This is a genomic window from Sporosarcina beigongshangi, assembly GCF_033485195.1.
GTDB classification, from domain to species: domain Bacteria; phylum Bacillota; class Bacilli; order Bacillales_A; family Planococcaceae; genus Sporosarcina; species Sporosarcina beigongshangi.
Genome location: NZ_JAWLIR010000002.1, coordinates 57,061 through 287,746, shown reverse-complemented (window position 1 = coordinate 287,746; position 230,686 = coordinate 57,061). Strand labels below are relative to the sequence as shown.

Sequence of the window (230,686 nt, the reverse complement as noted above, 5' to 3'; positions counted from 1 at the left end):
GCAGCGAGAATTGGATTCATTTATCCAAAATAATCGCCAACAGCAAAGCGATGTATTTCAAGAAAAAGGCTTGGCACTTCTTATCGAACTGGCGGAACTGGCGAATGAAACACGGTGTTTTAAATTTTGGAGTACGAAGGGGCCATCAGAGGACGCCGTTATTTTGGAGGAGTATGTGGACTCGATTCACTTCCTACTTTCCCTTGGAATTGAAAAAAATTTACATACATTGACAACTTGGCCGGTGCGTGAAGTAGAAGGCAATTTAACACAATTGTTTTTGGCAACAACAGCTGTCATTCACCGTTTTTTGGAGGATCTATCAATGGAGTCCTATGAGCAAGTGTGGGTATATTACGGTGCAATTGCTAATAAACTGGGCTTTACGAATGAGGACATCATTCAGGCTTACATAGCGAAGAACGAAGAGAATTATAATCGCCAGAAAACAGGCTACTAAAAAAGTTTTATAGAAAAATCAAAAAATTGATTGACAGAAACCTCTGAATAAAAAATAATAGAGTATAGCAACTTGACTATTAAAGGAGGCGTCAGTATGAATGAATGGAATAAAGAGGATTTTGGTGTACGTTTAAAAGCTTTGCGGGAGCAACGTGGGTTGTCCATGATGGCATTTGGTACCGCTATTGGAACATCTGCTAGTCGAATTAAAGATTGGGAAAAAGGAAAGAATGCCCCATCTGCTGCATGGATAGCCAAAATTTCAGAGCGCTTTAATGTTTCGACAGATGAGCTAATTCTTGGCAATGCAAAGGTTTCAAAAGCGTTTAAGAACTCGGGATCCCCGAATGTTGATTTATTGTATGATAAGTTAAGGGAAACGATTGCGGATGAGTTAGAAGCGGATGAAGAAACTGATCGTACAGCTGATTTGTACGCAGAACTGGATGCGGTGAATAAAGAAAACTATAGAAGTGGAAAAGGGAGAAGGCGTGCGGAGCGCGAACTGTTAGCTATCTTGACAGAACTTCCGAAGAAAGAAGTGCTTGAATTGCTAGAGCTTGCAAAGGTTAAAAAGCGCTGGCTGTAATGGAATCAACTACCGCTACGAAGAGAAAGAATAGGAAGCCGATTTTTATTCTCATAATTGTACTATTCATTGTTATTATTCTGCTAACTTATTGGGGTAATACAACAGTCGGTGTGACACAAAATACTATTATATCCGATAAAATTCCTGTTGATTTCAACGGATATAAAATTGTTCAATTATCAGATTTGCATGATGCCATGTTTGGTGACAGTCATGCGGAAGTCGTCGATAAAGTAAAAATGATTGCACCAGATGTTATTTTCATCACGGGGGATTTTATTGACAGCAATCGTTATAATCTTGAGCAAAGTTTACTTCTGGTTAAAAGGCTGCAAGGGGTTGCACCGATGTACTATGTCACGGGAAATCATGAAATTGCAACGAATGATATAGAACGTATTAAAGATGCACTAGAAGATTTGGGTGTTCGAGTCTTATCAGATGAAGCGGAAATTATAACGTCGAATCAGCGTGGCGGGATAGCGATTGGTGGGATTGAAGATCCGTTGCTCAGCTATCTGGATGATGAGGAAGCAGTCAAGACTTCAATGAATCAGGCATTTGAACATGTACCTAATCAGATGTTTAAAATTCTATTGTCACATAGACCAGAGCAATTTGAGGCTTACGTCGAACAAGGAATGGATGTCATATTTAGCGGTCATGCACACGGAGGTCAATTTCGAATTCCGGGATTCGGTGGACTTGTATCACCGGGGCAAGGTTGGTTTCCAACTTATACAGCAGGTGTCCACAACAAGGATGGTAGTCAGATGGTAGTTAGTCGTGGATTGGGTAATAGTATCATTCCTATCCGGATTTTTAATCAACCGGAAATTATTGTCGTTACTTTACAAAATGAAAGTCAGTAAGAAAAACGCAAAGAGCAGAGTGCTTCTTGCGTTTTTTGTTGTATAGACAATTTAGAACAGTGAGAACGCTAGTGTGATTTCATGGTATACTAGAAGTAGTATGTCGAGGTAATGAGTGGGGGAAAGGATGATAGATGTGAAAGCGTTTATTCATGAAGCTGGACAGTTGAAAATTAGTGAGATGGAAGAACCTATTGCGACAAAGGGGGAAGTTGTTGTTGCGATTCGGGCAGCGGGTCTGAACCGGCGTGACCTATACATTCCTGCTCGTAGAGGGAATGCAACAGAGGCATTAATCATCGGTTCCGACGGGTCAGGCGTAATTGAGTCAGTTGGTGAAGACGTAACGGCATTTAATGTTGGAGATGAAGTCATTATCAATCCCGCACTTCGTTGGTACGACAATAGCGATGCGCCGCCAGAAGGCTTTGATATTTTAGGTATGCCTGATCACGGGACGTTCGCAGAAAAGATTGCTATTTCAGCGGAGCAAGTTGAAAGAAAGCCAGCTCATTTAACGTGGGAGGAGGCAGCTGTGCTATCTCTCGCTGGTGTCACAGGTTATCGTGCTTTATTTACCAAAGGGGGCTTGCAGGCGGGAGATACGGTTTTTATCCCTGGTGCGGGGAGTGGTGTAGCAACTTATCTCATTGCATTCGCTAAAAATAGTGGGGCGCGTGTCATTGTTACATCGCGTAATGAAGATAAGCGAAAACAGGCGCTGGCGCTCGGGGCGGATGTCGCACTAGATACAGCTAGCGATTGGCAACAGGAACTAGCAGGTGAAACGATTGACTTGGTGATTGAAAGTGTCGGACGAGCAACATTCAATCGTTCGCTAGGAGTGTTAAAAAAAGGAGGGCGTATCGTCGTGTTCGGGGCGACGGCAGGTGATACGGTTGACATGGATTTACGTGCCTTTTTTTATGGCCAATATCAATTATTTGGATCGACGATGGGAAGCAGAGAAGAATTGCGTGATATGCTGACACATATTGAAAAGTACGGGACACGTCCAGTGGTCGATACAGTGTTTGCTTTGAATGATGCGCTGGCGGCGTTTGACTATATTGAAGACAGTAAGCAGTTTGGAAAAGTGGTATTGCGTGTAAGTGAGTGATTTGCAAAGTGCCGTAGTGATTCCGAGAGAGCGTAAATTTGTCATATGAATGTCAGAAAGTAAGGATTAATCCGAAATATGAATGCGCTATACTGTAGACAAAGAAAGGTGGGGGTTTTTATGACAGAAGAAGTTATTCCGTTGACGGATTTAGAAATTGCATCAAAAGCGGTGATGAAACCGATTTGGGCAATTGCTGAAAAAGCTGGCATCCCAGAAGAAGCAGTTGAGCCATATGGTAAGTTTAAAGCGAAAATTGATGTTACGAAACTAACTGGATCGAGTAAGAACGGCAAAGTTGTACTTGTTACGGCGATTAGCCCGACACCAGCAGGAGAAGGCAAGTCGACGGTTACTGTAGGACTGGCGGATGCACTTTCAAAATTAGGCGAAAAGACAATGATTGCTTTGCGGGAGCCATCCCTTGGTCCAGTTATGGGGATGAAAGGTGGGGCAACTGGCGGCGGTTATGCACAAGTGTTACCAATGGAAGAGATTAATTTGCATTTCAATGGCGATATACATGCTATTACGACGGCGAATAATGCGCTAAGCGCTATGATTGATAACCATCTCCATCATGGCAATATTCTTCGAATTGACCCGCGAAGAATTACATGGAAGCGTGTACTCGATATGAATGATCGAGCGCTGCGTCATGTAACAATCGGTCTAGGAGGACCTGCCCAAGGCGTACCGAGAGAAGATGGCTTTGACATTACGGTAGCCTCTGAAATTATGGCAGTATTTTGCTTGGCAACTAGTCTAACGGATTTGAAGGAACGAATTGCCCGGATTGTCATCGGTTATACATATGACAAGGAAGCGGTTACAGTTCGTGATCTTGGCGTACAAGGCGCATTGACCCTGCTATTAAAAGAAGCATTCAAACCAAATTTGGTCCAGACGATTGAAGGGACCCCAGCCTTGATACACGGTGGACCATTTGCCAATATTGCACACGGTTGTAATTCACTCATAGCGACAAATACAGCACGAAAACTAGCGGATATTGTCATTACTGAGGCTGGATTCGGAGCTGATTTAGGTGCCGAGAAATTTATGAATATTAAAGCGCGACATGGGAATTTTGCACCCGATGCAGTTGTTATTGTCGCAACAGTGCGTGCATTGAAAATGCATGGCGGTATGCCAAAAAATCAGCTGAAAGAAGAGAATATTCAAGCTGTGAAAGATGGCATGGAAAACTTGGCAAAGCATGTCGATACAGTACTGGTTTTCGGTGTAGAGCCTGTAATCGCTCTCAATCGTTTCTTAACAGACACACCGGATGAACTTGAAGTGATTTTTGATTGGTGTGAAACGAATGCAATCCGTGTGGCATTAACGGATGTTTGGGAGCATGGAGGAGAAGGTGGACTTGCGTTAGCGCGGGAGGTAATTAGCCTGTTGGATAAACCGAACCATTTCGCCCCACTCTATCATGTAGAACAACCTGTTCGTGATAAAATCACAGCGATTGTACAGAAGGTGTACGGTGGGCAAGGAATCATTTTGACTGACAATGCATTGAAAAATCTACAGAATATCGAAAAAAACGGCTGGGATGTCCTACCTATTTGTATGGCGAAAACCCAATATTCATTTTCTGACGATCCAACAATGTTAGGCCGTCCAGAAGGGTTTACAATTACAATTCGGGAAATCATTCCGAAACTAGGCGCAGGATTTCTTGTATGCTTAACAGGCGATATTATGACAATGCCTGGATTGCCAAAAACACCAGCTGCACTTGGAATGGATATAGATGCTAACGGTAATGCAAAGGGTTTGATGTAGTAAAAGGCGTAAAAAGATAGAGAAAAACAAATTCACTTGTACAAAGTGGTGTAATGGACGAAAAAACAGGCAAATCCGTAAATACGGATAGCCTGTTTTATTTTCACAACGCTTTGTCATCTACTGCATTCAGCCATGATTCAATTGTGCCAATGACGGATTCGACGCAGCCGTCTTCAAATGGAGATATTAAATTCGCTTCAGCAACGAGTTGCGTGAATGATTTAGAACCGCCAAGTGTACATAAGTGTAAATAGTCCTTCCAAGCAGCTGCATGATCTTCGCGTGAGCGTTTCCAAAATTGGAACGCACAAATTTGTGCCAATGTGTAATCGATGTAATAGAATGGACTTGCGAAAATATGACCTTGACGTTGCCAGACCGCACCCGATTCTAGGTATTCAATCCCATCATAATCACGCATTGGTAAATAGATTTTCTCAATCATTTTCCAAGCTGCTTTGCGTTCAGCAGGCGTCATTTGTGGGTTTTCATACACAACATGCTGGAACTCATCCACAGCTACACCGTACGGTAAAAAGAGCAATGCGTCACTAAGATGTGAAAACTTATACTTATCGGCCTGTTCTTTAAAGAAGAGCTCCATCCACGGCCAAGTGAAAAATTCCATACTCATCGAATGGATTTCAGCCCCCTCATATGTCGGCCACATATATTCAGGTATGCCGATATTGCGGCTAGAATACACTTGGAATGCGTGTCCGACCTCATGCGTCAGTACATCAATATCCCCGGAAGTGCCATTAAAATTGGAGAAGATAAACGGAGAATCATAATCGTCGATAAATGTACAATAACCGCCCGCTTCTTTCCCTTTCTTCGCTTCCACGTCCATTAAGTTTTTGTCTGTCATAAACTTGAAGAATGTATTTGTTTCAGGTGATAGTTCAGCATACATCTTTTTTCCATTCTCGATGATCCACTCAGGAGAGCCTTGAGGCGTTGCATTGCCTGTTAGGAAATTGAGTGACTGGTCATAGAATTTTAACTGATCGACGCCAATTCGTTCTGCTTGACGCTCGTAAAGGCGACTGGCCAGTGGAACGATGAAATCTCGAACTTGATCTCGGAACTTCTTCACCATTTCTGCATTATAATCAATGCGATTCATGCGAACATAACCAAGCTCTACAAAGTTTTTATAGCCAAGTGTTGTCGCAATTTGATGACGAAGTGTAACGAGTTCATCATAAATCGTATCGAATTGCTCCCCATTATCCGCATAGAATTTTTGAGTAGCTTCCATCGCGGACTTGCGAATCGAACGATCTGTCGATTCCGCGTATGGCCCCATTTGTGCAAGCGTTAACGTTTTGCCATCAAATTCGATTTGTGCAGATGCAACGAGTTTTGAGTAGTCAGATGATAATTTGTTTTCCTTTTGGAGCAATTCAACAATTTCTGGAGCAAATGACTTGATGGAATTATCAGCTAGCGCAAATAATTGGCTTCCCCATTGCTCTTCAAGCTGTGCTCTAAAGGGAGTTGACACGAGTTCCTTATAGTAAGCGGTTTCAAGTTCTTGGTACTCTGGTCCAATTTCATCGAAATAATCCCGTTCATTTTGATAGAATTCATCATTAGTATCAATGGAAGCGCGGATGTAGACGAGATTAGATTGTGTGGAGTAGTTGCTACCGATGGCATTAATCTTTTTCATCACGTCATTTTGCTGTTCGTAAGAGCTTGCGGAACGAAATTCCTGAAGTAGGGCTTCAAATTCTTTTTTTAACGACGCCATTTCAGGTTTGGTGTATTGATAGTCTTCAAATTTTAACAAACTAATTCCCCCTGAATATTTACTAGTGAAATACTTCACTGTTTCTATTGTTCACGAAGTTCGGTCAGATTGCAAAAGTTATTGACGATAATTGTGAATTTCTTTTTAGGAAAAGGGGTCCAGTGCATCATTTTGTTGGAGAATGATGTATGATGGAGAGTAGTGTGCAGCTTATGCATCGTTATCTGAAAAATTGTAAGTGAGAGGTTGTTAAAACTATGGAAATTAATGAACATATTGTTGATCAAATTCTTGATCCAACTGGAATTATTGCTGGTGAACGCTATCAATTTCGACTTTATTTAACGTTAGACGAAGAAGATGAGTTGTACGCTGAAGGCGGAACTGGACTTCGCGTTATTTTTGCTGTCGATGGTGAGGAAGAACGCATTGCGTCATATCATTTTTTTGAGCGTGCAACTGAAAAAGTCCTTGATTTTGAATTAGAGGATGACGAAAAAGAAATCGTCTTAGCTTTTTGTAAAGCGAACCGGGAATAATAAAAGGCAAGGGCCTGTACATTTAATTGTGCAGGCTTTTCTCTAATTCGTCATACAAATGTAAAACATATTATGTGTTTTTTTAAGCGAATTAGTAGATAATGAGTGAAGTGGATGCAAAGAGTTTTCTTTTTCATCCAGACGAGAAAGAAAAACTATAACAGGAGTGTTAGCTTATGGACAACAAAATCGTTGATATTACAATCATCGGGGGAGGACCAACGGGACTTTTCTCTTCATTTTACGCAGGAATGCGAGAAATGTCTGTCAAGATTATTGACAGCCTGCCACAGCTTGGCGGTCAACTCATTGAGCTTTATCCCGATAAATATATATATGATGTCGGGGGATTCCCGAAAATACTTGCAAAGGATTTCGTTGCGAATCTAGTGACACAGGCACATTACGCGAAGCCAGAAATCATTTTAGGTGAAACGGCGCTTTCAGTAACACGCGATGGTGATCACTTCATCCTGCAAACAGATAAAGGTATCCACCTGACACGTACAATCCTGCTGACAGCTGGAATTGGAGCATTCCAACCACGGAAGATTGGCTTGAAAGAAGAAGTAGACTTCGAAGGAACAACATTGCACTACGGTATAAAGGATCTGTCTATTTTTAAGGATCAAAACGTGGTCGTTTGCGGCGGGGGCGACTCAGCTGTTGACTGGTCACTGATGCTTGAAGATATTGCAGCAAGCGTCACACTTGTTCATCGTCGTGAACGTTTCACTGCGCATGAAACTAGCGTTAATCAGCTCATGGAATCGAAAGTGACTGTCGTAACGTCACGTTCAGTAAAAGCGATTGAAGGCGAAGCAGGGACAATTAGTGGCGTTGTGCTAGCTGATAAAGAAGGCACGGAAGAACGATTGAATGTCGATCATTTGATCGTGAACTATGGTAATATCTCTTCACTCGGACCATTGAAAGAATGGGGACTTGAGATGGACCGTAATTCGATTTTAGTCAATACGCGGATGGAAACAAATATTGAAGGCATTTATGCAGCTGGTGATATTACGAACTATGATGGCAAAGTGAAGCTAATCGCTGTTGGACTAGGCGAAGCGCCGATTGCTGTCAATCATGCGAAATCGCATATCGACCCGAAAGCAAGAGTACAACCACTTCATAGTACGAGCGTGTTTAGCTGAATAGATTGAATGAAAAAAAGCCGCATAATTGCGGCTTTTTTTGTCTAGCTCCGGGCGCCAGATGCATTTCGTGATTGTTTTACCGCGTCTGTTGATTAACCAAAAAATAATTTAATCAAAAAACTATGTACTATGTGTAATGTTTTATTTTGACTCTTTCTGTATTGAACGACTTCTATACAATAGCCGTTATATTTTATGTGTAGTATGCGACTAAGTCGCATCCTAAACATTCTGTTCGGTAATCGTATGGTGGTCGTTCATCCGTCACTCTACAAAAACACAGATACACAAAGTGCTAATGCTTTTGAGGACGAGGGAATAGAGGGCTTCTTAACCTGAGAGGGCCGCCAAAGATACAATTTTGGCGGCTGAATCTTCTACTATGGTCTTTTCCACTGTTATTGTAGGTAGTGTCACCTTCTTGATAAAACTTGCTAAAAGTACAGTGAGAATACCTTGTACAACGTGCAAGAGTGCCCGAAATTTCATCTTCGGGCACTTACAGCCTTTATAGAAAGTCATCTATTCTTTTCTTCTCAAACCACTGCATTTTTCACTTAAACAGTGTAGGTACGCGACAGGCAACTATTCACAACAAAATGACCGAAAATAATGTATCTAGAAATGACGAAGTCATTTCTAGATACATTAACCTCCGCGGAGGAATGAACTGCAATTCCTCCTTGGTAATGATGTCGTGAATAGTTAGCTGAGAGCGAACCGGCAACGATTTAGTGAAAAAAGTGATTTTCAAGCCTTTATTCACCTACGATTTATGCAAGTAAATGGTTAATCAACAGACGTGTTATTTTACAATAGAAAAGTAATAACCAAGATGAGCACTAACGGACCCAATAAGATGACATAGCCAAGAGGCTGCCCAAAGTTGACGGTCCAACCTACACCAAATCTTTTTTCAACAAAAATGGATGGATCGTTTTTATTGACGTAAATGACGCCAAACTTCCAATATTGGTCATCATCAACATCTGTGACTCCAGGTGTCGATTCATCTTCAAATGCAACATCTATGCGTGACCCACTTTGACCGACTTTGAAGGCATAGATGGCTGTACCGATGAGGATAAGTAATAGAAAACCGAGTGGCATAGCAAGCATAAGTGCAGTGTTGCCAATACCTTCATGAATCGTTGATAAGTGTAGAAAACTCATAAGAACTGTCGAGAGTACAGTTGTCATGAACAAAAACCAACTACTATATTTTCTGAAGGATAACTGTTGTACTTGGGAACTTTTACTTTTAGCGGCATTCAATTTAATGCCTGACCGTTTTATTAACGCATTGAATCCAAGTAACATCCCTTGCATGATTAATTGAATAAGTAGAAGAGCAATAACAGAAAATGGTGTTTTAGGGCTGAAAGCATCAGGTTGCCCATTAGGTCCCCAGTGCGTCGGAATCATATCGGGCATATTGCCGTATTGCGTTGCGGTATAGGCAATCAGACCAATTGTAATTGCTAATGGTATGGCATAGATAGACGTTGGAAGCATTTCATCTTTCGTACGGATGGCTAAGTCGACAATCCGTATTTGTTTCAAGTCTGCACCCCAGTTATTCATGCGTTTCAGCTGGGTTGTTTTCGCATGGAAATATAAATACAGAGCCATGCTGAGAAAAAGGATACCAAATTGAATCGCTAAACCTATCAAGACAATTTGTTCTTCGGTAATGCTGCCGTTAGCCCAAATGGCAAAGCCAATGAGCGAAATGAGACCAATGCTACTGACGATTGCTGAGTACATTTTTCGATAGGATGCGATAATAGTATTATCCGTATGGCCTTCCGGAATGGTCACTCCAAAAGCAATCGTCCGTCTTAGTAAAAATGGGATGGCAGACTGTATAACGACAATGAAGCCGAAAATAATTAGAAAAATGGTAGTCGTCATTTTTTATTCCCCCTTGATGTCAGTAATGATTGATGATGCAAGTGTTATGAGATCCTCTTTCCCCATCCCAAGTACGATTGCTTCAGCAAGTAACGGTTTCAATTCCTCTGCAATTCTCTCGCGATGGCTGTCCTGTATGCCTTCTTCGACAGGTGGATTAATAATCGCCCCCGATTTCGGCACAATTTCAATGATGCCTTTCTTTTCTAACGCATGATATGCCTTGTTAACTGTATGCATATTCATACTCAGATCCGCCGCCAATGAGCGGACGGAAGGCAAGGCATCCCCGCCGATCAGTTCCCTTCGAGCAATCAATTCAATTAACTGATTAGCCAATTGTGTATAAATCGGGATATCCGAAGAAGGCTCAATTTGAATAAACATGGTGATACCTCCTAACTGTTCTAGTTTTATTATAGCAGATTTGTTCTAGTATGTATAGAATAGAAGTGAATTATTTTAACTTGATTCAGCATTTCTATCAGAGGGAGTTCAATTACGCCAACGCAATTATGCCTTGGCGTAATTGACAAACAAAAATCCCACCGATGAGTTTCGGTGGGATTTCAATTAATCTAGCTCTGAAACGGTTACAAATATATAGCCTTCACTTTGTAGATAGGAAAGGACGGCATCGAGTCCATCGGCTGTGGATTGGTGGATATCATGCATAAGGATAATACTACCGTTCTTTGTTTCTTCCTTGACTCTCATCAATAGTCGATGGGCATCACGGTGTTTCCAATCGAGTGTATCGACATCCCAAAGGACAGTTGGTAAATTGGATTGTTTTTTGACCATTTGATTGACAGCACCGTAAGGCGGCCTAAAAACTGTGGCTTTCGTTCCTGTTACTGATTCAATAATCGCTGATGTTCGATTGATTTCTTTGCGTACTTTTTCCATATCGGCTTTTGTTAGATCTGGGTGATTCCACGTATGATTGCCAAGTTCATGGCCTGCATCATTGATATTTTTTGCGATGTCGGGGTAGTATTCGACCCGACTACCAAGCATGAAGAATGTGGCTTTGGCATTGTATTTTTGTAATGTATCAAGAATTTGCGTCGTTACCTTTGGATCAGGTCCATCATCAAATGTTAGCGCAACCTTTTTTACGATCGTTTCCCCTGTACCATCGGGAAGTGGTGTTCCACCAGTGTTTGTATCGGTGTTACTGGCATTATCCTCTTTGTCGGGTTGTTCGTTGACATCGGGAGTTGTACTATCGTCTGGCTTTTCAACTTCTGAATCATTATCTGGTTGTGGATTGGACTGTTGTTCTTGTAGCTTAAATTCTTCGGCTAATAAGTTGTCGATAGTATGGAGAGGAATAGCGACAATTGGAGGTCCAACTGCTCCAGCAGCTAGCGCGTATTCATCAAAATAAAAGACGATAGAATCATCTGCCAAAGCAAAATTACTATAATTCTCCCAAATCGGCTCTGTATTAAGATGAAGCTCCTCGGGATATAAATGGTTTTCTAAAGTCAAATCGTTATAAAGGTGTTCTCTTACTAAAGTAGAAATCGTTTCAAGCCTTTTCTGATCCCATTCAAAGACATCTTCAATGGAAATGATTTTCTTTGTTATAGGATTTAAATGAAAGGAGCGGATTTCTGTTGAACCATTTGCTCCCACGATAGAATTAGAATTGACGACGACAAACGAATAATTGCCGGAGTGATGGGACAATGTCTCAAAAGAGATATTCAATTCTCCTTTATATTCACTCGCTAGTTCTCTATTCTTTTCCATGGCAGTCAAATAGCTTTTTTTCGTATGTGAGATATAAGCAGAAATCGCATCATTGAATGTACTATGTAAGCTTTGCGGATATTGAATTGCAAATGGAGAATATGGATCGTTCGATGTTTCGGTAATAATTTTGATGCCTGGATAGCTGGAGTCAATCGTATCGATTACTACAGGAGTCGGTTTGGTAGCTTGTGTTTTAGGGGGTGGGGCAGCCGTACTTTTGTTGTTTATTGAAATTAAATAAATGGTCGCAACCGTCAGTGCGATAATAGTTGCAGAAAATGTGATGTCAATCCATGTCGAACGGCGCTTACGATGTGTTCTTGTCATGCTGTGGGCTCCTTTATTGGTTGTAAAAAGTTAGACGGCTGAAACTAGTAAATAGTTTCACTTGAATTAGTAGAGGCTTTAAATCCTTTGTTGATTCAAGTGAAGTCTCCGGCGGATGTCAAAAATTTTGAAAGGGGGTGTGGAAGGCAACCTAAATTCGCCTCGTCCTGCGGGCACAATTCAAAATTTGGACGCAATTACGCTAAGGCGTAATTGATTGAAAAATAAAGTATAATGTCTACTGATACGATAAACATATTCTATTAGTATACATGAAAGATAGTGGTAGACCAATGAAAGGAAAGTGTTTGTGAGATGCTAATTTTAACCATGTAAGGAATTAGCTTGTTGTCCTTTTGTGATATTGTGAAAAACTATTAACAATCGCCTAGGAGTGGGCTCTTAACAATCAAAATCCCTTTTTTCTCCTGCATACATATGGTACAATAGCTTCGTCTCGTATTGTGCATATACGGGTATCTTTTGTATGTTTACACTTAATACCGATCCGGTTGTTGACTTATAACATGCAATTATAAAAAAACAAGGTGGTTGGAAAATTGGAAAACAGTACTTATCGGGTTCTTCTGTATTATAAATACGTCACTATCGAAGACCCAGAAGCATTTGCTATTGAACATTTACAAGCTTGTAAAGAAATTGGACTAAAAGGTCGTATTTTAGTCAGTACTGAGGGTATCAATGGTACATGTTCAGGTACGCTTGAACAGACGGATGCTTATATGGACCTTATGAAACAGGATGAGCGTTTCGCTGATATGGTTATCAAAATCGACGATACGGATCGACATGCCTTCAAGAAAATGCATGTACGCGCACGTGAAGAAATTGTGAATCTGAGCCTTGAGGAAGATATCAATCCGAATGAGCTAACAGGTAAACGCTTGAGCCCTGAAGAGTGGTTCAAACAAATGCAAGAGGAAGATACCATCATCATTGATGCACGCAATGATTATGAGTTCGACTTAGGCCATTTCCGTGGCGCGGTTCGTCCAGATATCGAAAACTTCCGCGATTTACCAGAGTGGATTCGTGATAACAAAGAGCAGTTTGAAGGGAAGAAAATCCTAACATATTGCACAGGTGGAATCCGTTGTGAAAAATTCTCAGGATGGCTTGTCCGTGAAGGCTTCGAGGATGTATCGCAATTACACGGTGGAATTGCGACATACGGTAAAGATCCTGTAGCAAAAGGCCAGCTTTGGGATGGACAAATGTATGTCTTTGATGAGCGTATTGCTGTGCCAATCAATCAAGTAGAACAAGTCATTGTCGGTCGTGATCATTTTGACGGGACACCATGTGAGCGCTACGTGAACTGTGCCAACCCAGAATGTAATGCGAAAATCATTACTTCTGAAGAAAATGAGCATTTATATATGCGCAGTTGTACTGATGAATGTCGTACGCATCCTCGCAATCGTTATTTTGTCGAGCATAATATGACAGTTGAAGAGTATGATGAACGTCTTGCAGCGATTGAAAAGCGTAAAAACGAAATACAAGTATCTTAAATCAAACATACTAGAGCTGACCGGATGTTGATCCAGAAAGGTTGCTGAAACAGTGAATGCTGTTTCAGCAACCCTTTTTTTATCCGTGCTTCATGCCGTCTACCGGCAGAAATGATATCATCACTATTTACTAATCTGCATTAATCGTCTAATATGAAGCCAAATCCTACTACACCAAAATTGAAAGCGCATACATGATTCTGTGGGAGAATAAAGGATTTTTGATTCGAAAATCAATTGTGGGGGATGGGACCAATGGATATCAAAGGTAAGGTCGCAATTGTGACGGGTGGAGCCTCTGGATTAGGGCTAGGAACAGTAACGGGTTTAGTAAACAAGGGTGCAAAGGTTGTCATATTTGATTTGAATGAAGAAGCTGCCAAAGAAGTCTGTATGGAACTAGGGGGAAATGTTGATTTTGCACATGTAGATGTAACAAGTGAGGAGTCCGTTGAGGCAGGTATTCAAAAAGTGATAGCAGCATTCGGTGCGATTCATATTTGTGTCAACTGTGCGGGTGTAGCTCCGCCGCAAAAGGTTATTGGGCGAACAGGAGCGATGCCTTTGGCAAACTTTAAAAGGGTTTTGGATATTAACTTGAATGGGACGTTCAATGTACTGAGACTAGCAGCAGCTGAAATGATTAAGAATGAGCCTTTAACAGAGGATGACGAACGTGGAATTATCATTAACACGGCATCGATTGCGGCTTTTGATGGGCAGATGGGGCAAGCCGCCTATGCCGCTAGTAAAGCGGGTGTGGCAGGAATGACGTTGCCAATTGCACGTGATCTGTCATCCTACGGCATTCGTATCAATACCATCGCACCGGGATTATTCCGTACACCAATGGCAGCGGGACTGCCCGAACCTGTTATAGAGAAATTAGAAAGTATGGTTGAGTTTCCAAAACGCTTGGGCGTTCCAGCTGAATATGCGTCCTTGGCTATTTTCATGATGGAAAATGGCTACGTCAATGGAGAAGTGATTCGTTTAGATGCCGGCATTCGTATGTCACCGCGGTGAGGAAATTTATTAAATGAGGGGTGGGATGAATCATGACAGAAGTGGTCATTGTAGAAGGGCTTCGCACAGCAGTAGGACGAAGAAAAGGAACTTTTGCTAGTTATCGACCAGATGAATTAGCGGCAGTTGTACTAGATGAGCTCGTTCAGCGTGCGGGGGTTGCGAAGGAAGATGTAGAAGATGTCATTTTAGGCTGTGTCACACAAACGGGAGAGCAGGCAAGTAATGTTGCCCGAACAGCGCTACTCATTGCTGGTTTTCCAATCGAAGTGCCAGGTGTCACAATTGATCGACAATGTGGTTCGAGCCAACAAGCGGTTCATTTCGCATCACAGGCTATCGCTTCAGGTGATATGGATATCGTCATTGCGGGCGGCGTCGAAAATATGACGAGGGTGCCGATGATGTCCAATATCGGGAATGTAAAACCGAGTGACAAGTTAACGGAAAAATACGAAATTATTAATCAGGGTTTATCGTCAGAACGAATGGTGAAAAAATGGGGACTGACACGTGAAGAGTTGGATCGCTATTCAGTCAACAGTCATATCAAAGCAATCAAAGCAATTGAACAGGGCCATTTTGAAGCTGAAATAGTCCCCATTGATGTCGAACAGAAGGATGGTGAGATAATTCGTTTTGCTGTCGATGAAGGGCCGCGTCCTGGCACGACGATGGAAGTGCTAGGTGGCTTGAAAACAGTTTTTGATGAACAAGGTGTTATTACGGCAGGAAATGCGAGTCAAATCAGTGACGGTGCATCAGCGGTATTGCTTATGTCACGAGACAAAGCAGATGAGCTTGGCTTGAAACCAAAAGCGCGTATCGTCGCTCGCAGTGTGATAGGCTCAGATCCAACGCTTATGTTAACAGGGCCTATTGATGCTACGAGAAAAGTGTTGAAAAAAGCAGGGTTGACGATTGAAGATATCGACACATACGAAGTGAACGAAGCCTTTGCACAAGTACCGCTTGCTTGGTTACAAGATATTGGGGCAGACCCTGAAAAACTGAATCCAGATGGGGGAGCAATTGCACTAGGGCATCCATTAGGGGCTACGGGAACGAAATTACTAGTGACACTAATGAATAGACTGGAACGAACGGGTGGACGTTATGGTCTGCTAGCGATTTGTGAAGGTATGGGGATGGCTAACGCAACGATTATTGAACGATTGTCTTAAGTAAGGCGAAAGGGGAGGTAGGGATGGGGAGATATAAATTTGAAACAGAGGAACATATTATGTTCAGAGATTCACTTAGAAAGTTTCTGCAAAAAGAAGCAATCCCGCATTATGATACATGGGAGAAACAACGTATCATTCCAATTGTGTTTTGGAAAAAGTTTGGGGAAATGGGCTTTCTTTGTCCGCAAGTAGCTGACGAATATGGTGGACTTGGGCTTGACTTTAGCTTCGGTGTTATCATTTCTGAAGAATTAGAAAGGGTAGGCACCAGCTTGGTCGGGGTCAGCTTGCATAATGATATTGTTGTGCCTTATATCGAGTCGTATGGTTCAGTTGAACAAAAAAAACGTTGGCTACCGGGTTGTGTGTCAGCGGATATCATTACAGGGATTGCCATGACGGAGCCTGGAACAGGATCTGATTTGGCAAATGTGCGGACGACCGCGATTCGTGACGGAGATCATTATGTCGTCAATGGGCAAAAGACATTCATTACAAATGGCATTAATGGCAATCTTTTTGTTGTCGTAGTGAAGACGGATTCGCATGTCGAGCCGAAGCACCGTGGTATTAGTCTACTTGTAGTTGAAGAAGGAACACCTGGGTTTACGAAAGGACGCAAGCTCGATAAAGTGGGGCTTCATGCGCAGGATACGGCTGAATTATACTTTGAAGATTGTCGAGTTCCTGTTGGCAATTTGCTTGGCGAAGAAGGGAAAGGCTTCGGGTATCTCATGTCGAAACTTCAACAAGAGCGGTTAGTCGTGGCGATTGCTGCACAAATTGCATCGGAGGATATGCTGGAAACGACCATCCGTTACGTGAAATCTCGTGAGACGTTTGGAAAGCCTGTCTCTTCATTCCAAAATACGCAGTTTAAAATTGCAGAGATGGCAACGAAGATTGAGCTTGGAAAAGCGTTTTTGGAGTCATTGATTGAGGATCATATCGCCGGTAAAGACGTCGTGACAAAAGTGTCGATGGCAAAATATTGGCTAACTGAAACCGCGCAGGAAATTTCGGCGGAGTGTATGCGATTGCATGGTGGCTATGGGTATATGGAGGAGTATACCATTGCTAGGCGTTACCGGGATATCCCCGTAGCCTCTATTTACGCGGGGACGAATGAGATTATGAAAGTGATTATTGCGAAGAATATGGGGTTGTAGAGAAAAGTGCCAGCGAGTAATTTGCTGGCACTTTTAATTGATTTATCGCAGGTAATGACGGCGGTATGAAAAATAATAGGTAATTAAACCGACAATCGGGATGGTGGCTACAAGTAAAAAGGTTAGTAAAAGTGGTAGTGTACTTTCAGAAAGCATGGTTATACCCAAAAGGACTATGGAAATTGGAGAAAAGACAAGGACTGCTGACAATGCATCTTTTGCAGCCTTCCCAGTCAACTCCATTTCGCGTTCATCCTTGGAGCTTAATTCGGGTAAAATTAGATCCTTCATAATAAATCTACCATCTGTCTGGCTTTTACTATATTTATACTCCCGAATCTGAATAATAAGTACTACAATCCAAAATGGGAGTGCAAGGTAAATGTTTGAATTTCTTAGATAGTCAGATGCACCTGAATGAAGTAAATTAAACGCATACAGGCTAAGCGTGATAAATAATAGAATCCTTAGTATTACTGCAATCGTTAAATTCTTCATATTTCACCCTCCTTGGAAAAAATCTCTTCAATCGGCATGTCAAACACTTCAGCGATATTCATAGCAAGTAGTAGCGAAGGTGTGTAACTACCCTTTTCAAGTGACACAATCGTCTGCCGCGTCACCCCGACCTTGTCCGCCAAATCACCTTGCGTCAAATTAAAACGTGCTCGTAATTCTTTTACACGGTTTTTAAGCAATTGGATTCCACCTTGCTGTTATATGTTGACCCAATGATCACCTCGTAATCTCCAGCGAAAGCGCCTAACAGGGGTAGCCGAAGCGATAAGACAAAGGAGGGATGCAGTTTAATCCCTCCCTGATGGTGGTTTTCCATCCGGCTTATCGCGGGAGGCATCCCCTAGCGCCAAGCGTTATTAGTAGGATTCTCTATTGCAACTTATCCGAATTGTATAACAAACTATTCATTATGTAAAGTCAACTATACATAATGAATAGTCGATTGTACTTCAAGTGTTAACATTTTCGTAACGACTACACTTACTTAAAAAGCATCAAAAGTGGTATACTATGAACATTGATTTAAAATTGGAGGAACTTTTTTTATGCAGTGGAGAAATTTATATCGAGGATTCTTTATGGGGATCAGCGATCTGATTCCTGGAGTGAGCGGGGGAACCATTGCGTTCATTCTCGGGATATATGATGAATTATTAACGTCTATTAGTGGCTTTTTCAGCCGCGATTGGAAAAAATACATCGGTTTCCTATTGCCACTTGGCATCGGAATTGGAGCTACCCTCTTACTATTCAGTAGAGTCATTGAGTTTTTGTTGAAAAACTATCATGCACCTACTCAATTTTTCTTTATAGGGCTTATATTAGGCGTGCTGCCTTTCATTACGAAACAAGCAGGTGTGAAAAGGAATTTCAAATGGACACATTTCCTCTTTATTATCCTTCTTGGGGCCGCGCTTGCTTCAACTGCCTTTATCAAGCCATTGGATACGACCCCGATTACGTCATTGACAGCTACGAACGCGATTGGCTTGTTTTTGGCTGGCTGGGCAGGTAGTATGGCAATGCTTCTTCCAGGGATTAGCGGCTCATTCATCTTGCTATTGCTAGGTGTCTATTCAACGGCAATTGGTGCCTTATCCAATTTGAATCTGCCAATCATCGCTGTTATTGGTGCAGGCGTTATTGTCGGTTTCATCGTGAGCAGTAAAGTCATTAGCTATTTACTAGCCAAATTCACACACATTACCTTTGCGGCCATCATTGGTCTGATCATCGGTTCGGTATTCGTTGTCTATCCAGGTATTCCAGAAAGTGGTACACCATTTGTGATGAGTGTCATAGCTTTCATCACGGGGTTAATTGTTGCGAATATGTTTAGTTCACCGAATAAAGCTTCTGTTTCTCATCACTAATACCTAAAAGCACCTTATTCTAATGTATTTTTAGAATGAGGTGCTTTTTTATTGTCTAGCCCGCGCTCTTCGCTTTTCTTGAATGCCCTGCATCATAACCTTCCGCTACGCATACTATGGATAAAACCATGCCCTGACTGGAGGGAATAGTATGGATATATTAAACCAAGTAAAAAGTTTCCGAGAAGAAGAAAACAAGCTGAAATGGCAAGGCACATTTGCGGAATACTTGGATATTGTGAAGGAACGACAAGAAGTTGCTCAAACGGCACATTCACGTGTATATCATATGATTAAAAGTTCTGGTTTGGCGGAGAAAGACGGACAAAAGCTATACAACTTTTTTGGAGAAGAAATTTTCGGTCTAGAGGAAGCGATTGAACGACTTGTCGAAGAGTACTTTCATCCCGCTGCTAAAAGACTCGATGTACGTAAGCGGATTTTATTGTTAATGGGTCCTGTTAGTGGTGGGAAATCTACCATTGTGACCTTATTGAAAAGAGGCCTTGAAAGCTATTCTAAAACAGACGAAGGCGCGGTTTATGCCATTAAAGGCTGTCCGATGCATGAGGATCCATTGCATTTAATCCCGCATCATTTACGCAAGGATTTTGCTGAGCAATTTGGAATTCGGATTGAAGGCAGCTTATCTCCGCTTAATACAATGCGTTTGGAACAGGAATATGACGGTCAAATTGAAAACGTCCTAGTCGAACGTATTTTTTTCTCAGAAGACAAACGTGTCGGAATTGGTACATTCACGCCTTCTGACCCGAAATCACAAGATATTGCCGACTTAACGGGGAGCATTGATTTTTCAACAATCGCTGAATTTGGCTCCGAGTCAGATCCGCGCGCCTATCGCTTTGATGGTGAATTAAACAAAGCAAATAGAGGCATGATGGAATTTCAAGAAATGTTGAAGCTAGACGAGAAATTTTTATGGCACTTATTGTCCTTGACGCAGGAAGGAAATTTTAAGGCGGGTCGATTTGCCTTGATCAGTGCAGATGAACTCATCGTTGCGCACACAAACGAAACCGAGTATCGTTCCTTTATTGCCAATAAAAAGAATGAGGCATTGCATTCTAGAATTATTGTTATGCCAATTCCGTACAATTTGAAGGTAAGTCAGGAAGAACGAATTTATGAAAAAATGATTAATGAAAGTGATATTGCTGACGTTCATATTGCGCCTCATGCTTTACGAGTGGCAGCGATTTTTTCGATTTTAACTCGATTAGAAATTTCCAAGAAACAAGGTATTGATGTTGTGAAAAAAATGTATTTGTATGATGGGCAAAGTGTAGAAGGCTTTAACCCAATGGATGTTGAGGGTTTGAAGAAAGAGTTCCCGAATGAGGGAATGAATGGCATTGACCCACGGTATGTCATTAACCGGATTTCATCAGCCATTATTCGCAAGGAAATTCCGGCCATCAATGCACTTGATGTACTACGAGCGTTGAAGGATGGACTTGACCAACATGCTTCGATTTCACAAGAGGATCGCGAGAAATACATGAATTATATAGCAGTTGCCCGAAAAGAATATGATGAAATTGCTAAGCAAGAAGTGCAAAAAGCATTTGTCTATTCCTACGAAGAGTCAGCTGTAAATTTAATGGATAATTATTTAGATAATGTTGAAGCGTTTTGCAATAAAAATAAATTGAGAGATCCGTTAACAGATGAAGAGATGAATCCTGACGAGAAGCTTATGCGCTCAATTGAGGAGCAAATTGGGATTTCCGAGAATGCCAAGCGAGCCTTCCGGGAGGAAATTCTCATTCGGATTTCTGCGTACGCACGGAAAGGGAAACGTTTTGAATATAAATCGCATGATCGTTTACGTGAAGCGATCCAAAAAAAGTTATTTGCTGATTTAAAGGATGTCGTGAAGATTACAACGTCCTCCAAAACACCGGATGAATCGCATTTGAAAAAAATCAATGAAGTCGTCGCGAGACTCATTGATGAACATGGCTATAATTCAATCTCCGCCAATGAATTACTACGCTATGTGGGAAGCTTACTGAACCGCTGATCCTAATGCACGGGTGTTTTCAAGTTTGCCAATAGATAGGTGTGAATGAAAAATGAGCGAACGGCAAAATCAGTTTATCGTTTCACAGGAAAATTGGTCTCTCCATCGAAAAGGACATCGTGATCAAGAACGGCATATGGACAAAGTGAAGGAAGCTATTCGCAGCAACCTACCGGATTTAATTAGCGAAGAAAGCATTGTGATGTCTAATGGACGGGATGTTATTAAAATACCTATCCGTTCGTTAGATGAATATAAAATTCGTTATAATCATGAAAAATCAAAACACGTTGGGCAAGGCGATGGCAGTAGCCAAGTCGACGACGTTGTCGCAAGTGATGGGAAGCAGGCACAAAGTGGTCAAGGAAAGCAAGCCGGTGATCAGCCCGGGCAGGATTATTATGAAGCAGAAGTTTCCATGGCTGAAATCGAAGAAATTCTTTTCGATGAACTTGAATTACCGAATTTACAACAAAAAGAGCTGGCCGAAATAGTGGATGAGGAAATTGAATTTAATGATATTCGAAAAAAAGGTTTGATTGGCAATATCGATAAAAAACGAACGATATTAACGGCTATTAAAAGAAATGCGATGAAGGGAAAAGCTGAAATCTCACCGATTCATAATGATGATTTACGCTTTAAAACGTGGAATGATATTGAAAAACCTGAATCTAGAGCAGTTGTACTTATGATGATGGATACGAGCGCCTCTATGGGAAACTTTGAAAAGTATATGGCAAGAAGTTTCTTTTTCTGGATGATGAAGTTTTTACAGACGAAATATGAAACGGTTGAAATTGAATTCATTGCCCATCATACAGAAGCAAAAGTTGTCACGCAAGAAGCCTTTTTTTCAAAGGGAGAGAGTGGGGGAACGATTTGTTCGTCGGCTTATGAGAAGGCACTAGAGCTCATAAAAAAACAATACCATCCCTCGCGCTATAATATTTACCCTTTTCATTTTTCCGATGGTGAAAATATGTCATCGGATAATGAAAAATGTATTGAACTAGTTAATGAGCTAATGGAAGTATCTAGCTTATTTGGTTATGGCGAGGTCAATGCACATAGTCGTTTTTCGACATTAATGGCTACTTACAAAAAAATCGAAAACCCAAAGTTTCGTCATTATATTCTAAAGGAAAATCAAGATGTGTATCATGCATTGAAAAAGTTTTTTTATAATGAAAATCCGGAGGGAGCCGATTGACGGATCGACATGCACTTGAGTATGCTATCGACGAGATTACGGAAATTGCAACTGGATTCGGCTTAGATTTCTATCCAATGCGCTATGAAGTATGTCCCGCTGATATTCTTTATACATTTGGTGCATATGGTATGCCTACGCGATTTACACACTGGAGTTTCGGCAAGCAGTTTCATAAAATGAAGCTACAATATGACCTCGGATTAAGTCAAATCTATGAATTGGTCATTAACTCCAACCCTTGCTATGCGTTCTTATTGGATACGAATAGCCTAATCCAAAACAAGCTGATCATTGCTCATGTCCTTGCTCACTGCGACTTTTTCAAAAATAATGTTCGTTTTTCGAATACGAGGCGGGATATGGTGGAGAGCATGACGGCTACTGCAGAGCGGATTGCGGGCTATGAAATGCTTTACGGGAAAGAGGAGGTAGAACGTTTTTTAGATGCAGTTTTAGGCATTCAAGAGCACATCGACCCCTCTATCCGAAGACATCACCTACCAGAGGATTCCCTAGAAGAGAAAGAAATCATACGAAAAACGGCCTATGATGATTTATGGGATTTAGATAAACGTCAACCAGATAAGAAGAAAACGTCTCCGACTACCTATAAAACACCGCCAAATCCAGAAAAAGATCTCCTATTATTTATTTTAAAATATAGTCGTCATTTGGAAGAGTGGCAGCGTGATATTGTAACGATGATGCGTGAAGAAATGCTCTATTTTTGGCCACAGCTTGAGACGAAAATCATGAATGAAGGCTGGGCATCCTATTGGCATCAACGGATTATTAGAGAGATAGATTTAACGACAGATGAAACAATTGAGTTTGCGACTTTGAATGCTAATGTTGTCCAGCCCTCCAAAACAAGCATCAATCCGTATTATCTTGGTGTGAAAATTTTCGAAGATATTGAACAGCGTTATAACCATCCGACTGAGGACATGAAGAACTTTGGCGTTCAATTAAATTCAGGTAGAGAGAAAATGTTTGAAGTGAGGGAAATAGAATCGGATATTTCCTTCATTCGAAACTATTTAACGAAGGACTTAGTACAGAAGGGAGATCTGTATTTATTTGAAAAGAAGAGGGGAGATTACCGAATTACAACGAAAGATCATGAGGATGTAAGGGATCAGCTTATTGCGATGCGTGTGAATGGTGGTTTTCCTTATATCGTCGTAGAAAATGGCGATTATTTGCGGAATGGGGAACTGTATTTAGTCCATCAGTTTGATGAAAAGGAGCTCGATGTTCGTTACCTAGAACACGTCCTGCCATATATTCATCAATTATGGGGACGTATTGTTCATTTGGAAACGTATGTGGACAATAAGCAAATTGTCTTTTCCTATGATGGAAAAAAAGTGTATCGACGTTATGTTTAGTAAAAATCGATTGTAATTATTGAGTGCCAGATACGTTTCCACATCTATTATTAGAGTGGTTAATGTATCTGGCATTTGATTGATGGTTTAGTGTTCCATATCTTTTTCCTTAGACTTAAGTTTATGCTTATACATATTTGCGTCCGCCAATTGAAACAAGTCCTTAAAATTATTTGCATCCGCTGGGAAGAAGGCAATGCCGATACTTGGCTCAATTTGTAATGTGATGGATTCTGATGTGAATTTGTCTTCAGCAAAGTCCTCTAGCAGTCGCGTGCACCAATCAGTTACAGCTTGTTGTGTAGGGAAATTTTCTAAAAAGATGACAAACTCATCCCCTCCCAATCGCGCAACTAAATCATTTGTCCGAACTGCCTGTTTTAACAGCATCGCTGTATGCTGCAAAACTTCATCCCCAATGGCGTGTCCGTAAGTGTCATTTATACGTTTAAACCGATTTAAATCAATGAGTACAAGCGCCGATTCCTTTGTTGAACTAGCAGCCAATCTTGTCATTCGATCTTTTACTTTGGGAACAAAATAGGCACGGTTATGAAGTGAAGTAAGTACATCATGATAGGCCATATGCTCGATTAAACGGTCGTTTTCAAGTTCTTCTGTGACGTTTCTCCAAATTAAATAAAATATTTTATCTTCTTCTAAAAAAATAGTAGAGGTATCAACGGAATAGTGAACAATCTCTTGTGTATCATTAATGATAAAAGTCAAAGGATAATCACGGAGAACTTCTTTATCATCAAGTAGAGCGATGAACTGATGCAACACTTCTTTATTATTATCAGTTTGAACAAAATGAAGCATATTTAAGTTTTTATGTCCATGTCGGAAAATTTCCTTTCTCGAATAGTCATTCAGCTCTAAAATATCCCAGTCGCTATTGATGACCGTAATGGAAATGGGAATTAAGTTAAACATCGCTTGATACTTTTTAACAGCAGATGGCAATAGATTGAATTTAAAAGCTGAAATTGCAAGTAAAACAGGGAAGATGAACCCGATTAATATGAATGGGTGACGAGGTAAGGCCCAGTTAAATGTAGGATATTCAAATAGGAATCTAATAAGTAGTACGAAAATAGTCCCGAAAATAAATAAACGCAAAATTTTACGACTTGTTATAGATGTTGCATGCTTGATGCCATTCAACAATATTCCTATAAAAATCAACATGACAGTGCTAGCGATAGCAAGCGTCGCATAATAGGGAAGATTGAAAATAGGGGTATCCCAAATACTATTTTGGATAATTTCTATTTTTGCTATAGACTTGAAGTTAAAGAGCAGAACAATGACTAGGATGAAAAAAGGGATATAGCAAATGAACGGATAAAAGGGGATAAGAATGCGTTCAGGTAGCTTGGCTATATGTATAAAGAAATGGAATGTAATTGTAATGATTAGTATACTGATGATTCCGAAAGAAAGATGGAGCATAATGGAGTTGTGGGAATTTGGAAGCAAATATCTAATGAACTCTTCGAAAAAAATGAAGCTATAGAGAAAGATTAATACCGCGATGAGTCGATTGGTCGTATTTCGATAGTTTTGTGTAATAATTACGCTGGCAACACTATATAAAACGACTCCTGGAATTCCGTATATCATCAAATAGAGAACCAATTGTTGTACTGGCATAACACTCACTCCTTTAACGTTCAGTAATGGAAAATAGATACTTACTACTAGATTGGTGGTTGCATCAGTTGATTGTTATTAGTATTGTAGTACTTTTTGACGATTAATAATAGTCTTTTTAAAACTTTCTTTCATTAATGATTGAAAGAAAGTTTTAGTAGTTCAAGTAGTAAAGATATGCAGTCACGATGAAAATGACGTTTATTTGACAAAGTCTTTATTATGGCGAATATTGTCCTTCAATAGGACGAGCCGTCATTCCAAAATGCTGTTGAATCTGGTATGGTTAGTGTATATTTATCTCTAATCCACAGAATTCAAACCTAATTTGATAATGAAAGGATGATTACAATGGCAGAAGCTAATTCAGTACCTAAATCTGGACCTGCTTTGAAACAACTTTCTGCTCATCACGCGATTCATGAGGGCGGCTTGGCTGGGGCAATTGATAAAACGAATGATATGATGGAATACTTAAAAAAAGGCGATTTAGAAACAGCCAATAGAGCGGCAGATGCGCTGATTGATTACTGGGTTACACGCATTATTGCCCATGCAGATTCCGAAGAGGCTGGGTTTTATGAAGAGATAGCGACGAAGAAGTCAGAATTGAAAGAAACGGTCGTTCAATTAACACGGGATCATGATTTACTACGCATAATCGTCAAGGATATCGAAGAGTTGCGTGCGAAAGAAAATCTAAGTCCAGGCGTGCTTCACCGTTTTCATTCATTACTAGTTGTCAATGAAATACATAGCCGTGATGAAGAAAGATTATTGTTTGAATAAAGGCACCTATTCTGGTGCTTTTTTCTTTGACGAAGGAACAAGGAGAGGATTCACATCGAAAAAGCTTTGAACATTTTAACAACGTATTTTGGATATCCTTCTTTTAGAACGGGGCAGGAACAAGTCATTCGTGGGGTCATGCAAGGGCAAGATACACTTTGTGTCATGCCGACAGGAGGCGGAAAATCAGTCTGTTACCAAGTGCCAGCACTTGTAATGGAGGGGACTGTTTTAGTTATTTCACCACTTATTTCACTCATGAAAGACCAAGTCGATGCGCTACACCAAGTTGGCATCCCCGCTGCGTACATTAATAGTTCTCTATCATCGGAAGAATATTTCGGTACGATGGAACTAGCGATGGAGGGCAAGTATCGATTGCTCTATGTGGCACCAGAACGACTTGATTCACTAGCATTCAAAAATCAGTTACGTCAAATGACGATTCCGATGATTGCCATCGATGAAGCACACTGTATTTCACAATGGGGGCATGATTTCCGTCCAAGCTACCGCAATATTAGTAGTATTGTTTCATTATTCGATGAGAAACCGGTCGTGCTCGCACTGACAGCAACTGCAACACCCGATGTGCGGGAAGATATTTGTCGCCAGCTTGGGATTAGCGAAGCCAACACAGTGATGACAGGCTTCGAACGAGCAAATCTCACTTTTTCCGTTGTTAAGGGACAAGGACGTGAGAAATTCGTCAAGGATTATGTGAAGAAAAACGATGGAGAAGCGGGTATCATTTACGCGGCAACGCGCAAGGCGGTCGATTCTGTATATGAAACCTTGCGGAAAAGTGGGGTAGCCGTCGCGAAATACCATGCAGGCTTAGGCGACGTCGAACGACAATCAGAGCAGGACAGATTTTTGATGGATGAAGCAACGGTGATGGTCGCGACGAATGCCTTTGGGATGGGGATTGACAAATCCAATATTCGTTACGTCATTCATTATCAAATGCCGAAAAATATGGAGAGTTATTACCAAGAAGCAGGTCGTGCAGGGCGTGATGGACTCGATAGTGCCTGTACAATCTTATTTTCATCACAAGATGTGCAAACGCAACGATTCCTTATCGATCAGTCGCAGGATGAAAGTCGTATCCCTGCGGAATTGGAAAAATTGCAGTCGATGATTGACTTTTGCCATACAGAAGCCTGTCTGCAGAAATTCATCATTACCTATTTCGGGGAAACAGATGTTGTTAATTGTGGTCGCTGCGCGAATTGTACGGATACACGGGAAAGCTCAGATGTTACAGTGGATGTCCAAAAGGTATTATCTTGTGTCATTCGCATGAAGCAACGCTTTGGCAAGACGATGATTGCACAAGTATTGACGGGATCCCGCAATAAGAAAGTGCTCGAATTTGGCTTTGACAAACTACCTACCTATGGTTTAATGAAAGATCGGAGTGCAAAAGATATTTCCGATTTCATCGAATTTATTATTTCGGAAAACTATCTAGGTGTTGAAAATGGCCAATTCCCAATTATTTATGTTAGTGAGCAAGGAAAAGAAGTCTTAACAGGTGGCATAAAAGTGCATCGTAAAGTGTCCGTCATTACGAAACAAATTACTGCCGACAATCCGTTGTTTGAGCAACTTCGTGTACTTCGTCGCCAATTAGCACAGGATGCAGGTGTACCGCCATTCGTTGTCTTTTCGGATAAATCCTTACAAGACATGGCAGCGAGAATGCCTATCACCGAAGAAGACTTCCTCGCAGTGAATGGTGTCGGTCAGGCTAAGCTTGAGCGTTATGGTGAAGCGTTTATGAATGAAATTAAATTGTATACAATGCAAAATGTATAAAAAACGTCCGAGGCGCAACAGTAATGACTGGCGCTTCGGACGTTTTTCACTTTAAAATTACTCATTTAATGGAACAGGTTCGTTCCCAGCGCTACTATTATTTTTCCGACAGAGCGCGACGAGTGCATAGACAAGTGGTGTTTCCAAAATTGTTACAATGAATTTAAAGACATATTGCGATGCAATTAGCGCAAGAAGCGCGCTGAATGGCATTGTGCCTATAAATGCAATGGTGAGAAAAATGGATGTATCAATCAACTGGCTTACCATAGTCGATGAATTATTTCGTAGCCATAATTTCTTTTCGCCATGACGCCTTTTTAATTTATCAAAAATGAGTACATCGATATTTTGGCTAACTAGATAGGCGATAAGGCTAGCAGTGGTCACACGGAAACCTGCTGTAAAAATAGTTTCGAATGATTGCTGGTGCTCGTAAAAAGAAGCAGCGGGCAATTGAATTGCAATCCAAATGAAAATAATCGCAAATAGCTGTGTTAAGAAGCCGGTTAGTACTGTTCGATGTGCGGCTTTTTTTCCATACACTTCTGTAATGACATCGAGAATAGGATAGGTAAACACATAGACAATAACCGCTGCAGGTAAGACAATCCAGCTACCAATGCTAAATAATTTCACTGCTAATATATTGGATAAAATCAATAATCCGACGAAAAGTCCATTTAAATAATAGAGCATATAGAGTCGTCCTTTCAATTAACGGTTATCGATCTTTTCCGGATACATGTCATGATTCATCATCCGGTGATCGGCCATTTTCTCATATTTTGTGCCAGGTATTCCATAGTTACAATAAGGATCGATAGACAAACCGCCACGTGGCGTGAATTTACCCCATACTTCTATATAACGCGGTTCAATCAGTTTGATTAAATCATTCATAATAATATTGATGCAGTCCTCATGGAAATCTCCGTGGTTTCGGAAGCTAAACAGATATAGCTTGAGCGATTTACTTTCTACAAGCTTTTTATCTGGAATAAAACTAATATAGATTGTCGCAAAATCAGGTTGTCCTGTCATCGGGCAAAGTGATGTAAACTCCGGGCAGTTGAATTTTACAAAGTAGTCGCGATCGACGTGCATGCTATCAACCGATTCTAAAATGCTAGGATTGTACTCATACATGTATTTCGTGTTCTGATTACCGAGTAATGTTAAATCGGTCAATGTTGCTTCATCTCTTCCAGCCAATAAAAAAACCTCCTAAAAATTTGTCAGGGAGGGTCATAAACGCCGAAAAAAAAGCCATGTCGAATGGACATGGCGAAGTATCGTCATCCATAGTTTTTTTAAGAGGGTCGCTATGAACCTCTCCCAGACGGGGTATTCGTTTCGTCTTTGACATTAACCGACTAATGATGATTTGTCAATAGCCCTATTTTTTTTCATACCCATGAGTGCATACAAAGCAACGGCTAGTAAAATAACGCCTGTCAGCATGAAGCCACCTTTGTAGGTGAGGTCTAGGAATCCGATGACACTAGATCCTGCAACGACACCGATAGAGAAGAAAGCATAGAAATAACCGTACGCTTTTCCACGAAATTCTGCCGAGGACGAGTCAATAAGCAATGAATTGATGGAGGGAAACAAGAATGCAAATCCAGCTCCGTAAATAGTCATTGCCATGTACAAGTAATTCAATTGTTCAAGTTGACTAAGCAACAGCATAGCTACTCCCATCAAGGAAATTCCGAAAGCCAACGTGACCATTGGACGTACGCGGTCAAAAATCCGGTTGATGGGCAATAAAAAGATAAGGATAGCTACAACACCAAATGTACTAAGTAATAGACCACTCGTTTTCGTATCAAAGCCAAGCGCATCCACTTTTAGAGGTAAAACAAGTGCCAATACACCTTGTGAAAACATTAAAAAGAATGCCCCGGCAAATGCGCGTACCATACCTGGATGGTGGAACAAATACTTAACTTTAAAATGTGTAGCTTGTTCAGTTGAATGTTTGCGGACATATGTAAATGTGCGTAGAACAAAGAAAGCAGCTATGGCTAATAGAAGCATAATACCGCCGTTGACGGCCATTATGAACGGTGTGCTTGTCTTAGCGGCAACAATGCCTCCGTAGGCTGGACCAACAATGGCAGCCATTCCGACAAACGCACCTGAAATAGCAACACTTTTTCCACGTTTCGATTCTTCGGCACGGTTTGCCAGGAAAGTGAAAGCTGCTGGGACAATTAGTCCTTCCATGAATCCGTGAACAAAACGGACACCGAGCAGTGAAAGTGGTCCGGTTGCAAATGAATAAAGGAAAAGTGATAATGCAGCTGTAAAAAGCCCAATGAGCAGAATAATAAATGGACCTTTTTTATCTGTCATGAAGCCAGAAATAATGTTTCCAATCGTGTTTGAAAATGAATACATTCCAACTACCAAACCTATTAAAAATGGCGAAGCACCAAGAGATAAAGCGAAGGGGCTCATGATAGGTAATTGTGAAAATAAATCAAAAAACGAGAAAAATACAATAAGATAAACAAAACCACGCATAATAAATAAAGCCTCTTTTCGTTTGAAGATACCATCTTCTACCTTAACATTTTTCTCGCCTGATTGGAAAAGGATAGATTGTGAACATTGAAAAACGGATTATTAGAGGTGGCTTTTCTTACGTTAGAACGCTAAAATCATAAGATAGTTGAATTACGAAAGGGGAAATGAACAATGACGATTAGAGTTGGGATTGCAGGGTACGGAAATTTAGGCCGGGGTGTGGAATATGCCATCGGTCAAAACAAAGATATGGAGTTAGTTGGAGTATTCTCAAGAAGGAATCCATCCGATGTGCAATTGCTGAATAACAATGTACCCGTGCATAAAATGGATGATATTCAAAATTTCACGGACTCAATCGATGTCCTTATCCTTTGTGGTGGATCGAAAAACGATTTACCTGAACAGGGACCGGCATTAGCTGCATTGTTTAACACAGTGGATAGCTTCGACACGCATGCAAAAATTCCGGATTATTTTGAAGCCGTTGATGCTACAGCGAAACCGAACGGCAAGACGGCAATTATTTCTGTCGGCTGGGATCCAGGTTTATTCTCCATCAATCGTTTGTATGGCGAAGCTGTGTTGTCAGAAGGGGCGACATATACATTTTGGGGCAAAGGATTGAGTCAGGGGCATTCCGACGCGGTTAGAAGGATTCCAGGTGTGAAGGGAGCCGTCCAATATACAATCCCTGTTCCGGAAGCAGTTGACCGTGTCCGAAGTGGATTATTACCTGAACTATCAACACGCGAAAAGCACACGCGAGACTGCTATGTAGTGTTGAGTGAAGGTGCGGAGGCGGAAGAAGTGAAACAAGCGATTGTTACGATGCCTGATTACTTCACAGATTACGACACAACAGTCACATTCATTTCGGAAGAAGAATTGGCGCGTGATCATTCTGCAATGCCACACGGTGGGTTCGTCATTCGTAGTGGAAAAACGGGAGACGGCAATGCACAAGTGATGGAGTACTCGTTGAAACTCGACAGCAACCCAGAGTTCACATCAAGCGTCCTTGTTGCTTATGCACGTGCAGCCTATCGGTTGAATCAAAACGGTGAAGCAGGTGCGAAAACAGTATTTGACATCGCGCCTGGTCTGTTGTCGCCGAAGAGTGCGGCTGAATTGCGTAAGGAATTGCTGTAATAGATAGCTATTAATTCTGTTAGCGAATGTGAAAGTAGTTTGGTGCTGCTCATATCTTGTTATGCTCGCCATGGATGCGTTTATGACCGGCATGGGTCGCGTTATGCTCGCCATGGACACGGTTATGACCGGCATGAGTTGTGTTATGCTCGTCATGGATGCAATTATGACCGTCACACAATTAATTAGCACAAAACCTTCTTCAGGCATATCGAGTTGGAAGTCTTTCATTTAACCTATATAGTATTGGTGTACTTAATGATGGTGTTACCTTGATATATTGGGGTAACACCCATTTTTGGTAGGGAAGAATAATGGAAGGGGCGGAGCGAATGAAGTTTTATCTGGCATCGAGTTTACTGAACAAACAGGTTGTCAACTATGTCAGTGAAAAGTTGGTTGAAGCAGGCTATATACATACATATGACTGGACGAAAAATGACAGGCCCTCGACACTGGAAGAGTTAAAGGCAATTGGTGAAGCGGAGAAAAATGCAATATTGGCATCTGATGTCGTTGTTATTTTATTGCCCGGAGGAAAAGGAAGTCATATTGAATTAGGCATTGCACTCGGTCGAGTAAAGAAAATATTTTTGTATTCAGCTGATGGAACAATGAATGATTTTGACACAACGAGCACCTTTTATCATTTGTCGGAGGTTGAACAAGTCATTGGTACATTGGATGAGTTAGTGGAAAGAGTTTGTAATTTTCGGGGGAGTTATCGTTGATTAATCAATAGGAGTGAAAAATATGGATTATCAATTTAAAACAATGACACAGGAGCAGGCGGAAGATATCGCTTATAACTGGCATTATGATGGTGATTATTCCTTTTATGATATGGAAGCGGATCAAGAGGATCTAGTTGAGTTTTTAGACCCTGAAAAACGTGGTAACGCTACGTTTATTGTTATGAAAGAGCATACGATGATTGGCTTTTTTAGTTTTAATCAAGTCGAAGACAATCGTATTGATATGGGGTTAGGAATGAGACCGGATTTAACGGGGGGCGGAGAAGGACTGGCATTTGTAAAAGCAGGTTTAGTATTTGCAGAATCGACATTTGCACCAGATAAAATAACGCTATCAGTAGCGACATTTAATAAAAGAGCAATAAAAGTATATGAAAAGGCTGGATTTGAAGTGGGGACTACCTTTATGCAAGAGACGAATGGTAGTAGATATGAATTTCTTGAAATGAGCTTTGTTGTCGAATGTCATTGATACCACCATGAGGTGATTGTCAAAGTTTAAAAGGATAGAAGAATAGATTCAAGAGTGGTCAGTATCCTGTTTCTTGTTCCTGTCACGGTATATTCCAATACGGGGCAGTCTAAGTTTGCCGCGTCCTGCAGACCGGTTTCTTCTATAATCTCTACGTTCAAAACGCTTATAATTGCAATCAGTTTCTCAACATTAGAAGTTGCGATACTAGCACTGGCGTTTTCGATGTCAAAAAAGAAATAATCCACCCTTGAGTTTAGCGCCTCAGATGGATTATTTCTACTTGGGAAGCTGACCCCCGAATGGGAACCTGCCTATTATAAGTGCCGCATCGATGCTCTAACATCGGTGTGGTCTTTTTAATATATCCTGCTGTTACAGCAATTATAACAAACCCTAAATTTTCTGTCTAGCAATCGGAGAAGTAGAGTGTGCAGTTGAAATCGTTTAGTATTCCCTAAACAGTAAATCCGAAGAAACAGGTTTTATAGCAAGCTCCCTAGACCAGACGGACAATTGTCCAACATGATGAATTTCGTGTGAAATGATATGCCGCATTATTTTCCCGTAAGTAAAGCTGGAAGTAGTGCCATTTCTCCTCTGCATTTCAAAGACTTTATCCTCTGAATCAGGCGTCCATGATTGCATAAAACCTTGGGTTATCAATTTTGTACTGTTAGAGGACTCTATCACCTCTTGTAGAGTGAAAATGCCATTTATGTCCTTCATGATAACCGGTGTCCCATTCATTTGATTAATCCATATTTGTTCACAATCAATGACGTGAAATAAATTTTGCAATATACTCCCCATACCACCGGTCCGTTTTTGTGTAAGTTCTTCAATCGAAATCTGTTGACTCCATTCAAACCAGTCATCTCTTACTTGCCAATTATATTGAAACATATTAAGCATTTACGATTCCACCTAATAAAGTATTTTCCCTTATTGTAACCCGAAGACTAATAACTTTGTTAAGATTCTTAATAAGTATGAAGTAACAAAGTCATTAAGATAGGGGCTAGTATTGAGGGATAGCTACCAAATAATAAAGTGAGAAGGAGATGGTAGAAATGAAAAGAGTAGATGTTGCGTATGTGCTTCTAGTTGATGAGCAGGAGGAAAATGTTTTGTTAGTCAAAAATAAAGGACCCGAAGCTTCCTACTATACACTCCCCGGCGGAGCAGTCGAGAAAGGAGAAACACTAGAAGAGGCTGCAATTCGTGAAGTGAAAGAAGAAACAGGACTAGACGTACAGCTAGGTGGTATTTTTACTGTAAGTGAAGCATTTTTTGAAGAAAGAGGGCATCACACTATTCTCTTTACTTTTACAGGGAAAATCATCGGTGGAGAAATCAATATTTCAATGCCAGAAGAAATCGAAGAAGTTACTTGGATGAACTCGCAGCAGGCGGAACAATATATACATTTAGCGAGAGGGTTTGAAGGGTTAATTGAAAGTAAAACTACAGTTCCTTATATTTTGAGGGAAGCAGGTAGACATCAATCTTAAAGGAGCATGTTTGCCAATATTTTTTTATTTCCCAATCCGAAATGTTTTGATAATAACAGCCTTTTCGCATATACTACTCTTGTATGATTTATTTAGGAGGTCGAAGTAATTGACGAAATTAGATGAAACACTGGAAATGTTGAAAGCGCTCACAGATGCGAAGGGGATCCCTGGAAATGAACGTGAACCGCGTGAAGTGATGAGGAAGTACATAGAGCCGTTTGCGGATGAAATTGATCAGGATGGTTTGGGTTCATTGATCGCTAAAAAAACGGGCGATGCGAATGGTCCGAAAATTATGCTAGCGGGTCATTTGGATGAAGTTGGTTTCATGATTTCTAAAATCGATGACAAAGGATTTTTATCTTTCCAAACTGTTGGTGGTTGGTGGTCGCAAGTGATGTTGGCGCAGCGTGTAACAATTGTGACACGCAAAGGTGATACGGTAACAGGAGTTATTGGATCGAAGCCTCCACATATCCTTTCGCCAGAAGCGCGTAAAAAACCGGTCGATATTAAAGATATGTTTATCGATATAGGTGCAACTTCGAAAGAAGAAGCAATGGAATGGGGCATCTTGCCAGGGGATATGGTCGTGCCGTATTTCGAATTCACGGTAATGAATAATGATAAATATTTACTTGCGAAGGCATGGGATAACCGAATTGGGATTGCTATCGCAATTGAAGTATTAAAAGCGTTGAAGGCTGAAAATCATCCGAATATCGTATTTGGCGTGGGAGCAGCGCAAGAAGAAATTGGTCTTCGTGGTGCACGTACAGCTGCAACGAAAATCGAGCCGGACATTGGTTTCGCTGTTGACGTAGGCATCGCTGGTGATACACCCGGGATTACGTCGAAGGAAGCAACAGGTAAAATGGGTGATGGACCACAAATCCTACTTTTCGATGCTTCTATGGTATCTCATAAAGGATTACGTGACTTCGTTGTCGATACAGCTGAAGAACATGGTATTCCTTATCAGTTCGAAACGATTCCGGGCGGTGGAACAGATGCTGGTTCCATCCATCTTTCAGGGCATGGCGTTCCATCCCTTGCGATTTGTATTCCGACGAGATATATTCATTCACACGCTGGAATCTTACACCGCGATGATTTTGAAAACACGGTGAAGCTGATTGTTGAAGTCATTAAGAAATTAGACCGTAACGCGGTCAATACGATTACATTTGATTAATTAAACGATTCGACTGCTCTGGCCAATAAAATGGCTGGGGCAGTTTTTTCATTTCAACTTGCTAAAGCAAGTTGTCCTCCGGAGGATGTCACAAATTATGAAAGAAGTTAATTTGGACGCAATTACGAATTGGCGTAATCGATAAATCTATAATAATGCACTTGACTTTATAATTATGCATACTATATACTGTGATATACAAAATGAAAACAGTGATTGGGGATGTCGGTATGATGAAAGTTGAAGAGAAAAATAGTGATATTGCAAATGGTTTGAAGGGGAAGGACCTGTTATCCCTTCTTGATTATACAAGTGAAGAAGTTGCATATTTATTAGACTATGCGAATGACATGAAAAAGGAAATGCTTGCGGGCAAGATGCCACCTATTTTAGCTGGCAAGACGCTTGGGATGATTTTTGAAAAGCATTCAACGCGCACACGTATCTCATTTGAAGTTGGTATGATCCAACTGGGAGGTCATGCGATGTTCATGAACGCACGTGACCTACAAATCGGACGCGGTGAGTCGGTGTATGATACAGGGCATGTATTGTCGGAGTATTTGGATGGCGTCATGATTCGTGCGAATTCGCATGAAATGGTCAAGGAATTGGCAGAACATACATCTGTTCCAGTCATCAATGGCTTAACGGATATTTTTCATCCATGTCAGGCATTGGCAGATTTGCTGACGATTTTGGAAGTGAAAGGATCGCTAGCGGGAAAGAAGATTGCCTATATTGGGGACGGTAATAATGTAGCGCACTCGCTCATCATTGCCGCAGCGCATATGGGCATGCATGCAGCTGTCGCGACGCCAGTAGGGTTTGAATATAACGCAGATTTGTTGGTCAAAGCGCAGGAGCTAGCTACTAAGAATGGTGGTAGTGTAGTGACAACAACGAACCCGATTGAAGCCGTACAAGATGCAGATGTCGTCTATACAGATGTCTGGACTAGTATGGGCCAAGAAGAAGAGGCGGCGGCACGTCTTGAAGCGTTTAAAGATTTCCAAATCAACGATGCATTGGTTGCACATGCAAAAGATGATTATATGTTCTTGCATTGTCTGCCGGCACACCGCGAGGAAGAGGTGGCGACGTCTGTCATTGATGGACCAAATTCATATGTATTCCAACAAGCAGGGAATCGTCTGCACGCACAGAAAGCTGTTTTGGCCAATGTGTTGTAATTGAATAGCTTTATAAGTCCAGGTCCTTACTGACTGGGCTTTTTTATCTGTTGCAGAGGGCTTTGATTGCTACATTGCTATAATTCTTGTGATGCATAATGAGTCGAACTGTGATTCAATCATTGTTAAAACATTTGAAACTTATTGGTTTGAAATACGTAAATAGGATAATTGATATTTAGAAGGTTGGTGTACTACTATGTTTAAATCAGAAGTAACTAACAAGGTTCTAGATATTATCCTCTTTTTGGGATTTATGTTAATAGTTTTATCAAAAAATAATGTAGATACACAGACTAAAACGTTAACAATCTTTATGGTGGCAGCAAGAATCTTATACGATTTATACAAAATTATTAAAATCAAGAGGCTGAAAGCTGATTAAATTTGATTGGCTTTTTTATTACGTTCAATGTATCAGTTTCGCACTACCGAAAAACCCCCGCGCTTACCAATCGTCCTTTGCCCTTACACCAAAAAGGTGGCTGTACTTAAGACTGCTGATTGAGTTGTTATCAGCGGTCTTTTTTCCGTTATTCATCTCACTAATGATGAAAAGAATGCATTTGCTTGATCACGTATTTCATATTTACCTCTAATTGAGTTAATCTTTAAAATCACGCTCCGCGCTTGTCCATTCTCCGTTTGTTTCGAATTCATATATTATGAATGCAAGGCTTGCAAAATAAAACCTGAAAGGAGGTCTTCATAATGAAAAATGATTGTGAAAAATGTGATAAGCGTAACGGGAACTCTGATAAAAATAGAAATAACTGTAAAGGCTGTGTTTGTAATCAATTAAGACGATTACAAAGGCGGACTGAAGTTGACGTTTTCTTAGCAGGTGGACAAGTATTAGAAGATGTTGTTTTTATTAGGTTAGATCAGAGGAATTGCTGCGCATTCTTTAATGATCCAGAAACAGAACCTGGTTCAACACTTATCGTAGACTGCCAAGATATTCAAGCTATTCGAATAGAAGCAGACTGAGTTATAAGGGGTCTCTTTATTTATGGAAGAGGCCTTTCTCTATACAATAAATCTTCTATTATTAAGCAATTTATTTACGAATATAGTTGAAGTTGAAGTTGAAGCAAAATTATATTCAGTTCATCTCGTAGAGTGCTCACTCTTTTTTTGTATCGCATTATGTGTCTACTGTTGTCTTTATTGGACATATATCACCTGAAATTGCGCGGGTGCCACTGGCACCCGCGCAATTTACTTACCATTCAACTCGCCGAAAATACTTGTGCTAACTCCCCAGCCATTTTCGACTTTTCCTGCTCACCTGAACTATTCCACAGTTTTTCGAAGAATACGCCGAGTCCTGGTAATAGGTGTTCCTCGCCTCTCTTGATGGCATCTTCGACGACGTTACGGACATCTTCCGCTGAATTATTTTTCATGTTTGCCGTAATTGCGTCTCGTATTTGAAAATCCATTTTATCATCCTCCTACCATCATTTTGGACACAAATATCGCCAACTATACGGGCATTTGTTACACTGAAAAGAAAAAGGCGGTAACGACGAATATGAAACGCATTGAATCCCCACAAAACTCACTCGTGAAACATTGGAAAAAACTTGTGACAACACGAAAAGAACGTGACAAAACGGAAGAATTTCTTGTAGAAGGCTTTCATCTGGTTGAAGAAGCATTAAAAAAAGACGGAGTGATACTTGCATTAATCATCCGAGATGGCGTTGAATTTCCCGCGGGTTGGTCAACGGAAGGTGTACATATTGTTGAAGTCAACAGTGCGGTTGCGAAAGAAATTTCAGAAACAGAGCATTCACAAGGTGTCTATGCGCATTGCCGACAGCCTAAACATATTGAAGAAGATTTCATATCATGGAAAAAACTATTGCTAGTTGACGCGGTCCAAGATCCAGGCAATGTTGGCACGATGATTCGCACAGCGGATGCTGCTGGCATGGATGCGGTTATTCTCGGAAAAGGCTCAGCTGATCCGTATAATCCGAAAACCGTCCGTTCTGCTCAAGGCTCTCACTTTAATATCCCGGTTGTTCGGGGGGATTTATTGGAATGGGCAACGAAGTCAAAACAAGCCGGCATCAAGGTGCTTGGCACAGGATTGCAAAATGCAGTCAACCATTCCGATATCGAGCCGCAAACGGAATTTGCATTGATTATGGGCAATGAAGGTAGCGGCGTAGACTCTGAATTACTAGCACTGGCAGACGCAACTGTTAAAATTCCGATGTATGGCAAAGCCGAGTCCTTAAATGTTGCTGTGGCAACAGGGATCCTGCTATATTCGTATTCGAGAAATTAACGTTCCTTTGTTGATGAACAAAATGATTTCGGGTATACTAGTAGTTATGAATTAAAATAAAAAAGCAATGACTGGGAAAAGTAAGCACTACACGAACCGAAAGGGAATCTGCGCCTTGACTGAAAGCGTAGGTGGGCAAGTGTTTGTTGAAGTTCACCCCATGAGCTGCCATCGGGATCAGCGTATGCTGTAAAGATGTGCCGGCGCCGGACCGTTATTCCGATTTGAGTGATCATGCCTTCGGGTGTGATAATCAGGGTGGTACCGCGAAATCGTCCTCGTCCCTTTTATAGGGGCGAGTTTTTTTGTTTTTAATAATTGGGGTTGAAACCCAATTATTAAAAACAAGCCTCCGGCGGATGTCACAGATTTTGAGGGGAGTCAGGAAGGCAGTCTAAGTTCGCGACGTCCGAAAAAGTGCCTTAATTTCTGCAAAGAACACAGAAATACGGCAAACCGAACCCTTCGCTGTTCGATTCGCAACGACTGCATGACCTACATCCTGTAGGCCTCTTGCTCAATTCAAAATCTGGACGCAAATACGCCAAGGCGTATTTGATTTTATATGGCAGGTGCACTACACTTTTGTTAATTTCGAAAGGAGAATTACAATGGAAGCACAATTAGAACAGTTGAAAGATGAGGCGCTTGCGAAAATCGAAGCAGCTTCAGATGTAAAAGCATTAAACGAAGTCCGTGTTGCCTACTTAGGGAAAAAAGGGCCGATTACCGACCTGCTAAAAGGCATGGGGAAATTACCAGCTGAGGAACGTCCGAAAATGGGGGCGCTCGTCAATGTCATCCGTGAAGCAGTCACTGAGGTACTAGAAGAACGCATGGCGAAACTCGAGGAGTTAGCTATCAACGAACAGCTTGCGAACGAATCAATTGACGTGACATTGCCAGGTCGCCCTGCGCGTACGGGGAATCATCATCCACTGACACGCGTTGTGGAAGAAATCGAAGACTTCTTCATTAGCATGGGTTATGAAATTGCAGAAGGTCCTGAAGTTGAAAAAGATTATTATAACTTTGAGGCGCTGAACTTGCCGAAAGGGCATCCAGCACGTGATATGCAGGATTCTTTCTATATTTCAGAAGATATTCTTCTGCGCACGCACACTTCTCCTGTTCAAGCACGAACGATGGAAGCAAAGGGAGGCGCACCAATTAAAATCATTTGCCCGGGTAAAGTCTATCGCCGTGATAGCGATGACGCGACACATTCGCATCAGTTTACGCAAATTGAAGGGCTTGTTATCGGTGAAGATATTCGTATGAGTGATTTAAAAGGGACGCTATCTTTATTCTCGAAAAAAATGTTTGGGGATGAGCGTGAAATACGTTTACGTCCAAGCTTCTTCCCGTTCACAGAGCCATCTGTTGAAATGGATATTTCATGCTTCAAATGTGGTGGAGACGGCTGTAATGTTTGTAAGAAAACAGGTTGGATTGAGATTTTGGGTGCCGGTATGGTACACCCGAACGTGCTGAAAATGGCTGGTTATGATCCAACTGTTGTATCAGGCTTCGCTTTCGGTATGGGGCCTGAACGGATTGCAATGTTAAAATACGGTGTGGAAGATATTCGTCATTTCTATACGAATGACGTGCGCTTTGTGTCGCAATTCCACCGGACGGAAGCGTAAGGGGGAGAGGACATGTTAGTGTCTACAAAATGGTTAAGTGATTACGTAAATATAGAAGGTATCGCTCCTGAAGAACTGGCGGAGAAAATTACGCGCTCAGGAATCGAAGTCGATTCCATCATCGACCGCTCACAAGGTATGACGAATGTTGTTGTGGGCTATGTAAAAGAATGTGTGAAACACCCAGAAGCGGATAAATTGAATATTTGTCAAGTGGATGTTGGGGAAGAAGTAACGCAAATTATTTGTGGTGCGGCAAATATTGCAGAAGGACAAAAAGTTATCGTAGCACGCCCTGGCGCAGTTTTACCGGGTAATTTTAAAATTAAAAAAGCAAAATTGCGCGGTGAAGAGTCGAACGGTATGATTTGTTCATTACAAGAGCTTGCTGTTGAAGGGAAGCTTGTACCAAAAGCTTACGCGGAAGGCATTTATGTGCTTCCAGATACTGCGGTACCTGGAGAGAATGCATTGCCGCTTATTGGACTCGATGACACGGTGCTTGAATTTGATTTGACACCAAACCGTTCGGATGCACTAAGCATGCTTGGCGTGGCTTACGAAGTTGGCGCGATTTTATCACAGGGTATTCAATTACCGGAAATTACGTATACGGAATCTGCTGATAAAGCGGAAGATGTGTTGAAATTGCGTATTGATGCAAAAGAAGATAATCCGATGTACGTAGCGAAAGTTGTGAAAAACGTCAAAATTGCTGAATCACCGTTATGGTTGCAAAATCGTTTGATGGCAGCTGGTGTACGACCGCATAATAATGTAGTCGACATTACGAACTACGTATTGATGGAATACGGTCAGCCGCTTCATGCATTCGATTATGACCGTCTTGGAACGGGTGAAATCGTTGTTCGATCGGCAGAAGAAGGCGAAAAAATTACGACGTTAGATGAAACAGAGCGGACGTTGAAATCGCTTAACCTCGTCATTACAAATGGCAAAGAACCTGTCGCTATTGCAGGTGTTATGGGTGGATTAAATTCCGAAGTGCATGATGGAACGACAACTGTTGTTATTGAATCGGCTTATTTTGCACCGGGATCTGTCCGTCAAACTTCGAGAGAACTTGGACTGCGTAGTGATGCGAGCACGCGCTTTGAAAAAGGCGTCGATCCACAACGTGTCATTGCAGCGGCAGAACGTGCAGCCCAGTTGATGGCTGACATCGCGGGCGGCGAAGTGTTAAGTGGTTCAGTCATTGTCGATGAGCTCGACAAGACACCTGCGCGCATTACGGTTTCACCAGATTATATTAATAATCGTCTTGGTATGAAAATCTCTCTAGAAGAGATGCTGTCTATTTTAGATAGACTGCAAATTGAAACAAAAGCTGTTAATGGCAAGCTCGTCATTGACGCGCCGACTCGTAGACAGGATCTGCGTATCGAAGAAGATATTATCGAGGAAATTGCACGTATGTATGGCTATGATCATATCCCAATGACACTTCCAGTTGCGGAATCGACACCAGGTGGTTTGTCGTCGTATCAGGCGAAACGCCGTACAGTGAGGGCTTTTCTTGAGGGAGCAGGACTGTATCAGGCACTGTCGTATTCATTGACATCGAAAGAACAGGCGCAAGCCTATGCACTTGAAACTGCACCAGTTACGGAATTATTGATGCCGATGAGTGAAGACCGCAGTACGCTTCGCCAAAGTATCATTCCGCACCTTTTGGAAGCCGCGACTTATAATGTGGCACGTCGTACGGACTCGGTTGCATTGTATGAAACAGGTTCAGTATTCCTCGGGGAGCAAGAAGATGGTCTGCCACAGGAAGTCGAGCATGTAGCAGCAGTGATGACGGGTAAATGGGTGGATCACGCATGGCAGGCTGAAACGAAGATGGTTGATTTCTTCGTGCTGAAAGGCATTGTCGAAGGCATGATGGATAGTCTTGGGCTTGTGGAAGGCTTATCATTTGAACAAGCGCAGCTGGATGGTATGCACCCAGGTCGCACAGCAAATATTTTTTATAATGGCGAGCGAATTGGTTTGATTGGTCAAATTCACCCGACAGAACAGAAAAAGCGCGATTTGAAAAATACTTATGTGATGGAAATGAATCTTGCGAAAATCCTTGCGATTGAAACGGCCGAATTAGTCTATGTACAAGTTCCACGTTTCCCATCGATTTCAAGAGATATTGCACTTGTTGTATCGAGTGAAACATCTGCAGGTACATTGGAGCATGTTATTCGCAACGCGGGCGGAAAATTGTTGAAAACAGTTCGTTTGTTCGACTTGTACGAAGGCGCGAACGTTGAGGAAGGCAAGAAATCTGTTGCATTCTCGTTGACGTACGCAGACCCAGAGCGCACATTGACAGACGAAGAGGTCGTCAAAGCGCATGACAAAGTGTTGAACGCATTAACAACAGAAGCAGGGGCATTGCTTCGGGGGTAAAGAACAAAAGCGTAGGGCGCCAGGAGTCTAGATGAAATAAAGGCTGCATATGGAATTTGGATTCCATATGCAGCCTTTTTCTTTATCGACTAACAGGCTCTACAACACTAAAACCAATATCGGCTTTTAGGTTGTAGCGTTCGTCATCGGTTGCTTCAGCAGGATCTGTACGCGTAAATTGAGCAGAGCCATGAATGATATATTCGCCTTCAGGAAATTCTTCATTTATCATTGATTTAACAAATTCGACGTATTTTTCTTCATCTTGATCACTGTAACCACCGGCAAAGCTATATCTCTGCCGTAGCGGTTCTCCTTTTATTAACGTCGTGACAATCAGTGGTTCATTCATCGCGTAATCGATTTCAATACCTCGAGTTCTTTCTTCCAACGGAAAATAGAAGGGAGATGCTGCATGGTAAATGTCAATGGAGTCCATTTCTCCTACATACGTTAACTCCGCAAAAATCGCACTACCACTGAATGTATTATAGACATCTTTTTCAGAGGACAGCTTATAGATGAAATCACCTTCTTGTACCTCAGCTTCTGCTGGTGGAAGAGAGGAGGTATTACCGGGATTTACCTTCTCGCTAACCCCACATGCGCTAATCAAAAAAATACAGCAAAATAGAAAAAAGAATTTTCTCACCAGTATCACCTCATTTAATTAGAACGGTTGAAGTTCAAAAAAGTTACTTTCTTTTTCGGGCAGCAATCGCTTTTGCTTTTCTTGCGTTCGCAAAATGCCATTTCGTTAATGATTTCAACGATTCTTCACCGCTTTTCAATAGAATCCTGGCAGCTACCTCATCTACTTTAGCCCCTGCTCCTTTCGGCAGTTCGACTCCTGCAATTTGGCTAAGTCGGTCCATCTCCTCTAAAAATGCCACGCGTGCAATAATGGATGCCGCAGCGACAGCTAGATGTAAACCTTCCGCTTTTGTTGAAAATAGTACGTTTTCTCGCACGATTTCAGACTCCGACTGAATGTGATTATAATAAATGCCGCGTTCTGCAAATTGGTCAATCAAAATATAATCGGGTTTTTCGTCTTCCATTTTCCGTAGTACATGCTTGAGTGCCTGGTTATGAAGAAGCGCTTTGATTTTCCCTTGTGACCATCCACGTGCTTGGACCTCGTTGTATTTATCATTTTTTAGAGTCAAAACGCTATAAATAAGTGTCGCTTGCAAATCGGGTGCGATTTTACGCATGAGATCATCCGTTAACTGTTTGGAATCTTTGACGCCAAGTTCTCGAACGAGCTCCACTTGATCGGCACGCACAAAGCAAGCGGCTACTGTCACAGGGCCGAAGAAATCACCCGTGCCCGTTTCGTCTGAACCGACAACGGACAGCTTAGCAAGGTGGTCAGGTAATACATCACCTTTCGTTGTTTCCTTTGCAGAAGCCTTAGTTCCTTCGATTTTACCCCAACGAGCAGCCTCTCTTTCAGCACCTCCACCTTGAAACAGTACTTTGCCGGATTTATAGGCAGTGATGGATGTGTCCGTTAGTTTTGCCGCAAAAACGACGCCAGGTGCATTGCGTACAATTTTAGACGCTGCATAATGAACCATTACTTTTTTCAATCCTTGATCGTCTACTAAAATAACTTGATTACTCAATGTAAAACTTCCTTTCGTTGACCAGAAAAGGTCGGCTGTAAACTTATACTATATGACGTTACAAGTGAAACCGTTTCATGGTATGATTGGTAACATAGTTTTTAACTTGCTGAATCCATTACGCTGAGTCGTATTTTATCGTGGGAGGTCATGTCATTGGCAGACGAACAGAAGACACGCATAACCGTTGACATTTACGGGCAGACTTATACAATTGTCGGTACCGAAACTAGTAGTCATGTGCGGATGGTCGCCTCGATGGTTGATGACAGGATGCGCGAAATCAGTGCTCGCAATCCGTATCTCGATAGTTCAAAAATCGCTGTGCTCACCGCTGTTAATAGTGTACATGACTATCTTAAATTAAAAGAGCAAGTTGAACAAATAGAAGAAGAATTGAATAAGTTGAAGGGTTGACGGTCTTACATGCTAGATTTACTTATCTTAATCCTCCTATTCGGAGGTCTTGTCACAGGTTTTAGACGAGGACTAATTGTACAAATTATACATATGACGGGATTTATCATAGCACTCGTTGTCGCTTTTACGTACTATAAGCAACTCGCAGAAAAATTCGTTCTATGGATTCCTTATCCTGGTGTCACGGCGGGTTCTAAGCTATCAATGACAGTTGAACAATTGGATTTAGACAGCACATTTTATCGTTTATTGGCATTCGTGCTCATTTTTCTTGTTGTCAAATTTGCTTTGCAGCTCATAGCATCCATGTTCGATTTTTTGAAATATTTACCTGTCTTAGGCTTTATCGCGCGATTTACAGGAGCGTTGTTTGGATTCATTGAGTTCTACATCCTCATTTTCCTTGTACTTTATTTGCTCGCAATGGTGCCAGTAGATTTCCTTCAAGCATTGCTAAGTAAATCAATGCTGGCAAAAACGATGTTTGAACACACTCCGGTATTATCAGAAACGGTGAAAAACTGGTGGTTCATTTACATGAAATGACAGCTTCCCCCTTACCGGAGGGGAGCTTTTTTCAAGATGATCTAGACTTTCAAGAGATGTCTGCGCAATTGAAAAGGTGAGGAGGGCTTTTGGTGAATAAAAAAACAATCATTCGTACGTTTGAGAAAATAGCTTTATATATGGAATTGCTTGGAGAAAATCATTTCAAAGTTTCTGCGTTTAGAAAAGCGGCGAATGCGCTGGAGCTAGATCCGCGGAGTTTAGCTGAAATGGATGATATCTTGACTCTGAAGGGAATCGGTAAAGGAACAGGTGCAGTGATTACGGATTTGCTGGAGAAAGGCAAATCTGATTTGCTACAGGAGCTAGAAGAGACGGTTCCAAAGGGGCTAATCCCTTTATTGAAAATCCCAGGACTTGGTGGCAAGAAAATCGCTAAATTGCGCGAAGCACTCGGCATTGATTCAGTTGAATCATTACGCAATGCATGTGTTGCTGAGGAAGTGAGTAAAGTCCCCGGCTTTGGTAAAAAAACTGAAGATAATCTGTTGGCTGAAATAGAATTACTAGGTACGCGGCAAGGCAAATTTCCGATATGGCAAGTAGAAAAGGTTGTATCGTTTGTGGAGCAGGAGCTACAAATAATTCCTGAAATCACGCGTTTTTCCGTTGCAGGCAGTTATCGCCGGACAGAAGAGCAAAATAGTGATGTAGACTTCATCATAGTGACTGACGAGCCTGGCGTTGTACGTGAGAAATTGTTGGCATCCTTACCACTTGCTGCGACAATCGGGGCTGGAGATGCCAAATTATCCGTTACACTTGACTTGGAGGAGCAAATTGATGCAGATTTCCGTTTTGTAAAGGCTGAACAATTTGCTTCTGCCATTCATCATTTTACAGGCTCAAAGGATCATAATGTTCGCATGCGTCAGTTAGCGAAGTCGAGAGGGCTGAAAATAAGCGAATACGGCGTGGAGGATGAAGAGGGAGCTGTCACGACATTCGAGTCGGAAGAACAATTTTTCGCCCACTTCGATTTACCTTACATTCCACCTGCGCTTCGAAGAAATGGCAGTGAGATCGACCGTGTGGAAAAACTAGCTGGTTTGATTGTGCTGGAGGATATTCGTTCTGATTTGCATATGCATACGACTTGGTCGGACGGAGGCTATTCGATCCGCGAAATGGTGGAGGCTTGCCGCGCCAAAGGCTATTCCTATATGGTCATCACAGATCATACCGAGTACTTGAAGGTAGCGAATGGCTTAACGCCAGAACGCGTGCGTGAACAAATTGCAGAAATCCGTGCGTTAAATGAAGAATATGATGACATTGAAATTTTCTGTGGAACGGAAATGGACATTCTTCCTGATGCCACACTCGATTTTAATGATGAATTGCTCAGTGAGCTTGATTTTGTCATTGCTTCGATTCATTCAAACTTTAGTCAATCGCAGGAGCAAATTATGGAAAGATTGCATACGGCGATGAAAAATCCGCATGTCGATATGATTGCACACCCAACAGGGCGTATTGTTGGGCAGCGTGACGGTTATAATCCGGATATCCCTCAGCTCATTCAATGGGCGAAGGAATACGGTAAAATTTTGGAGTTAAATGCGAATCCTTACCGATTGGATCTTGCGACGGATCATTTAATCATGGCGCAAGAAGCGGGCGTTCCTATCGCTATCAATACAGACGCACATGCGATTGGTCAATTGAAATATATGGATATTGGCGTGAAATACGGCCAAAAAGCTTGGCTGAAAAAAGAAACGGTCGTTAATACATGGCCGCTCGATAAATTCCTCCGTGACATTGTCCGGAAATGAAAGGAAGTGTAAGACATTGGAAAACCGTGTCTTGAAAACACTTGAGTTCGATAAAATCCGGGATATTGTGGCTACACATTGCACATCATTTGCCGGTCGTTCTTATATAGAAAAGTTAGTGCCAGTTAGCGAGTTTGATGAAGTTGTTCGATTGTTAGAGGAAATGGATGAAGGGCTGTCCATTTTGCGGGTCCGTGGCAACGTACCAATGGGCGGTATTAGTGATATTAGACCTCACGCAAAACGTGCACAACAGGGTGGTATGTTAAGTGCCTATGAATTAATGGAGGTTGCTAACACCATTCGGGCTAGCCGGATTTTGCGTCAGTTCATCGAAGCGATTGTAGCCGATGAAGATATTGACATTCCACATTTCGTCGCTAAAAAAGAATTGATTCCCATTTTGACGGGCTTGGAGCATGAAATCAATGCCTGTATTGATGATAATGGACATGTTGTGGATAGTGCATCGGGTTCGCTACGTTCGATTCGACAAGGATTACGTTTGCAAGAGGGGCGCGTGCGTGAAAAGCTAGAAAGCTACACACGTGGACGCAATGCAGCGAAGATGCTGTCTGACTCCATTGTGACGATTCGTAACGACCGTTTTGTGATTCCTGTCAAAGCGGAGTATCGTTCGCATTATGGCGGCGTCATTCACGATATGTCGTCATCTGGACAAACGCTGTTCATCGAACCTGATGCAGTCGTTCAGGCGAATAATGAAATTAGACGCTTGAAAATGCAGGAGCAAGAAGAAATCGAGAAAATTCTGATTGAGCTGTCTGCAAAAGTACAAGAAATCGCCCATGATTTGTTTACACTTGTCGCTGTTTTGGCGGAAATTGATATTATTTTAGCGAAAGCAAAATTTGGTATTGCGCAGAAATGCACGAAGCCGGAAGTGAATAACGAAGGATATATTCGTTTAGCGAAAGCGCGCCATCCTTTACTACCAATTGATACTGCCGTAGCGAATACGATTGAATTTGGAAAAGACATTACGACGATTGTCATTACCGGGCCAAATACAGGTGGTAAGACTGTGACATTGAAAACGGTCGGTTTGTGCACGTTAATGGCACAAGCAGGACTGCCGATTCCTGCACTCGATGGTTCGGAAATTGCAGTCTTTGATTCAGTTTATGCCGACATTGGGGATGAACAATCTATTGAGCAAAGTTTGAGTACTTTCTCTTCACATATGGTTAATATTGTTGATATTATTCAAAAATACGACGATCGTTCGCTAATTATCTTTGACGAGCTAGGTTCAGGTACAGATCCACAGGAAGGGGCTGCATTGGCCATCTCGATTTTGGATGAAGTACATGGGCATGGTGCGCGTGTCATGGCAACGACCCATTATCCAGAATTAAAAGCGTATGGCTATAATCGGCCGGGCGTGGCCAATGCGAGTGTTGAGTTCGATATTGAAACGTTGAGCCCGACCTACCGTCTATTAATCGGTGTGCCGGGTCGCAGTAATGCGTTTGAAATTTCGAAACGACTAGGGTTACAGGAGCGAATCATTGAGCGTGCAAAAACCTTTACTGGGACGGATCGTGGTGAAGTCGATTCGATGATTGTGTCACTTGAAACAAGTCGTGTCCAATCAGAAAAAGATGCAGAACAAACGCACGAAGTCCTGCTGGAAACGGAGCAGTTGAAACGTGAACTGGAAGAACGACTAGCTGAGTTCGATAGTATGAAAGAGCGTTTGGAAGCGAAAGCAAAAGAAAAGGCGAAAAAAATTGTTGAAGATGCAAAACGTGAATCAGAGGCGGTCATATCGGACTTACGTGCAATGCGTCTGAATGTCGGTGCCAATATTAAAGAGCATGAATTGATTGAAGCGCGTAAACGTCTGGAAGGTGCGTCACCGGCTGAAGAGAAAAAAATCGTCAAAGCGAAGGCGGCACCAAGACCGCTACAAGTTGGCGATGAAGTAAAAGTACTGAGTTATGGTCAAAAAGGGACGCTCATTGAAAAAGTATCGAGTAAAGAGTGGATTGTTCAAATCGGTATTTTGAAGATGAAATTGGACGAGGCTGGACTAGAATATGTCAAACCAGAAAAAGAAAAGCCAACTGTTGTGACGACTTCTGTAAGAGGAAGAGAATCGCATATCAAATTAGAACTCGACCTACGGGGAGAGCGCTATGAGGATGCCATCTTCCGTACAGAAAAATATTTGGATGATGCATTATTATCAAATTATCATCAAGTATCCATCATCCACGGTAAGGGTACAGGGGCATTAAGACAGGGCATCCAACAATATTTAAAAAATCATTCCCGTGTGAAAAGCTACCGTTTCGGCGAAGCGGGCGAAGGCGGGCACGGTGTGACTGTGGTGGAATTGAAGTAATACTAATCAATCACGCCTTGGCGTGATTGCGTCCGGATTTTTTTCGAGCTCGCTCGAAAAGCTCCCCCAAAAATCCGTGACATCCGCCGGAGGCTTTGTCTGAGTTCAGACAAAATATGCTCCTTTTTGAAACCTTTTTCGATTCTATCCGTATAGGTAGGAATGACCGAATATAAAGGAGCTTAAAACTATAATGAAAACTGATTTTTGGAGCAATCCATTAGTAGAAACAGCAGGATATTTTAGCGTTGTTGTCCTTTGTCTAATTGTTTCAATGGTGCTTTTTGAGCTCGTTACTAAATATAAGAATTGGGAAGAGATTCGAAATGGGAATTTATCCGTTGCTTTCGCAACAGGCGGGAAAATTTTTGGTATTTGTAATATTTTCCGCTACTCAATCGAACGACATAACTCATTGCCTGAAATGATTGGATGGGGATTATTCGGCTTTACTTTGCTCATCTTCGCTTATCTATTATTTGAGTTCCTAACACCGAAATTTAATATTGATAAAGAGATTGAAGCAGACAATCGTTCCGTTGGATTTATATCCTTGGCGATTTCAGTAGGCTTATCGTTTGTTATTGGAGCAAGTATTTCATAGGAGTCGTTTTAAATGGAAAAGTTAGCGAAAATTTTACTAATAGTTTGTGTTCTTTTCGTCGCAGTCGGTATTTACTGGCTATCTTTTGGAACACCGAGCTGGTTATTCTTCCAAATGCCTTGACCGAAATATGCCGGTCAAGGCATTTTTTTGACATTTACTATCCAAAAATAAAATACTCATTGTAAGCGGATTCATTTAGCACTATAATTAACTATAGGAATATTCAACTTAATTCAGCGGGGTTCAAACCTCGCCTGAATTAAGTTGAGCCTCCAGCGGATGTCGCGGATTTCGAAGGGAGTGAATTGAGCTTGCTCAATTTAAAATCTGGACGCAATCATGCTGAGGCGCGATTGATAGTTGTTGAATAGATTGAAGAAAGGGGTTTTTTACATGACGGCAAAACCATGGTTGGATTTATATCCTACCGAAATTGCAAAGACGCTTGATTATGAGCGGATTCCAATCCAAGATTACTTAACACGTTCTAGCAAGAAGTATCCCGAAAAAGTAGCGATGCATTTTATGGGCAAGGATATTTCTTACAAGGAATTCCATGAGGCCGCTTTAAAATTTGCTAACTATTTAAAATCACTGGGGATTGAAAAAGGAGATCGCGTGGCAATTATGTTGCCAAACTGTCCACAAGGGGCAATTGCCTATTATGGCATCCTCTATATTGGCGCAATTGTTGTACAGACGAATCCGCTTTACACAGAACGTGAATTGGCTTATCAAATGGTGGATTCTGGCTCAAAGGCAATCATTTCACTCGATATTTTATTCCCTCGGATTTCGAAAATCATTAAGGACACAGAACTTGAACATGTCATTATTACAGGAATCAAAGATTACTTGCCGTTCCCGAAAAATCTGATCTATCCATTCATCCAGAAAAAAGAATATGGCATGACAGTCAAAGTTGAGCATCGTGGGATGAATCATCTCTTTACTGAAATCATGAAAATCGCAAAACCAAGCCCTGTAAGCTACTCCTTTGATTATGATGAAGATATTGCTTTGTTACAATACACGGGGGGAACAACTGGACCACCGAAGGGCGTCATGTTAACTCATGCGAATCTTAGCGCCAATGTTAAAATGTGTGATGAATGGCTCTACAAATGTGAAGAAGGTAAAGAAACGCTCATGGCTATTCTGCCTTTTTTCCACGTTTATGGCATGACAACAGTCTTAGTCTTATCCGTTATGTTGGGTAACAAAATGGTCATCATTCCGAAATTTGATTTTGAAACTGCTTTGAAAACAATCGACAAACAGAAGCCGACGCTATTCCCAGGTGCACCGACCATTTATATCGGTCTACTAAATCATCCGGATCTAAAAAAATACGATTTGTCATCCGTAAAAGCCTGTATTAGTGGCTCGGCAGCATTACCGGTTGAAGTACAAGAGAAATTTGAGATGATTACGGGTGGAAAGCTAGTCGAAGGCTATGGCTTAACGGAAACTTCGCCAGTGACACATGCTAATCTTGTTTGGGGAACGGAACGTGTGAAGGCCTCCATCGGTATACCGTGGCCAGATACTGACTCTTGTATACTAGGTCCAGATTCATCAGAGCCGCTTGCGAATGGTGAAATTGGTGAAATTGCGGTAAAGGGTCCCCAAGTGATGAAGGGTTATTGGAATAAACCAGAGGACACTGAGCAGACTTTCCGTGATGGGTGGTTCTTGACAGGGGATCTTGGTTATATGGATGACAAAGGGTATTTCTACGTTGTGGATCGTAAAAAAGATATGATTATTGCAAGTGGCTTTAATATTTATCCGCGTGAAATCGAAGAAGTTCTCTATGAGCATGAGGCAATCCAGGAATGTGTCGTTGCGGGGGTTCCCGATCCTTATAGGGGAGAAACTGTTAAAGCGTATGTTGTCTTGAAGGAAGGTGCTTCGGTTACGGAGGAGCAGTTAGATGAGTATTGTCGCGAAAATTTAGCATCGTTCAAAGTGCCACGCAAGTATGAGTTCCGAAGTGAGTTGCCAAAAACAGCAGTCGGAAAAATTTTACGTCGTGCACTTGTTGATGAAGAGAAGAAAAAAGCTGAACAGGAACGACTAACCTCATGATATAATATTGCTTGACAAGAGGAGAAATAAATACTAATATGAAAATATGAATGAATCATCATTCATATTTTCTTTTTGGTGGTGATTAGTAGTGAAGCGGGATAGGCCAAAATATAAGCAAATCGTGGATGCAGCTGTAGTTGTCATCGCTGAAAATGGATTTCATCAGGCGCAAGTTTCTAAGATTGCAAAGGAAGCTGGCGTTGCGGACGGGACGATTTATCTTTATTTTAAAAATAAAGAGGATATTCTTATATCTGTGTTTAGGGAAAAGATGGCTATTTTCGTCAATAATGTTGAGGTCATATTGAAAAAAGACATTGACACCTCTGAAAAATTATTCAGAATGATTGACAATCATTTCCGTGTACTCCATGAAGACCGTCAACTGGCAATCGTCACACAGCTTGAACTCCGGCAGTCGAATAAAGAGTTACGAATTCGAATTAATGAAGTGTTGAAGGAATACCTAATGCTTTTAGATGCTATCTTGAAAGAAGGGATAGAAAATGGTGCACTCAATGACCAGCTTGATATCCGACTTGCAAGGCAAATGGTGTTTGGAACGATCGATGAAACAATCACTTCATGGGTGATGAACGATCAGAAGTATGATCTTATGAAGCTCTCACCTGAAGTACATAGACTCATCATGAATGGAATGAAGGCTTGACTTCGTTTGAAGTCAGGCCAAAAACGTAGAGGACAGAGAGTGGGGATGGAATGGAGTTTCTAACAGTAGTTGTGGAGGATGGCGTCGCTATTGCGACAATTAACAGGCCACCCGCGAATGCGCTTTCACGTGCGCTAATACTGGAAGTAGATGCACTTCTTGAGCAGGTGGAACATGACGAAGCTATACGAGTCGTTGTTCTACATGGAGAAGGGAAGTTTTTCTCGGCAGGTGCGGATATTAAAGAATTTACATCCGTCACATCAGGAGAAGAATTTACGAAGTTGGCAGCGAGTGGGCAAGCAGTATTTGAACGTTTGGAATCCTTTTCTAAACCAGTCATTGCGGCTATTCATGGTGCGGCACTTGGCGGTGGACTTGAATTAGCGATGGGTTGTCATATGCGTATTGTCACTGAAACAGCGAAACTGGGCTTACCAGAACTGCAATTAGGTCTAATTCCTGGATTTGCTGGGACACAACGTTTGCCACGCTATGTTGGTATGCCAAAAGCGGCAGAGATGCTACTGACAAGTGAGCCGATTAGTGGTGCAGAAGCAGTTCGTCTTGGTCTTGCAAATCAATCCTATTCAGACGAAGAGTTGTTGCCTAAAACGATGGAGTTGGCTAAGAAAATTGCAAAGAAAAGCCCTGTTTCAGTAAAAGCTGCACTGGCTATGTTGCAATATGCAAAACCAGCTTCTTATTACGAGGGTGTCAAAGCAGAGTCTGATTCTTTCGGAGAAGTATTTGTTTCAGAAGATGCAAAAGAAGGAATCCAAGCATTTCTTGAAAAACGCCAACCTATATTTACGGGGAAATAATTAAAAGTCGAGGAGGTCTGTAAAATGAACATTTATGTATTAGTAAAACGGACATTTGATACAGAGGAAAAAATTACGGTAACCAACGGTAAAATTGCTGATGATGGTGCAGAGTTTATTATAAATCCATATGATGAATATGCAATTGAAGAGGCAATTCAAGTACGTGATGCTCATGAAGGTGAAGTTACAGTCATTACGATTGGTGACGAAGATGCAGAGAAACAATTGCGCACAGCATTAGCGATGGGGGCAGATAAGGCGGTCCTTATTAATACTGAGGACGATCTTGATGAAATGGATGAATTTACGGCTGCCAAAATTATCGCTGAATATTTGAAGGATAAAGAAGTGGATTTAATTCTTGCGGGGAACGTCGCGATTGACGGCGGTTCGGGGCAAATTGGACCACGAGTGGCTGAACTTCTTGGCATTAACTATGTGACAACGATTACAAATCTTGAAATCGATGGCACAAAAGTAACAATCGTACGTGATGTTGAAGGGGATTCTGAAACAATTGAGACGGCATTACCTCTTCTTGTAACCGCACAGCAAGGCTTGAATGAGCCGCGTTATCCATCCCTGCCGGGGATTATGAAAGCTAAGAAAAAGCCGCTTGAAGAGCTTGAGTTGGATGACTTAGACCTTGATGAAGATGATGTAGCGGCTAAAACAGAAACAATTGAAGTATATTTACCACCACAAAAGGCAGCTGGACGTGTTCTTGAAGGTGAAATTGCCGATCAAGTGAAAGAGCTAGTCACTTTGCTGAATTCTGAAGCGAAAGTAATCTAATCGGCTTCGGCAAAAAGAGTCTAACAATTAGAACATAACTTTGAATTGTCATAGGAGGGACTTTATAAATGTCTAACAAAGTAGTAGTACTTGGGGAAGCAAGAGAAGGAGCATTACGTAATGTTTCTTTTGAAGTCATTGCAGCCGCTAAAAAGATTTCTGGTGGCGGTGAAGTAGTTGGTGTGTTGCTTGGTGATGCAGTCGAATCATTGGCAGCAGAAATGATTCAATATGGTGCTGATCGTGTTATTACTGTGGAGCATCCACATTTGAAACAATATACATCTGATGCTTTTAGTCAAGCGTTTATGGCAGTCTATGAACAGGAGAAACCTAATGCTGTCGTATTTGGTCATACAGCGCTAGGTAAAGACTTATCACCGAAAATTGCGAGTAAGTTGGCATGTGGCTTGATTTCAGATGTGACAGCTATCGAAGGTGAAGGTGATGCTGCGGTATTCATTCGCCCGATTTATTCTGGAAAAGCATTTGAAAAAGTGAGAAACAAAGAAGGGCTTTTATTTGTCACGGTTCGTCCAAACAATATAGCGCCTCTGGCACAGGATGCTAGCCGTACGGGTGACGTGTCATCTGTAACCGCAGACATTACGAGCCTACGTTCAGTCATTGCAGAAGTTGTCCGAAAATCAACTGAAGGTGTCGATCTTTCTGAAGCGAAAGTAGTTGTTGCGGGTGGTCGCGGTGTGAAGAGCGCGGAAGGATTCGCGCCATTACAAGAGCTTGCAACGCTACTAGGCGGAGCAATTGGGGCATCACGTGGTGCTTGTGATGCAGATTACTGTGATTACTCCCTACAAATCGGTCAGACGGGTAAAGTAGTCACTCCGGACTTGTATATCGCCGCTGGTATTTCAGGTGCAATCCAGCACGTTGCAGGGATGTCAAATGCTAAAGTAATCGTTGCGATCAACAAAGATCCAGAAGCGAATATTTTCAAAATTGCAGATTACGGCATCGTTGGCGATTTGTTCGATGTCATTCCATTGATGATTGAAGAAATTAAAAAGATTAAGTCAAACTGAACATCTAGAAAAAGTCTCCCCAAAAGGGAGGCTTTTTTGTTTCAGACAGAAAGTCTTGTTCCTTAATTATAGTGATAAAGGTCACAAAATTAATTTCCATAATAAATTATACTTAGAATATAAGAAGTTTTAAAAGTGGATTTCTTAAACCGCACTTTCTCCTTTAGCGATTAAAATATATAGCAGTATCGCATCAAAAACTAGACATGAGGTGAAAAATATTGAATATACAATTTGATATAAAAAGAATTCACATCTTCAAAGAACTATTACTTCGTTTCCGTCATGGTGGGTCATCAGAATCGATCCGAGTGGATTTTAATCAATATTTTAAAAATGTGAATGTTGTTGACATATTGCTAATCCAATTGGAATTAATAAATGGTGACTATGGTATTACGATTGAGGATGTTGAGAAGTTTTCTATTATTTATCCTGATTTATGTGGCGGCATAATGAACGAAAAGGAAACTTCAGGCATTTATCATCCAGTTCAAATTTTTAAAGAAGAAATTACTGCATTTCAAGTTGTTTTGAATCAAATCAACCGTCTTTTGGAGTCATTCGAAGTAGATAAACATCAAATTCAGAAGACAGATAGAACAGATGAATTACAGCATCAACTAGTTCGATTAGGCGAATTTCATAACCATTATCATCGGAAGGAAAAGCTCTTCTTTCCGATAATGGAACGATATGGTCACTATTCACCCATAAGAACAGTGTGGATGATGGATGATCAAATTCGTGTCTTGTATCAGGCTGTAAAAAAACAAAGTATTCAACTGTCCGATGAGAATTTTACACGCTTTCGAAAAAGATATGATGCATTCGAAAAGAAGTTTAAGGAAATGATTTTTCAAGAAGAAGCAATTATTTTGCCAATTCTTCGATCTATATTTAGTGAAGATGACTGGTTAGCGATTGCAAATGAAAGTGATGCATTCGGCTATTCAATCATCGAAGCGCCTAAGGGAAAATGGAAGCTGAAATCTGAAGATGTAGACAAAGTCGTAAGTAATACATCAACAACTCAAAATCTAATTTTGGGTGGTGGTGGTTATTTAACGATAGAAGAAGCCCAACTCATTTTTAACAATTTGCCATTGGAAATAACATTTGTTGATAAAAATGATCTATTTAAATACTTCAACAAAATAACAGAAGCATCGGAAATGTTGTTAGTGCGAACCCCAATTTCTATTGGGCGTAGTGTAGCAAATTGTCATCCTCCTAAAAGTCTAAAAAAGGTCATGACGCTAATTCGCGATCTTAAAACAGGAAAACGAACTTCTGAAAGTATGTGGTTTAAAAAGAACAATCAATACATTTATCTTACTTATAAAGCAATACGTAACGAGGAAGGGGAATTTTTAGGTGTTTTGGAATATGTCCAAGATATTCAACCTTTCCTCGAATTGCCCAGTAAAGTAAAAACAGGACTTAGTAAATTAAAAAATTCATGACATTGCAACAAGCAAAGCATATATTTAGCCCGCGCAATAACTGCATGATATACTACGAGCATAGTTAATAAAGGAGGAAATGTTATTATGGCAATTATTAATGCGACGGATCAAAACTTTGCGGAGAATATTAAAGAAGGACTTGTCCTTGTTGACTTTTGGGCACCTTGGTGTGGACCTTGTAAAATGATCGCTCCTGTTCTTGAAGAATTAGATGGCGACTTTGAAGGCAAAGCACAAATTGTAAAAGTAGACGTAGATGACAATCAAGGAACAGCAAGTAACTACGGTGTTATGTCTATCCCAACGCTTATCCTATTTAAAGATGGCGAGATTGTAGACAAAGTGGTTGGTTTCAAACCGAAAGAAGCACTTGCAGAACTAATCGAAAAACACGCGTAATCAAATTTAACTTAATTCAATAGAATAACCGGGTCCTTCATTGGTACCCGGTTTTTTTTAGGTAGGTGACGGATATGAATGAATTGATTGAACAGAAATTGGCGATTTTACCCGAGTTGCCGGGCTGTTATTTTATGAAGGATCGGCAAGGAACCGTTATATATGTTGGGAAAGCGAAAGTATTAAAAAATCGGGTGCGTAGCTATTTCACGGGCAGTCATGATGGGAAAACACAGCGGCTCGTAGGTGAAATTGAGGATTTTGAGTATATGGTCACCTCATCCAATATTGAGGCACTTGTGCTTGAATTGAATCTTATTAAACAGTACGACCCGAAATACAATATTATGTTGAAAGACGATAAAACCTATCCCTACTTGAAAATTACAACCGAGCGCCATCCTAAATTAATCATTACGCGGCAAGTGAAGAAGGATAAAGGGAAATATTTTGGCCCGTATCCGAATGCTTATGCAGCAGGGGAGACGAAAAAGTTATTAGACCGACTGTATCCGTACCGAAAATGTCAGACGATGCCAGATCGTGTGTGCTTGTACTATCATATCGGTCAATGTCTAGCCCCATGCGTCAATGAAGTTGATCAGGAGATTTATAAGGAAATGGTGGACGACATTAGTCGTTTCCTAAATGGCGGCTATAAAAGTGTCAAGAAGGAATTGACCGAAAAAATGTCCTCCGCTGCGGAAAATTTGGAGTTTGAGCGTGCGAAAGAGTATCGGGATCAAATTACAAATATTGAAGCAGTTATGGAAAAACAAGCGATGACAATGAATGATTTTACGGATCGTGATATTTTTGGTTATGCAATTGAAAATGGCTGGATGTGTGTTCAGGTATTTTTTGTACGGCAGGGGAAATTGATTGAAAGGGATGTGTCGCTGTTTCCGCTTTACCAAGACCCTGAAGACGAGCTACTGACATTCATCGGACAATTTTATGGGAAGTCCGAGCATTTGCTACCAAAGGAAATCTTATTATCTCAAGGGGTTGACAGTGAATTGGTTCGTCAGCTTCTGAACGTCAATGTATTTATTCCGCAACGAGGGAAAAAGAAATCATTGGTGGATCTTGCTATTAAAAATGCGGAAATGTCATTGAAGGATAAGTTTCAGCTGATGGAAAGGCAAGAACAGCGAACGATTGGTGCGTGCGAGGAACTGGGTGAGGCGATGAATATAACGATACCGCTTCGCATCGAGGCTTTTGATAACTCCCATACGTACGGGGCTGATCCTGTTTCTGCGATGGTGTCATTTGTCGATGGCAAACCGAATCGCAAGGATTATCGCAAATATGTAACGAAAACAGCTGCTGCGCATGATGATTATGGTGCAATGCGAGAGGTTGTGAGAAGGCGTTATAGCCGTGTGCTGACGGACGACTTACCGTTACCTGATTTAGTCGTCATTGACGGTGGGAAGGGGCATATGGAGGCGGCACGAGAGATTATTGAGGACGAGCTAGGACTTTCCATTCCTATTGCGGGACTGGCGAAAGATGATAAACACCAGACGGCGCAATTGTTGTATGGCAATCCCATTGATATGATTCCGTTAAAAAGAACAAGTGAAGCCTTTTATTTATTGCAGCGGATACAAGATGAGGTGCACCGTTTTGCCATTACATTCCACAGACAACGGCGTGAAACGAATTCATTAACATCTGCGCTTGACGGGTTACCGGGTGTGGGGCCGAAACGTAAGCAACAGTTGTTGAAACATTTTGAGTCGGTGAAAAAGATTCGTGAAGCCTCTGTAGAAGCTTTGCAGCAAGCGGGCTTGCCTGGGGCAGTTGCTAAGGGAGTTGAGGCGTATTTTCGTCAAGAGGCATTGCGAGAGAAAGAGTAATATGATAAAGTAAATGCACTGAATTTTTCACTTACAATTATATATGAAGTGAGGATAGAGGCGCGAATGCTAATAGTACATTTCCGGAGAGCGACAGCTCGGTGAAGGAAATTGAAAGGGGTATTCGCCGAAGCGGACAAATCGACTGTCACGATTGTTTGGCTGGATTTCCATTGAAGAAATGGGAGTCTGTCAGGTATTGACTACCTGGAGAGCTATCCGTACGGAGCATCTCTTTAATGATGTCTCCAATCGGACCCGGCTCTCAACTTATTGAGGGCCGTTTTTGCATACAGGAGAAAGACGGAGGAATGGATAATGGAACGAATCGTAATGAAATTCGGGGGGACTTCAGTCGCGAACCCGGAAAGAATCGCACGTGCGGCGCAGCTTGTAGTAAGGGAAGTGAATAGTGGCAAACAAGTTGCGGTCATCGTTTCGGCAATGGGGAAAACGACAGATGAGCTACTATCGCTTGCGAAAGAAGTGAACTCGGCGGCAGGTCGACGTGAGCTCGATATGCTTTTGGCAACGGGCGAACAAGTGACGGCATCCCTACTTGCAATGGCGATTTCTGGAGAAGGTGTGGAGGCACATTCTTATACAGGATGGCAGGCAGGTGTCCTGACGGAGTCGGTTCATGGCAATGCGCGCATTGAACAGGTACAAGCAGATAGAGTGAGTGCTGCCCTAACTTCGGGAACCGTCGCGGTCATTACAGGCTTCCAGGGAGCTGATATGCATGGTGAATTAACGACGCTTGGTCGCGGAGGTTCCGATACAAGTGCAGTTGCTATCGCTATTGCACTGGGGGCTTCTATTTGTGATATTTACACGGATGTCGAAGGGGTATTTACGACAGATCCAAGACTCATTAAACAAGCTCAAAAGCTTGAGGAAATATCCTATGATGAAATGCTGGAGATTGCGAATTTGGGGGCGGGTGTACTTCATCCACGAGCAGTTGAATTTGCGAAAAACCATCAAATGCCTTTGCGTGTTAGACCGGCTCATATAGAGGGGGAAGGAACGATTATCAAGGAGGAAATTGATTTGGAAAATAATTTAGTTGTGCGGGGCATCGCCTTTGAGCGAGATATCGTTCGGATAACAGTGATGTACAACGTCCCATACAATGGCTCACTTGCCAATATATTCACAGCTCTTGCGGAGCACCATGTCAACGTTGATATTATTGTTCAGACGATTAGAGAGGATGTCCAACCATCTGTGTCATTCTCTATCAAAAAAGAGGATTTTGCCGAAGTGATTAATGTATTAGAATCCAATAAAGAAGCACTCGGTTATAGTCGTGCCGATTTTGAAGTAGGTCTAGCGAAGGTGTCGATTGTTGGCAGTGGAATGGTGTCTAACCCAGGTGTCGCGGCAAGTCTATTTGAGACTTTACGCCAAGTAGACATTCCGATAAAAATGGTCAGTACATCGGAAATTAAAGTGTCTGTCGTAATTCCAGAGCCTGAGATGGAGAAGGCTGTAGCAGCCCTTCATGAACAATTTGGATTAGATGCAGTAAAAGGAAAATGAAAAAAAGAGATGTAGCCACCACGGCTACATCTCTTTTTAAACGCCAATTTTAGTTTTGGTATCCCATTTCACTTGGAATGTAACGCGTCCTTTTTTGGGTTGCGCTTCTCCGTAGCATTCAGTCAAAAGTCCGTTCAATTTCTGATACTGTTCTGCAAGAAAGCCTGCTTCTAGTTGAAAAGATCTGTCTTGGATATTTATCTCATCGCCCATAATCATTGTGAAAAAGGCCTCATCTTTTTGCATTTTTTCGAGGGAAAGAATTCCCCATCCTGCCTCTTGAAAGAACATTGGAAGCTCTTCAACGCTAAAAACAGGAAATTTCCTTGCGACTTCTTTTCCTGCCCAATAAAGAATATCACCTTGGTGAGTACCTAAAATACTAGGTAAGACATGGTCGCGTAAAAGGTCATAGCCGAAATGAGTCGGCGAAAGATTTGTATTATTTTCCAATCGTCTATGCAATCCTTTCGGATGAAAATAAGTGAAATACTTTTAATATAGAAGTAATATGTTCGTAACAAAAAACCACATCATCTTGACCTCTTTAAAACAGAGGAGTACAATGGACATGTTCTAATATTGTACCACGAAGAGGGGAACCGTCAATGATTGCTTCGTGTCTAAACGATGACAACACTGATTTGGTAACCTCAGTAATAAGGGAGGGTAAAAGACTTGTCGAGAGAATCAGATTTTTACTTGCGCCGTCTTCATTCATTGCTCGGAATTATTCCGGTTGGACTTTTTGTTGCCCAACACTTGGTCATTAACCACTTTGCAACACGCGGCGAGGAAGCATTCAACACTGCATCTAACTTCATGGGGAGCTTACCATTCGTTCTATTTTTAGAATGGTTCATCATCTACATCCCACTTATGTTCCATGCGTTTTACGGCCTGTACATAGCTTTCACAGCAAAAAATAACGTACAACGCTACGGGACTTTCCGTAACTGGATGTTCATGCTACAACGCGTTACGGGTGTATTCCTTGTAATCTTTATCGCATGGCACGTCTATGAAACAAGAATTCAGAAAGCATTGGGTGCTGAGGTAGACTTCAATATGATGGCTAACATCTTAGACAACCCATTCATGTTGGCATTCTACATCGCGGGTGTTATCGCGGCGACGTTCCACTTGGCGAACGGTCTTTGGTCATTCCTAGTGACTTGGGGGCTGGCACAATCACCACGTTCACAAACAATCGTCACATACGTTACAATCGTAGTATTCCTAGTGTTGGCTACAATTGGCGTTCAAGCACTACTTGCATTTGTTTAACTTGAATTAGCAGAAGTTCTTGCTAATTCAAGTTAAGCCTCCGGCGGATGTCACAAATTTTGAAGGGAGTTAATTGCGCAAGCGCAATTCAATATTTGGACGCAATTACGCCGAGGCGTAATTGATTTGAAATATGATTGATTGAAAATGAGATCACTGATAATTTGAGGAGTGAAACAATAATGGCAAAAAGCAGATTGATTGTCGTTGGCGGCGGTCTTGCAGGCCTAATGGCAGTCATTAAAGCAGCGGAGGAAGGCACACCGGTTGACCTGTTTTCACTTGTCCCGGTTAAACGTTCCCACTCTGTATGTGCACAAGGCGGCATTAACGGTGCAGTAAACACGAAAGGGGAAGGTGACTCTCCTGATATCCATCTAGATGATACTGTCTATGGCGGTGACTTCCTCGCGAACCAACCACCTGTTAAGGCGATGACGGACGCGGCACCAGGAATCATTCATTTATTAGACCGGATGGGCGTTATGTTCAACCGTACACCTGAAGGATTATTGGACTTCAGACGTTTCGGGGGTACACTTCACCACCGTACTGCATTCGCGGGTGCAACAACAGGACAACAGCTGTTGTACGCACTAGATGAGCAAGTGCGTAGCCATGAAGTGGCTGGTCTTGTAACGAAATATGAACACTGGGAATTCCTTGGTGTTGTTCTAGATGAAGACGGCGTTTGTCGTGGTATTAAAGCGCAAAACCTTAAAACGATGGAAATTAAAGCGTTTAAAGGCGATGCGGTTATTATGGCAACAGGTGGACCTGGAATTATTTTCGGGAAAACAACAAACTCTGTTATCAATACAGGCTCTGCGGCTTCTATCGTTTATCAACAAGGAGCTTACTACTCAAACGGTGAGTTCATCCAAATTCACCCAACAGCAATCCCAGGGGACGATAAACTGCGTCTTATGAGTGAATCTGCACGCGGTGAGGGTGGACGTGTTTGGACATATAAAGATGGTAAGCCTTGGTACTTCCTAGAGGAAAAATATCCAGCTTACGGAAACCTCGTACCACGTGACGTTGCGACACGTGAAATTTTTGACGTCTGTGTCAATCAAAAACTAGGTATCAATGGTGAAAACATGGTGTACTTGGACCTTTCACACAAGGATCCAAAAGAGCTTGATATTAAGCTTGGTGGAATCATCGAAATCTATGAGAAATTCACAGGTGATGACCCGCGTAAACTACCGATGAAAATCTTCCCGGCTGTTCACTATTCAATGGGCGGATTATGGGTTGACTATGATCAAATGACAAACATTCCAGGTCTGTTTGCGGCTGGAGAATGTGATTATTCACAGCACGGTGCAAACCGTCTTGGTGCGAACTCGCTTCTTTCGGCAATTTACGGCGGAATGGTTGCAGGACCAAACGCAGTTCATTACATGAAAGGCTTGAAGCGTACTGCTGAAGAACTTCCATCGACTATTTTCGATGCAGCAGTTGCAGAAGAGCAACAGAAGTGGGATGACACGCTTAAAATGAATGGTACAGAGAACGCTTATGTCCTTCACAAAGAGCTTGGCGAATGGATGACAGATAACGTAACAGTCGTTCGTTATAACGACAAACTGCAACAGACGGACGATAAAATCGTAGAACTTCTTGAGCGCTATGAAAACATCAACATGACAGATACGCAACAATGGTCTAACCAGGGTGCGACATTTACGCGTCAGTTGAAAAACATGTTGTACTTAGCACGTGTTATTACACTAGGGGCACTGAACCGTGATGAGAGCCGTGGCGCTCACTACAAACCAGATTTCCCGAACCGTGATGACGAGAAATACATGAAAACAACGATGGCGAAATTCGACGGACAATCTGCTCCAATCTTCCACTATGAAGAGATTGATGTGTCCCTAGTAGCGCCACGTAAACGCGACTACTCCGCGACGAAAGGAGAATGACGTAAATGAGCGAGCAACTAACTGCGACGAAAACAGTAGTATTTAAAGTTCGTCGTCAGGATACAGCTGATTCTGCTGGATATTGGGAAGAGTTTGAGTTGGAATACAGACCGAATATGAACGTTATTTCTGCTTTAATGGAAATTCGTCGTAACCCGGTCAATAAAGAAGGTAAAGCAACGACTCCGATTAACTGGGACATGAACTGTCTGGAAGAGGTTTGTGGGGCTTGTTCAATGGTTATCAATGGCCGTCCACGTCAATCGTGTACAGCACTTGTTGACAAATTGACTCAGCCAATTACACTTGAACCGATGAAGACATTCCCAGTCGTTCGTGACTTGATTGTCGACAGAGAGTTTATGTTTGATTCTCTGAAGAAAATCAAGGCATGGGTTCCAATTGATGGGACGTATGATCTTGGAGAAGGTCCACGTATGCCTGAGCGTAAGCGCCAATGGGCATATGAACTTTCTAAATGTATGACTTGCGGTGTTTGTCTAGAGGCGTGTCCAAACGTCAACGACAACACGAATTTCATGGGTCCTGCATTGCTATCACAAGTTCGTTTGTTCAACACGCATCCAACAGGTGCTATGAATAAAGACGAGCGTCTAGCGGCATTGATGACAGATGGTGGAATTGGTGAATGTGGTAACTCACAAAACTGTGTAGTCGCTTGTCCAAAAGGCATTCCTTTGACTACATCCATCGCTGCTATGAACCGTGCGACAACTGTACAAATGTTTAAAAACTTCTTCGGAAGTGACCATATGGTAGACTGATTTTGGTCTTAACTCCGCTTTGGCATTACGCCTGGCGGGGTTTTTTTGTCATTTAAACGAAAAGCAAGCAGTTCTTTATTTGTATATAGATGTTTGGTAGAATAAAAGAATGAACATTCATTCATTTAACATATTATGCTGTAAGTGAAGCGGCGGACACAAATAGGCCGAGGCGTAATTGATGAGAAAAGGGGTTTTATTGATGAGAGCAACTTACATAACAGATGCAACAACATGGGCATCGGAATTTACATTTTCTGTACCGGTATCCGTGCGATTCTCGGAAACAGACATGTATGGACATTTGAATAACACGGTGGCGTTTGCTTATTTTGAGTATGCGCGAATTGAGTTCTTGAAGAAAGCAGGCTTGATGAATGATTGGTTGAATCCTGAGGGCGCTACGATACCAGTTGTGGCAGATTTACAATGTGATTATTTACAACAGGTCTTTTTCGATGAAGCACTAGCGATTTATGTTAAAGTAGCCTCGATTGGTAATAGCTCGATGGATATTCATTATATGGTGAAGAATGCCAAGGATGACATAGTCATCACTGGGCGAGGCTCGATTGTTCAAATTAGTAGGGAAACAGGGAGAGGTGTTCATTGGACTGATCAAGAGAAGTCGTTGTTCGTTAATTAAATGATCAAGTAGCCGGCACAGCCAACCTTGTCTTCACATATTTTAGAGTGAAAGTGGATAGGAGGGGCGCGTCTTGACAGAGGAATCAAAAAACCGTTCATTGCTAACGGCAAGGGAACGAGAAATCTTTCATCTGCTCGTTGACGATCATACGACAAAAGATATCGCGGGACGGCTCGGAATCAGCGAAAAGACTGTTCGGAACCATATTTCGAACACGATTCAAAAGCTAGGCGTTTCCGGCAGGGCACAAGCCATCGTCGAATTATTGCGACTAGGCGAGTTACAACTGTAATCCAATCTCACGTAGCAGCTGTGTGACCTGTCATTAACAGGCTTTTCGCAGCTGTTTTTTTTGTGGTTTCCTTTAAAATCCCTTAACATCGGCTGGGTGTTTTATCTTGAATTAGTGGGTCTTTGAACATCCACTGAATGAAATGTATAACAAATATCCATCTTAACACCTATAGAGATGGCAGTCTTCTGTAGCTGACGCTTCACTTTCAGTACAAACACATTTGCCGATTCAAGATAAAATGTATTGCCTTAAACGCGAAAAAGGGCGACAATAGACAAAGTAATCTTTTTCAAGGAGCTGGTTTAGTTGACGGAACAAAGCGATTTGCCTAAACACTATTCGAGTGAAGTGGCGAGTATGGAGAAGGATTTAAGATATATTGCAGCAATTATTAAGCAGCAGGGACGTAGAATTCTTAGTAACTATACAATTACGCCGCCCCAGTTCATTGCATTACAGTGGTTATTTGAGCACGGCGACATGACCATTGGTGATTTGTCGAACAAAATGTTTTTGGCATTTAGTACGACGACTGATTTAGTAGATCGAATGGAAAAAAATAATTTGGTGAAGCGAGTTCGTGATGAACAAGATCGCCGTGTAGTTCGGATTCACTTGTTAAGTGAAGGGGAGCGTGTCATTGAGGAAGTGATTGATAAGCGCCGCGTTTACTTAGACGAGGTATTGGCAGATTTTGAAGAGGGAGAAGTGAAGGGGTTTTCTAATCTACTTAGAAAATTACATCAAGAGATGAAAAAGGATTGAGGGATTTGAGTGGAAGCACCCATAGGTGTAATTGATTCGGGTGTCGGCGGATTAACCGTTGTCAAAGAAATGTTGAAACGACTACCGAATGAACCTATTGTCTACATAGGTGATGATGCGCGATGTCCATATGGACCGCGGTCAACGCAAGAGGTCCAAGAGTTTACAATGGAAATGGCTACTGCACTGTCTAAGATGGATATAAAAATGCTTATCATTGCGTGTAATACTGCAACGGCTGTAGCGCTAGATGAAGTTCGTGAGCATTTTCCGTTCCCAGTTATTGGCGTTATCGTACCAGGTGCCCGAGGTGCAGTAAAGGCGTCAAAAACGGGTAAAATTGCAGTACTTGGAACAGTAGGAACGATCAATAGTCATGCATACGATGATGCAATCCGTACATTGTTGCCAAATGCGACGATTCATCCGCTTGCGTGTCCTGACTTTGTTCCAATTGTTGAAAGTGGGCTGTATAAGTCAGAAAATGCGAGTGGCGTTGTGAAGAAAGGGCTTGTGGGGCTTGCGGGGAAGGATTTTGATGTGGCCATTCTAGGGTGTACGCATTATCCGCTCGTGCAGCACCATATTCAAGCGCATTTACCGAGCAAGGTTCAAATTATTTCATCGGCAGTGGAGACAGTGTTTGATGTTGAGCGTATTTTGTTGTCAAAAAATATCACGCGTGATGACAGTAGCAAAGTCGCTCCAATTTTTTATACGACTGGGCAGACGCAGCAGTTTTTGTCGATTGTTGAGGATTGGTTAGCGATTAAAAAGCCCGATGTTAGACATATTATGTTGTGAAACAGCTCGAAATGCCCGCTATCGGGTATTTCGAGTTTTTACGCATATGAAATAGGTTATGATAAGATGGATACGCAAAATGAATGGTGGAGGATTTTGATGACGAGACATGATGGGCGAGTGGCTGATATGAACAGGCCAGTACTAATTGAAACAAATTATTTAATGCATCCTGAGGGATCTGTGTTAATTTCAGTTGGAAATACAAAAGTAATTTGTACGGCGACGATAGAAGAGCGCGTTCCCCATTTTTTACGTGGGAGTGGTAAAGGTTGGGTGACGGCGGAATATTCCATGCTGCCACGTGCTACTGGACAGCGTACACAGCGTGAGTCTTCAAAAGGTAAGGTCGGTGGGCGTACGATGGAAATTCAACGTCTTATTGGGCGTGCACTACGTGCTGTGACTAATTTAGAGGCGCTTGGTGAACGGACGATTTGGATTGACTGTGATGTAATTCAAGCGGATGGAGGAACACGTACAGCGTCGATTACAGGTGCATTTGTAGCAATGACGATGGCAGTTGCGAAATTGCATGAAGTGAAAGGATTAGCTGTTTTCCCAATTGCTGATTTCTTAGCGGCAACGAGTGTCGGGAAGACGACGGAAGGCGAGCTAATACTCGACCTCGATTATGTCGAAGATTCATCGGCTGCCGTTGATATGAATGTTGTGATGACTGGTGCAGGTGCGTTTGTGGAGCTGCAAGGAACTGGTGAGGAGTCTACATTCACGCGTGATGAAATGAATGGGCTAGTGACGCTTGCTGAACAAGGGATACAGCAGTTGTTTACGGTGCAAACAGAAGCGCTTGGTGCGATTGCCGCGTTAATTGGGATAAAAGAGGTGGCTGAATGATGAAGGAAGTACTCATTGCAACGAATAATGCTGGGAAAGCAAAAGACTTTGAGGCACTGTTCGGACCATTTGGTGTACACGTATTAACGTTGAATGATTTGGATGAGGCAATTGACGTTGAAGAAACGGGTGTCACATTTGAAGAAAATGCGATTTTAAAAGCAGAAACGGTTGCTCGCTTGCTTGGCAAAGTCGTCATCGCAGATGATAGTGGACTTGAAATTGATGCACTGAATGGCGCTCCTGGCGTTTATTCTGCGCGTTATGCGGGTACGGAGAAGAGTGATGATGCCAATATCGATAAAGTGCTTAACGAGCTTGAGACGGTGCCTACAGACGGTCGTACAGCTCGATTCCGTTGCGTGCTTGCTGTTGCAGGTCCGGGTATTGAAACAGAGACGTTTTCAGGCAGTTGTGAAGGTTTGATTCATACGGAGCGAAAAGGAACGAATGGTTTTGGCTACGATCCAATCTTTTATGTTCCGCAGCAGGAGCGCATGATGGCTGAATTGTCGCCTGAAGAGAAGAGCTTGATTTCACATCGCGGGTCTGCGCTAGCGAAGTTGAAAGTGAAGCTACCGCAATTTATGGAGGGTAGGTGATCACGAATGAAACTAGTTGTCATGAGTGATTCGCACGGTGATAGGGAAACGGTGAAAGCCGTTTCTGCATTGCCTGCGGATGCTATTTTTCATTGTGGAGATAGTGAATTGTCATTTGACGATCCGGTCTTGCATAACATGTATAGAGTACGTGGTAACTGCGATCGCGATAGACAGTTTTCACCGTCCGTTTTAGTCGATGTACAGGGGAAAAAGATCTTAGCCGTTCACGGGCATGAGCATGATGTGAGGTCATCATTGATGGGGCTTTATTATAGTGCGAAAGAGCTTGGGGCTGATGTTGTGCTGTTTGGTCACTCGCATTTGTACGGCGCGGAGATGAAAGATGGGATTTTATTTTTAAATCCGGGAAGCACTGTTCAGCCACGCGGCGGTAAAAAAGCAACGTACGCCGTTGTAGAATGGGAAGAAACAGTGCGAGTATTATTTAAAAATATGCAGCATGAAACGGTTGATGAAAAAGAAATAAAAAATAGTTAAAAATAGCGTTGACTTTTGTTACAATAGAATTTATACTAAAGCTTGTCCTTAAGGATAGAAAGTCTTTAAGCGCATGTCTCAGTAGCTCAGCTGGATAGAGCAACGGCCTTCTAAGCCGTCGGTCGGGGGTTCGAATCCCTCCTGGGACGTACAGTAATAAAATAGGGTTCATTTGAAAAATACCTGAAACATTGTTAATTCGATGTTTCAGGTATTTTTGTTTTGTGGAGAAATTTAGTTAGCATTGGTTTGGTTTTGAAAAGTTATTACACAAATTTTACAGATGATTCATACCTTCATTTCCCTGGATGCAGGTGATTATTTGAAGTCGATTAAAGAAGTAACTTTCTACAAGACTCTACCTGTGTCAAATAGCTTTACTTTTAATCATTTTAAATACTGGGTATTGCAGTAATTCTGAGTACAATGAGAATCTGGAAACTTTTACTGAATGATGTTTTTAAGTCTGCGGATAAGGGAATGCAAACAAGGAGGGTGGTGATTTTAGTGAAGGGTCTTATCAAGTGGAATCTTTTGAAAATGCCTGTTGCATCAATCATTTGGTTGGTTACTGCGTGGGCAATGCTCTATGTATCATTCGATAAAGTATCATCCTACTATTACATTGGTTTTGGATTACTTTCAGTACTGTTTTTCATCGTTACTGATAGAACGGCATTTTTTTACTATGTTACGCTTACTCTAGTGACGGTATTCTATTTTCTTTTTCTTGCATTTAAAGATGGATGGGGTCCTTTTGAACAGGCTATTGGTATCGGCTTGCACTTTGCATTTTTATTACATCTCTTTGCACTATATAGTCTGTCTAAGTATGTTTACCAGTTTAGGAGTGAAAATCAAATACTAAAGACTCGAATTCTTCAACTAGAAGAATATATTTTACGTGAAGGGATATTAACCAAACGAGAATTTGAAAAACAAACGACATTCATCCTATCAACAATGGCAAGGAGGGAAGAAACAGGTTTTTATATACGCATCGATTTTTCGCAAATGAACAGGACTGTTCGCAAGCGTCTACTTCTTACTTTGGCTGATATATTATATTCCGTCTTGCGTAAAAACTTCGACTTGGTTGGGCAGTATGATGATAAAACACTTGTTGTGTTACTGCAAAATACAGACGAGCATGGGTATGAAATAGCTAAGGGACGCTTATTGAAAATAGTGTATGACCAGTTGGAGGAAGGGGTCATCGAAAAAGTTAAGTGGTCGATATATAAGATTGATGGCCAAAAGCGGTTGGACGAACTGGAGGTGTTAGAATGAACAAGAGGGTGTTCATTTTGATTACGGCCTTTATTTTATTCATTGCAGCTCTTATTGGTGCATCTATTTTTAATGTGAAGATGCTATTATATTTCACGACTGCATTGTTTATGACCCTGTTGTCCTATTATTCTATCTTGACACTAGCAGGAATCTACAATCGTTTGAAAACGAAGATAACTCCAGTGTTGGATTTTTACCCAGGCGTCGATATATTAATACCCGCACATAATGAAGGAATCGTGATTAAAAACACTATCGAAGCGATGATAGCTTTAGAATATCCCGGTGAACTGCAAATATACGTACTAAATGACAATTCCTCCGATGATACAGGGGAAATTGTTGGTGCTTTCGCAGAAGTGTTCCGTAATGTCCACCACATAAAGGTGCCGGCAGGAGATCCCCGAGGTAAGTCGAGGGTACTTAATTATGGGTTAAGTATTTCAAAAAACAAATATTACTGCGTTTACGATGCAGATAATCAACCTGACCCACAGGCGCTTATAAAACTTGTCGCAATCAGTGAAACAAACCCGAAAGCAGCAGGGGCTGTCGGATATGTCCGCACATTCAATGAATCCGCAACCTGGTTGACTCGGATGATTTCAATTGAATTTCAAGTATTTCAATTGCTTATGCAATCAGGCAGGTGGCAACTGTTTAAAACAGGGTCACTGACTGGAACCAATATGTTAGTGAAGCGTTCTGTTATTGAGGAACTGGGGGGATATGATCCGTACGCCATTGCTGAGGATGCGGAATTGACTTTACGGATTACACAAAAAGGATATTATTTACCAATCGTCCCTAATTCAGTCACATGGGAACAAGAGCCAGAGACATTATCGGTCTATTTGAAACAAAGGACAAGATGGTTACAGGGGAATTTATACATTGTGGAGAAAACGTTGACGGAACCGGATTATTTCAAAGGGAAGCTACTTGTACATTCAATACACCAGTTGCTTGTCTACGTCGTATTTTGGCTTTTCTTGATTATTTCTTATGTATGGTTCGCTCTCGGAATCTTTGATTTTTTTCATATTGAGCACACATATCCGCTTTTGTTCATCTGGTATCTAGCTTATGTTGTCTACACAGCGCAACTGTTCTCTGCTCAAGCGGTACAAAAGACCTTCTCGCCAATCAACATTTTTGTCAGCGTCATTATGTACTTCACGTATGCACAATTATTCACCTATTTATTCGTGCGCAGTTTCGTCCTTTACATCAAAGCCAAGAAAAAACGTCAAATGATTGGATGGGATAAAACAACGAGATTCAAAGTGAAATGAGGAGACAGGCTGAATTTGAGTATCCATGAATCACTCTTCAGCAATTATCTTCAAAACAAACGAATTCTTCATTCTGCATATGTAAGCCAATTTCATAATCGCTCCTATTACAAGTAAAGACGAACAATAAAATCTTATCATTTTATTGTTCGTCGATATGAAAGACTAATCTCGTTGATTGTAGCATAAGGTGGCGACTCCATTGAAAGCCGTCACAAGGAGCGGCTTTTGCAAATAAAAGCGAAGCGTTGAGAGCAAGATGCCTTAATTTCTGTAAAAAACGCAGGAATACGGCAAATCGAACCCAACACTGTTCGATTGGTTCAAGCCGTGCCCGTGGAAACGTCTGCCTGAAGCGAAATCAACATGCACATTTTATTTTTTAATAGTATTATTATGAAATTGATTTATACAAAGTCCCATTCTTATTAAACCAACCCGTTTGTCGAAGCGCAAAAGAGTCTCATTAAATTTAAGGCATATTATTGTGATCAAAACGTCCTACTTCTCGGAGAGCATCTGCTCCCGCTCTGTTCTGATTTAATGACTTTTCCTTTTCACTAAAATTAAATTTCCGCCCAGTCAAAAAATCCACAAGGTTGATGACTACAAGAAAAGCTACAATAGAACCCCAGAAAATCCAATGCATAGCATTCCCTCCCTTTTCAATATAAATGATTACAGCGATAAGTATGTACCACTTATACCATGTTTTTTATCATCCTAAGAATCCAAAAAAGTCAGTCGTAAACACCGAAAGTAAAAATAATGATACTATCCCTAATTGAATAGCGTTAATTAATATACGTAATGATCGAGTTAAAAGTTTCAATTATCTCACTATTTCAGTAATCAATTCGTCGTCATATTGAATGGATAATCGGTTGTTTTACATTGTACATAACATCCGATTGGTCTAGATAACTATACCAACTAGGTGTATAGTGGAAATGAAGTTTTATAAGATTACCGATATTAAAGTAGGGAATACTTTGATTACTTTTCTAGTTTGTCATAAGGAGGAAAATCCAGTGGGAAAATCGTTATTAATTTCAAATATTACGATTGCAGATGCAAAAAAATCACAATTTATAGGTGATGTCTTCGTAGAAGATGGTAAAATTAAAGAGGTTGCGGCTTCTATTGCGGCGGTGGCAGATGCTCATATTGATGCGACGGGTAAAAATTGGACTGTGGTCCCTGGGTTTATAGATGTGCATATTCATGGAGCGTCCAGCTTTGATACAATGGATGTGACACCAGAGGCGTTGAACGGATTTGCAAGTGCACTACCACGTGAAGGCACAACGAGTTTTTTAGCGACGACGATGACGCAGTCAGACGAAGCTATTTCCGCTGCGTTACACAATGCGAGTCTTTTTACTGCGGATGAAACGCAGGCTGAGATGCTAGGGGTTCATCTGGAAGGACCTTTCGTATCGACAAAAAGAGCAGGTGCACAGCCGGTTGAGCATATGATTGCACCTTCTTCGGATCTCTTTAACAAGTGGCAAGAACTTAGTGGCAATCGTATTAAACTTGTGACGGTTGCGCCAGAATTAGAAAATGGGCTTCCATTTATTGAAGAGGTGACCAAGAGTGGTGTCGTAGCGTCTTTGGGTCATACGGATGCAACATCAGACGTTGTGCATAATGCGGTTAAGGCTGGTGCAAATCATATTACACATCTGTACAATCAAATGAGCCCATTCCACCATCGGGAACCTGGTGTTGTGGGAGCAGCTTTTTTAGAGGATGCGTTAATGGTTGAATTGATTGTAGATGGAATTCACAGTCATCCAAAAGCAGTAGATTTGGCGTATCGTCAAAAAGGGGCTAGTCGTATTATACTCATAACAGATGCGATGCGCGCGAAAGGTTTGCCGCCAGGAACGTATGACTTGGGTGGGCAAGACGTTGAAGTGACGCATAACGACGCACGCTTGCCAGATGGCACGCTTGCGGGTAGTATCTTAACGATGGAAAATGCGGCGAAAAACATGAAGGCAATGACAAACTGTACATTGGCCGAACTCGTTGCCATGACATCTACCAATGCTGCAAACCAGCTCGGTCTTGTCAATAAAGGGAAGATTGAGGCAGGTAAGGACGCAGATCTTACAATCGTCGACGAGGACTGGAATGTTCAGTTGACAATTTGTAGAGGGAATCTCACATATTCGAAGGAGGAAGTATGATGAAAGTTTTAGTATTTGATAATTATGATGAAGCAAGTGCACAGGCAGCTCAATTAGTGGAGGCACAAGTTCTTGAAAACGCTCAATCCGTTCTTGGATTAGCAACAGGTTCAACACCAATTGGCTTGTATAAAAACCTAATCGAAGGTGTGAAGACGCGTGGCGTTTCTTATAAAAATGTGAGTACGATTAATCTTGATGAATATATTGGTTTGCCAACAGATCATTCAGAAAGTTACCATACATTTATGGCTGAAAACCTATTCAACCACATTGATATTGCGATTGACAATACGTATGTGCCGAATGGGATGGCTGTTTCGCCAGAAGAGGAATGTGTGCGTTATGAAGAAATTATTGACCGCGTAGGTCCGATTGATTTACAAATCCTTGGAATTGGTACAAATGGCCATATCGGCTTTAACGAGCCGGGAACAGATCCGGAAAGCTTGACGCATGTCGTTGAACTAGTGGCGTCTACACGTGAAAGCAATGCGCGTTTCTTCCCATCCATTGACGATGTGCCAACACATGCTGTCACAACCGGCATTAAATCTATTTTAAAAAGCAAGAAAATCATTTTAATCGCTTCAGGAGCAAGCAAAGCGGAAGCTGTGAAACAATTGCTGAGCAAAGAAATTTCGCAAGATTTCCCAGCCTCTTATTTATGGAATCATGACGATGTAACGTTAATTGTCGATCAAGATGCCTATAGCTTAGTCTGACTTCAGTAACTCATGTTTTGAGAAAATTGTTATAAGTCCCGTAAGTGAAATATGGAGGTAGGTCAGTGAATCCTTATTTTGAAGCGATTAATACGTTGATGCAAGAAGTTTCAAATGAAGAACAGCCGACGATTGAAAAAGTGGCGGTTGAAATTGCGAAACGCCTTGCACGTGGTGGTATTATTCAACTGTTTGGCTGCGGACATTCTCATTTAATTGCAGAAGAATCTTATTTTCGTGCTGGCGGCTTAGTCCCTGTACAACCAATTTTTATCGAATCTCTTATGCTGCATAAAGGAGCGACAAAAGCTTCTGCGCATGAGAAGGATGCTACGTTTATACAGACATTTGAAGACCAACTCGATTTTCGTCAAGATGATACGGTAATTGTTATTTCGACTTCGGGTCGTAATCCAGTGCCAATTGATGTGGCGAATAAGGCGAGACAAAGTGGAGCATATACAGTTTCCATCCAATCGCTTTATTATGAAGCAGCTGTTCAGCCTTCTAGACATCCATCAGGCAAGCGATTGGAAGATGTCGTCGATGATCAGTTAAATACGCATGTGCCGCTCGGAGATGGGCTTTTGACGTCCGGTGAGCTGCTCTATGCTCCGGCATCTAGCATTATGGCAAACTTACTTCTTCACGCAGCCTTTAACCGTGTGATGGAGATTATGATTGCCGACGGTCTGGAACCACCTGTCTTTAAAAGTAGCAATATAGATGGAAGCACGGCACATAACGAGCGAATGATTGAAAGATATTCCAATCGCATTCACTTTTAACTTAATTCAGCAGGGGGTCCAACCCCCTGCTGAATTAAGTTAAGCCTCCGGCGGATGTCACAGATTGTGAAGGGAGTTAATTGAGCAAGCTCAATTCAACATCTGGACGCAATCACGCCAAGGCGTGATTGACAATAGGTACAATCAGCGCCCTCGTCACAAGCGAGTGGCGTTTTTTGTTCGATTGTATCAATTTCAAAATGGAAATTGCTATGCTATAGTGAGTATGATGAAAGAAGGTGAGTGTGGTGCGTAGGAAATACGGAAGAATTCGGAAAACGGAAAATGTAATTGTCTTCCCGGGTACATATGAAAAGCTTGTAGAACAAGGGCTAGTTGCTGTGGAACAGTCGAATTTCGATGAAGCAGTCCGTGTATTTGACCAGGCTATTTTGTATGAGCCTGATTATCCGGAATTTCTTGGCCCATACGCTGTTGCCCTTTATGAAACAAAAGAGTTTGAGCGTGCAAAAGAAATTGCGGCAAAGCTACTGCATAGCGGGGCAACTGATTATATTGATGCCATGGAGTTGTATTTAACGATCAGTATTCAATTGCAGGAATATGAGGAAGTTGAAATGACGATTGATACGCTAATCGGCGAAGGAATTGTTCCGAAGGAAATGCTGCAAAAATTTAATTATTTACGGGAATTGAATGGTCGATTATCCAATCGCTATTCTGATGAAAATCTGACTGAATCTGTGAATTTTTTCACATTAGAGGAATTCAATGCGATGGATAAAATGCAACAGCAGTATGCGCTTGCTTCTATTGAAGGGCAGGATTTATCGGAAATGATTCCTCAGTTGGTAGCAATAGCGGAGCAAAACGATGTTGCGCCGCTTATTATCTCTTTTGTGTTGGCGCTGCTGTATCAGGCGGGCTACGCTGAGGAGCTTACTGTGCGGAAGTTTGGTAGGGAGCAAACGATTACCCTTCCTGAGTTGACGCTTCCGGGTCGCGATGATTTGACAGGTGATGTGCTTGCGGAGATAGAGAAACTGTTACTAAAAGATCCGTCTCGTTTGGAAATGGCACGTGGACTAATTGAAAAGTTTGCCATTACTGCATTTCCGTTCGGTTGGGGTGAATACCCAGCGCATGAAGTGGCCGTGGCGTATGTCAACTACATAGAAAGCCTGTTTTCGGGGGGATCCTTGCCAGAAACAGAATTGTACAAACTAATCCAGCAAGTCGATAGTAATCTGGATGATTTATAAAGTAATCAATTACGCCTCGGCGTAATTGCGTACAGATTTTTTCGAGCTTGCTCGAAAAGCTCCACTGAAAATCTATGACATCCGCAGGTCGACAGGATGTCGATCATGCAACCGTTGCCACAGGACGTGGCGCACTTAGGTTGCCTTCCTTTAATTTGATTCAGCAAAGCTTTAAGACACAACTGATATTGAATGCAGATTTATCGTTCATCCCGCGACTTAATAGAAGTGGGGGACTTCTGTAGCTGACGCTTCGCTTTCGGTACAAACACATCTGCTGAAGCAAATTAAATCTGTTGAAAGATGCAAAGACTATGATATACTGTAAGGGTTGTCAATGAGTATATAAGTACGAAAACATATTGGCCAAAATGATTCGGAGGTATTTAATTATGTCAGTTAAATGGGAAAAACACGAAGGTAATACGGGGACACTTACAGTTGAGGTTCCTGCTGAAGAAGTAACAGCGGGTATTGACAAAGCATTTAAAAAAGTTGTGAAACAAGTTCAAGCGCCTGGATTCCGTAAAGGTAAAATGCCACGTCCAATGTTTGAAAAAATGTACGGTGTAGAATCACTTTACAATGATGCACTAGATTTCATTCTTCCGGAAGCTTATGCAAAAGCAATTGAAGAAGCGGACGTTGAACCAATTGACCGCCCTGAAATTGATATTGAGCAAATGGAAAAAGGTCAAGCGCTTATTTTCAAAGCAGTTGTTACGTTAAAGCCAGAAGTGAAACTTGGAGACTACAAAGGTCTTGAAGTGACACGTCAAGAAACAACAGTAACAGATGAAGAAATCGAAGAACAACTTCAAGAAAGCCAAAAAGCATTCGCTGAATTGGTAATTAAAGAAGATGGCGCGGTTGAAAATGGTGATACAGTGAAGCTTGACTTTGAAGGCTTTGCGAATGGTGAAGCTTTTGAAGGTGGAAAAGCTGAGCAATACGAACTTGAAATCGGTTCTAACTCATTCATCCCAGGCTTTGAAGAGCAAATGGTTGGTATGAAAATAGGTGAAGACAAAGACATCGAAATTACATTCCCAGAAGAATACCATGCGGCAGAGCTTGCAGGCCAACCAGCAGTATTCAAAGTAAAAGTACATGAAATTAAAGCAAAAGAAATTCCAGCACTAGATGACGAATTGGCGAAAGAAATTGACGAAGAGGTCGAAAGCCTTGAAGCATTGCGTACGAAGTTGAAAGAAAGAACAGCGGACGATAAGAAATCAGCTTCTGAAACTGCACTTCGCGACGATCTTGTTGAAGCAGCTGCACGCAACGCAGAAATCGACATTCCTGAAGTGATGATCACGTCTGAAACTGATCGCATGATGGACGAATTCGGACAACGCCTTCAACAGCAAGGTATGAACATGGAGCTTTACTTCCAATTCTCAGGTCAAAATGAAGAAGCACTTCGTGAGCAAATGAAAGACGACGCACTAAATCGTGTCCGTGTTTCTTTAGTGCTTGAAGCAATTGGTAAAGCGGAGAATATTGAAGTTGCAGAAGAAGATATCAACGCTGAGCTTGAAAAAATGTCTGAGCAATTCGGCATGGAAATCGAGCAAATCAAGAAAACGCTTGGTGGCACGAAAGTTCTTGAAAATGATCTACGCTTCAATAAAACAGTTGAGTTTCTTGTTGAAAACGCAAAAGTTACCGAATAATAATGTAGAATAAGGACAAGGTACGGAAGACCGTACCTTGTTTTTCGTAGAAAAAGAAAGAAGTTACTTTCTTACATAGTGGTACAAATTCTAATTAGTTGATTATAATCGGGGAATCTTGTAAGATTGTCACTTGAATAGGGGTGAGCATAATGTTCAAATTTAACGATGAAAAAGATAACTTTAACTGTTCTTTTTGCGGGAAATCCCAGGAGCAGGTGCGTAAACTAGTCGCTGGGCAAGGCGTCTATATTTGTGATGAATGTGTTGAACTTTGTGCGGAAATCGTTGAAGAGGAAGTCGGACTCGAAGAAGGTTTCGAATTGAAAGACGTTCCAAAACCGAAAGAAATACAAAGCATACTCAATGATTATTTGATTGGGCAGGATCGTGCAAAAAAATCTTTGGCAGTCGCTGTCTATAACCATTATAAGCGTGTGAATTCGAACAGTAAGATTGATGATGTTGAGCTGTCGAAATCTAATATCGTTCTAATCGGACCTACAGGAAGCGGTAAAACATTACTTGCTCAGACACTTGCAAGAATCCTTGATGTTCCATTTGCGATTGCAGATGCTACATCATTGACGGAGGCAGGATATGTCGGTGAAGATGTTGAAAACATTTTGTTGAAGCTGATTCAAGCGGCTGATTATGATGTTGAACGTGCCGAAAAAGGGATTATTTATATCGACGAAATCGATAAAGTTGCACGTAAATCTGAAAATGCATCAATTACACGCGATGTATCAGGTGAAGGTGTCCAACAGGCACTTCTTAAAATTCTTGAAGGAACAGTGGCGAGCGTACCACCACAAGGCGGACGTAAGCATCCACATCAAGAATTTATCCAAATCGATACGACGAATGTCCTCTTTATTGTTGGAGGTGCTTTCGACGGAATTGAAGATATTATTAAACGTCGTATTGGACAAAAGGTTATTGGTTTCGGTACAGAGCAGAAGGTGTTAAAAGAAGATCAAACCTTGCTTGCAAGATTGATCCCAGAAGATCTTCAACGCTTTGGCTTAATACCGGAGTTCATCGGCCGTTTACCGGTCATTGCAACATTGGAGCAGCTAAGTGAAGATACGCTTCGTCAAATCTTAACGATTCCTAAAAATGCGATTGTTAAACAATATCAGAAGATGTTTGAACTTGACGATGTGGCTCTTCGTTTTGAAGATGATGCATTACTAGAAATTGCCAAAGAGGCGATTGAACGAAAAACTGGTGCTCGTGGCTTGCGTTCTATTATCGAGAATATTATGTTAGATGTAATGTACGAACTGCCTTCTTTGGAAGAAGTAACGGAATGTATCATTACAAAAGGTTCTGTCACTGGAGAATCAACGCCTATCCTGTTAAGGGAAGACGGTACTTCTGTCGACTTAGATCCTGAGAAAAATTCGGCGTAACGCCTGAAGGTTGAGCTGACTCCGACGACGCGCGTGTAAATGCGCTCATCGGTCGTCAGCTTTTTTTTCCACATACTACAATGTCTTGTTATACATAACTCATGGAGGTGACTTCCACATGACAACGAATAAGAGAACAAACATACCAGTGCTACCGTTACGTGGGCTACTTGTCTACCCATCACTTATTTTACATATTGATGTGGGTAGAGAACGCTCTGTATTTGCAATTGAACACGCGATCGCACAGGATAATTTGATTTTCCTTGCGACGCAAAAAGATATTAGTATTGAAAACCCCGAGCCGGAGGACCTGTATGAAATCGGTACATTGGCATTAGTAAAATCATTGACACAGCTACCAAATGGTACATATCGTGTACTCATTGAAGGGGTAGAGCGTGCGAAATGGTCAAATTATGAGGAAGCAGATTTATATCCGGTCGTTGAGGTTGTAGGGTATCCAGATGATGAGGAGAAAAATGCTGAATCAGAGGCTCTAATGCGAACATTGCTTACATATTTCAAGAAATACTCGAAGGTATCGAAGAAAGTAACCAAGGAAACGTATGATTCGGTTGCTTCTATCGTTGAGCCGGGTAGACTTGCTGATATGGTCGCTTCGCATTTACCGCTGAAGATAGTGGCGAAGCAGGAAGTTCTTGAAACAACAAATGTCCACGAGCGTCTCGAATGGCTGATTACAAGGCTTTATAATGAGCAAGAAGTGCTGAATTTGGAACGTAAAATTAATGAGCGTGTCAAGGAAGCAATGGAGAGAACGCAAAAGGAATTTTATTTACGTGAGCAAATGAAGGCTATCCAAACAGAGCTTGGCGATAAGGATGGAAAAGGTCTAGAAGTTGCGGAGTTAACCGAACGAATTGCACAAGCGAATATGCCAGAAGGCGTTAAGGAAACAGCATTGCGCGAGCTTGACCGTTATGAAAAAATTCCGTCCGCTGCAGCTGAAAGTGGAATTATCCGAAATTATATCGATTGGCTAGTGGCTTTACCTTGGTCAGATGCATCTAAAGATCAGCTTGATATTAAGCGTTCTGAGGAGATTTTAGACCGTGACCATGACGGCTTGGAAACAGTCAAGGAACGAATTCTTGAATATTTAGCAGTTCGTCAGTTGACGAATTCTTTGCGTGGCCCCATCTTATGTTTGGGTGGTCCTCCAGGTGTAGGTAAAACATCCTTAGCGCGATCTATTGCGGAATCACTGGGACGGAAATTTGTACGTATTTCACTCGGTGGTGTGCGTGACGAGTCTGAAATTCGTGGGCATAGAAGGACGTATGTCGGTGCGATGCCAGGGCGAATTATTCAAGGTATGAAAAAAGCAGGTAAAATTAATCCGGTATTTTTACTGGATGAAATTGATAAGATGTCAAATGATTTTCGTGGAGACCCGTCATCTGCGATGCTAGAAGTGCTTGATCCGGAGCAAAACAATTCATTTAGCGATCATTATATTGAAGAGCCATACAATTTGTCGAATGTGTTATTCATTGCAACTGCCAATGATTTGAGTGCGATTCCGGGGCCGCTTAGAGATCGTATGGAAATCATATCGATTGCTGGATATACAGAAATCGAGAAATGTTCGATTGCGAAAAATCACTTGATTCCAAAACAGTTGAAGGAGCATGGCTTAACGAAGTCGCAAGTTCGGATTAGCGACCCGGCAATCCTAGATATTGTTAGGTATTATACACGGGAAGCCGGAGTACGTGGTTTAGAGCGGGAAATTGCGGGGGTTTGTCGTAAAGCAGCGAAACAGATTGTGACAGGCGATAAGAAAAGTGTGACAGTCAGCCCGAGGACATTGGAGTCGTTAATTGGTAAAAAGAAAGTTCGTTATGGTCAGGCGGAAACGGTGAATCAAGTTGGTGTAGCGACAGGACTTGCTTATACGCAGGTTGGTGGCGATACACTGCAAATTGAAGTTTCTTTGTCCCCTGGGAAAGGGAAATTGATTTTGACCGGGAAACTTGGAGACGTAATGAAGGAATCTGCGCAAACAGCGTTATCGTATGTGCGCTCGAAAACAGGGGAATTTGGGATTGACCCAGAATTCCACGAATCGTATGATATTCATATCCATGTTCCTGAAGGCGCGATTCCGAAGGATGGTCCGTCGGCAGGTGTGACGATTGCGACTGCGCTTGTGTCTGCATTGACGAAGCGACCAGTGCGTCGTGAGGTTGGGATGACTGGCGAAATTACACTACGCGGTAGAGTTTTACCCATTGGTGGAGTGAAAGAAAAAACATTAAGCGCTCATCGCGCTGGCTTGACGACGATTATCTTGCCAAGTGATAATGAGCGCGACATCGAAGATATTCCAGAAAGTGTTCGGAAAGAGTTGACCTTTAAACTTGTTTCGGACGCAGAAGAAGTTCTCGAAATAGCATTGGAGGAATCTTCAAAATGAAAGTCCATAACGTTGAAATGATTATGAGTGCCGTAAGGCCAGAACAATATCCGTCTGAAGGATACCCAGAGTTTGCGCTTGCAGGCCGGTCGAATGTCGGGAAATCGTCATTTATCAATAAGATGATTGGCAGAAAAAGTCTTGCTCGTACATCTTCAAAGCCGGGGAAGACACAAACACTGAACTTTTATAAAATCGAAGAGCAATTGTTTTTCGTCGATGTTCCGGGATACGGCTATGCGAAAGTGTCAAAGTCATCCCGTGAAACATGGGGGAAATTTATTCAACAATATATGGTGGAGCGCGAGCATTTACGTGCTGTCATTCAAATTGTGGATTTGCGTCATCCGCCGACGAAGGATGATTGCCTCATGTACGACTTTTTGGTGAATTATAATATCCCTGCGATTGTTGTTGCGACAAAAGCTGACAAGATTCCTAAAGGGAAATGGGATAAGCACCTGAAAATTGTTCGAGAAACACTTCAAATGAGAAGCTTCGATTCCCTTATTATGTTTTCATCTGAAAAAGGGATTGGTATGGAAGAGGCTTGGCGAGAGATTGAAAGTAGAATGTGATGTATATGAAAAGTCCGAAGGGAGTCATTTTCTTCGGACTTTTTTTGTCTGCTAATAAAGCAGTCCCGTTGTTTAGTGCAAATTTATTGCATTGTGGTGAGACAACTACTAAGATAGATTAGAATCATTATAAATAATCTATTCAAACTGTTCATAGTCATACGTTGTTCACAAATTATCAATGAGAAATAATTGTCGTATGATATAATATAGCCATGAATAGAAAGTGAAAGGTGTGGGCACCTGGTGTATACAATCGTAGTTGGTGTTAATCACCGGACGGCACCCGTTGAGATACGAGAGAAATTATCTTTTATTGAAGCTGAGCTGCCGCAAGCGATGCAAACATTGCAACAGCAAAAAAGTATATTAGAAAATATTATTATATCGACATGTAACCGGACTGAAATTTATGCCGTTGTCGATCAATTGCATACAGGACGTTATTATGTAAAAAACTTTTTGGCTGAATGGTTTGATTTACCATTGGAGTCTTTTTCGTCGCATTTAATTATCCAAGAAAATGATGGAGCGATTGAGCATCTGTTACGTGTCTCAGCGGGTATTGATTCCATGGTACTTGGTGAAACGCAAATATTGGGTCAAGTACGCGACAGTTTCTTAGGAGGTCAAGAAATTGGTACGACAGGAACTGTTTTCAATGAGCTCTTTAAACAAGCAGTGACGTTCGCGAAAAAAGCACATACAGAAACGGCAATTGGTGAAAATGCAGTATCCGTATCGTATGCTGCTGTAGAGCTTGGTAAAAAAATATTCGGTTCCCTTAACGATAAGAATATTGCCATACTTGGTGCGGGGAAAATGGGCGAGTTAGCTGCAAAAAACCTGCATGGCAGTGGTGTTGGAAAAGTGACGGTTATTAACCGCACGCTGTCCAAAGCAGAAGAGCTTGCTGAAAAATTCGGTGGGCAAGCAAAATCGATGAAAGAATTACAGTGTGCACTTCTCGAAGCTGATGTCCTCATTAGCTCAACAGGTGCAAATGGTTTCGTCATTGACTATGAACTGATGGAGTATGCGGAGCGTTTACGTAAAGGGAAACCAATTTTTATGGTTGATATTGCGGTGCCGCGTGATTTAGATCCGCGTATTGGTGATTTACCAAATGTATTCCTTTACGACATTGATGATTTGCAAGACATTGTCGAAGCAAATCTTGCTGAAAGAAAACATGCTGCTGAAGAAATTGGTCTAATGATTGAGCAGGAAATTGTCGTATTTAACGAATGGGTAGCGACTTTGGGCGTTGTTCCTGTACTTTCAGCACTTCGTCAAAAAGCGCATCGTATTCAATCAGAAACGATGGCAAGTATTGAGAACAAAATGCCGAATTTAACGGATCGTGAGAAAAAAATATTGAGTAAGCATACAAAATCGATCGTCAATCAATTATTAAAGGATCCAATATTACAGGCAAAAGAGTTAGTGATGGATAAAAATGCGGCTGAAAAACTAGAGTTATTTCAGCAAATTTTTGGGATTGACGAAGAAGTTGTCCAAGAAAAAGAATTACTTGCGGGACAGGCGAAGGATCGTTTGAGGAGCAAGGTGAAAAGAACTGCGATAGCACAGCCAGATGTTCAATATTGAGTAAGTTAAGGAGTATTTTGCATCTATAGCAGTATAGTAGGTGTTCAAAATACTCCTTTTAAAGGTGATATAAATTGAAAGCGGGCTTCAATAAAGGGTTCCACCTGCGTGCTTAGCGTTTTTTAGCGGAAAGGTAGAGATGGTATCATGGCTGATATGACGATGGCGAGGCTGCATGAAGTGATGGTCGTTTTGTACGCAGTAAGCCTCGTCTTTTATTTTATAGATTATTTGAATAAGGATAGGATTGCACACCGAAGTGCTTTCTGGATTTTATCTGTAGTTTACATTTTACAAACGTTATTTCTTCTATTTTTTATGCTTGAAGCGAAACGTTTTCCGATTTTATCACTGTTTGAAGGGATTTATTTTTATGCGTGGCTACTCATTACACTGTCAATCGTGTTGCATTTGTTTTATAAAATAGACCATGTTGTCTTTTTCTTGAATGTCATCGGCTTTTGCTTCATGACCATTCATACATTCGCTCCGATGCAAATCGCGCAGTCACCGATAGGCGATGCGCTTGTTTCAGAGCTATTATTCATTCATATTACGTTTGCGATTTTATCCTATACGGCATTTTCGATGTCCTTTGTCTTTGCGATTTTATATTTGTTAGTTTATAAAATCTTGAAGAAAAAGAAGTGGTCAAAACAATTTAGTCGATTGCCATCGTTGCATCAAACAACAATGGGTATGAAAGCTTCGATTTATACGGGCATTCCTTTGCTGCTTGTTAGCCTAATTTTAGGGATGCAGTGGGCGCAAGTAGCGCTGGACGAGTGGTCACTTTTTGATATGAAGATTGTAGGATCATTTATTCTTCTAGGTGTTTATAGCTCTGTATTATTTTTGCAACGGGGTGGTAAGCTGACAGGAAACGATTTCGCTTGGGTAAATATCTTTGCGTTTTTGTTTGTTATTATTAATTTTTTCCTAGGGAGCAAATTATCTACATTCCATTTTTGGCTCTAACTTACTAGAGCTGAAACTGCAGGCATACGTTCGATGAAATTGTGCCAAATACAACAGGTCTATAAGATAAAGAAAGGTTGGATTGAAATTATATGAGGAAAATCATCGTAGGTTCAAGAAGAAGCAAGCTGGCATTGACGCAAACGAATTGGTTTATTGATCAAATGAAGGCGGCTGGGGTACCATTTGAATTTGAAGTGAAGGAAATTGTGACAAAAGGCGATCAGATTCTTGATGTAATGCTTTCAAAAGTAGGGGGTAAAGGTCTGTTTGTTAAAGAAATTGAGCAAGCGCTTTACAATAAAGAAATTGATTTTGCTGTCCATAGTATGAAGGATATGCCGGCAATCCTTCCAGAGGGACTTGTCATTGGCTGTATTCCGCCGCGTGAAGACGCGCGTGACGCCTTCATTTCAAACGGTCATGTCAAGCTGATGGATTTACCGGTAGGCGCTGTTGTCGGTACATCTAGTTTACGACGCAGCTCACAGTTGCTGCTCTTACGCCCAGATCTAGACATCAAATGGATACGTGGCAATATCGATACACGTTTGAAGAAATTGCATGACGGTGAGTATGATGCAATTTTACTTGCCGCAGCGGGTATGAAACGGCTAGGCTGGAGCGATGATGTCGCAACTGAACTGATTTCTGCTGAAGATTGTATTCCGGCGGTTGGTCAAGGTGCGTTGGCCATCGAATGTCGTGCAGATGATCAGGAATTGCTTGCAGAACTTGCGAAAATTTCTGATGATAAAACATGGAAAGAAGTTGAAGCGGAGCGTACATTCTTGTCGGAAATGGACGGTTCATGCCAAGTGCCGATTGCAGGCTTTGCGAAATATGACGGTGTCAATGTTGAATTGACAGGCTACATTGCCTCTCCTGATGCAACGCAAATTTTCAAACAGTCTTTCGTAGGTGCTGATCCGGTTGAAGCTGGTAAAGAAGTTGCCAAGATATTGCGTGCACAGGGAGCTTCTGAAGTGATTGAGAAAGTGAAGGCGGAAATGGATGCGTAATGGTCAACCGCTATTAGGGGAGACGGTCATTTTTACGGGGACGCCGAAATCACAAGATGTTTTTGAACGGGTGGAGCAGTATGGCGGCATACCGCTGTCATTTCCACTGATTCGAGTAGCAGAGTTGGTGGAACCGACGGATGAGCTTCGTTTGAACGCTTGTCCGACATATGATTGGCTCATTTTTACGAGTCAAAGTGCAGTGGCTGCATTTGGCGCTAAACTTAAGCGTTTCGAGATATCGTCAGCAACTATTCCAGCAAAAATTGCAGCAGTTGGTACAAAAACTGCAGAAGCACTTGAAAAGCTTGGTTTTACTGTTGACTTCATCCCAACAGTGTTCAGCGCAGATGTATTCGTTAAGGAATTTAAACCGACTGAAATGGATATTCGCCGTCTATTATTCCTACGTGGTTCAATAGCTGGAGTCACCATCAAAGAAGAATTGCCTTTTGAGGTGGATGAATGGACGGTTTATACAACGGAACGAGTCAGTGACTCAATTGGCTCACTCATTGATGTGTTGCAGCATAATAAGCAACTAAATGTTTTGTTCGCAAGCCCTTCGGCGGTGCGTGTATTTGCTGAGGAAGTTGCACCTCGAGTAGGATGGACTGGTTATACGATTGCGGCAATTGGACATGTGACGGAAAAAGCGCTGCTTGAAGCAGGAGCCGCCGTTCATGTAAAGCCTGATACATATACATTGATGGATCTCGTCGAGAAATTGGCGAGGCGAAAGGAAGGGTAACTTTGGAGAATTTACAATTCAGACGTAACAGGCGTTTACGTAATTCGACTACATTACGTGCGATGGTGAGAGAAACAGTTTTACAGAAAGAGGATTTCATTTATCCGATTTTTGTGACTGAAGGGGAAAATGTGAAAAATCCTGTATCTTCAATGCCTGGTGTTTTTCAATTTTCACTAGATCAATTAGCGGTTGAAATCGATGAAGTCGTTGCACTCGGAATTCCTGCGGTAATTCTGTTTGGTGTCCCAGCGGAAAAAGATGCGACAGGTACGGGGGCTTATCATGACCATGGAATTGTTCAGCAAGGTATTCGTTTTGTCAAAGAACGTCATCCAGAACTGATTGTTATTGCGGATACATGCTTATGTGAGTATACCGACCACGGACATTGTGGCGTGGTCGAGGGTGACAAAGTATTGAACGATCCTTCACTGGATTTATTGGCACGAACGGCTGTCAGCCAGGCACAAGCGGGTGCTGATATTATTGCACCATCAAATATGATGGATGGCTTTGTCGTTGCGATTCGTCAAGCGCTGGATGCGGCAGGATTTTTAGATATTCCGATTATGTCTTACGCTGTGAAATATGCTTCCGCTTATTATGGACCATTCCGTGAAGCAGCGGGTTCGGCACCACAGTTTGGCGATCGTAAAACGTATCAAATGGACCCAGCGAACCGTCTAGAAGCAATGCGCGAAGCGGAGTCCGATGTGGCAGAAGGTGCGGATTTCTTAATCGTCAAACCGGCACTGTCGTATCTTGATATCATTCGTGATGTGAAAAATAATTTTGTCTTACCGATTGTTGCTTATAATGTGAGTGGTGAATATGCGATGGTCAAGGCGGCTGCTCAAAATGATTGGATCGACGAAAAGAAAGTCGTTCTTGAAACATTGACAAGTATGAAGCGTGCGGGTGCAGATCTGATTATGACGTACCATGCTAAAGATGCGGCGCGCTGGCTGGAGGAGAACTAATTGGGAAGAAATTATGAGTTGTCGAAACAAGCATTTGCTGAGGCTGTAGATTTGTTACCAGGCGGCGTGAACTCACCGGTTCGTGCGTTTAAATCGGTCAATATGGACCCGATTTTCATGGCAAGTGGTAAAGGTGCGGTCATTACGGATATTGATGGTAATGACTATATTGACTACGTGCTATCATGGGGACCGCTTATTCTTGGTCATACAGATCCTGACGTCGTTGCGGGCATCAAGCGTGTCGCAGAAACGGGTACAAGCTTTGGTGCACCAACAGTAGTGGAGAATGAACTGGCGAAACTCGTCATCGACCGGGTACCATCGATTGAAATGGTCCGCATGGTGTCATCTGGAACAGAAGCGACGATGAGTGCATTGCGTTTAGCACGTGGCTTTACTGGCCGTGATAAAATTTTGAAGTTCGAAGGCTGCTACCATGGACACGGCGACTCACTGCTCATTAAAGCAGGCTCTGGCGTTGCAACGCTTGGTCTACCAGATAGCCCGGGCGTACCGGAATCGGTTGCCAAAAACACGATTACGGTTGCTTATAATGACTTGGAGAGCGTCAAAGCAGTTTTTGATGAATTCGGTGATGACTTGGCCGCTGTCATTGTTGAGCCAGTAGCGGGGAATATGGGGGTTGTGCCTCCTGAACCTGGTTTTCTGGAAGGTCTACGTGAGCTGACAGAGAACAATGGCACGCTTCTAATTTTTGATGAAGTGATGACAGGCTTCCGTGTAGGTTATAACTGTGCACAAGGTCATTTTGGTGTGACACCAGATTTGACGTGTCTTGGTAAAGTAATTGGCGGCGGATTGCCAGTTGGTGCATACGGTGGTAAGCGTGAAATTATGGAAAACATCGCGCCTTCGGGAACGGTTTATCAAGCAGGGACGTTGTCAGGTAATCCACTTGCCATGACGGCGGGTATTGAAACATTGAAAAAGTTAACACCTGCATCGTACGATTATTTCATGAAGCTGGGCGATCAGCTAGAGGCTGGTTTCCGTGCTGCGGCAGAGAAGTACGATATTCCGCATACGGTGAACCGTGCTGGCTCGATGATTGGCTTCTTCTTCACAAATGAAAAAGTTACGAATTACGATAAAGCGAAAACATCTGATCTTGGCATGTTCGCAGAGTATTATCGCTTAATGGCAGAAGAGGGCATTTTCTTGCCACCATCTCAGTTTGAAGGGATGTTCTTATCGACTGCACATACAGAAGAGCATATTGCGAAAACAGTCGAAGCGTTCCATACAGTGTTTGCTAAATTGCGTGGGTAACAGATAAAATAAATAGCTGAACTAGTACCCCCTGATCGCTTTGCTGATTGGGGGGATTTTTTGTTTATGTAATGAATCGGGAGTAATTGAGTTTTTCATATAGGTAGTCCGGTTTTCGAATTTCGTAGTTCAGTTTGGTGCGAGGCTAGTCCAGTTTCGGCCAGGTAGTCGAGTTTCTGGAATAGGTAGTCGAGTTTCGAATTTTGTACTTCAGTTCCCAAATTCCACTCCCGTCCTTCTATCAAACACAATCCGTGCATACAATTGTTTGTGTAGGAATAGAGGAGGGAACAATAATGGAGAAGAAGCAGTGGACGATGCAGGAGGATTTTATTTTCCCGGTAGAGACAGGCGTGCCGGCAGGTGTGGAGTTATTGCAAGTAATCCCGAGGTATACGGAGGAACGGACGGCAGAAGCTGTGCGCTTGACGGGTGTTTATCATATCGCAGCGAATGTCGTGTTTGATGAGGGGCAAAGAGCGGAAGATTTTTCGGATTCAGCGATTCTTATTGATGATGTAGATGTGCAAGGAGAGGCGGGGTATTTTGAATATGCAGTGCCTCTTCACATTGATTTACCGTCTGAGGTAGGTAGTCCGTTACAAGTTGTGACAACGGCAGCGATTAATGAATCGGACGGACAAGGGGTATTTAGTGTAGTTTGGGATGTCGAGTGTTCCTACGAAAAAGCAGTAGCCCAAGTGGAAGAGCCGGCAATGACTGCGTCAACAGAAGAGCTGAAAGAAGTTGTAGAAGCAGATGATTTGTCCATAACAATTGAAGCGGATAAGTCAGGGATTACAGAAGCCGAAGATGCCCTCGTGGTCGATTCACCGACTGCAACTCAAGCCGGCACTCCATTCCATGAGGCAGACGAAGCGCTGGCATTCATTGCAGGGCTTGAAGATGGGGTTTCCATAACGAGTTTCCGTTCAAATGATGTTTTTGTAAAAAACGAAAGCTAATCCACAGAGTAAGCACAATAGCAGGAAATCCCCGGTCGTCGGCACGATTAACAAACGAATGAGTTGGAAAATACAAATCGGGATGATGATTCCCTTGCAATAAAAACGGCACTTTCGCAGCCAAGGTGGCAGTAAATATGGGTTATATCCTTTTCTCATCATACAATCCTTTCATCTTTATTCTGCAGTCATTTCTCACCTCTATAGGGGAGAAATGACTGCAGTTTTATATCCTGTTTAGGGGGCGTTCAAACGCCGGCTGAACAAAGATGAAGCCTCCAGCGGATGTCACAGATTTTGTAGAGAGTTAATCGAGCAAGCTCGATTCAAAATCTGGACGCAATTACGCTGAGGCGTAATTGATAATATACTTGACGGGTGATCTACTATTCCGCTACAATAATAAGCAACTATATAAAGATGCGATGAACGGGATAGTACGTAAATTTGATTACTTCAGAGAGGGTGCCGGTGGTGAGAGGCCCTGTAATTGATTGACCGAATGTCACCCGCGAGCAGTTTCTGGGAACAGGATGAAGATTTCATCTTTAGTAGCAGAAACCGGTTTGAAGCCGTTATCGAAGTGTGAGGTGCACGAGTTCTTTGTTGTGCACGAATAAAGGTGGTACCGCGAACAGCTCCTTCGTCCTTTAAGGCGATAGGAGTTTTTTTGTTGTCCAGTTTTAAGGCGCCAGCCCTTCGAGTCGCTTTAGTATAGGGAGGGATTGAAGTACATCCCTCCTCCCTGCTGATAAAGGCGAAAAACGCCTTTATCTTCAGGTCTTCCAGCGCTTGTCAGGGCTAAGCGGCGCCTTTCACATTTCTTAGTGTCCAAAAACAAAGGAGGAATTACTATGTCAAATGAAAACTTGTCGATGCCCACAAAATATGATCCGCAGTCCATTGAATCAGGTCGTTATGAATGGTGGTTAAAAGGGAAATTCTTCGAAGCACAACCCAAAAGTGATAAAAAACCGTATACGATCGTGATTCCACCGCCGAACGTAACAGGTAAACTTCATCTTGGCCACGCTTGGGATACTACACTACAAGATATCCTAACGCGCATGAAGCGCATGCAAGGCTATGACGCATTATGGTTGCCGGGAATGGACCATGCGGGGATTGCCACGCAGGCACGTGTTGAAGCGAAATTACGTGAAGATGGCATCACGCGCTATGACCTAGGTCGTGAGAAATTTGTTGAGGAAACATGGAAATGGAAAGAAGAATATGCCGACCATATCCGCGCACAATGGGGCAAACTTGGTTTAGGTCTCGACTATTCACGCGAGCGTTTCACATTGGATGAAGGTCTGTCAAAAGCTGTACAGGAAGTGTTCGTGAAACTGTACGAAAAAGATCTCATTTACCGTGGCGAATACATTATCAACTGGGACCCAGCGACGAAAACAGCTATATCTGACATCGAAGTAATCCATAAAGATGTGCAGGGTGCCTTCTATCATATGCGCTATCCACTAACAGATGGCACGGGTAATATTGAAATTGCAACAACACGCCCAGAAACGATGCTTGGTGATACAGCAGTTGCAGTACACCCAGAAGATGAGCGCTACAAGCATTTAATCGGCAAAACGGTGCGTTTACCAATCGTAGGCCGTGAAATTCCAATTGTTGCAGACGATTACGTGGATATGGAATTCGGTAGTGGGGCAGTGAAAATTACACCTGCTCATGACCCGAATGACTTTGAAATCGGTAACCGTCACAATTTAGAGCGTGTTTTGGTGATGAATGAAGACGGCTCTATGAACAAGTTAGCAGGTAAATACGAAGGAATGGACCGCTTCGAATGCCGTAAAGCAATCGTTAAAGACTTGCAAGACATGGGTGTTTTATTCGAAATCGAAGATCATTTGCACTCTGTTGGTCACTCAGAGCGAAGCGGCGCTGTTGTTGAACCGTATTTATCGACACAATGGTTCGTCAGAATGCAGACGCTTTCCGATGAAGCCGTTAAGCTTCAACAAACAGAAGGCAAAGTTAATTTCGTACCTGACCGTTTTGAGCACACGTATTTACAATGGATGGAGAACGTACATGACTGGTGTATTTCTCGCCAACTTTGGTGGGGCCACCGCATTCCAGCTTGGTATCATAATGAAACAGGCGAAGTACATGTTGGTCACGAAGCACCAGCAGATATTGAAAACTGGACACAGGACAATGACGTACTCGATACATGGTTCTCCTCTGCGCTATGGCCGTTCTCAACAATGGGCTGGCCGGATGGCGATAACGAGGAATTCAAACGCTACTACCCAACAGATGCGCTTGTAACAGGCTATGACATCATTTTCTTCTGGGTGTCTCGGATGATTTTCCAAGGTATTGAATTTACAGAACAACGTCCATTTAAAGATGTGTTGATTCACGGCTTGGTACGTGCAGAAGACGGTCGCAAAATGTCCAAGTCACTTGGTAATGGTATTGACCCAATGGATGTCATCGACAAATACGGAGCAGATGCGTTGCGCTACTTCCTATCAACTGGTTCATCACCAGGGCAGGATCTTCGCTACTCAACAGAAAAGGTAGAATCCATTTGGAACTTTGCCAATAAAATCTGGAATGCTTCCCGTTTCGCGCTGATGAATATGGATGGCATGACGTATGAAGAGATTGACCTCTCAGGTGAAAAATCAGCTGCGGATGCATGGATTTTAACGCGTTTGAATGAAACCATCGAGCAAGTGACGAAATTAGCTGATCGCTATGAGTTCGGTGAAGTGGGCCGTGCATTATATAACTTTATCTGGGATGATTTCTGTGACTGGTATATTGAAATGGCGAAGCTACCGTTGTACGGGGAAGATGAAACAGCGAAGAAAATGACGCGCTCTGTTCTCGCTTACGTTCTCGACAATACAATGCGTTTGTTACACCCATTCATGCCCTTCATTACGGAAGAAATCTGGCAGAACTTGCCGCATGAAGGGGAGTCTATTACGGTAGCAGCATGGCCGGTTGCCAATGCGGCGCTAACGGACGAATCACGTGCAACAGATATGAAATTATTGATGGATATTATTCGTGCCGTGCGCAATATCCGTGCTGAAGTGAATACACCGATGAGTAAAAAAGTGCCTTTGTACATTGCTGCGAAAGATGACGCAACGGTTGCTGTGCTAGAAGCAAACCGAGGCTACATTGAGCGCTTCTGTAACCCGGAGACATTAACACTTGGCAAGGCAATAGCAGCACCAGGGAAATCGATGTCAGCAGTCGTCACGGGCGCAGAATTATTCTTGCCACTCGAAGGATTATTGAATATAGACGAAGAACTTGCTCGCCTTACAAAAGAGTTAGCGAAATGGCAAGGTGAAGTCAAACGTGTTCAAGGTAAGCTTGCCAACGAGCGTTTCATGTCCAAAGCACCTGAAGCTGTTGTCGCAGAAGAACGTGCGAAAGAAAAGGACTATCTTGAAAAGTACGCAGCGGTTGAGCGTCGTATGCAGGAATTGAAAGAAATCTAAGACGAACACACAAAGACCCAATCGTGGAAATACGATTGGGTCTTTGTTTATTTCTGCTCATTGGATTGCGGAACATGCAGGCAATCACTTTTAGGAAAGTCTCAACTTGATATATTCCATCAATTCCCCGGCGACTGAGAAATCATGTGTCGTATATAGCGATCGTGCGCCGACGGGATCTTCGATTTCATTGAACAACCACCTACCATCAGGTAACAAGATAAAATCAATCCCGATATAGTCGCTTTTCAACGCTTTAGCGATACGCTTCGCTTCTTTTTCTTGCCAGCCATCAAGTGTATATTTTTCGACCGAGCCACCGAGTGTGTAATTTGATTTGAAGGAGCCGTTGCCAGTCCGTTTGACCGCAGCAATCACTTCTTCACCCAACATGAAGACACGGATATCGCGTGCGCCGGATTCGATGTATGGTTGGGCAATGATAGTTTGGTTATGGAATTGTGTGAAAAAACCTTGCGCCTGTATTTGTGATGTGCAAAGGACGACTTCTTGCCCACCATATCCGTCTATCGTTTTCAAGACACATGGGTACGCGGTAATTTGATCCACCCTCCGTACTTTCTTTGTGGGTACAGCTGCAATGCCGAGAAGGGTAGCAAGCTCGAATGATTTAAGTTTATCGTTAGCAATGCGGTTAACCTCGGCTCGGTTTACTAAACGGAAGCCTTCGCTTTCAAATTGACCGGCAAGGCTTGGATTACGATCCCGAAAAAGAATAAAGTCTACATCGGTATCTGGCTGTTTATCTCCGGTAAGTAAGTGCAACTCGATGCCTATGCGTCCTGCCTCATTTATCAGGTCGTCGATGAACATTTGATTTCTAATAGCTTCAATTTTCGAGTAGTAAACAACGCCCTTCATGCAAGCTTCCTCAAAATATAAGCAATCATTGCATCCGCGACATTAACGCCCGTAACGTTATAAATATTGCGGATATGCGCGGCTGCATTTACCTCGCAGACGAGTGGTTCCTCATTGTTTCCGAATAATAGATCAACACCCGCGAATTCAGCACCGACTGCCTCAGCTGCCTGTATCGCCAATTTCCGTTGGGAATCGGTTAACTCAACTTTTGACGCCACACCACCATTTGTAATATTGGCTCGGAAATCTGTTTCTGAATACCGGTACATTGCTGCGACAATTTCACCGCCGACGATATTGACTCGGATATCACGTCCACGACTCGTTGCGATGAATTTCTGGAATACATAATCGACACCGCGCAATTCGTCTATTTTTTCATAAAACTGCTGTTCTGTTTCAATCAAATACACCTTCATGCCGAATGAGCCATGACCTTCCTTGATAATCATTGGCAGTTTGAGACGCTCTAGCACTCGTTCGTAATACCCCGAATTTCGAATAGTGAATGCAGGATACACTTTTGGTGCAATGATTGTTTCGGGCATAGGAATGTCCGATGCGGCTAATTGTAAATATTGTTTCGCTTTGTTATCACAAGTTTCTATGACAATAGGGTTGTTGAAAACAGCAACCCCCGCATTTTTTAAATAGTGTGCAAGTAAAATATCTTTGTCCAAAAAGACAACGAAGTTGGGATATTGTTCAAGTGGTTTTGACAAATACATTAGAACTTCGTAATTCTTTTTAAGTTCAGCTTGAACACCTGCTCGTTCAGCCGCTTCCCGTATTAATTCTGCCTGATCCTTAAATTTATCGCTCGTTAAACTTCCGTTATAAATTATCCAGCAACTTAACATTGTGCCCCTCCAGCCGTGATATACTTTTCCTATGTAGATTCTATCATATGGAGGGATAATTTTGATTCCGAAAATGGACGAATATAAAAAACGATGGGCAATCGAAAGTGACGACGCTATAAAACCAGGACTCGAAGCTATCCAAGATGCACTTGCATTAGTCGGGAATCCAGAAAATGATTTGCAGATTATCCACGTAGCTGGGACGAACGGTAAAGGGTCAACGATTGCATTTATGGAAGGGATTTTACGTCAACATGGTTTTTCGACGGTTGTTTTTTCATCGCCAGCCTTAATTGATATACATGATCAAATTCGCTTTAATGGACAACCGATTTCGACTGATGATTTAGATGCCGCATTTAAAAAGATGAAAGAAGCGGGCTTGAGCGGTAAGCTAACAGATTTTGAATTGTTAACAGTTGCCGCATTTGTAGCGTGCCATCAGTTCGCACCCAATTTTGTCCTGTTGGAAACAGGAATGGGTGGAAAGTTGGATAGTACAAATGTCGTCATACCACTTGTTTCTGTTATACCTTCTATTGCACTAGATCATACTTCATTTCTTGGGAGAACATTGGAAAAAGTCACTGAGCATAAGGCAGGCATTATAAAAGCTGGAAAACCAGTCGTAATCGGAGCACTGCGGGAAGAGGCTTTAGTGGTCGTACAATCTACTGCTAGGGAACTGCAAAGTGAATTATTCGCTTATGGGGATCAGTTTACGATAGATAACCAAGATGTATTTAAAGGACTCGAAGTCTTTCAGCTAAAAGGGAGGAAAATGAAAGGACCTCATCAAGGTGTAAATGCGGCGGTGGCCATTGAAGCACTTCTTGTAGCAGGAGTCGTTTTAGAAAAGGACAAGGTTGCGGAAGCTATTGCGACGACTCAACTATCTTTTCGTTTTCAAGAAGTGTTTCCAAATGTATTTATGGATGGTGCGCATAACCCTGCAGCAGCTAAAATGCTTGTTGAAACAATTCAATTGGAGTTTCCGGGAGAGAGAGTCGATTTCATAATGGGTATGTTAAAGGGCAAAGATATTGAGCAAACATTAAACGAATTGTTACCTGTAGCCGCTTCATTTACGTTTGTTACCTTTCCGCATCCGCAAGCGGAAGATCCGAAAAAGTTGATGGAGTATTGCCATCACGAGAGGAAAAAGGTGACAACTGCCGAATGTGATACTATAATACTACATAGAGTTGATAAAAGAAGGCTAATAGTTACAGGTTCTTTGTACATGATTTCTGGACTTATGACCTAATTACGAGATTTCTAAAATGAAAGTGATTTGTCGTGACAGGGACTCTTTAGTTTGATAAGTTATATATTAGTTCTATATATTCCGACTCATTGACTTGTTTGCTAGGGGGTTTGAAAGTGATGTCAGCTGGAAATAAGTCTACTATAAAGTATTTTATAATGTGGATAATGGTTGTGCCATTCGGTATGTATATGGTTTTTGTCAATTATCCGCCTGTAAAAGTGGACTGGACAACTGTAGCTATTTTTGCGATTTTCAGTTTTCTAGCTGTCTATTATCCCATCAAAAAAAATGAATCACCCATGTTTCTTGTTACATGGCTAACCATTCCAGCTTTTTTAATGTACGGCTTGTTTGTGGAAATAATCGTGATGCAACTAGCTATTTTGGCGACTTTATTCAATAAATCAGGTTCTTTAACAATTCTTTTGCGATTTTTCTTTAACTCAGTACTCTTTTTAGTCCTATCTATTCTTGGAGCAATTGCTTTTTATGCTGTAGGTGGAGAGGTTGGATCACTTGAATTTTGGCAGGTATTAGTCAGTGTTGCTTTCTATCAGGTCGTCCATACAGCTTTTAATGATCTTGCATTAAGGATTTACGCTCGCTATAAGAGAATTAAAACATTGTATACAACAAATGATATTTTAGCTGATTATGTCATAATGCTTGTCATTATCCCAATGGCGCTCACACTTTACTTTATGATTTATATAGTAGGAACAGGTGCATTTCTTTTATTAGTAATGCCATTTTTCCTTATTACATTTATTGCCCGACTTTACAATAGTTCTGAGAAGATTAATAATTATTTGCAGCAGGCAAGCCAGATTGGGCAGGAGCTTTCAGGTATGATGACGGAAAAAGAAGTAATCGACCAGTTCATCAGAAAAGTATCGAATCTCTTTGATGTCGAATTTGCTTATTTATTTGATTATAATGAGGATTGGTTAGAAGTGATTAGCTCCTATGAATATGGCCAATTTAAAACGATTGCGATTGCACGTTTTGGGATGGGGCAGGGATTGGCTGGACGGGTTTTGCAAACCGAGGAGCCGGTCATTTACTCCTCGAAGGAGGAATGGGAGGCAAAAACTCATGACTATATGCCTGACGAGATACAGAGTGTTATCTGTATACCAATCGCTCGAAATCAAAAAATTGAAGGGGTCTTGCTGCTAGGTTCTAAAAAGAAATCTGCTTTTCTGGAATACCAAGTTAAGATTATGGATTTGCTTTGTTCTTATTTTACGGTATCTGTGGAAAAAGCGCGCTATATGGAAGAAGCAGTTACGAAAAATGAGCGCTGTGCGTTAACCGGGCTTTATAACTATCGTTATTTGGAGGAACAATTGACTTATCAAATGGGACAGGTGACGAGTGACGGCTCCGTGAATTTGTCTGTTGTCATGCTTGATATTGATTATTTCAAGAAAATAAATGATGAATATGGTCATCAAAGTGGCAATGACATTCTCTACATTTTAGCAAAGAAGCTAGAGGCTGCACTTCCGGAAGATGGAATAGTTGGGCGATATGGTGGTGAGGAGTTTGTCTTCATTTTACCGGGGATGACGAAATCGGAGGCTTATGATTTTGCAGAAGACTTACGTGCAAAAATCGGTGGACATAACTTTTTAATCGTCCCTGACCTTGGCGAGGACAAATATCCAACAGTGATTCATATAACTTGTAGTATAGGGGTTTCATCAGCGCCACAGGATACCGATGAAGCGATGACATTATTGCGTAATGCGGATCGTGCGTTGTATATCGGTGCTAAACAAGCTGGGCGAAACCGTGTTGCTATGTATGTAAAGTGAAGAGAAATGTTGAACCTCTGTTATCACTCCATTCACTTAAGTAATAAACATAGCTATTAGATTCTTTAGTACGAAATATTGAAAGAAAAGGGGGAGAATGTATGGGGTTAACCCGGAAAAGGCGATTTTTATTAGTAGCAATCTGGACCATCATTGCTCCTCTCGCTATTTATTTTTCTTACCAGTATATGCCTGTCAAAGATGTTAATTGGTTAACGATTTTTTTATATTTTGCAATCCTCATGGTGACAATGATGTTGCCGATTCGGTTGACCAATATAACAATATCGTTAGAGCGTTGGATTACATTTACCGTCTTTTTTCAATACGGCCTATTTGCCGAGTTAATATTCATGCAAATTGCGATGATTTTACTGCTTTTCACTGGGAAAACGTCTGTACCAGCAGCTCAACGCTTTTTTATAAATTCGTCGATGTTTGCTGTTGTATCGGTGACGAGTGCGTTGGCTTTTTATGCAGTCGGTGGTGAAGTGGGAACTGTGAACTTTTTATCCATTGTGCTGTTTGGTGCTGTTTATGCCATTACTTATATGTTGACGAACAGTTTGTTATTAAAGGTGTTTTTTGCAATTGTGGATGAGAAGTTAACGCTATGGAATAGGGGGACGCTTTGGGACTATGTAATAACTATACTTGTTTTTCCATTTAGTGTGTCTTTGTATTATTTGCATATATTTTTTGGAAATAAATCTATTTTAATTTGTGGCATCCCTTTTCTCTTTATTTTAGTCATTATTAGCATGTATCACCGATCAGATAATTTTAGTTACAAGCTGTCATCAGCTAATGTAATTGGGCGAGAGCTCGCGGATCGTCTCGGATTTGAAGATGTTGTTCGAACATTCATCGTTAAATTGCGAAATGTTGTTTCTTATGATGCTGCTTATGTGTTGGATTTACGTTCTGGCAAACACCTTGTCACGTTAATGGGCTCAGAAAATGCTGTCGTTTCTAAAAAAGTGAATCATCTCACTTTTAAATCAAAGGTTGAATGGGATGACGGACTAGATTTGGATATTCCAAAAATATTTGGTACAAAAAAAGAAATAGTTCAATTGAAAAACTTTACGTTTTCAGATAGGGTGAAAAGCGTGATGACTGCACCGATTAAACGTAATCAAAAGACAGAAGGGATGTTAATTCTTACATCACATCATAAAAATATATTCCAAGCACTTGAGATGAAAATTGTGGATATGTTAACTGGTTATTTCGCGATTTCATTGGTCAAGGCACGCCTGTTTGAAAAAACAGTTGAGCAAAGTGAAAGATGTGGACTTACAAACTTGAATAACTTCCGTTATTTAGATAAAAAGTTGGACGAAGATATTATTCGTTATCATACAGGTGAACTGCATTCATTATCCGCAATTATGCTAGATATTGATTATTTTAAAGTGATTAACGACACATATGGCCATCAAAGCGGTAATGATCTACTCCGAGCACTTTCAGAAGTTTTACTGTCATTTGTCAATCAAGACGATACGCTTGCAAGATATGGCGGTGAAGAATTCGTCTTCATCTTACGCGATAAAGGGAAGTCGAGAACGATTGAGCTTGCTGAGAAAATTAGGAAAGAAGTAGAGGAGATGACATTTCGCATCGTTCCTGATTTATCGGAGAATCGCAGTCCTATAGATGTTCAAATGACGATTAGCGTCGGGGTTGCAACAGTACCAGAGGATGCAGAAGACGCTAAGTTGTTATTACGTAATGCAGACAGGGCGCTTTATATCGGTGGTAAACAGGCGGGAAGAAACCGAGTAGGCGTATTTTCAGAAAAAGAGATTGTTACTGTTTGAGGAAAGCTTGGGAATCGGTCGTTCTTATAGTTGAAAACAGAAGTACCTCCACAATTTAGTTTGGAGGTACTTCTGTTTTGCAATTGAGATTAAATTTTTAAATTATTTTACTAGGCGTAGAGAATAGTTAATAGGAACGGTTTGTTTCGAGAGGCGGATCGACTTTGTAAATTATCGGTTCTTGTTGTTTTAAGTCAGAGTATGTCGCGATAATCTCTGGGTCATAAAGAATCTGAAGACGTGAGTCCTTATTTTGTTGATTAGACATACCTTCAAAAAAGTTTGTAGAAGCTACTACTTGTGATCCGGTAAAATAAGAATAGGATGATTTTCCGCGTATAGCGTTTAGTACAATTCGTCTAGCAGAAATCCCGCCTTCGATTTTTATATTTGACCCAACTCCGAATATTTCTAGATCTTTTTCTGAATAGAAGAAGCCCTTTATATGACTTGGATCGTCTTGATTTACCGAGTTGTTTGAAATTTTGACGTTTCCTCTTGAGAAGATGATGAATGAGCCTGATTTTCCGCCGTCAAGTGCTTTACCGTTCATTGTAGAGTATTGAATATCGACAGCGGAATCACTATCGGAATTGACGTAAATTAGCGCATTGCTTTTTAAATTCGCACCACGAATGGTGACTTTACCATTCACAAAAATAGGTCCATCGATTGTAACATCAACGTAATTGCTTACATTTGTATTCTGGTTGGCGCTGGTATTGCCTATTGTTAAATCTCCCTCTATATAAAGTCCTTCTTTAACGGTAATATTTGAGTTATCTTGTTTAATTGTTAAGTTACCAAATGTTGAGAACTGTTTAAAGGAGTTGGTTCCTACTAACTCATAAGTACCATTGTCTTCATACATTGGAATTTGTTCGTATTCAGTACATTTATAATTCCAATCACGCTTAATGCAGCTTCCGTTCCTCATATACAAATAAGAAGGGAATACCTTTCCGTTCGGTCTACTTTGGGATTGAATCACTCGATTTGAATTGGTTATTAAAGTAGTGACACCGGGAGCTGTACGACTATATTTGTACAAATCTTGTTGATCGCCTATTCCAATTGGACTTCTAACTGGATCACGCCGAACAACTTGAGGTGCATGTCCTGTTCTGAATAAGGAGCTTATATTACTGGTAGAGAAATGAGTATAATTATCTCTATTTCCAGAAGGGAAATCCGTTCGCGCAATATGCGTGGAATAGGATTCGTTCGCATCTAATGTATAAGCATTTTTACCAAGTACCAATTTTGCTGTTTTCACACCAATAGTTGGCTTTGCAGAAGGGGATAGACTTGCAATCCACTGATCTTTACCTCCTAAAAAAGCATAGCCTCTATCTCTCGTTATAATATTACCATCTACTTTCATGTCTCCTTGGACCTCAACCCCGCCGTGCAGTAAAAGATTCCCTTCCCCATTCTTTGGAGTTTTCGATAATATATTTGTTCCAATTGCATACTTTAATGTTTCTGGCACCAATTCTGCACCGATTTCGATTTCACTTGCCAATGTTCGGGTGGAATTACCCGTAGCACCAATACTTGTGAAGTATACGAGTTTTCGAAGGGGGTTGTCTTCTCCTTTGTCATCCTTAGTGTCGATATAATTGTTGATACACACTTCAAATGTTCCGGTACTATTCGTTTGTTCTAGGACATTCGCGCCGGAACATTTGTATTTATTTAGTAATTTTTCAAGTTCAGAAATAAATGCACCCCTACCGAGTCCGCTTTCTCCTAAGGCAGCTGTCAATTCACTATTAATTTGCTTAGTCATACGATCGATTCCCATTTCAGAGAGGGTAGCCGATTGGGTGATGTCCTGACGTTTCGCATTTTTTGCAATACCACTCGATGTTAGTGCTACTAAACTAAATCCTAGCGCTGTGAAAAGTATTAATAGAACGAGTGTTAACAACAATGTGTAACCGCCTTGTTTTTTATCAGGTCTCATTGTCATTCCTCCTCCTTGTTGTCACTTATATCGTTTATCGTTCGAATTTCATTGATGAACTCGACTGTTTGATTTTTCATAGGCATATGAAGTTCTAAAGTTATCGTGTAAACGCCGTCTTCTGCTTTGTCATTGGCTTCTATTTTTGAATTTCCTGTGATTGTTATAGCAGAATTAGTTACTAGAATCTCATCACCTTGTATATATAGTTTTTTATTGATGAAGCCCGTGTTTGACTTCGGGTTTGTTTTATTAATTTCAAAGTAGTAGTTTTTTGTATTTTCTTCAGGGAAATGTTTTTTGGTAATTTGCGATTCTTTAGTTGTATACAGCTCCTTTACTAAAGAACTCATCAAAATATCGGCCTCATCACGAAATACAGTGTCCATTGCGATATTGTTATAATGCTGAATGCCTTTCATTAATAGACTAAAGGCGAATACAGCAATTAAAGCAGTTAAAATAGTTGCTGCCAATAATTCAATGAGTGTCAAACCCCGTTCGTTCTTTATCCATTTACTCATACGAAACATACCCTTCCACAGAACTTTTAGTTCGACCGTTTTTTGCAACGACCTCCACAAGAACATTGATCAATTTGATATTTTTTTCCTCGGTATTTTGACTAGCTTTAATAGTAATTTGATATTCTTTGTTATTCATTACCACAGAATCAGGAGTAAGTATCGTTGGTGTTTCATTGTAAGTCGTGCTATCAGGTCTCTCTAAAGTTTTTGTAAATGGATCTAGCTTTAACCGTTCTAGTACTGCATCTGCCAAATGGATGACGACTAGTTTCTCATTATTTGAGACTGCTGTATTATTCGTTTGAATAAAAATTTGAAAAAAGGATAATAGGATAATTGAAAGAAGAACAATTGATGCAAGTACTTCAAGGAGCGAGAAGCCTTTGTCGTTTTTCATAAACAATACCTCCAATAAGATAGAGAACACTGTATTTATTTGTTAATTTACTAGATACTAAAGGAATTCATATATAGTTTATCCTATACATATGAGCTAAAAGTTTCAATGTATTATTTTGTCGAAAAATAATTTATTTATTAATATGATATAAGTCATGGACAAATTCTAATATAATGCTAAAATATGTGAATGAATGTATAAAATAGTTGGATTCACCTTGAAATATTCCTTTTCACAGGAAATTATTTGTTAAATAAAGGAGCGAGGTCTGGGTCGTGAAAATAAGAAGAAAAAGTATTGTCCTTTTTTCGTTGATAGCATGCTTACTATATTTTGGGTTATTTGCTAATGGTGCATTGAACCAGACTGCCTTAGCGAAAGAGAATAATGTGGAGTCGTCGATTGGTGGCGTTGTCGTCGAAGGGTTAAAAAAGGACGAAATGCTATCCAAAATTTCATTGTCAATTAGTAATTGGCAAGAGCATGAAGTGGTTGTCGAAGGAAGTGGAATGACGCTTTCAATTCCTGCCGAATACTTTTCTTTCGATGTTCAGGCTTCAGTCGAAAAATATTTCGATTCAGCAGCTAAGTCTTGGTACGCTTTTTGGAAAAAGACACCTTCTGTTCATATTCCTTTAGTCCTTACAATGGATTCGCGAGTAAAAGAAAAAATAGCCGAATTCTCGATTTTCCAAACGGATGAAACTTACGAACGAATTGCTGAACAGGTTTCGTATTTGACGAGTTCGCCAATCGATGCTGTTGTGCATGATCTATCACTCTATGAATCGGAACGAATTTCTTTCTCGATTGTGGAGATGGCGGGGGATAGTGCCGATCTATTAAATGTAGTAAACGAATTAAATGATCGGTTGATTGGCAACGGAGAAGTTTACTCTTTTTTGAATGAAACGGAATTGATTGAAGGAAGTGTAAGCGAAGCAACGATGAATTTTGTTGCATCAGTGCTATTTAGTGTTGTTTTACAAACGGATTATGAGGTCGTTGAGCGACATTCGCAAAATATCATTCCGCTATATTTATCAGCAGGAGTTGAAGCAAAGATTCAAAGGACGTTGAAAGAGGATTTTCGATTTATCAATAGCTCCAACGCTCCTGCTATTCTTAAATTATCTGTGGAAGACAATAGGTTATTGGTAGAGCTGTACTCGTTACCAATTGAAACGAAGGCGACTTTTCGGGTCGTTAAAGAGATGGATGTTAACCCGAGAATTATTTACCGCTATTCTTCTGAACTAGCAATCGGAGATGAAAAGCTACTACAGGAAGGTGTACCAGGTGTACGTGTTTCAGTTTATCGAACTGTATCTGATAAATTAGGACCTTACGAAAAGGAGTCATTGATAACTAGAGACTTTTATCCGCCTGTGCATCGAATAGTATTGAAGTCATCGAAGCAACCTGAAACGACAGGGATGAATCCCGATTTAACAATTGACTTGGACGGTAATACGCTTCCAGATGTGGTTGGGAATGGTGATGCAAACGATGGGGATGTGAACGGGGGATCCATCTCTGGAGAAGTTACTGATTTGTACGATTTACCCGAAGGTAGTTTCTATGATAAAGGTGGAAACTTAATTGAACCCACGAATCGGTAGCTGGTTATTTGAAAGGGGTATGAGATGAAAACGAATGCACGGAGACGCTTGGGAGACCTGCTTGTTGAGGCGAATGTAATATCTGCTGAACAATTGGATGTTGCACTGGCGAGAAAAAATCGTGATGAAAAATTAGGTGACTTTCTCATTAATGAAAATTTATTAACTGAACAGCAGTTGATTGAAGTACTTGAGTTTCAGCTTGGAATTCCTCATATCCATTTAAACCAATATTCGATTGAACCTGAACTTTTGCAACTTCTGCCGAAGGAATTGGCGAAACGTACCAATGTTATGCCGATTCGAAAAGACCGAAATAAGCTACTCATTGCGATGGCTGACCCAATGGATTACTTTGCAATCGAAGAAATTCGGATGGCAACTGGTTGTCAAATTGAAACGAGTATTGCAGCAAAAGACGACTTGTTTCGAACGATTACGAAATACTATGATTTGCAGGAGTCTATGGAAGATGCGTTAAGTGATTTGTCGCCTGGTGATATGAGTACTGAAACAGAAATAATGGACGAAGACTCTCCCATTGTCCGTTTAGTCAATCAAATCATTGCAAATGCAGTTGCGCAAAGAGCGAGTGATATTCACTTTGACCCTCAGGAAACAGAATTGAGAGTTCGCTATCGTGTGGATGGCACGATGCGAACAGAACGTTCATTGCCTAAACATATGCAAAGTGTCATTATTGCTCGAATAAAAATCATGGGGAATCTTAATATTACAGAAAACCGTATACCGCAGGATGGACGGATTAAATCGACCATTAACTTCCGGCCCGTCGATATACGGTTGTCAACGCTGCCAACTGTATATGGTGAAAAGGTTGTTATGCGTATTCTGGATTTAAGTAGCGCTTTAAATGACTTGGATAAACTGGGCTTCACACCAGAAAATGCAATGCGCTTTCAAAATATGATTAAACGACCAAATGGCATTGTCTTGATCACAGGTCCTACAGGGTCGGGGAAATCATCGACGTTATATGCTGCTTTGAATAGTCTTAATTCTCAAGAAGTAAATATTATTACTGTTGAAGATCCGGTTGAATATCAATTAGAAGGGATTAATCAGATTCAAGTGAAAGAGGAAGTAGGCCTGACATTTGCTGCCGGTTTACGATCAATCCTTCGCCAAGATCCTGATATCGTCATGGTAGGAGAAATTCGAGATTTGGAAACAGCGCAAATTTCGATTCGTGCTTCATTGACGGGTCACCTTGTGCTAAGTACCTTGCATACGAATAGTGCAGTTGAATCCATCTCGCGACTCAATGACATGGGTATCGAACCATTTTTAATATCTTCTTCACTTGTCGGCGTAGTGGCCCAACGTTTGGTGCGTCGTATTTGTCGAGACTGTGGAGAGTCGCATATACCATCCGAGCGGGAACGGGAAATTTTTACCCAGCGTGGAATTACGATTCATGAGGTGAGAAGAGGAAGAGGATGTCCAGCTTGTAACTTTACAGGCTATCGTGGGAGGCTTGCTATCCACGAGGTATTGCCAATCGATGACTATGTGAAGGAAATCATATTGGATAGAAGAAACCCGGCAGAAATCCGGGCGTATATGAAGGAAAAAAGCTATTACAACTTGCTTGAAGATGGGCTTTTGAAAGTCAAAGAAGGAATTACAACGACCGAAGAAGTGCTTCGGGTTGCAACATCTGATTAGGATGTGAGGATATGTCATTTTCAATTATTGAACTTTTAGAGCGAGCTTTTCATGAAAAAGCGTCCGATCTTCATGTGGCGGTGGGGATTGCTCCTGTTTACCGAATAGATGGTGCTTTACAATCATATGGAGAATCGGTATTGACATCCGCGGATTTAGAAAAGATGGTTCATGATATTTTACCAGACCATAAGACCGAGGAGTTTCAAGAAAAGCGAGAAACAGATTTTAACTTTTCGTTGCCTAATCTATGCCGTTTTCGTGTTAATGCCTATTATCAGCGCAACGAAGTGTCAATTGCAGCTCGTATGATTGCAGCGGAAATCCCTTCTATTCAAGCGTTGGGGATGCCTGATGTACTGTATCAGCTCGCGGACAAGCCGCAAGGTCTCATTTTAGTAACAGGTCCTACCGGATCTGGGAAATCAACCACGCTTGCCGCGATGATAGATTATATCAATTCAACAAAGGCGAAGCATATTATTACGCTGGAAGATCCGATTGAGTATTTGCATCAACATAAAAAATCGGTCATTAACCAACGTGAGGTTGGGACAGATACAAATAGCTTTGGAAATGGTCTACGTGCGTCGTTACGACAAGATCCAGATATTATACTAGTCGGAGAAATGCGAGACTTAGAGACAATTTCCACTGCGATTACAGCAGCGGAGACAGGACATTTAGTACTTGCAACGCTTCATACGAGTAGTGCACCGACAACGATTGATCGGATAATTGACGTTTTTCCACCGCATCAGCAAGGGCAAATACGTATTCAGCTTGCTAGCGTACTTCTAGGAATTATTTCGCAACGACTTTTCGTTCAAAAGGATACAAAAGGGCGGATTGCTGCGACAGAAATTCTAGTCCAAGCACCTGCCATTGCGAATTTAATTCGCAGTGAAAAGGTACATCAAATTCCAAGCGTTATGCAAACGAGCCGAGCGCTTGGGATGCATACGCTGGAAGCATCTATCCAGCAACTTGTGTCAGATGGAAAAATTTCTTATGAAGATGCAAAACCATATATGAACGTAGGTGAGTACTCATGACTGTCTTTCGATATAGTGGAAGAACATCTGATGGCCAATTGAAAAAGGGCATAATAGACGCAGCTTCGAAGCCGGCGGCCATTACAAAACTACGTTCGCGAGGCGTTAATCCTCGGGAAATAGAAGAGTCGAAAAGCTTGCTACATAAAGAGTTGTCGCTAGGTGGAGCGGTCAACAATCAGGATTTCGTCATATATTGCCGACAGTTTGCTACACTCATTCGAGCAGGGATTACCATTGTCGAGTCGACGAAGATTTTGGCTGAACAAACGTCGAGTAAGCCATTAAAAAAAGCATTGCATGCCGTCGAAGAAGATATTCGATCGGGTGTGTCATTTTCTGACGCTGCTTCCAAAAATCAAAAAGTGTTCCCTGCACTGTTTGTCAATATGATTCGTGCTGGAGAGGCGACAGGTAATTTGGACGAGTCATTAGAGAGACTCGCATTCTATTATGAGAAACAATATAACTTGAAGAAAAAAGTACAATCGACACTGGCTTATCCAGTCGTTTTGCTCTTTTTAACGGCAGTCGTTGTCGTATTTTTGATGGTAATAATCGTGCCTAGCTTTGCTGTAATGTTTATGGATTTTGGAGCAGAGCTACCTATTATCACGAAGTTTGTCATGGTTATTAGTGATTGGTTACAACAGTATTGGTGGATGTTCATCGGGATTGTTCTGATTGTCGTTGTTAGTTTCAATATGCTTAATAGACAAAATAAAGATTTTAACTATACGGTTAATCTAGCACTGTTGAAGATACCGGTATTTGGTAAATTACTACAAAAAACAGCGATTGCACGAATGACGAGAACACTATCTTCATTGTTTAGCAGTTCTGTTCCGATTTTACAAGCTTTAACAATTGTTGAAAAGGTCGTAGGAAATCCGGTATTAAGTAAAATCGTGCTAGAAGCACGCTCTAGCTTAGAGCAAGGTAGTACGCTTTCGGGCCCACTTGAAAAAAGCTGGCTATTCCCACCACTCGTTACCCAAATGATAGCGATCGGCGAACAAACAGGTTCACTTGATTATATGTTATTGAAGATTGCTGACTTTTATGAGGATGATGTAGACCGAACAGTGGATACGTTGAAGTCGTTAATCGAACCGCTAATGATTGTCATCTTGGCAGTTGTAGTTGGGACAATCGTACTGGCAATCATGTTACCGATGTTCAGTTTGTATGAGCAGGTTTGAGACATGGTTAACGGGTGTCAGGCACTTGCATAAATCAAGGATGGCTGTGACTTGCATCCTTCAGGTGAATTGTGTGAGTGCCTGGCACCCTTGGGAAGTGTTCGGGGAAATAATGATAATAAAAAACAAATTGGAGGAATGGACATGTTTAAAAAATTTAAAAAGCAAATGAAAAATGAAAAAGGTTTAACGTTAATCGAGCTTCTAGCGGTCGTCGTTATTTTAGGAATTATTGCTGCAATTGCAGTACCATCGATTGGAAATATTATTGAAAACTCACGTTACAACGCTGTGAAAGCAGATGGGATAAATGTTATTAATGCGGCGCAGTTATATTATACGGATAATCCATCAGCGACAACAGTAACTGTGGCAACTTTAAAAACTGATAGCTATCTTGATACGGCTGGTAAAATTCCAGACGCTGCAACAGTTTCTGCATCTTTACCGCGAGCATTAACCGCGACTGTAAATAATGCTGTTGGTAGTTATACGGTAACATTTACAGCTAAGGATATTGATGCTATTAATGGTGACATTCAAAAAGGTAGTGACATAAAGGCAACCTATGAAGTTGGAACCACTAAAAGAACACCGTAATTAGTAATCCGAATATGTTTGATAATTAATTTTACAGGCTGCTGAGTTAATACCATAATTATTTATTCCGTAAATAAATACGGACAATTTTAAAAATTATCAGATCATAGTTCATCAATGTGTCGAACTACTCTCGTTGATTGTAGCGAAAGGCGACGACTCCAGCGGGAACAACGCGAGCTGAAGACCCTGGACTGAGCAAAGCGAGGGAAGCGTCCGCCTGAAGCGGAAATCAACCTTGTTCAGATTTTTATGTTGATTATTCAATTATGAAATTGATTCTATTATGCTTATGATTTATTATCTCAAAAGAAAATCTTAATAACTACAGCAGCCTCGGCTGCTGTAGTCTCCATTAGTTTTCCATTTGGGCAAATGAAAAAGTCGTTTGTCCAAACGAAAAACTAAGCTACTACTGTAAATGGATGTGGGGGAGTATCAAGACATGTTAAATTTTAAGAAGAAACGGCATGTTTCGTTTGAAATAAATGAGTATGTCCTGCGTGTGCTTGTGGCAAATGGGGCTGATTTATTACAAGCAAGCGTGATGGAGTACCCCTTGGATCCGGGAGTCGTCGAAGAAGGTTTCATTCGTGATGAGATGGCACTCTATGAACTGTTCAAACAGCATTTACATAGTTGGGGAGGAAAGCGACAAAATGCTCGATTTTTTGTTCCTGACAGTTCGGTTATGATGCGTACATTTGACCATCCAAGCGATTTACCTAGCAACAAGCTTAAATCATATGTTGAAATGGAGCTTGGCCGCTCGATTCACCTACCTTTCTCGGAGCCGCTCATTGATGTTTATGATCATGAGCCAAATGATGAGCAGGCGATGCTATTTGCGGCGCCATCGGAGGAAGTACTGAAGTTTATGGGGCTTCTCGATGATGTATCGCTTCATCCGGCTGTTGTAGATATTCGTGCGTTAACGAATATTCGTTTTTTAGGAAATGTTGAGCTATTAAGCGATTCGAAAACGTATTTGATTGCCGACTGGTCGATTAATGAATTGTCCATAAGCATTTATACAAATGGAAAAGTAGAGTTTCTACGTTATCAATCCATTGATTTACCTAATCGAAAATGGTCTGCGCGAGTAGGTCAGAATGATGAAGTTGAGTACCATTTTGATGGGGCGGTGGAGGAGTATCATTCGCATCTAGTTGATCATATCGCTGAAATCGATCGTATTTTAAATTTTTTCCGATTCTCCATTCATAAAGGCGACAAGAAGGTGGACGAAATCATCATTATGGGTGATTCCCCTGTACTTGATCATATCGCGCTACAGTTGAAGGAGAATTATCAGACTCCTACTACGATGGTCGATGATGCATTTGTTGCAAAACGCTTTCCAGGATTTAAAAGGAAGCATTCTACACTCATCGGACTTGCGATGAAGGAGGAATATTAATGGTTCCTGAAATTAACCTGTTACCGAAATTTGAAGGGAAAAAGTCGAATTCCTTTCTTGTTATGATTATAAGTTCTGCTATTATTTTTTTCTTATTATTATATTTGGTAATTCAATATTTTTCACTTAAGAGTGATATTGCATTTTTAGCATCACAGGAAACGCAGCTTATTGCTGAAAAAGAGATGCTAGTTGTAGATTTGCAAAATGTATCCACGCAAAATAATGGAGATCTTGCTGTGTCTGTTGCATTTGTAGAAGCCGTTTCATATGCAGTGACTCCTTTGATTAATGAGATAGATACATTACTTCTACAGCATACCTATTTGAAAGACTATCAATTTTCTGAGTATGATGTAAAAATGATTGCTGATTTTGAAACAATGACTGATATTTCTATATTTCTTGAACGTCTTGTGAAAAGTGACTATTTTACGGATGTAAAAATTGAGAATGTGCAAAATTTCAATCTGGATCCTACACAAACAGATGGAGACACAGATTTTTCTGCCATTCCACGTTACTCCGTCGAGTTGATATTAATGATTGACCCACTCTATGTTAGTGGGGGAGGTGTTCATCCGTGAATTCAATTACATCTGATAAAAAAACAGGTTTGTTACTTCTTGGGTTGCTTACGGTAGCACTGTTAGCAGCTGTTTATTATTATCTTGTCAATCCTTTAAGTGAAGAAAAACAACGAAAAGAAGTAAATATAAGTTCTTTACATTCTGAAATAGATACTATGCAAGGGCAAATTGCGGTACAAGGAACGGAAGAAACATCTGAAGAAAGTTTATTTTTATTGCGCAAAAAGCTACCTGGAAATCGTGAATTAGATAAATTAATTCGTTCTATTCAAGAAATTGAGTTTGTGAGCGATTCACAGATTGAAGCAATTACATTTAACAATTATGATGAAACCGTTGCCGAATCTAATTTAATTGTACCCGACACAGAAGTCGACTCAGAAAACATTGACGAGGCGTCATCAGAACAATCTGAAGAGGGGCAGTCGGACGTGGATTCTGATGACCGGCAGGTAGAGATGCCTGTTTCACCTGTCGCTGATACCTCGCTACCTGAACAATTGAAGCTTCTGACATTTAGTATTGATGTGAAAACAAAGAATTTTGAAGCACTTCAGCATTTTTTGAAGGAAGTTGAGGGACTGGAGCGTATTGTGCGCATTGATGCAGTCGAATTCTCACTCCCAGGCGAAGAGCAAGAATTTAATATTGAATCTACGGATAGTATCGGTGCAACTGTTCAACTGACGACATTTTTTTATTTGGGTGAGTGAGTCAATTTTTCTAAATGAACAGGATAAACGGATTATTGAAGGAGAAATCGTAATGGTTTCCCTTTTTTTCTCATTCAAAGTGCTTGTATTTTTACAATTAAGTAGTAGAGGAGGCTATCATGGACGTCGTATTTTTATTATTATTTTTTATCTACGGTATCGTTTTCGGTTCTTTCTTCAATGTCGTTGGCTTACGAGTGCCGAAAAAAGAATCTCTCGTGTCACCACCTTCTCGTTGTACAACCTGTAATCGAAAACTTAGGGTTCTTGATCTTGTACCGGTCTTTTCTTACCTCTTTTTGCAGGGAAAATGTCGTGGCTGCGGCTCGAAAATTAGTCCAATCTATCCGTTTATGGAGTTTGTGACAGGGCTATTATTTGCATTGTCTTTCTACACGCTAGGCTTCAGTGGTGAACTGGTCATTGCACTGCTGTTCATGTCGTTGCTTGTCATCATTACTGTATCAGATATCGCTTATATGCTTATTCCTAACAAAGTGCTACTGCCCTTCGGGGTCATGTTGTTTGTGGTCCGGCTGTTCTTTCCTTTAGAACCGTGGTGGGATAGCTTACTAGGAGCGCTAATAGGCTTTGGCATCCTGTATCTCATTGCAGTCGTGTCGAAGGGTGGCATGGGTGGCGGTGATATTAAGCTGTTTTTTGTTATAGGGCTTGTCCTTGGGACAGTTCATACATTGTTGACGCTATTTCTTGCGTCAGTTATTGGGACAATTGCAGGTGTGATTATATTGAAACGAGCAGGGAAGGGAAGAAAGACGCCTATTCCGTTTGGTCCATCTATTGCACTGGCAGCAGTCATAGCTTATTTTGGGGGTGCTGATTTTGTCACATGGTATAGCAATCTATTCTATTAAGTCGATAAATTTTTAGAACAAGGCGACATAGGTCTTGTTCTTTTTCATGTTCAGTCTGCTACGCTAAATAGTAAATAAAAGCATAAGCGCCTTGGTCAATGGCGACAGGCATAAGTCGAATTGGGGAAGTGATGTTTTTTGCCTCGTAGACAATTTGGCTTATGACCTCGAGCCCCTAAGCGCTGAAGCTGGATAAACGGGGTGGTCTGGAATGAAATTCGGAAAACGTTATTCGAAGGCGGCTTTTTTTAAGGCGATGTTGCACGGTGTTGCCATCGGAGTAGCCGCGGTCGTTGTCGTTGGTTTAGCTCTTTTCGTGGTAAAGGGGAAGGAGGAGCCGAGTGCCAATAGTGAGGAGGTACCAACGGTTGGTCCGCCACCAGTTGAAGCGCAGGCAGAGAGTGCAACGGATAAAGTCTTGCCATTGTTTGCGAAGCAACACGGGGCATTTTCTACGGCAGAAGCGGCGACACTATTTATTGCAGAAGATCCTTCATTGGCAAAAGCAGCCGTCATTCATGCGGGGGATAATTACTTCGTTTGGTCGGCAGTTGGATTGACAACGGATGAGATTGAAACGAGTGAGTACGAAGGGACCTATCGCAAAGCTTTCTCAGCAAATACATCGTCTTGTGGAGCAGTTGGGGCAGGGAAATTGAACGATGTACTAGCAGCGACAGAAATAGATCAAATTAAAAATTTGGCGGAAAAACAAGATGGGGTGAATACTTTGGAAAATGAGACTGAGTTTAATAAGAATATGACCGTCATGACGGCGTTTACGAAGGATATGAGGGTAGTCCGATTACAGCTTTTAGCGCACTATTCATCGACGAATAGTTGCGTTAAATTCGCATTTTGAGGATTGAAAACAGGTCAAATTTAATATTTGTTTTTCCGGTACAATTCCCACACTTCTTATTATCCAGTATGATTGGGAAAAGGGGGAATGAATGATGAAATTCACAAATGCTCGACCTATTATTTTAGCTTCTGCATCGCCGCGACGTAAGGAGATTTTAAGTCTACTGGGATTACCATTTACAGTACAACCGAGTCATGTTTCAGAGGATATTGAGATGACCACCGATGATTTTGCAGGTTATGCAAGGGAGTTGGCTTCCAAAAAGACCATGGCAATTGCCGAGGATTATGGCGATCATATCGTCATTGGAGCAGACACGATTGTTGTTCACGAAGGAAAGCATTACCCGAAGCCGGAAAGTAAGGAACAAGCCAAACTTTTTTTACGGGAGCTTTCTGGAAAAACACATGCGGTGATTACAGGTGTTGGTATTTTCGTTGGCGGGACTCTACGCGTTTTTTCAGTCGAAACAGCTGTTACTTTTCGCGAGTTAGATGATATTTTACTAGATGCTTATGTAGAGTCTGGTGATCCGATGGACAAGGCGGGAGGCTATGGTATACAAACAGCCGGCGCTTTGCTCGTTGAAAAAATTGAAGGGGATTATTTTAATGTGATGGGCTTACCGATTGCTCGGTTGACAGAGCATTTACGTAGACTTGCTTTAATTAATTTAAAGGAAGGTGACCCATTCATTGACTATTGATCTTCAGCCTAAAATGATGATTCGTGATGTACATATTGCGGACAGACCACGAGAGAGACTTATCAGCCAAGGGGCAAGTAGCTTGTCCAATCAGGAACTCATTGCAATATTGTTGCGTACAGGTACAAAGGATGAATCAGTGCTGGTACTTGCAAATCGTATCCTTTCTTCGTTCGACAAAATCCAAGACTTAAAAGATGCTACGATTGAAGAAATGATGGCTGTTAAAGGTGTCGGTAAAGCTAAAGCGGTTCAGCTGCTTGCGGCTGCTGAAATTGGTAAACGATTGTATCGCAAGCATTCCGATGGACGTTATACAATCCGTTCTCCGGAAGATGCGGCCGCTTACTTAATGACTGACATGTCGTCTTTGAGCCAAGAGCATTTTGTCGTTCTTTTTCTTAATGTCAAAAATGAAGTACTTCATAAGCAGACGATTTTCATCGGCAGTTTAAATTCAAGTATCGTACATCCAAGGGAGATTTTTCGTGAAGCAGTTAAACGTTCAGCGGCCTCAATAGTTGTGGCTCATAATCATCCGAGTGGCAACCCTGCGCCGTCTCCAGAGGATATTGAAGTGACGAAAAGGTTAATGGAAGCGGGGGCAATTATGGGTATCGAAACGCTTGATCATATTATTATTGGTGATCACCAATTCGTCAGTCTGAAGCAGAAGGGCTATATGGATTAGGTTTTTTGAGGGGGTATTTTTAAGCAGTCAGAAAGAAGTGGAAATAGTATTAAAGCTTTCCTATTGCGTTTGACACTGTAAATTTGTTCTCCAATCCGTTATACTAGGTTGTATGATTTCATGAAGGCCGTAATTGAGCGGTTATGGAGAAAGGAAGAACAGTCTTGTTTGGATTTGGAGCAAAGGATGTCGGGATTGACCTCGGCACAGCAAATACATTAGTTTTTATTAAAGGGAAGGGGATTGTCCTTCGGGAGCCCTCGGTAGTAGCAAAAAATATTCATTCGGGTGAAATTGTAGCAGTTGGTAGTGCTGCAAAAAATATGATTGGTCGTACGCCAGGTTCTATCGTGGCAACTCGTCCGATGAAAGATGGCGTAATTGCTGATTTTGAAATTACAACAGCAATGATTGAGCATTATATGAAGGAAGCAATGAGAACGGCGGGTAGTTCATTTAAAAAGCCGAATGTGATGATTTGTGTTCCTTATGGCATTACATCCGTTGAACAGCGTGCGGTGACAGATGCTGCGCGTCAAGCTGGTGCCAAGGATGCATTTACGATTGAAGAACCATTTGCAGCAGCAATTGGTGCGAATCTTCCAGTCTGGGAACCTACGGGAAGTATGGTCGTCGATATAGGTGGAGGAACGACAGAAGTTGCGGTTATTTCACTTGGGGGCATCGTTACGAGCGAGTCGATTCGTGTCGGTGGTGACACGATGGATAACGCGATCATTAGTTTTATTCGAAAGACCTATAATTTGACAATCGGTGAACGGACGGCTGAAGCCATCAAAATCGAGATCGGTTCTGCAAAAGTGACGGACGACCATAATAAGATGGAAATTCGTGGGCGTGACCTGTTAACAGGCTTACCGAAAACGATTGAAATTTCTTCAGATGAAATTGCGGGTGCATTACGCGAATCAATTACACAAATTATTGATGGTGTGAAGAAAACGCTTGAAACGACACCACCTGAACTGTCTTCAGATGTGATGGAACGTGGAATCGTGTTGACAGGCGGGGGCGCATTGCTTCAAAATCTTGACAAAATCATTTCTGATGAAACGAATATGCCAGTCTTTATCGCGGAAGAACCACTCGATTGTGTAGCTATCGGGACGGGTAAGGCACTTGATAATTTTGATTTAATCAAAAAAATGCAAACTAGATAAATGAGGGAGGATACAGGCAATGCCGCGATTTTTTTCAAATAAACGATTGATATTACTGCTCGTTGGCGTAATTGTCCTCGTAGCATTAATATCATTCTCCCTCAAAGACCGGCAGAACGCCTCACTCCCAGAACAAATTGTGAAAGACGTCGTCGGCTTCGGACAATCATTATTCTCGAAGCCGGCGCATTATATGACAGGTGTCATTGGGAATATTGATGGGATTTTAAATACATATGAAGAAAATAAGCGTTTGAAAATGAGGCTAAGTGAATACGCCTCCAACCAAGCGAAGCTGACAGATATGCAGGCGGAAAATGAGCGGTTACTAGGTATTATCGGGAAGGAAGATGATTTACGTGCTTACAACCCGATTCATGCAACTGTCATTTCTCGTAATCCTGATCAGTGGGAAGAAAAAATTATTATCGACAAAGGTAAAGAGCATGGCATTGAGAAGAATATGGCGGTCATTACGGCCAACGGCTTAATTGGAAAAGTTGTGCTTGTTAATACATTTACGTCAACGATTGAATTATTATCGACTGAAAATCATAATTTCCGTGTCGCTTCGGTTATTCCTGGAAAAGAACCTGCATTTGGGCTGATTGAAGGGTATGATCGTCAGCGAAGCGAGCTTATTATGAAACGGATCGATTCGAGTTTTACGATTGAAGTTGGTCAGCAGGTCGTGTCATCTGGTCTTGGTGGGATTTTTCCGAAAGGGCTTCTTATTGGAGAAGTGACAGAAATTTCGACGGATGATTACGGATTGACGAAGCTAGTCTATATCCGCCCAGCAGCAGATTTTAAAATGCTTGATCATGTAATGATAGCGAAGAGGGTATCCGTTATCGATGAGTTTGGGACAGATAGTGATGGTACTGAGGGGGAGGAAGGATCATGATCCGATTCGTCATCCCTCTCATTGCCGTTTTATTATTTTTCTTAGAGCCCGTCTTTAGCCTTTTTTCACCTATAGAAATCAATGGAATGCGCTATACGCTTGTTCCGCGCTTTGTTATCGTGTACCTTATCTTTATAGCCGTCTATTATAATCGGCGATATGCTATCATATATGGAATTGTGCTTGGACTCTTGTATGATATGTTCCACATTGATATTATTGGACTATATGCATTTCTTTTTCCGTTAGTTTGTTTTATCGCTACGCTAATTATTCACCAGATTCATCGACATATTTTGACGGTGATGTTTTTAGCGTTATTTCTAATAGCTGTTCTTGAGCTATTGTCCTACTTTTTTGCGAGTCTTGTTTCATTGACAACAATCGGATTTGACGAATTCGTCACCGACAGGCTTATCCCAACAATGATTGCCAATTCGTTTTTTGTCGGCATGTTCGGTTTGTTATTTAAGAATTTTATAGATAAAAAAGGATTGCAACGCCAAGGCGCAATTGATTAGAGAGAACGCGGGGTGACGCAAATGACGAAACAGCAATATGTAACAATCAAAGGGACGAAGGATGGTCTAATCCTGCGCCTTGACGATAAATGCGCCTATTCGGATATGATTGCGGAGCTTTCTAGGAAAGTAGAGGAAAATAGCCTGGAGGGACTGGCAGAAGTTCAGGTCCATACAGGTAACCGCTATTGTAATGAAGATGAACTAAAGGAAATTATGGGTACGATTCATAAATCTCCTCATTTACGTGTTTCAAAGATTCAAAGTGATGTCATTACAATGGAAGAATGCAATCGGAAAGTACTGGAGAAACAATCTGAAACGTATATCGGTATCGTCCGATCTGGGCAGGTTGTGAAGGCGGATGGGGATCTCGTGGTGATTGGAGATGTCAATCCAAATGGTCGTGTCGTTGCAGCGGGTAGTATATTTATCCTCGGTCGACTTAAAGGAATTGCGCATGCGGGCGCCAATGGTAACGAAGAATCAGTCATTGCCGCCTCGTGGCTAGAAGCAACTCATCTTATCATCGCCGACAAAACGGAAACGATGACAGATGAATTGACAGTCTTGTCGGAGCGTCCAGAAATGGAATGCGCTTATTTGCATCCAAATGGCTCCATAGCCATTAATCGTCTTCAGGAGCTTAGAGTACTTCGACCAGGTCTATCGTCATTCAAAGGAGGAAGCTAATGTGGGAGAAGCAATTGTAATAACATCTGGTAAGGGTGGGGTCGGAAAAACAACGACATCCGCAAATCTAGGAACTGCATTGGCCCTTCAAGGCAAGAAAGTCTGTCTCATAGATACCGATATTGGTCTTCGGAATCTGGATGTCATTCTCGGACTTGAGAATCGAATTATCTACGATCTTGTAGATGTGGTCGAAGGACGCTGTAAGGTGCAGCAAGCTCTTGTAAAGGATAAACGTTTTGAAGATGGCCTGTTTTTATTGCCAGCTGCGCAGACGACTGATAAACATGCAGTGAATCCAGAGCAAATGAAATTGCTGGTGACGGAGCTAAAGCGAGATTATGATTATATTTTGATAGATTGTCCTGCAGGTATTGAACAGGGCTATAAAAATGCTGTCGCAGGAGCGGACCGTGCGATTGTCGTGACAACTCCGGAAATTTCAGCTGTCCGTGACGCTGATCGCATCATTGGCTTGTTAGAGCAGGAAGATATCGAACCGCCTAAACTCATTATTAATCGCATTAAACGGCAATTGATTTCGTCCGGTGAGGCACTCGATGTCAATGATATTACGTCCCATTTATCGATTGATTTGCTGGGTATTGTGCTGGATGATGAAAATGTCATCTCTTCTTCGAATAAAGGAGAGCCAATTGTGATGAACCCGTCCAATCCGGCAGCCATTGGTTATCGCAACATTGCACGCCGTATCCTTGGCGAATCTGTCCCGCTTATGTCGCTCGACACTGGTAAGCCCGGATTTCTCGATAAAATCAAATTGATATTTGCAAAATAATCTTCCCCCTCGATGTGTTTATTGCATCGGGGGGTTAGTCTTGTTTTGGGAGTTGTGATAGGCTCAGGCATTCCTATGTAAACAAGCATTTATTCACCCAACAAGTCATATACTGAAAAAAACGGGTGGTGTGACCGATGAGGTGGAGGACAAAGTGGTTGGTGGCAATTGTGTTAACGCTTGGGGTGATTGGAGTGGCGAAGCTAGAGGAGGCGGAGGTGATCCGGCGACCTGTTACGCAATACATTACATCGGGGCAGGATTTTTTGGTCGTGAAAAAATGGGTGGCCTCGATCATGAAGGAAACAGAGGCCGATAAAATTGCGGTGACTGCAGGTGCAGAATCGGATGACCCTTTTTCGTTGTATGAATCAATGCAACCTTATAAAAATGGCGTGCTCGTCTCATATACAAATCCATTATCAATTACCGCACAAGGACGAGGACTTGTTGTTTTTACGGGCTTCACTCGTGAATCGGGCAAGACGATCACGGTACTCTACGACAATGGAGATGAAGTGACCTATGGTTTTGTGGGTACGATTCCGATACTACCCTATACTGCGGTAAAAAAAGGGGACACGCTGGCGCTAATGGAAGAAGGAGCGATTTATCTACTTGTGAAGCGTGATGGTGTGGCGTTGGATGTATCTTTACTGCCAACTTATCTCTCGGGGGATACTCCAGTGGATGTAAATGAATGAAGTTTAGGCTTCATCCCGTACTTATACCTTTATTTTTATTTCTGATCATGACGGGAGATATATCTGTCTATGCAATTCTTTTCTTATCGCTGCTCATTCATGAGGCAGGTCACCTAATTGCGGCATATGCAACAGGGATGCGCGTTCGATCATGTATCATTATGCCGTATGGCGGCGAATTAGTAATTAGCAATCGTCAATTAGAGCCTAGAAGAAATCGGTTGATTGTTGCACTTGGCGGGCCGTTAGCAACGGTTTTGTTACTAGGATTTGCGTTGTGGATCCCATTTCCTGGAGATGACCAAGTCGTTCGGATTCAACTGGTATTGCTGGCTCTGAATTTGCTACCCATTTTGCCGCTAGATGGTGGACAAGCAATTTGTGCGTTGCTCGAAACAGATGGCTCTGAGTATCGGACACGAGCACTTTTTCTAATCCATTCTATACTGTTTATATGTGTTATAATCCTTCTTTTAATTTGTGGTTTTCCAAAAACGCTACCTTATATGCTGCTTGCATTATTTCTGCTAATCCAAAATATTTCTACCTTTCGTTTCAGGAAGTATGAAAAAGCATATATGGAAATAAAATTAAAGCGGTTGACGTAATATTTTTTTTATGGTAATATTCAAATGTTATTGTTTGTAGCACCCGTGCTACTGCAACCGCGCTAATAAGGTACAAGTATCCATTATGGATCACCTTGGAAGGCGAGTCTGAGTTTATAGAGGAGGTGCAAGTATGTACGCAATCATTGAAACTGGTGGTAAACAAATCAAAGTTGAACAAGGCCAGGAAATCTACATCGAAAAAGTAGCTGGTGAAGCTGACGAAGTCGTCACTTTCGACAAAGTTCTATTCGTAGGTGGAGAAAACGTGAAAGTCGGCGCTCCATTCGTGGAAGGTGCTACTGTAACGGGTAAAGTTGTTAAACAAGGTCGTGCTAAAAAGATCACTGTTTACAAATACAAGCCGAAAAAGAACTATCACAGAAAACAAGGTCATCGTCAGCCATACACGAAAATCGTCATTGACGGTATTAACGCGTAAGCCGGCATGATTAAAATCATCATCAATGAACAATCTTCCGGCCACATCCATTCATTTGAGATGAAAGGCCATGCTGATTTCGCGGAACATGGAAAAGACCTTGTCTGTGCTGGAGCATCTGCAGTATCTTTTGGTGCTGTCAATGCCATCATTGCACTTACAGGCAAAACCCCTGACATCCATCAAGGAGAAGACGGTGGTTATTTGAAAGTCATTTTTCCGGAAAACGATGAAAAGGATTACGATATACAGTTAATCTTAAAGGCAATGATTGTCTCATTACAGACGATTGAACAAGACTATGGGCAACATATAAAACTTATCTTCAATAAGTAGGAGGTGGCATACATGCTACGTTTGGATCTCCAGTTTTTCGCATCGAAAAAAGGGGTAGGTTCTACTCGGAATGGTCGTGACTCTCACTCGAAACGTCTTGGCGCAAAACGCGCAGATGGACAATTCGTGTCAGGTGGCTCAATCCTTTATCGTCAGCGCGGAACGAAAATTCACCCAGGTGAAAACGTCGGTCGCGGTGGTGACGATACACTTTTCGCAAAAGTTGACGGCGTCGTTCGTTTTGAACGTTTTGGTCGTGACAAAAAGAAAGTTAGCGTTTACCCTGAAGTTCAGGAAGCGTAAACATATGAGAGAAAGGACTGCATATGATGTGCAGTCCTTTTTTTATTGCATGGAATATAAAGATGTGTAAAAGACAGTCGAACGCCAAGGAGTAAATGGTGGATAGTCTGAATTGGCGAAGCGGGGTAGAAAAATGTTATACTATAAAGATGAAAATGTTGGCGGTGAATGACAATGGGAAACGATAAGCTGACTTTGATAGAAGCGCTGAAATTTGCAAGACATGATTTTTTGAATGAACTTCAGTTAATTTTACTGTATATCGATCTTGGTAAACTACCGGAGGCCAAACAAAAAATTATGGAAACGACGGATGCGATGCGCCAAGCAGCTATGTTAGAAAAACTTGGACTACCAGCTATTGAAACGTGGCTCGTGACGTTTGATTGGCTATACAGCATGTTTCCTAAAACTTTAACTTCGACGATTACACCGGGCATTCGCAATGTGGATGATGAAGTAGTTGTGGCATATTTGGAACAGGTATTTCAGATGGCGGAAAAAAAGGTGGATCCCACATCTGATTATGAAGCGCAGATTGAGGTCAATGCTTCAGCGACGAGTTGGTCGATTACAATCATTGTCAACGGTGTGATGGATCATATGCTTGCAGCACCAGAAGTAACAGGTCCCTTCAGCGTAGAAGAAACAATTTCAAAACATCAATGGACGTTCACAATCCGTGGACAATAGGAGGAAAATACATGTTTGTCGATCACGTAAAAATTTATGTTAAAGGCGGTGACGGTGGTGATGGAATGGTTGCGTTCCGTCGCGAGAAGTATATCGCATACGGCGGGCCAGCCGGTGGCGATGGCGGTAAAGGAGCAGACGTCGTATTCGTCGTGGATGAAGGCTTGCGCACACTGATGGATTTCCGTTATCAACGTCACTTTAAAGCGCCGCGCGGTGAGCATGGCGGCAGTAAAAGTATGCATGGAAAAAGCGCTACAGATATGGTTGTCAAAGTTCCTCCCGGTACAGTTGTGACAGATGTTGAAACAGGTACGATCATCGCTGACCTTGTTGAGCACGGACAAACAGCTGTTATTGCTAAGGGAGGTCGTGGAGGACGCGGGAACTGTCGATTCGCGACGCCACAAAACCCAGCCCCAGAGCTATCTGAAAAAGGGGAACCAGGTGTCGATCGCGAAATTAGCCTGGAATTGAAAGTACTTGCGGATGCGGGACTTGTCGGCTTTCCGAGTGTTGGAAAATCGACACTCTTATCAGTAGTTTCTTCTGCAAAGCCTAAAATTGCGGATTATCATTTTACGACGTTGGTGCCGAATTTGGGAATGGTTGAAACAGAAGATCATCGTGGATTTGCACTCGCTGATTTACCTGGTTTGATTGAAGGGGCACATGAAGGGATTGGATTAGGTCATCAGTTTTTACGGCACATTGAACGGACGCGGGTTATTATCCATGTAGTTGATATGTCTGGACTGGAAGGTCGCGATCCATACGAGGATTTCGTAACAATCAATGAGGAATTAGCGCAATATAATTTACGCTTGACAGAGCGCCCGCAGATTATTGTTGCAAATAAAATGGACATGCCTGATGCGGAGGATAATCTCAAAGCATTCAAGGAGAAATTGGCTAATCCAGATGCTTTAATCTTCCCGATTTCTGCTATTACAAGAAAAGGGTTGGATGAGTTGCTATTTGCGGTTGCAGATTTACTGGAAGTGACGCCTGAATTCCCAATGCATGAAATTAAAGACGAGGAAGAGCATTCTGTTCTTTACAAGCATGAGTCGGAAGTTGACTTTGAAGTAACTCGTGATGATGATGGGGCATTCGTCTTATCTGGTTACACGATTGAGCGTCTGTTCAGAATGACAGACTTCAACTTCGATCAGTCTGTTCGTAAATTCGCAAGACAAATGCGTGGTATGGGTGTCGATGATGCCCTTCGCGAGCGCGGTGCTAAAGACGGCGATACGGTTCGCATTCTTGAATTTGAATTTGAGTTCCTCGAGTAATCGGGGGATTATTAGAATAAGGATGTACTGTGAAACAGGGGGCTAACTGTATGAAGCAATTGGGGGCAGGTCATTTTTACCTTGTTAGAGAAGATGTGCTGACAGAATCTATGCAAAAAATGCTGGAGGCAAAAAGACTTTTGGCGAGCGGAGAAGAGTCGACGATACAAGATGCGACAAAAAGAGTCGGTCTATCCCGTAGTGCATTTTATAAATACCGCGACACCGTTTTCCCTTTTGAATCGATTGCGCGCGAACGAATCCTAACGATCTTCATCCAACTTGAAGATCGAAAGGGATCGCTTGCGACATTATTACAAATTATTTCAGAGGCAAAATGTAATGTCTTAACGATTCACCAAACAATACCTGTGCAAGCGCGTGCTAATATTACATTGTCGCTTGATGTGACAGAAATGGAAATCAAAATGGAAGAGTTTCTGCAACGTTTAAAAGTACCTGATTTTGTAGATTCAGTCAATTTGATCAGCTCAGGTTCGTTGTGAAAGGAGAATGACTGTATGACAGATGAAAAATTCAAGCCGACAGTTGCTTACTTGGGACCTGAAGCATCATTTACGCATGTAGCAGCAAGTACACTTTTTGGAGGCACTTCGGGCTTAGTGTCACATCCGACAATACCTGATTGTATAGAGGCTGTTTCGGCAGGTCACGTCGCATATGCCATCGTGCCGCTTGAGAACGCCTTGGAAGGCTCTGTGCCGCTCACAATAGATTATCTGTTCCATGGGAGTGAGCTGTTCATCAATGCTGAAATTTCGATACCGATTGAGCAACATTTGATGATTAATCAGAAGCAAATTCCTTTTGTAGATGAAATCCAGTCTATCAATTCTCACCCACACGCACTTGCGCAATGTCATAAGTATTTGCAGTATAATTTTCGGCGGGTGCCATTAATTCAAACAACTTCAACGGCCGCCGCAGCAAAATATATTTCTGAAAATCCAGATGAAAAAATTGCAGCGATTGGTAACCGACTAGCTGCCAAAAAATACGATCTACATATCATGGAAGAAAATATTCATGATTTCCATTTTAACCACACGCGCTTTGTCGTTTTATCGTTGCGAAAAGAGTGCTTGGAAAATGAAGGTCATTCTGCCAAGTTGAAAACGACTTTCATGGTGAAGCTGCCAGAAGACGACCGATCTGGGGTGCTTCACCAAGTGTTATCTGTTTTTGCGTGGCGTCGGCTTAATTTAAGCAAAATTGAATCAAGGCCATTGAAAACGGGTCTTGGCAATTATTTCTTCATCATCGACGTGTTGGAAGCAGATGATCATCCGATGATGCAAGGGGCAATTGAGGAGCTTACTGCGCTCAATTGCTCTGTGCGCTCCTTTGGCTCCTACTTTACATACGACCAATTACCGTCGCATCATTGAAAAATGATGCAGACGGTTTTCTTTTTATTGAATAAAATGCCCACGCTGGCATATATATAGCGAGAGGGGACATCACATTCAATATGTGCGTCACAAAGACGGGCGTCCGTTCATACGATGGATTGACGGAAGGGGGAAGTTTTTAAGTGGAAGTCCATATTGTTGTAAAAGGGGATACGCTATGGAAGATTGCGCGTCAATATGGTATCCCGTTTGAAGAGTTAAAGCGAGCCAATGCACATCTTGCTAATGCAGACTACATCGTACCTGGGATGAAAATATTTTTGCCGAAAAAAGTCCATGGAGGAAAGCAAGAGCACGTCAAGCATCCCGAAAAAGGAAAGGTGCCGATGAAGCCAATCGAGCCAGCACCAACGCCGGCGCCACCGCTTCCTAAGCCGCCAACACGCCCAGTACAATCAAAACCGAAACCAACACCGCCAGTACAATCAAAACCGAAGCCGACACCAACACCACCAGTGCAAATGCCACAACCGTTGCCGCTACCAACACCGTCGTTACCAGCGCAACCACCAGCACCAGTGCCACCACCTATACCTGCACCGGTACCACCAGCCCCACCTGTACAAACAATGCCGGTACCGCCGTTCGTGCAGCATATGCATCCGATGATTGGGATTCCGTGTGGCTGGATGCCGATTTTCGATGCCGACTGTTACCCGTTTATGCATTCGGGACAAATTCAAGCGATGCCACAGCCGACACCACCCGCTTTTGAGCAACCAGCACCATTGCCATCAACACAGTTCCCAATGCAAGAGGAATCATCGCTATTCCCTAGTCGCGGACCTGCAACAGAGCCAGTTCCGTTCCCGTTACCGACTCCTATGATTGACGGCTGGCAATTGATTGAATCACCTGATCATCTATTTGAAGAATCGCCAAATCTGGATTTAGAGCCTGCCGCATGGTGCCCACCTGAGCAAAGCTATATTCCGCAAGCGATATCGCCAGCTTACCAACAAGACTTACCTATGATGCCATATCCATCCTTCCACCATGGATGCGGTTGCGGAGGACAACAACCATACCAACAGCAGCCTATGATGATGATGCCGATGTATTACGGTCCTCTTTGTAATTGTCATTCATCCATGCAACCAACACCTTACCAAATGATGCCTACTTACCAGGGCACAAATTGGTACGGATCGTATTGATAGACGAATGGCACTGGGAGGGAAATCCGAAAAAATAAAAGAAAATGTATGGAAGCTGGAGCGGGGAGGTCAGTATTTTTCGGCAAAGCGCTATCAATCAGGCTCTACCGCTATGAAGGTCAATTATATACATGCCGTGCTTCAAGAAATAGAGTTTCCGCATACTGTGCCTGTTATACACGAGGAAGACCGCCTGCTATTTATCCAACCTTGGTTGGAGGGTGCCAAGGCCGTTAATTTCAGAAAAAGGGCTGATCGAACAGACTCACTTGCGGCTCTTCACGCACTTCACGGTACCAAAGTGCAACATGATTGGCACGCCTCACCCTATTTGCATCCCTATCCTTTGCTGACGAAGTGGGAGGATAGAATCATTCGTTTTCGCGATTTGAGTGGCGCATGTGAAGCGTATATTGGCAAAGGTAAGGTCGACGAAATATTATTTTATGCATTGAATGCCATTACCATTATCAAAAGGGTATATAAGGATCAAATGAATGGTACGCTCCTACATGGGGATGTTGTTCATCATAATATAATGCGAGATTCGACAGGTATCATTCGATTTATAGACTTTGATCTTGCATGCACTGGACCCGCCGGTACTGAAATTGCACTGTGGATTCATCGTGTGTTACCGCAAATCGACTATGACCTTGATTTTTTGTTGGATGAACAGCCATCTTTACAAAAGTTAGATCAGGCATCTAAAACGTTACTTCTTTTTCCGAATGAATTACTCCGTGAGTGGTTGTACTTCTTCACGCTTTCCCCTTCGAGTAGGGAGAGGCAGGCAAAGAAGCTAATCCCTTTTACAGAGTCCGCACTCTCGCATTGGCCAAAATTATGGTATGATGTAGAGCGGATAAACATATAGGGGGTAGTCGGTATGGCAGGCCATTCCAAGTGGAAGAATATTCAAAACCGTAAAGGTGCACAAGATGCAAAACGAGGTAAAATTTTTCAAAAGATGTCTAAAGAAATCTTTGTTGCTGCAAAATCAGGCGGACCAGAAGTTGAATCAAACGCTGCGCTTCGACTAGCAATCGAAAAAGCAAAAAGTGTTAATGTTCCAAACGACGTTATTAAACGGGCGATTGATAAGGCGACAGGTACTGGTTCCGATGAGAACTACGAAGAAGTGATTTATGAAGGTTATGGACCGGGTGGAGTCGCCGTACTTGTCTATTGTCTAACGGAAAACCGTAACCGAACAGCTCCAAATGTGCGCGTCGCATTTAATAAAAATGGTGGCAGTCTTGGAGAAAGTGGTTCAGTCGGATACATGTTTGACCGCAAAGGCCGTCTTTTCATTGAACGGACGCATAGCACTGATGAAGACACAGTGATGATGGCGGCTCTTGAAGCAGGTGCGGATGACATTGAATCGACAGAAGAAGGCTTTGAAATTGTAACACAGCCATCTGACTTTTTAACGGTGAAGGAAGCACTTGAGGCAGAGGGGATTATATTCATTTCTGCGGAAATCGAGATGATTCCGTCGATGTATACAGAGCTTTCGGCTGATAATGAAGAGCTGTTTGACAAGATGCTTGAAGCGCTTGAAGATGACGATGATGTCCAGGACATCTACCATAATGCAGCGGAGTAATAGTTGAATAGAATGAATATGGATACTCATCTACTGAATAAGAATGGCTTACATTCTGACGGTGGATGGGTATTTATCTTTCGTCTGTTTGGAGCTTTGGTTGGATACTACAGCTGTTGACGGAAGAATAATGAGAAATCTACATATCGAGGCGATAAATAGTGTACAATTCTAAAGGATGTTAACATATGCATACATGTTGATTGTGTAATCAGCGCCACAGGAAGGAAGTTTAGCTTGATTGAAACATTATTGTTAAATGTCCTATTTTTACTTTTACCGGTTTTAATAGCTGTCATTTTCTTTGAGGATAGATTAACAAAAAGTAATGAGTCTATACTTATTTCCCTTTCCTCAGTTGCACTTATTTTTTGTATGGCTTTCCCGTTTACTTTAGAAACGGGGTTTATTTTTGATTTGCGATATATTCCATTTATCATCACAGCATTATTTGGTGGCTATAAAATGGTTTTCCCTTTGTACCTCATACTCAATAGCTATCGTTTTTTTATCGGTGGGGAAGGGATTTATCAATCACTCATTTTTTCAACGGTTATTTTTATTATCGTTCCATTTTTGAGTGGGAAATTTATGAAAAAACAGGCCGAAAGTAGAATTGTTTATGCGACAGTTGTCGCACTCTTTGTCATGGCATCTTACTTTTTTACGTTAAGCTTTAATTATACGAATTTGACGGGCGAATTTGTGAGACTAGCTGTTTATTCGCTGGTTATTCATAGTGTTGTAATAGCGCTTATTATGTTTTTGATCGAAAAGGTCATCTCTAATGTGAAAACACGAGAAATCTACTTACGGTCTGAAAGATTGAAAGATATTGGTGAATTGTCAGCAAGTATTGCTCATGAAATAAGAAATCCATTGACGGTCACGAACGGATTTTTACAACTTTTACAAGGATCAAAAACCATAACAACTGAAGAAAAGAGCTATATTGCGTTTTCGTTGAAAGAATTGGAGCGCGCTGAAAAAATTGTCAGTGATTTTTTGGCTTTCTCAAAACCGCAATCGGCAAATATGGTTTACGCTACTCTAAAAGAAGAAATCATGTATGTAGAAAATATTATGAAACCCTACGCTAAGATGAATCAAGTGGATATACAAGTTCATTTTACGAATTCATTGAAGAAAAAATATGATGGAAATCAAATGAAGCAGTGCTTTATCAATTTGGTTAAAAACGGGATTGAAGCGATGAAAGAAAATGGTGGAACGCTGTCAATTGATGTAGCAGAACACAAGAAAAACATTATTATAAAAATTAAAGATAATGGAGTAGGTATGACCTGTGAAGAAGTTTCGCAGCTAGGGAAACCTTATTATTCTACAAAAAAAGAGGGAACCGGTCTTGGTATGTTGATGGTTTACAGCATGGTTAGTAATGTAAGAGGAAAGATGGATGTAGAAAGTACAGTAGGGAAAGGGACGACTTTTCTGATTACAATCCCGGTTTGACTTTGATTGCGATTCAGGAATGTAGAAAATGCGTTCGTATGGTATAATCAGTTCTGACTTGATTCAGCAAAAATCCCCCACATATAAAAGTGGTGTGATGAGTGATGAAAACTTTTCAAACAGTGAGAGTTCAAATCTCTTGCTGATTCAAGTCAGGCCTCCGGCGGATGTCAGGGATTTTGAAGGGAGTTAATTGTGCAAGCACAATTCAAAATCCCGACGCAATCACACCGAGGCGTGATTGATTCGTATAGGGGGCAGATATGATGTACGACTACATAAAAGGGCAGATTACGCGTGTGACGCCGGAGTATATTACCTTGGAACAAGGTGGCATTGGTTGGCTAATAATGACACCGAATCCGTATGCGTTCCATAAGACAGAGGATATTCAACAGGTGTTTACGTATTTGCATGTTCGTGAAGATATACAGTTACTGCTTGGCTTTAAGTCATTGGAGCAGCGCGAGTTGTTTAAAAAGCTGATTACTGTTTCTGGAATAGGTCCGAAAGGTGCTTTGGCGATTCTTGCCAGCGGTATTCCATCGCAAGTAATTGGAGCGATTGAACGGGAAGACGAAACGTTTTTAGTTCAGTTTCCGGGGGTTGGAAAAAAAACCGCTCGTCAGATGATTCTCGATTTAAAGGGCAAGTTGCATGATTTGTTCAGCGAAATTGATATGCCAGATGATGATGTGACGCTGCTAACGATGGCGGAAAATGGTGCACTTGATGAAGCTATATTGGCATTGGAGGCACTTGGCTATTCGCAACGTGAATTAACGAAAGTGAAGCCGAAGTTGGAAAAAGAAGAGCGAGATACAGAAGGGTATATGAAATTGGCATTGCAGTTATTGTTGAAACAGTAAGGAAGGAGTGATTTTTATCCTTACCCAAGGAAGGATTGATTTTATCCTTCCATAATAATGACGGCTAAGCTAGAGAGGGGGGCAGACGATGGAGGAACGGGTCATTTCAGGGGAAGTTTCTAATTTTGATGAACGTTTTGAACAGTCGTTAAGACCGCAGTTTCTCAACCAGTATATCGGCCAGGAAAAAGTGAAGGATAATCTGGGTATTTTCATCGAGGCGGCAAGAGGGCGTAGTGAGAGCTTGGATCATGTGTTGTTGTATGGACCACCGGGACTTGGTAAGACAACACTTGCTAGTGTGATTGCCAATGAAATGAACGTCAATATTCGGATGACAAGTGGGCCAGCGATCGAACGTCCTGGTGATCTTGCAGCGGTCGTTTCATCATTGGAACCAGGCGATGTGTTATTTATAGATGAAATTCACAGGCTAAATCGAGCGATTGAAGAAGTGCTATATCCTGCAATGGAAGATTTTTGCCTCGATATTGTTGTAGGCAAAGGTCCATCTGCACGGTCGATCCGTTTGGATTTGCCACCATTTACGCTAATTGGAGCGACAACGCGTGCTGGAGCTCTGTCAGCGCCTTTACGGGATCGTTTTGGGGTACCTCTGCGTCTTGAATTTTATGAAGTGGAGCCACTGAAAGAAATTGTTGTGCGTAGTGCAGGACTTTTTGAGGTGGAAATTGAGGAGCGAGCAGCTGTTGAAATTGCGCGTCGTTCGCGTGGTACCCCGCGCATTGCCAATCGGCTTTTGCGTCGTGTGCGTGATTATGCCCAAGTGAGGGGTAACGGCAATATTACCGAAACAACAGCGCAGCAAGCACTTGAAATGCTGCAAGTTGACTCGCATGGCTTGGATCATATTGATCATAAGTTAATCACGGGCATGATTGAACGCTTTCGCGGAGGACCTGTTGGGATTGACACCATTTCAGCGAGTATTGGCGAAGAGTCTGTGACGATTGAAGATGTTTATGAGCCATATTTGTTGCAGATTGGTTTTATCCAACGAACACCGCGTGGGCGAGTGGCGACACGCCTAGCGTATGACCATTTTGGTTATATAGTTCCGGAACAAAACAACTTTTAATTTTAGAATAAAGGGAGATTTTATAGACGATGGATGTCAATGAATTCGATTTTGATTTACCAGAACAGCTGATTGCACAAACGCCACTTGTAGACCGCACGGCAAGTCGCTTGATGGTGCTCGATAAAGTAACGGGACAAGTGCAGCATCGTCACTTTCCTGACTTGCTAGACGAGCTTGAGGCAGGAGATATTGTCGTGTTAAATGATACGCGAGTCCTGCCAGCACGTTTAATGGGTGTAAAAGAGGACACAGGTGCTACAATTGAAGTGCTTTTATTAAAGGAAATAGGCGATGATGAGTGGGAGACACTTGTGAAGCCTGCAAAGCGTGTTAAACTGGGAACGATTGTCACATTTGGCGATGGTCGTTTAAAAGCGGAATGTACAGGGATTCAGGCGCAAGGTGGACGGACGTTCAAATTTATCTATGACGGGATTTTCTATGAAATACTAGATGCGCTTGGACAAATGCCATTACCACCGTATATTACAGAAACGTTAGATGATCAAGCGCGTTATCAGACGGTGTTTGCGAAAGAGCGTGGCTCGGCGGCTGCACCAACAGCCGGGCTACATTTTACGAATGAAATTTTAGACAATATGCGTGCGAAAGGCGTACAAATTGCATTTATTACCTTACATGTAGGTCTTGGAACGTTTCGTCCAGTGAGTGCGGATACGATTGAAGATCATACGATGCATTCGGAGTATTATCAGGTTTCGCAACAAACGGCAGATGCTATTAACGGGGCAAAAGAACGAGGCGGTCGCGTCATCGCGGTAGGAACAACGTCATCGCGAACGTTGGAAACCATTGCTTCGGCAAATGATGGTAAAATGATTGCGACAAGTGGCTGGACTTCAATCTTCATTTATCCGGGCTATACGTTTAGCATTGTAGATGGCCTATTAACCAATTTCCATTTACCGAAATCGACACTTATTATGCTCATTTCGGCATTGGCAACGCGGGAGCATATTCTCGCAGCATATCAACAGGCGGTTGAGGAAAAATATCGCTTCTTCAGCTTTGGAGATGCAATGTTCATCAAACCGTCACAAAGGAAGGAATTACAGTAATGGCAGCAATCACATATGAACATATTAAAACTTGTAAACAGACGGGGGCGCGTCTAGGTATCGTCCATACGCCACATGGGTCATTTGAGACGCCTGCATTCATGCCAGTCGGCACACAGGCAACCGTTAAAACGATGTCACCAGAGGAATTAAAAGATATTGGTGCGGGCATTATTTTAAGTAATACGTATCATTTATGGCTCCGTCCAGGTCATGAAATCATTAAAGAAGCGGGCGGCTTGCATAAATTCATGAATTGGGACAGACCTATTTTAACTGATTCAGGCGGTTTCCAAGTGTTTTCACTGAGCAAATTCCGCAAGATTGAAGAAGAAGGTGTTCATTTTAGACATCATTTAAACGGTAGTAAGCTGTTTCTGAGTCCTGAAAAAGCGATGGAAATTCAGAATGCGCTTGGGCCGGATATTATGATGGCTTTTGATGAATGTCCACCATTCCCAGCGACGTATGAGTATATGAAGGCGAGTGTGGAACGTACATCGAGGTGGGCAGCACGTTGTTTAGAGGCTCACGCACGTCCTGATGAGCAAGCGTTATTCGGTATTGTTCAAGGAGGAGAGTTTGAGGAATTGCGTAAGCAGAGTGCGAAAGATCTTGTTGCACTTGATTTCCCAGGCTATGCGATTGGTGGATTATCCGTCGGTGAGCCGAAAGATATTATGAATCGTGTTCTGGAGTATACGACGCCTTTATTACCAGCAGACAAGCCGCGTTATTTAATGGGAGTTGGTTCTCCTGACTCGCTCATTGACGGTGCCATCCGCGGTGTCGATATGTTTGACTGTGTGCTACCAACGCGTATTGCTCGTAACGGTACATTGATGACGAGTGAAGGTCGCTTAGTTGTCCGCAATGCGAAGTATAAAAATGATTTCGGTCCACTTGATAAAAACTGTGATTGCTATGCTTGTAAAAATTATAGTCGGGCCTATATTCATCATTTAATTCGTACGGAAGAAACGTTTGGTATTCGCCTGACGACGCACCATAACCTCCATTTCTTGCTCAATTTAATGGAGCAGGTCAGGGATGCGATTCGTAATGACCGGCTCGGAGATTTCCGAGAAGAATTTTTTGAAAGCTATGGATTTAACAAACCGAATGCAAAAAACTTCTGAATCTTGTATAATGAATCATGGTTGAAAGGGGGATGAAATAATGGAAGGTTTAGCTGGATTATTGCCGTTCGTGGCGATGTTCGCAGTGATGTGGTTTTTGTTAATCAGGCCGGCGCAAAAGAGACAGAAAGCGACGAAGCAGATGCAAAGCGATTTGAAACGCGGAGATCATGTCATTACAATTGGTGGAATTCACGGAACAATCGATGCTGTCGATGACTCGTCGGTATTCCTTAAGGTTTCTGAAGGCACAACACTGCAATTCGATAGACAAGCAGTTGGACGTGTAACAGAGTCTAAAGCAGGTCTATAAGTAAAAGAAGAGGCGATTGTCTAGATGGAATATTTCCTTCTAGGCAGACGCCTCTTTTTCTATATGGATTGTGTATATTAGCCGCAGTATAAAGGGCATCCTTCAAAAAAGGGAGGATTGTTATGCACGACTTATTGATTATAGGCTATAGAACTGTATTGTTATATATCCTCATTGTCATTATTTTACGAATTATGGGGAAACGGGAAGTTGGAGAGCTTGGCGTCATTGATGTTGTTGTATTTGTCATTATGGCTGAAGTGGCAGCATTTGCACTCGATTCCCCTGATCAAAAACTGCTACAGTCAATTGTACCAATGCTCATTTTATTGGCCATTCAATTATTATCTTCCTTCATTTCATTAAAGAGTAAAACATTTAGGAATACTGTAGATGGCGAGCCAACAATTATTATTCGGCATGGTCAAATAGTGGAACATGAAATGCGAAAACAGCGCTATAATTTGGACGATTTATTTCAACAGCTACGAGAGCAACAAATTGGCTCCGTTCACGAAGTTTCTTTTGCCTATTTGGAGCCGTCGGGGAATTTATCGGTATTCAAGCATGATGCTATTCAGCCCGTACTTTCGCTTATTTCTGATGGCGTTATTCAGCGTAAGCATCTAGAGCTAACAGGGCAAACAGAAGAATGGCTTAAGCAGGAATTGAATAACCAAGGAATTCATGATGTACAGCAGATCTTTTATTGTACATTTGAAAATGGTGAGCTGAAGTATCAGTTGAAGGAGAAATTTCAATAAACGTTACCTAATGAGTTTTTTTAATTGCATGAAGTCGTTTTTTTTCACTTGCCCCGTTAAAATAAGAATGACAAGTAGAAATAATGCTGTGATGATGCATTCCATGATGAGCCCAACATTGCCGATGGGGATGAAAATTGGGCGCATGATGGCAGTCATGATGAAGGATGCGTAAGGCATGGCGAACATGGTGAAGCCGGTTGCCGTCGCTTTATTTTTGCGCAGTGTCGCTATATGCAGAAAAGATGTGATGAGTACACCGAAACCGATTGCTAGGACGGCACCTGTCACTTGTAAACCTGGCTGTGAGGCGAGGATAAACATGACGCCAAGCTTAGCGATGCCACCATAGACGGAGTTCATCATCCCTGCTTTGGCATCACCTGTTGCTTGTAAAATTGAGTAGAGAGGGCTTTGGATATAATAAAAGAAAAAAATCGGGGCAAGTAAGGTCATAAAATCTGCCCCTTCCGACACATGAAACAGTTTTTCTGCCAGTGCCTGTCCGTGGACATAGAAAACCGCCGCTGCAAAAGCTCCTGTCAATGCCGATAATCGGAGAGATAAGTGAATCCGTTCTCGTAATTTCCCTTTATTTGTCGAAGCAGCTGCGCCACTGACTGCCGGTACAAGGACGACAGACAAGGCATAAGGGATAAAGGATGGAAACAGCAGTAATGGAATGAGCACGCCAGAGATGATGCCGTAAAGTGACGTGGCGGCGATGGCGGTAACTCCTGACATGGCTAAGGCACGAAGAAAGATAATCGGCTCTAAAAACCAAGTAAACGTTCCGAATAACCGGCTACCGGAAGACGGTAGCGCGATTGCAAGCAATGGCTCCATCGGATAGCGTTTTGTCTTTTGCTGTTCTTTCGGTGCACGCTTTTTCCGTTGCTGGTACTTGAACATTAAGTAGACAAAAGAAAATAGCTCTGCCAGCAGCGTGATGCCCATTGCGTAGGCGGCATTCATAGCGGTATTGTCACTGATAAGAAGAGATGGTAACAGCCAAGTGATAAGAATAATTCGTACAAATTGTTCGATGAGTTGTGACCATGCTGTTTCTTCAATACGTGCAATTCCTTGAAAATACCCACGGATTAACCCGCCAATTGCAGCGATAGGGACAATGGCAATACCTACATATAACGTGGTCGAGGAGGCGGCGTTACCGAGAAGCGTCTCCGATAAGTAAGGTACGAATAAAATCGAGGCTGGGATAAATACTGCACTTGTTAAGATGGTAATAAAGGTCGCTGTTTTCATAACAGCAGGTAGTTTGACTGTTTCTCCTTTAGTATCTAACTCTGCAATTACTTTAGCGATGGCAATTGGGACGCCAAGTTGGACAAGTGATAGGAAAAAAATGAAAGCAGGATAGGCGGTCATGTAAATTCCGACGGCCTCTTCACCTGCAATTCGCATGAATTGAATCCGGAAGACGAATCCCAAAAGTTTAGACAGGAAGACAGCGACCATCAGAACGACTGTCCCGCGGATAAATGATGACAAGCAAAACAACTCCTTCCTAATTCCGGACATTTCATATACACTAAACGTATGCAAAAATGTACGTACTTACGACTGTCGATGAAAGGAATGGGATAATGACACGACAATATGAACCACTGTTCACCCAAATGCTACCTGTGATAGAAAGTAAAAAGACTGAATTTCATCTTTATGGCTATCCGACAATAACAAACGAGGACATTTGGACATTCTGTGTCCAAAAAAAATGGCGTAAAAAAGAAATCGAAACAATGAAAATACACGAAATGGTCAATGAAATCTTACGTGTAACCCCTGCTGAGTTTATGACATTTACGCATATTGAAGAACAACGAGGCTCCGATAATTGGTTCGCGGATCTTAATAATGAGGAGTTCAGAACGTTATTAGCCCCTGTTCAATCAAAGGAAGAGATATGATATACTAACAACCGACCATTTGACACATAGGTGGTCGTGTTTCATAATGTACATATTGTGTTTTTTTACGTTGTGCTCGGAGTACGTACATAAGGATTGCCGTACGGCTCCACATAAAGAGGGGGAAACTGGATTATGAAAAGAAGAGGACGGATCGTTGCGTTCCTATTACTACTCGTCATATTTGCTTCGACGATTGGATCGACTACTAGTCCGATTTTGAACAAAGTCAAACTTGGTCTCGATTTACAAGGAGGCTTTGAAGTTCTTTATGAAGTTCAAGAATTAAAAGCTGGTGGCACAAAAATAACAGAGTCAGTTGTTGCAGATACAGCAGATGCACTTAGAAGCCGAGTGGACGTGCTTGGTGTTAGTGAGCCGAATATCCAAATTGAATCCAATAACCGGATTCGTGTACAGCTGGCGGGCGTAGAAGACCCAGACTCAGCCCGTGAACTATTATCGACTCAGGCAGACCTAACATTTAGGGATGTTGACGATAAGCTCCTACTGAGTGGAGATGATTTGAAAGAAGGTAAAGCGAAGGGTGGCTTTGGTAAAAATAATAACCCTGTCGTTACGCTTGAAATGAAAGATCCGAACAAATTTGGTGAAGTAACGACAGAAATTAAAAATAGAGGTATTGGTACTGGTCAAAATTTACTCGTTATTTGGCTTGATTTTGTTGAAGGTGAAGATTCTTATGCAACAGAAATATTAAAGCCGGAAAAAGACCGGAAAATTGTTTCAGCTCCTTCAGTAGATCAAACAATTGCTTCCTCTAACGTAGAAATTAACGGGTCATTTACGACGAAGGAAACAAAAGAACTTTCGGGTATTTTGAATGCCGGTGCACTACCTGTTCACCTCGAAGAAGTCTATTCAACTTCAGTAGGTGCTCAGTTCGGTGAGCAAGCATTGAATAAGACAATATTCGCAGGGATTATCGGTATTGCGCTTATTTTCGTCTTCATGATTGCCTACTACCGTCTACCAGGACTTGTGGCAGTCATTACTTTGTCTATTTACATTTACATCATTTTACTTGTCTTTACACTTATTAACGGTGTACTGACACTTCCAGGTATTGCGGCTTTAATGCTTGGGGTCGGGATGGCCGTCGATGCCAATATCTTGACGTATGAACGGATTCGTGAGGAATTACGTGTTGGTAAATCGGTCAAGACAGCATTTTCAGCAGGTGCGAAATCTGCTTTCACAGCGATTTTAGATGCCAATATTACAACAATGATTGCGGCAGTTGTACTCTTTATATTTGGGACAAGCTCAGTCAAAGGGTTTGCTATCGTGTTGATCATCAGTATTTTAGCCAGTTTCTTGACGGCTGTCTGGGGATCTCGCTTACTGTTAGGTTTACTAGTTAACAGTGGCTTGTTGGATGGTAAAACAGCATGGTTTGGTATTTCGAAAAAGAATATTCATCCTGCGGAAGAACAAGTGGAAACATTGGAGTTAACAACGAAATTCGACCGTTTTGACTTTGTTGGGACACGTAAAAGATTTTATGTAATTTCAACCATTTTGATTGTTTCAGGTGTTATCGTGCTTGGGCTCTTCAAATTGAATCTTGGGATTGATTTTTCAAGTGGTACACGTGTTGAAATACTTGCAGATCAAGCGTTAACGCAACAAGAAATTTCAGATTATGTAGCTAAAGTTGGACATCCATCGAGTGATGTTGTCATTTCAGGTGACACAAAAAATATTGGTGTTGTCCGCTACAAAGAAGAATTTAAACAAGAAGAAGTGACTAAATTTAAAGCAGATATTACGGCAGAATTCGGGTCTGAACCGAATATTTCAACAGTTTCATCGAAGGTCGGTAAAGAACTTGCGAAAAATGCTATGTATGCATTATTATTTGCAGCGATAGGAATTGTGATTTACGTCGCATTCCGTTTTGAATGGCGGATGGGTGTCGCTTCGATTATCGGGCTGATTCATGATGCATTTTTCATGGTTGCGGTATTTAGTATTCTTCGACTCGAAGTCGATATTACATTTATTGCTGCGGTTTTGACGATTGTCGGGTATTCTATTAATGACACGATTGTAACATTTGACCGGATACGAGAAAATATGAACCATCGTAAACATATTAAGGATGAGAACGAACTGGCGGAAATCGTCAACAAGTCATTGCGTCAAACACTTGGACGCTCTGTTAACACAGTGCTGACAGTTATTTTTGTTGTTGCAGCACTGACGATGCTAGGTGCGGAATCAATCCGTCCATTCTCGATCGCACTTCTTATTGGATTGCTCGCAGGAACGTATTCGTCCATCTTCATCTCAGCTCAAATTTGGTTTGATCTGAAGAAACGTGAATTGAAAGAAAAAGGTCCGATTAAAGCGAACGAACAGAAAAAACAATGGGGTTCAGACGAACCTGTTGTATAAGAGGTTTCACAATTTCATGGAACAGGGTATACTCTACAGTATATTCTGTTCCATTTTTAATTTGGATCAGCAAAAGTACCTGCTGATCCAAATTAAGCCTCCGGCGGATGTCACAAATGTTGAATTGCGTAAAGCGCAATTCAAATTTTGGACGCAATTACGCCGAGACGTAATTGATAATATGAATCAGCAAGAAAAGGGGGATTTTTTATGAAATTTCAATGGAATTTACTGTTAGGACTATTATTTGCAATTATCATCGCTCTTTTTGCTATTTTCAACATTGACGCTGTACAAGTGAATTATATTTTTGGTGCAACTGAGTTACCACTCGTTCTCGTCATCTTATTTTCAGCTCTTCTTGGGGCAGCGGTAAGTGGTTTTGTTGCGATGTTCCGTACGGTTCAGTCGAATCATCGCGTGAAAGAATTACAGAAGGAAATCACGCTAAAGGAACAAACCATTGCGGCGCAACAAAACGAAATTGCTGAGCTGCAAAAGCATTCTATTTCTCAAGTGGGTGAATTAGAAAAAGTTATTGAACCAATTAAAGACTGATGTAGTGAGCACCTTTCCGGAGAAGTTTTCTGGGAAGGTGCTTTTTTGAATGGAGAGCTGCGTCGATGTTGTATACTTTTGCAATTTCGGTGGAGAGTTAGCTGAGTTTGTTGGAGACTTTCGCAGGAATGTTGTACAGTTTGCTGAAAATGTTGGAGAGTTGCGTCGATGTTGTATACTTTTGCAATTTCGGTGGAGAGTTAGCTGAGTTTGTTGGAGACTTTCGCAGGAATGTTGTACAGTTTGCTGAAAATGTTGGAGAGTTGCGTCGATGTTGTACACTTTTGCAATTTCGTTGGATAGTTAGTTGAGTTTGTTGGAGACTTTCGCAGGAATGTTGTACAGTTTGCTGAAAATGTTGGAGAGTTGCGTCGATGTTGTACACTTTTGCAATTTCGTTGGATAGTTAGTTGAGTTTGTTGGAGACTTTCGCAGGAATGTTGTACAGTTTGCTGAAAATGTTGGAGAGTTGCGTCGATGTTGTACACTTTTGCAATTTCGTTGGATAGTTAGTTGAGTTTGTTGGAGACTTTCGCAGGAATGTTGTACAGTTTGCTGAAAATGTTGGAGAGCTGCGTTGATGTTGTATACTTTTGCAATTTCGTTGGAGAGTTGCCGCAATGTTGTACACTTTCACTGCCAACCTAATAACTTTTCTTTCAGATGCTGTTCACATCCGCTATAATGAACCAGAGGATGTGAAAGACGTTGATCGAATCAATGAAAAGGTGGACGGTGGAAAGACCAGATGAGCAAGCTGTGAGCGTGCTAACAGCAGAGCTTGGTTTGTCATCTGTCCAAGCAAAAATTCTTACTTCAAGAGGGATAACAAATCCAGCTGAGGCAAAGGCTTTTTTACATATGGATGTATCATCTATGCATGACCCCTATTTACTCTTCGAAATGAATAAGGCGGTTGAACTCATTAAGCAAGCCATCGCATCGAATAAAAAAATTGCTATCTATGGAGATTATGATGGGGATGGAGTCACGAGTGTTACGGTTTTAATGACCGCGCTTGAACGTATTGGTGCAGACGTCTCGTTCGCTATTCCAAATCGTTTCATGCATGGCTATGGGCCGAATAAGGAGCTATTTCTTGAGTTGTACGAGCAAGGTGTATCGCTTATTGTGACAGTCGATAACGGAATTTCAGGTATTGACGAAATTGCTTATGCCAAAACACTAGGACTCGACGTCATCGTAACAGATCACCATGAAATAGGCAGTGTCATGCCACCAGCTGATGTTATTATCCACCCACGCCACCCGGATGGTGCTTATCCCTTCGGCGATCTCGCTGGCGTGGGTGTGGCATTTAAACTCGCCTGTGCGTTACTTGGCGAAGTACCACAGGATCTGATGGAGCTTGTGGCCATCGGAACAGTAGCGGATCTTGTGTCGCTACGCGGGGAAAATCGTTATTTTGTTAAGGAAGGGATTAAACAGATGCGTGTGTCAAAGCGCCCCGCTATCCAAGCACTAGCACGTATCGCAGGGACTGAACAAGCCGTGTTATCGGAGGAGTCAATCGGTTTCATGATTGGACCTCGATTGAATGCGGCAGGGCGTCTTGGGGATGCCTCCCCCGCGGTTCATCTACTGAAAACAGAGGATATGGTACTCGCAACTTCGTTAGCGAAAGATTTAGATGCGCTCAATAAAGAAAGGCAAGCCATAGTATCCGCAATTAGTCGAGAAGCGGAAGAGTTCATTGCCAACAAATATGGAGAAGAGATTCCCTATGTGTTCGTTATTGCGGCTGAAGGCTGGAATGCAGGTGTTATCGGCATTGTTGCTTCCCGCATTACAGAGAAGTATTATCGTCCAACGATAGTGCTGTCGATTGATTCGGAGAAGGGGATTGCGAAAGGGTCTGCTAGAAGCATTGCAGGCTTTGATATGTTTGCGGAGTTATCGAAAAACAAAGAGATTTTGCCGCATTTTGGTGGTCATCAAATGGCAGCGGGAATGTCACTCGCGATTGCGGATGTGGACGTTTTACGTGACAATCTTAATGTTCAAGGAGCGCAGGTATTAACGGATGAAATGCTATCGCCGGAGCTGATTATTGATGTACCGCTGTCAATTGACGAAATTGATGTGAGTGCATTAGAGTCGTTGGAGTTACTGCGACCTTTTGGGATGGATTTTCAAAAACCACTATACTTACTTGAAAAATTAACAGCATCATCTATCCGGAAAATTGGTGCGGACAAAAATCATTTGAAATTAGAGTTGGTTGCTGACGAACACACTTTGGATGCGATTGGCTTTAGTTTTGGACATATTGCGGATGAGCTAACGCCTGGGATTGAAGTGTCGGTTGTCGGTGATTTGCAGGTCAATGAATGGAATGGCAATAAAAAGCCACAGCTACTAATCAACGATATCCGGTCTGATGAATGGCAGCTATTTGACTTGCGTGGGATGCGTGAACCATCAAGATGGCTCCCAACAATTCCGGTGGATAGTACATTGTTTGTTGCATTTCACGAGCAAACAATTCATTATTTCCAATCTTCCTTGCGGGGCATTGCTATTCATCTAATTGGGCAAAGTCAAGTAGAGAAAGCAGATCATCTAGTGTTGCTCGATATACCAGATGATGCTGAGCAATTAGAAGAATTGTTTGTTACGATTAATCCGCAGCGCATGTATGCACATTTCCATGCGGCTGATTCGAAGTATTTTGATGGCTTGCCGCCCCGTGATCAGTTTGGTTGGTATTATAGTTTTTTGAAAAAGCGTGGAGAATTCGACATGTTCAAGAACGGGGAACAGCTGACGACACACAAGGCGTGGAAAAAGGATACAGTTTATTTCATGTCAAAGGTGTTTTCTGAGCTTGGATTTGTTAAGATAGAAAATGGTCTTGTTTCTGTAATGGAGACCGTCGGTAAACGGGATTTGTCTGAAGCGCCGTCCTATCAAGAACGCGAGCGGCAGATGGAGCTTGAAAAAGTATTGCTATATGCACCATATATGGAATTGAAACGATGGTTCGATACGATTAGGAGTAGAACTGTCGACGGGGAGGAACAATAATGGATTTGAAAGAATACGTCACGATTGTACCGGATTATCCGAAAGAAGGTATTAGTTTTAAGGATATTTCAACAATTATGGACAATGGTCAAGCATATAAATATGCGACAGATGAAATTGTGAAGTTTGCCAGAGAAGTAGGGACGGACATTATTGTCGGTCCTGAAGCACGTGGCTTTATCATCGGCTGTCCGGTTGCTTATGCGCTAGAAGTGGGCTTTGCCCCTGTTCGTAAACCGGGTAAATTGCCAAGAGAAACAATTGAGGTTGAATACGATCTCGAATATGGTACAGATACTTTGACTATTCACAAGGATGCTATTAAACCAGGGCAGCGTGTGCTGATTGTCGATGATTTGTTGGCAACGGGCGGTACGGTTGGCGCGACAGTTGAGCTTGTTGAAAAACTTGGCGGTGTAGTAGCAGGCTGCGCATTCATCATCGAACTTTCTTATTTAGATGGTCGTGAAAAACTAAAAGGTTATGATATGCGCTCATTAATAACGTACTAAAATAGAGTTGAAAAAAGTCCTTCGCACGACAAGCGAGGGACTTTTCCTATATAAAGACTTTACATATGGATGCATTTATACATACAATAGAAATACTAATTATTTTGCGGATATGGTCGAAAGGGGAAAAATTATGGCGAAAAATCGTGACATGACGGCAGAAGAAATATTTTCATTTGTCGCCTCCTATATGAATGAAGAACACGTTGAATTCGTCAAAAAAGCATATGAGGCTGCAAAGTCTGCACATGTGGGACAGTATAGGAGTTCAGGTGAGGCGTATATTCTTCATCCTGTCCAAGTTGCGGGTATTTTAGCCGAATTGCAAATGGACCCTTCGACGGTTGCAGCGGGATTCCTCCATGATGTTGTGGAAGACACGGACATTAGCAGGGAAGATATCATACGTGAGTTCGGAGAAGAAGTCGCTATGCTCGTCGATGGCGTGACGAAACTTGAAAAATTAAAGTATAAATCGAAGGAAGAAAAACAAGCGGAAAACCACCGCAAAATGTTTGTGGCAATGGCCCAGGATATCCGTGTTATTTTGATCAAATTAGCTGACCGGCTCCACAATATGCGCACACTCAAACATGTGCCAGAAGAAAAGCAACGCCGCGTGGCAGCTGAAACATTAGAAATATTCGCTCCGCTCGCTCATCGCCTTGGTATATCCGCTATCAAATGGGAATTAGAGGATATCGCGTTGCGTTATTTGAATCCCCAGCAATATTATCGAATTGTCAATATGATGAAGCGCAAACGTGTTGAACGCGAAAATTATTTGGACAATGTCATGGTGCAGATCAAGAACGAAATCGGAGAGATGGATATCACTGCCGATCTTTCAGGACGACCGAAGCATCTATACTCGATTTATCGCAAGATGGTCATCCAGAAAAAGGAGTTCAATGAAATCTATGATTTATTAGCTGTGCGCATTATTGTGTCCAGCATTAAAGATTGCTATGCAGTTCTTGGCATTATTCATACGTTATGGAAGCCGATGCCAGGAAGATTTAAGGATTATATTGCGATGCCGAAACAAAATCTTTATCAGTCTTTGCATACAACGGTTGTGGGTCCGGCTGGCGATCCACTTGAAGTGCAAATTCGGACAGAAGAAATGCATAAAATTGCCGAGTTCGGGGTTGCAGCGCACTGGGCGTATAAAGAGGGCAAAACATTATCTAATCATCCAAGTGATATTGATTCGAAATTGACATGGTTCAGAGAAATACTAGAATTTCAAAATGAATCATCCAACGCCGAAGAATTTATGGAGTCCTTAAAGTTCGATTTATTTTCGGACATGGTCTACGTCTTTACACCAGACGGCGATGTAATAGAGCTACCAGCAGGCTCTGTTCCCATTGATTTTGCCTATCGTGTCCATTCTGAGGTTGGAAACCGTACGATCGGCGCGAAAGTGAATGGCAAGATGGTGCCGCTGGATGCTGAATTATTTACAGGTGATATTATTGAAATTTTGACGTCCAAGCAATCATTTGGACCGAGTCGTGACTGGTTGAAAATTGCACATACCTCTCAGGCGAAAAATAAAATTCGACAGTATTTCAAGAAGCAGCTACGAGAAGAAAATGTTCTCAAAGGCCGCGAAATGATTGAAAAAGAAATTAAAGCGCAGGAATACGATATAAAAGAAACATTGACGCCGGAAGGCATTAAACGGGTCATTGAAAAATTCAGCTTCACATCTGAAGAGGACATGTACGCAGCTGTTGGGTTTAATGGCATTACCGCACAACAGGTTGTTAATCGCATGGCGGAGAAACTTCGGAAAGAACGCGAACAACAAGATACAATTGACAAAATCGTTAAGGATATGAAGGCGATTCCATCTGATAAAATGACCGAATCAGGTGTTATTGTTAAAGGGATTGATAACTTACTCATCCGTTTATCGAAATGTTGCAATCCAGTACCTGGTGATGAAATTGTTGGATTTATCACGAAAGGGCGAGGGGTTTCTGTACATCGTTTGGACTGCCCGAACATTATGACTAATGATGAGGAAAGTGATCGGATTATTGACGTTGAATGGGCGCTAGGACCAGCTAATTTTAAGAAAGAATTTCAGGTGGACATCGAAGTATCAGCATTTGACCGACAAGGTTTATTGAATGAAGTCATGATGGTTGTAGCAGAAACGAAGACGCCGATGGTTGCTGTGAGTGGAAAGGCAGATCGCGATAAAATTGCACGTATTCATATGACGATTAAAATTACAGATATTGCTCATTTGCATAGAATTGTCGATCGGATTAAGCAAATTCGAGATATCTACTCCGTGCAGCGTGTAATTAACTAATGAGGAGATGGATCGGATGAAGGTAGTGTTGCAAAGATCAGGTCCAGCTACTGTCCGAGTGGACGGTAAGGTGACAGGGACGATTGACAAGGGCTATGTCTTGCTTGTCGGTATTACGCATGATGATACTGAAGGGGACGCGACCTATATTGCGCAAAAAATTGCAGGTCTTCGATTGTGGGAAGATGGGGAAGGTAAGATGAATCATTCTATTTTTGAAGTGGGCGGAGCTATTTTGTCAGTATCGCAGTTTACACTGTACGGTGATGTCAAAAAAGGACGGCGGCCGAGCTTTATAGAAGCGGCAAGACCCGAGCAAGCATTACCGCTGTGGGAAGCATTCAACCGCAAGTTAGAACTACAGGGGTTGCATGTTGAAACCGGTATTTTTGGTGCAATGATGGATGTTGAGCTTACCAACGATGGTCCGGTCACTATAATAATAGAATCGAAATGATTGACGAAAAAACCTTCCACATTTATGGAAGGTTTTTTGTGCGCTTCAATCAATAACTGCGTCGAAATAATTGAGAAGCCCTTTATAGATCCCGTGTGTTGCCTGTTCGCGGAACATATCGGTTGTCATCGTCCGTTCTTCAGTTGCATTAGATAAAAAACCAAGCTCTATTAAAACCGCATTCTGTCTATTTTCACGTAGAACGAGAAAATCCCCTGGTTGCGCACCGCGGTTACGTAGACTGATTGAAGAAGCTAGTCCGTTATTTACCGAAGTGGCGAGTGTCTTCTGATGCGATTGTGTGTAATAGGTCGTGAAGCCTGCCACGCTTGGGTCTGGGTTAGCATCGTAATGGATGCTGACGAACGCATCTGCATTCACTTGGCTACTAACGGCTACTCGCTTCCTTAAAGATACATAGGTATCGGCTTCACGCGTCATGACAACCTCTGCACCAGCCGCTGACAATTTAGCCGCTAAAAGCTCAGAAGTAAGCAGGGTGATGTCTTTCTCGTCCGTTCCACGTGCGCCGGTCGTTCCACGATCATTGCCGCCATGTCCAGCATCAATGACGATGGTTAACCCTTTTAACGTACCTGTGACTCGTTCTGTTTTTTCTTTTGTAACCGTCTCTCCGGTGACAGGCTCATCGCCCGTTGATACAACCCATTTTGCGATAAATGCCGATTCTCCTGCTGGCAAGGCGATTTCATACCAATCGCCATCCGTTTGGACGATGGTAAACTTTTCACCTGCATTAGCACGGGTAATAATTTCTGAAGAAGTCGTTGCCTTGGCTCTGATATTCGTTCCATTCGACAAAATGGTAACAGTGCCAGAATCAGATTGTTCCTTGGCATTTGTTTCACTTGAAGACAATATTCCATGGAATGAATAGACCCAACCTTGTTTGTTATTGGCAAAACTAATTTGTACCCAGTTTCCTTCGATTTTTTTCACGCTATATGCTTCGCCGCGTGAAATAAGTCCAACTCGTTTGGAGGATAAATCTGCTTTCTTACGAACATTGAGCGCATCTACCGAGACGGTAAATAAGTCAGCGGCAGCTAGTTGCTCAATGGGTTTAGTCGTTGTAGGTGTTATCGTTTGTTCGACCAATTGTGTAATATAATCCGTATGTACCCAACCTATTATGCCGTTATACGTGATGGCAGCCCATTCGCCGTCTTGTTTCGTCATCAGCGCTTCATCCCCAGCGGACATCCGTCCTAGCACGGCAGAGCCGATAGAAGGAGCCGATCTAATATTTAATTGGTCGACTCGTGAGACGATTGTCGTAGTAGTCCCGGCTGAAAAATCAGTAGATGTCGTTAGCCACGAGGCAATCCACCCTGTGTTGTTGCCGTTCTGAATTTCTAACCAGTCTCCCGACGTCGACAGGACGTTTACCTGCGCTCCTTTTTTCAGTGAGCCTGTGATATTATATGTTAGTCCAGGACCTGAACGGATATGGAGTGATGCAGTATCCACGATGACGGAATTCGCATTGGCATATGTAGTCGGTATGGCATAAAATACACTTAAGAGAAGCATGGTTGCAATCATCCATTTGCATATTTTCGACAAAATATCATCCCCCTTTTACTCTATTGTAAAAGTTTTCCCGACAAAAAACTACAATTATTCGAAAAAGGTTGACACACTGTTAGGGAATCATTAAGATAATGTTTAATCAACAAATAAAAATATGTGTTTGCTGACGACATGGAAAGTAATTGTATAACGGACTGACAAGAGAGAGGCGGACGTGGCTGCAATCCACCTTACAGACGTGTATAATGAACAACACCATCGAGGCTCTGTGCTGAACGATTGTCATTCATTCAGTAGGTGCAGACGGAACCGGCCGTTATCCGGGTTTTGAGTGGACGCGAGTAAGATGCGTCAATTTGGGTGGAACCGCGGAAGCTATAAAGGCTCTCGTCCCTTGCATAGGCAGGGGATGGGAGTCTTTTTTTGTTGTCCGACTTTATTGATTCAAAGAAAGGGGTATGGACATGAATTTTAAAGTGCCAAGAGGAACGCAGGATATTTTACCTTCTGAGACATGGAAATGGCAGAAAGTTGAAAAAATCATTGACGAAGTTTGTGATATTTATCGGTACAAGGAGATCCGGACACCGATGTTTGAACAAACGGAGTTGTTTCAACGGACAGTTGGAGACACGACCGATATCGTACAAAAAGAAATGTACACATTTACAGATCGAGGCAATCGCTCTTTGACGCTTCGACCTGAAGGAACAGCATCCGTTGTCCGTTCCTTTGTTGAACATAAAATGTTTGGCTATCCAGACCAGCCTGTCAAACTGTATTATACGGGGCCAATGTTCCGCTATGAACGTCAGCAGGCAGGGCGTTACCGCCAGTTTGTTCAGTTCGGTGTAGAAGCAATCGGTAGTGCAGATCCAGCAATTGACGCTGAGGTTATTGGTCTAGCGATGGACGTTTACAAACGTGCAGGTCTGACAGAATTAAAGCTTGTCATCAATTCCCTCGGAGATACGGATTCAAGGAAAGAACACCGTGATGCGCTTGTCTCACACTTCAATCCACACATTGAAGAGTTTTGTTCGGATTGCCAATCAAGAATTGAAAAAAATCCATTGCGCATACTTGATTGTAAAGTGGATAGCGGTAATCCATTGATGGCTTCAGCACCATCACTTGCTGATTATTTAAATGAAGAGTCAGCAAGTTATTTTCAACAGGTAAAAAGCTATCTAGATGATGCAGAAATTCCTTATGTCGTCGATGCAAATCTTGTCCGTGGGCTTGATTATTATAACCATACCGCTTTTGAAATTATGAGCACGTCAAGCGGCTTTGGGGCGATCACAACATTATGTGGTGGAGGAAGATACAATGGTCTTGCCGAAGAAATTGGAGGACCGCCTGCACCGGGTATCGGATTCGCAATGAGTATCGAGCGTTTGTTGCTCGCTATGGAAGCGGAAGGCAAGACATTTACAGATGAGCCGACACTGGATGTCTATATTGTTACACTTGGTGACAGCGCGCGTCGTCCAGCATTTAAATTACTAGGTGAGCTACGGGCGGCAGGTATTCGATCAGATTTGGATTATATGGATCGGAAAATGAAGGCGCAACTGAAATCAGCAGATCGTCTTACAGCGAAAACAGTTATTATCATCGGTGAAGATGAAGTAGCAGAAGGCATCGCGCAACTGAAAAATATGGCGGACGGCACGCAGGAAAAAGTGCCATTCACAGAACTTGTAGCAAAAATTAGTGCAACATTGATAGGCTAAGAGAGGCGGATGAAGACAATGCAACGAACGCATTATTGTGGAGATGTCACAGAGCAAGTAATTGGAGAAACGGTAACATTAAAAGGGTGGGTGCAAAAAAGACGTGACTTAGGCGGCGTGATTTTCGTCGATGTTCGGGATCGTTCAGGCATCGTTCAAGCTGTCTTTAACCCGGACATTTCAGCGCAAGCTCTAGCAACTGCAGATAAGCTGCGTAATGAGTATGTTGTGGAAATTACGGGTAAAGTGATTGAGCGTCAAGAAGATCAAAAGAACCCAAAAGTCAAATCGGGTTCCATCGAAATTCAAGTCGAAGAAGTTACAATCATTAATGAAGCGAAAAACCCACCATTCATGATTGAAGATGAAACAGATGTTAACGAAGAAATTAGACTGAAGTATAGATATTTAGATTTACGCCGTCCTAAATTAGCAAACGTCTTGAAAATGCGTTCTGACATTACGAAAACAGTGCGTAATTTCTTAGATAACGAAGGATTCCTTGAAATTGAAACGCCGATTTTAACAAAATCTACACCAGAAGGGGCACGCGACTATCTTGTACCAAGTCGTGTCCATGAAGGTGAGTTTTACGCTTTACCACAATCACCACAATTATTTAAGCAAATGTTGATGGTGTCAGGCTTTGACCGTTATTACCAAATCGCACGTTGTTTTCGTGATGAAGACCTTCGTGCTGACCGGCAACCTGAGTTCACACAAATTGATATGGAAATGAGTTTTATGTCGATGGAAGAAATTATTTCATTGAATGAAAAATTGATGCAAAAAGTAATGAAAGATGTCAAAGGCATCGACATTGAAATTCCATTCAACCGTCTTCCTTACGATGAAGCAATGGCGCGTTTCGGTTCAGATAAGCCAGATACACGCTTCGCTATGGAATTGATAGATGTGTCTGAAGTTATGAAAGAATCCTCTTTTAAAGTGTTTGCGGGAGCAGTCGCATCAGGTCAACAAGTGAAGCTAATCAATGCTAAAGGCTTGGCGGATCAATACTCACGTAAAGATATTGACGCACTTACAGAGTTTGCAGCACTTTACGGTGCAAAAGGTCTTGCATGGCTAAAAGTGGACGAAGAGGGCTTCAAAGGACCTATTGCGAAATTCTTTGAAGGAGAAGAAGGTACTGCGTTGAAAGTAGCGGCCGATGCGGAAGCGGGCGACTTGTTGCTATTCGTGGCGGATAAGAAGAGTGTTGTAGCCGATGCGCTAGGAGCACTTCGTTTAAAGTTTGGTAAAGACCATAATCTGATTGATGAATCAAAATTCAATTTCCTATGGGTAACTGAATGGCCACTTTTCGAATATGATGAAAAAGCTGGACGTTATTCCGCGGCACACCATCCATTCACTATGCCGGCAAATGTGGAAGAACTCGTAACTAGCCCTGAGACAGTCAAAGCACAAGCCTATGACCTTGTCTTAAATGGCTATGAGCTTGGTGGTGGATCACTACGTATTTATGAACGTGACGTTCAGGAAAAAATGTTCAAAGCGCTTGGCTTTACACAAGAACAAGCACAGGAACAATTTGGCTTCCTACTTGACGCATTTGATTACGGAACACCTCCGCACGGTGGTTTGGCATTCGGTCTTGACCGAATCGTCATGTTGCTGGCAGGTTCAACAAACCTACGGGATACGATTGCATTCCCGAAAACAGCAAGTGCAAGCGACCTGTTAACTGGAGCACCTGACCGTGTTGATGACGGCCAACTCGGGGAACTTGGTATCCTTGTCATGTCGAAGAAGAAGTAAAAAGAAGTGGCTGTATAGGCTTTTCTATAAAAGAATGTTAGTCATTTCTTCTATAGTGCGACTGTGGTAAATTCAGTGGGGCTTTTATATCAACTAATAGAGTTGGTTAAAATTACTTCTAGTAAAATTATTGAATTGCCTGTCAATATATGATACCATTATGGTAATACGAATCCTGGAGTGTTCGTTGTTTGCCAATCAGTTTTGACCGAACATTCTATCGTCGGGAGCCTGTGTTTTGATTAGGATGACACGCCTTCTTCGGGGGACGTCAAAGTAATCAGATAGGACACCCACCTGCTGAATTTGCAGGTTCAAAACGATACTACAAAGACGGCACATTCGGGATTTGTTCTTACTTAACTCATAACCCTCTCTGGCGCATGTGCGGAGAGGTTTTTTCTTGGGGAAAATTTTATTCATTCAATTAATGGAAGGCGGAATTAACTTGTTGCATCAATTTTCACGCAATGAATTAGCAATTGGCACAGAAGGTGTACAACGTATGCGCGACATGACAGTCGCGATACTTGGTGTTGGAGGAGTTGGCTCATTCGCAGCAGAAGCTTGCGCAAGAAGTGGCATTGGTCGTATCATACTTGTCGATAAGGACAATGTAGACATTACGAATATTAATCGGCAGAGTGTTGCTTTTTTATCGACGATTGGTCGCTCGAAAACTGAAATTATGCAAAATCGAATTGCCGATATAAATAAAGACTGTGAAGTTATTTCACTGCATATGTTTTATACAGAGGAAACAGTTGAAGAGTTTTTCAGTTACAACTTGGATTATGTCATTGATGCATCAGATACAATTGCTTATAAAATTCACCTTATCAAAGAATGCCTTTCCCGTAATGTAAAAATTATTTCAAGCATGGGAGCGGCGAATAAAATGGATCCAACGCGATTCCAAATTGCGGATATTTCAAAAACACATACCGATCCAATTGCAAAAGTGATTCGCTTACGCTTGCGAAAAGAGGGTATTCACAAAGGCGTTCCCGTCGTCTTTTCCGATGAAAGTCCAGTTGTTGTCAGGGAAGATGTCGTTGGAACAGTCGGTAAACCAGAAGCGCATATTCGTAAAGCTAAAATGCCTCCAGCTTCTAATGCATTTGTTCCGTCAGTTGCAGGGCTTATTTGCGCCAGTTGGGTCGTTAATGACATTGTCGCGGATATCCCGATTCAGCGCGTGAAGGACAAGCAGTAATAGCTACAATGAAAAATCTCCCATTATCTACTAGTGGGAGATTTTTGTATAGCCTATTCCTTAGTATACTTTTTTCTTTTGATGAAAAAGTATATTCCGATGCCGACGAGCGCTAACAGAACAATAATAGGTAAGTTTCCGATGAAAAATACAATCAAGCTCGATCCGGTAGCCAACATGAAGTTGGTGCTAGTCGCTAGCTGTTTTTTTGTTTTATCCCATGTATTTAAATTATCCTTCTCTAACATAGGGACAATAATACGATCTTCGTACATGGAAATTTCAATTGTAGAATAAGAGGTTTGGTTCTCAAGGTAATTCATCTTACCGACAATCAATTCAATTTCCTCTTGGACTTTAGCTAAATCAGTAGAAATTTTCAATAAATCCTCCGTCTTTTGTGCTTTACTCATAAATTCAAGCAAGCGCTCCTCAACAGCGCGTTTAGACGTTACTCTAGACTGTAAATCTACGTATTGTTCTGTTACATCCTGTCCTGTTATATTACGTTCTAAAATAGTTGCAGCCTCTTCTGTATCCTTTAAAAAAGATTGGAAATGCTTCTCTGGAACCCGAACAATCATCGTTCCGCTAACAGCTTTGTCATCTGACCGATACACATTGGATTCGACAAGATATCCACCGTATTCAGCAACTTTTTTTTCAATCTTTAGCTGCGCTTCTTCAAACTTCTTCACTTTCACTTGTAATTTCGCCTGGTGAATAATCATCCGATTAGTTGTACTTTCTTCTGGCTGTGCGGCTTCTGACACGACCTCTTCTTCTGATTGGTCCATCATGGCTACTTCATTTGACATTGAGCCAGCTTCACCTACAGCTTTGTCTTCGGAGCTATTAGCGCTGCAAGCTGTTAATAAAATACAAATAATGAAAAACGGTAAAATAGAAAATATTTTATACATACTTATTTCCCCCCTCTACTAAATATTAGACGGAATATTCGGTAAAAGGTTACGGTTTTAATTTCACTAGATGAAAAATCTTATAATTTTAGTAGATTCATTGCACTATTAATCAATATCCTTCATACTAAAGGATAAAAATAATTTACAATAGGATGTGCAAAAAGTGTTTAGTAAACAAAATGTGGAACAAAAAGCAAAGCAACATGAAAATAGGGGGCGCCTTCTCGTTAAATGTCCCGATAAACCTGGAATTGTATCCGTATTATCAAAGTTTTTATTTGACCACCAATCAAATATCGTTGAATCAAGTCAGTATTCCAATGATCCGGAAGGCGGCATGTTTTTTATCCGCATTGAATTTCATAGTGAGGAGCTCATAAAAAAATCGAAGCAGATGGAGAAGGATTTCGAGGAAATTGCCATCACACATTCGATGGACTATCATTTTGCTTATGGACATGAACGTAAGCGAACAGCTATTTTCGTATCAAAAGAACCGTATTGTTTGATGGAGCTTTTATGGGAATGGCAAAATGGTGATTTAGAAACGGATATCGTCGTTATCATAAGTAATCATGAGGATGCTCGTGACATGGTAGAAGCGTTCGGCATTCCTTTTCATTTTATACCAGCAAATAAAGATATCCGTAAACAAGTGGAAGAGGAACAGATTCGCTTGATGGAGCAATATGATGTCGATTTACTCATTCTCGCCCGTTATATGCAGATTTTGACACCGGAATTCGTCGAGCGTTTTCCGAACCAAATCATTAATATTCATCATTCTTTCCTACCGGCATTTATCGGTGCAAAACCGTATGAGCGTGCTCATAGCCGAGGGGTAAAAATCATTGGCGCAACATCTCACTACGTCACAAATGATCTCGATGAAGGTCCGATAATCGAACAGGATATCGAGCGTGTCGATCATCGTGATGATGTTGTTGCATTAAAGAAAATCGGTCGCCAAATTGAACGTCGTGTTCTAGCGAAGGCAGTAAAGTGGCATCTTGAAGATCGTATTCTTGTTGAAAATAATAAAACAATAGTTTTTCATTGATTAAAAGCTCTCTACAACCTCAATTGTTATTTGAGGATGTAGAGAGCTTCTTTTAGTTGACCTGCATTAGCAAGGTGATTTGGCAAGTCTATATTCTTTCATTAAATTATTCATAATTGTTTGGACAGAAAATATTTCTTTGATCTCGTGAACTCTCGAACCTGCGAAGACTAAGCCGTTATCAACGTCACCGTCTACGGAATGTTTCAACGAATCGAGTGTACAAAAACGATATGAACATTGCTTTAAGCAGTTGTAACATTTTTTAATCTTCACTTTTTTATCACCATAAATTAAATCGGTAAATGGATTGCGAATGGCGCGACCTTCCAAGCCGACCGTTGTTTTGACAAGAACGGTATCTCCTTCCTCGCAATCGACATACATTTGCTTAAAGGCGGGATGTGCATCACATTCGTTGCTGGCAACAAAGCGAGTGCCCATTTGGACGCCGGCAGCCCCTAGCTGAACAGCTCTTGCGATATCTTCACCATGAATAATACCGCCTGCCGCGATGACAGGAATACCGACTGATTCGGTCACCTCTGGAAGAACATCGAATAACGCTCTATCTGTCCCTAAGTGACCACCGGCTTCACGACCTTCCACAACAACTGCGGAAGCGCCAAGTCTCTCAGAAAGCCTTGCAAGTTTTGCTGAGGATACGATTGAGATGACAGGCACGTTATATTCCTTCCCCCAACTGTACATATCACGTGAAATACCAGCACCCGAAATGATGAAATCTACTTTTTCCTCCATTGCCGCTTTGATGTTTTCCGCAAAATCAGTCATTGCAAACAAGACGTTTACACCGATATAGCCTTTACCGTTCGTCAGTTCTCTAGCGCGCCGAATGTGACTTCGTAGTGACTCGGAAGAAATACCTGTCCCTGAAATCGTGCCAATCCCACCAGCATTCGCTACAGCAGAAGCTAGTCCGCTCAGTGAAACTCTAACACCCATCCCTCCTTGCATAACTGGAATTTTGGGCGTCATATGCCCAATAATCATTTTCGGAATATCCATCAATCTAATTTCCTCCTTTTGGCTGTAAAACTTGTTAAGCAATATGAAAAAGTATTGGAAAATGAAGCCGTTGAAGAATGCAAAGCGATTACAGAAAGGATTTACACGAAATGGAATAGTGCTAATCATTTTTATTACAATAACATTGATGGAAAGTGATATATGTGATTTAAATCACATGTTTTTCCAATGCGAGACATTTTTTGTTTTGGTGAATGTAGGAACAAATTTTACTTAGTTATCGTTTTAGTGAAGGAAGATAATGTTTTGCTTTAGATTTTGAGGATAGTACAGTAAAATGATTGTATGTTTGGAAGAAAGGAAGTCTCAATGTGAAAAATGTTTGGAAGATAGCAATTGCTGGAGTCCTAGCAGTCGTATTGTCCGCATGCGGCAATGCAGCGGCTAAGGGAAATTTAACAGCTCAAGAGGTTTTTGAAAAAGCAAAAGTAGCTGCAAGTGAATTGCAAAGCGTACATACTACAGTTGCTTTTGAAGATTTTTGGCAGACATCAGCACCAATGGCTAGAATGAGTACGAAATATGATTTCATTTCCGATGCTACTTTACATCCGGAAACATTCAAGCAACGGTTATTAGTAAGTTCGAGTGACCAAGAAAAGTGGGAAGCAAATGTTTATAAAATGAATGACCGTATTTTCATCGAGAAGGACTCAACAAAAACGTTAGATGAGTTGACTTCTGGTACACTTTCAGAAATGTTCGGCATAATGGTAGAGCAGATGAACCCAACGTTAAACTTATCCTTTTTCGATACATTTGCGGATGATTTCGAGTTGGAGCCAATTGATTATGGTTATAATTTAAGGTTGTCCATGTCAAGGGAGCAGTATGAAGAATTCCAAAAGTTGGTTTCTGGGTTGGATGACATCAGTGGAGAATACGCGTTTATCAATAAATTTGATATTGTCATTGGAATTGATATCAATACATTCTATACAACTGATTTCAAGCTTGTACTGGATACAACAACGTATTCGACAACAGAACTCAACGGTAATTCAAAGCGCACGAAGCAAACGATGACTGCAGTTTATAGTAAATATGATCATGTAGAACCCATCAAGCTTCCGGTAAACGTAGTAGACGCTGCGGCACAATGAATTAAATAATCTTATGTAAAGAACCTCTCATCGTCAACGAGAGGTTCTTTGTTATCCTATTTTTTCTTACGGAACTCCTTTAGTTTTTCATATATCGCTGCCAATTTTTTTTCTTCACCGGCATTGACGGGCTTGTAGAACTCGGTGCCTACGAGTTTGTCGGGTAAGTATTGTTGATTGGTCCAGCCACCGAACGAGCCGAGGGGAGTGTCGTGCGGATATTTGTAGCCAACATGTCCAAGTTCTGCTGCCCCCGCATAGTGTGCGTCACGTAAATGGAGGGGGATATCTCCAGTTTTCCCTTCATTAATCGCCTTTACGGCAGCATCGAATGCTTTGTAAGCTGAATTCGATTTGGAGGCTAGACACATTTCAATGACAGCGTTAGCTAGTGGGATACGCGCTTCAGGCATACCGAGTCGCACAGCGGCTTCTGTCGCTGCGAGGACATGCGAGCCAACTTCAGGGGAGGCCAATCCGACATCCTCGTAAGCTATCACTAGTAATCTTCTAGACACGGCTACTAAATCGCCGATTTCTAGCAAGTTGGCCAAGTAATACACTGCGGCGTTGACGTCGCTGCCGCGCACAGATTTTTGTAATGCAGATAATAGATTATAAAAATGTGAACCTTTTTTATCACCGAATAGACCAATACGACCGAGTAAATTTTCGATTAGCCAGTCCTCAATGATGGTTTTGCCATCGGTTTCATCACTGGCAGAAATAACTGATTCAAGAACGGTTAACGCTTTGCGTGCATCTCCATTCACACCTTCTGCGATTAACATAATCTGTTCATCTGTGATATCAATCGCCATCTTACCAAGTCCGCGCTCTTCATCTGCCAAAGCATTGTGAAGAACCTCCAACAAATCCTCCGGCTCTAGCCTGGATAACTGCCGAATTTCACCACATCTCGAACGAATAGCGGGATTGACATCGTGGTAGGGATTTTCAGTTGTTGCGCCAATCAACACAATCGCTCCACTTTCAACATGGGGCAGTAGCGTATCTTGCTGTAATTTATTGAACCGGTGAATTTCATCAAGAAATAACAGTACTTTCCCTGTAATCCGCGCCTCTCCCACAACGCTTTCGATGTCTTTTTTACCGGAAACTGTTGCATTTAGAGCGATGAAAGGTAGGTCGCTGGTTCCGGCAATGGCGTGTGCCAGCGAGGTTTTACCAATCCCGGGCTCACCGTATAATAGCATTGAAGGGACATGCCCATTTTTAATCATCCGATAAAGGGCCGTCTTTTCACCAATAATATCCTTCTGCCCTGCGATTTCGTCAATATTTCTAGGGCGCATACGATACGCCAATGGTTCATTATGCAAATAATCACTCCTCGTACATCCGTTCCACTATTATACACTTAAGATGAAAGGAAGTCATTTCAAGCCAGTAGATAACCATTTATGCTATACTATTTTGAAGTAATCGTAAGAAAAGGACGGGGTTTAATAGATGAAGATTTCGACAAAGGGACGCTACGGATTGACGATTGTTGTAGAACTTGGCCGCAAGTACGGAGAGGGGCCTGTGCCACTACGAAAAATTGCAGAGGAGCAGGAGTTATCTGAGGCCTATTTGGAGCAACTTATTCCGCCACTTCGCAATAGCGGCATCGTGAAAAGTGTTCGTGGAGCATATGGCGGTTATATGCTTGCAAAGCAACCGACCGAAATTACGGCAGGAGATGTGATTCGTATACTCGAAGGCCCAATCCAGGTTGTCGAAGGGCTTGAAGAAACTGATATTCCACAACAAGCGCTTTGGCAGCGTATTGGAGATGCTGTACGCGGTGTGCTCGATACGACAACGATTCAAAACTTAATGGAAGTAGACAAGGCATCGAATCAAGATAGTTATATGTTCTATATTTAAAGGGGTTTTCAATTATTATGACAACAATTTACTTAGACCATGCGGCGACGACGCCAGTCCATCCGGCTGTCAGCGCAACGCAACATAAATTGCTACAAACGATTTTTGGCAATCCTTCGAGTATCCATAGCTATGGTAGGGAAGCACGGAAATGGTTAGATAACGCAAGGAAAACGCTGGCGCAGTCGATTCATGCAGAACCAACGGAAATCATTTTTACATCCGGCGGTACAGAGGCGGATAATACGGCTATTTTCGGTACGGCTTTGGCGATGAAAGACAAAGGGAACCATATTATCACGACGACAATTGAACATCATGCCGTGTTAAATCCATGCAAGCAACTAGAAATACTTGGATACGATGTGACATATTTAGAAGTGGATCGCAATGGACAAATTACTGTAGAGCAAGTGAAAAACGCTTTGACAGATCGAACGATTTTGGTTTCTGTTATGTATGGCAATAACGAGGTAGGAACTATTCAACCAATCCGTGAAATTGGTGAATTGCTAAAAGATCACCAAGCGAAATTTCATACAGATGCTGTCCAAGCATATGGGCTTATTGCATTGGATGTGAATGAACTTGGTGTCGATTTATTATCCGTTTCTGCCCATAAATTGAATGGACCTAAAGGGATTGGTTTCTTGTATCAGCGCAAGGGGGCCGATCCGACACCTCTATTATTCGGTGGAGAACAAGAACGCAAGAGGCGTGCCGGTACAGAAAATATTCCGGCAATCGTTGCATTTGCAGAAGCGGTGTCGATTGCTGGACAGGAAATGAAGCAAAATACCAACAATTATAAAGGATACACAAATATTTTAACGACCTTATTTGATGAACAAAATGTATCTTATAAGGTGAATGTTGCTGCCGATGTAGAAAGGTTGCCACATGTATTTAATATCAGCTTCCCAGGAACAGATATCGAATCGCTACTCGTTAATCTTGATATAGCAGGCATTGCTGTGTCGAGTGGCTCGGCATGTACGGCAGGGTCACTCGATCCATCGCATGTCCTGACAGCAATGTTTGGAGCAGGCTCGCCGGAGCTACGAAATTCAGTACGCTTCAGCTTTGGTCTTGGTTTGGATGAAGAAAGTGTGGAAAAAGCTGCAGAAATTACAGCAGAAATTGTTAAAAGACTTGTGAACAGTTGAATAAAGATAAAAAAGGATGAAAACATATGAGAACAGCAAAAGCACCAGCGGATACACGCGTCGTCGTCGGCATGTCAGGCGGTGTCGACTCATCCGTTGCAGCGTTATTATTAAAAGAGCAAGGTTATGACGTCATCGGCATCTTCATGAAAAATTGGGATGATACGGATGAATTTGGCGTTTGTACAGCAACAGAAGATTATGAAGATGTCATCAGTGTGTGCAATGAAATCGGTATTCCGTATTACGCGGTAAATTTTGAAAAACAATATTGGGACAAAGTATTTACTTATTTCTTAGAAGAATATAAAGCGGGCCGTACACCAAACCCAGATGTCATGTGTAATAAAGAAATTAAATTTAAAGCATTTCTTGAACATGCGATGAGCTTAGGCGCAGATTATTTGGCGACTGGGCACTATGCACAAGTCGTTGAAGTAGAAGGCGGCGTGTCAATGCTACGTGGGAAAGATGAAAATAAAGATCAAACGTATTTCCTCAATCAGCTATCGCAGGAGCAACTGCAAAAAGTCATGTTCCCAATCGGGCATATGGATAAAAGTCTGGTACGTGAAAAAGCAGTTGAAGCAGGGCTTACAACTGCGACGAAAAAGGATTCTACAGGTATTTGTTTTATTGGTGAACGCAATTTCAAGGAATTCCTCGGTCAGTATTTACCAGCGCAGCCTGGCGATATGAAGACAATGGAAGGTGAAGTCGTCGGACGTCATGATGGGTTAATGTATTATACAATCGGTCAGCGTCACGGTTTAGGTATCGGTGGAGCAGGTGACCCGTGGTTTGTCTTCGGTAAAGATTTAGCATCGAATGTGCTGCTGGTCGGCCAAAACTTCCATAATGAAGCATTGTTTTCAGACAGCTTGACGGCGATTGACGTTGGTTTTTCAACAGTGCGCGAGCTACCAACTACATTCAGCTGTACTGCGAAATTCCGTTACCGTCAGCCTGATACGAACGTGACAGTTGAGCTAACTGGCGATGGCACAGCTGTCGTTACATTTGCACAACCAGTCCGTGCGATTACACCAGGACAAGCGGTTGTTTTCTATGATGGGGACGAGTGTCTTGGTGGCGGAACAATTGACACAGTCATTAAAAACGGTAAGCAACTTGAGTATGTTGGATAAGGGGAATTTGAATATGAATTACAACGAAATCGGTATTACTGCACTCCAAGATGGGGCATATGAAAAAGCGGTTGAATCGTTTGTCAAAGCGATTGAGCTAGAGCCTGAAAATGCGGTTGGCTATATTAATTTAGGGAATGTTTTTGCCTCACTTGGTGACGCTGAAAAAGCAGAACCTTTTTTCCAAAAGGCAATTACCTTTGATGCAGAGGCGGGTACGGCTTTTTACGGTCTCGCCAATCTTTATTACAATAAAGAGCGCTACGAGGAAGCGGCTAAATTATACGAAACGGCAGTCCGCCATGGCGTGCAAGAGGCGGATGCTTATTTCATGCTTGGCAAAAGTTTGGAACGTTCAGGCACTGACAAACTAGCATTGCCTTATTTACAACGCGCAGCTGAATTAGCGCCCGATGATCTCGAAATTCGCTTATCGTATGGCATTGTGCTTGCTAATATGGAGCTATTTACAGAGGCGGCAGTCGAATTCCGTTTCATTCTCGAGCAGGATGCAGACAATGCGGATGCTCACTATAATTTAGGCTTTTTATATGCAGTTTCGACAGAACAGAAAACTGATGCACTAATGCATCTGGAAAAGGCGTTTACAATCGATCCTGAGCATGTCCAAGCGCGTTATATTTTCGACATGATTCAACAAGGTGAAAACGGAAAGTAAGGGGTGGCGGTGGTGGAAGGACACAATGAGGCAACAAAAACAAATGAGATATTTTTAATAGGTCGCCCAGTTGTGACCATCTTCCATAACCCTGATAACCTTTTTACGATTGTCAAATTGAAGGTGCGGGAGACGAACAGCGGCTATGAGGACAGGGAAATCATCGTCAAAGGGAGCTTTCCACAGTTAACACCTGACGAGGACTACAAATTTACAGGAAAACTTGTCAATCACCCGACATATGGTGCGCAATTCGATGTTCAGACATTCGCGAAGGAAATGCCAGCGACAGAAACGGGACTCATTCATTATTTGTCGGGGGATTTATTTCCAGGTATCGGAATGAAAACAGCTCAAACGATTGTCAAAAAACTTGGCAAGGATGCCATTAAGAAAATTTTAGATGACCCATCTGTCCTCGATGTTGTTCCAAGATTATCTGACGACAAGAAAGAAACGCTAGTCTCAGTCCTTGCGCAAAATATGGGTCTCGAACGGACGATTATCCAGTTAAATGAATGGGGATTCGGTCCGCAAATTGCGATGCGTATCTATCAAACGTATCGTGAGGAGGCAATTACGCAGCTTTCAGAAAATCCATATCGACTCATTGAAGAAGTAGAAGGGGTCGGTTTTCAACGTGCTGATGAACTAGGAAAAAACCTTGGTATAACGGGTGACAACCCTGCGAGAATAAAGGCTGCTATTCTTCATGCGATGAATCAAGCAGTACAATCAGCTGGACATGTTTTTCTTGGGGCGGAAGCTATTTTACCAGATGTTAAGCGTCTTCTTGAAATGAGTCAGCCTATCGATATTCCGTTTGCTTCAATTTCCCAGTCGATAATTGAACTAGTTGAAGAAGGTAAGCTAGCAGCTGAAGGTCGCAGATTATACATTCCGTCCCTTTATTTTTCTGAAATCGGTATTGCGGCAAAAATAGAGCGCATTATGCAGAATGATACGACCGATCAGTTTCCTGTGTCAGAAATAAGAAAAGCTGTTGGAGAAGTGGAAGAACGGCTCGGTGTGAACTATGCAGAAACCCAGGTGGCAGCGATTGAGACGGCACTTCATTCCCCCGCAATGATCTTAACGGGAGGACCGGGAACTGGGAAAACGACCGTTATTCGGGGGCTCGTAGAAGTGTACGCCGAGCTACATGGCTTGTCGCTGGATCCAAAGGAATACGCTAAAAAACAAGAACCGTTTCCGATTGTGTTAGCAGCACCAACAGGACGGGCGGCAAAGCGGATGTCTGAGTCGACGGGTTTACCAGCGATGACAATTCACCGTTTGCTTGGCTTTAATGGGCTTGAAAAGGAAGAAGAGACAGACCGGGAAGTTAAGGGGCGTCTCATTATCATTGATGAAATGTCAATGGTGGACACCTGGCTAGCCCATCAACTGCTAAAAGCGCTTGCCGATGATGTTCAATTGTTATTTGTAGGTGATCAGGACCAGTTACCACCGGTCGGACCAGGGCAAGTGCTAAGAGATATGCTGGAGTCGAATAAAGTGCCGGTCGTTGAACTAACTGAAATTTATCGCCAAAGTGCGGGTTCAACAATTATTGAAATGGCACATATGATTAAACGCTCCGAATGGTCGGCTGATATAACGCAAAAGACATCCGATCGATCGTTCATTAAAGCAGGTGCAGATCGGATTCTTGAAGTCGTCGAACAAGTGGTGAAAAATGCCATTGCCAAAGGTCATCATATTAAAGACATACAAGTTCTTGCGCCGATGTATAAAGGACCAGCTGGTATTGATGGGTTGAACAAAATGATTCAAGAAATGGTCAATCCACCGGGACCTGAGCGCAAGGAAGTCGTTTTTGGCGAAGCCATTTACCGCATCGGTGATAAAGTGCTTCAACTTGTCAATCAACCTGAAAGTAACGTTTTCAACGGTGATATGGGGGAGGTCATCTCCATCATCAAAGCGAAAGAGACGATTGATAAGAAAGAATTACTTGTAGTGTCGTATGATGGTATTGAAGTGACTTACGAACGCAATGATTTAAATCAAATTACACTGGCATATTGCTGTTCCATTCATAAATCGCAAGGCAGCGAATTTCCAATCGTCATCATGCCTGTTGTTCGTAGCCAACGGAAGATGTTACGTCGTAATTTACTATACACAGGTATTACACGTGCGAAAAACTTCCTCATCCTATGCGGAGAGCCAGAAGAATTTAAAGCTGGAATTCATCGGACGGATGAATTAGAAAGACAGACAACGTTAAAAGAGCGTTTGAATGGCGATGTTGTCGTATCAGAAAGTGAAGTCGTATCTGAACAACAGCCCGAATCACAGGTAGAGGCAGATGCCAAGCAACGGACAGTCTATGAGCTGACGATGGCGACGTTCATCACAATCGATCCGATGATTGGGATGCAAGGTGTTACACCTTACGACTATCTTGAAACTTCTGATTGACATTCATCATAAAATTTTCTATAATCAAGCCAATCATCATACGAAATACGTCGACGGAGAAAGTACATATGTTTACTCGTCCAGCAAGAAGCCCCTTGGCTGAAAGGGCTTTCGAAACAGCATGTCGAAAAGCTACTCCTGAGTGCAGCTCATCCCTGCCGTCCGCCGCGTTAAGGCAACCAGAGATGCCGAATGCAATTCATTCGGTAATTAGGGTGGTACCGCGAGACTAACATCTTCGTCCCTTGTTTTAGGGGCGGGGATTTTTTTATGTTTACGCGCCCGCAGGATGCGGGTGTGCGGCTATTGCGACAGGAAGTCGCGCACTTAAGCCGCCTTCCATGCATCTTTTCAAATCATAAGGAGGAATCATCATGAAAAATCTAACAACATCACAAATTCGTACACTGTTCCTAGAATACTTCAAAGAACAAGGTCACAGCATCGAACCATCAGCGCCCCTCGTCCCGATTGACGACGCATCACTGCTATGGATTAACAGTGGTGTCGCAACACTGAAAAAGTATTTTGATGGACGTGTTGTGCCAGCAAATCCACGTATCGTCAATGCGCAAAAATCAATCCGTACAAACGATATTGAAAATGTCGGTAAAACGGCGCGTCACCATACGTTCTTTGAAATGCTTGGCAACTTTTCTATTGGTGATTATTTCAAAGAACAAGCCATTCTTCACGCATGGGAATTTCTCACTGATGACAAGTGGATTGGCTTTGATCCGGAATTACTATCGATTACGATTCACCCGGAGGACGAAGAGGCATACGCGATATGGCGCGATAAAGTTGGAATTTCAGAGCATCGAATTATTCGTTTAGAAGGGAACTTCTGGGATATTGGAGAGGGGCCAAGTGGTCCAAACTCTGAAATTTTCTATGACCGAGGGCCAACATACGGTGATGATTTTTCTGACCCTGAATTGTATCCGGGCGGGGAAAACGAACGTTATCTCGAAATTTGGAACTTAGTGTTCTCTGAATTCAACCATAATCCAGACAACACATACACACCACTACCGAAAAAGAATATTGATACGGGCATGGGACTCGAGCGTATGGCATCCGTTATCCAAAACGTTCCAACAAATTTCGACATTGATATTTTCCAGCCGATTATTCGGGCGACGGAACAAGTTTCTGGCGGAAAATATGGCGACAACGAGGAACAAGATACAGCGTTCAAAGTGATTGCTGACCATATTCGCACAGTTGCTTTTGCTATCGGAGACGGAGCATTGCCATCCAATGAAGGTCGTGGTTATGTCCTAAGAAGATTACTGCGCAGAGCCGTTCGTTTTGCTAAACAACTAGGCATTCACAAGCCATTCATGTATGACCTTGTCCCAGTTGTTGGTGAAGTGATGAAAGACTTCTATCCAGAAGTAGATGAAAAGCAGGTCTTCATCATGAAAGTCATTAAAAATGAGGAAGAGCGTTTCCATGAAACATTGAATGAAGGATTAGCAATTTTGACTGGAGTTATCGACAAGGCGAAATCGTCCGGTACTGCTGTTATTGCAGGGGCAGATGCTTTCCGTCTCTATGACACATATGGCTTCCCGTTTGAATTAACAGAGGAGTTCGCTGAAGAAGCAAACGTTACAGTGGATCGTATTGGCTTCGATGCGGAAATGGACAACCAGCGCAAACGTGCGCGTGCAGCCCGTCAAGATGTCGATTCCATGCATGTTCAGTCAGGTGTACTTGGAGAAATTCATCAGACAAGTGAATTTATCGGCTATGACACGCTTGAGTGCCAAGCGACAGTCGTTTCATTGCTACAAAATGGTGCTTTAGTAGATCGTGCATCTGAAGGCGATGAGATCCAGTTTATCTTAGATTGTACGCCGTTCTATGCAGAAAGCGGTGGACAAGTAGCGGACAAAGGAACAATTAGTGGCGATACATTCGTTGCAGACGTCAAGGATGTTCAAAAAGCACCAAACGGTCAGAACCTGCACACGGCAACGATTCGTTCGGGTGAATTGTTAACAGGGGCAACTGTTCACGCCGAAGTCGATCAAGAAGCAAGAAAATTGACGATACGCAATCACACGGCGACGCATTTGCTTCATAAAGCTTTGAAAGAAGTGTTAGGTGAGCATGTCAATCAGGCAGGTTCTTATGTTGGTCCAGATCGACTGCGTTTTGACTTTTCACATTTTGGTCAAGTGACGAAAGAAGAATTGGAGACAATTGAACAGATTGTCAACGAGAAAATCTGGCAGGATATTACGGTGAATATTGCACAAAAACCAATTGCAGAAGCGAAAGAAATGGGTGCAATGGCACTCTTCGGAGAAAAATACGGAGACGTCGTTCGGGTAGTGTCGGTAGGCGATTATTCGCTTGAGCTATGTGGGGGCTGTCATGTTGCATCTACGTCAGTAATCGGTTTGTTCAAATTAGTGTCCGAGGGCGGAATCGGAGCGGGCACACGCCGTATTGAAGCGTTGACAGGGCAGCAGGCGTATCGTTCATTTAAAGAAGAGGAAGCGGTACTTGTCAGTGCAGCAAGTCTGGTGAAATCAAATCCTAAAGACCTGGTGACAAAAATTGGTGCAGTACTTGCAGATATGAAAGAGCTACAGCGTGACAATGAGTCACTTTCCGCGAAGCTAGGGAACAGTCAACTTTCAGACGTATTAGCAGCAGCGCAGCAAATTGGTGATGTCTCGGTTATCTCTGCACGTGTCGATGTGAAAGATAATAATGGGTTGCGTCAAATGATGGATGAGATGAAACAAAAGCAATCGAAAGCAGTCATCGTCCTCGGTGCCGCAGTTGATGGGAAAGTAATGCTGGTGGCAGGAGTGACGGATGATTTGAAGGCAGGGAACTATCATGCGGGTCAAATCGTCAATCATGTTGCAACGCAATGTGATGGTAAGGGTGGCGGTCGTCCAGATATGGCGATGGCTGGAGCGAAAGACGCATCAAAACTTGATGAAGCGCTCCAATCCGTGTATGATTATGTCAAATCGGTTTAAGTCCTCAGTGTCGTTGATGAGGAGAAGCAAATCGGGTATAATGAAAACTTGAATACTATCCGATTCGTAAACGGATGATCTGAAAGCGGGGTGTCGATCATGGATTCATACGATAAGACGATGAAATTCAGCTTTCCCGAAGAGTCGATGGAGCAGGAAGTAAAGCAGGTCATGCTCCATGTGCACAAGGCACTAGATGATAAGGGATATAATCCAATCAACCAGATTGTTGGCTATCTTCTATCGGGCGATCCAGCGTATATACCACGTCATGAGGAAGCACGTAATTTAATTCGGAAATTGGAACGAGACGAGATTTTAGAAGAACTTGTTAAGTTTTATATCCGTGAAAACGGAGGAAAACCGGATTGAGGACAATGGGATTGGATGTAGGGACCAAAACGGTCGGCGTTGCGATCAGTGATGCTCTTGGGTGGACAGCCCAGGGCATTGAAACGATAAAGATCGATGAAAGTGCCGGCCAGTTTGGCATGGAAAGAATCCAAGAGCTCGTTAAAGAATACGATGTAACTGGATTTGTAGTAGGCTACCCTAAAAATATGAATAACACAGTTGGACCAAGAGGAGAAGCATCTGAGAACTATGCAAGTCTGCTAACAGAAACTTTTGGTTTTCCCGCTATATTATGGGACGAGCGACTGACGACGATGGCTGCAGAGCGTGTATTAATAGATGCTGATGTGAGTCGTAAAAAAAGAAAGACTGTTATTGATAAAATGGCAGCAATCATGATCCTACAAGGGTATCTTGATTCAAAAAATTGAAGAGGTGATTGGAATGGAACACGGACAAGAAACAATGACGATTGTGGACGAAAATGGAGTTGAACATGTATGTGAGGTTATTTTCACATTTGATTCCGAAGAGTTTGGTAAATCATACGTGCTTTATCATATTTTAGGAGAAGATGATACTGATGACGATGAAGAAGTTGAAATTCATGCATCTTCTTTCATCCCTTCTGAAGACAATGAAGATGGCGAATTGATGCCAATCGAAGATGACGCAGAATGGGAAATGATTGAAGAAATGCTGAATACGTTCCTAGCAGAAGAGGACGAAGACGAAGAATAATCCATAAGTGCACGGACGGGACGGTGCAGACCGTTCCGTTTTTGTATGGGGTCAATTGATAAGGGGCTGATGATCGTTGCTCCGATTGAAAGAGGTGGATTGCGTATGGATAATGGTTCGAAAAAAGATGTTATGCTCGAACGAATGCGTGAGAAGAAGAAAGAAGTAAAAATCGTTAGACGAATTGTACTTGTCATTACACTCTTGGTACTCATTGTCGGACTGATTGGTGGACGTTCTGTTTATAAATACATAACAGGTGCATTGCAGCCGGTTGATCCAGATTCTGAGGAAGTTATTGTGGTGGAAATTCCGATTGGTTCAGGTTTGGACACGATTTCTGCTAAATTGGCTGAAAACGGCATTATTAAGGATGCACGAATCTTTAAGTATTATGCAAAATTCAATAATGAGTCACAATTTCAAGCAGGTACGTATGATTTGACGAAGGCAATGACGTTGGATGAATTGATTGAAAGCTTAAAGACAGGCAGAGTATATCGGGAGCCTGTATTTACAATGACGGTACCGGAAGGGTTAACTTTACAGCAAATTGCGGCAGTTGTTGAAAAGCGGACTGGGATTTCGGAGAAAGAATTTCTAGATTACGTCAATGATGAAACGACAATTAATATGCTGATGGGAAAATATTCGACCATTTTAACGGAGGATATCAAAGCGGAAAATATTAAATATCCTCTTGAGGGGTATTTATTCCCAGCGACCTATCCTTTCTACGAAGAAAAACCAACTGTCGCAACGGTTGTTGATACAATGATACAGGCTACTGCCACAAACATTACTCCTTACCTAGATTATTTACAGAATGAAGAGAAATCAGTCCACTGGCTGCTGACATTTGCTTCCTTATTGGAGGAAGAGGCGACAGCAAAATCGGATCGAGAAACGATTGCGAGCGTATTTTATAATCGCTTGAAGATTGATATGCCACTACAGACGGATCCAACTGTTCTGTATGCATTAGGGAAGCATAAGGATCGCGTGCTCTATGAAGATTTAGAAGTACAAGATCCGTACAATACGTATGTTAATAAAGGCCTGCCACCCGGACCAATTGCAGGAGCAGGGAAGTCATCACTTGAGGCGGTTATCGATCCTTCGCAAACGGATTATTTATTTTTCCTGGCGGATAAGGAAGGTACAAATCATTTTACTGATTCATACGAAGAACATTTGAAAAACCGGGATTTATATTTATCCGGAGATTGAGAGGAATAGCATGACGAAGTACGCGGCATATGTAGCCAATTTTAACAAGCAGCAAGGCCCTTTTGTCGTTGAAATGGAACACTATGCGGCGACACATCATGTGCCAATTATGGATCGAGACGGTATGGCGTTATTTATTAGCCTATTACGTTTGCAAAAGCCTCGACGTATTCTTGAACTAGGTAGTGCCATTGGCTATTCCGCTATTCGCATCGCGGAGGCACTGCCTGAAGCTTCAATTGTGACCGTTGAACGCGACAAGGAAAGATATTTGAAAGCGGTCGACTATATTTCGCGCAGTGGACTAGAAGAACGGATTACAATTATTGAAGCAGATGCGTTACTAACAGAAGAACCGATTATCTTTCAGCAAACTTTCGACGCATTGTTCATAGATGCTGCCAAAGGACAATACAAGCGCTTTTTTGAAAAATATGCACCGACAATTGCGGTGGGTGGCGTTATTTATTGCGATAATATGTTCATGCATGGTGCGATATTGTATGACGAGCACGAAATTCCGAGGCGTAATCGAACAATGATTCGGAACCTAAAAGAATTTACTGCATGGATTATGGCTCATCCGGATTATGAATCCTCTTTGCTGGCTGTGGGAGACGGGCTATTAATCGCAGTAAAAAAGAACAATAGCTAAACATTTGATGTAAGGGGAAGTTAGGCATGAAATCCAGAAAACCTCTCGTCATCGGCATCGCCGGTGGTTCGGGATCCGGGAAAACAAGCGTTACACATTCGATCTATGACGTATTTAAAGAGCATTCTGTCGTAGTCATCGAACAAGATTATTATTATAAGGACCAGTCTCACCTAGCGTTTGAAGAACGACTTGAAACGAATTATGACCACCCGCTGGCGTTTGACACTGATTTGTTAATAAGTCATGTAGAAGTGCTACTTAATCGGAAGTCGATAGAAAAACCAGTTTATAATTATTCCTTACACACACGATCTGATGAAACGGTACACATCGAGCCGCAGGATGTCATCATTCTTGAGGGGATTTTAGTATTGGAGGATATGCGTTTACGTGAGTTGATGGATATTAAGTTATTCGTTGATACTGATGCAGATTTACGCATTATTCGCCGCATTATGCGAGATATTAACGAGCGCGGTCGCACAATCGAATCGGTCATCGATCAGTATTTGTCCGTCGTTCGTCCAATGCATAACCAATTCATAGAACCAACGAAGAGATATGCAGATATTATCATCCCGGAAGGCGGGCATAATGAAGTTGCAATTGACTTAATGGTTACAAAAATAAAAACAATTCTTGAATCTGGAACGAAACTGTAATATGATGATGACAGAATTCTATACAGATGAACACTATGTCGCATACCTATTACAGGAGTGGCATAGTATTTTTATGAAGAGGAATATGAGGAGTGTTGTGAAATGATTACAGAAAAGAAGTTTCCAATGACTGTAGCAGGTAAGCAAAAATTAGAAGAAGAGCTTGAATTTTTGAAAACGGTTAAACGTAAGGAAATCGTTGAGCGTATTAAAATTGCACGTAGTTACGGTGACCTTTCGGAGAACTCGGAATACGATTCGGCTAAAGAAGATCAAGGTTTTCTAGAGGGTAAAATTTCAACGTTAGAATCAATGATACGAAATTCAGTTATTATCACTGAAGACGAATTGAACACTGATGAAGTACGACTCGGGAAAACGGTTACATTTAAAGAGCTACCTAATGGCGATGAAGAAACATACACTATCGTTGGTTCTGCTGAGGCGAATCCAATTGAAGGTCTTATTTCAAACGATTCACCGATTGCCAAAGCTTTGATTGGCCGTCGTAAAGATGATGAAGTGAAAATTACAACTCCTGGTGGAGAAATGTTGGTTGTCATTCTTAAAATAAAATGAGTGCTCAATAACCACCTTCATAATTGAGGGTGGTTTTTAACATTTGCAAGGACTACCAATTTACCTTAGAATCGTTTATATCGTAATTGCCAACAACATGGATAGGGAGGATGGAGGGGCATGACTAAAAGGGAGCCTGATTTTTCAAGAGCGGGGCGTAACAGAAATCGAAGAGGTTCAAGTATGATGTTGAACATATTGATTGGAGTCGTTGTCTTACTCATTATCATTGTGGCTGCGATAATATTTATTGGTGGTAATGATGATGAAAAAGTGAGTAACGATGAATTGATTACAACGGATGGTGTTGACAACCCGTCTGATGAAGCGACAAGTCCAATTCCTGAGGATGAGAATACATCTAAAGAAGAAGACGAAGTCACGGATGAACCGGTAGAAGAGGATAGCGCGTCTGAATCGACTACTAAACAGCCAGAAGCAAGTGCAGAGCCCGATCCTGAGGAAAATGAGAAGGACGACGGTGCAAGCACGGGAGGCTCCGTAACTTACGTTACATCAGATGATGAAATTATTGAGGAGACCATTATTAATGCAGCCTGGCAACCTATCGGTACAATCCAGACAGGTGAGCATGCATCGCAGTATGACAAGGCGTCCGTTGACTGGGTAGAAAAGCAACAGGCACTTGCGTATGCGACTGGATTATCCCAAGACTCCATGATTTTTTGGATGATTAAAAATGGCGGAGGACCTCAGAAATCTGTGGGGATTGTGTCAACCAAGGATAAAGCCGAAAAATATCGTGTCTATTTAGAGTGGGTGGACGGTAAAGGCTGGAAACCTGTCAAGATGGATGTATTGAAAACATTGGATTTTGATTATTAAGCATTAAAGGCTAAGAAAATGATCGGAGGTTATGGTTTGAAAATCGCAGTGATCGGTGCAATGGAAGAAGAAGTAGAATTATTACGAGAAGAGATTAGTGCGGGGCAGGCAACAACTGTGGCAGGCTGTGAACTGATTGAAGGTCAAATTGGCGAGCATACGGTAATTCTCGTGAAAAGTGGCATTGGCAAAGTAAATGCGGCAATGGCTACAACATTGCTATTAAATAATTTTAAGCCAGATATTGTATTGAATACAGGGTCAGCAGGCGGATTTCTAGAAACGCTTGAAGTGGGGACTGTCGTGATATCTGATGGAGTTCGTCATCATGATGTCGATGTTACTGCTTTCGGCTATGAACCTGGTCAAGTACCAGGGCAGCCAGCGGAGTACCGTTCAGACGAAAAACTAATTGAGGTAGCGCGTGCAGCTGTTGAGGAGATTGGAAAATATCCACATGCGACAGGATTGATTGCTTCTGGTGATACGTTCATGAGTAACGCGGAGCATGTTGACAAGGTGCGGGGGCAATTTCCAACGATGATTGCTGCGGAGATGGAAGCGGCGGCTGTTGCACAGGTTTGTCACCAGTTTGGTACACCGTTTGTTGTCATTCGTGCGCTATCTGATATCGCAGGAAAAGAATCATCTATTAGCTTTGATGAGTTTCTGCCAATTGCTGCTCGTCATTCAACCGATATTGTTTTAAAGGCTATCTCGAAACTATGATCATTTCGTGGTAAGATAGGAATAAGCGTAGTTATTTAGTTTTGAATCAAGGAGGGATTTCGCATGTTATTTCTAATGGTAGGTGTATTTATCGCGTCAACAGTCATTGCGGTAGTTATTGGCCGCGAGGTTCGTGCCGACTGAGTAATTAATTGCGCTATGGCGTAATGACGTAAAGAAGAGGCGTTTCCTATGCTGGGATCACCCCCGCATGGAAACGCCTCTTTACCTATTCATTATATTCATGCTTAAATAACTGATACAATTTAACGATTGCGCGTTTCTCGATGCGCGAAACATAGCTTCTGGATATATCGAGCTGTTCTGCAATTTCTTTTTGTGTCATCGGTTGGTCATCGAGCAAACCGTAGCGCCTTTGAATGATTTCGAGCTCTCGACCATCTAGCTTTCCAAGATGGCGATACAAACGTTCTTTCCGTTCTTTGTATTCTACTGCTTCAACTGGGGTTTCATCATCTGTTTGAAGCAAATCTGCAATTTGCAGTGATTGACCGTCTTTATCCATGCCGATTGGATCGAAGAGGGAAACGTCCTTTTGAACTTTTTTCTGCGTGCGCAAATACATGAGTATTTCATTTTCAATACAGCGGGCAGCATACGTAGCTAGTTTTGTTTTTCGGTCTGGTGTGAAGCTGTTGACAGCTTTCATGAGTCCAATGGTTCCAATGGAGATATAATCATCAAGTAACTCGTGTTTTGGATGGAATTTTTTTACGATGTGGGCAACGAGGCGCATATTGCGTTCAATCAGTTCGTCTCTAGCGTCTTCATCGCCTTCAGCGAGGCGCTGTAGACATGCCGCTTCTTCTTCCTTCGAAAGGGGACGCTGAAAAGCCTGCCCCCGAATATAGCCGATCACTGCAGGAATTTCGAGCCACAGCTGAACAATTGCCATGACAAACCCGCTCATCGGGCCACCTCCTGTGTCGTTGTATGACAGCATATGCGCTCGGGTCCTGCCATATCACCGATTTTTTAGTCGGACAGGCGATACAGGATGTCCGCATTTTACGGATAGACACTGAATGCCCTATGCTTTTGTTCGACAATACGTGTAATGCAGGCGATTATGTTATAATCATTTCAGAAACAGTACGATATCGGAGTGGATCATGTGTATACAAATTTTTTACCGGATGAATATGTCAAAAATGTTTTTCAAATACGACCTGAAAAACTAGTGGCCAGGGGCGTTAAAGGCATTATTACGGATCTAGACAATACGCTTGTCGAATGGGACCGACCAGGGGCGACCGCTGAAATCATTGAGTGGTTGGCATCTATGAAAGAGGTTGGCATTCAAGTGATGATTGTTTCAAATAACAATAATGCACGGGTCAAAGCATTTTGTGATCCGCTAGGTATACCATTCATCTGTGAAGCTCGTAAACCATTGCGAAAGTCTTTTCATAAAGCATTGGAAACATTAGCGATTCAGAAAGAGCAGGCGGTTTTCATTGGTGATCAGATGATGACTGATATTTTAGGTGGTAACAGGGCAGGGTTACATACAATCCTCGTTATACCAGTTGCTAGCTCTGACGGCTTTTTTACAAAGTTTAACAGGATGATGGAAAGAAGAATTATGGCTAATTTGAAGCGTAAAGGCTTGTTAAAGTGGGAGGAATAAGTTTGGAAGAAATTAAATGTATTGGTTGCGGAATTACGATTCAGACCGACAATCCGAAATTAGAAGGGTATGCTCCCCCGGCATCGTTGGAAAAAGAGGATGTTATTTGCAAAAGATGTTTCCGACTTCGTAATTATAATGAGTTACAGCCGGTTACATTGTCAGGTGATGACTTTCTAAAAATCTTGAATGGTATTGGCCAAAAAGATGGTCTAGTTGTTAAAGTCGTTGATATCTTTGATTTTAATGGTAGCTGGATCAACGGATTGCACCGTTTTGTTGGTAAAAAAGATATATTATTAATCGGCAATAAAGCAGATATTTTACCGAAGTCATTGAATCCAAATCGTTTGACTAACTGGATGAAGACAGAGGCAGCGAAGCTTGGCTTGAAACCGATTGACGTCTTACTCGTTTCTGCTCACACAGGAAAAGGGATGGAAGAGGCGCTAACAGCAATCGATACGCATCGTCATGGCAAAGATGTCTATGTGGTAGGCTGTACGAATGTCGGGAAATCAACGTTCATTAATCGGATTATTAAGAGTGCAACGGGCATCGGTGAAGTTATTACAACTTCTCATTTCCCAGGAACAACACTGGATCTAGTTGAAATCCCACTCGATGATGGAAAGGCAATTTACGATACGCCAGGCATTATTAATGATCATCAGATTGCCCATTATTTGGATGCGGAAGATTTGAAAGCAATCACGCCTAAAAAAGAAATTAAACCGAAAGTATTCCAATTGAATCCGGAACAGACGCTATATATCGGTGGACTTGCCCGTTTTGATTTTATAGCAGGAGATCGCTCTTCCTTTTCGATTCACGTGTCCAATCATTTACCCATTCATCGGACGAAGTTAGCCAATGCAGATGCGTTGTATAAAGAGCATTTAGGTGAGCTATTATCGCCGCCATCTGGTGAATCATTAGAGAAGCTACCACCGTTAGTACGACATGAATTTTCCGTTAAAAAAGGAAAAATGGATTTGGTCATTTCGGGGCTTGGCTGGGTGACTATTCAGCATCCGGGCGTTGTTGTCGCCGTCCATGCACCACGTGGTGTTGACGTCGTACTGCGCCCATCCTTAATCTAAGGGGGACATACAATGAAGAAATGGTACGCCGTTATTGGGGACCCAGTTGCTCAGTCGATGTCTCCCGCCATGCACGATGCTTGGTTTGCTGACAATGATATCGACGCTACGTATGTCCCAATACATGTAACAACACAAGAGTTTGAACAAGTAATCGTCGGCTTGAAGCGCCTCGGCTGTAGTGGTTGGAATGCGACTGTACCGCATAAAAGTGCCATTATCCCATTTTTAAATGAGCTGGAACCGTCTGCTAAACTGATGGACGCCGTCAATACAGTGCAAGTTTTACCTGACGGTTCGCTAGTGGGCTCTAATACAGATGGGCTTGGTTTTGTTCGCTCACTGGAAGAAGCATATGGTACACAGTGTAAGGGAAAGAAGGTCCTGATGATTGGTGCCGGCGGAGCAGCTCGCGGTATCGCTTATGCGCTTCACAGCATGGGGTATGGACCGATTTCATTTACGAATCGAACAGTGGAAAAGGCCGAACAATTGGCAGCGGGCTTATCGAATTCCGCTGTGCTATCTATCGGAGAGGCAGAGTCTTCGCTGGCTGAATTTGGACTGATCGTTCAGACAACAACTGTCGGCATGAATTTTGCGCAACCAGGTATGCCACTAAATCCGAAAAATGTAGTAAATGGGGCTGTCGTTGCTGATATTATCTATAACCCGCTTGAGACAGAATTTCTTGCAGAGGCTCGTAAAAAAGGTGCTCAAACGATGAACGGTGTTGGCATGTTTGTTCACCAAGGTGCGCTTGCATTTGAAACATGGACAGGAGTCCAACCGAATACTGAACAAATGATTAAAAAAATAACAACAATTCTTGGAGGCTAACACATGTTAACAGGTAAACAAAAAAGATTTTTACGGAGCAATGCAAATCATTTACAACCGCTCGTTCATATAGGTAAAAGCGGTCTAACTCAATCAGTTATTGACCAAATTGATGAGGCGTTAGAAGCAAAAGAATTAATCAAAGTAACGATTTTACAAAATTGTGAGCAAGATAAAAATGAGATTGCTGCTTTGCTTGATGAACAAGTCGGCATTGAAGTTGTGCAAGTGATTGGTAGCATTATTGTATTATATAAAGAATCGAAAGAGAAAAAACGTATCGAACTGCCGTAAGGAGGACGCTATGAAAAAAGTTGGCATACTAGGAGGTACGTTCAACCCGCCTCATATTGGTCATTTGCTTATTGCAAACGAAGTGAAGCATGCACTTGGTCTTGATGAGGTTCGATTAATACCGACTGCGGCTCCACCTCATAAGGAGGCGCCTGGTGATGCTACTGCTAAGCAACGGCTTCACATGGCAGAACTTGCTGTGGCAGGTATAGATGGCTTGCTTGTTTCTTCGTTCGAAGTGGAACGGGGCGGGGTTTCTTATACGTATGATACGATGAAGCAGTTGACGGATCTTGAACCAGAGACCGATTTTCACTTTATTATCGGTGGTGATATGATTGATCTGTTGCCAGAATGGCATCGGATTGATGAGCTCGTCAGACTTGTTAAATTTGTTGGTGTTGGGCGACCTGGCACAATTGGTGAAACAAATTTTCCGATTATGACAATAACTATTCCACAGATTGATTTGTCGTCGACGTTAATTCGGCAACGTTTTGCCGATAATGGAACCGTTCAATTGTTAATCCCATCAATAGTCGAGGCGTTTATCCGTGAGGAGGGCTTATATGGCTGTTGATCATCTGAAAAAAGAACTCCGACAGCGACTGTCAAATGAGCGTTATGAACACGTTTTGCGTGTTGCAGAAACGGCAAAGTTACTTGCGAAAAAGTATCATATTTCGATTAACCAAGCAGAGCAGGCAGCATTGTTTCATGACATTGCCAAATGTATGGACAAGGCTGATTTACACCTCGCCCTCGAGCGAGGACATGAGGATGCTCGACTTTTTTCATTCCACCACGAATTATGGCATGCGCCAGTCGGTGCGATGATAGCGCGCGACGAATTTGCTGTAGTAGATGAGGATGTTTTGAATGCCATTCGTTTTCATACGACGGGACGCGCGGGTATGTCAATGCTTGAAAAACTGATATATGTAGCCGATATGATTGAACCAGGTCGTAGTTTTCCGGGAGTGGAAGTTTTACGACAACATGCTGAAGAAAGTCTTGATACAGCAATGGAGGCTTGTATTTACCAAACCGTGCAGTTTCTGGTGAGTAAAAAAGTTCCGGTCTTTCCGGACTCGATTGACTGTTACAACGAACATATTAAGAAAAGCGGAAGCGCCTCGAACAGCTCGCGAAGGAAATAGGGAAAGAACCAAAAGCCGCCTTTTGGCTTATGGATCTTTCATCTTTTCCACAGTGAGCTAGGCGCTGGAGACTAGACAAAAGAAGAAGGGAACAGTGACATAATGACAACTACATTACTAGCAACAGCCTATCAAGCAGTAGAAGATAAAAAAGGGGAAGACATCGTCGTTTTAAACATGGAAGGGGTATCGCTTATTGCGGACCAATTCATCATCTGCCATGCCAACTCAGAACGACAAGTCCAAGCTATAGCAAAAGAAGTAGCCGATAAGGCGTCAGAAAATGGTTATATAGTCAAAAGAATTGAAGGAATGGACCTAGCAAGATGGGTGCTCGTCGATCTTGGCGACGTTGTGGTTCATGTATTCCATCGCGATGAGCGTGGTTACTACAACCTTGAAAAGCTTTGGGGAGATGCTCCGTTGCTTGATATGGCTGAAGGAAAATGACTCAGTCCTATATTGAATTTGCCACTGTCTATGATGAGCTCATGACGGACATTCCCTATGATGCATACGTTGACCTACTTGACGAAGCTATGGGGGGAATTGCGGGTAAACGAGTGCTGGATATCGGATGTGGAACGGGATTATTATCCATGAAACTTGCGAAGCAAGGTGCCCAAGTCACAGGAATTGACCTTTCTGCCGATATGCTTGCAGTAGCAGAGGAACGGGCAAAGGCACTTTCCTTGCCCGTTCAATTTATCCAACAACCGATGCAACAGTTAAGTGGCTTCGAAGGATTTGATTTAGCTGTTATTGCAATAGATTCACTCAACTATTTGGCCTGCCAAACAGATGTACAAGCAACGTTTCAACATATTTATGCATCTCTTTCTGTAGGTGGGGCATTGGTATTTGACGTCCATTCTACGTTTAAAACAGATGTGATCTTCATGGAAGGTCCTTTTACGTTTGATGATGGTCGAATTGCATACATATGGGAAACGGAAGAGGGAGACCATCCTCACTCTGTTGATTCCGAACTCGCTTTTTTTGTTCAAAAAGCGAATGGTTTGTATAGCCGTTTTGATGAAGTACATAGCCAACGAACATTTGAAGTACATGAGTATGTGGACATGCTTATGGAAGCTGGTTTTTCAGTTGAGCGCATTTTTGCAGATTGGGAAGAAGAGCCACCGCATGAAGAAAGTGAACGAATATTTTTTCAAGTGCGTAAATAAGCCTGTGGAGCATTGATTTATGGAGTTCATTCCAATATACTGGAGTGGACTCCATATGGATGCTTCTGAAGAAAGGGTGAACGCACTGTTTCTTTCGTTTGTATCTAGTAAATGGCGTAAAATCATAACCCCAATTGCAGCCATCGCTGTCATTTCCGCTTTACTGTTCCTCCCCAAAGGACAGGCTGACAACAATTCGTTTGTCATGAGCGAACAAAACCCATTCCCTGAATTAATAGAGCAACCTAGCGAGGAAGAAATTGAAACAATTGAGGCCGTTGTTCCAGTAGTTATCATTGTTGATGTAAAAGGTGCCGTTTTGTATCCTGGTGTCTATTCAATGCAGCAAGAAGATCGTGTAATTGACGCAATCCGCGCAGCGGGTGGTTATTTACCAAATGCTGATTCTCGGTTGTTGAATCATGCGATGAAAGTAGTCGATGAATTAGTCATTTATGTACCCGTCGAAGGTGAGGAACCGCTCAATCACGCGACAAGTCCTTTAATTGGAACGGTTGCGCCGCAAGATGACGGAAAAATCAATATAAATACCGCGGATGCAGAGCAGTTGATGACGATACCGGGCATTGGTCCATCGAAAGCGGCAGCGATTATTCAATATCGAGAAGAGCAAGGGCTGTTTAAAATGCCCGAATCGTTAATGGATGTCTCGGGTATTGGCCAAAAAACATTCGAGAAGTTGGCGCCTTTGGTGACGGTGAACTGAAGTAGTATTGGAAATTGATAAAATGAAAAAAGTGGAGGCAATCATATGGAGCGAATTACATGGGATCAGTTTTTCATGGCACAATGCCATCTTTTGGCAGTGAGAAGCACATGCACGAGGCTTGCAGTTGGAGCAACAATTGTACGAGATAATCGAATTGTGGCGGGTGGCTATAACGGCTCTATTTCGGGCGGTGACCATTGTATTGATCATGGCTGCTATGTTGTGGATAACCATTGTATTCGAACGATTCACGCGGAGATGAACGCATTGTTACAATGCTCTAAATATGGAATCCCTGTTGCAGGTTCGACGTTGTATGTCACGCATTTTCCATGTTTACAGTGTTCGAAAGCGATTATCCAAGCAGGTATTCGGCAAGTGATTTATTCGACAGATTATCGAAATAATGACTATGCTATTAAACTATTTGCTCAATCAGGAGTGGCTGTTCAGCATATTCCGTTTGAGGACAAGCAGGTTGATTTTACTAGCGAAAGTAAGCTGGAGCTATTCAACGAACTGTTGCACAAAATGCAAGCGCTTGGAGTTGAGGATGATGAGCTTATTCCTTACCAGCAAAGGGTTGATGACTTATTCGGCTAATCATTTCGCGTGTGCAGTTCATGTATATTGCCATACCGGTTGCCGTATCAGCATTCGCTGCATACGGTCCGGTGTATCTATTGTTATGTAACCTACTCCTACTCCCCATCTTCTTGTGTAGAAAAGAAGATTTTCTCACTCCTATCCTCGCAGTTGCGGCTGCATTTCTTTCCTATTTTTATTTCACAACAACAATTCCTGTCATTGTAGAAGAAGGGCAAGATACGCTTTCCTTAACTTGGTCAGAAAATGTGAAAATTGACGGTGGAAAAATGAAAGGCTTTGCTAAGACGGCTACTGGTCAAACGGTTTACGCCATTTATTCATTTTCAAACGAACAAGAAAAAATGCGTTTTCTTGCGGCGCCTATTTCTTCTATGGTGTTTACGATGACAGGTTCCTTTCAAGAAATCCCCATTCCGTCACATGATTATTCTTTTGATATGAGCAAGTATATGAAGATGTATGGGGCATCAGGTGTCTTTGAATCGGACTCGATGCTTCGAGTTGAAAAGAGGCTCGGCATTGCCAGTCGACTTTCTGCGCAAAGAAATAAAGTGAAAAATCATATTGCAGCAACGTTCCCCAAACCCCTTCAAGTGGAGGCAGAGGCGCTGCTAATAGGCGATCGGAGCGGTATGGATGATGAGCTAGCTGCAAATTACCGGACGCTTGGGATTACACATTTGTTTGCTATCTCGGGGCTACACGTTGGATTGCTTACTTTTTTGTTTCGCGGGGTATTACTCAGACTAACTGTAAGGAAGGAAACTGTAGATATGCTCCTTATCGCCCTGTTGCCTTTTTACGCGGTGATGGCAGGTGGAGCCCCTTCTGTTTGGCGTGCGGTGTCAGTGACGTTGCTCGTCCTTTTGGCAGCATCTGGGCGACTAAGAGTCAGGTTGGATGATGCACTTGCAATAAGTGCTATCGTTTTTATTATCTTTCAACCCTTTGTATTGTTTCAGCCTGGTTTTCAATTGTCTTATTTGGCGGCCTGCTCCCTCGTTTACTCATCAGCATTATTAGCAAGGGCCAAAACGGCGCTGGCAACATCGTTTTATGTTACTTCTATTAGTCAGCTAGCACTTTACCCCGTGCTATTATTCCATTTTTATGAGCTGAGCTTATCATCTTTTGTCGTCAACCTTGTGTATGTTCCTTTGTATTCGATCATTATTTTACCAGCGAATATTCTGTTGCTTGCAATGACTTCAGTGTTTCCGAAGCTTGCGGATATAGTCTTTCTGCTCTATGTTCCTATGAGAGAAAAGGTAGGTGATGTGACGAGCTGGCTTTCTTCGTTACCCTATCAATTATGGACACCAGGCAAACCGGATGCCTTGTGGGCATCCATAGCTGTAGCGGGTGTGCTGTGTTTTTTTATTTATTGTGAAAGAGGAACTTCTGTTTTTCGGGCATTGCCATTGGTCATCGTTCCGGCGGTTACCATGCAAATCATTCCTTACACGGATAAAGCATTGCGGGTGACCTACCTCGATGTCGGGCAAGGGGATAGTATTGTTATTGAATTACCGCATCGTCGTGCTGTTTATGTCATTGACACAGGAGGTACGGTGACGTTTGGCGAGTCGAATTGGAAAACGCCGACAAAGCCGTTTGAAGTAGGAAGGAAAATTGTCGTGCCTTATTTAAAGGGGCGAGGAATTACGAAAATCGACAAACTGCTATTGACACATGCTGATACTGATCATATTGAAGGAGCGGACGAGGTGCTTGCAGATATGCGCGTACGCGAAATTCATATTGCACCGGGGAGTAACAAGGAGTCGACTATGGATGAAGTAATGCGTCTCGCAATGGAGCAGCAGATTCCAATTTTTCAGATGAAGAAGGGAGTTTCGTGGAAGGAGGGCCAGGCTTCTTTTCATTATGTGGCACCAGCAAATCATGTGTATAAAGGCAATGATAGTTCACTTGTTTTGTATATGACGACGATAGGTCCATCATTTTTATTTACAGGAGATATGGAGAAAGAAGGAGAACAACAATTTTTGCGTCAGTTTGGACAAGCTGATTTTTCAAACTTTATCCTTAAGGCCGGACATCATGGCAGTCGGACGTCTAGTACAGAAGCATTCATTGGCGCAGTGAGACCAGAATTGACTGTTTTTTCAGTAGGTAAAAATAATCGCTACGGGCATCCGCATCCCGAAGTTGTCGAGACTTTTCGCGCATATGGACTACCTATGTTATCGACGGCTGAAGTAGGTTCAATTACTGTAACTGTGAAAAAAGAGCATTATTTTATTTCGACAATGGCGCCATGAAAAAATGACCTCGTTGCTCCATTGTGGAAGCGGCAAGGTCATTTTTTAAAAGCCTATTAACGTGCGACGAGATCAATAATTGTAGCAACCGCAAAAATTACTGAGAAAGCTACAAAAGCTACTATGAAGCCCATACCTGAATCGATAGCATCATTACGTTTGGACTGTACGTCGTGTTCAAATTCGTTCATTGCTACACCTCCTAATTCCATTATAGTATAGATGATAGCGGACAAAAAATCCAGAGCAATCAAACTTTTGTCCATGTTCAACTGCAAATGACACAAATTGTTCAACTTAATCAGCGGATGTCACGAATTTTAAGGGGAGTTTATTGCAGGCAGTCTCAGTTCGCGACGTCCTGTCGCACCTAGGAAGGATGTAGTTCAATCCATCCTCAGTGCATACCCGCATCCTGCGAGCACAATTCGAAACTTGGACACAATTACGCCGAGGCGTAATTGATACAGTTGATTTGCGTTGTAGTATAATCGAAAGAGATGAATGGTGAAGAGGTGAGGAATGTGGCGTCAGCAATATGGAAAAAAATAGCCGCAGGGCAAATCGACTCGGTCTATCTACTAACGGGACTCGAGCAGCATATATTTGATTCGACGATTGCACGTCTGAAGAAGGCACTGCCTGACCTTGATGATGCGTCGGTTATTCGATTTGATTTAGAGGAAACACCTATTGATACGGTTATTGAAGAAGCAGATACGTTACCGTTTCTTGAGGAAAAAAAACTAATTATCGCAGGTAATGCTTCTTTTTTAACTGGAAAAGATAAAGGCAAGGAGAAAGTGACCCATAATTTGGAGTTGCTTGAAGCGTGGCTAGCCAATCCGTCACCGACTGCAGTCGTTGTCTTTGTTGCACCTTATGAGAAATTGGATGCCAGGAAACGAATTTTGAAGAAAATGAAGGAACATGCAACAGTCATCGAAGCGTCACGTTTACAAGGTAATGACCTGCTAACATGGGTTCAACAGGAGGCGGGGACGTACGGCGCGCGTATCGCTCCACAGAATGCGGAACTGCTTGTACAAATGGCGGGGGATAGTTTGCTGGCACTTTCTGCGGAGCTTGCTAAAATGGCCACTTATTTAAGTGGAGAGGGCGATATTACAGCAGAGGTCATCGAATCACTTGTGCCAAGAACGCCTGAGATGGATGTTTTTCGATTGACGGATGCTTATGTTACGGGAAGAGTGGGGGATACGGTGTCGATTTACCATGACCTCTTGCGTAATGGTGAAGAGCCAATCATGTTGACCTCGTTAGTGGCAAGTCATATCCGCTTGATGATTCATGTTGGGTCACTGCGTAAAAAGGGCTACCAACAAAACCAAATCGCCCAAACGTTAAGTGTCCACCCTTATCGGGTAAAATTAATGATGGAAAACCGTAGTCTGCCGAGCGAAGGACGTCTGTTGCTAATTTTGGACAAGCTTGCGGCGATTGATTATAAATTGAAATCAACAAGTGGTAAGAGGGAACGGCTATTGGAATTGTTTTTTATGGAGCCTTTGAGGAAATAGTAAATCATGAAAAAAAGACCTTCCTGAATTTAGGAAGGTCTTATCTTTATTAAAGTGCTTTTTTAGTAAGACGTGCTTTTTGACGTGATGCAGTGTTTTTATGGATAAGGCCTTTACGTGCAGCAGTGTCCATTTTTTTGATAGCATCTTTTAGAAGACCAGTAGCATCTTCAGTTTTAGCGTCAAGAGCAGCTTCAGCTTTGCGGACAGCAGTACGCATAGCGTGCTTTGTGTGTGAGTTCTGTTCGTTTGCAGCAGCGCTTTGTTTCACGCGTTTGATAGCAGATTTAATGTTTGGCAATTCATTCACCTCCAATTTCAGGTAAGGCAAGAGTGTTTCCACGAAGTTTCGGATATCTCTTTCGTAACAAGCATTATTTTAACAAACCACGAGTTAGATTGCAATAAAAAAACATAAAGAATATTTCCTTGACACATCGCACAAACTGGGATGTGAGGTGATTGGATGGTAAAGTATGATTTTTTTCGGACAGATCTTCTAGATGAAAGTGAAGAAATGGTCCGACACAGGACAGCGGCGGAAAAAAATAAGCTGGAAGAAGCAAATGGTGTGACATTTGGTGAATCGAGATTGGGACGAGTTGTCGTTACGTCTGTAACCGTCGATGCAGAAGGAGAAAAAAGGATTGGCAAGAAAAAAGGAACATACATCACGTTGACAGTTCCTGCATTAACGCCAGATGACCATGACGGTATGAAAGACTTATCACGCGTACTAATTGACAAGCTGGAAGAAATGCTTGTAAATCTGTCAACAATAAAAAAAGGAAAGGTTCTTTTCATTGGCCTCGGCAATCGGGATATAACACCCGATGCGGTGGGTCCGATGACGATGGATCGTCTGCGCAATATCGTGTCGGATTATTATTCGGAGGATGGCAGTGAAGTCTTTGTCTATGCCCCCGGTGTGACCATCCAGACTGGTCTTGAAACAGCTGATTTTGTTAAAGCGGTTGCCACGGAAATAAAACCGGATGTCCTCATCGTCATTGATGCGCTAGCTGCCCGTAATAGCTCAAGATTATGTCGAACTATTCAGTTGACGAACACAGGTATTCACCCCGGCTCAGGAGTGGGGAATAGCCGAAAAGAAATATCGGAGGATACGCTCGGATTACCTGTCATAGCAATTGGGATTCCAACAGTTGTCGATGGTCCTGTTTTGATTGCAGATGCGATTGATACGATGTTTGGTTATATTGCTTCTAAGATTAATGAAAAGGACAGTCCTTCATCACGGCTATCCGTAACGCCATGGCTGCATACTGAAAATAAGGATGCCGACCGTTCTAATTTGCTACCGATTTTTGGTGATTGGGCTTCATGGCCGCATGAAGATCGTATTCAATTATTTGAGGAAGTGTTGACGAACCATGAGTTGCGGACGTTCATTTCTCCAAAAGAGATTGACGCATGGGTTTCTATTTATGCAGATACGCTTTCTGATTCGTTAGCGTCCTGGTTGTCTGATCTGAAAAAATAGGTATGAGGTCGTTTTCCAACGCATATAGTTGGAGACGGAGGGATGCCAAGTGAAAAAGACATCGCTAATTTGGGGCACACTAATACTCGTTCTCTTCCTGTTTCCCGTTGCTATCAATTTGTTGCCAAGTGGGCAAACAGCTAAGACGTCAAAGCTTGTAAAAGACACAACGTATATGGTCTATGCAGCCAATATTCTTGAAGAGGATATAATAGCGAAGAATCCAGGGAAGGCACTTCTGTATTTCACACATTCAAATGAGGCTTATGAGCCCGTTACACAGGCGAAAAATGGAGTGATTGCCGTTTCTCATCAAACTGAAAATATTACGAAGTTTGGTGAAAAGTTAAAGACACAACTCGAATTCAATGGTGTGGAAACAGATGCTATCTTTACGAATGTGCCTCATACAGGAGCTTACAGGTCTATTCGCCCACATGTGAAAAAACAACTCCAGAAAAAAAACTATGATCTTATCATCGATCTTCATAGGGATGATCTAAAAAAGGATCGAACGACTATTGTCCATAATGAAGAGGAATATGCAAAAGTAGCCTTTGTTATCGGTATGGAGCATCCGAATTTTGAACGTAATCGTGCGAAAGCATTATTGTTGAAAAAAGAGATGGAGCTGCTCGTACCGGGTATTACACGAGATCTTATCATGAAGCATGGACCCGGGGTTGACGGTAAGTATAATCAGGACCTTGACCCCTCACTGCTTGTTATTGAACTTGGAGGCATTGAAAACACGGAAGAGGAACTCAATCGCTCCGTTGCTGTCATCGCCAAGGCGGCGGCAACGGTTATAGAAAATTCTGCACGCGCTGAATATTGAAGTCTGGGCCGTTCACTGCTATAATTCATATAGCTAAAATAGGAGTGAACAATACGATGAATTATGAACAGAAATTGGCACGTCAGAAAAACATACGGAACTTCTCCATTATTGCCCATATCGACCACGGTAAATCGACGTTGGCCGATCGCATTTTGGAAAAAACACAAACACTAACAGCGCGGGAAATGAAAACCCAAACATTGGACTCAATGGACTTAGAACGTGAACGTGGTATTACCATTAAATTGAATGCTGTGCAGTTGACGTATACGGCAAAAGACGGGGAAGAATATACATTTCACCTGATCGATACACCAGGACACGTCGACTTTACATATGAAGTGTCACGCAGTCTAGCTGCTTGTGAAGGTGCAATCCTTGTCGTCGATGCGGCACAGGGAATTGAAGCACAAACACTGGCAAACGTCTACTTGGCACTTGATAACGACCTTGAAATCTTACCTGTTATCAATAAAATCGATTTACCAGCGGCTGATCCAGAACGTGTCAAGCAGGAAATTGAAGATGTCATCGGACTCGACGCTTCAGAAGCAGTTCTAGCTTCTGCTAAAGCGGGTATCGGGATTGAAGATATTTTAGAACAAATTGTTGAAAAAGTGCCTGCGCCACAAGGAGATCCAGATGCTCCACTTCAAGCGCTAATTTTTGACTCGCACTACGACCCATACAAAGGGGTTATTGTTAATATTCGCATTATGCAAGGCTCGGTTAAACCTGGCGATATGATTCATATGATGGCGACTGGAAAAAAATTTGAAGTGCTTGAAACAGGTGTCTTTACACCGAAAATTTCGCCGCGCGATGAATTGACTGTCGGCGATGTAGGGTATCTATCTGCATCGATTAAGAATGTTGGCGATACACGCGTAGGGGACACGATTACTAGTGTGAAAAACCCGGCAAGCGAACCACTGGCTGGTTACCGCCGCATGAATCCAATGGTATTCTGCGGACTGTATCCAATCGATACATCGAAATACAATGACCTACGCGATGCGCTTGAAAAATTAGAATTGAATGACTCTGCTCTTGAATATGAAGCAGAGACTTCACAAGCACTCGGTTTTGGTTATCGTTGTGGTTTCTTAGGTTTATTGCATATGGAAATTATCCAGGAACGGATTGAACGCGAATTCAATATCGACCTGATTACAACTGCACCAAGTGTTATTTACAACGTTGTGCTAACTGACGGCTCTGAGCTGAAGGTGGACAACCCTGCGATGATGCCAGATGCACAAAAAATTGATTATGTTGAAGAACCGTATGTCAAAGCATCTGTTATGGTGCCGAATGATTACGTAGGTTCTGTTATGGAACTATGCCAACAAAAACGTGGTAACTTTTTAACGATGGATTATCTCGATTCAACACGTGTCAATATCATTTACGAACTTCCACTCGCAGAAATCGTCTATGATTTCTTTGACCAATTGAAGTCAGGCACAAAAGGATATGCTTCACTTGACTATGAATTGATTGGCTACAAACGATCGAAACTTGTCAAAATGGACATCCTGTTAAATGGCGAGCACGTCGATGCATTTAGCTTCATCGTTCACAAAGACTTCTCGTATGAGCGAGGCAAAGTCATCGTTGAAAAACTAAGAAAACTAATCCCAAGACAACAATTCGAAGTGCCTGTTCAGGCAGCAATTGGCCAAAAAATTGTCGCGCGTTCAACCATCAAGTCTATGGGTAAAAACGTTCTTGCCAAATGTTACGGCGGAGATATCTCGCGTAAACGTAAACTCCTTGATAAACAAAAAGAAGGTAAAAAACGTATGAAGCAAGTTGGATCTGTTGAAGTACCTCAAGAGGCGTTTATGGCTGTATTGCGGATGGATGAGGATTGAGTGTTGTAAAGTAGACAGCTTGTGTTTCTATATCATGTAAGTGTAATTTAATTTTGTAGAACATACACCGCATTTCAGCTTATTTTTCATAAGCCGAATGCGGTGTTTTTTTGAATAATTATTATTTATAATACGGCAGTAAATTGAAAATCTTATTATTTCAAACAAGCAGGAAAGATCCTAACAACTGTTGAAATAATTGTTTATGACATCTTTAAAATAAGGAGGTTGTTTGATATGGCGAGAGATCTATGGTTGAACCTGCCGGTACGAGAACCGGAACGGTCGAAGGAATTTTATCTTCAGTTAGGTTTTCGATTGAATGAGCAGTATTTCAGCCAAGATGGCTCATGCAGTTTTTTCGTCGGCGACAATCAGATTGTTTTGATGCTTTTTCCCGAATCCACGTTCCACAGTTTTACGAAAAATGCTATTCCGGATTCGCAACAGAGTACGGAAGTGTTATTTTCTTTGGGAGCGAATTCTCGAGATGAAGTAGAAGGGATTGCATCGAAAGTCGAAGGTGCTGGCGGTACTGTATTAAATAAGCCAGAGGAACGTGATGGATGGATGTACTGTTGCCTTTTTGCTGATCCGGATGGACATCGTTGGAACGTGTTATATATGGATACGAGTAAAATACCATAAGGCTGAACGCACAGGTGCTTTAGCTGAATAGTCAACGTGAACACATTTTGTATAATTACCCTTTTTTTAGCACTATCGAATTATTAGACGTCGTAAGTGAAAATAAAGAATTTCTTCATCATTTGTTGTATATTAATTACTAAGGAGAGGATAAATCATGACTAACAAAGAAATAAACCAACTATCGGAAAGACTGTTACAAAGCCTGTATGAGTTTCATTTTGCTAATAATGGTGGAAGTTATACATTACCGAAAGCAATGGTAAATGCTGACGTAAATAGCAAACTAGCTATTGAGTACCTTATCGAACAAAACTATGCCGTAGATAGCGGGCAAGAGTCAGCCAATCTAGTTTTAGCAATAACAGCGCAAGGTATGGACTATATAAAAAATAAATAATGACATGCATTCAGCGATTAACAGAGGAACGTCTATCCGGGCGTTCTTTTTATTTACCGAAAAATCGAGAGAAAGAGGAGTGTGATGACGAATGGATGACAAACTAAAATAGAATAGATGAATGTTCTCGTATGAATTTCTGAAACGCTCTCGCACTAAGTGATTGCCATATAGGTTTAGATTAGAAAATGCGGGAAATAACTAGTGGAATAGGAGGGAGGTAGCATAATGAAGGGAAAATATTTAGCACTGCCATTGGCGGCAGTATTACTATTAAGTGCTTGTGGTGAAAAGAATGACGCGGATGATTTTGAAGTGGAAGATCCGTTGTTAGAGGATGATGGGCAGAATGATGTAGGCGGTTGATCTAGTAGTTAGCAGTACAATGCAGAAGCACTCATGAAAATGGGTGCTTTTCATATTGTGAAGCGTATAACAGAATTAAGGAGTTTATTAGACCAAAATCTATTTTACCGAAAAGAAGTAGAAACTATTGGACTTATTGCAACTGGAGGCTTGGATCAACAAGGAGGGATAACTCAGACATTGGCACGGGAAGCGGCACATTTAGTCTGAGTCCCCCTTAATCAGCAGGGAGTTTGGAATTCCTGCTGATTGATCTCCGTAACGGCATTTGTCCAGCCACAGTATTTTTAAACAAAAACATTTGCTGAGTTAAGTTAAACGTTCATGTGAAAAAGTTTTTAGCTGAAATAAAATGAGGCATAGTCGATTACATATTCGACAACAACCGTCGAGCAATTTGCTCATATTCATCTCTGCCGATACCAGGTGCGAATTCTTCAGGAATATCCTCAAAATCAGGGATGGTATAGCCCTGTGGCATGCCTTCCTTCACAACAAGCTGTTCACCACTACTAGGATTGGTGCCTTTCCAAATCTGGCGTATATCTTTGTATTCTCCATCGTCATTCCAGGTAAACAATACATTACCGTACCCTAGATCTTCATATTTTCTTGCAGTATCAAAGGCACGATTATCTAAATTAGGGATTGGTAGCATTTTTGTTAAATCAGTGCCTGTTGCCATTTCTATCGCTTTTGCATAGGCGAGTATATGCGTACCTCCCCGAACGAGCAAATAACCAATCATTTCTCTTGCCGTTGGATGGTCTGTCATTCCATACACTCGCATTTTATGCGTTCTTGCTCCGCATTCAAGAAAGAAGTTATGCAAGAGGTCGAGTACTAGATTTCCGCTGGAAAACACATAGTCACCGCGCCATGGATTTCCCATGGAGTCTCCGGGCATGGAAGTTTGGGCAGTGGCGATGAAGGCATACGTATTCCGTTTGTTTGTAGCGTCTTGTAAAGGTGTTAAGTCAGGGTCCGCCGTAAATGACGTACCTTTGTTTACTATATTTATCGTGTTAGAAACGAGTTCAACATGGCCGAACTCCTCTGCCGTAATACTTGCAACTAAATCATAAAAAGGCTTGAGCTTGCCTTTCTGCCTAAAATTAAATGATTGGTACATATAATTATTCAACGTCGACATTTCTCCAAACTTTCCACCCAGTAGCTCCTGAACCGCAGCAGCTGCGTTAGCATCCCCGTATTCTGGAATTGGAAGATCGATTGGTAATTTATTTACGCGTTTAATCAATTGATTCACTCCCTTCATTTTGATTTGTTGAAATCATGCAAGTGTAACCCATACGATTTCTTGGATTCGAACATAAAATGGTGTGCCGCTCACTTCAACTACAACATGATCAGGCATGACCGTGACTAGCAAACCTTGTAACGGATTTTTTGACGTGTGAATAACGATATGTTTTGACTTGAAACTTAGTAAGGTTTGATAGAAGTAAGGGTCAAATGCACTTACCATTTCGACTTGCGATTGTTGTCCATTCAAGCTTTTCCCACCTTTCTTCAAAGTCGACCTAGTATATGGGGAAAAGCAAAAAATTATGATTATGAGAACCTGCATATATCATTATTAGTAAATTAAAAGTGAAAGCGACCTTTCCACACAAAGTGTGATAGGCCGCTTTCTTTAATTGCAGTCATCTATTTACTAGATACAGGTACTACAGGTTTTTATTAAGCTTTCCGTACCATTTCCAGTAGCATATGTGCCAGTGTGTGTTGCTCATCTTTAGATCCGGAACTCCAAAGTTCCATTAATATTTTTTCTTCCCGGTTGCGGGGATCCTCGTGCTTGGCGAGGTAATTTGCAACTAATTCTGTAGTTTTGGCAAGCTTTTCTTCACTCAACCCCATATTTTCCCCCAACTCAACTTTCTCGGCAAGAAACTGTTTGAATCGGTTGAAATTCTCCAGAATTTCGTCTTTCTTCTCAACACTGATTTGAGATAATTCTTTTTGCACTTTATCCTTCATATCCATGAAAACACTCCTTTTTATTTGAACCCCTATTTTTTACTTAAACTTTACATTTTAAACAGGAAAATAATTACTTCCTTCTAGCTAGTAGTGAAAGGTGATTGTATTACTTCTTCGTAAACGAGAACTGCTAATCTGGGTCCTGTGTGAAAAAGAGGGGAAGATAAACACCAGTTGTGAAAATCAGCATAGCAATTAAGGATGGTAACACTGCCATCCCTAGACGCGAATACTCCATGTAATAGCTTGATAACAATGAAACGCATGAACCGATAATAGAACCTCAAAGTTTGTACGTAATACCATAATACTGTATGATACTCTATATGGTTCTGAACATAGAAAGAGTAAACGATTAAATTAAAAGAGGGCATTCAAGCCCTCTTTTTGCCGTTAAGAGAAGGAGATATTATTAATGAGAGGTATGTATATCCATATCCCGTTTTGCCACCAGATTTGTCACTACTGTGATTTTAATAAAGTCTTTTTCAAAAATCAGCCTGTAGATGCGTATATTGAGTCTATTGGACAGGAACTTTCAATTATGCGCCAACAAGGAATTTCATTTAAAGAGCTGGAGACAGTTTTTTTAGGTGGGGGAACTCCGACATCGTTATCTGAACAGCAACTGGATCGATTGCTAGCGATTATTTATGATTATGTTGATGTCAGTATGCTAAAAGAATTTTCGACAGAAGCAAATCCAGATGAATTGACGTATGGCAAGTTGACAGTGCTGAAAAATGGTGGTGTGGACAGACTGAGTATAGGTGTCCAATCCTTTGACGCTGACTTGTTGACACGAATTGGGAGAACGCACGGTCCTGGCGATGCGGCTCGTGTTGTAGAGGAAGCGCGCAAGGCAGGCTTTGATAATATTAGTATCGATTTGATTTACGGCCTGCCGGAACAGACGATTAAGCAATGGCAGGATACGCTCAATCAGGCGGCTGCACTCGAATTACCTCATTACTCGGGGTACTCGCTTATCGTTGAGCCCAAAACGGTCTTTTATAATTTAATGAATAAAGGTAAATTGCCGCTACCTGGTGAGGATATAGAAACGGAAATGTTCACAATGTTGATTGAACAGATGGAGAAACAAGGTCGAATGCGCTATGAAATTAGTAATTTCGCAGTTCCGGGTCGTGAATCTATCCATAATCTAATCTATTGGGAAAATGACGGTTATGCGGGTGTAGGAGCAGGTGCGCATGGTTATATAGAGGGTATGCGTTATTCGAATATTGGGCCACTTACAAAATATATGGATAAAATAGCTGTAGGAGAAAGACCCGTCCAACAAACGCATGCCGTAACGGCAGTAGAAGCGATGGAAGAGGAAATGTTCCTTGGGCTTCGTAAATCCAATGGCGTATCTATTTCTTTATTCCAAGAGAAGTTTGGCAAGTCGCTTGAGGAGGTTTACGGAGAAACCTTACAATCACTTATGGCAGATGGACTTGTTGAGCGATTGGATGACGTAGTTAAGCTAACACACCGTGGGGTTTATAGAGGAAACGACGTGTTCCAACAATTTCTTAAATAATAAAGAGTCAATTCGTTGACACCTTGGTTTAGATTTGATAAATTATCAGTAGCATTAGCACTCAGAGTTATAGAGTGCTAACAGGAGTGATGATGATGTTGACGAACAGACAATTGCTTATATTGCAACTGACGGTTGACGATTTCATCGAGTCCGCACAACCTGTCGGATCAAGGCAGTTATCCAAAAAGCCAGAAGCCCCGTTTAGTCCAGCAACTATACGTAATGAAATGGCTGACTTGGAGGAGATGGGATATCTTGAAAAGACCCACACTTCGTCCGGTAGAATACCATCCGAAAAAGGATACCGATTTTATGTAGATCATTTATTAACCCGAGAAAAGCTGAAAACCGAAGACAGTATTCAATTGCGTTCCATTTTTCGAGATAAGGTTGTGGAAACAGAGGAGTTAATCCGCAAATCTGCCACGATTCTTTCTGATTTGACGAATTATACATCCATACTCCTTGGACCAGACACGTCGTTGCATACCGTGAAACGTTTTTCCATCGTTCCTTTAGATGATAAGACGGCTGTGGCTATTATCGTCATGGATAATGGGCGTGTGGAGAACAGATTATTCAATGTACCAGAAGGTTTTACGGCATCTGATATCGAAAAAATGGTCAATATCCTAAATGAGCGACTTGTCGGTACGCCGCTTGCGCATCTCCAAAGGATGTTAGTCCAGGAAACGAAAACAGTGTTGGAGCGTCATATTCATCATACTGGGGAATTATATTCCTCGTTTCAACGGGCAATTGCAATTGAGCCGGAAGAGCGCCTCTATTTTGGCGGTAAAATGAATATGATGAAGCAGCCCGAATTTAATGACATCGGTAAAATGAAGACATTTTTCGAAATGATAGACAAAGGTACGCCGGCTATGCGGTTTTTCCAAGAAGGGCTTGCCGGGATTCATGTGCGTATTGGCTCGGAAAATAATCATAATGCGATGGAAGATTACAGTGTTATTACGGCAACCTATTCAGCTGGGGACAATATGGCGGGCTCGATTGCCATCATTGGACCTAAACGAATGGATTATGCGCGGGTCATCACATTACTCGATCTGATGAGCAATGATTTGTCTAAGGAACTAGCAAGGCTGACAATTGGTGGCGGAACAGCAGGAGGGAACGAACATTGACTGAAGTTAAAGATGAATTTGTAGAAGAAAATAAGACAGTAGACGAAGAAGAAGGTATAGTTGAAGACGTTGTAATTGAAGAAATGAACGAAGTTGACAACAGCGAGGAAAGTGCCATTGAAGCATTGCAGGCACAACTACAAGAAGAAGAGAACAAGCGACTTCGACTGCTTGCTGATTACGATAATTTTAAAAGAAGAGTGTCACTTGACCAGGAAGCGATGCAGAAATATCGTGCGCAGAACGTTGTGACGAATCTTCTTCCTGTGCTTGATAACTTTGCACGTGCACTTTCTGTTGAAGCAAAAACTGAGGAAGTACAGTCGATTATGACGGGTATGGATATGATTTATCGTACACTTCTCACAGCGCTTGAAACAGAAGGACTTGTCGAAATTGATACAGTGGATCAGGAGTTTGATCCTAATTTCCATCAAGCGATTATGACAGGGGCAGATGATACAAAGCCTTCTGGTGTTATTCTTGAAGAAATGCAAAAAGGGTATTTATTGAAAGATCGTGTTCTTCGACCTTCAATGGTTAAAGTAAACGAATAAAAAAGGTAGTATTATCTCTAGGAGGAATTTGATTATGAGCAAAATTATTGGTATTGACTTAGGAACAACAAACTCAGTAGTGTCCGTGTATGAAGGTGGAGAACCGAAAGTAATTCCAAATCCAGAAGGGAACCGTACAACACCATCTGTTGTCGCGTTCAAAAACGGCGAAAGACAAGTTGGGGAAGTAGCGAAGCGTCAATCCATTACAAACCCGAACACAATTATGTCTGTGAAACGTCATATGGGTTCAGATTACAAAGTAAAAGTAGACGATAAAGAATATACACCACAAGAAGTTTCAGCTATGATTCTTCAATATATGAAAGGCTACGCAGAAGAGTATCTTGGCGAACCTGTTACAAAAGCAGTTATCACAGTTCCTGCTTACTTCAGCGACGCACAGCGTCAAGCAACACAAGATGCGGGTAAAATTGCTGGTCTTGAAGTAGAGCGTATCATTAACGAGCCGACTGCAGCAGCACTTGCTTACGGTCTTGATAAAACAGATGAAGACCAAACAATTCTTGTCTATGACCTTGGTGGTGGTACGTTTGACGTGTCAATCCTTGAGCTAGGCGACGGCGTATTCCAAGTTCTTTCAACTGCGGGTGATAACAAACTAGGTGGAGATGATTTCGACGACGTAATCATTGACTTCCTCGTACAGGAATTCCGCAAAGAAAATGGCGTTGATCTATCTAAAGATAAAATGGCGATGCAACGTTTGAAAGACGGCGCTGAAAAAGCGAAAAAAGACTTGTCAGGTGTTACATCTGCACAAATCTCATTACCATTCATCACAGCTGGAGAAGCAGGTCCACTTCACCTTGAAGTGACATTGTCTCGTGCGAAATTTGACGAATTGACTGCACATCTTGTTGAGCGTTCAATGGTACCAACACGTCAAGCGATGAAAGATGCTGAGCTATCTGCATCACAAATCGATCGCGTTATTCTTGTCGGTGGATCAACGCGTATTCCAGCTGTACAAGAAGCGATTCAAAAAGAAACAGGCAAAGAGCCATATAAAGGCGTAAACCCGGATGAAGTTGTCGCAATGGGTGCGGCTGTTCAAGGTTCAATCTTGAGCGGAGATGTTACAGACGTTGTTCTTCTTGACGTAACACCATTGTCACTTGGTATTGAAACAATGGGTAACGTGTTTACGAAATTGATCGAACGTAATACAACGATTCCAACAAGTAAATCACAAGTGTTCTCAACAGCAGCAGATAACCAACCAGCAGTAGATATCCACGTACTGCAAGGGGAGCGTCCAATGTCAGCTGACAATAAAACACTTGGTCGTTTCCAATTGACGGACATTCCACCAGCACCACGTGGCGTACCGCAAATCGAAGTAACATTTGATATCGATAAAAATGGTATTGTAACGGTTAAAGCGAAAGACCTTGGTACACAAAAAGAGCAAGATATTACAATCCAAGCAAGCTCTGGTCTATCTGACGATGAAATCGAACGCATGGTGAAAGATGCAGAAGCAAATGCTGAAGCTGACCAAAAGCGTAAAGAAGAAGCAGACTTGAAAAACGAAGCAGACCAACTTGTCTTCATGGCTGAAAAGACATTGAAAGACCTTGAAGGTAAAGTTTCTGAAGAAGAAGTAACAAGCGTTGAAGAAGCGAAGGAAGAGTTGAAAACTGCCCTTGAAGCTGGTGATTTCGATGATATCCGCGCGAAAAAAGAAAAATTAGAAGAAATCGTTCAACAAATGACGATGAAACTTTATGAGCAAGCTGCAGCAGAAAATGCTGAAGGTGCTGAACAAGCAGGTGGACCACAGGATGATGGTGTAGTCGATGCTGATTTCGAAGAAATTATCGATGAAGAGAAAAAATAAATAAACGATTGTAATTGACGGGAAAAGTCAAAGTCCGATATTCCGGCTTTGGCTTTTTCGTTTTTATTGTCCGTGTGTAGTGGTATAGTAGAGGATAGGCAAAAGTATTTCGGGAGTGTGGAAAATGAGTAAACGGGATTATTATGACGTGCTGGGTTTATCAAAATCGGCATCTAAAGACGAAATTAGAAAAGCATACAGAGGACTTTCTAAAAAGTATCACCCCGACTTAAACAAAGCGGCTGATGCGGAAGAGAAATTTAAAGAAGCAACAGAAGCTTATGAAGTGTTAAGTGATGACGCGAAGAAAGCAAATTATGATCAATTCGGCCATACAGATCCAAACCAAGGTTTCGGCGGTTTCGGCGGCGGTGGTGGAGATGGTTTTGGATTTGAAGATATATTCAGTACATTTTTTGGTGGAAATTCGCGCCGACGTGATCCAAATGCACCAAGAAAAGGTGACGATTTACAGTATTCAATGACGATTGATTTTATGGAAGCTGTTTTTGGAAAAGAAACGGAAATTGAAATACCGAAAGAAGAAAATTGTGATACCTGTGATGGATCAGGTGCTAAAAAAGGAACTTCACCTAAAACATGTACCCATTGTGGTGGTTCTGGACAAATTAGTGTTACGCAAAACACACCACTCGGTCAAATGGTCAATCGTAGATCATGTCCACATTGTCAAGGAACAGGGAAAATTATTCCTGAGAAATGTACAACATGTCATGGAGCGGGTAAGGTAACAAAAAGGAAGAAAATTAAAGTAACGATTCCTGAAGGTGTCGATGATGGTCAGCAGCTTCGTGTAACGGGGCAGGGAGAACCAGGTCATAAAGGTGGTCCTGCAGGTGATTTGTACATCGTATTCCGTGTGAAGTCACATGAAAAATTCATCCGTGAAGATGATGATATTTACTTAGAGTTAAGCCTATCTTATCCGCAAGCCGCACTGGGTGATGAGATTGAAGTGCCAACTGTACAAGGCAGTGTCAACTTGAAAATTCCGGCAGGCACACAAACAGGGACGCGTTTCCGTTTGAAAGGCAAAGGTGTTAAAAACGTTCATGGTCGAGGCATTGGTGACCAGCATGTTGTCGTAAAAGTCGTAACACCTAAAAAAATGACAGAAAAACAAAAAGAATTGATGCGTGAATTTGCGGCAATTAGTGGCAATACTCCAGAAGAGTATTCAAGTTCTTTGTTTGATAAAATTAAGCGTACAATCAAAGGCGACTGAAAGGATGAAGTCATTTGAAGTGGTCAGAAATTGCCATCCATACAACGCATGAAGCAACTGAGGCAGTAGCGAATATTTTACATGAGGCAGGTGCCAGTGGCGTTGTTATTGAAGACTCAGTAGAACCAGACCGGATCCACGAAGACCGTTTCGGGGAAATTTATGCACTTGACAAAAATGACTTCCCTGCCGACGGCGTGATTGTGAAAGCTTATTTACCCGTCAATAGTTTCTTGATCGAAACGGTAAAGGACATTAGCCAATCTATCGAAGGTTTAGCGGAATTTGGGTTGGATATTGGAAAAAATGCCATTCAAACGAATGAAATTGATGAAGAAGATTGGGCAACTGCCTGGAAACAATACTACCACCCAGTCAAAATTTCTGGTCGTTTTACGATTGTACCAACATGGGAGCAATATGAGCCCGTTGAATCTGATGAATTAATTATTGAATTGGATCCTGGGATGGCGTTTGGTACGGGAACGCACCCGACAACAGTTATGTGTTTACAGGCGCTTGAAAAGTACGTACAGCGCGGTCATACCGTAGTGGATGTCGGAACGGGATCAGGCGTACTAGCCATTGGTGCGGCATTGCTAGGAGCATCCCATATTCACGCATTGGACTTAGATGATGTGGCGGTTGTTGCTGCGAAAGAAAATATTTTATTGAATAAAGTAGATGAAAAAATCACAGTGACGCACGGTAATCTACTGGATTCTGTCAAAGAACCGGCTGATATTATTATTGCGAATATCCTTGCAGAAGTGATTCTAACCTTTTCACAAGACGCTTATGCCATTTTACCGCAAGATGGACTGTTCATCGTATCGGGGATTATTGGCCAGAAGCGTGATCTTGTGAAAGATGATCTTATCGAAAAAGGGTTTGACATCGTCGAGTCTGTTTTAATGGAAGATTGGGTCGCTATCGTTGCTCAAAAAAGGAGCGTGTGACGCTTTGCAACGCTATTTTTTACAATCTGAATTTAACGACCAACAGCAGGCAACCATTACAGGCGAGGATGGCAAGCATATTGTCCGTGTCATGCGAATGACTGTGGGGGATCAAGTGATTGCCGTGTCAGGTGGAGAAGCCTATATTTCTACTATTATCGAACTTCTTGAAGATGGAGTCGTGATTCAACGCCGAGAAGGCTCGTTAAAAACGAGCGAAATGCCTGTCCATGTAACGATTGCTTGTGGCTTGCCAAAAGGCGATAAACTGGATTTAATCGTACAAAAAGGAACTGAACTAGGCATGGCAGGAATTGTGCCGTTTGAAGCGGAACGTTCTATTGTCAAATGGGATGCTAAAAAAGGTGACAAAAAAGTAGAACGGTTGCGTAAAATTGCAAAAGAAGCTGCAGAGCAATGCCACAGAACAGTTATACCTAATGTGGCACCCCCAGCATCCTTTAAACAATTAATCGCGCAATCGGAAAGCTATGACGTCCTTCTTTTTGCCGATGAGGAAGACGCGAAAAGCGGTAATCCTAATCGGATGGCTGAACGTCTCAAAAACGTCTATCCCGAGCAAACTGTTCTCACTGTTTTTGGACCAGAAGGCGGTCTATCGAGAAACGAAGCAGAAGCATTGCGTTCAGCTGGCTTCTCGCCGATTGCATTAGGTCCACGTATATTGAGAACAGAAACGGCTCCATTATACTTATTGTCCGCAATATCTTACGAATTTGAATGAAAGAGGTGAGCAGTTGATGTCTTCGGTTGCATTTCATACGTTGGGCTGCAAAGTGAATCATTATGAAACTGAGGCGATTTGGCAACTTTTCAAGGATGCCGGCTATAATCGCGAAGATTTTGAAAAAAACTCTGACGTTTATGTCATCAATACATGTACTGTTACCAATACGGGTGACAAAAAAAGTAGGCAGGTGATCCGCAGAGCGATTCGAAAAAACCCGGATGCAGTTATTTGTGTGACGGGTTGTTACGCACAGACTTCACCTGCAGAAATTATGGCAATTCCTGGGGTAGATATTGTTGTCGGTACACAGGACCGTCATAAGTTACTCGGTTTGATTGCGGAATACCGAATCGAACGACAGCCAATCAATGCTGTTCGTAATATTATGAAAAACCGTATCTATGAAGAGCTGGATGTACCAGCATTTACGGATCGCACGCGTGCATCGCTGAAAATCCAAGAAGGCTGTAATAACTTCTGTACATTTTGTATCATTCCTTGGGCGCGTGGATTGATGCGCTCACGTGATCCGCAGGAAGTGATTCGTCAAGCACAACAGCTAGTGGACGCCGGGTATTTGGAGCTTGTGCTTACGGGTATCCATACAGGTGGTTACGGAGAAGATTTGAAGGACTATAATCTAGCACGTTTACTGAGGGATTTGGAGTCGCAAGTAATAGGACTGAAGCGTTTACGTATTAGTTCGATTGAAGCAAGTCAAATAACTGATGAAGTGATTGACGTATTAAGAGAATCAAAAGTTGTCGTTCGCCATCTTCATATTCCGATTCAGTCGGGGTCAGATACTGTCTTAAAACGAATGCGCAGAAAGTATACAATGGAATTTTTTGCGGAACGTCTAGACAGATTGCGCGAGGCACTACCACAGCTTGCGATTACTTCAGATGTTATCGTCGGTTTTCCTGGCGAAACGGAAGAGGAGTTTATGGACACGTATAACTTCATCCGAGATCATCGTTTTTCCGAGCTACATGTTTTCCCTTATTCAAAGCGGACGGGTACACCTGCCGCAAGAATGGAAGATCAAGTTGAAGAAGACGTGAAAAATGAACGTGTACATCGCTTGATCGAGTTGAATGATCAATTGGCGAAGGAATATGCATCAACTTTTGAGGATGAAGTACTTGAAGTAATCCCGGAAACGACTTACAAATTGGAGCCGGAAAGCGGTTTGTATGAAGGCTATACAGATAATTATTTGAAAGTAGTCTTCCCGGCTGATGAGTCGATGGTCGGTAAAATTGTCCGTGTCAAAATTACAAAATCGGGCTATCCATATAACGAAGGTCAGTTTGTTCGTGTCATGGAAGACGAGGAAGTACATGCCTAAGTGAACAATTGAAAAAGTCATTTCAGCCTTGTTGAGTTGAAATGACTTTTTTCGTGCAGATTCAAAGGTTTGTTGGTATGATGTAAGAAGTACGGACAACTTGAAGGAGGTATTCATTTGAATACGAAGTTTGCAACTTATATCGATCATACATTATTAAAAGCTGACGCAAAAAAGGATGAAATTATGGTACTTTGCCAGGAAGCACGCCAGTACAGTTTCGCATCTGTTTGTGTGAATCCAGCATGGGTGAAAACAGCGGCTACAGCACTTGAAGGTTCACCTGTTAAAGTCTGTACAGTTATTGGCTTCCCTCTTGGCGCATCGACGTCAGCTGTGAAAGCGTTTGAAACAACTGACGCGATTGAAAACGGTGCTGGTGAAATCGACATGGTCATTAATGTCGGCGCACTTCGTGGCGGTGACGATGAGCTTGTCAAACAAGATATCGAAGCTGTCGTTCAAGCAGCGAAAGGGAAAGCAATCGTTAAAGTCATCATCGAAACAGCTTTGCTAACGGAACAAGAAAAAAGAAAAGCATGTGAGCTGTCTATCCTTGCAGGTGCTGATTTTGTAAAAACGTCAACAGGCTTTTCAACAGGCGGTGCAACGGAGGAAGACATTAAACTAATGCGTGCAGTAGTAGGACCTGAAACTGGAGTCAAAGCATCAGGCGGCGTCCGCAGCTTTGAAGATATGAAAAAAATGATTGACGCAGGCGCAACACGAATTGGTGCTAGCTCAGGCGTTCAAATTATGCAAGGATTAGCATCTGAAACGGATTACTAATCTATATTAGTTGAATTAATTTATTCTCCAGCGAAAGCGCCTTACTGGGGTAGCCGAAGCGATAAGACTGATAGTGATCTTCTAGCAGGCTTATCGCGGGAGGCATCCCCAAGCGCCAAGCGAATTTCATAGAAATCTTTAGTTTAACAATTAAATTTAAAAGTTTTATATTGACCAAATTCTAAATATGCGGTATAATTCTTGAGTACATGGCACTTGGCTATGTTCGAAGTGTGTTTGGAGGGAGGGACAAGAGATATGTCGAAAACTGTTGTTCGTAAAAACGAATCGCTTGAAGATGCTCTTCGCCGCTTCAAACGTACTGTATCCAAAAGTGGAACAATACAAGAGGTAAGAAAGCGCGAGTTCTATGAGAAACCAAGCGTAAAACGTAAAAAGAAATCTGAAGCTGCAAGGAAACGTAAATTCTAATTTCCTGTTGCCATGAATTCAATCTTGTAATGAATCTAAAATTTGGTAAACCGGAAAATCCTTTGGGATTTTCCGGTTTATTTGTTTTGGAAATGAATTTTTCTAGAAAAAATGAAACTTCCGAGCTTTTCACCCGTATATAGAGATATAATAAATTGTAGAAAGAGGTGAAACTACAATGCGTAAAATGATAGGAAGCGTGCTCCTGTTCATTTTATTCGTCTCCACGTTTTCTTTTCCGTTTGCAGCACCTGAGGCGGCTAGTCAAATAGTATATAAAGTCCCGATTAAAAATGAAGTTGAAAAAGGATTATATGCATTTTTGAAACGCTCGTTTTCGGAAGCTGAGGAAGCAGGAGCGGATGCGATTATCCTGGAGATTGATACACCGGGCGGTTTTGTAGATGCGGCTTGGAAGATAGGCAAGTTGATGGATGAGACAGAACTGCGGATAATCGCTTATGTCAATCCAAAAGCGCTTTCAGCTGGTGCGTTCATCGCTCTCCATGCAGATGACATTTATATGTCGAAGACTGCCACGATGGGTGCTGCAGAAGCAGTTGACTCAGCAGGTAATGCAGCGGCAAAAAAGGCGCAATCTTCATGGGTGGCAGATATGGTGAGTGCTGCTAAGTCTTCAGACCATGATCGCGAGCCCAAATTCGCGCAAGCTATGGCGGATAGCTCGATTGATATCCCAGAATACCGGGCGGGTGAAGGTAAATTATTGACGCTGACCGCTTCGGAGGCAGAGGCAGTTAACTATAGTGAAGGTACAGTAGCTTCATTTAAAGAGTTGCTGCAAATAACTGGCTATGAAAATGCTGAAATCATTTCAACAAATAAAACCTTTGCTGAAAGTCTTACGAGCATCATTACACATCCGATCGTTGTACCGATTCTGTTATCTATCGCAGGACTTGGCCTTGTCCTAGAATTATATTCGCCAGGATTTGGTGTGCCGGGAACGATGGCTCTTATCTCGCTTGTGTTATTTTTCTACGGGCATTTATTGGCAGGACTTGCAGGCTATGAAACGGTTATTCTGTTCATCATTGGGGCGATTCTCGTCGTTGCGGAATTCTTCCTCCCGCATGGTATAGCAGGGGCAATTGGTTCGCTCGCAATTATTGGTAGTATCATTATGGCGGGCGGCAATCCGATGTATATGGCGACTTCTGTCCTTATCGCGATTGCTATCGCTGTCACGGGGATGGTGATTATTATGAAATTTTTCGGTAAAAAATTGCATCTACTTAATAAAGTAGTGCTCATGGATTCGACGGATACAGAGCTTGGTTATGTGTCGAATGTCAACAGGGTGGAATTACTCGGACGCATTGCAAAAACGTCTACTCCACTCAGACCAGCTGGTACCATTGAGCTGGATGGAGAACGTATTGATGTAGTTTCTGAAGGAAGCTACATTGAAAAAGGAATCCGTGTTACTATTGTAAAGGTTGAAGGTTCCCGGATTGTCGTCAGGGAATCAGTAGAGAAAGGGGAGAATGAATAATGCCAACAATTTTAGCTTCAGGTAGTTTTGTAGGAATTGTCATTATTGTTGTACTAGCAATAATCGTGTTGTCCGTATTTTTCACACTAGTACCCGTAACGCTATGGATTTCTGCCATGGCTGCAGGTGTACGCGTAAGTATTTTCACACTAATTGGGATGCGTCTTCGTCGAGTTATTCCAAGTCGTATTGTCAATCCGCTTATTAAAGCACATAAGGCAGGACTAGATGTGTCCATTAACCAACTGGAAAGTCACTATCTTGCAGGTGGTAACGTTGACCGTGTTGTCAACGCACTCATCGCTGCACACCGTGCCAATATCGAATTGACTTTTGAACGTTGTGCGGCCATTGACCTTGCAGGTCGTGACGTACTCGAAGCTGTTCAAATGTCCGTTAACCCGAAAGTTATTGAAACACCATTTATCGCTGGTGTGGCAATGAACGGGATTGAAGTAAAAGCAAAAGCACGTATTACAGTACGTGCCAACATCGACCGCCTTGTCGGGGGTGCTGGTGAAGAAACAATCGTTGCCCGTGTTGGTGAGGGGATTATCTCTACAATCGGTTCATCGATTGACCATGCAAAGGTACTGGAAAATCCAGATATGATTTCCCAAACGGTATTAGCAAAAGGTCTTGACTCAGGAACAGCATTCGAAATTCTATCCATTGATATCGCAGACGTTGATATCGGTAAAAATATCGGTGCAGAGCTTCAAACTGAGCAGGCTATGGCTGATAAAAACATCGCACAGGCAAAAGCGGAAGAACGCCGTGCAATGGCTGTTGCCAATGAACAGGAAATGAAAGCAAAAGTAGAAGAAATGCGTGCAAAAGTTGTTGCATCTGAAGCTGAAGTTCCACTTGCAATGGCAGAAGCATTGCGCACAGGAAATATTGGTGTCATGGATTATATGAATTATAAAAATATCCAAGCAGACACAGGGATGCGTGATTCCATCAGCGGCTTTGGTGGAGACCAAACCAATCCAGACCTTAAAAAGAATTAATTGATAATCAGTCATTTCCTGGAAGGGGGATGCTCGAATGGATATAAAACAGATAATATTTCTTGTTATTATTGCGCTTGTCTCCTCTTTTTTTAAAAAAGGCAAAGGCAAGTCGGAAACCCCGGCGAAGGCTCAACCAAAGCCATTCACGGCAACCGGGCGTGTTCCAGACAATCCGCAAAGTAAATTGAAAGAAATGTCGAAAGACTTGTATCGTGAATTGCAGAAAGAAATGCAACGTACGGATGAAGAACCACCGAGTCGGCAATTACAGCCGCAAGCTACACCGCCGCCAGTCGTTGCGGCTCAATCTGTAGAAGCGCCTGTAGTAGCTGTTCCTGCTGGACCAGTGCGTTCTGTTGCCCCGCGTGCTGTATCGGAGCGTAAAGAACGTCCCGACAGTTCTAGGCATAGTGGGCGTCTTTCTGCGCATGGCGCTCAGCTTCAACCGATATTTAGTCGGGAAACGCATGATTTAATGCCTAAAAGCAGTCAGGATCTTGTAAAGGGGATTATCTTCTCCGAAATTTTTGGACCACCAAAATCAAAACGATAATCATTGACCCCTTATTCATGTCATACGATATGAGTAGGGGGTTTTTATTTTTGAGAAAAATATTTAATACAGGTTCGTCAGTAACAATTGAAGAATTTTCTTCATTACGCATTAATGGTCCATATACATTGCTCAAGCTTGGCCCCGATTTTGCGATGATTAAAAGTGGCGATTACAGGATTGAGGCATCGGGTGAGAATTTGATTGTTGAGACGCTGTCAGAGGAAGTGGCTGTATTCTCGTTTACAGTTATGACAATGCTGCATGTGACGTCAGTGGCGGAGGATGAGGTGCAGTATCGTGCGTAGGCGATATGATATTAAAATATCAGGGAATGGTGACCTTGCTGGCTTCCTTACTAACCTCGCGACAAGTAGTACGAAAATTTTATCGTTATCGGTCGGAGAAGGTGTGGCACGCTTTCGAACAGATCGTCAAGGACTGATGATTATTCGGCGTACTCGAAGGCGCTATCATGTGACTGTTAAAGTATCGCTTGTCGGGGAGGCGTCTGGTGCTAAAGGGGTCTTTAATTCTAATTTCTTTGTCATCGCTTGCGTGATCCCCTTTATCGCTTCATTATTCCTTTGGACAGTAGAAGTAGAATCTGAATGGCCGGAGGTTGAAGAACGAATTTATCAAAAATTAGAAAAAGCATCAATTGTACCATTACGACTTCTTGCATTCATCCCTGATGAAGGGGAGATTCGCAGAGAGCTTATGCTCGATGATCCTTCTCTCTCATGGGTACGGTTTAGAAGAGATGGAGCGACGTTGACTGTCATTCCGATGCTGTCACCTCAAACAACTGATGAAATAGTAACAGAAGAACAGCCTTCTGATTTAGTCGCACGTACTGGTGGTGTGATTACTGGCTTTGCATTGAAAAAAGGGGAACGGGTAAGTCGTGTCCATCAAACCGTTCAAAAGGGTGATACACTCGCTACAGGTGTTTTGGTTCAAGGTGATAAAAGGGTCATCGTTGGAGCAGATGGGGCGGTCTATGCTGATTATTGGATGGAATATTCTTTTAGCTTACCGAGCGTCGTTGAGTATCGTTTGCAAGGCGAAGAGACAGTGGAGTTTTCATTTAATTTCCCGTGGCAACCGCAAAAGAAAAAGTGGTCTCTTAAATCTTTTATCCAAACAGAACGGCATATAAATGACAGAGCTGGACAGTTCGAATTAGTTGCAGGTATGGAGGAAACCGTCCTCATTCCACTATTGAAAAATAAATTACTGTCTGAATCATTAACGAAAGCAGTTATTCAAGATGACAAAGTTTTGCACGTGTCATTCGATAATGATAAAGTTAGTGGGACCATATTGTTTTTAATCAATGACAATATCGCTGTCAAAAGACCGATTTCACAAGGAGAATGAGACCATGGATGAACAATTGATTCAACTGCATGTCGAAGACCCAAACGAAGCGGTTATGCTACTCGGGATTTCCGACCAAAATATGAAGTTAATCGAAGAAGCATTGAGCATTTCAATTATGACAAGAGGAGATACAATTGCGCTCAGTGGTGAAGAAGATAACCGCGAGTCAGCAAAAGCTCTTTTGGAACAGTTGCTGAAGGTCATTCGCAAGGGTGTGAATATTAATCAGCGCGACGTCTCAACAGCTATTGAGATGGTGAAAAGTGGAACGATTGAATATTTTGCAGAACTATATGATGAAGAAATCGCTAGAAATAGTAAAGGAAAAGCAATTCGTGCGAAAACGATTGGTCAACGCGAGTATGTTCATGCGATTCGGACGCGAGATCTTGTATTTTGTATTGGACCTGCAGGAACAGGAAAAACGTATTTGGCTGTAGTTCTTGCCATTCAAGCGATGAAATCAGGCTCAGCTAAACGAATTATTTTAACGCGTCCTGCTGTAGAGGCTGGAGAAAGCCTGGGCTTTCTTCCTGGCGACTTAAAGGAGAAAGTAGACCCATACCTACGTCCGTTATACGACGCACTCCATGACGTGCTAGGGACGGAACATACTGATCGGCTCATTGAACGAGGTGTCATTGAAATTGCACCGCTTGCTTATATGAGAGGGCGGACGTTGGACGATGCATTTGTTATTTTGGATGAAGCGCAAAACACGACAAAAGCACAAATGAAAATGTTTTTGACGCGCCTCGGCTTTGGTTCTAAAATGGTGATTACAGGAGATAAAACGCAGATTGATTTACCAAGAGGTGTTGAGTCCGGTTTAATTGTGACGGAAAATATTTTAAGCAAAGTGAGTGATATTAGCTTTCAATATCTAGAACAAGGGGATGTTGTACGTCATCCATTAGTTGCAAAAATTATTGAAGCTTACGAAGAAGAGCAGTCATCTTAAGTTGACTGCTTTTTTTACCAGTACTACTTGACTTGAATTGAGAAAAGTCACCAACGGTTATCATGGATTTTTCATTCTATAGAGAGAAAAAGAAATGGGGGATGTTCAATGCTGCAACCAATTAGGAAGTTTTTTCTATCACTGAAATTCACTTACTTAGCCATATTCCTTATCGGATTGTCAGGGATCCTCCTGTTTTCAATTATGTATGGTAGTGTCAAAAAAGAGACATATAAGCTGGAGTCGTTGCAAATTTCTCCAGATACTATTAGATCTATTAAGACAGTTGAGGATACGGTGAAAACGGAGCAGGATCGAGAACGGGCAGCACGAGAAGTTACGCCCGTCTATCAGTTGTCTCAAGATGTTGGGAAGAATCGACAAGCGATTGCGATGTCCATATTCGATTTCCTCATTGAAGTGAAAGAGATGGGAGAACTGGCGCAGTCTGAGGAAAATGAGTCTGTTTTGGACAATAGAATGCAAATTGCTGAAATGCGTAAAAAGCTCGGTAATTTAGAGAAAGAAGAGCCAGGTTTGCGTTTAAGCGATGATGCAATTTCGATGTTATTGGCCCAAAAAACGGAAGTGTTAGAGAATATTCAAAGCGTTCTTGCGACAACGATTGGTGAGGAGTTGTCAAAGCCAATCCGCAAAGAAGATTTGTCTACTATTCGCTATGAGGTAGAAAGAAAAATACGGCTTGCGGATACGATTCCACCGTCTGTTTTACAAACCATTTTAACGCTTGGACGCTTGTTAGTCGTGGAAACAGAAACAATCAATGTGGAAGCAACTGAATCGGGCATTGAACAAGCGAGAGCTGCTATAGAACCTACTCGTATTTTGCAAGGACAGGTTATCGTTCGTGAAGGACAAATGATCGATCGAGAAATTTATCGACAATTAGAACTAACCGGCTTATTGAACAACCAGTCAACAGTGAAACCATTTGCAGGTCTCGCCTTGTTTGTGTTGTTCGTGTCTGGTATTATCTTCATGCATTTCAATACTTGGCAGGAGCATAGCTCTGTGAAGAAAAAAGCGTTGGTCATTGTGCTATCCGTCTTTTTCTTGCTAGTCATCATGATGAAACTAATTGCGCTCATTGATGAGAATTTCAATGTATTATTGGCATTTCTTTTCCCGACAGCGCTAGCACCAATGCTAGTAAAGTTGTTGACGAATGAACGAATCGCTATTATGACGACTATTATAACGGCAGCTACTGCGGGTATAATGTTGCAGGAAGGATTTGCTGCGATCATTCAGATGGAAGTGGCCTTGTACATATTATTTGGTGGCGTTGTCAGCCTCTATTTACTAGGAGACGGGGGAAGGCGTTCCAGTATATTGCGGACAAGTGCAGGTGTCGTGGCGTCCAATATACTATTTATCTCTTTTTATTTGCTAATGACGCAATCTGCTTACGATCTGTCGGAGCTAGGATTTTATCTAATCGCCGCGGTTGCATCAGGTATTTTGTCTGGAGCTTTAACAATTGGTTTAATGCCATTTTTTGAAACGGCATTTGGGTTGTTATCAGATATGAAGCTTGTTGAATTGTCGAATCCCAACCATCCATTATTGAAAAAAGTATTATTTGAAACCCCGGGTACTTATCACCACAGTGTCATGGTGGCGAATTTGTCTGATGCAGCTTGTGAGGCAATTGGTGCCAATGGTTTATTGGCAAGAGTCGGGAGTTACTACCATGATATTGGCAAGACGATTAGACCAGGATTTTTCATCGAAAACCAGCATCCAGGACAAAATCCACATGATGCATTGCCACCGGAAAAAAGCCGTGATATTATTATTGCCCACGCAGAAGACGGTGCAAAGCTATTGGAGAAGTATAAGATGCCGCGTGAAATCATTAATATTGCACGTCAACATCATGGTACGAGTACATTGAAGTATTTCTATGTGAAGGCGAAGGAAGCGGGTAAGGATGTTGTGGAAGAAGAATTCCGCTATCCAGGTCCGAAGCCTCAAACAAAAGAAATTGCGATTATTTCGATTGCGGATAGTGTAGAGGCAGCCGTTCGATCTATGAAAGAGCCGAATCCGCAAAAGATTGCTGGACTTGTACGCGCTATTGTCAACGATCGCTTGAATGACGGACAGTTCGATGAATGCGATCTTTCTATGAAAGAATTAAAGAAAGCGGAAAAAGTGATTTGCGAGACATTAAATGGCACATTCCATAGTCGGATTGAATATCCAGAATGATTGCGAAAGGAGATAATAAACATGCTAGACCTTTATTTTGACGATGAAACAGCTACCGTTGATCATAAAGTGGAAGGGTTAATTCGGGAATTATTGAGTCATGCGGCGCGTGAGGAAGCTTTGACAGGTGAGATAGAGGTCTCTGTGACGTTTATGACGGATGAAGCGATTCAGGAAGTGAATGCGGAGTACCGTGGAAAAGATATGCCGACGGACGTTATTTCATTTGCGCTGGAAGAGATGACAGAAGGTGAAGTGGCGATTGTTGTAGAAGAAGGCATGCCAACGGTTTTAGGTGATATACTTATTTCTGTGGAAACTGCTGCTAGACAGGCGGAGGAATATGGGCATGATTTTAGGCGTGAAATGGGATTTCTTGCGCTTCATGGTTTTTTGCATTTACTCGGATATGATCATATGACTGAGGACGATGAAGCGAAAATGTTCGGCAGGCAAAAGGAGATACTCGCTTCATTCGGACTTGAGAGGTGACACAATGCGGAAGTTTTTCAAGGCGTTCGACTATGCATGGAGTGGAATTTTATATGGTCTACAGGCTGAACGAAATTTGAAATTTCATCTAGCTTCTGCTGGTGCTGTGAGTATTGCAGGTTTATTTACTCGCTTATCAGCGATGGAATGGTGTATCGTTTTACTGCTAATCGCTGGAATGATTGCGCTTGAAATGATGAATGCTGCTATCGAACGTGTTGTGGACCTTATTACGCTAGAAATCCACCCGCTTGCCAAGCAAGCGAAGGATCTCGCAGCGGGAGCTGTGCTAGTGTATGCGATTATCAGTGTTGTAATTGGCTTTATCATATTTATACCGAAATGGTTTAACTAGGAGAGTGTTTGTATGGAAATGGAAAAATTAATTGTTGAATCAAAAAAGGCACGGGACAAAGCATATGTCCCTTATTCTAAATTTCCAGTTGGGGCGGCATTAGTTGCTGAGGATGGGACTGTCTATCATGGCTGTAATATTGAAAACTCTGCGTATAGTATGACAAATTGTGCGGAGCGGACGGCCTTTTTCAAGGCGGTTTCGGAAGGTGTTCATACATTCAAGGCGTTGGCAGTCGTTGGAGATACAGATGGTCCGGTTTCTCCATGTGGTGCATGTAGACAAGTCATCGCTGAATTTTGCGAGGGGTCTATGCCTGTCTATTTAACGAATTTAAAAGGGGACGTCCTTGAAACTACGGTTGCAGAATTGTTGCCCGGCGCGTTTTCCAAGGAGGATCTTTCTTATGCAGCAAAACAATAAATCATTCAAGTCGGGTTTTATCTCGATTATTGGTCGTCCGAATGTAGGGAAATCGACATTTTTAAACCGAGTGGTTGGGCAGAAAATCGCCATCATGAGTGACAAGCCGCAGACGACTCGTAACAAAGTGCAAGGAGTTGTTACGACGGATGACTCACAATTCATCTTTATCGATACGCCAGGTATCCATAAGCCGAAGCATAAATTGGGCGATTTTATGGTGAAAACAGCACGTAACACATTGAAAGAAGTCGACATTATTATGTTCATGGTCAATGCGGATGAAGCAATTGGCCGAGGGGATCGTTTTATTATTGAGATGCTTGAAAATACCCAGACACCCGTATTTTTGATCATCAATAAAATTGATTTAGTTCACCCTGATGAATTGTTGAAAATCATTACATCGTACACCTCTGAATATGACTTCGCAGAAATCGTTCCTATTTCTGCGATGAATGGGAATAATATAGAACGTTTAAATGAGACGTTGACGAAGTATTTGCCGGAAGGACCGAAATATTATCCCGACGATCAAGTAACCGATCATCCAGAGCGTTTCATCATCTCTGAATTGATTCGTGAAAAGGTGTTGCATTTAACACGGGAAGAGATTCCACATTCCGTTGCGGTTGTCATTGAGAAAATAGACCGCGAGGAAAAACGTGAAATGATTAATGTCATGGCGACGATTGTTGTGGATCGTGATTCTCAAAAAGGTATCGTCATTGGGAAAAAAGGTGCATTGCTGAAAGAGATAGGAACGAAGGCAAGGCATGACATTGAAATGCTATTAGGTTCGAAAGTATTTTTAGAGCTGTGGGTTAAGGTGCAAAAGGACTGGCGCAATAAGCCTGAACAGCTGAAGGAATTTGGTTTTAGAGAAGACGAATATTAATAATAAGGAACGCTGCTTAAGTACGCCACGTCCTGTGGTGACAGCTGCATGACCCACTTCGTGTGGGCCTGGAGGTGATGGCCTTGCTGAATAAATGGGAAGGTATCATTTTAAGAAGTATGCCATATGGCGAATCGAATAAGATTGTCACGCTCTATACGCGAGAAGCTGGCAAGCTAACAGTGATGGCTAGAGGGGCAAAAAAGCCGGCAAGTCGCTTGGCTGCTATTACACAGCCGTTCACACATGGCTCCTTTCTCATTCGAAAAGGAAGAGGAATGGGAACGCTTGAACAGGGTGAGCCGATTGAATCGATGCGCCATATTCGTGAGGATCTTGAAGCGACAGCTTACGCGAGTTACGTTGTTGAACTCATTGATCGTCTGACGGAGGATGGTGAGCGTTCCGGGGGCATTTACGGGTTATTGCATGAGGCACTGCATGCCATTAATGAGCAATACGATCCAGAAGCGATTGCGTTGTTTGTCGAGTGGAAGATGTTGCCGGTTGCTGGTATTCACCCTGTTCTGCATCAGTGCGCAAATTGCGGGGCAACGGAAGGGGAGTTTGCGTTTTCTTTTAAAGAAATCGGCTTCCTTTGTCATCGCTGTTTCCATATAGATCGCTATATCATTCGTATTTCGCCAATGCAATTAAAGCTGATAAGGACATTTTACACCGTTCCCATCAATCGAGTTGGCAATTTGACGTTGAAAAAGACAACAAAACAATTTATGAAAAAGCTTGTGCGCACAATTTATGATGAACAGGTTGGCATTCGATTGAAGTCGAGATCCTTTCTTGATCAGCTTGAATCGACACCTGAATTGCTACCACGAAAAGAAAAACCGGAGGAACAAGGCGATTAAGCTTTATTCCTCCGGTTTTTTTGGTTCATTTAAAATTCAAGATGCTTCGCAATATATTCTTTTACATCTGCAATTGGCATACGCACTTGTTCCATTGAGTCGCGGTGACGTACTGTTACTTGGCGATCTTCTTCAGAATCGAAGTCGTACGTGATACAGAATGGTGTACCAATTTCATCTTGACGACGGTAGCGTCTACCGATGGATTGAGAATCGTCGTATTGAACGTTGAAATGCTTCGCTAGTTGTGCGTAAACTTCGCCAGCACTATCTGCTAACTTCTTCGACAAAGGAAGAACCGCAGCTTTGACAGGTGCAAGTGCAGGGTGGAAGCGAAGAACCGTGCGTTTATCGTCATTTTCCAATTCCTCTTCGTCGTAAGCATCACATAAGAACGCAAGTGTCACACGGTCAGCACCAAGTGATGGCTCGATGCAATACGGTACGAATTTTTCATTCGTCACAGGGTCTTGGTAATGGAAATCCTCACCTGAATGCTCCATATGACGATTTAAGTCAAAGTCCGTACGGTTTGCAATGCCCCATAGCTCGCCCCAACCAAATGGGAATTTGTATTCGATGTCAACAGTCCCTTTTGAGTAGTGGGAAAGCTCATCCTCATTATGCTCACGTAAACGCATAGCATCCTCAGTCATTCCAAGATTCAACAAGAAGTTCTTGGAATAATCGCGCCAGTACTCATACCATTTCATATCTTCGCCAGGCTTACAGAAGAATTCAAGCTCCATCTGTTCGAACTCGCGTGTTCGGAATGTGAAGTTACCTGGTGTAATTTCGTTACGGAAGCTTTTGCCGATTTGTGCAATCCCAAAAGGCATTTTTTTGCGCATTGAGCGTTGAACATTTTTAAAGTTGACGAAAATTCCTTGTGCTGTTTCAGGACGTAGGAAAATTTGGTTTGCTGATGAGTCTGTCACACCTTGTGACGTTTTAAACATCAAGTTGAACTGACGAATTTCGGTATAATCTATTGCGCCACAAGTAGGGCACACGACATTATGCTCTTGAACAAGCTCTGCCATTTTGTCGAAAGAAAGACCGTCAACGACCAATTCAATACCTTTTTCATCAAGTGCATCTTCAATCAATTTATCAGCACGATGACGCGTTTTACATTTTTTACAGTCGATCATTGGATCATTGAAGTTACCGATGTGACCAGAAGCTTCCCATACTTTCGGATTCATCAGAATCGCTGCGTCAAGACCAACGTTATATGGTGACTCCTGAACAAATTTCTGCCACCAAGCTTTTTTAACGTTGTTTTTCAATTCGATACCGAGTGGACCATAATCCCATGTATTCGCCAACCCTCCATAAATTTCAGAGCCTGGGAATACAAACCCTCTTTGCTTCGCTAAATTAACTACCTTCTCCATTGACATTGTCAAAGTAAATCCCTCCAATTATTAATAAAATATGTCTCGGCGGACTTAGCTTGCATTCCTTGATTCAGCAGAGGCTTATACTGAACCATAATAAAAAGCACCCATCCCCGGACATTATGTCCGAGGACGAGTGCATGATGACCCGCGGTTCCACCTCGATTGGCTACTAATAATAGCCCACTTCATAGTACAATGGCTCGAGGATGCCGTTTCGTGTCAGTACGGGCTTTCACTGTCCCCGTTCGCTTCAATCGACACTACTTATCGTCCTGTCTCCGCCTATTCAATTCTTTTTTAGTCTAGCATGATTCCGATTTCTTCGCAATAGTGTACGTATTCGTATATAATAATCGAGGATAAAGAATTGAACGATTAGGGCGGTGACATTTATGGAACTGAATAAGCGCCAGACGGAAATCCTTGCAATCGTTAAAGCGGACGGACCCATCACTGGCGAACAAATTGCGGAGCGGCTTACGTTAGCAAGAGCTACCATTCGTCCAGATTTAGCTATTTTAACAATGGCAGGTTATTTAGATGCGAGACCTCGTGTCGGCTATTTCTATTCAGGTAAAAAACCTGTCCAATCAGTTGCCGATAGTATGGTAGGTATGAAAGTACGGGATTTTCAGTCCATCCCAGTTGTGGTCGCAGAAAACACTTCGGTTTACGACGCTATTTGTCACATGTTTTTGGAAGACGTTGGCACACTTTTTGTCGTCAGCAGCTCCTCCCTTCTCACAGGAGTTTTATCGAGAAAAGATTTATTGCGTACCAGTCTTGGAAATAATGACTTAGACAAAATTCCGGTTCACGTCATCATGACGCGTATGCCAAATATTACGTATTGTAATAAGCAGGATACGCTGCTGCATGTGGCGAAGAAAATGATAGACAAACAGATTGATTCATTACCGGTTGTCAATGACAATGGAGAAGGTCTTGAAGTAATCGGAAGGATTACAAAAACGAATATTACCGCAGCCTTCCTATCACTTTCGGACGACCATGAATTATGAGGGGGATACAATGAGAAAGTTAACATTATTCATCGTCTCTGACTCTGTCGGTGAAACGGCTGACCTAGTTGCCAAAGCGGCTGCTAGTCAATTTAGACAAGGGCTCGAAGCTGTTTCGATGAAACGATTTTCACATATTGAAGATGAGTCTCAACTACATGAAATTGCTTATTTAGCAAAAAAACAAGATGCCATCATCATTTACACACTCGTAAAAAATGGAATGCGTCGAAAAATTCAACAGCAATGCCTAGCTCAAGGCGTTCAATGTATTGATTTACTAGGTCCGGTAGTGGACAAAATCGGTTCGGAGTTAGGTGAAAAACCTCTTGAAGAGCCGGGGCTTGTTCGCCAGCTAGATGATGATTATTTCAAAAAAATTGAAGCGATTGAGTTCGCAGTCAAATACGATGATGGCAGAGATCCGCGTGGCATTTTGAAGGCAGATATCGTATTAGTTGGTGTTTCAAGAACGTCGAAAACGCCGTTATCGCAATACTTAGCGCATAAGCGTTATAAAGTAGCGAATGTTCCATTAGTACCTGAAGTAGATCCTCCAGAAGAATTATTTATGATTAATCCTGAGAAATGTTTTGGACTTGTCATTTCATCAGAAAAGCTGAATTCGATTCGTAAAGAAAGACTCATTGCACTTGGCTTGAAAGATGACGCAAGTTACGCGCGTGTTGAACGCATTGACAATGAAATTAACCATTTCAACAAGGTCGTGTCAAAAATCGGTTGTAAGGTTATTGATGTAACAAACCGTGCTGTTGAAGAAACGGCTAATTTAATTCTTAGTGAAATTTCCAATTATAATAGATAACACGCGTATAAATGAATGTTGAAAGCCGTGACATGCTAAAGAAGGAGGACCGCCCGAAAAATCGGGATGGTTCTTCTTTTGCGGATTTTAGATTATCTATCAATCACGCCTCGGCGTGATTGCGTCCAGATTTTGAATTGCGCTTATCTAAGTGCCTTAATTTCTGCAAAAAACGCAGAAATACTGCAAATCGAACCCTTTGCTGTTCGATTCGCAGCAATTAACTCCCTTCAAAATCTGTGACATCAGGGAAGGATTGAACTGAATCCTTCCTTGGAGGCTTAACTTAATTCAGCAAATGTATTTGTACTGAAAGCGAAGCGTCAGCTACAGGGGCTTGAACCCCCACTGAATTTGAAGGCATATTTAGCTTTCATCCCTCCCAATTTATAGAAGTGGGGGACTTTTACTGAATTAAGTTAATTAATAATTTTAAAGTCGAGCAAAAGCCTTTGTAATAGTGTAAAATAATAGTTTCGGAGTATAATCGAAAATATTTTGTCGAATACAGAGGATTTTTGAAGAATTTCTCGAAATCAGTAATAGAGTAGTTTGGAAAATGGTGATAGGATGACGAGAATACCAGAAGAAACAATCGAAGCTGTCCGTTCAAAGACCGACATTGTAGATTTGATAGGTGAATATGTACAGCTGACGAAAAGGGGGAAGAACTGGTTTGGACTTTGTCCATTCCACGGTGAAAGTACACCGTCTTTTTCAGTTTCAGAGGATAAGCAATTGTTTCATTGTTTTGGATGTGGTGCAAGTGGTAATGCGATTACGTTCGTGATGGATATTGAAAATAGTCCATTTGCAGAAGCGGTTGTGAAGCTAGCGGAGCGGACTGGCATTGAGATTGACACAATCGTGAGCGAAGGCACTGATACACAACCTCATCATGAATTCAAACCAATGATTGAAGCACATGCCCTTGCGGCAAACTTCTACAGTCACCTATTGTTAAACACCGTAGAAGGTGAAGAAGCACTACAATATCTTGAAAAAAGAGGATTTACGAGGGACAGTATCGAAAAATATGGTATTGGGTGGTCTCTCAATGATTGGGAAGCGTTAACGAATCTGTTAAAACGCAAAGATTACAGCATGATGGATATGGAACGTGCAGGTTTGTGTATTATGAAAGATGATGGGACAGGCTATTTTGATCGGTTTCGGGGACGTATTATGTTTCCGTTGCGGGACGATAATGGTAATGTTGTCGGGTTCTCAGGACGGATCTTATCCGGGTCGAAACAAGAAGCAAAATACTTGAATAGTCCTGAAACACCAATATTCGAAAAAAGTCATATTTTGTACAATTTTCACAATGCACGTCTTAACGTTCGGAAATCGGGTAAAGTAATACTGTTTGAAGGATTTATGGATACGATATCAGCAGATCGTGCTGGTGTTACGAATAGCGTTGCTGTTATGGGGACAGCATTGTCTGATAAACACCTTATTAAGCTAAAAAGAATTGCGAAAGAAATAATCATTTGCTGTGATGGTGATGATGCTGGCTGGGAAGCGGCAAAACGCTTTGCAGATCTGGCGATGAAAAAAGGAATGAATGTTCAAATTGCTTTGCTTCCAGGAAAGATGGACCCTGATGATTATATTACTCAATTCGGTGCCGAGGCTTTTCGTGAAAAAGTGATTGATAATCCACATTCGTTCATGTCGTTCATTATGGCGTATGCCAAGCGCTCCAAGAACTTATCTTATGAAAATGATGTATTGCAATATATTCATGAAGTGTTGGAAGAATTATCACTGCGACCATCGCCGGTAGAACGGGATTTATATATTCGACAACTTTCGACTGAGACAGGTGTATCTGTCGATGCCATTCAACAGCAATTCATCAAAATGGCTGGTCAGCAGGCAAAAAGGGCAAAGGCAACACCAGTACCAGAGGAAATGACTCAACAACCTCAGCAAGCGACACCAAGGCGTAAGAAAACAGGCACTGAGCGTGCTGAGCGTTTACTGCTCTATCATTTACTAAATGACGGTGAGTTGTTCGATCGTTTACAGATGGACAAGCCTAACTTGTTCATACGTGACGATTATGTTGCGATATTTGTACGACTGGCGGGGTTTTACGAACAGCATGGTACTCCTGACTTTCATAGGTTTGCCGAGTCAATCGAAGATCGTGAGCTGCGGAAAATTGTGCTAGAAGCGGCCATGGTGGAAAGAGACCCCGAACAAACACAGGCAGAGATAAATGACTGTATTCATCATTTAGAGAAATATCGAATCAGCTTGATGATTCAAGAGAAAATGCACGAATCGAAAGAAGCAGAAAAGATGAAGGATCATACCCGGGCGCTGGAGCTGGCCAGGGAAATTATACAGCTCCGGAAAACATGGACGACATTGTAGTCGTATTCCGGTGTACTAAGGAGGAACGGGTAAGATGAGTAAAAAAGAATTAGCTGGAGATATGGAGCACGAACTAACAATTGAGGAAGCGAAAGCGAACCTGTTAGAGGCTGGAAAGAAATCAGGCGAACTGACGCTTGACGATGTGACCGAGAAATTAGCAGCATTTGAGATGGAGCCGGAGCAATTTGAGGAGTTTCTAGATTTGATAGAAGCACAAGGAATTGAAATGGATCGTAAAATTGATGACGAATCCGGAGAAGACGGTGGCAAAGCAGCAACAGAAGAAACGCAGTTCGATTTAAATGATCTCAGCGTACCACCGGGCGTTAAAATCAATGACCCTGTACGTATGTACTTGAAAGAGATTGGCCGCGTTGACTTATTAACTGGTGCAGAGGAAGTTGAACTAGCGATTCGCATTCTAGACGGTGATGAAGAAGCGAAAAAACGATTGGCAGAAGCCAATCTTCGACTAGTGGTCAGCATAGCTAAGCGCTATGTTGGGCGAGGCATGCTGTTCCTGGATTTGATTCAGGAAGGGAATATGGGTCTTATTAAAGCGGTTGAGAAGTTTGATCATACGAAGGGCTTCAAGTTTAGTACGTATGCTACATGGTGGATTCGTCAAGCGATTACACGTGCCATTGCAGACCAAGCTCGGACGATTCGTATCCCTGTGCATATGGTAGAAACGATTAATAAGCTCATCCGCGTACAACGTCAGTTATTGCAGGATCTTGGACGTGAACCGTCTCCAGAAGAAATTGGTGAGGAGATGGATTTGACGGCAGAAAAAGTGCGTGAAATCCTGAAAATTGCACAAGAGCCAGTCTCATTGGAGACTCCGATTGGGGAAGAAGATGATTCACATCTTGGCGATTTCATCGAAGATTCCGAGGCACAATCACCATCTGACCACGCGGCTTATGAATTGCTAAAAGAACAGTTGGAAGACGTGCTGGATACTTTAACGGACCGCGAAGAAAATGTTTTACGTCTTCGTTTCGGTTTGGATGATGGGCGTACACGTACGCTTGAGGAAGTCGGTAAAGTATTTGGTGTAACAAGAGAGCGGATTCGCCAAATTGAGGCAAAAGCCCTGCGTAAACTACGTCACCCATCAAGAAGCAAGCGATTGAAGGATTTCCTAGAGTAAAATGAGTTCACCGGCATATTATTGTGCCGGTGATTTTTACGATAAAGCCCTTATTTTCAGCTATATTGAGGAGCGATAAGACTTATGAACCAACAGCGAAAGCGAATTATTATTTCTGAGATCAAATATTGGAAGCATAACAGGTTACTGCCAGCGCATTATTGTGATTTTCTCATTACACTTTACGCACAAGGGGAAGAGGGAAATAAGCAAGAAGTAAAAGTTTCCGAGTCTATTATAGTGAAAGAAAAAAAGAAGTTAAATCGAATTATCCTGCTATTAGTGCTAGTTTCTTTAGTTGTTAGTGGAAGTATGTTTATCTTTACGCATTATCCTGCTGAGACAATGACGGTAGCGGCAATCATTGTGACTGTGTTTTTATTATCGACTTTACGTAAGAAGGTAAACCAGTCGTTGGCTCCTTTTATATACATAATCGTATCGTTTATGCTTTTATTCATGTCGTTAAAATTATGGTTTGTTTTTTTTGAAGGGCATACGATGTTGTTGCTTGGATTATTGATGTTGAACTGTTCGCTTTGGTTATTTGCGGGGCGTTTATTAAAGTTACTGTATTTCACAATTTCCGGAACAGTGGGTTTATTGTTAATTATCGGATTTTTACTACTTTCATTTTGAGGTTGTGAAAGTAGTAGCTTATTCGTTATAATTAACTTGTAAGCGTTTACAACAAAGGGGATGAAGATGTTGAATTTTGATTTAACAGAAGAACAACAGATGATAAAAAAGATGATACGGGAATTTTCGGATGAAGTCGTTGCACCTGGTGCTATTGAACGCGATCGAACAAAAGAATTTCCAGTCGATATTTTTCAGCAACTTGCGGATATGGGCCTGATGGGGTTGCCGTTTTCGGAACAATTTGGGGGCGGAGGTGCCGATACGGTGAGCTTCGCTATTGTGACAGAGGAACTTAGTCGTGCATGTGCATCGACGGGTATTACGTATTCAGCACATATTTCGCTTGGGGGAGCGCCGCTGAATTTATTTGGTACGGAAGAGCAGAAGCAGAAGTATTTAACACCGATTTGTAAGGGAGAATCGTTTGGTGCTTTTGGTTTAACGGAAGCAAATGCAGGCTCGGATGCAGGAGGTACGCAAACGATAGCCGTGGAGGATGGCGATGATTTCGTTATTACGGGATCGAAGGTGTTCATAACGAACGCTAGTTATGCCAAGCATCTTGCTATAACAGCAATTACAGGAACTGTTGATGGTGAAAAAGAAATTAGTGCAATTATAGTTCCAACGGATGCACCAGGGTTTACGATTATTAATAACTATGAAAAAATGGGGCTGAATGCTTCTAATACGACTGAGCTTGTGCTGGATCATGTTCGTGTGCCAAAAGCTAACTTACTAGGGGAGCGTGGAAACGGCTTCCGTCAGTTTTTAGTGACATTGGATGGAGGACGTATCGGTATTGGAGCAATGGCTGTGGGCATCGCGCAGGCCGCTTTCGATCGAGCGCTCAGTTATTCGAAAGAACGTAAGCAATTCGGAAAAACATTGGCACAATTTCAAATTACTCAATTTAAATTAGCTGATATGGCCTTAAAAATTGAATTGGCACGCAACATGGTCTACAAAGCCGCGTGGTTGAAGGATCAAGGGCGTCCATTTTCAAAAGAAGCATCCATGTGTAAGCTTTACGCTTCGGAAATCGCAATGGAAGTTGCAACGGAAGCTATTCAAATTCATGGCGGATATGGCTATATGAAGGAATATGAAGTCGAACGTTATATGCGTGATGCTAAATTATTAGAAATTGGTGAAGGAACTTCAGAAGTCCAACGTATGGTCATTGCGCGTCTGATTGGTTGTTAACTTACGGTAGTAGCAACAGGAGATTTGTCGAAATTGTTACAGCGAATTAAAAGATAATCAATAACTCTTTCAGTTTTCAATTGAATACAGTACAATAATAGTTGTGCACTGTATCCGATACAGTATCAATTTAAATGAAGGAGGTAATATCAATGGGTAAAAATCCAATAGTACCTTATATCCTAATTTTCGCGCTTGGACTTGGTCTTATTTTCTTTATGTCCCTTTATGGACTTGATCAACAAAAAGAAATCGCAAATGAGGGTGACGAAGGTAAAACTGAAGATGTAGCAGCTGAGTTCGATCCTGAAGTTGCAATTGGTAAATGTATTGGCTGTCATGGTGGAGATCTAACGGGCAATAGTGGGCCAGCTTTAGTCGGCACTACTCTTTCCAAAGACGAAATCAAGGACATCATTCTAAATGGTACGACTGGTGGAATGCCAGGAGGTATGATTAAGGAAGATGCTGAGCTTGATGCAATGGCAGACTATATTCTATCACTTAAATAATTCGATATGTGCAAGAGCTGTCAGTCAGCAGAAGAACTCTGTCGACTGACAGCTTTTTTCTATTGACTAAAATGGTACACTATTGACTATATACTAACAGTGAAAGGTGAGGATAATGTGAACACAGTACGTTTATCAACTCGATTGGCTACGGTTGCTTCTTTTGTCGAAACAGGGTCTGTTGTTGCAGATATTGGAAGTGATCATGCCTATTTGCCTTGCTTCCTTGTTCATAATGGAATTATTAATCGGGCAATTGCGGGGGAGGTTGTCAAGGGACCATATGAATCTGCAATCCGAAACGTTCGACGTGAAGGGCTCTCATCTGCGGTAACTGTAAGATTGGCGAATGGATTGCTTGCGATTGAAGAAGGTGACGAGGTCGACACCGTGACAATCGCAGGGATGGGTGGACCACTTATCGCCAACATTTTGGAAAGTGGAAAAAGTCGACTTTACGGAGTTAAGCGTATCATTGCGCAGCCGAATATTTATGCGAAAGCAATACGTGAATGGGCGATTGCGAATGAATGGCTCATAATTGAAGAGATGATTTTGAAGGAAGATGGAAAAATATATGAAATCATTGTTTTGGAAAAAGGAGTAGCTACATACAACGAACTGGAACTACTCGTTGGACCTTTCTTACTTCAATCTAAATCAGCTGTCTTTTTGGAAAAATGGCAGAAAGAATTGGAGGAATGGCAACGCGTGCTAGTCTCTCTGGAACAGGCAGAGCAAACAGCTACAATTGAAGCGCGGAAGAATGAGCTTATAAGGCATATCGACTTTGTTGGAAAGGTGTTGGCAACATGAAAAATGTAAATGGACATGAAATCATTAACCTTTTCGAGCAATGGTCTCCAAAACGTTTTGCTATGGAGGGGGACCCTGTAGGTCTTCATATCGGCCAATTAAATTGCTCGGTAGAAAAAGTACTTATCACATTGGATGTCAATGAGGAAGTAATTGATGAGGCGATTCGAAGTGGTGCCAATCTTATTATTGCTCATCATCCACCCCTTTTCAGACCGTTGAAAAACTTAGTAACGGATACGCCCCAAGGAAGAATGATTGAGAAATGCGTAAAAAACGATATTGCTGTTTATGCGGCACATACCAATTTAGACGTCGCTCCTGGTGGTGTCAATGATATGCTCGCTGAAAAGCTAGGGTTACTTGATACAGTAGTTGTTGAACCGACCTTCTCCGAGCCTTTGTACAAACTTGTTATTTTTAGCCCAGTCACGCATACAGATGATCTTAGGAAGGCATTGGCACAGGCGGGGGCAGGTGCAATTGGCGATTACACTGGATGTAGCTTTAGCTCTACGGGGACAGGTCGTTTTACGCCAGTTGAAGGGGCTGAACCGTATATTGGGGAAGTGGGAAAAGGTGGGGAAGTCCATGAAGAAAAAATTGAAGTTGTTCTGCCGGGTACGATTCGCAATAAAGTGCTAAAGGCTATGCTGATGGCACATCCTTATGAAGAACCAGCGTATGATTTTTTTGTCCTCGATCAGCGGACCAATGAATACGGTCTCGGTCGCATAGGTAAACTGGAGGAAAAAACGACGGTTGCACAGTTTGCTGAACATGTAAAACAGGTATTCGGTGTGCCAGCCCTACGTTTTGTCGGTAATCCAAATAAGCAAATTCAAAAAGTTGCAGTACTAGGTGGCGATGGCAATAAATATATCGGTGCTGCCAAAAGAGCCGGTGCAGATGTGTTGGTCACAGGGGATTTATATTACCATGTGGCACATGACGCAGAGGCGATGGGACTTGCTGTCATAGATCCGGGGCATAATATTGAAAAAGTAATGATTGCAGGTGTTGCAGATTATATGCAGGATGCATGTGCAAAAGCGGGGTACAATGTAAAGTTCATTGAATCGGCAGTTATTACAGAACCATTTCAATTTATTTAACCTACTAAAAAAAGGACCGACCTCCCAGAAATGGAGGTCGGTTCATTTTATGTTGTCGCGTATGGTTCAATACGATCAACAGGTGTTGGGTTTTTAATTTTGGGTAGAATTTTTTCCAATGCGAATTTGCGCTCTGGGTGATGTGTCGAAGGATCTTCTACATCGAATTTCTCTAGAAAGGCAATAACCTCACGTACAATCAATGTTGGTGTGGAAGCGCCAGCAGTAACTGATACCGTTTCAACGCCCGTTAGCCAACTAACATCGAGCTCAGACACATCAGAAATACGGTACGAAGGTGTGTCCGCAATTTCAACGGATACTTGTGTGAGGCGGTTTGAGTTATTACTTTTCGGATCGCCGACGACAATGAGAAGGTCGGATTGACCGGCTTGTTCGGCAACGGCTTCCTGTCTAACTTGAGTCGCCATGCAAATTTCCTTATGCACTTCGATATGTGGATACTTCACTTTGAGAGCATCCATAATATGAATGACATCCCATTGACTCATCGTCGTTTGGTTCGTGACGAGTAACTTGCTATTATTGACGTTTAAGCTTTCAACATCTTCTAATGTTTCAATTAGGTGAACGGCATGAGGTGCTACTCCGATTGCACCCTCAGGCTCAGGGTGATATTTTTTACCGATGTAAACAATATCATAGCCTTCCTCCGTCTTTTCCTCAATTAAATCATGTGTAACAGTAACATCTGGACAAGTTGCATCGATAGAAACAAGTCCCTTTCTTTTCGCCAGCTCACGTACTTCAGGTGATACACCGTGTGCTGTGAAAATAACGGTACCCGTCTCGACTTTCTCCAGAATTTCCAAACGATTTTCACCGTCGAGTGTGATGATACCGTCTTCTTCAAAAGCATCCGTCACATGCTTATTATGAACAATCATCCCTAATATATAGATGGGTCTCGGCAAAGTTTTGTCGAGTGCCGCATTTCTTGCGATAATCATTGCATCGACAACCCCGTAGCAATACCCTCTAGGGGAAATCTTCAACACTTTCATATATTGTCACTCCTCTAAATAGGATCTATCATCTATTATAGCTGAGTTTTTGAGTAGATTCAATTTCGCCGCAGTGAAATTGCGTCCAAATTTCGAATTGTGTTGGCGAAAATCAAAATCTGTGATCTCGACCGGAGACAAACTTGAAAGAGTAAGGAGCTTGAACTCCTTACTCTTTCAAGTTCAAAATTATAAAATTTAAGGTTGGAAAATGCGAGGAATGGATGCACCGACTGAGCCACTTGCTGCTGACGAAGCACTAGAAGCCGCCCCAGCACTGGCCACTGCTGATCCAGCCGCTGGGAGGCCTTGGAAACCTTTGTACAGTCTCCACATCGCAGGCAAATTTTGAACCATAGGTGCGAATTGTTGAACCATAGGTGCAAATTGTTGTGCGGTATTTAAAAACTGGTTGGCGGTTTGCATATAAGATTCCATCTTTGAAGGACCTTGTTGTTGACCCGGACCGCCAAGCGGATTATTTATTTGATTTCCCATTGGACTACCGTTTTGCATGGGGGGAGCAGGCATCTGCATTGGGTTCATTTGTGGAGGCAACCCGAAGCCCGTTTGTCCCATGGACGGTGGCGTGGCTGGCTGTTGCACGAACGGATAAAAGGATTCGTACCTCATCATATTCTCCTTTCAATTAATCAGAATGAACTTTCACATTGTATACTATGCGAAAATCGCATACGGCGGAACAGAATCATGTTATAATATGACTACGATTAGGAGGAACAACAATGTCTAAATTTACTGATTATCAATTTAAACCGTTTATTCGGGAAGCTATCGGGAGGCTCGGCTTTGAAAACCCGACACCGATTCAAAAAGAAATGATTCCACTCATCCTGAAAGGGACGAATGCAATTGGACAAGCTCATACAGGAACAGGGAAATCTCACAGCTTTCTTATTCCTGTATTGGAAAGGACAGATACCACTGTCGATGAATTACAAGCAGTGATTTCAGCACCAACGAGAGAGCTGGCAACACAATTATTTGATGAGCTTGTTAAAATGACGCAAGGGACTGATGTACGTAGCTCACTGCTAATTGGTGGAACTGACAAGCAACGTTCGATAGGGAAGTTGAAAGCGAATCCGCATATTGTCGTCGGAACACCGGGGCGTATTAGTGATATGGCTGAAAATGGAGCACTTGCTATCCATACAGCAAAAATATTAGTCATTGACGAAGCAGACCTCGCGTTTGATATGGGCTTTATCGAGGATATCGACAAGTTTGCATCGAAAATGCCTACAGATCTTGAAATGTACGTATTCTCTGCAACGATTCCTGAAAAGTTAAAGCCGTTTTTGAATAAATACATGGAAACGCCTGTTCATGTGAAAATCGGTGAACGTAAGCCGTTGACAGAAGGAATGCGTTACTCACTTGTACCTGTCCGCAGTATGAATAAAAGGAAAAAGCTACTGCACGTCATTGAAGCTGTCAACCCTTATTTGGCAATTATCTTCACAAATACACGTCAAAATGCAGATGGATTAGCTGCTTATCTCGCTGAAAATGGCATTAAAGCAGGGAAGATTCACGGTGATCTAACACCACGTGAGCGAACGCGTATGATGAAGCAAATTCGTGATTTGGAATACCAATATATCGTAGCGACAGATCTTGCAGCGCGCGGTATTGATATTCCAGGCGTGAGTCATGTTATCAACTTCGAACTACCTGACGAACTGGAGTTTTTCATCCACCGTGTGGGACGTACAGCGCGTGCTGGCCTTGAAGGAACTGCCATTACATTGTACGAGCCATCCGAGGATGATAAGATTGTTAAAATTGAGAAGCTGGGTATTCCGTTTATTCACGAAGATGTGAAAAACGGTGAGTGGGTTGAAGTAAAAGAGCGTCATGCGAGACGTAACCGTATAAAAGAAGAGGATGATATTGATCGCAAAGCAACATCATTCGTTCGAAAACCAGCAAAGGTCAAGCCAGGCTATAAAAAGAAAATGGCACAGGAAGTCGAACGTTTTAAAAAGCGTGAAAGGAGATTGACACGAAAAAATGACAAACGATAAACCATTATTGCTAGGCTCTCACGTCTCGATGAGTGGCAGTAAAATGCTACTCGGCTCAAGTGAAGAAGCCGCAAGCTATGGAGCGAGTACTTTTATGATTTACACAGGGGCACCTCAGAACACGCGGAGGAAGCCCATTGAAGACTTAAATATTGAGGCGGGGCAGCTGCATATGAAGGACAAAGGATTGTCAAATATCGTTGTCCATGCGCCGTATATTATTAATATTGCAAACACGTTAAAGCCGGAAACATTTGAGCTAGGGGTTACTTTTTTACAAAAGGAAATTGAACGGACGGCTGCGCTCGGTATCAATCAAATCGTTTTGCACCCAGGCGCTCATGTTGGAGCAGGCGTGGATTTGGGAATTGCTAAAATTGTCGAAGGGCTGAATGAGGTGCTTTCTCAAGATTACCCGGTGCGTATTGCGCTGGAAACGATGGCGGGTAAAGGGACTGAATGTGGTCGGAACTTTGATGAGATTGCCAAAATTATTGACGGTGTAAAACATAACGAACGGTTATCCGTCTGTTTTGATACGTGTCACGTCCATGATGCGGGCTATGATATCGTTGGTGACTTTGAAGGCGTTTTGAATGAGTTCGATAAAATCGTTGGACTGGACAGAATTTCTGTCATTCACGTCAATGACAGTAAAAATGAACGGGGAGCGATGAAGGACCGTCATGAGAACATCGGATTCGGCCATATCGGCTTTGAACCACTATCTTATATCGTTCATCATCCGAAGTTCCAAGCCGTTCCTAAAATCTTAGAAACACCTTTTATTGGTGCGGATCCTAAAAAGAAATCGGCACCATATAAAATTGAAATCGATATGTTGAAGGCGAAAACATTTCAACCCGAAAAAATTGATCAATTAAGAGCTGAATAATGAGAAACCCGTCTGCAAGTGTAAATCGTACATGCAGACGGGCATTATCATTTTGTCATATCTAAATACTTTTGGAAAATCATTTCGGTTTTTTGATTGCCAATGACTCTTCTAATTTTACTAATAAATGATTCAGGAACTCCTGTGAACAACCAGCGGAAAGAAATGTCCTCTAGTAAAGGGCGGAGTGCTTTGATTTCTGAAATTGATAGTTCCACACCATATTGCCTCGCAAGAAGTCTAACATCTTCATCACTTCTCATTTTCATTTCATTCAATAGATATGCATAATCCATCTAACCACCATCCTTCTTAAAAGGTTGTATCCTTTCGCTCAATCGTTTATACTTTGACGAGTGAATCGTAATCGTTACTGTTAAGGGGAAGGATAGCAAAATGACAACTACAATTATTCAATTGGACGATGTAAGCTTTAGTTATGAGCAATCAATCGCCCTTGATCATATTTCCCTCCGAGTGGGGGAAGGGGAGTTTTGGGCACTCATTGGCCCGAATGGTTCTGGTAAATCGACGCTTATTAATATTATTCTCGGTCTTTTGAAACCAGCGAGCGGGTCAGTGAAGTTATTTGGTGAGGATATGGAAAAATTTAACCATCGTGAACGGATTGGCTATGTGTCGCAGAAATCGAATTCATTCAACTCTGGTTTCCCGGCAACTGTGCTTGAAGTTGTGCGTAGTGGTTTGACGCGAAAAGTAGGTTTATTTAAAAGTTTTTCGAAGGAAAATGAGCAACAGGCATTAGAAGCACTTCAGATTGTTGGAATGGAGAAATTTGCAAAGCAGAATATCGGTCAATTATCTGGCGGCCAGCAGCAGCGTATCTTCATTGCACGGGCGCTAGCGGGTAAGCCGGACCTGCTCATAATGGATGAGCCAACGGTAGGAATTGATCAGCAAAATGTTGCATCGTTCTATTCTATGCTCAATACGCTGAATCGTGAGCATGGCATTGCCATTGTACTCGTGACACATGAAATTGACCTGGTCACTGATTTGGCGACACATGTAGCCTGTCTCAATCGGACGATTCATTTTCACGGTGTGCAAGCAGCCTATAAAAATATGGAAGACCAAGATGTTTCGAGATGGTATGGCCATCCTGTGCGGCGCATTCACCAGCAAGCGGCGGAGGTGGAGCAATGATTAGCGCAATTTTATCATATGAATTTCTGCAAAATGCATTTCTATCTGGTTTGATCATTGGCATCATTGCTCCACTGCTTGGCTTGTTTATCGTCGTTAGGCGTTTGGCGCTTATTGCGGATGCGCTAAGCCATGTAGCGTTGGCGGGTATTGCTGGCAGTCTATACTTAAGTCAGCAAGTGCTGTTTTTTGCTGCGTTGAATCCGGTGTATCTTGGAATCGCTTCGGCGGTCGGAGGCTCATTGCTTATTGAAAAATTGAGAGGTGCTTATCGGCATTATGAAGAACTCGCTATACCGGTCATTTTATCTGCAGGGATTGGACTCGGTGCGATTTTTATTTCGTTATCAAAAGGCTTTGGTTCTGATTTGATTGGTTATTTGTTTGGCTCGGTGTCGGCAGTGAGTAGACAGGATCTTGTCATTGTCATTGTTATCGCAATCATTGTCATTGCTTACATCCGTTTTTTATATAAAGAATTGTTTGCTTTGTCGTTTGACCAGGATTATGCCAAAGTGTCTGGTGTGAACTCACGTTACATCCAGATGGTCTTTATGATTATTACAGCACTCGTGATAGGGGCTTCGATGCGCATTGTCGGGATTTTGCTTGTATCTTCGCTCATGACGATTCCAGTTGCAGCGGCTATGCAGCTGGCG

General features: G+C 42.0%; 224 protein-coding genes, 1 tRNA gene, 1 other RNA gene, 2 riboswitches and 5 other annotated features (2 of these 233 running past the window's edge). Of the genes, 190 read left to right on the top strand and 36 right to left on the bottom strand.

The window, feature by feature from the left end:
* The 5 genes from R2B77_RS01930 to R2B77_RS01910 all read left to right on the top strand — a co-directional run.
* Window positions 1–460, top strand: the 3' portion of a protein-coding gene (locus tag R2B77_RS01930; protein ID WP_203246691.1) for a dUTP diphosphatase. The gene continues 26 nt to the left of window position 1, outside the view; the window shows 460 of its 486 coding nt (coding positions 27–486); the start codon falls outside the window, past its left edge; the stop codon is at window positions 458–460.
* A 96-nt stretch (window positions 461–556) separates the two neighbouring features.
* Window positions 557–1,051: a helix-turn-helix domain-containing protein gene (locus R2B77_RS01925; RefSeq protein WP_203246692.1), complete on the top strand. Its 495-nt coding sequence runs from the start codon at window positions 557–559 to the stop codon at window positions 1,049–1,051.
* Window positions 1,051–1,926 carry a metallophosphoesterase gene (locus R2B77_RS01920; protein WP_203246693.1) on the top strand — a complete coding sequence of 292 codons (876 nt, stop codon included), beginning with the start codon at window positions 1,051–1,053 and terminating at the stop codon, window positions 1,924–1,926. Before R2B77_RS01925 ends, R2B77_RS01920 begins: the two co-directional genes overlap by 1 nt.
* 136 nt (window positions 1,927–2,062) lie before the next feature.
* Window positions 2,063–3,046: a zinc-binding dehydrogenase gene (locus R2B77_RS01915; RefSeq protein WP_322555625.1), complete on the top strand. Its 984-nt coding sequence runs from the start codon at window positions 2,063–2,065 to the stop codon at window positions 3,044–3,046.
* Between the two features lie 120 nt (window positions 3,047–3,166).
* Window positions 3,167–4,846, top strand: coding sequence for a formate--tetrahydrofolate ligase (locus R2B77_RS01910; protein WP_203246695.1), 1,680 nt, complete (start codon window positions 3,167–3,169; stop codon window positions 4,844–4,846).
* Window positions 4,847–4,949: 103 nt separating this feature from the next.
* Here the strand turns inward: R2B77_RS01910 and R2B77_RS01905 are convergent, their stop codons facing one another.
* A complete protein-coding gene (locus tag R2B77_RS01905; protein ID WP_203246696.1) occupies window positions 4,950–6,647 on the bottom strand; it encodes a M3 family oligoendopeptidase in 1,698 nt (565 codons plus the stop codon).
* Between the two features lie 218 nt (window positions 6,648–6,865).
* Here R2B77_RS01905 and R2B77_RS01900 point away from each other — a divergent pair, with 218 nt between their 5' ends.
* Both R2B77_RS01900 and R2B77_RS01895 read left to right on the top strand, forming a co-directional pair.
* On the top strand, window positions 6,866–7,147 hold the full coding sequence (locus R2B77_RS01900) for a DUF6509 family protein (RefSeq protein WP_203246697.1): 282 nt from the start codon (window positions 6,866–6,868) through the stop codon (window positions 7,145–7,147).
* Between the two features lie 176 nt (window positions 7,148–7,323).
* On the top strand, window positions 7,324–8,307 hold the full coding sequence (locus R2B77_RS01895) for an NAD(P)/FAD-dependent oxidoreductase (protein WP_203246698.1): 984 nt from the start codon (window positions 7,324–7,326) through the stop codon (window positions 8,305–8,307).
* 813 nt (window positions 8,308–9,120) lie between these two features.
* Here the strand turns inward: R2B77_RS01895 and R2B77_RS01890 are convergent.
* From R2B77_RS01890 to R2B77_RS01880, 3 genes are all read right to left on the bottom strand, one after another.
* On the bottom strand, window positions 9,121–10,224 hold the full coding sequence (locus R2B77_RS01890; protein WP_203246699.1) for a DUF1648 domain-containing protein: 1,104 nt from the start codon (window positions 10,222–10,224) through the stop codon (window positions 9,121–9,123).
* Between the two features lie 3 nt (window positions 10,225–10,227).
* Window positions 10,228–10,611 carry a GntR family transcriptional regulator gene (locus tag R2B77_RS01885; RefSeq protein WP_203246700.1) on the bottom strand — a complete coding sequence of 128 codons (384 nt, stop codon included), beginning with the start codon at window positions 10,609–10,611 and terminating at the stop codon, window positions 10,228–10,230.
* 186 nt (window positions 10,612–10,797) lie between these two features.
* Window positions 10,798–12,315: a polysaccharide deacetylase family protein gene (locus R2B77_RS01880; protein ID WP_203246701.1), complete on the bottom strand. Its 1,518-nt coding sequence runs from the start codon at window positions 12,313–12,315 to the stop codon at window positions 10,798–10,800.
* A 560-nt stretch (window positions 12,316–12,875) separates the two neighbouring features.
* Here R2B77_RS01880 and trhO point away from each other — a divergent pair.
* The 4 genes from trhO (at window position 12,876) to R2B77_RS01860 (ending at window position 17,232) form a co-directional block, all read left to right on the top strand.
* A complete protein-coding gene (gene trhO, locus R2B77_RS01875) occupies window positions 12,876–13,850 on the top strand; it encodes an oxygen-dependent tRNA uridine(34) hydroxylase TrhO (RefSeq protein ID WP_203246702.1) in 975 nt (324 codons plus the stop codon).
* Between the two features lie 255 nt (window positions 13,851–14,105).
* A complete protein-coding gene (locus R2B77_RS01870) occupies window positions 14,106–14,876 on the top strand; it encodes an SDR family NAD(P)-dependent oxidoreductase (RefSeq protein ID WP_203246703.1) in 771 nt (256 codons plus the stop codon).
* 32 nt (window positions 14,877–14,908) lie between these two features.
* A complete protein-coding gene (locus R2B77_RS01865; protein WP_203246704.1) occupies window positions 14,909–16,060 on the top strand; it encodes a thiolase family protein in 1,152 nt (383 codons plus the stop codon).
* A gap of 23 nt (window positions 16,061–16,083) precedes the next feature.
* Window positions 16,084–17,232, top strand: a complete 1,149-nt coding sequence (locus R2B77_RS01860; RefSeq protein WP_203246705.1) for an acyl-CoA dehydrogenase family protein — start codon at window positions 16,084–16,086, stop codon at window positions 17,230–17,232.
* Between the two features lie 42 nt (window positions 17,233–17,274).
* Here the strand turns inward: R2B77_RS01860 and R2B77_RS01855 are convergent, their stop codons facing one another.
* Both R2B77_RS01855 and R2B77_RS01850 read right to left on the bottom strand, forming a co-directional pair.
* Window positions 17,275–17,730, bottom strand: a complete 456-nt coding sequence (locus tag R2B77_RS01855) for a hypothetical protein (protein ID WP_203246706.1) — start codon at window positions 17,728–17,730, stop codon at window positions 17,275–17,277.
* The gene (locus R2B77_RS01850; RefSeq protein ID WP_203246707.1) at window positions 17,727–17,930 is read right to left on the bottom strand and encodes a helix-turn-helix transcriptional regulator; all 204 of its coding nucleotides are present in this window, start codon (window positions 17,928–17,930) and stop codon (window positions 17,727–17,729) included. The genes R2B77_RS01855 and R2B77_RS01850 overlap by 4 nt, the downstream gene beginning before the upstream one ends.
* 366 nt (window positions 17,931–18,296) lie before the next feature.
* Between R2B77_RS01850 and R2B77_RS01845 the strand changes: the two genes are divergently transcribed.
* The 4 genes from R2B77_RS01845 to R2B77_RS01830 all read left to right on the top strand — a co-directional run bounded on the left by R2B77_RS01845 (window position 18,297) and on the right by R2B77_RS01830 (window position 23,778).
* Window positions 18,297–19,124: a DUF368 domain-containing protein gene (locus R2B77_RS01845; RefSeq protein ID WP_203246708.1), complete on the top strand. Its 828-nt coding sequence runs from the start codon at window positions 18,297–18,299 to the stop codon at window positions 19,122–19,124.
* A 151-nt stretch (window positions 19,125–19,275) separates the two neighbouring features.
* Window positions 19,276–21,171, top strand: coding sequence for a PrkA family serine protein kinase (locus R2B77_RS01840; protein WP_203246709.1), 1,896 nt, complete (start codon window positions 19,276–19,278; stop codon window positions 21,169–21,171).
* Between the two features lie 52 nt (window positions 21,172–21,223).
* Window positions 21,224–22,384 (top strand): sporulation protein YhbH, encoded by a 1,161-nt coding sequence (yhbH, locus tag R2B77_RS01835; RefSeq protein WP_203246710.1) that lies wholly within the window; start codon window positions 21,224–21,226, stop codon window positions 22,382–22,384.
* Window positions 22,381–23,778 (top strand): SpoVR family protein, encoded by a 1,398-nt coding sequence (locus R2B77_RS01830; RefSeq protein WP_203246711.1) that lies wholly within the window; start codon window positions 22,381–22,383, stop codon window positions 23,776–23,778. Before yhbH ends, R2B77_RS01830 begins: the two co-directional genes overlap by 4 nt.
* 87 nt (window positions 23,779–23,865) lie before the next feature.
* On the opposite strand, the gene R2B77_RS01825 is transcribed toward R2B77_RS01830, so the two are convergent.
* On the bottom strand, window positions 23,866–25,434 hold the full coding sequence (locus tag R2B77_RS01825) for a GGDEF domain-containing protein (protein ID WP_203246712.1): 1,569 nt from the start codon (window positions 25,432–25,434) through the stop codon (window positions 23,866–23,868).
* A gap of 351 nt (window positions 25,435–25,785) precedes the next feature.
* Here R2B77_RS01825 and R2B77_RS01820 point away from each other — a divergent pair, with 351 nt between their 5' ends.
* Both R2B77_RS01820 and recQ read left to right on the top strand, forming a co-directional pair.
* The gene (locus R2B77_RS01820; protein WP_203246713.1) at window positions 25,786–26,223 is read left to right on the top strand and encodes a hypothetical protein; all 438 of its coding nucleotides are present in this window, start codon (window positions 25,786–25,788) and stop codon (window positions 26,221–26,223) included.
* Between the two features lie 66 nt (window positions 26,224–26,289).
* The gene (gene recQ, locus R2B77_RS01815) at window positions 26,290–28,047 is read left to right on the top strand and encodes a DNA helicase RecQ (RefSeq protein ID WP_212391249.1); all 1,758 of its coding nucleotides are present in this window, start codon (window positions 26,290–26,292) and stop codon (window positions 28,045–28,047) included.
* 57 nt (window positions 28,048–28,104) lie between these two features.
* On the opposite strand, the gene R2B77_RS01810 is transcribed toward recQ, so the two are convergent.
* The 3 genes from R2B77_RS01810 to R2B77_RS01800 all read right to left on the bottom strand — a co-directional run bounded on the left by R2B77_RS01810 (window position 28,105) and on the right by R2B77_RS01800 (window position 30,582).
* Complete coding sequence (locus R2B77_RS01810; RefSeq protein WP_203246714.1) at window positions 28,105–28,746, bottom strand: queuosine precursor transporter; 642 nt, start codon at window positions 28,744–28,746, stop codon at window positions 28,105–28,107.
* A gap of 18 nt (window positions 28,747–28,764) precedes the next feature.
* Window positions 28,765–29,262, bottom strand: coding sequence for a preQ(1) synthase (queF, locus tag R2B77_RS01805; RefSeq protein WP_203246715.1), 498 nt, complete (start codon window positions 29,260–29,262; stop codon window positions 28,765–28,767).
* Between the two features lie 83 nt (window positions 29,263–29,345).
* Window positions 29,346–29,389, bottom strand: a riboswitch (PreQ1 riboswitch).
* A gap of 26 nt (window positions 29,390–29,415) precedes the next feature.
* Window positions 29,416–30,582 carry an MFS transporter gene (locus tag R2B77_RS01800; protein WP_203246716.1) on the bottom strand — a complete coding sequence of 389 codons (1,167 nt, stop codon included), beginning with the start codon at window positions 30,580–30,582 and terminating at the stop codon, window positions 29,416–29,418.
* A 174-nt stretch (window positions 30,583–30,756) separates the two neighbouring features.
* On the opposite strand from R2B77_RS01800, the gene R2B77_RS01795 reads away from it, so the two are divergent.
* The 3 genes from R2B77_RS01795 (at window position 30,757) to R2B77_RS01785 (ending at window position 32,964) form a co-directional block, all read left to right on the top strand.
* The gene (locus tag R2B77_RS01795) at window positions 30,757–31,737 is read left to right on the top strand and encodes a diaminopimelate dehydrogenase (RefSeq protein ID WP_203246717.1); all 981 of its coding nucleotides are present in this window, start codon (window positions 30,757–30,759) and stop codon (window positions 31,735–31,737) included.
* A 332-nt stretch (window positions 31,738–32,069) separates the two neighbouring features.
* Entirely contained in the window at window positions 32,070–32,468 is a 399-nt protein-coding gene (locus tag R2B77_RS01790; protein WP_203246718.1) for a nucleoside 2-deoxyribosyltransferase, read from the top strand.
* 22 nt (window positions 32,469–32,490) lie between these two features.
* Window positions 32,491–32,964: a GNAT family N-acetyltransferase gene (locus tag R2B77_RS01785; RefSeq protein WP_203246719.1), complete on the top strand. Its 474-nt coding sequence runs from the start codon at window positions 32,491–32,493 to the stop codon at window positions 32,962–32,964.
* 447 nt (window positions 32,965–33,411) lie between these two features.
* Here the strand turns inward: R2B77_RS01785 and R2B77_RS01780 are convergent, their stop codons facing one another.
* Window positions 33,412–33,879 carry a DinB family protein gene (locus tag R2B77_RS01780; protein WP_203246720.1) on the bottom strand — a complete coding sequence of 156 codons (468 nt, stop codon included), beginning with the start codon at window positions 33,877–33,879 and terminating at the stop codon, window positions 33,412–33,414.
* Between the two features lie 158 nt (window positions 33,880–34,037).
* Here R2B77_RS01780 and R2B77_RS01775 point away from each other — a divergent pair, with 158 nt between their 5' ends.
* From R2B77_RS01775 to R2B77_RS01760, 4 genes are all read left to right on the top strand, one after another.
* Entirely contained in the window at window positions 34,038–34,478 is a 441-nt protein-coding gene (locus R2B77_RS01775) for an NUDIX hydrolase (protein ID WP_203246721.1), read from the top strand.
* 109 nt (window positions 34,479–34,587) lie between these two features.
* Entirely contained in the window at window positions 34,588–35,676 is a 1,089-nt protein-coding gene (locus R2B77_RS01770) for a M42 family metallopeptidase (protein WP_212391251.1), read from the top strand.
* Window positions 35,677–35,906: 230 nt separating this feature from the next.
* Window positions 35,907–36,869 carry an ornithine carbamoyltransferase gene (argF, locus tag R2B77_RS01765; protein ID WP_212391296.1) on the top strand — a complete coding sequence of 321 codons (963 nt, stop codon included), beginning with the start codon at window positions 35,907–35,909 and terminating at the stop codon, window positions 36,867–36,869.
* Window positions 36,870–37,580: 711 nt separating this feature from the next.
* Window positions 37,581–37,859, top strand: coding sequence for a hypothetical protein (locus R2B77_RS01760; protein ID WP_203246722.1), 279 nt, complete (start codon window positions 37,581–37,583; stop codon window positions 37,857–37,859).
* A gap of 242 nt (window positions 37,860–38,101) precedes the next feature.
* On the opposite strand, the gene sspI is transcribed toward R2B77_RS01760, so the two are convergent.
* Complete coding sequence (gene sspI, locus R2B77_RS01755; protein ID WP_203246723.1) at window positions 38,102–38,314, bottom strand: small acid-soluble spore protein SspI; 213 nt, start codon at window positions 38,312–38,314, stop codon at window positions 38,102–38,104.
* A gap of 92 nt (window positions 38,315–38,406) precedes the next feature.
* Between sspI and R2B77_RS01750 the strand changes: the two genes are divergently transcribed.
* The 3 genes from R2B77_RS01750 to pheT all read left to right on the top strand — a co-directional run bounded on the left by R2B77_RS01750 (window position 38,407) and on the right by pheT (window position 43,244).
* On the top strand, window positions 38,407–39,171 hold the full coding sequence (locus R2B77_RS01750; protein ID WP_203246724.1) for a TrmH family RNA methyltransferase: 765 nt from the start codon (window positions 38,407–38,409) through the stop codon (window positions 39,169–39,171).
* 58 nt (window positions 39,172–39,229) lie between these two features.
* Window positions 39,230–39,460 (top strand) — a binding site (T-box leader).
* Window positions 39,461–39,782: 322 nt separating this feature from the next.
* Window positions 39,783–40,820: a phenylalanine--tRNA ligase subunit alpha gene (pheS, locus tag R2B77_RS01745; RefSeq protein WP_203246725.1), complete on the top strand. Its 1,038-nt coding sequence runs from the start codon at window positions 39,783–39,785 to the stop codon at window positions 40,818–40,820.
* 12 nt (window positions 40,821–40,832) lie between these two features.
* A complete protein-coding gene (pheT, locus tag R2B77_RS01740) occupies window positions 40,833–43,244 on the top strand; it encodes a phenylalanine--tRNA ligase subunit beta (RefSeq protein WP_203246726.1) in 2,412 nt (803 codons plus the stop codon).
* Between the two features lie 82 nt (window positions 43,245–43,326).
* On the opposite strand, the gene R2B77_RS01735 is transcribed toward pheT, so the two are convergent.
* Window positions 43,327–43,896, bottom strand: a complete 570-nt coding sequence (locus R2B77_RS01735) for a hypothetical protein (RefSeq protein WP_203246727.1) — start codon at window positions 43,894–43,896, stop codon at window positions 43,327–43,329.
* Between the two features lie 43 nt (window positions 43,897–43,939).
* Complete coding sequence (gene rnhC, locus R2B77_RS01730) at window positions 43,940–44,875, bottom strand: ribonuclease HIII (RefSeq protein WP_203246728.1); 936 nt, start codon at window positions 44,873–44,875, stop codon at window positions 43,940–43,942.
* A gap of 156 nt (window positions 44,876–45,031) precedes the next feature.
* Between rnhC and zapA the strand changes: the two genes are divergently transcribed.
* From zapA to R2B77_RS01660, 14 genes are all read left to right on the top strand, one after another.
* The gene (gene zapA, locus R2B77_RS01725) at window positions 45,032–45,292 is read left to right on the top strand and encodes a cell division protein ZapA (protein ID WP_203246729.1); all 261 of its coding nucleotides are present in this window, start codon (window positions 45,032–45,034) and stop codon (window positions 45,290–45,292) included.
* A 9-nt stretch (window positions 45,293–45,301) separates the two neighbouring features.
* The gene (locus R2B77_RS01720) at window positions 45,302–45,841 is read left to right on the top strand and encodes a CvpA family protein (protein WP_203246730.1); all 540 of its coding nucleotides are present in this window, start codon (window positions 45,302–45,304) and stop codon (window positions 45,839–45,841) included.
* Between the two features lie 92 nt (window positions 45,842–45,933).
* A complete protein-coding gene (gene polX / locus R2B77_RS01715; RefSeq protein WP_203246731.1) occupies window positions 45,934–47,640 on the top strand; it encodes a DNA polymerase/3'-5' exonuclease PolX in 1,707 nt (568 codons plus the stop codon).
* 16 nt (window positions 47,641–47,656) lie between these two features.
* Entirely contained in the window at window positions 47,657–50,011 is a 2,355-nt protein-coding gene (locus R2B77_RS01710) for an endonuclease MutS2 (RefSeq protein ID WP_203246732.1), read from the top strand.
* A gap of 190 nt (window positions 50,012–50,201) precedes the next feature.
* Window positions 50,202–50,615, top strand: a complete 414-nt coding sequence (locus tag R2B77_RS01705) for a DUF350 domain-containing protein (RefSeq protein WP_322555623.1) — start codon at window positions 50,202–50,204, stop codon at window positions 50,613–50,615.
* Window positions 50,616–51,011: 396 nt separating this feature from the next.
* The gene (locus R2B77_RS01700) at window positions 51,012–52,709 is read left to right on the top strand and encodes an AMP-binding protein (protein WP_203246734.1); all 1,698 of its coding nucleotides are present in this window, start codon (window positions 51,012–51,014) and stop codon (window positions 52,707–52,709) included.
* A gap of 91 nt (window positions 52,710–52,800) precedes the next feature.
* Window positions 52,801–53,382 (top strand): TetR/AcrR family transcriptional regulator, encoded by a 582-nt coding sequence (locus R2B77_RS01695; protein WP_203246735.1) that lies wholly within the window; start codon window positions 52,801–52,803, stop codon window positions 53,380–53,382.
* A 50-nt stretch (window positions 53,383–53,432) separates the two neighbouring features.
* Entirely contained in the window at window positions 53,433–54,206 is a 774-nt protein-coding gene (locus R2B77_RS01690) for an enoyl-CoA hydratase (protein WP_203246736.1), read from the top strand.
* A 24-nt stretch (window positions 54,207–54,230) separates the two neighbouring features.
* Complete coding sequence (locus R2B77_RS01685; protein WP_203246737.1) at window positions 54,231–55,004, top strand: electron transfer flavoprotein subunit beta/FixA family protein; 774 nt, start codon at window positions 54,231–54,233, stop codon at window positions 55,002–55,004.
* Between the two features lie 68 nt (window positions 55,005–55,072).
* Window positions 55,073–56,047, top strand: coding sequence for an electron transfer flavoprotein subunit alpha/FixB family protein (locus tag R2B77_RS01680; RefSeq protein WP_203246738.1), 975 nt, complete (start codon window positions 55,073–55,075; stop codon window positions 56,045–56,047).
* Window positions 56,048–56,268: 221 nt separating this feature from the next.
* Window positions 56,269–57,513, top strand: coding sequence for a DUF438 domain-containing protein (locus R2B77_RS01675; RefSeq protein WP_203246739.1), 1,245 nt, complete (start codon window positions 56,269–56,271; stop codon window positions 57,511–57,513).
* 87 nt (window positions 57,514–57,600) lie between these two features.
* The gene (gene trxA / locus R2B77_RS01670; RefSeq protein WP_203246740.1) at window positions 57,601–57,915 is read left to right on the top strand and encodes a thioredoxin; all 315 of its coding nucleotides are present in this window, start codon (window positions 57,601–57,603) and stop codon (window positions 57,913–57,915) included.
* Window positions 57,916–57,989: 74 nt separating this feature from the next.
* Window positions 57,990–59,783: an excinuclease ABC subunit UvrC gene (uvrC, locus tag R2B77_RS01665; RefSeq protein ID WP_203246741.1), complete on the top strand. Its 1,794-nt coding sequence runs from the start codon at window positions 57,990–57,992 to the stop codon at window positions 59,781–59,783.
* A 47-nt stretch (window positions 59,784–59,830) separates the two neighbouring features.
* Window positions 59,831–60,009, top strand: a riboswitch (Lysine riboswitch).
* A gap of 92 nt (window positions 60,010–60,101) precedes the next feature.
* Window positions 60,102–61,328 (top strand): aspartate kinase, encoded by a 1,227-nt coding sequence (locus R2B77_RS01660; protein ID WP_203246742.1) that lies wholly within the window; start codon window positions 60,102–60,104, stop codon window positions 61,326–61,328.
* Between the two features lie 36 nt (window positions 61,329–61,364).
* On the opposite strand, the gene R2B77_RS01655 is transcribed toward R2B77_RS01660, so the two are convergent.
* On the bottom strand, window positions 61,365–61,781 hold the full coding sequence (locus R2B77_RS01655; RefSeq protein WP_203246743.1) for a YslB family protein: 417 nt from the start codon (window positions 61,779–61,781) through the stop codon (window positions 61,365–61,367).
* A 225-nt stretch (window positions 61,782–62,006) separates the two neighbouring features.
* Between R2B77_RS01655 and R2B77_RS01650 the strand changes: the two genes are divergently transcribed.
* The 13 genes from R2B77_RS01650 (at window position 62,007) to R2B77_RS01590 (ending at window position 72,399) form a co-directional block, all read left to right on the top strand.
* Complete coding sequence (locus R2B77_RS01650) at window positions 62,007–62,615, top strand: succinate dehydrogenase cytochrome b558 subunit (protein ID WP_203246744.1); 609 nt, start codon at window positions 62,007–62,009, stop codon at window positions 62,613–62,615.
* Window positions 62,616–62,797: 182 nt separating this feature from the next.
* Window positions 62,798–64,552, top strand: a complete 1,755-nt coding sequence (gene sdhA / locus R2B77_RS01645; protein ID WP_203246745.1) for a succinate dehydrogenase flavoprotein subunit — start codon at window positions 62,798–62,800, stop codon at window positions 64,550–64,552.
* A 5-nt stretch (window positions 64,553–64,557) separates the two neighbouring features.
* On the top strand, window positions 64,558–65,337 hold the full coding sequence (gene sdhB / locus R2B77_RS01640; RefSeq protein WP_203246746.1) for a succinate dehydrogenase iron-sulfur subunit: 780 nt from the start codon (window positions 64,558–64,560) through the stop codon (window positions 65,335–65,337).
* A 202-nt stretch (window positions 65,338–65,539) separates the two neighbouring features.
* Window positions 65,540–65,983 (top strand): acyl-CoA thioesterase, encoded by a 444-nt coding sequence (locus tag R2B77_RS01635; RefSeq protein ID WP_203246747.1) that lies wholly within the window; start codon window positions 65,540–65,542, stop codon window positions 65,981–65,983.
* Between the two features lie 73 nt (window positions 65,984–66,056).
* Window positions 66,057–66,278, top strand: a complete 222-nt coding sequence (locus R2B77_RS01630) for a helix-turn-helix domain-containing protein (protein ID WP_203246748.1) — start codon at window positions 66,057–66,059, stop codon at window positions 66,276–66,278.
* Between the two features lie 360 nt (window positions 66,279–66,638).
* A complete protein-coding gene (locus R2B77_RS01625) occupies window positions 66,639–67,046 on the top strand; it encodes a MarR family winged helix-turn-helix transcriptional regulator (protein ID WP_212391298.1) in 408 nt (135 codons plus the stop codon).
* Window positions 67,047–67,055: 9 nt separating this feature from the next.
* Window positions 67,056–67,850, top strand: coding sequence for a glutamate racemase (racE, locus tag R2B77_RS01620; RefSeq protein WP_203246750.1), 795 nt, complete (start codon window positions 67,056–67,058; stop codon window positions 67,848–67,850).
* A 99-nt stretch (window positions 67,851–67,949) separates the two neighbouring features.
* A complete protein-coding gene (gene rph / locus R2B77_RS01615; protein ID WP_203246751.1) occupies window positions 67,950–68,708 on the top strand; it encodes a ribonuclease PH in 759 nt (252 codons plus the stop codon).
* Entirely contained in the window at window positions 68,708–69,310 is a 603-nt protein-coding gene (locus tag R2B77_RS01610; protein ID WP_203246970.1) for an XTP/dITP diphosphatase, read from the top strand. Before rph ends, R2B77_RS01610 begins: the two co-directional genes overlap by 1 nt.
* Window positions 69,311–69,316: 6 nt before the next feature.
* Window positions 69,317–69,811 (top strand): metallophosphoesterase, encoded by a 495-nt coding sequence (locus tag R2B77_RS01605; protein ID WP_203246752.1) that lies wholly within the window; start codon window positions 69,317–69,319, stop codon window positions 69,809–69,811.
* Between the two features lie 75 nt (window positions 69,812–69,886).
* Window positions 69,887–69,960 (top strand) — tRNA-Arg (locus R2B77_RS01600).
* A 349-nt stretch (window positions 69,961–70,309) separates the two neighbouring features.
* A complete protein-coding gene (locus R2B77_RS01595; RefSeq protein ID WP_322555621.1) occupies window positions 70,310–71,101 on the top strand; it encodes a hypothetical protein in 792 nt (263 codons plus the stop codon).
* Window positions 71,098–72,399: a glycosyltransferase family 2 protein gene (locus R2B77_RS01590; RefSeq protein ID WP_203246754.1), complete on the top strand. Its 1,302-nt coding sequence runs from the start codon at window positions 71,098–71,100 to the stop codon at window positions 72,397–72,399. The genes R2B77_RS01595 and R2B77_RS01590 overlap by 4 nt, the downstream gene beginning before the upstream one ends.
* 472 nt (window positions 72,400–72,871) lie before the next feature.
* On the opposite strand, the gene R2B77_RS01585 is transcribed toward R2B77_RS01590, so the two are convergent.
* Window positions 72,872–73,048, bottom strand: coding sequence for a hypothetical protein (locus tag R2B77_RS01585; protein WP_203246755.1), 177 nt, complete (start codon window positions 73,046–73,048; stop codon window positions 72,872–72,874).
* A gap of 382 nt (window positions 73,049–73,430) precedes the next feature.
* Here R2B77_RS01585 and nagA point away from each other — a divergent pair, with 382 nt between their 5' ends.
* The 16 genes from nagA (at window position 73,431) to R2B77_RS01505 (ending at window position 94,554) form a co-directional block, all read left to right on the top strand.
* Window positions 73,431–74,597, top strand: a complete 1,167-nt coding sequence (gene nagA, locus R2B77_RS01580; RefSeq protein WP_203246756.1) for an N-acetylglucosamine-6-phosphate deacetylase — start codon at window positions 73,431–73,433, stop codon at window positions 74,595–74,597.
* Window positions 74,597–75,322 (top strand): glucosamine-6-phosphate deaminase, encoded by a 726-nt coding sequence (gene nagB, locus R2B77_RS01575; protein ID WP_203246757.1) that lies wholly within the window; start codon window positions 74,597–74,599, stop codon window positions 75,320–75,322. The genes nagA and nagB overlap by 1 nt, the downstream gene beginning before the upstream one ends.
* Window positions 75,323–75,387: 65 nt before the next feature.
* Window positions 75,388–76,110, top strand: coding sequence for a sugar isomerase domain-containing protein (locus R2B77_RS01570; RefSeq protein ID WP_203246758.1), 723 nt, complete (start codon window positions 75,388–75,390; stop codon window positions 76,108–76,110).
* Between the two features lie 248 nt (window positions 76,111–76,358).
* Entirely contained in the window at window positions 76,359–77,333 is a 975-nt protein-coding gene (locus tag R2B77_RS01565; RefSeq protein ID WP_203246759.1) for a tetratricopeptide repeat protein, read from the top strand.
* Window positions 77,334–77,725: 392 nt separating this feature from the next.
* Window positions 77,726–79,012, top strand: coding sequence for a trigger factor (gene tig / locus R2B77_RS01560; RefSeq protein WP_203246760.1), 1,287 nt, complete (start codon window positions 77,726–77,728; stop codon window positions 79,010–79,012).
* A gap of 152 nt (window positions 79,013–79,164) precedes the next feature.
* Entirely contained in the window at window positions 79,165–80,430 is a 1,266-nt protein-coding gene (clpX, locus tag R2B77_RS01555; RefSeq protein WP_203246761.1) for an ATP-dependent protease ATP-binding subunit ClpX, read from the top strand.
* Between the two features lie 118 nt (window positions 80,431–80,548).
* Window positions 80,549–82,873, top strand: coding sequence for an endopeptidase La (gene lon / locus R2B77_RS01550; RefSeq protein WP_203246762.1), 2,325 nt, complete (start codon window positions 80,549–80,551; stop codon window positions 82,871–82,873).
* Window positions 82,870–83,451 carry a ribosome biogenesis GTP-binding protein YihA/YsxC gene (gene yihA / locus R2B77_RS01545; RefSeq protein WP_203246763.1) on the top strand — a complete coding sequence of 194 codons (582 nt, stop codon included), beginning with the start codon at window positions 82,870–82,872 and terminating at the stop codon, window positions 83,449–83,451. Before lon ends, yihA begins: the two co-directional genes overlap by 4 nt.
* A gap of 246 nt (window positions 83,452–83,697) precedes the next feature.
* On the top strand, window positions 83,698–85,062 hold the full coding sequence (gene hemA, locus R2B77_RS01540; RefSeq protein ID WP_203246764.1) for a glutamyl-tRNA reductase: 1,365 nt from the start codon (window positions 83,698–83,700) through the stop codon (window positions 85,060–85,062).
* Between the two features lie 147 nt (window positions 85,063–85,209).
* Window positions 85,210–86,040: a cytochrome c biogenesis protein gene (locus tag R2B77_RS01535; protein ID WP_203246765.1), complete on the top strand. Its 831-nt coding sequence runs from the start codon at window positions 85,210–85,212 to the stop codon at window positions 86,038–86,040.
* Window positions 86,041–86,132: 92 nt separating this feature from the next.
* Window positions 86,133–87,062: a hydroxymethylbilane synthase gene (gene hemC / locus R2B77_RS01530; protein ID WP_203246766.1), complete on the top strand. Its 930-nt coding sequence runs from the start codon at window positions 86,133–86,135 to the stop codon at window positions 87,060–87,062.
* Window positions 87,055–87,813 (top strand): uroporphyrinogen-III synthase, encoded by a 759-nt coding sequence (locus tag R2B77_RS01525; protein WP_203246767.1) that lies wholly within the window; start codon window positions 87,055–87,057, stop codon window positions 87,811–87,813. Before hemC ends, R2B77_RS01525 begins: the two co-directional genes overlap by 8 nt.
* Window positions 87,814–87,815: 2 nt before the next feature.
* Complete coding sequence (gene hemB, locus R2B77_RS01520) at window positions 87,816–88,796, top strand: porphobilinogen synthase (RefSeq protein WP_203246768.1); 981 nt, start codon at window positions 87,816–87,818, stop codon at window positions 88,794–88,796.
* On the top strand, window positions 88,797–90,089 hold the full coding sequence (hemL, locus tag R2B77_RS01515) for a glutamate-1-semialdehyde 2,1-aminomutase (RefSeq protein WP_203246769.1): 1,293 nt from the start codon (window positions 88,797–88,799) through the stop codon (window positions 90,087–90,089).
* A gap of 296 nt (window positions 90,090–90,385) precedes the next feature.
* Window positions 90,386–91,054: a hypothetical protein gene (locus R2B77_RS01510; RefSeq protein ID WP_203246770.1), complete on the top strand. Its 669-nt coding sequence runs from the start codon at window positions 90,386–90,388 to the stop codon at window positions 91,052–91,054.
* Window positions 91,055–91,470: 416 nt separating this feature from the next.
* Window positions 91,471–91,708: a binding site (T-box leader), on the top strand.
* Window positions 91,709–91,908: 200 nt separating this feature from the next.
* Window positions 91,909–94,554 (top strand): valine--tRNA ligase, encoded by a 2,646-nt coding sequence (locus R2B77_RS01505; RefSeq protein WP_203246771.1) that lies wholly within the window; start codon window positions 91,909–91,911, stop codon window positions 94,552–94,554.
* Window positions 94,555–94,644: 90 nt separating this feature from the next.
* Here the strand turns inward: R2B77_RS01505 and R2B77_RS01500 are convergent, their stop codons facing one another.
* On the bottom strand, window positions 94,645–95,436 hold the full coding sequence (locus tag R2B77_RS01500) for an ATP-grasp domain-containing protein (RefSeq protein ID WP_203246772.1): 792 nt from the start codon (window positions 95,434–95,436) through the stop codon (window positions 94,645–94,647).
* The gene (locus R2B77_RS01495; RefSeq protein ID WP_203246773.1) at window positions 95,433–96,299 is read right to left on the bottom strand and encodes an ATP-grasp domain-containing protein; all 867 of its coding nucleotides are present in this window, start codon (window positions 96,297–96,299) and stop codon (window positions 95,433–95,435) included. Before R2B77_RS01495 ends, R2B77_RS01500 begins: the two co-directional genes overlap by 4 nt.
* Window positions 96,300–96,360: 61 nt before the next feature.
* On the opposite strand from R2B77_RS01495, the gene R2B77_RS01490 reads away from it, so the two are divergent.
* From R2B77_RS01490 to R2B77_RS01480, 3 genes are all read left to right on the top strand, one after another.
* Window positions 96,361–97,569 carry a bifunctional folylpolyglutamate synthase/dihydrofolate synthase gene (locus tag R2B77_RS01490; protein WP_203246774.1) on the top strand — a complete coding sequence of 403 codons (1,209 nt, stop codon included), beginning with the start codon at window positions 96,361–96,363 and terminating at the stop codon, window positions 97,567–97,569.
* A gap of 119 nt (window positions 97,570–97,688) precedes the next feature.
* Window positions 97,689–99,392, top strand: a complete 1,704-nt coding sequence (locus tag R2B77_RS01485; protein ID WP_232843437.1) for a sensor domain-containing diguanylate cyclase — start codon at window positions 97,689–97,691, stop codon at window positions 99,390–99,392.
* Between the two features lie 101 nt (window positions 99,393–99,493).
* The gene (locus tag R2B77_RS01480) at window positions 99,494–101,218 is read left to right on the top strand and encodes a GGDEF domain-containing protein (protein WP_203246776.1); all 1,725 of its coding nucleotides are present in this window, start codon (window positions 99,494–99,496) and stop codon (window positions 101,216–101,218) included.
* Window positions 101,219–101,345: 127 nt separating this feature from the next.
* Here R2B77_RS01480 and R2B77_RS01475 read toward each other — a convergent pair whose 3' ends face one another.
* The 3 genes from R2B77_RS01475 to R2B77_RS01465 are packed head-to-tail and all read right to left on the bottom strand — an operon-like array spanning window position 101,346 to window position 104,111.
* Window positions 101,346–103,187, bottom strand: coding sequence for a hypothetical protein (locus tag R2B77_RS01475; RefSeq protein ID WP_203246777.1), 1,842 nt, complete (start codon window positions 103,185–103,187; stop codon window positions 101,346–101,348).
* A gap of 2 nt (window positions 103,188–103,189) precedes the next feature.
* Window positions 103,190–103,711, bottom strand: a complete 522-nt coding sequence (locus R2B77_RS01470) for a prepilin-type N-terminal cleavage/methylation domain-containing protein (protein ID WP_203246778.1) — start codon at window positions 103,709–103,711, stop codon at window positions 103,190–103,192.
* Complete coding sequence (locus tag R2B77_RS01465; RefSeq protein WP_203246779.1) at window positions 103,704–104,111, bottom strand: type IV pilus modification PilV family protein; 408 nt, start codon at window positions 104,109–104,111, stop codon at window positions 103,704–103,706. The genes R2B77_RS01470 and R2B77_RS01465 overlap by 8 nt, the downstream gene beginning before the upstream one ends.
* Before the next feature lie 278 nt (window positions 104,112–104,389).
* On the opposite strand from R2B77_RS01465, the gene R2B77_RS01460 reads away from it, so the two are divergent.
* The 36 genes from R2B77_RS01460 to R2B77_RS01285 all read left to right on the top strand — a co-directional run bounded on the left by R2B77_RS01460 (window position 104,390) and on the right by R2B77_RS01285 (window position 135,568).
* Window positions 104,390–105,736, top strand: coding sequence for a VanW family protein (locus R2B77_RS01460; protein ID WP_203246780.1), 1,347 nt, complete (start codon window positions 104,390–104,392; stop codon window positions 105,734–105,736).
* A gap of 24 nt (window positions 105,737–105,760) precedes the next feature.
* The gene (locus tag R2B77_RS01455) at window positions 105,761–107,425 is read left to right on the top strand and encodes a GspE/PulE family protein (RefSeq protein WP_203246781.1); all 1,665 of its coding nucleotides are present in this window, start codon (window positions 105,761–105,763) and stop codon (window positions 107,423–107,425) included.
* An 11-nt stretch (window positions 107,426–107,436) separates the two neighbouring features.
* Window positions 107,437–108,480: a type IV pilus twitching motility protein PilT gene (locus R2B77_RS01450; protein WP_203246782.1), complete on the top strand. Its 1,044-nt coding sequence runs from the start codon at window positions 107,437–107,439 to the stop codon at window positions 108,478–108,480.
* Window positions 108,477–109,682, top strand: coding sequence for a type II secretion system F family protein (locus R2B77_RS01445; RefSeq protein WP_203246783.1), 1,206 nt, complete (start codon window positions 108,477–108,479; stop codon window positions 109,680–109,682). Before R2B77_RS01450 ends, R2B77_RS01445 begins: the two co-directional genes overlap by 4 nt.
* Before the next feature lie 138 nt (window positions 109,683–109,820).
* The gene (locus R2B77_RS01440; RefSeq protein ID WP_203246784.1) at window positions 109,821–110,282 is read left to right on the top strand and encodes a type II secretion system protein; all 462 of its coding nucleotides are present in this window, start codon (window positions 109,821–109,823) and stop codon (window positions 110,280–110,282) included.
* Window positions 110,283–110,727: 445 nt separating this feature from the next.
* Window positions 110,728–111,702, top strand: coding sequence for a type IV pilus biogenesis protein PilM (gene pilM / locus R2B77_RS01435; RefSeq protein WP_203246785.1), 975 nt, complete (start codon window positions 110,728–110,730; stop codon window positions 111,700–111,702).
* On the top strand, window positions 111,702–112,289 hold the full coding sequence (locus R2B77_RS01430) for a hypothetical protein (protein ID WP_203246786.1): 588 nt from the start codon (window positions 111,702–111,704) through the stop codon (window positions 112,287–112,289). The genes pilM and R2B77_RS01430 overlap by 1 nt, the downstream gene beginning before the upstream one ends.
* Complete coding sequence (locus tag R2B77_RS01425) at window positions 112,286–113,005, top strand: hypothetical protein (RefSeq protein ID WP_203246787.1); 720 nt, start codon at window positions 112,286–112,288, stop codon at window positions 113,003–113,005. The genes R2B77_RS01430 and R2B77_RS01425 overlap by 4 nt, the downstream gene beginning before the upstream one ends.
* A 119-nt stretch (window positions 113,006–113,124) precedes the next feature.
* Window positions 113,125–113,880: a prepilin peptidase gene (locus tag R2B77_RS01420; RefSeq protein WP_203246788.1), complete on the top strand. Its 756-nt coding sequence runs from the start codon at window positions 113,125–113,127 to the stop codon at window positions 113,878–113,880.
* A 211-nt stretch (window positions 113,881–114,091) separates the two neighbouring features.
* Entirely contained in the window at window positions 114,092–114,742 is a 651-nt protein-coding gene (locus tag R2B77_RS01415) for a hypothetical protein (protein WP_203246789.1), read from the top strand.
* Window positions 114,743–114,836: 94 nt separating this feature from the next.
* Window positions 114,837–115,451 carry a Maf family protein gene (locus tag R2B77_RS01410; RefSeq protein WP_203246790.1) on the top strand — a complete coding sequence of 205 codons (615 nt, stop codon included), beginning with the start codon at window positions 114,837–114,839 and terminating at the stop codon, window positions 115,449–115,451.
* 16 nt (window positions 115,452–115,467) lie between these two features.
* On the top strand, window positions 115,468–116,142 hold the full coding sequence (radC, locus tag R2B77_RS01405) for a RadC family protein (RefSeq protein ID WP_212391307.1): 675 nt from the start codon (window positions 115,468–115,470) through the stop codon (window positions 116,140–116,142).
* 164 nt (window positions 116,143–116,306) lie between these two features.
* Window positions 116,307–117,323, top strand: a complete 1,017-nt coding sequence (locus tag R2B77_RS01400) for a rod shape-determining protein (protein WP_322555620.1) — start codon at window positions 116,307–116,309, stop codon at window positions 117,321–117,323.
* Window positions 117,324–117,342: 19 nt separating this feature from the next.
* A complete protein-coding gene (gene mreC / locus R2B77_RS01395; protein WP_203246792.1) occupies window positions 117,343–118,230 on the top strand; it encodes a rod shape-determining protein MreC in 888 nt (295 codons plus the stop codon).
* A complete protein-coding gene (gene mreD, locus R2B77_RS01390; protein ID WP_203246793.1) occupies window positions 118,227–118,751 on the top strand; it encodes a rod shape-determining protein MreD in 525 nt (174 codons plus the stop codon). Before mreC ends, mreD begins: the two co-directional genes overlap by 4 nt.
* A 21-nt stretch (window positions 118,752–118,772) precedes the next feature.
* The gene (gene minC / locus R2B77_RS01385) at window positions 118,773–119,444 is read left to right on the top strand and encodes a septum site-determining protein MinC (RefSeq protein WP_203246794.1); all 672 of its coding nucleotides are present in this window, start codon (window positions 118,773–118,775) and stop codon (window positions 119,442–119,444) included.
* Between the two features lies 1 nt (window position 119,445).
* Window positions 119,446–120,243, top strand: a complete 798-nt coding sequence (minD, locus tag R2B77_RS01380; protein ID WP_203246795.1) for a septum site-determining protein MinD — start codon at window positions 119,446–119,448, stop codon at window positions 120,241–120,243.
* A 137-nt stretch (window positions 120,244–120,380) separates the two neighbouring features.
* Window positions 120,381–120,947, top strand: coding sequence for a hypothetical protein (locus tag R2B77_RS01375; RefSeq protein WP_203246796.1), 567 nt, complete (start codon window positions 120,381–120,383; stop codon window positions 120,945–120,947).
* Window positions 120,944–121,555, top strand: a complete 612-nt coding sequence (locus R2B77_RS01370; protein WP_203246797.1) for a site-2 protease family protein — start codon at window positions 120,944–120,946, stop codon at window positions 121,553–121,555. The genes R2B77_RS01375 and R2B77_RS01370 overlap by 4 nt, the downstream gene beginning before the upstream one ends.
* A 45-nt stretch (window positions 121,556–121,600) precedes the next feature.
* Window positions 121,601–121,675 (top strand) — a sequence feature (ribosomal protein L21 leader region).
* A 13-nt stretch (window positions 121,676–121,688) separates the two neighbouring features.
* Window positions 121,689–121,997: a 50S ribosomal protein L21 gene (rplU, locus tag R2B77_RS01365; protein ID WP_203246798.1), complete on the top strand. Its 309-nt coding sequence runs from the start codon at window positions 121,689–121,691 to the stop codon at window positions 121,995–121,997.
* A 6-nt stretch (window positions 121,998–122,003) separates the two neighbouring features.
* Window positions 122,004–122,333 (top strand): ribosomal-processing cysteine protease Prp, encoded by a 330-nt coding sequence (locus R2B77_RS01360; RefSeq protein WP_203246799.1) that lies wholly within the window; start codon window positions 122,004–122,006, stop codon window positions 122,331–122,333.
* Window positions 122,334–122,345: 12 nt separating this feature from the next.
* Complete coding sequence (rpmA, locus tag R2B77_RS01355; RefSeq protein ID WP_179392075.1) at window positions 122,346–122,636, top strand: 50S ribosomal protein L27; 291 nt, start codon at window positions 122,346–122,348, stop codon at window positions 122,634–122,636.
* A gap of 174 nt (window positions 122,637–122,810) precedes the next feature.
* The gene (locus tag R2B77_RS01350) at window positions 122,811–123,329 is read left to right on the top strand and encodes a Spo0B domain-containing protein (protein WP_203246800.1); all 519 of its coding nucleotides are present in this window, start codon (window positions 122,811–122,813) and stop codon (window positions 123,327–123,329) included.
* An 11-nt stretch (window positions 123,330–123,340) separates the two neighbouring features.
* The gene (gene obgE, locus R2B77_RS01345) at window positions 123,341–124,627 is read left to right on the top strand and encodes a GTPase ObgE (protein ID WP_203246801.1); all 1,287 of its coding nucleotides are present in this window, start codon (window positions 123,341–123,343) and stop codon (window positions 124,625–124,627) included.
* A 50-nt stretch (window positions 124,628–124,677) separates the two neighbouring features.
* The gene (locus R2B77_RS01340) at window positions 124,678–125,133 is read left to right on the top strand and encodes an ACT domain-containing protein (RefSeq protein WP_203246802.1); all 456 of its coding nucleotides are present in this window, start codon (window positions 124,678–124,680) and stop codon (window positions 125,131–125,133) included.
* Window positions 125,134–125,148: 15 nt separating this feature from the next.
* The gene (gene pheA / locus R2B77_RS01335; RefSeq protein ID WP_203246803.1) at window positions 125,149–126,036 is read left to right on the top strand and encodes a prephenate dehydratase; all 888 of its coding nucleotides are present in this window, start codon (window positions 125,149–125,151) and stop codon (window positions 126,034–126,036) included.
* Between the two features lie 146 nt (window positions 126,037–126,182).
* The gene (locus R2B77_RS01330; RefSeq protein ID WP_203246804.1) at window positions 126,183–127,217 is read left to right on the top strand and encodes a LysM peptidoglycan-binding domain-containing protein; all 1,035 of its coding nucleotides are present in this window, start codon (window positions 126,183–126,185) and stop codon (window positions 127,215–127,217) included.
* Between the two features lie 7 nt (window positions 127,218–127,224).
* Window positions 127,225–128,094, top strand: coding sequence for a phosphotransferase (locus R2B77_RS01325; protein ID WP_203246805.1), 870 nt, complete (start codon window positions 127,225–127,227; stop codon window positions 128,092–128,094).
* A 12-nt stretch (window positions 128,095–128,106) separates the two neighbouring features.
* Window positions 128,107–128,829, top strand: a complete 723-nt coding sequence (locus R2B77_RS01320; protein WP_203246806.1) for a YebC/PmpR family DNA-binding transcriptional regulator — start codon at window positions 128,107–128,109, stop codon at window positions 128,827–128,829.
* A gap of 237 nt (window positions 128,830–129,066) precedes the next feature.
* Window positions 129,067–130,302 carry an ATP-binding protein gene (locus R2B77_RS01315; RefSeq protein ID WP_203246807.1) on the top strand — a complete coding sequence of 412 codons (1,236 nt, stop codon included), beginning with the start codon at window positions 129,067–129,069 and terminating at the stop codon, window positions 130,300–130,302.
* A gap of 266 nt (window positions 130,303–130,568) precedes the next feature.
* A complete protein-coding gene (gene ruvA, locus R2B77_RS01310; RefSeq protein ID WP_203246808.1) occupies window positions 130,569–131,171 on the top strand; it encodes a Holliday junction branch migration protein RuvA in 603 nt (200 codons plus the stop codon).
* An 88-nt stretch (window positions 131,172–131,259) separates the two neighbouring features.
* Window positions 131,260–132,270, top strand: coding sequence for a Holliday junction branch migration DNA helicase RuvB (ruvB, locus tag R2B77_RS01305; RefSeq protein WP_203246809.1), 1,011 nt, complete (start codon window positions 131,260–131,262; stop codon window positions 132,268–132,270).
* Window positions 132,271–132,299: 29 nt separating this feature from the next.
* Window positions 132,300–133,352, top strand: a complete 1,053-nt coding sequence (gene queA / locus R2B77_RS01300) for a tRNA preQ1(34) S-adenosylmethionine ribosyltransferase-isomerase QueA (RefSeq protein WP_203246810.1) — start codon at window positions 132,300–132,302, stop codon at window positions 133,350–133,352.
* Entirely contained in the window at window positions 133,352–134,491 is a 1,140-nt protein-coding gene (tgt, locus tag R2B77_RS01295; protein ID WP_203246811.1) for a tRNA guanosine(34) transglycosylase Tgt, read from the top strand. Before queA ends, tgt begins: the two co-directional genes overlap by 1 nt.
* A gap of 40 nt (window positions 134,492–134,531) precedes the next feature.
* Complete coding sequence (gene yajC / locus R2B77_RS01290; RefSeq protein ID WP_203246812.1) at window positions 134,532–134,804, top strand: preprotein translocase subunit YajC; 273 nt, start codon at window positions 134,532–134,534, stop codon at window positions 134,802–134,804.
* 122 nt (window positions 134,805–134,926) lie between these two features.
* Window positions 134,927–135,568 (top strand): DUF421 domain-containing protein, encoded by a 642-nt coding sequence (locus R2B77_RS01285; RefSeq protein ID WP_203246813.1) that lies wholly within the window; start codon window positions 134,927–134,929, stop codon window positions 135,566–135,568.
* Between the two features lie 3 nt (window positions 135,569–135,571).
* Here the strand turns inward: R2B77_RS01285 and R2B77_RS01280 are convergent, their stop codons facing one another.
* Entirely contained in the window at window positions 135,572–137,083 is a 1,512-nt protein-coding gene (locus R2B77_RS01280) for a putative polysaccharide biosynthesis protein (protein WP_203246814.1), read from the bottom strand.
* A gap of 95 nt (window positions 137,084–137,178) precedes the next feature.
* On the opposite strand from R2B77_RS01280, the gene R2B77_RS01275 reads away from it, so the two are divergent.
* The 7 genes from R2B77_RS01275 to dtd all read left to right on the top strand — a co-directional run bounded on the left by R2B77_RS01275 (window position 137,179) and on the right by dtd (window position 146,830).
* A complete protein-coding gene (locus R2B77_RS01275) occupies window positions 137,179–137,502 on the top strand; it encodes a post-transcriptional regulator (RefSeq protein WP_203246815.1) in 324 nt (107 codons plus the stop codon).
* 135 nt (window positions 137,503–137,637) lie between these two features.
* Window positions 137,638–139,923, top strand: coding sequence for a protein translocase subunit SecDF (gene secDF, locus R2B77_RS01270; protein WP_203246816.1), 2,286 nt, complete (start codon window positions 137,638–137,640; stop codon window positions 139,921–139,923).
* A 210-nt stretch (window positions 139,924–140,133) separates the two neighbouring features.
* On the top strand, window positions 140,134–140,481 hold the full coding sequence (locus R2B77_RS01265; protein WP_203246817.1) for a LapA family protein: 348 nt from the start codon (window positions 140,134–140,136) through the stop codon (window positions 140,479–140,481).
* A 708-nt stretch (window positions 140,482–141,189) separates the two neighbouring features.
* Window positions 141,190–143,529 (top strand): single-stranded-DNA-specific exonuclease RecJ, encoded by a 2,340-nt coding sequence (recJ, locus tag R2B77_RS01260; RefSeq protein WP_203246818.1) that lies wholly within the window; start codon window positions 141,190–141,192, stop codon window positions 143,527–143,529.
* The gene (locus R2B77_RS01255; protein WP_203246819.1) at window positions 143,529–144,041 is read left to right on the top strand and encodes an adenine phosphoribosyltransferase; all 513 of its coding nucleotides are present in this window, start codon (window positions 143,529–143,531) and stop codon (window positions 144,039–144,041) included. The genes recJ and R2B77_RS01255 overlap by 1 nt, the downstream gene beginning before the upstream one ends.
* Window positions 144,042–144,174: 133 nt before the next feature.
* Entirely contained in the window at window positions 144,175–146,373 is a 2,199-nt protein-coding gene (locus R2B77_RS01250) for a RelA/SpoT family protein (protein WP_203246820.1), read from the top strand.
* 16 nt (window positions 146,374–146,389) lie between these two features.
* Window positions 146,390–146,830 (top strand): D-aminoacyl-tRNA deacylase, encoded by a 441-nt coding sequence (gene dtd, locus R2B77_RS01245; RefSeq protein ID WP_203246821.1) that lies wholly within the window; start codon window positions 146,390–146,392, stop codon window positions 146,828–146,830.
* A gap of 45 nt (window positions 146,831–146,875) precedes the next feature.
* Here the strand turns inward: dtd and R2B77_RS01240 are convergent, their stop codons facing one another.
* The gene (locus tag R2B77_RS01240; protein WP_203246822.1) at window positions 146,876–148,417 is read right to left on the bottom strand and encodes an N-acetylmuramoyl-L-alanine amidase; all 1,542 of its coding nucleotides are present in this window, start codon (window positions 148,415–148,417) and stop codon (window positions 146,876–146,878) included.
* Window positions 148,418–148,541: 124 nt separating this feature from the next.
* Window positions 148,542–148,782 (top strand) — a binding site (T-box leader).
* Window positions 148,783–148,848: 66 nt separating this feature from the next.
* Between R2B77_RS01240 and hisS the strand changes: the two genes are divergently transcribed.
* From hisS to R2B77_RS01220, 4 genes are all read left to right on the top strand, one after another.
* The gene (gene hisS / locus R2B77_RS01235; protein ID WP_203246823.1) at window positions 148,849–150,123 is read left to right on the top strand and encodes a histidine--tRNA ligase; all 1,275 of its coding nucleotides are present in this window, start codon (window positions 148,849–148,851) and stop codon (window positions 150,121–150,123) included.
* 18 nt (window positions 150,124–150,141) lie between these two features.
* Window positions 150,142–151,905, top strand: coding sequence for an aspartate--tRNA ligase (gene aspS, locus R2B77_RS01230; protein WP_203246824.1), 1,764 nt, complete (start codon window positions 150,142–150,144; stop codon window positions 151,903–151,905).
* A gap of 169 nt (window positions 151,906–152,074) precedes the next feature.
* Window positions 152,075–152,258: non-coding RNA, 6S RNA (gene ssrS / locus R2B77_RS01225), on the top strand.
* Between the two features lie 95 nt (window positions 152,259–152,353).
* The gene (locus tag R2B77_RS01220; RefSeq protein WP_212391311.1) at window positions 152,354–153,121 is read left to right on the top strand and encodes a tRNA threonylcarbamoyladenosine dehydratase; all 768 of its coding nucleotides are present in this window, start codon (window positions 152,354–152,356) and stop codon (window positions 153,119–153,121) included.
* Between the two features lie 53 nt (window positions 153,122–153,174).
* Here R2B77_RS01220 and R2B77_RS01215 read toward each other — a convergent pair whose 3' ends face one another.
* Window positions 153,175–154,044, bottom strand: a complete 870-nt coding sequence (locus R2B77_RS01215; protein ID WP_203246826.1) for a DUF4349 domain-containing protein — start codon at window positions 154,042–154,044, stop codon at window positions 153,175–153,177.
* A 166-nt stretch (window positions 154,045–154,210) separates the two neighbouring features.
* Here R2B77_RS01215 and purU point away from each other — a divergent pair, with 166 nt between their 5' ends.
* Window positions 154,211–155,107, top strand: coding sequence for a formyltetrahydrofolate deformylase (gene purU / locus R2B77_RS01210; protein WP_322555619.1), 897 nt, complete (start codon window positions 154,211–154,213; stop codon window positions 155,105–155,107).
* Window positions 155,108–155,173: 66 nt separating this feature from the next.
* Here the strand turns inward: purU and R2B77_RS01205 are convergent, their stop codons facing one another.
* Complete coding sequence (locus tag R2B77_RS01205; protein WP_203246827.1) at window positions 155,174–156,136, bottom strand: NAD(P)H-dependent flavin oxidoreductase; 963 nt, start codon at window positions 156,134–156,136, stop codon at window positions 155,174–155,176.
* Between the two features lie 332 nt (window positions 156,137–156,468).
* On the opposite strand from R2B77_RS01205, the gene R2B77_RS01200 reads away from it, so the two are divergent.
* Window positions 156,469–157,260, top strand: a complete 792-nt coding sequence (locus R2B77_RS01200; RefSeq protein ID WP_203246828.1) for a DUF6612 family protein — start codon at window positions 156,469–156,471, stop codon at window positions 157,258–157,260.
* Window positions 157,261–157,316: 56 nt separating this feature from the next.
* Here R2B77_RS01200 and R2B77_RS01195 read toward each other — a convergent pair whose 3' ends face one another.
* Window positions 157,317–158,603, bottom strand: coding sequence for a replication-associated recombination protein A (locus R2B77_RS01195; protein ID WP_232843430.1), 1,287 nt, complete (start codon window positions 158,601–158,603; stop codon window positions 157,317–157,319).
* 130 nt (window positions 158,604–158,733) lie between these two features.
* Here R2B77_RS01195 and cymR point away from each other — a divergent pair, with 130 nt between their 5' ends.
* From cymR to mtnN, 15 genes are all read left to right on the top strand, one after another.
* Window positions 158,734–159,153: a cysteine metabolism transcriptional regulator CymR gene (cymR, locus tag R2B77_RS01190; RefSeq protein ID WP_203246829.1), complete on the top strand. Its 420-nt coding sequence runs from the start codon at window positions 158,734–158,736 to the stop codon at window positions 159,151–159,153.
* Window positions 159,154–159,170: 17 nt separating this feature from the next.
* The gene (locus R2B77_RS01185) at window positions 159,171–160,319 is read left to right on the top strand and encodes a cysteine desulfurase family protein (RefSeq protein ID WP_203246830.1); all 1,149 of its coding nucleotides are present in this window, start codon (window positions 159,171–159,173) and stop codon (window positions 160,317–160,319) included.
* A gap of 26 nt (window positions 160,320–160,345) precedes the next feature.
* Window positions 160,346–161,467 (top strand): tRNA 2-thiouridine(34) synthase MnmA, encoded by a 1,122-nt coding sequence (mnmA, locus tag R2B77_RS01180; RefSeq protein ID WP_203246831.1) that lies wholly within the window; start codon window positions 160,346–160,348, stop codon window positions 161,465–161,467.
* Window positions 161,468–161,480: 13 nt separating this feature from the next.
* On the top strand, window positions 161,481–162,146 hold the full coding sequence (locus tag R2B77_RS01175; protein ID WP_203246832.1) for a tetratricopeptide repeat protein: 666 nt from the start codon (window positions 161,481–161,483) through the stop codon (window positions 162,144–162,146).
* A gap of 12 nt (window positions 162,147–162,158) precedes the next feature.
* Window positions 162,159–164,594, top strand: a complete 2,436-nt coding sequence (gene recD2, locus R2B77_RS01170) for an SF1B family DNA helicase RecD2 (RefSeq protein ID WP_322555618.1) — start codon at window positions 162,159–162,161, stop codon at window positions 164,592–164,594.
* A 41-nt stretch (window positions 164,595–164,635) separates the two neighbouring features.
* Window positions 164,636–164,843 (top strand) — a binding site (T-box leader).
* 125 nt (window positions 164,844–164,968) lie between these two features.
* Window positions 164,969–167,602 carry an alanine--tRNA ligase gene (gene alaS / locus R2B77_RS01165; protein ID WP_203246834.1) on the top strand — a complete coding sequence of 878 codons (2,634 nt, stop codon included), beginning with the start codon at window positions 164,969–164,971 and terminating at the stop codon, window positions 167,600–167,602.
* Window positions 167,603–167,701: 99 nt separating this feature from the next.
* Entirely contained in the window at window positions 167,702–167,974 is a 273-nt protein-coding gene (locus tag R2B77_RS01160) for an IreB family regulatory phosphoprotein (protein WP_203246835.1), read from the top strand.
* Window positions 167,971–168,387 (top strand): Holliday junction resolvase RuvX, encoded by a 417-nt coding sequence (gene ruvX, locus R2B77_RS01155; RefSeq protein ID WP_203246836.1) that lies wholly within the window; start codon window positions 167,971–167,973, stop codon window positions 168,385–168,387. Before R2B77_RS01160 ends, ruvX begins: the two co-directional genes overlap by 4 nt.
* A gap of 13 nt (window positions 168,388–168,400) precedes the next feature.
* Complete coding sequence (locus R2B77_RS01150) at window positions 168,401–168,697, top strand: DUF1292 domain-containing protein (RefSeq protein ID WP_203246837.1); 297 nt, start codon at window positions 168,401–168,403, stop codon at window positions 168,695–168,697.
* A 105-nt stretch (window positions 168,698–168,802) separates the two neighbouring features.
* The gene (gene mltG / locus R2B77_RS01145) at window positions 168,803–169,927 is read left to right on the top strand and encodes an endolytic transglycosylase MltG (protein WP_203246838.1); all 1,125 of its coding nucleotides are present in this window, start codon (window positions 168,803–168,805) and stop codon (window positions 169,925–169,927) included.
* A 10-nt stretch (window positions 169,928–169,937) separates the two neighbouring features.
* Window positions 169,938–170,582, top strand: coding sequence for an O-methyltransferase (locus R2B77_RS01140; RefSeq protein ID WP_203246839.1), 645 nt, complete (start codon window positions 169,938–169,940; stop codon window positions 170,580–170,582).
* A gap of 26 nt (window positions 170,583–170,608) precedes the next feature.
* Window positions 170,609–171,247, top strand: coding sequence for a uridine kinase (gene udk / locus R2B77_RS01135; RefSeq protein ID WP_203246840.1), 639 nt, complete (start codon window positions 170,609–170,611; stop codon window positions 171,245–171,247).
* Window positions 171,248–171,349: 102 nt separating this feature from the next.
* Window positions 171,350–171,826, top strand: a complete 477-nt coding sequence (greA, locus tag R2B77_RS01130; RefSeq protein ID WP_203246841.1) for a transcription elongation factor GreA — start codon at window positions 171,350–171,352, stop codon at window positions 171,824–171,826.
* A gap of 120 nt (window positions 171,827–171,946) precedes the next feature.
* Window positions 171,947–172,672 (top strand): YrrS family protein, encoded by a 726-nt coding sequence (locus tag R2B77_RS01125; RefSeq protein WP_203246842.1) that lies wholly within the window; start codon window positions 171,947–171,949, stop codon window positions 172,670–172,672.
* Window positions 172,673–172,708: 36 nt separating this feature from the next.
* Entirely contained in the window at window positions 172,709–173,401 is a 693-nt protein-coding gene (gene mtnN, locus R2B77_RS01120) for a 5'-methylthioadenosine/S-adenosylhomocysteine nucleosidase (RefSeq protein WP_203246843.1), read from the top strand.
* A 229-nt stretch (window positions 173,402–173,630) separates the two neighbouring features.
* Here the strand turns inward: mtnN and sigK are convergent, their stop codons facing one another.
* The gene (gene sigK / locus R2B77_RS01115) at window positions 173,631–174,332 is read right to left on the bottom strand and encodes an RNA polymerase sporulation sigma factor SigK (RefSeq protein WP_212391257.1); all 702 of its coding nucleotides are present in this window, start codon (window positions 174,330–174,332) and stop codon (window positions 173,631–173,633) included.
* Window positions 174,333–174,536: 204 nt separating this feature from the next.
* On the opposite strand from sigK, the gene R2B77_RS01110 reads away from it, so the two are divergent.
* The 11 genes from R2B77_RS01110 to R2B77_RS01060 all read left to right on the top strand — a co-directional run bounded on the left by R2B77_RS01110 (window position 174,537) and on the right by R2B77_RS01060 (window position 183,260).
* Window positions 174,537–175,052 (top strand): YqeG family HAD IIIA-type phosphatase, encoded by a 516-nt coding sequence (locus tag R2B77_RS01110; RefSeq protein ID WP_203246844.1) that lies wholly within the window; start codon window positions 174,537–174,539, stop codon window positions 175,050–175,052.
* A 2-nt stretch (window positions 175,053–175,054) separates the two neighbouring features.
* A complete protein-coding gene (gene yqeH, locus R2B77_RS01105) occupies window positions 175,055–176,155 on the top strand; it encodes a ribosome biogenesis GTPase YqeH (RefSeq protein ID WP_203246845.1) in 1,101 nt (366 codons plus the stop codon).
* A gap of 12 nt (window positions 176,156–176,167) precedes the next feature.
* Entirely contained in the window at window positions 176,168–176,995 is an 828-nt protein-coding gene (aroE, locus tag R2B77_RS01100; RefSeq protein ID WP_203246846.1) for a shikimate dehydrogenase, read from the top strand.
* 3 nt (window positions 176,996–176,998) lie between these two features.
* Complete coding sequence (gene yhbY, locus R2B77_RS01095) at window positions 176,999–177,289, top strand: ribosome assembly RNA-binding protein YhbY (RefSeq protein WP_203246847.1); 291 nt, start codon at window positions 176,999–177,001, stop codon at window positions 177,287–177,289.
* A 10-nt stretch (window positions 177,290–177,299) separates the two neighbouring features.
* Complete coding sequence (locus R2B77_RS01090; protein ID WP_203246848.1) at window positions 177,300–177,869, top strand: nicotinate-nucleotide adenylyltransferase; 570 nt, start codon at window positions 177,300–177,302, stop codon at window positions 177,867–177,869.
* On the top strand, window positions 177,859–178,449 hold the full coding sequence (gene yqeK, locus R2B77_RS01085; RefSeq protein ID WP_203246849.1) for a bis(5'-nucleosyl)-tetraphosphatase (symmetrical) YqeK: 591 nt from the start codon (window positions 177,859–177,861) through the stop codon (window positions 178,447–178,449). The genes R2B77_RS01090 and yqeK overlap by 11 nt, the downstream gene beginning before the upstream one ends.
* A 102-nt stretch (window positions 178,450–178,551) precedes the next feature.
* On the top strand, window positions 178,552–178,899 hold the full coding sequence (gene rsfS, locus R2B77_RS01080) for a ribosome silencing factor (RefSeq protein WP_203246850.1): 348 nt from the start codon (window positions 178,552–178,554) through the stop codon (window positions 178,897–178,899).
* Window positions 178,896–179,636, top strand: a complete 741-nt coding sequence (locus R2B77_RS01075; protein ID WP_203246851.1) for a class I SAM-dependent DNA methyltransferase — start codon at window positions 178,896–178,898, stop codon at window positions 179,634–179,636. The genes rsfS and R2B77_RS01075 overlap by 4 nt, the downstream gene beginning before the upstream one ends.
* Before the next feature lie 19 nt (window positions 179,637–179,655).
* The gene (locus R2B77_RS01070; RefSeq protein WP_232843431.1) at window positions 179,656–180,363 is read left to right on the top strand and encodes a helix-hairpin-helix domain-containing protein; all 708 of its coding nucleotides are present in this window, start codon (window positions 179,656–179,658) and stop codon (window positions 180,361–180,363) included.
* A gap of 45 nt (window positions 180,364–180,408) precedes the next feature.
* A complete protein-coding gene (locus tag R2B77_RS01065; RefSeq protein WP_203246853.1) occupies window positions 180,409–180,969 on the top strand; it encodes a ComE operon protein 2 in 561 nt (186 codons plus the stop codon).
* A 20-nt stretch (window positions 180,970–180,989) separates the two neighbouring features.
* Window positions 180,990–183,260 carry a DNA internalization-related competence protein ComEC/Rec2 gene (locus R2B77_RS01060; RefSeq protein ID WP_203246854.1) on the top strand — a complete coding sequence of 757 codons (2,271 nt, stop codon included), beginning with the start codon at window positions 180,990–180,992 and terminating at the stop codon, window positions 183,258–183,260.
* 56 nt (window positions 183,261–183,316) lie between these two features.
* On the opposite strand, the gene R2B77_RS01055 is transcribed toward R2B77_RS01060, so the two are convergent.
* On the bottom strand, window positions 183,317–183,451 hold the full coding sequence (locus R2B77_RS01055; RefSeq protein ID WP_203246855.1) for a YqzM family protein: 135 nt from the start codon (window positions 183,449–183,451) through the stop codon (window positions 183,317–183,319).
* Window positions 183,452–183,784: 333 nt separating this feature from the next.
* Here R2B77_RS01055 and holA point away from each other — a divergent pair, with 333 nt between their 5' ends.
* Window positions 183,785–184,801 (top strand): DNA polymerase III subunit delta, encoded by a 1,017-nt coding sequence (holA, locus tag R2B77_RS01050; RefSeq protein WP_203246856.1) that lies wholly within the window; start codon window positions 183,785–183,787, stop codon window positions 184,799–184,801.
* A 49-nt stretch (window positions 184,802–184,850) separates the two neighbouring features.
* Here the strand turns inward: holA and rpsT are convergent, their stop codons facing one another.
* The gene (gene rpsT / locus R2B77_RS01045; RefSeq protein WP_203246857.1) at window positions 184,851–185,102 is read right to left on the bottom strand and encodes a 30S ribosomal protein S20; all 252 of its coding nucleotides are present in this window, start codon (window positions 185,100–185,102) and stop codon (window positions 184,851–184,853) included.
* 165 nt (window positions 185,103–185,267) lie between these two features.
* On the opposite strand from rpsT, the gene gpr reads away from it, so the two are divergent.
* The 6 genes from gpr to R2B77_RS01015 all read left to right on the top strand — a co-directional run bounded on the left by gpr (window position 185,268) and on the right by R2B77_RS01015 (window position 190,437).
* The gene (gpr, locus tag R2B77_RS01040; protein WP_203246858.1) at window positions 185,268–186,305 is read left to right on the top strand and encodes a GPR endopeptidase; all 1,038 of its coding nucleotides are present in this window, start codon (window positions 185,268–185,270) and stop codon (window positions 186,303–186,305) included.
* Between the two features lie 49 nt (window positions 186,306–186,354).
* Window positions 186,355–187,143 carry a stage II sporulation protein P gene (gene spoIIP, locus R2B77_RS01035; RefSeq protein ID WP_203246859.1) on the top strand — a complete coding sequence of 263 codons (789 nt, stop codon included), beginning with the start codon at window positions 186,355–186,357 and terminating at the stop codon, window positions 187,141–187,143.
* A gap of 56 nt (window positions 187,144–187,199) precedes the next feature.
* On the top strand, window positions 187,200–189,023 hold the full coding sequence (gene lepA / locus R2B77_RS01030) for a translation elongation factor 4 (RefSeq protein WP_203246860.1): 1,824 nt from the start codon (window positions 187,200–187,202) through the stop codon (window positions 189,021–189,023).
* A gap of 237 nt (window positions 189,024–189,260) precedes the next feature.
* Window positions 189,261–189,671, top strand: coding sequence for a VOC family protein (locus R2B77_RS01025; protein WP_203246861.1), 411 nt, complete (start codon window positions 189,261–189,263; stop codon window positions 189,669–189,671).
* 157 nt (window positions 189,672–189,828) lie between these two features.
* Entirely contained in the window at window positions 189,829–190,071 is a 243-nt protein-coding gene (locus R2B77_RS01020) for a hypothetical protein (RefSeq protein WP_203246862.1), read from the top strand.
* A gap of 228 nt (window positions 190,072–190,299) precedes the next feature.
* On the top strand, window positions 190,300–190,437 hold the full coding sequence (locus R2B77_RS01015) for a hypothetical protein (RefSeq protein ID WP_203246863.1): 138 nt from the start codon (window positions 190,300–190,302) through the stop codon (window positions 190,435–190,437).
* Between the two features lie 367 nt (window positions 190,438–190,804).
* Here R2B77_RS01015 and R2B77_RS01010 read toward each other — a convergent pair whose 3' ends face one another.
* The 3 genes from R2B77_RS01010 to R2B77_RS01000 all read right to left on the bottom strand — a co-directional run bounded on the left by R2B77_RS01010 (window position 190,805) and on the right by R2B77_RS01000 (window position 192,447).
* Window positions 190,805–191,698 (bottom strand): manganese catalase family protein, encoded by an 894-nt coding sequence (locus R2B77_RS01010; RefSeq protein ID WP_203246864.1) that lies wholly within the window; start codon window positions 191,696–191,698, stop codon window positions 190,805–190,807.
* Window positions 191,699–191,731: 33 nt separating this feature from the next.
* On the bottom strand, window positions 191,732–191,953 hold the full coding sequence (locus tag R2B77_RS01005) for a YuzF family protein (RefSeq protein WP_203246865.1): 222 nt from the start codon (window positions 191,951–191,953) through the stop codon (window positions 191,732–191,734).
* A gap of 188 nt (window positions 191,954–192,141) precedes the next feature.
* On the bottom strand, window positions 192,142–192,447 hold the full coding sequence (locus R2B77_RS01000) for a DUF3243 domain-containing protein (RefSeq protein ID WP_203246866.1): 306 nt from the start codon (window positions 192,445–192,447) through the stop codon (window positions 192,142–192,144).
* A 412-nt stretch (window positions 192,448–192,859) separates the two neighbouring features.
* Between R2B77_RS01000 and hemW the strand changes: the two genes are divergently transcribed.
* The 22 genes from hemW (at window position 192,860) to recO (ending at window position 213,797) form a co-directional block, all read left to right on the top strand.
* Window positions 192,860–193,993 carry a radical SAM family heme chaperone HemW gene (gene hemW / locus R2B77_RS00995; RefSeq protein WP_203246867.1) on the top strand — a complete coding sequence of 378 codons (1,134 nt, stop codon included), beginning with the start codon at window positions 192,860–192,862 and terminating at the stop codon, window positions 193,991–193,993.
* Between the two features lie 95 nt (window positions 193,994–194,088).
* On the top strand, window positions 194,089–195,144 hold the full coding sequence (hrcA, locus tag R2B77_RS00990; protein ID WP_203246868.1) for a heat-inducible transcriptional repressor HrcA: 1,056 nt from the start codon (window positions 194,089–194,091) through the stop codon (window positions 195,142–195,144).
* The gene (gene grpE, locus R2B77_RS00985; RefSeq protein ID WP_203246869.1) at window positions 195,141–195,701 is read left to right on the top strand and encodes a nucleotide exchange factor GrpE; all 561 of its coding nucleotides are present in this window, start codon (window positions 195,141–195,143) and stop codon (window positions 195,699–195,701) included. Before hrcA ends, grpE begins: the two co-directional genes overlap by 4 nt.
* 34 nt (window positions 195,702–195,735) lie before the next feature.
* A complete protein-coding gene (gene dnaK / locus R2B77_RS00980) occupies window positions 195,736–197,565 on the top strand; it encodes a molecular chaperone DnaK (protein WP_203246870.1) in 1,830 nt (609 codons plus the stop codon).
* Window positions 197,566–197,689: 124 nt separating this feature from the next.
* A complete protein-coding gene (dnaJ, locus tag R2B77_RS00975) occupies window positions 197,690–198,811 on the top strand; it encodes a molecular chaperone DnaJ (protein ID WP_203246871.1) in 1,122 nt (373 codons plus the stop codon).
* Window positions 198,812–198,825: 14 nt separating this feature from the next.
* Window positions 198,826–199,770, top strand: coding sequence for a 50S ribosomal protein L11 methyltransferase (gene prmA, locus R2B77_RS00970; RefSeq protein WP_203246872.1), 945 nt, complete (start codon window positions 198,826–198,828; stop codon window positions 199,768–199,770).
* A gap of 4 nt (window positions 199,771–199,774) precedes the next feature.
* Complete coding sequence (locus R2B77_RS00965) at window positions 199,775–200,515, top strand: 16S rRNA (uracil(1498)-N(3))-methyltransferase (protein WP_203246873.1); 741 nt, start codon at window positions 199,775–199,777, stop codon at window positions 200,513–200,515.
* A gap of 16 nt (window positions 200,516–200,531) precedes the next feature.
* Window positions 200,532–201,872 carry a tRNA (N(6)-L-threonylcarbamoyladenosine(37)-C(2))-methylthiotransferase MtaB gene (gene mtaB, locus R2B77_RS00960; protein ID WP_203246975.1) on the top strand — a complete coding sequence of 447 codons (1,341 nt, stop codon included), beginning with the start codon at window positions 200,532–200,534 and terminating at the stop codon, window positions 201,870–201,872.
* Window positions 201,873–201,989: 117 nt separating this feature from the next.
* Window positions 201,990–202,661: a deoxyribose-phosphate aldolase gene (deoC, locus tag R2B77_RS00955; protein ID WP_212391264.1), complete on the top strand. Its 672-nt coding sequence runs from the start codon at window positions 201,990–201,992 to the stop codon at window positions 202,659–202,661.
* 258 nt (window positions 202,662–202,919) lie between these two features.
* A complete protein-coding gene (rpsU, locus tag R2B77_RS00950; protein ID WP_016426884.1) occupies window positions 202,920–203,093 on the top strand; it encodes a 30S ribosomal protein S21 in 174 nt (57 codons plus the stop codon).
* A gap of 178 nt (window positions 203,094–203,271) precedes the next feature.
* Entirely contained in the window at window positions 203,272–204,609 is a 1,338-nt protein-coding gene (locus R2B77_RS00945; protein WP_203246874.1) for an NfeD family protein, read from the top strand.
* Window positions 204,609–205,622 carry a flotillin-like protein FloA gene (floA, locus tag R2B77_RS00940; protein ID WP_203246875.1) on the top strand — a complete coding sequence of 338 codons (1,014 nt, stop codon included), beginning with the start codon at window positions 204,609–204,611 and terminating at the stop codon, window positions 205,620–205,622. Before R2B77_RS00945 ends, floA begins: the two co-directional genes overlap by 1 nt.
* Window positions 205,623–205,659: 37 nt before the next feature.
* Entirely contained in the window at window positions 205,660–206,178 is a 519-nt protein-coding gene (locus R2B77_RS00935) for a hypothetical protein (protein WP_203246876.1), read from the top strand.
* A gap of 50 nt (window positions 206,179–206,228) precedes the next feature.
* Complete coding sequence (locus tag R2B77_RS00930; protein WP_203246877.1) at window positions 206,229–206,486, top strand: hypothetical protein; 258 nt, start codon at window positions 206,229–206,231, stop codon at window positions 206,484–206,486.
* A complete protein-coding gene (locus R2B77_RS00925) occupies window positions 206,479–207,561 on the top strand; it encodes a sporulation protein YqfD (protein ID WP_203246878.1) in 1,083 nt (360 codons plus the stop codon). The genes R2B77_RS00930 and R2B77_RS00925 overlap by 8 nt, the downstream gene beginning before the upstream one ends.
* Window positions 207,562–207,565: 4 nt before the next feature.
* Window positions 207,566–208,525, top strand: coding sequence for a PhoH family protein (locus R2B77_RS00920; RefSeq protein ID WP_203246879.1), 960 nt, complete (start codon window positions 207,566–207,568; stop codon window positions 208,523–208,525).
* A 108-nt stretch (window positions 208,526–208,633) separates the two neighbouring features.
* Window positions 208,634–210,760, top strand: a complete 2,127-nt coding sequence (locus R2B77_RS00915) for an HD family phosphohydrolase (RefSeq protein ID WP_203246880.1) — start codon at window positions 208,634–208,636, stop codon at window positions 210,758–210,760.
* Between the two features lie 21 nt (window positions 210,761–210,781).
* Window positions 210,782–211,252: an rRNA maturation RNase YbeY gene (gene ybeY / locus R2B77_RS00910; RefSeq protein ID WP_203246881.1), complete on the top strand. Its 471-nt coding sequence runs from the start codon at window positions 210,782–210,784 to the stop codon at window positions 211,250–211,252.
* A 4-nt stretch (window positions 211,253–211,256) separates the two neighbouring features.
* Window positions 211,257–211,607, top strand: a complete 351-nt coding sequence (locus R2B77_RS00905; RefSeq protein ID WP_203246882.1) for a diacylglycerol kinase family protein — start codon at window positions 211,257–211,259, stop codon at window positions 211,605–211,607.
* Window positions 211,608–211,619: 12 nt separating this feature from the next.
* Complete coding sequence (locus R2B77_RS00900) at window positions 211,620–212,030, top strand: cytidine deaminase (RefSeq protein ID WP_203246883.1); 411 nt, start codon at window positions 211,620–211,622, stop codon at window positions 212,028–212,030.
* The gene (gene era / locus R2B77_RS00895; protein ID WP_203246884.1) at window positions 212,014–212,928 is read left to right on the top strand and encodes a GTPase Era; all 915 of its coding nucleotides are present in this window, start codon (window positions 212,014–212,016) and stop codon (window positions 212,926–212,928) included. The genes R2B77_RS00900 and era overlap by 17 nt, the downstream gene beginning before the upstream one ends.
* A gap of 83 nt (window positions 212,929–213,011) precedes the next feature.
* Complete coding sequence (gene recO, locus R2B77_RS00890; RefSeq protein ID WP_203246885.1) at window positions 213,012–213,797, top strand: DNA repair protein RecO; 786 nt, start codon at window positions 213,012–213,014, stop codon at window positions 213,795–213,797.
* Between the two features lie 29 nt (window positions 213,798–213,826).
* On the opposite strand, the gene R2B77_RS00885 is transcribed toward recO, so the two are convergent.
* Entirely contained in the window at window positions 213,827–215,203 is a 1,377-nt protein-coding gene (locus R2B77_RS00885) for a glycine--tRNA ligase (protein WP_203246977.1), read from the bottom strand.
* A 392-nt stretch (window positions 215,204–215,595) separates the two neighbouring features.
* Here R2B77_RS00885 and R2B77_RS00880 point away from each other — a divergent pair, with 392 nt between their 5' ends.
* The 9 genes from R2B77_RS00880 (at window position 215,596) to R2B77_RS00840 (ending at window position 224,889) form a co-directional block, all read left to right on the top strand.
* Complete coding sequence (locus R2B77_RS00880; protein WP_212391266.1) at window positions 215,596–216,225, top strand: helix-turn-helix transcriptional regulator; 630 nt, start codon at window positions 215,596–215,598, stop codon at window positions 216,223–216,225.
* A 10-nt stretch (window positions 216,226–216,235) separates the two neighbouring features.
* The gene (locus R2B77_RS00875) at window positions 216,236–217,051 is read left to right on the top strand and encodes a pyruvate, water dikinase regulatory protein (protein WP_203246887.1); all 816 of its coding nucleotides are present in this window, start codon (window positions 216,236–216,238) and stop codon (window positions 217,049–217,051) included.
* 570 nt (window positions 217,052–217,621) lie between these two features.
* The gene (gene dnaG / locus R2B77_RS00870; RefSeq protein ID WP_203246888.1) at window positions 217,622–219,439 is read left to right on the top strand and encodes a DNA primase; all 1,818 of its coding nucleotides are present in this window, start codon (window positions 217,622–217,624) and stop codon (window positions 219,437–219,439) included.
* 34 nt (window positions 219,440–219,473) lie between these two features.
* On the top strand, window positions 219,474–220,598 hold the full coding sequence (gene rpoD, locus R2B77_RS00865; protein ID WP_203246889.1) for an RNA polymerase sigma factor RpoD: 1,125 nt from the start codon (window positions 219,474–219,476) through the stop codon (window positions 220,596–220,598).
* Window positions 220,599–220,682: 84 nt separating this feature from the next.
* Window positions 220,683–221,237 carry a hypothetical protein gene (locus R2B77_RS00860; protein WP_203246890.1) on the top strand — a complete coding sequence of 185 codons (555 nt, stop codon included), beginning with the start codon at window positions 220,683–220,685 and terminating at the stop codon, window positions 221,235–221,237.
* A gap of 69 nt (window positions 221,238–221,306) precedes the next feature.
* Window positions 221,307–222,446, top strand: coding sequence for an acyl-CoA dehydrogenase family protein (locus R2B77_RS00855; protein WP_203246891.1), 1,140 nt, complete (start codon window positions 221,307–221,309; stop codon window positions 222,444–222,446).
* 152 nt (window positions 222,447–222,598) lie between these two features.
* Window positions 222,599–222,958: a cytochrome c550 gene (cccA, locus tag R2B77_RS00850; RefSeq protein WP_203246892.1), complete on the top strand. Its 360-nt coding sequence runs from the start codon at window positions 222,599–222,601 to the stop codon at window positions 222,956–222,958.
* Window positions 222,959–223,075: 117 nt separating this feature from the next.
* Window positions 223,076–223,774: a tRNA (adenine(22)-N(1))-methyltransferase gene (locus R2B77_RS00845; protein WP_203246893.1), complete on the top strand. Its 699-nt coding sequence runs from the start codon at window positions 223,076–223,078 to the stop codon at window positions 223,772–223,774.
* Window positions 223,771–224,889, top strand: coding sequence for a Nif3-like dinuclear metal center hexameric protein (locus R2B77_RS00840; RefSeq protein ID WP_203246894.1), 1,119 nt, complete (start codon window positions 223,771–223,773; stop codon window positions 224,887–224,889). The genes R2B77_RS00845 and R2B77_RS00840 overlap by 4 nt, the downstream gene beginning before the upstream one ends.
* 47 nt (window positions 224,890–224,936) lie before the next feature.
* On the opposite strand, the gene R2B77_RS00835 is transcribed toward R2B77_RS00840, so the two are convergent.
* Together R2B77_RS00835 and vrrA are read right to left on the bottom strand one after the other, a co-directional pair.
* Window positions 224,937–225,914, bottom strand: a complete 978-nt coding sequence (locus tag R2B77_RS00835) for a 4-hydroxy-3-methylbut-2-enyl diphosphate reductase (RefSeq protein WP_203246895.1) — start codon at window positions 225,912–225,914, stop codon at window positions 224,937–224,939.
* Window positions 225,915–226,112: 198 nt separating this feature from the next.
* Window positions 226,113–226,547, bottom strand: a complete 435-nt coding sequence (gene vrrA / locus R2B77_RS00830) for a VrrA/YqfQ family protein (RefSeq protein WP_203246896.1) — start codon at window positions 226,545–226,547, stop codon at window positions 226,113–226,115.
* 113 nt (window positions 226,548–226,660) lie between these two features.
* On the opposite strand from vrrA, the gene R2B77_RS00825 reads away from it, so the two are divergent.
* A complete protein-coding gene (locus tag R2B77_RS00825) occupies window positions 226,661–227,965 on the top strand; it encodes a DEAD/DEAH box helicase (protein ID WP_203246897.1) in 1,305 nt (434 codons plus the stop codon).
* Window positions 227,952–228,860 carry a deoxyribonuclease IV gene (locus R2B77_RS00820; RefSeq protein WP_203246898.1) on the top strand — a complete coding sequence of 303 codons (909 nt, stop codon included), beginning with the start codon at window positions 227,952–227,954 and terminating at the stop codon, window positions 228,858–228,860. Before R2B77_RS00825 ends, R2B77_RS00820 begins: the two co-directional genes overlap by 14 nt.
* A gap of 47 nt (window positions 228,861–228,907) precedes the next feature.
* On the opposite strand, the gene R2B77_RS00815 is transcribed toward R2B77_RS00820, so the two are convergent.
* The gene (locus tag R2B77_RS00815) at window positions 228,908–229,156 is read right to left on the bottom strand and encodes a hypothetical protein (RefSeq protein ID WP_203246899.1); all 249 of its coding nucleotides are present in this window, start codon (window positions 229,154–229,156) and stop codon (window positions 228,908–228,910) included.
* Between the two features lie 100 nt (window positions 229,157–229,256).
* Between R2B77_RS00815 and R2B77_RS00810 the strand changes: the two genes are divergently transcribed.
* The gene (locus R2B77_RS00810; protein WP_203246900.1) at window positions 229,257–230,027 is read left to right on the top strand and encodes a metal ABC transporter ATP-binding protein; all 771 of its coding nucleotides are present in this window, start codon (window positions 229,257–229,259) and stop codon (window positions 230,025–230,027) included.
* Window positions 230,024–230,686, top strand: the 5' portion of a protein-coding gene (locus tag R2B77_RS00805) for a metal ABC transporter permease (protein WP_203246901.1). It continues 204 nt past the right edge of the window; only the first 663 of its 867 coding nucleotides appear in the window; it begins with the start codon at window positions 230,024–230,026; its stop codon lies beyond the right edge, outside the window. The genes R2B77_RS00810 and R2B77_RS00805 overlap by 4 nt, the downstream gene beginning before the upstream one ends.

Bases quoted from the DNA above. Each gene is read 5' to 3' on its own strand.
- clpX (WP_203246761.1), top strand. From the start codon at position 79,165: ATGTTCAAATTTAACGATGAAAAAGATAACTTTAACTGTTCTTTTTGC.
- rph (WP_203246751.1), top strand. From the start codon at position 67,950: ATGACGAGACATGATGGGCGAGTGGCTGATATGAACAGGCCAGTACTA.
- R2B77_RS01450 (WP_203246782.1), top strand. From the start codon at position 107,437: ATGTCATTTTCAATTATTGAACTTTTAGAGCGAGCTTTTCATGAAAAA.
- R2B77_RS01360 (WP_203246799.1), top strand. From the start codon at position 122,004: ATGATTAAAATCATCATCAATGAACAATCTTCCGGCCACATCCATTCA.
- R2B77_RS01090 (WP_203246848.1), top strand. From the start codon at position 177,300: ATGAAAAAAGTTGGCATACTAGGAGGTACGTTCAACCCGCCTCATATT.
- R2B77_RS00905 (WP_203246882.1), top strand. From the start codon at position 211,257: ATGCGGAAGTTTTTCAAGGCGTTCGACTATGCATGGAGTGGAATTTTA.
- R2B77_RS01885 (WP_203246700.1), bottom strand. From the start codon at position 10,611: ATGTTTATTCAAATTGAGCCTTCTTCGGATATCCCGATTTATACACAA.
- R2B77_RS00935 (WP_203246876.1), top strand. From the start codon at position 205,660: ATGGATATAAAACAGATAATATTTCTTGTTATTATTGCGCTTGTCTCC.
- R2B77_RS00915 (WP_203246880.1), top strand. From the start codon at position 208,634: ATGCTGCAACCAATTAGGAAGTTTTTTCTATCACTGAAATTCACTTAC.
- R2B77_RS01020 (WP_203246862.1), top strand. From the start codon at position 189,829: ATGACTAACAAAGAAATAAACCAACTATCGGAAAGACTGTTACAAAGC.
- mreD (WP_203246793.1), top strand. From the start codon at position 118,227: ATGATCCGATTCGTCATCCCTCTCATTGCCGTTTTATTATTTTTCTTA.
- aspS (WP_203246824.1), top strand. From the start codon at position 150,142: ATGCAACGAACGCATTATTGTGGAGATGTCACAGAGCAAGTAATTGGA.
- R2B77_RS01775 (WP_203246721.1), top strand. From the start codon at position 34,038: ATGAAAAGAGTAGATGTTGCGTATGTGCTTCTAGTTGATGAGCAGGAG.
- R2B77_RS01635 (WP_203246747.1), top strand. From the start codon at position 65,540: ATGAGAGCAACTTACATAACAGATGCAACAACATGGGCATCGGAATTT.
- R2B77_RS01375 (WP_203246796.1), top strand. From the start codon at position 120,381: ATGAGGTGGAGGACAAAGTGGTTGGTGGCAATTGTGTTAACGCTTGGG.
- R2B77_RS01480 (WP_203246776.1), top strand. From the start codon at position 99,494: ATGGGGTTAACCCGGAAAAGGCGATTTTTATTAGTAGCAATCTGGACC.
- uvrC (WP_203246741.1), top strand. From the start codon at position 57,990: ATGAATGAATTGATTGAACAGAAATTGGCGATTTTACCCGAGTTGCCG.
- R2B77_RS01475 (WP_203246777.1), bottom strand. From the start codon at position 103,187: ATGAGACCTGATAAAAAACAAGGCGGTTACACATTGTTGTTAACACTC.
- R2B77_RS01785 (WP_203246719.1), top strand. From the start codon at position 32,491: ATGGATTATCAATTTAAAACAATGACACAGGAGCAGGCGGAAGATATC.
- R2B77_RS01810 (WP_203246714.1), bottom strand. From the start codon at position 28,746: ATGCTCTATTATTTAAATGGACTTTTCGTCGGATTATTGATTTTATCC.
- R2B77_RS01800 (WP_203246716.1), bottom strand. From the start codon at position 30,582: ATGCGTGGTTTTGTTTATCTTATTGTATTTTTCTCGTTTTTTGATTTA.
- R2B77_RS00900 (WP_203246883.1), top strand. From the start codon at position 211,620: ATGGAAATGGAAAAATTAATTGTTGAATCAAAAAAGGCACGGGACAAA.
- R2B77_RS01325 (WP_203246805.1), top strand. From the start codon at position 127,225: ATGGCACTGGGAGGGAAATCCGAAAAAATAAAAGAAAATGTATGGAAG.
- R2B77_RS01525 (WP_203246767.1), top strand. From the start codon at position 87,055: ATGCGTAATGGTCAACCGCTATTAGGGGAGACGGTCATTTTTACGGGG.
- ruvB (WP_203246809.1), top strand. From the start codon at position 131,260: ATGGAGGAACGGGTCATTTCAGGGGAAGTTTCTAATTTTGATGAACGT.
- R2B77_RS01855 (WP_203246706.1), bottom strand. From the start codon at position 17,730: ATGAAGAATTTAACGATTGCAGTAATACTAAGGATTCTATTATTTATC.
- R2B77_RS01160 (WP_203246835.1), top strand. From the start codon at position 167,702: ATGGATTCATACGATAAGACGATGAAATTCAGCTTTCCCGAAGAGTCG.
- R2B77_RS01495 (WP_203246773.1), bottom strand. From the start codon at position 96,299: ATGTTAAGTTGCTGGATAATTTATAACGGAAGTTTAACGAGCGATAAA.
- R2B77_RS01250 (WP_203246820.1), top strand. From the start codon at position 144,175: ATGGCGAAAAATCGTGACATGACGGCAGAAGAAATATTTTCATTTGTC.
- R2B77_RS01125 (WP_203246842.1), top strand. From the start codon at position 171,947: ATGACTAAAAGGGAGCCTGATTTTTCAAGAGCGGGGCGTAACAGAAAT.
- R2B77_RS01445 (WP_203246783.1), top strand. From the start codon at position 108,477: ATGACTGTCTTTCGATATAGTGGAAGAACATCTGATGGCCAATTGAAA.
- sigK (WP_212391257.1), bottom strand. From the start codon at position 174,332: ATGAGCGGGTTTGTCATGGCAATTGTTCAGCTGTGGCTCGAAATTCCT.
- R2B77_RS01505 (WP_203246771.1), top strand. From the start codon at position 91,909: ATGTCAAATGAAAACTTGTCGATGCCCACAAAATATGATCCGCAGTCC.
- hisS (WP_203246823.1), top strand. From the start codon at position 148,849: ATGAATTTTAAAGTGCCAAGAGGAACGCAGGATATTTTACCTTCTGAG.
- R2B77_RS01870 (WP_203246703.1), top strand. From the start codon at position 14,106: ATGGATATCAAAGGTAAGGTCGCAATTGTGACGGGTGGAGCCTCTGGA.
- queA (WP_203246810.1), top strand. From the start codon at position 132,300: ATGGATGTCAATGAATTCGATTTTGATTTACCAGAACAGCTGATTGCA.
- pheT (WP_203246726.1), top strand. From the start codon at position 40,833: ATGTTAGTGTCTACAAAATGGTTAAGTGATTACGTAAATATAGAAGGT.
- dnaG (WP_203246888.1), top strand. From the start codon at position 217,622: ATGACGAGAATACCAGAAGAAACAATCGAAGCTGTCCGTTCAAAGACC.
- aroE (WP_203246846.1), top strand. From the start codon at position 176,168: ATGAAGAAATGGTACGCCGTTATTGGGGACCCAGTTGCTCAGTCGATG.
- R2B77_RS01795 (WP_203246717.1), top strand. From the start codon at position 30,757: ATGACGATTAGAGTTGGGATTGCAGGGTACGGAAATTTAGGCCGGGGT.
- R2B77_RS01000 (WP_203246866.1), bottom strand. From the start codon at position 192,447: ATGGATATGAAGGATAAAGTGCAAAAAGAATTATCTCAAATCAGTGTT.
- R2B77_RS01890 (WP_203246699.1), bottom strand. From the start codon at position 10,224: ATGACGACTACCATTTTTCTAATTATTTTCGGCTTCATTGTCGTTATA.
- R2B77_RS01070 (WP_232843431.1), top strand. From the start codon at position 179,656: ATGGAGTTCATTCCAATATACTGGAGTGGACTCCATATGGATGCTTCT.
- udk (WP_203246840.1), top strand. From the start codon at position 170,609: ATGAAATCCAGAAAACCTCTCGTCATCGGCATCGCCGGTGGTTCGGGA.
- yihA (WP_203246763.1), top strand. From the start codon at position 82,870: ATGAAAGTCCATAACGTTGAAATGATTATGAGTGCCGTAAGGCCAGAA.
- R2B77_RS01340 (WP_203246802.1), top strand. From the start codon at position 124,678: ATGAAGCAATTGGGGGCAGGTCATTTTTACCTTGTTAGAGAAGATGTG.
- yajC (WP_203246812.1), top strand. From the start codon at position 134,532: ATGGAAGGTTTAGCTGGATTATTGCCGTTCGTGGCGATGTTCGCAGTG.
- tig (WP_203246760.1), top strand. From the start codon at position 77,726: ATGTCAGTTAAATGGGAAAAACACGAAGGTAATACGGGGACACTTACA.
- rpmA (WP_179392075.1), top strand. From the start codon at position 122,346: ATGCTACGTTTGGATCTCCAGTTTTTCGCATCGAAAAAAGGGGTAGGT.
- yqeK (WP_203246849.1), top strand. From the start codon at position 177,859: ATGGCTGTTGATCATCTGAAAAAAGAACTCCGACAGCGACTGTCAAAT.
- rsfS (WP_203246850.1), top strand. From the start codon at position 178,552: ATGACAACTACATTACTAGCAACAGCCTATCAAGCAGTAGAAGATAAA.
- R2B77_RS01015 (WP_203246863.1), top strand. From the start codon at position 190,300: ATGAAGGGAAAATATTTAGCACTGCCATTGGCGGCAGTATTACTATTA.
- R2B77_RS01760 (WP_203246722.1), top strand. From the start codon at position 37,581: ATGAAAAATGATTGTGAAAAATGTGATAAGCGTAACGGGAACTCTGAT.
- R2B77_RS00920 (WP_203246879.1), top strand. From the start codon at position 207,566: ATGGATGAACAATTGATTCAACTGCATGTCGAAGACCCAAACGAAGCG.
- yhbH (WP_203246710.1), top strand. From the start codon at position 21,224: ATGAGCGAACGGCAAAATCAGTTTATCGTTTCACAGGAAAATTGGTCT.
- R2B77_RS01065 (WP_203246853.1), top strand. From the start codon at position 180,409: ATGGAGCGAATTACATGGGATCAGTTTTTCATGGCACAATGCCATCTT.
- R2B77_RS01535 (WP_203246765.1), top strand. From the start codon at position 85,210: ATGGCTGATATGACGATGGCGAGGCTGCATGAAGTGATGGTCGTTTTG.
- R2B77_RS01720 (WP_203246730.1), top strand. From the start codon at position 45,302: ATGCTAGATTTACTTATCTTAATCCTCCTATTCGGAGGTCTTGTCACA.
- R2B77_RS01465 (WP_203246779.1), bottom strand. From the start codon at position 104,111: ATGAAAAACGACAAAGGCTTCTCGCTCCTTGAAGTACTTGCATCAATT.
- alaS (WP_203246834.1), top strand. From the start codon at position 164,969: ATGAAAAATCTAACAACATCACAAATTCGTACACTGTTCCTAGAATAC.
- R2B77_RS00945 (WP_203246874.1), top strand. From the start codon at position 203,272: ATGCGTAAAATGATAGGAAGCGTGCTCCTGTTCATTTTATTCGTCTCC.
- radC (WP_212391307.1), top strand. From the start codon at position 115,468: ATGATTCGTGATGTACATATTGCGGACAGACCACGAGAGAGACTTATC.
- mtaB (WP_203246975.1), top strand. From the start codon at position 200,532: ATGTCTTCGGTTGCATTTCATACGTTGGGCTGCAAAGTGAATCATTAT.
- mreC (WP_203246792.1), top strand. From the start codon at position 117,343: ATGCCGCGATTTTTTTCAAATAAACGATTGATATTACTGCTCGTTGGC.
- R2B77_RS01420 (WP_203246788.1), top strand. From the start codon at position 113,125: ATGGACGTCGTATTTTTATTATTATTTTTTATCTACGGTATCGTTTTC.
- R2B77_RS01075 (WP_203246851.1), top strand. From the start codon at position 178,896: ATGACTCAGTCCTATATTGAATTTGCCACTGTCTATGATGAGCTCATG.
- hemW (WP_203246867.1), top strand. From the start codon at position 192,860: ATGAGAGGTATGTATATCCATATCCCGTTTTGCCACCAGATTTGTCAC.
- dnaK (WP_203246870.1), top strand. From the start codon at position 195,736: ATGAGCAAAATTATTGGTATTGACTTAGGAACAACAAACTCAGTAGTG.
- R2B77_RS01275 (WP_203246815.1), top strand. From the start codon at position 137,179: ATGACACGACAATATGAACCACTGTTCACCCAAATGCTACCTGTGATA.
- R2B77_RS01510 (WP_203246770.1), top strand. From the start codon at position 90,386: ATGGAGAAGAAGCAGTGGACGATGCAGGAGGATTTTATTTTCCCGGTA.
- R2B77_RS00840 (WP_203246894.1), top strand. From the start codon at position 223,771: ATGAAAAATGTAAATGGACATGAAATCATTAACCTTTTCGAGCAATGG.
- R2B77_RS01780 (WP_203246720.1), bottom strand. From the start codon at position 33,879: ATGCTTAATATGTTTCAATATAATTGGCAAGTAAGAGATGACTGGTTT.
- R2B77_RS00885 (WP_203246977.1), bottom strand. From the start codon at position 215,203: ATGTCAATGGAGAAGGTAGTTAATTTAGCGAAGCAAAGAGGGTTTGTA.
- R2B77_RS01285 (WP_203246813.1), top strand. From the start codon at position 134,927: ATGCACGACTTATTGATTATAGGCTATAGAACTGTATTGTTATATATC.
- R2B77_RS01900 (WP_203246697.1), top strand. From the start codon at position 6,866: ATGGAAATTAATGAACATATTGTTGATCAAATTCTTGATCCAACTGGA.
- sdhB (WP_203246746.1), top strand. From the start codon at position 64,558: ATGAGCGAGCAACTAACTGCGACGAAAACAGTAGTATTTAAAGTTCGT.
- R2B77_RS00860 (WP_203246890.1), top strand. From the start codon at position 220,683: ATGAACCAACAGCGAAAGCGAATTATTATTTCTGAGATCAAATATTGG.
- era (WP_203246884.1), top strand. From the start codon at position 212,014: ATGCAGCAAAACAATAAATCATTCAAGTCGGGTTTTATCTCGATTATT.
- obgE (WP_203246801.1), top strand. From the start codon at position 123,341: ATGTTTGTCGATCACGTAAAAATTTATGTTAAAGGCGGTGACGGTGGT.
- secDF (WP_203246816.1), top strand. From the start codon at position 137,638: ATGAAAAGAAGAGGACGGATCGTTGCGTTCCTATTACTACTCGTCATA.
- argF (WP_212391296.1), top strand. From the start codon at position 35,907: ATGATGAAAGTTGAAGAGAAAAATAGTGATATTGCAAATGGTTTGAAG.
- R2B77_RS01750 (WP_203246724.1), top strand. From the start codon at position 38,407: ATGAAACGCATTGAATCCCCACAAAACTCACTCGTGAAACATTGGAAA.
- R2B77_RS01370 (WP_203246797.1), top strand. From the start codon at position 120,944: ATGAAGTTTAGGCTTCATCCCGTACTTATACCTTTATTTTTATTTCTG.
- R2B77_RS01840 (WP_203246709.1), top strand. From the start codon at position 19,276: ATGGATATATTAAACCAAGTAAAAAGTTTCCGAGAAGAAGAAAACAAG.
- trxA (WP_203246740.1), top strand. From the start codon at position 57,601: ATGGCAATTATTAATGCGACGGATCAAAACTTTGCGGAGAATATTAAA.
- tgt (WP_203246811.1), top strand. From the start codon at position 133,352: ATGGCAGCAATCACATATGAACATATTAAAACTTGTAAACAGACGGGG.
- R2B77_RS01845 (WP_203246708.1), top strand. From the start codon at position 18,297: ATGCAGTGGAGAAATTTATATCGAGGATTCTTTATGGGGATCAGCGAT.
- R2B77_RS01690 (WP_203246736.1), top strand. From the start codon at position 53,433: ATGGAGTTTCTAACAGTAGTTGTGGAGGATGGCGTCGCTATTGCGACA.
- sspI (WP_203246723.1), bottom strand. From the start codon at position 38,314: ATGGATTTTCAAATACGAGACGCAATTACGGCAAACATGAAAAATAAT.
- nagB (WP_203246757.1), top strand. From the start codon at position 74,597: ATGAAAGTTTTAGTATTTGATAATTATGATGAAGCAAGTGCACAGGCA.
- R2B77_RS01265 (WP_203246817.1), top strand. From the start codon at position 140,134: ATGAAATTTCAATGGAATTTACTGTTAGGACTATTATTTGCAATTATC.
- R2B77_RS01415 (WP_203246789.1), top strand. From the start codon at position 114,092: ATGAAATTCGGAAAACGTTATTCGAAGGCGGCTTTTTTTAAGGCGATG.
- minC (WP_203246794.1), top strand. From the start codon at position 118,773: ATGACGAAACAGCAATATGTAACAATCAAAGGGACGAAGGATGGTCTA.
- sdhA (WP_203246745.1), top strand. From the start codon at position 62,798: ATGGCAAAAAGCAGATTGATTGTCGTTGGCGGCGGTCTTGCAGGCCTA.
- R2B77_RS01700 (WP_203246734.1), top strand. From the start codon at position 51,012: ATGACGGCAAAACCATGGTTGGATTTATATCCTACCGAAATTGCAAAG.
- R2B77_RS00875 (WP_203246887.1), top strand. From the start codon at position 216,236: ATGAGAAAGTTAACATTATTCATCGTCTCTGACTCTGTCGGTGAAACG.
- rplU (WP_203246798.1), top strand. From the start codon at position 121,689: ATGTACGCAATCATTGAAACTGGTGGTAAACAAATCAAAGTTGAACAA.
- R2B77_RS01255 (WP_203246819.1), top strand. From the start codon at position 143,529: ATGGATTTGAAAGAATACGTCACGATTGTACCGGATTATCCGAAAGAA.
- vrrA (WP_203246896.1), bottom strand. From the start codon at position 226,547: ATGAGGTACGAATCCTTTTATCCGTTCGTGCAACAGCCAGCCACGCCA.
- R2B77_RS01470 (WP_203246778.1), bottom strand. From the start codon at position 103,711: ATGAGTAAATGGATAAAGAACGAACGGGGTTTGACACTCATTGAATTA.
- pheS (WP_203246725.1), top strand. From the start codon at position 39,783: ATGGAAGCACAATTAGAACAGTTGAAAGATGAGGCGCTTGCGAAAATC.
- R2B77_RS01025 (WP_203246861.1), top strand. From the start codon at position 189,261: ATGGCGAGAGATCTATGGTTGAACCTGCCGGTACGAGAACCGGAACGG.
- R2B77_RS01895 (WP_203246698.1), top strand. From the start codon at position 7,324: ATGGACAACAAAATCGTTGATATTACAATCATCGGGGGAGGACCAACG.
- R2B77_RS01150 (WP_203246837.1), top strand. From the start codon at position 168,401: ATGGAACACGGACAAGAAACAATGACGATTGTGGACGAAAATGGAGTT.
- R2B77_RS01215 (WP_203246826.1), bottom strand. From the start codon at position 154,044: ATGTATAAAATATTTTCTATTTTACCGTTTTTCATTATTTGTATTTTA.
- R2B77_RS01685 (WP_203246737.1), top strand. From the start codon at position 54,231: ATGAACATTTATGTATTAGTAAAACGGACATTTGATACAGAGGAAAAA.
- R2B77_RS01060 (WP_203246854.1), top strand. From the start codon at position 180,990: ATGTATATTGCCATACCGGTTGCCGTATCAGCATTCGCTGCATACGGT.
- mltG (WP_203246838.1), top strand. From the start codon at position 168,803: ATGGATAATGGTTCGAAAAAAGATGTTATGCTCGAACGAATGCGTGAG.
- ruvA (WP_203246808.1), top strand. From the start codon at position 130,569: ATGTACGACTACATAAAAGGGCAGATTACGCGTGTGACGCCGGAGTAT.
- dtd (WP_203246821.1), top strand. From the start codon at position 146,390: ATGAAGGTAGTGTTGCAAAGATCAGGTCCAGCTACTGTCCGAGTGGAC.
- R2B77_RS00815 (WP_203246899.1), bottom strand. From the start codon at position 229,156: ATGGATTATGCATATCTATTGAATGAAATGAAAATGAGAAGTGATGAA.
- R2B77_RS01790 (WP_203246718.1), top strand. From the start codon at position 32,070: ATGAAGTTTTATCTGGCATCGAGTTTACTGAACAAACAGGTTGTCAAC.
- R2B77_RS01605 (WP_203246752.1), top strand. From the start codon at position 69,317: ATGAAACTAGTTGTCATGAGTGATTCGCACGGTGATAGGGAAACGGTG.
- R2B77_RS01625 (WP_212391298.1), top strand. From the start codon at position 66,639: ATGGAGAAGGATTTAAGATATATTGCAGCAATTATTAAGCAGCAGGGA.
- R2B77_RS01680 (WP_203246738.1), top strand. From the start codon at position 55,073: ATGTCTAACAAAGTAGTAGTACTTGGGGAAGCAAGAGAAGGAGCATTA.
- hrcA (WP_203246868.1), top strand. From the start codon at position 194,089: ATGTTGACGAACAGACAATTGCTTATATTGCAACTGACGGTTGACGAT.
- yhbY (WP_203246847.1), top strand. From the start codon at position 176,999: ATGTTAACAGGTAAACAAAAAAGATTTTTACGGAGCAATGCAAATCAT.
- R2B77_RS01660 (WP_203246742.1), top strand. From the start codon at position 60,102: ATGGAACGAATCGTAATGAAATTCGGGGGGACTTCAGTCGCGAACCCG.
- R2B77_RS01920 (WP_203246693.1), top strand. From the start codon at position 1,051: ATGGAATCAACTACCGCTACGAAGAGAAAGAATAGGAAGCCGATTTTT.
- R2B77_RS01590 (WP_203246754.1), top strand. From the start codon at position 71,098: ATGAACAAGAGGGTGTTCATTTTGATTACGGCCTTTATTTTATTCATT.
- mnmA (WP_203246831.1), top strand. From the start codon at position 160,346: ATGAGAACAGCAAAAGCACCAGCGGATACACGCGTCGTCGTCGGCATG.
- R2B77_RS01485 (WP_232843437.1), top strand. From the start codon at position 97,689: ATGTCAGCTGGAAATAAGTCTACTATAAAGTATTTTATAATGTGGATA.
- R2B77_RS01865 (WP_203246704.1), top strand. From the start codon at position 14,909: ATGACAGAAGTGGTCATTGTAGAAGGGCTTCGCACAGCAGTAGGACGA.
- floA (WP_203246875.1), top strand. From the start codon at position 204,609: ATGCCAACAATTTTAGCTTCAGGTAGTTTTGTAGGAATTGTCATTATT.
- R2B77_RS00810 (WP_203246900.1), top strand. From the start codon at position 229,257: ATGACAACTACAATTATTCAATTGGACGATGTAAGCTTTAGTTATGAG.
- ybeY (WP_203246881.1), top strand. From the start codon at position 210,782: ATGCTAGACCTTTATTTTGACGATGAAACAGCTACCGTTGATCATAAA.
- R2B77_RS01430 (WP_203246786.1), top strand. From the start codon at position 111,702: ATGGTTCCTGAAATTAACCTGTTACCGAAATTTGAAGGGAAAAAGTCG.
- lon (WP_203246762.1), top strand. From the start codon at position 80,549: ATGACAACGAATAAGAGAACAAACATACCAGTGCTACCGTTACGTGGG.
- R2B77_RS01610 (WP_203246970.1), top strand. From the start codon at position 68,708: ATGAAGGAAGTACTCATTGCAACGAATAATGCTGGGAAAGCAAAAGAC.
- R2B77_RS01320 (WP_203246806.1), top strand. From the start codon at position 128,107: ATGGCAGGCCATTCCAAGTGGAAGAATATTCAAAACCGTAAAGGTGCA.
- pheA (WP_203246803.1), top strand. From the start codon at position 125,149: ATGACAGATGAAAAATTCAAGCCGACAGTTGCTTACTTGGGACCTGAA.
- hemC (WP_203246766.1), top strand. From the start codon at position 86,133: ATGAGGAAAATCATCGTAGGTTCAAGAAGAAGCAAGCTGGCATTGACG.
- cymR (WP_203246829.1), top strand. From the start codon at position 158,734: ATGAAGATTTCGACAAAGGGACGCTACGGATTGACGATTGTTGTAGAA.
- R2B77_RS01350 (WP_203246800.1), top strand. From the start codon at position 122,811: ATGGGAAACGATAAGCTGACTTTGATAGAAGCGCTGAAATTTGCAAGA.
- R2B77_RS01440 (WP_203246784.1), top strand. From the start codon at position 109,821: ATGGACATGTTTAAAAAATTTAAAAAGCAAATGAAAAATGAAAAAGGT.
- R2B77_RS00825 (WP_203246897.1), top strand. From the start codon at position 226,661: ATGTCTAAATTTACTGATTATCAATTTAAACCGTTTATTCGGGAAGCT.
- R2B77_RS00820 (WP_203246898.1), top strand. From the start codon at position 227,952: ATGACAAACGATAAACCATTATTGCTAGGCTCTCACGTCTCGATGAGT.
- greA (WP_203246841.1), top strand. From the start codon at position 171,350: ATGATTACAGAAAAGAAGTTTCCAATGACTGTAGCAGGTAAGCAAAAA.
- R2B77_RS01820 (WP_203246713.1), top strand. From the start codon at position 25,786: ATGGCAGAAGCTAATTCAGTACCTAAATCTGGACCTGCTTTGAAACAA.
- lepA (WP_203246860.1), top strand. From the start codon at position 187,200: ATGAATTATGAACAGAAATTGGCACGTCAGAAAAACATACGGAACTTC.
- R2B77_RS01055 (WP_203246855.1), bottom strand. From the start codon at position 183,451: ATGAACGAATTTGAACACGACGTACAGTCCAAACGTAATGATGCTATC.
- R2B77_RS01910 (WP_203246695.1), top strand. From the start codon at position 3,167: ATGACAGAAGAAGTTATTCCGTTGACGGATTTAGAAATTGCATCAAAA.
- R2B77_RS01880 (WP_203246701.1), bottom strand. From the start codon at position 12,315: ATGACAAGAACACATCGTAAGCGCCGTTCGACATGGATTGACATCACA.
- cccA (WP_203246892.1), top strand. From the start codon at position 222,599: ATGGGTAAAAATCCAATAGTACCTTATATCCTAATTTTCGCGCTTGGA.
- R2B77_RS01500 (WP_203246772.1), bottom strand. From the start codon at position 95,436: ATGAAGGGCGTTGTTTACTACTCGAAAATTGAAGCTATTAGAAATCAA.
- R2B77_RS00880 (WP_212391266.1), top strand. From the start codon at position 215,596: ATGGAACTGAATAAGCGCCAGACGGAAATCCTTGCAATCGTTAAAGCG.
- rpsU (WP_016426884.1), top strand. From the start codon at position 202,920: ATGTCGAAAACTGTTGTTCGTAAAAACGAATCGCTTGAAGATGCTCTT.
- R2B77_RS01860 (WP_203246705.1), top strand. From the start codon at position 16,084: ATGGGGAGATATAAATTTGAAACAGAGGAACATATTATGTTCAGAGAT.
- R2B77_RS01185 (WP_203246830.1), top strand. From the start codon at position 159,171: ATGACAACAATTTACTTAGACCATGCGGCGACGACGCCAGTCCATCCG.
- R2B77_RS01825 (WP_203246712.1), bottom strand. From the start codon at position 25,434: ATGCCAGTACAACAATTGGTTCTCTATTTGATGATATACGGAATTCCA.
- gpr (WP_203246858.1), top strand. From the start codon at position 185,268: ATGGTAAAGTATGATTTTTTTCGGACAGATCTTCTAGATGAAAGTGAA.
- R2B77_RS01585 (WP_203246755.1), bottom strand. From the start codon at position 73,048: ATGCATTGGATTTTCTGGGGTTCTATTGTAGCTTTTCTTGTAGTCATC.
- R2B77_RS01175 (WP_203246832.1), top strand. From the start codon at position 161,481: ATGAATTACAACGAAATCGGTATTACTGCACTCCAAGATGGGGCATAT.
- R2B77_RS01455 (WP_203246781.1), top strand. From the start codon at position 105,761: ATGAAAACGAATGCACGGAGACGCTTGGGAGACCTGCTTGTTGAGGCG.
- pilM (WP_203246785.1), top strand. From the start codon at position 110,728: ATGTTAAATTTTAAGAAGAAACGGCATGTTTCGTTTGAAATAAATGAG.
- rpoD (WP_203246889.1), top strand. From the start codon at position 219,474: ATGAGTAAAAAAGAATTAGCTGGAGATATGGAGCACGAACTAACAATT.
- R2B77_RS01410 (WP_203246790.1), top strand. From the start codon at position 114,837: ATGAAATTCACAAATGCTCGACCTATTATTTTAGCTTCTGCATCGCCG.
- R2B77_RS01205 (WP_203246827.1), bottom strand. From the start codon at position 156,136: ATGGATATTCCGAAAATGATTATTGGGCATATGACGCCCAAAATTCCA.
- R2B77_RS00835 (WP_203246895.1), bottom strand. From the start codon at position 225,914: ATGAAAGTGTTGAAGATTTCCCCTAGAGGGTATTGCTACGGGGTTGTC.
- R2B77_RS01140 (WP_203246839.1), top strand. From the start codon at position 169,938: ATGACGAAGTACGCGGCATATGTAGCCAATTTTAACAAGCAGCAAGGC.
- dnaJ (WP_203246871.1), top strand. From the start codon at position 197,690: ATGAGTAAACGGGATTATTATGACGTGCTGGGTTTATCAAAATCGGCA.
- R2B77_RS01925 (WP_203246692.1), top strand. From the start codon at position 557: ATGAATGAATGGAATAAAGAGGATTTTGGTGTACGTTTAAAAGCTTTG.